The organism is Methylobacterium amylolyticum (assembly GCF_030700245.1).
In the GTDB taxonomy this organism is placed as follows: domain Bacteria; phylum Pseudomonadota; class Alphaproteobacteria; order Rhizobiales; family Beijerinckiaceae; genus Methylobacterium.
Genome location: NZ_JAUYZI010000002.1, coordinates 110,528 through 288,314, shown reverse-complemented (window position 1 = coordinate 288,314; position 177,787 = coordinate 110,528). Strand labels below are relative to the sequence as shown.

Below are 177,787 nucleotides of genomic sequence, written 5' to 3'. Positions count from 1 at the left end.
CGGGGGTGGGGGTGGCGTGGGGCGGGGGGGGCCCCCCCCCCCCCCCCCCCCCGGGGGGGGGGGGGCCCGGCGCCGGTTCACGTCAGCGACCCGAGTCCGAAAAGATCACTCGCAGACTTCGACGCGGCGGTAGGTGAACTCGCCGTCGCCGAGCCACTCCTTGCGGCGCTCGTAGTGGCAGATCGGGCCGCGGCGCTCGCGCACCACGATGGTCTCCGGCTCCTCCACGAGGACGCGGCGCGGGCGGTACTCCGGCGGCGGCGGGGGCGGGTTGCCGCCGTTGACCAGCGCGCTGCCGACCACGCCGCCGACGACGCCGGCCGCGAGGCCGGTGACGATCGCGCCAGTCTGGTCGCGGGCGACCGCCGGGGCGGCCCCGATCGCCAGGGCCGCGGCGAGGGCGAGGCCCCCGGCGCGGATCATCGTGAAGGAACCGTCGATACGCACGCGCAAACTCTCCCGTTCGTGTTGAGGTTGATTCAACACCGGGACGCTTAAGAATCCGTCGCTGGGCGGGGGCTGTGCTTGTGCCAGGTCAAGGCACGGATGGAGTCCGGCGCCACGCCGCCTCTGGGCACGCACATCGACGCGCGCGAAAGCGAGGCGACCCGGGACTGCGCGCGGCCACGTGGCATCGCGCTGCCGGATCGCGTCGCCGCGCGCGCGAGGACGGAGGCGGCGTCGAATCTCAGCGCCGCTGCCCCTGGAACAGCGGCTGGGCCAGCGCCTCGGTGCGGGCGCGCCACAGGTCGCGCTCCTCGCGCAGGGCGTCGCGCTCGGTGGCCAGCGCCGCCCGCTCGGCGCGGAAGCCCTCGCGGTCGGCGATGGCGCGGTCGCGCTCGGCCCGCAGGGCGTCGCGGTCGGCGCGCAGGCGCTCGTGCTCGGCGCGGGACGCGTCCCGCTCGGCCAGCAGCGCCTCCTGCTCGGCGCGCATGTCCTCCAGCGAGCCCATCTCCTCCTCGACGTGGCGGCGCAGCTCGCGGATCTGCTCGGCCAGGGCCGCCTGCAGCTCGCCCCGGCGCTCGTCCTCCAGGCGGAGCTTGGCCTTGAGCATCAGGTTCTCGGCCATCAGCTCGGACACGTCGGCGTCCTCGGCGGCCGGGGCGCGGGGCGCCTCCTCGGTCTGGACGAGGCGGGGGGACCACGCCGGCTCGGCCGCCCGGACGGGCTTCGCCGGCTCGCGGGCCTCGGACCGGATCTCGGGGCGGGCCTCCGGCTCGGCAGCGGGGGCGGCGTGGGCCTTCATCGCCGCGAGCCAGTCCCGGAGCGGGCCCGGAGCGGGGCGGCCGGCCTCGATCGGCGGCAGGGAGCGGGCGGGTTCCGACATCGGCGGTCGTCCTGGGGCAGGTGCTGAGCCCAGAGAATCGGAACATGCTTAACGTTCGGTAAAAGGCCGGTCCGCCCCCGCGCCGGCCGCCTCCGGACGCCACCGGCGGCGGGAAAATTGACTTTCCCCGGAGCGGCGGCTACGCCCCGGCCTCCCGATCGCGAGCAGATCGCCGACCCCGCCGACCGGTCCGAGAGGCCGGAGGCCAACGCCCGACAGCGCGTGTGCGCCCTCGGGCGCGATGGGCGTTGGCCGATCCGCCCCGGCGGGACTGGAACCCCGGGGGCATCCGCATGACGCAAGGCCACCACACACACGGTCCGGACGTGCAGGACGCGCTGAAGATCGAGGACGCGGTGAACGAGGTCTGCCCGTGGTCGGGCAAGCCGATCGCCGCCGATTCGCTGACCCTCTACAACGGCGCCGTGGTCGGGTTCTGCAATCCCGGCTGCCGGGACAAGTTCGCCCGCGCGATCCAGTCCTTCGAGGCCGGCCTCCAGGCGCGCCGCGTGTCGCGCGCCGGCCTGGAACAGTAACGGCGGATCCCGGGACAGCATGTTCGAAGGCCTCTCCGACCGCCTCTCCGGCATCCTCTCCGGGCTCACCCGCCGGGGTGCGCTCACCGAGGCCGACGTCACCGCCGCCATGCGCGAGGTGCGCCGCGCCCTGCTCGAAGCCGACGTGGCGCTGGAGGTGGTGCGCGGCTTCACCGACCGGGTGCGCGAGAAGGCGGTCGGCGCCGTCGTGCTCAAGTCGGTCACGCCCGGCCAGATGGTCGTCAAGATCGTCAACGACGAGCTGGTGGCGATGCTCGGCACCGACGCCGAGACGATCGACCTCAACGCCCCGGCTCCCGTACCGGTGCTGATGGTCGGCCTCCAGGGCTCGGGCAAGACCACCACCACCGCCAAGATCGCCCGGCGGCTGACCGAGCGCGAGAAGCGCCGGGTGCTGCTCGCCTCCCTCGACACCCGCCGCCCGGCGGCGATGGAGCAGCTCGCGGTGCTGGCCCGACAGGTGGGCGTCGAGAGCCTGCCGATCGTCGCCGGCCAGTCGGCGGTGCAGATCGCCCGCCGGGCGATGGAGGCCGCCCGCCTCGGCGGCTTCGACGTGGTGATGCTCGACACCGCCGGCCGCACCACGGTGGACGAGGCGCTGATGGCCGAGGCCGCCGAGGTGAAGGCGGCCACGGGTCCGCACGAGGTGCTGCTGGTCGCCGACGCCCTGACGGGTCAGGACGCGGTGAACACCGCCCGCGCCTTCGACCAGCGCCTCGGCGTCACCGGCATCGTGCTCACCCGCATGGACGGCGATTCCCGCGGCGGCGCGGCGCTGTCGATGCGGGCGGTCACCGGCAAGCCGATCAAGCTCGTGGGCACCGGCGAGAAGGTTGACGCGCTGGAGGAGTTCCACCCGGCGCGCGTGGCCAACCGCATCCTCGGCATGGGCGACATCGTCTCGCTGGTCGAGAAGGCGGCCGAGACCATCGACCACGAGCAGGCCCTGCGCACCGCCGAGAAGATGCGCAAGGGCAAGTTCGACCTCGAGGATCTCTCGATGCAGCTCGCCCAGATGGAGAAGATGGGCGGCATCGGCGGCCTGATGGGCATGCTGCCCGGCATGGGCCAGATCAAGAAGCAGGTCGAGGGCGCCAACCTCGACGAGAAGATGTTCAAGCGCCAGCGGGCGATCATCTCCTCGATGACCGCGCAGGAGCGCAAGAACCCCGACCTCCTCAAGAACTCCCGCAAGAAGCGCATCGCCGCGGGATCGGGCGTGAAGGTCGAGGAGATCAACAAGCTCCTCAAGATGCACCGGACCATGGCCGACATGATGAAGGCGATGGGCTCGGGCAAGCGCGGGATCGGGCAGGCGCTCGGGTCGATGTTCGGGCTCGGCGGCGGGGGCGGCATGCCCGGCGGGATGCCGGGGCTGCCGCCCGGCATGCCCGAGCCGACGCCGGAGCAGATCGCCGAGATCCAGAAGCAGTTCGGCGGCAAGCTGCCGCCGATGCCGCCGGGCCTCGGGGGCGGCAAGCTCCCCGGCCTGCCCGGCAAGATGCCCGGCCTTCCGGGCCTGGGCGGACCGAAGCTGCCGGGTCTCGGCGGCTTCCTGCCGGGGAAGAAGAAATGAGCGTGCTGGCGGGCCAAGCCATCGATCCCGAACTCGCGCGCCTGCGCGACAGCATCGACAATTTCGACGCGGCGCTGATCCACCTGCTCGCCGAGCGCTTCCGCTGCACGCAGCGGGTCGGCGAGCTGAAGGCCCGCAAGGGGATCCCCCCCTCCGATCCGGACCGGGAGGCCCGTCAGGTCGCCCGGCTCCGCACACTCGCGGTCGATGCCAAGCTCGACCCCGATTTCGCCGAGAAATTTTTGGCTTTTGTGGTCAAAGAGGTCATTCGGCATCACCAATCGATCAAAGCGGACCACGAATCCAAGATCGAGCAACAAGGAAAGTAGCAAACAATGTCGCTCAAGATCCGACTGACCCGCGGCGGCGCCAAGAAGCGCCCGTACTACCGCATCGTCGTGGCCGACGCCCGGGCGCCGCGCGACGGCCGGTTCATCGACAAGGTCGGCGCCTACGACCCGATGAAGGCCAAGGACGATCCGGCCCGCATCCAGCTCGACACCGACAAGATCCAGGGCTGGCTCGCCAAGGGCGCGCAGCCGACCGACCGCGTCCTGCGCTTCCTCGACCAGGCCGGGCTGGCCAAGCGCCCGGCGCGCAACAACCCGCAGAAGGCGGAGCCGGGCGACAAGGCCAAGGAGCGCGCCGCCAAGCGCGCCGAGAAGGCCGCCGCGCCGGCCGAGGACGCCGCCTGAGGCGAGGGCCATGGCGCGCCGCCCCGCAGGTCCCTCCCCCCGCGACGGCGGCCGCCGCGGCCGCACCGGCTCCGGCGCCATCGCGCCGGGCGCCGCCACCTCGGCCCGGGCCCCGGTCCCGAAGCCGCCGCCCGAGCCCGCCGACCCCGACCTCGTCCTCATGGGCGAGTTCGGGCGCGCGCACGGGCTGTCCGGCGAGGTCCGGCTGAAATCCTACACCGCCGAGCCCCGCGGCATCGGCGGCTACGGCCCCCTGGTCACCGCCGACGGGCGCGCGGTCACGCTCGGCGACCTGCGCCCCGCCCCCGGGGCCGCGCCGGACATGCTGATCGTCCGGGTGCAGGGGGTGAACGGGCGCACCGCCGCCGAGGCGCTGAACCGCCTCGCCCTCTACGTGCCCCGCGCCCGCCTCGGCAGCCCGGAGGAGGCGGACGAGTTCTTCTCGACGGACCTGATCGGCGCCACCGCCGTGGACGCGGACGGCAACGCCGTCGGCACCGTCGTCGCGGTGCCGAACTACGGCGGCGGCGATCTCCTCGAACTGCGCCCGGTATCAGGGGGCGCCACCGCGCTGCTGCCGTTCACGAAGGCGTTCGTGCCGGCCCTCGACCTGCCGGCGCGGCGGGTCACGGTCGCCCTGCCGGACGACTTCTTCGCCGCCCCCGGCGAGCGGCCGCCGGACGATCCGGGCTGAGCCGGTCTCGCCGAGGCCGGCTCGACGCGTCACGGGGCGACCTCCATCGCCGCCCGGGCGATGCGCAGGGGCTCGGCGCTCTTGGCGAGGGGCCCGTCGAACGGGCGCTCGTGCAGCGCGATCAGGCCGAGCGTGGCCACCATCGCCACGGAAAAGAGCGTGAGCGCGGTGAACTGGGCCGGAGGCCGCTCGACATGGACGAGGGCGAGCGCGGCGAGCGTCAGGGCGGCCAGGATCAGCAGGGTGAGCCACTTGGTGTCGTCGGCGGAGGCGGCGCTGAGGGCGAGCCGCTCGCCGCGGTCGGCGCGCAGGGCCATCGCCGCGTTGAGGAGGGCGGCGTGGGTCGCCGCGCCCGCCTCGGCGGAGATCTTCGGATCGGCGATCGTCGCGAGCAGGCGGCCGAGGCGCCGGCCCGCCTCGGGGGCGGAGGCGCCCTCGCTCATGCGCGACCATTCCACGCCGATCACCGCGTCGAGATACTCCGCCAGCCCCGTGCGGATGGTCTTCATGTCGGAGACCGCGGCGAGGCTGAGGTCGTGGATCGCCAGCGCGTTCGCGCGCTCGGATTGCAGCACCCGGGACGCCGCGCGCTGGCGCTCCCAGGCGTCGTTAGCCACGAAGCCGGTGAGCAGGGCGAGCAGCGTCGAGAACACCGCGAAGTAGGTGGGGACCATGCCGGTGCCGGCCCAGAGCATCGCCGGCCGCGTGACGCGCAGGACGGTGATCAGCCACAGGGTGAGGCTGACGACGACGAACGGGATCGTCAGCAGGACGAACCCCGTCCAGAGGGGCTGATCCAGCCAGAATTCGAGGAACATGCGAGGGCCTGCGCGAGGGGCGGTCTGCCCGCGATCCTCGCACCCGTTGTCTGAGAAAGGGTGAAGGCGCCCTACCGCTTCGCCCGCGTCGCCGCGTCCCGGCAGGGCCGGATCGCCCCGGGCTTCGGCCGCTTGTCCGGCGCGGGGGCTGCGAACACCATCAGGTAGCCGACATCGCCGGTGAGCGGGTGGAAGCCGATCTCGCGGTAGCCGGCGGCGGCGAGTTCGCAGCGCAGCAGCGCCGGCGGCGTGCCGTGGCGCGAGGGGATGTCGTCGGCGTCGACGATGCCGACGCGCCCGCCGGGCTTCATCGCCGGCGCGAGGTTGTGGAGCAGGCCGTAGGGCTGGCTGATCTCGTGGTACATGTGCACCAGGATCGCCGCGTCGAGGGAGGCCGGGGGCAGGCGCGGGTCGTGGGCCGCGCCCCGCACCACCGTGACGTTCCCCAGGCCCTTCACTCGCCGCTCCAGGTCGGCGAGGTAGGCGGGCGTCACGTCCTCGGCGAAGACCCGCCCCGTGGGGCCGACCAGCGGGCTGAGGCGGGTGACGTGGTAGCCGTTGCCGGCGCCGATATCGGCCACGCTCTCCCCGGGCTTGATGCCCATCGCCCGGGAGATCTGGCCGAACTCGTCGGCCTTGTCCCGGTCCGCCTCCACCGCCCATTGCGGCGCGACGATCTCGGCCACCGGCCGGTCCGGCTTCGGGAAGCTCCTGGCCGGTTCGCCCGGCGGCCCGAGCGGCCCGGCCGCGGCGGCGGGCAGCGCGAGGGCCAAGAAGGCCGGAACGAAGAGGGCCGAAGTGAGGAGGGCCGGAGCGAGGCGGGCGAGGGCGGCGCGGATCATCATCGGTCCACCATACCCGAAGGCCGGCCGCGGCGCCCGTGCCGTTGACCGGGCGGGCACGCCCGCGCCATCAGGCGCCATGACGCGCGACGACGGACACGGCTGGCGGGCCACGGTGCTCACCCTCTACCCGGAGATGTTCCCGGGCCCCCTCGGCCTGTCGCTGTCGGGGGACGCGCTGGCGCGGGGCGACTGGACCTGCGAGGCCCGCAACATCCGCGACCACGGCCTCGGCCGCCACCGGGCGGTGGACGACACCCCCGCCGGCGGCGGCGCCGGGATGGTGCTGCGCTGCGACGTGCTCGCCGCCGCGATCGACGCCGCGGCCCCGCCCGACGACCCGCGCCCGCGCCTGCTGATGTCGCCGCGCGGCCGGCCGCTGCGGCAGGCCCGGGTGCGCGCGCTCGCCGAGGGGGCGGGCGTGCTGATCGTCTGCGGCCGGTTCGAGGGGGTCGACGAGCGGGTGATCGCCGGCCGGAACCTGGAGGAGGTCTCGATCGGCGACTACGTGCTCTCGGGCGGCGAGATCGCGGCTCTGACGCTGCTCGACGCCTGCGTGCGCCTGCTGCCCGGCGTGATGGGCAAGCCCGCCTCGGGCGTCGAGGAGAGCTTCGAGGGCGGGCTGCTCGAATACCCGCACTACACGCGGCCGCGGGACTGGGAGGGCCGGGCGATCCCCGACGTGCTGTGCGGCGGCAACCACGGGGCGATCGCCCGCTGGCGGCGGGCGCAGGCGGAAGCCATCACGGCCGAGCGGCGCCCGGATCTGGATAGAGGCGACGATCGTCCCGATCCGTGAACGGATCGGCGCGCCGGACTCGTCCCCGGCTCTCGGAACCCCGCGCGTCCCCTCGTCTCCGTTCCTGATCCCCTTGTGGGGAGGTGAGGTAGGCTGGTTGCCGACGCGCCTCAGGCCGGCTCCAAATCGAGCACCGGGCCGTCGGCGTCGAAGCCGAGGGCGTCGCGCCGCAGGGGCTGCGGCGCGGGCCGGTCGAGGCGCACGCCCCGCCGCAGGCGGGATGCGGCGGCCAGCAGCACGGCCAATAAAGTTCCGGCCGCCAGAACGACGGCCTCGTCGACAGTCATGACCGTACCTCTACGCAACGCGGTACGCCGTTCAGGCTAGAGCCCCGGGCTTAATCGACGGTTGTCCGCCCGGGCGCCGCGCCGTCCCGACCGGGGTCAGGCGCGACGGCGCGGCGATTCTGCAACCCCGGACACGGGCCGGGGGGCTTGCCTCGCGCCCCCGATCCGGCGCATGCGGGTCGGCGGGACACTCCTCCCCAACGAGGAGCGCCCATCTGGAAGGATGGATAGGATGAACGCTCGACCCCACGCGCGCCCGCACGTGCCCCACTTCTCGTCCGGTCCCTGCGCCAAGCGCCCCGGCTGGACCCCGCAGGCGCTGTCCGACGCGGCGCTCGGCCGCTCGCACCGCTCCCCCCTCGGCAAGGCCAAGCTCGCCCGGGCGATCGACCAGACGCGCTCGGTGCTGCGGGTGCCCGCCGATTACCGCATCGGCATCGTGCCGGCCTCCGACACCGGCGCCGTCGAGATGGCGATGTGGACGATGCTGGGCGAGCGCCCGGTGGCGGTCGCCGCCTGGGAGGCGTTCGGCAAGGAGTGGGTCACGGACGCGCTCAAGCAGCTCAAGATCGACCCGACGATCCACCAGACCCCCTACGGCACCCTGCCGGACCTCGCGGCGATCGACACGAAGACCAGCGACGTGGTCTTCACCTGGAACGGCACCGCCGCGGGCGTGCGCGTGCCGGACGGCGACTGGATCGCCGCCGACCGCGAGGGGATCACGATCTGCGACGCGACCTCGGCGGCCTTCGCGCAGGCGCTGCCCTGGGACAAGCTCGATGTCGTGACCTTCTCCTGGCAGAAGGTGATGGGCGGCGAGGCCGCGCACGGGATGCTGATCCTCTCCCCCCGCGCGGTGGCGCGGCTGGAGAGCTACACCCCCGCCTGGCCGCTGCCGAAGGTGTTTCGGCTCACCAAGGGCGGCGCGCTCATCGAGGGCATCTTCCAGGGCGAGACCATCAACACGCCCTCGATGCTCGCGGTGGAGGATTACCTCGACACGCTGGCCTGGGCGGAGGGCCTCGGCGGCCTGCCGGCGCTGCACGCGCGGGCCGACGCCAACGCCGCCGTCCTGCACGACTGGGTGGCGCGCACGCCCTGGATCGACAACCTCGCCGCCGACCCGGCGACGCGGTCCAACACCGGCGTCTGCCTCGTGATCGCCGACGCGGACGTGCTCGCCCGCGGCGACGCGGCGGTGGCGGCGGTGGCCAAGGGCATCGCCAAGCGGCTGGAGCACGAGGGCGTGGCCGACGACATCGCCGCCTACCGCGACGCCCCCGCCGGCCTGCGGATCTGGTGCGGGGCGACCGTCGAGCGCGCGAACCTCGAAGCGCTCACGCCCTGGCTCGACTGGGCGTTCGCGGAAGAGAAGGCGGCACTGCTCGCCAAGGCCGCCTGAAGAGGGCCACTTCCCTCCCCCTTGTGGGGAGGGATCGAGGGTGGGGGTGGTGCAGACGGCACCGCTCCGATCCCTCCTGAACCACCCCCACCCCTACCCCTCCCCGCAAGGGGGAGGGAGGACGCGCGGTGATCGCGCGCCTTCCAGGCCGCGGAGGCCCACGCATGCCCGCACAGTCCCAAAAGAGAGTCCTCGTCTCCGACGCCCTGTCCGAGGCGGCGCTGCGCGTCTTCCGCGAGCGCGGCGTCGCGGTCGATTTCCGGCCCGATCTCGGCAAGGACCGGGACGCGCTGATCCGGGAGATCGGCGCCTATGACGGGCTGGCGATCCGCTCGGCCACCAAGGTCACCCCGAAGGTGCTCGCCGCCGCCGAGCGGCTGGCGGTGATCGGCCGGGCCGGCATCGGCGTCGACAACGTCGACGTGGCCGCCGCCACCGCCCGGGGCGTGATCGTGATGAACACGCCCCACGGCAACGCCATCACCACCGCCGAGCACGCGGTGGCGATGATGTTCGCGCTGGCCCGCCAGATCCCGCAGGCCGACGCCTCGACGCAGGCGGGACGCTGGGAGAAGAACCGCTTCCTCGGCGTGGAGCTGACGGCCAAGACCCTCGGCGTCGTCGGCTGCGGCAACATCGGCGCGATCGTCGCCGACCGCGGCATCGGCCTGCGCATGAAGGTGATCGCCTACGACCCCTTCCTCTCGGCCGAGCGGGCCGTGGCGCTCGGGGTCGAGAAGGTCGAGCTGGAGCAGCTCCTCGCGCGCGCGGACGTGATCACCCTGCACGTGCCGCTCACCGACAAGACCCGCAACATCCTCTCGGCCGAGGCGCTCGCCCGGACGAAGCCCGGGGTGCGGATCGTCAACTGCGCCCGCGGCGGCCTCGTGGACGAGGCGGCCCTGCGCGCCGCCCTCGATTCGGGCCAGGTGGCGGGGGCGGCCTTCGACGTGTTCGTGACCGAGCCGGCGCTGGACAACCCGCTGTTCGGGCACCCGAACGTGGTCTGCACGCCCCATCTCGGCGCCTCGACGGCGGAGGCGCAGGAGAATGTCGCGCTCCAGGTGGCCGAGCAGATGTCGGCCTACCTCGTGGACGGGGCGATCTCCAACGCGATCAACTTCCCGGCGATCAGCGCCGACGAGGCGCCGCGGCTGCGGCCGTTCGTGGAGCTGTCGGAGAAGCTCGGCTCGTTCCTCGGCCAGCTCACCGAGGCGCCGGTGACGGGCATCCGCGTGACCTACGAGGGCGCGGTCGCGGAGATGAACACCCGCGCGCTCACCGCCGCGGCGGTCACCGGCGTGCTGCGGCCGTTCCTGCCCGACGTGAACATGGTCTCGGCCCCGGCCATCGCCCGGGAGCACGGCATCGTGATCGACGAGATCAAGCGCGAGGGCGGCCACAGCACGTTCGAATCAGTGGTGCGGATCACCGTCGACGCGCAGGACATGCCCCGCGACGCCGCCGGCACGGTGTTCCACGACGGCAAGCCGCGGGTGGTCGAGATCCGGAGCATCGCCGTGGACGCGGCGTTTGCGCCGCACATGCTCTACGTGCGCAACCACGACAAGGCGGGCTTCATCGGCCGGTTCGGCAGCGTGCTCGGCGAGGCCGGGGTGAACGTCGCGACCTTCGCGCTCGGCCGCGAGCGCGAGGGCGGCAACGCCATCGCCTTCGTGGCGGTGGACGGCCCGGTCCCCGAGGCGGTGCTCGCCGACATCGCCGCGATCCCGCAGGTGAAGCGGGTGCGGGCGGTGCGGTTCTAGAGCATCGTCCCGAAAGGTGGTCGCCGGCTTTCGGAAAAGATGATGCAAATCAGAGGTCTAGCGCATCGTCCTGGATCCGGTACCCAGGACGATGCGCGAGGACTGCACCGCCTCAGGCGTCCTCGCCCAGCAGTTCCTCGACCACGCCGGGACGCCGCTCCACCATCGCCAGGAGCACGCGCGCCGGCCCGTCGGGCTGGCGCCGCCGCTGTTCCCAGCCCCGGAGCGTCCCCACCGAGACGCCGATGGTCGCCGCGAAGGCGGGCTGCGCCAGCCCCGTCCGTGCCCGGATCGCGGCCACGTCGAGGTCCCTCGGGACGCGCACCCGGGTGCCCTCAGGGGGCGTGCCCTGCGCGTGGGCGAGCGCACTATTGAGCCCGCCCATGATGCGGGTGAAGCTGTCGGTCATCGCGGATGCCCCTCCTCGGCAGCCTGGGTGTCGCGGCGACGAGGCCATCAATTCCGGCTCCGCCCGCGGAACTTGGCTTTGATAGCGGTCGTGATGGTCTTGAATTGGTTGACCTCCGCATCGGTGAACGTCTCGCGGTCCCCCTTGCTGAGGACGGCGATGAGATAGACGGGAAGCGCGGCGCCAAGGTAGATCGAGACGATCCGGAAACCGCCCGACTTGCCCTTGCCGCGCCCGGCCAAGCGGCCCTTGCGCACGCCGCCCGAGCCTCGGATCTCATCGCCGTAGTCGGGAGACTCGGCATAGAGATCCGCGGCCCGGTCGCGGTCGGCCTCGGTCATGCCGGCCCGCTTGGCGTCCGCCAGATAGTCCGGCGTCTCGACGATGGTGTGCAACGGGAGCGCCACACCACGATCGTAAGTCAGGGACGTATATAAGTCAACGACGCATCGGCATGATGCGGGGACGGTTTCGCCCCCGCGCGTTCGTGCGCCCCGTCAGCCCGCCGGCTTGATGAACCGGAACATGTTGGCCCGCGCCTCGGCGTCCATCTCGGCCTTGAAGGCGTGGCGGCCCTTCAGCGCCTCGGCGCGCTGGGCCGCCGGCCGGGCGTTGATCGTGTCGAGCAGGCGCTTGACGTTGGGCAACTCGGCGAACGCGCCCTCGCCGAGCACGAACGGCACCATCCGCGCCCAGCCCCAGGCCGCCATGTCGACGATCGTGTAGGCCTCGCCCAGCACGTAGGCGCGGTCGGCGAGCCGCGCGTCGAGGATGCCCCAGTGGCGGCGCGCCTCGTAGGCGTAGCGCTCGCGGGCGTAGGCGCCGGCATCGGCGGGGGCGAAGTGGCGGAAATGGACGCCCTGGCCCGAGTACGGGCCGATGCCGGTGGCCACGAACATCAGCCAGGACAGCATCTCGGCGCGGGCGGTCCCGCCGGAGGGCAGGAAGCGGCCGGTCGTCTCGGCGAGGTGCAGGAGGATGGCATTCGAGTCGAACACCGTCGTGTCGCCGTCGACGAGGGTCGGCAACTTCGCGTTCGGGTTGAGCGCGGTGTAGCCGGGATCGAACTGCTCGCCCCGGCGCACGTCGACCGGGACCGGCTCGTAGGGGAGTTCCAGCTCCTCCAGGCAGAGCGCGACCTTCATCGGGTTCGGCGACAGGTTGTAGTAGAAGCGGATCACGGCGTTCTCCCCGGGGCGCCCGGCCCCTACTCGACCACGATCTTGTAACCCCGTCCCGGCACGAGGGATGCGCCGCGCTCCAGCCCGTTGAGGACGAGGAAGCGGTCCAGCGCCCGGTCCGGCACCGCCATGCGGCGGACGAGCTCGTCCGGATTGGTCGAGGCCGCCTGCACCACCTGGAGGCGGGTCGGCCGCAGCGCCGCGGCCTCGTCGGGGGCGACGGCGTTCAGACTCGCGGTCCAGCGGCGGAAGGCCGGGTCCGGGTCGACCGCACCCTTGGCGGCCATGATCATCCGGTAGGTGGTGTCGCCGAGCCGGATCGCCGCGAGCCGGAAGGTCCAGTCCTTGCCGCGCGACAGGGTGAAGGCGGCCGGGTGCCCGTTCAGCTCGCGCGTCTCGGAGGCCGCGGGGTCGACGGGGTCGTTCCAGGTCGCCTTCAGCACCGCGTCGAGGGACTGGCCGTCCCGCGCCTCGATCTGGTCGAACAGCAGCCGCCGGCTGCCTTCCCCGGTGGTGCCGAGCACCGCCGAGCGGGTGTTCTCCAGGGTGAAGCCGTCCGGCACCTCGAAGGCGATGCCGAGGCCGGGATGGAGGAAGCGGCGGCCGCGCACCGCGCCGTCGCGGGGGTTGTCGCCGTAGGCGAGCCCGTCCACCGCGGCGAGGTAGCGGGTCCGGTCGTCGGTCCCGAGGCCCGGCGCCCCGCTGCGGCGGGCGGCGCGGGTGACGAGGACCACCCGCTCGGCGGTGCCCGGATGGGTCGCCAGCATGTCGGGCTCGGCCGCGGTGCCGGTCCCCGCCTTCAGCCCGGTCGCGCGGTTGAGCGCGGTCAGGAAGCGGCCGGCGGCGAAGGGGTCGTAGCCCGCCCCCGCCAGCGTGCGCACCCCCGCCGCGTCCGCCTCCAGCTCCTGCTCCCGGGAGAAGCGGGCCAGCGCGAAGCGCGACTGGTTCTTGAGCTGCGCCCCCGTGTCGGGGTCGTTCAGCACGTCGGCCACCACCCGGCTGACGAGGGCCGAGCGCAGCTCCATCTCGCTGCGGGCGTTGGCGTGGTTGAGGGTGACGTGGGCCATCTCGTGGGCCAGCACGGCGGCGACCTCGGAGGAATCGCTCGCCAGCGCCACGAGGCCGCGGGTGACGTAGAGCCGGCCGTTCGGCAGGGCGAAGGCGTTGACCACGGGGGAGTCGAGCAGGGTCACCGCGTAGGCCTGGTCCGGCCGGTCGCTCGCCCGGACGAGCCGGTCGGTGATCTCGGTGAGCAGGCGCGTCACCGCCGGGGCGCGGGCCTCGCCGCCGAACGCGGCCACGAGCTTGGCGTGGTCGGCGTCGCCCGCGCGATCGCGGCCGGTGACCCGCGGCGCCTCGACCGGCACCCGCACGGCGGCGGGCGCCAGCACCGCGCCGGTCTGCTCGCCCGCGCAGCCGCCGAGCACGAGGACGAGGAGGGCGACCCAGGCCCCCCGACATCCCCCGATCTGCCCCCGTGTCCCGTCCATCGGATCAGCGCCGCAACCCCAGCTCCCGCCCGGAGGCCCCGGGCGCGGGCGACTCCGAGGGCGCCGCCCCGGGCGCCTCGTCCACCAGCTCGACGGCCTCCGCCGTGGCGGCCTCGATCGTCGGGCCGCGCCACAGCTCGACGAGGCCGCGCACCCGCACCCGGCGCCCTTCGAGCGTGTCGGCACTCAAACCACGGGCCGCCATCATTCGCCAAGTGCGTTTCGTTACCGTGACCGTCAGCCCGTCGGCGCCGCGGGGCGCGAAGTCGAGGTAGGTGCGGGCGCTCCGCTCCCCGACATGGCGCACCCGGCCCTCGACCACGGCGAAGCGGCCGGCGAGCGCCCGCAGGGCCGGCCCGTCCTCCACCGAGGGCGGCGCGCGCTCCCACAGCCCGAGGCGCCGCGCCCGCGCCCCCGCCTCGACGGCGCGCAGGCCCGGCCGGCACAGGGCGTCGGCCTCCCCCGGATCGGCGTAGGCGAGGCCGGCGGCGATCAGGTCGCCCGCGAGATCCGCGTCGCCGTCCTCCGCCTGCGCGTCCTCCGTCTGCGCGTCCACCCGCTCGCGCTCCCAGCGGTCCGGCGCCCCGCGCGGGACGACGCGGATCCGGCGGCCCCGGAAGGCCCCGAGCCGCTCCTGCGCGGCCGCGCCCGCCGCGTCCTCGGGCCAGCGCAGCGAATCGAGGATCGCCCGGCCGCCCGCGGCGAAGCGCAGCTCCCCGCGCGGGCCGAGTTCGGCCAGGGTCTCGGTCCGCGCCGGCCCGGCCCGGCACGCCGCGGGCCCGAGCGGGGCGGACGCGGCGGCCCATGGCAGCGCCGAGAGCGCCGCGAGCGCCGCCGCCAGAACCGCCAGCCGTCGCGCGGGTGCCGCCATCCGTGACCGCCCGACATCCGTGATCGTCCGCCATCCGTGACCGTCCGATCGGGGCGATCATGCCGGGCCCGGGCCCGCGCGCCAAGCCGCACACTCCGCCTCGACGGCACCTTCCGCGGGGGATACGCTGCCGTCCGCCCGGCCCGCGGGCTCGGTCGAGGGCGCATCCGGTGGCGGAGATCGGTGACGACGAGCGGCACGTGATCCGCGTGGCGGTCTGGTCCGGCTTCACCGGTCCCGACGAGGCCGACGACCTGATCGCGGACCTCCTCCTCGACGAGCCGGAGCTCGACGAGGACGCCCTGCACGCCTTCGCCGCCGCCGAGTTCGCCCGCAAGGCCGCCGACGAGGCGTCGTGGCCGGCCACGACCGATTGCGACCGGCTCGACGTCGCCTTCGCCGCGCTCGCGGACGCGGGCATCCTCGCCCTGCACAACGCCGGCTTCACCGTGGCCGACGGCCATGTCGAGGCGGCCGAGGCGCTGGCCCGGGTCCCGAAGGACCGGTTCCTCGGCTACTGCTTCTACCACGCCCAGGACGTCGAGCGCGCCGTCGAGGGCGCCCCGCTCTGGATCGCCTTCGACCACATCCGGGGCGACGTGCCCGAGAAGGCGCACGTCGCCCGGCTGGTCGTGTCGGCCCTGGAGGCCGCGGGGCTGGCGCCGTGCTGGGACGGCGATCCCGGGCGGCGGATCGTGCTCGAACGGTTCGACTGGAAGCGCCGCTTCGCCGGATAGGCCGTCGTCGGTCGATCCGGGCCCGGCACGAGAGAGCGCGTCGCGCCAAGGACTTGGCCGCGGATCCGGCCCGAGGCGCCGGTTGGCTGGGCTCGGCGAAGATGCTAAGAGCGCCGGGTCGTCTCCGTAGCTCAGTTGGACAGAGCACAGGTTTCCTAAACGCAAATTGGGCGCCGCGCCGGGAAACCGCGCGGCGGATCCGCTCAAAGTCGGGGAACGCTCCCGGCGCCGCCGCCGCGAGGCGTCGGCGCCCTGCCGATCCCGAGCCAAGCCCGGGGGCTCGCGCCTCCGGGAAGGTGTAGAGACTAGACGGGCGGCACCTAACGGCCGGGCCTCCGGGCCCCGAGCCCACGGTGAAGGGATAGTCCAGGCCACGAACGCGCACCGCGCGGCGGCGAAAGCCGAAGTGGTATGAAACCTGGGGTCGCAGGTTCGAGCCCTGCCGGGGACGCCACAATCGTCGGAGATCCTCCGTCTCCGCGCGCGCCGACCCGTGACAATATATCGAGCTGCGGTTAAGCTTTCGCGGGCAAGCTCGTCCGCGCTCCGCGCGCGGTCTGGGTCACGGGGGTGACGAGTCTCGATCGATGGCAGGCCAGAAGACCGATCAGCGCGACGTCTATGTCGGGCAGCGCATCGCCGAGCAGCGCCGGAAGGCGTCTCTGACGCAGCGGGAGGTGGCGCGCAGCTTCGGCATGTCGGCGGCGCAGCTTCAGAAGTACGAGAAGGGCACGAACCGCATCAGCGCCGTCCACCTCGACATCTTCTCCCGCATGACGCGGGTGCCGATGGAATACTTCTTCAGCGGCATGCCCCGGACCGACGACGCCGGGCCCCGGGGCATGGAGGAGGGGCCGCAGCAGCCGTTCCCGGAGGGCGGCCTCCAGGGTCTCGCCGAGATCGTCGGCCGGCACATCACGGAGAATTTCTCGGACGAGGCGCGCCGCGACGTGGCCGCCGCCATCCAGGCGCTGGACCGCAAGCTCAACCGCTGAGGCCGTCCCAGCCGCGAGCGGGTGCGATTTCTCGGACGCTTCGTCCGTTTTAGCGGATCCGTTCGTCCATTCATCTTGACCCTCCCAGGGGCCGGTGCGACAACCCCGCGCCGATAACCGGGTCGAACGCCGCGCCTCTCGCGGACGTGCCCGTGCGCCCCGGGGGCCAGGATGCCGCGTTCCAACTACCTGTTCACCAGCGAGTCGGTCTCCGAGGGCCATCCCGACAAGGTGAGCGACCGCATTTCCGACACCGTCGTCGACGCCTACCTCGCGGCGATGCCGGAGGCGCGCCTGGGCGTCGAGACGCTCACCACCACGAACCGCATCGTCATCGCCGGCGAGGTGCGCGGCCCCGATTCCGTGACCTTCAAGGACCTGGAAGAGCTGACCCGCGAGGCCGTGCGCGACATCGGCTACGAGCAGGACGGCTTCCACTGGAAGAACAACGACATCGCCATCCACCTGCACGCGCAGTCGGCCGACATCGCGCAGGGCGTGGACGCGGCGGGCAACAAGGACGAGGGCGCGGGCGACCAGGGCATCATGTTCGGCTACGCCGCCGACGAGACCCCGGAGCTGATGCCGGCGCCGCTGTTCTACGCCCACAAGATCCTCAAGGACCTCGCCGACGCCCGCAAGGCCCGGCAGGGCGACGCCGCCAAGCTCGGCCCCGACGCCAAGAGCCAGGTCACGGTGCGCTACGAGGGCGGCAAGCCCGTCGAGGCGACGCAGATCGTGCTCTCGACCCAGCACCTCGACGAGTCCCTCGACTCGGCCGACGTGCGCGCCATCGTCGAGCCCTACATCCGCAACGCCCTGCCCGAGGGCTGGATCAACGAGGGCACCGTCTGGCACGTCAACCCGACCGGCAAGTTCGTGATCGGCGGCCCCGACGGCGATTGCGGCCTCACCGGCCGCAAGATCATCGTCGACACCTACGGCGGCGCGGCCCCGCACGGCGGCGGCGCCTTCTCCGGCAAGGATCCGACCAAGGTCGACCGCTCGGCCGCCTACGCGGCGCGCTACCTCGCCAAGAACGTGGTGGCGGCCGGCCTCGCCGCGCGGGCGACGATCCAGCTCGCCTACGCGATCGGCGTGTCGAAGCCGCTGTCGATCTACGTCGACCTGCACGGCACCGGTCAGGTCGACGAGCAGCGGCTGGAGACGGTCCTGATGGACGCCCTCGACCTGTCGCCCCGCGGCATCCGCACGGCGCTCGGCCTGAACAAGCCGATCTACGCCCGCACCTCCGCCTACGGCCATTTCGGCCGGGCGCCGGAGGCCGACGGCGGCTTCTCCTGGGAGCGCACCGACCTCGCGGGCAAGCTGAAGTCGGCCCTCGCCTGAGGCTGTTTCAGACTCCTGATACCGCTTCCGGGTGAACCGTTCGGTGATCCGGGCCCGCGCCGTCATCGCGAGCCGCAGGCGAAGCGACCCAGGGCAGCGCGCGGTTTGAGACGGTGGCGCCCCTAGATCGCTTCGCTCCGCTCGCAAGGACGGAGAGCGTCGATCCCGAACCCTTCAGCCGGATGCCGTCTGAGCGCCCGGCTTCGAGGTTGAGGCGTATCCTTTGCGCCTGTTCTCCCTCCCTCTTCCGTGGGGGAGGGAGACGGGGCCGTGCCGGGCGCGGCCTCTTCGGCGACGCGGCTTTTCCGCCGGACGGCGCATCGGTCATTCCGCGTTCCTAGCGCATCGTCCTGGATATCGGATCCAGGACGATGCGCTGGCCCTTTGTCTTCGCATCATCTTTTCCGAAAGCCGGTGACCACCTTTCGGGATGATGCCCTGGCCTGCGTTCCATGTCCTCCACGAGCGAACATCCCGGGCCCGAGGGCGAGGCGCCCGAGCGCGCCTTCTTCGGCCGGCGCAAGGGCAAGCGGCTGCGCGGCCTCCAGGAGCAACGCCTCGCCGAGATGCTGCCGCGGCTGCGGATCACCCTGCCGCCGGGCGACGATGCCCTCGACCCCCGCACGCTGTTCCCCGACCTCGGAGAAGGTCCGAAAGAGATCTGGCTGGAGATCGGGTTCGGCGGCGGCGAGCACCTCGCCGCGCAGGCCGCCGCGCATCCCGAGGTCGGGTTCATCGGGGCCGAGCCGTTCGTCAACGGCGTGGCGAAGTTCCTGGCCGAGGTCGATGCCCGCGGCCTGTGCAACGTCCGGGTGCGCGACGAGGACGTGACCGCCCTGCTGGCGCGGCTGCCCGACGCCTGCCTGGAGCGGGTCTACCTGCTCTACCCCGACCCCTGGCCCAAGCGGCGCCAGCGCAAGCGCCGCTTCGTGTCGGACGCCGCGCTCGGCGAGATCGCCCGGGTCCTGGCCGACGGCGGCCTGTTCCGGTTCGCCAGCGACATCGACGACTACGCCGGCTGGACGCTGGCGCGCGCCCTCCGCTGCCCGACCCTGCGCTGGACCGCGCGGACCGCGCGGGACTGGACGCAGCCCTTCCCGGGCTGGCCCGGCACGCGCTACGAGGCCAAGGCGGTGGCGGCCGGGCGCCGGCCCACCTACCTCGAATTCGCCCGCCGGCCGCGCTGAGCGGGGGATGGCGCCCCCGCGGCGCACCGTCCCGGCTCCGCCGTCTTGCAACGGCCACGCTCGGGCGCCATCCTGCCGCGCCCGCGGCCTCCGGTGATTGAGGGCTGCGCGCGCGTCGCGTCCGAGGATTGTGCGATTGGACGAGAGGGCTGACCAGGATCCGGTGGACGACCCGCGCCGCGCCGCCTTCGACGACGCCCCGGTCGCGCTCGCCGTCCTGACGGCGGACGGCACCCGGCTCGCGGCCGGCAACCGGGCCCTCCACGCGCTCCTCGGCTGGCCGGACGGAGCGCTGGCCGGGCGGCCGGTCGCGGAGCTGGCCGGCGCGGAGGCGGGCGCCGTGCAGGCGGGCATCCAGACATGGCGCTGCGCCGACGGCGGCGCCCTCGACGTGCGCGTGCGCCGCTCCGGGACGACCCTCGCGGTCGAGGCGGTGGACGCCGACGCGGCGGCCCATTCCGAGGCGAACCGCGAGGCGCTGGCGGCCGCCGGGCTCGGCGAGTGGCGCTGGGACCGGGCGAGCGGGCTCCTCACCCTGTCGCGCCGGGCCGCGCAGATCCTCGGCCGCCCCGCGGGCCGCACCGTGACCTGGGCGGCCCTGCGGCCGAGCCTGATCGAGGCCGAGCGGGTCGCCCAGCGCGTGCGCGAGGCGATCGCGCTGGGCCAGCCCTACAGCTTCGACACGCCGGTGGTGGTGGGCGAGCGCACCGCGATCGTGCGGGTGCGCGGGCAGGCCGCGCCGGGACCGGACGGCGCCCCCGCCGGCATGGTCGGCGTGGTGCAGGACATCACCACCCGGGTGGTGGCCCGCGACGAGATCGCCGCCCGCGACCACCGCCTGCGCGCCGCCACCAAGCTCGCCAAGCTCGGGGTGTTCGAGTGGCACATGCTCGACGACCAGGCGCTCTGGGAGAACGAGCGGATGTACGAGATCTTCGGGCACGCCCCCGAGGACGGGACCATCGGCAAGAACGAGTTCCTGAACGACATCCTCCACCCCGACGACCGGGCCGCGGTGCGCAAGGCGATCTCGGCGGCCCTGCGCGAGGACCGGCCGCTGGAGATCGCCGGGCGCATCCGGCGCAAGAGCGACGGGGCGTGGCGCACGATCGACATGGCCGGCCGCTTCGAGCGCGACGCCCCGGACCGCCTGCCGCGCCGCCTGATCGGCGTGGTGGCCGACGTGACCGACCGGCGGATCACCGAGGAGCGGCAGACGCTGCTGATCCGCGAGCTGCACCACCGGGTGAAGAACACGCTCGCCACGGTGCAGGCCATCGTCGGCTCGACCGCGCGGACCGCGACCGACATCGAGAGCTTCTACGAGGCGTTCGTCGGGCGCATCAAGTCGCTCGCCCACACCCACTCGGTGCTGACCGAGGCCACGTGGCAGACGGCCTCGCTCACCGGCCTGCTGGTCAACGAACTCAGCCCCTACGCCGAGGTCGACGCGGGGGGAGGCGCCGACGGGCGCATCGCCCTCGACGGGCCGCCGATCGACCTGCCCTCGGAGGTCGCGGTGCCGATCGGCATGGCGATCCACGAATTGACCACCAACGCGGCCAAGTACGGGGCACTGTCGAACCGGGTGGGGCGCGTGGCGGTGGCGTGGTCGCTGGAATCCGGGGGGCCGGCCGGGACCCTGCGCTTCTCGTGGCGCGAGTCCGGAGGACCGCCGGTGCAGCCGCCCCGGCGCCAGGGCTTCGGCTCGCGCCTGCTGCAACGGGTGCTGATCACCCAGGTGCAGGCGGAGGTCGCGACCGACTACGCCCCCGACGGGTTCTCCCTGACGATGCGGGCGCCGCTGCCGGCCCGCGACGCCAGCCTCAACCCGCTGGCCTGAGGCCGGGCAGGTGAAAGCCGACGGGACTCAGGCCGCCCCGCGGGCGCCCTCGCCGCCGCCCTCGACGAAGGCCTTCAGCTCCTCGAGCGACGCGAAGGTGAAGCGGCCGCGCGGCGTGTCCGCCTCGATCGCGCCGTCGGCGTACATCACGTAGGTGTTGCCGCCCGAGCTGTAGCGGCCGACCACGGTGCGCTCCGGGGCCGCCTCGGGGGCCGGCTCGGGCTCCGGCGCGTCGAGGCTGGTGCGCAGGGCCGGCGCCTCGTCCGGGCGCTCGATGTCCTGGCGCTCGATGTCCTGGCGCCCGACGTCCTGGCGCCCGACGTCCGCGCGCTCGACCGCCGCGAGCGGCAGCCGCTCCTGCGCCCGCTCCTGGGCCGCCGGGGCTTCCGGCGCGGCGAACAGGTCGTCCTCGGGCGCGATCCCGGGGACCGGCCGCGCGTCGGGCTCCGGCTGCGGCCGGTGTTCGGCCGCCGGGTCGAGGCCCGGCATCGGCAGCTCGGGCTCCGCGGCGGGGGGCGCGAAGGGGGGCACGGTGACGGCCGGGACGGCCTCCGGGGCGCTCTCCGGGGCGCTCTCCGGATCGCTCGCGCCGAGGACGGGCTCGATCCGCGTCCGCGCGCCCTCGGCCGGCGGCTCGGCCGCGGGGTTGGCCAGGAACGACGGCACCGGCGGCAGCACCGGGGCCAGGCGCGGGCGGCCCTCGGCGGCGGGCGCCGGCAGCGGAACCGGGAGGGGCGCGGGGGCGGAGGCCGTCAGCGCCCGCGCCGCGCGCTCGACCCGCCGCAGCCCCAGGGCGACGACGCCCAGCCCGAGCAGCACCGTGCCGGAGGAGGCGGCGACCGATCCCCCGATCACCATCGCCAGGCCGCTCTCCAGCCGCACGTAGGGGAAGCCCTGAACCACGGCGGCGGCGCCGCCGATGACCATGGCGGCGGCGAGCGCGAACAGCGCAGCGATCATGAGACTCTCTGACACGGGCCGGCGGATGCCCGGCCTCTTCGCGCGCGGCACAGTAAGGCCCTGCCGCCGTTTTGCAAAACGGAGCGCGGGCCCCGGCGTTGCCGACCCGGGGGCACCGACTTACCTACCCGCCCGTTGACCGGGAGGCCCCCGCCGGGGGCGATCCCCGCCGAGCGGCCTCGCCCCCGGCCAGACGGAGACAGACGCGATGACCTTCACCCTGCCGGAACTGCCCTACGCCTACGACGCGCTCGGGCCGTACATGTCGAAGGAAACCCTGGAGTTCCACCACGACAAGCACCACAAGGCCTACGTCGACACCGGCAACAAGCTGCTCGAAGGCACCGACCTCGCCGGCAAGAGCGTCGAGGAGATCGTCAAGGCGAGCTACAACACCAATCAGGCGCTGTTCAACAACGCCGGCCAGCACTACAACCACATCCACTTCTGGCAGTGGATGAAGCCGAACGGCGGCGGCGCCATCCCCGGCACGCTCGCCAAGAAGATCGACGAGGATCTCGGCGGCGCGGAGAAGTTCAAGGCCGACTTCATCCAGGCCGGCGTCGGGCAGTTCGGCTCCGGCTGGGCGTGGCTCGCGGTCAAGGACGGCAAGCTCGCGATCCTGAAGACCCCGAACGGCGAGAACCCGCTGGTGCACGGCGCCAAGCCGATCCTCGGCGTCGACGTGTGGGAGCACTCCTACTACATCGACTACCGCAACCGCCGGCCCGACTACCTCAAGGCGTTCATCGAGAACCTCGTGAACTGGGAGCACGTGGAGCAGATGTACGGCGAGGCGACGCGCTGAGCATGTGCGCCTTCGGGTCCGGCGCGCGTGCGCCGGGCCTTGAGATGCGGGCCGAAACCGGCTCTTGATGCGCCCCGCCGGGTCGACCCGGCGGGAAGCGGGACGCGGCCATTCCGATCGCGACATCCATCACTGGCCTACCCTCCCCCCTCTGCGGGGGAGGGTGGCCCAATGGGCGCCCTTTGCGTCAGCAGGGGTCGGGAGAGGGGCAGCGCGACGGTTCAGGGGTCGTCGCCCGCCGCGACTTTTCCGGCACCGGCGCTCCCCTCACCCGACCCGCTTCGCGGGCCACCCTCTCCCGCAAAGGGGAGAGGGAGAGCGTCCGTCGCGCGATCCCCCCCAAAAAATGATCCGCTCCATCCTCTCGGTCGGCGGCTGGACCCTGGTCTCGCGCGTCACCGGCTTCGCCCGCGATGTGGTGATGGCCGCGGTGATGGGCGCGGGGCCGATGGCCGACGCCTTCGTCGTCGCCTTCCGCCTGCCGAACCACTTCCGCGCGATCTTCGGCGAGGGCGCCTTCAACACCGCCTTCGTGCCGGCCTATGCCGGGCTCGCGGAGGCCGGCGAGGCCGGGGCGGCGCAGCGTTTCGCGGACCGCGTGTTCACGCTGATGCTGATCGTGCAGCTCGTGCTGCTGAACGTGGCGCTGCCGCTGATGCCCTGGGTGGTGCATGCCCTGGCGCCGGGCTTCGCCGAGGACGGCGAGCGCTTCCAGCTCGCGGTGGCGCTCACGCGCATCACCTTCCCCTACCTGCTGTTCATGACGCTGGTGACGCTGCTGTCGGGGGTGCTGAACGCCCACCGCCGCTTCGCGGTGGCGGCCGGCGCCCCGGTGCTCCTGAACCTCGCGATGCTGGCGGCGCTGGCCGTCGCCTTCCTGTTCCCGAACGCCGCCTACGCCGCCGCCTGGGGCGTGGCCGTCTCCGGCCTGCTCCAGTTCGGGCTGCTGTGGTGGGGCTGCCGCCGGGCCGGCGTGATGCCGGACCTCGCCGTGCCCCGGCTCGACCCGCCCCTGAAGCGGTTCTTCACCGTGCTCGGCCCGGCGGTGGTCGGCTCGGCCGGCTTCCAGATCGCGGCGTTCGCCGACACGATCATCGCGAGCTGGCTGCCGACCGGCGCGGTCTCGGCCCTGTACTACGCCGACCGGCTCTACCAGCTCCCGTTCGGGGTCATCGCCATCGCCGCGGGCACGGTGCTGCTGCCCGAGATGAGCCGGCGCATCGCCGCGGGCGACGTCGCGGGTGCCCACGCCGCGCAGAACCGGGCGGCGGGCTTCTCGCTGGCGCTCTCGGCCCCGTTCACGGTCGCCTTCCTGACGATCCCCGGCCTGATCATGGCCGCCCTGTTCCAGCGCGGCGCCTTCAGCGCCGAGGATGCCGCCCGCGCCGCATCGGTGCTCGCCGCCTACGGGCTGGCGCTGCCCGCCGTGGTGCTGGTGCGCAGCGCGGTGGCGAGCTTCTACGCCCGGCAGGACACGAAGACGCCGCTCTGGGCGTCGCTGACCGCGATTCTCGTCAACGTCGCGCTCAAGCTCTGGCTCACCGGGCCCTACGGCGTCACCGGGCTCGCGCTGGCCACCGCGGTGAGCCAGTGGGTGAACCTGGCGCTCCTCGTTCTCCTCGCCCGGCGCCGCGGCTGGACGCGGCCGGGGCGCACCCTCGGGCTGACGGTGCTCGGCGTCGGCCTCTCGTGCGTCGCGCTCGCCGCCGTCGCCGTCTACGGGCAGCCGCTGGCCGAGGCGCTGGTGCCCGCGCTCCCCCACGGCCGCGAGATCGCGGTGCTGGCGCTCCTCGGGATCGCCGGCGCCGCCGTCTACGGCGGCCTGCTCGCGGGCCTGCTCCACCTGTTCGGCCTGCGCCTGCGCCGGGCGTGAAGTCCGGGTTGCCGAAGGGCCGCGCCCTTTGGTGGGTCGTCAGGGTGAAACCCTGACAGGTTCGCGGGCTCCGCCCGCACCCGCGAAAGGGCGCGCCCTTTCGAAACCCGTTATCTTGCGCGGTGCTCGCCGGGGGCGTGCCCGGTTCCACGTAAGGGGTCGAAGCGGAGGGAGCGCGGGATGTCCGGAGAAGACCTGCTGGCGGGCGTGCAGGCCGCCGTGTTCGACGCCTACGGCACGCTGTTCGACGTGAATGCCGCCGTGGCGCGCCACGCCGACGCGGTCGGGCCGGACGCCGCCGCCCTCTCCGAGGTCTGGCGGACCAAGCAACTGGAATACAGTTGGACGCTCAGCCTGATGGGCCGCTACCGGCCGTTCTGGGACCTGACCGAGCAGGCCCTCGACTACGCCCTGGCCCGGCACCCGGCGGTCGACCGCGCCTTGCGCGACAGACTCCTCGACGCCTACCGCGATCTCGACGCCTACCCCGAGGTGCCCGGCGCGCTGGCGCGCCTGCGGGCGCGCGGCATCCGCACGGCGATCCTCACCAACGGCAACCGGGCGATGGTCGAGCGGGCGGTGGCCTCGGCGGGGCTCGCCGACCATCTCGACGCCGCGCTCTCCGTGGACGCGGCCGAGGTGTTCAAGACGCACCCGCGCGCCTACCGGATCGCCCTCGACCGGCTCGGCGTGCCGGCGGAGGCGGTGCTGTTCTGCTCCTCGAACCGCTGGGACATCGCCGGCGCCCGCGCCTTCGGGCTCCGCCCCGTCTGGGTGAACCGCAAGGGCCTGCCGGACGAGTACCCGGACCTGCCCCCGGCCGCGGTGATCGCCTCCCTCGACGATCTGATCTGACGCGGGCGGGACGACGGGGGGCTGCAGAGCTTAGGGGCGGACGGAAACCGGGTCTGATAGCGTGTCCGGGTGAACCGTCCGGTGATCCTGGCCTGCGCCGTCATCGCCAGCCGCAGGCGAAGCGACCCCGGGCAGCGCGCGCTCGCAGACCGTGGCGCGCCTGGATCGCTCCGCGCACAAGGACGGAGAGGGTCGATCCCGAACCCATCCGCCGGAAGCCGTATGAAACGCCGAAGGGCCACCCGTGAGGGTGGCCCTTCCATTGCCGAACCGCGAGATCCGGCGGAACTGTCCCGAGATCGGGTCTCTGACGCGTCCTAGAGGGAAGCGCCGGAGGCGACGGTCCAGGTCCGGGAAGCCGAAGCGCGCGGCTGATGACAATGAGACACTGGATCACCTCCTTTCGTTGGTTGCGGGAGACCCGAAGCTAGGGGGTCGGATCCGGCTTGTGAAGGTGGGGGGCCTGCGGCCATCCGTCCGCGCTTCCGCGGGCGGGCCGGGGCGGGGTATGAGGGCCGGCACCGAGCCCCTGTCCGAGATCCCGTGAACGCCCCGATCACGCCCGCGCCCCGCGCCGCCGACGAGGCCGCCCTCGACCCCGAGGCCATGCGCCAGCCGCTCGCCGACGCGTGGTACTGCGTCGGCCAGGCCCGCGGCCTCGCGGGGCGATGCCTGCGCCCGGTGGCGCTGAACGGCGAGCAGATCGTGCTCGGGCGCGACGCGCAGGGCGCGCCGTTCGCCCTGCGCGACCGCTGCCCGCACCGGGGCATGGCCCTGTCGCGCGGGCCCTTCGACGGCGACACGCTGATGTGCCCGTTCCACGGCTGGCGGTTCTCGTCCGACGGGCGCTGCCGCGACGTGCCGACGCTGTCCGAGCACGACGCAGCGGACTTCTCGCGCATCCGCGTCCAGCCGTTTCCCATCCGGGAGAGCGCCGGCTTCCTGTGGGTGAACCCGCATCTCGGCCCCTCCGGCGGCGACGTGCCCGCGGTGCCGGCCCTCGATTTCGAACCCGCCGGCTCCGTCGTCGTCGAGCTGGAGGTCGCCGCCTCCTTCGACCTGACGACGCTCAGCCTCGTCGATCCGGGCCACGTCGCCTTCGTCCACGATTCCTGGTGGTTCCGCCCCTCCAAGGGCCTGCGGGAGAAGGTGAAGACCTTCGAGCCGGTGGCGCACGGCTTCACCATGGCGAGCCACGGCACCACGAAGAGTTCGCCCGTCTACCGCCTGCTCGGCGGCACGCCCGAGGTCGAGATCGAGTTCCGCCTGCCGGGCGCCCGGCTGGAGCGGATCCGCGCGGGGGCGCGCCGGGTGGCGAACTACACCTTCGCCACGCCGCTCGGGCCGAACCGGACGATGCTGACCAACGCCCTCTACTGGAGCAGCCCGGCGCTCAACCTCCTGAAGCCGCTCGCCCGGCCGCTGATGCGCCAGTTCCTCGCGCAGGACCAGCAGGTGCTCCAGCACGCCCAGGCCGGCCTCGACCGCAAGCCGACCATGGTGCTGTTCGGCCAGGGCGACCTGCCCGGGCAATGGTATTTCCGGCTGAAGCGCGAGGCCCTGGAGGCGGCCCGCGCCGGGCGCCCCTTCGCCAACCCGCTGGAGCGGCGGGAGCTGCGCTGGCGGTCGTGACGGCGGGGTCGCAGGCTTGCCGAACCCGCGCCGTCATTCCGGGGCCGCGGAGCGGAGCCCGGAATCCAGAGCCGCAGCGACTCCTCGAGCCGATGAACCGGCCCGCCTCATCCCGATCCCCCGGCGGGTCTGGGTTCCGGGCTCTCGCCTGCGGCGAGCCCCGGAACGACGGGAGGATTCCGAGAGCGTCGGATCACCCCTGACAGGATATGGGGGACGTGCCCAGGCAGGCCCGATCCTAAGGACTCGTTAACCATGTCCTACGTAGTCCTCTGAGAGGACCGCCCCAGCCCAGACGCCGCCCATGCCCCGCTTCTTCATCGACCTCCACGACGGGTCCCAGCCCATCCGCGACGAGGTCGGCTTCGACCTGCCGGACCTCCCCGCGGCCCGGGCCAAGGTGACGCGGATCATGTCGGCCATCGCCCGCGACATGCTGCCGGACGTGGAGCGCCAGGACTACGTCGCCTGCGTGCGCGACGGGGTCGGCAAGGTGGTCTACCGGGCGCGGCTGTCGCTGGCGGCGGAGATGGTGGACGCCTGAGGGCCGGGAGGCTCGGGGCCTTCCGCCGCGCTTGACCGGCGGCGCCGGCCGGCCATCTCCCCGGCCATGAAACGGCGCAGCCTGCTCACGGTCGCCAGCGCGGCCACGGTGATGACCCTCGGCGGCGTCGGCTACGCCGCGCACCGGCGCACGTCGAACCCCTATTACGGCGGGCCGCAATCCGACCATTTCGACGGCGTGCGCTTCTTCGTGCCGGGCCACCCGACCGACCGGGGCCTGCCGGAGGTGCTGCGCTGGCAGGCCCAGCGCCGCCGCGAGCCGTGGCCGAAGCACGTCCCGAGCCCGTTCCCGCCCGACAGGCCGCCGGAGCGGGTGGCGTCCCTGCGCGTCGTGCTGATCGGCCACGCGAGCTACCTCGTGCAGGTCGCCGGCCGCAACATCCTGATCGATCCGGTCTTCGCCACCCGGGCGAGCCCGCTGCGCTTCGCCGGGCCGAAGCGCGTCAACCCGCCGGGCCTGGCGTTCGCCGACCTGCCGCCGATCGACGCCGTGCTGATCACCCACAACCACTACGACCATCTCGACGGGCCGAGCCTCGCCCGCATCTGGCAGGCGCACCAGCCCCTCGTCGTGGCGCCGCTCGGCAACGACGCGATCCTGCGCGGCTACGACGACACGATGCACGTCGAGACCCGCGACTGGGGCGGCACGGTGGATCTCGGCGGCGGCGTCTCCGTCCACCTCACCCCCGCCAACCACTGGTCGGCCCGGGGCCTGAACGACCGGCGCATGGCCCTGTGGTGCGCCTACGCGATCACCTCGCCCCAGGGGCTGCACTACCATGTCGGCGATACCGGGCTCGGCGACGGGGCGCTGTTCCGGGACCTGCGCGCCCGCTTCGGCGCGCCCCGGCTCGCGACCCTGCCGATCGGCGCCTACGAGCCGCGCTGGTTCATGCAGCCCCAGCACGTGAACCCGGCCGAGGCGGTGGAGATCTTTGCGCTTCTCGGCGCCGTGCAGGCGCTGGGCCACCACTGGGGCACCTTCCAGCTCACCGACGAGGGGATCGAGCGGCCGGTCGAGGCGCTGGCCGCGGCCTTGGCCGAAGCCGGGATCCCGCCGGAGCGGTTCCTGGCGCTGCGCCCGGGTCAGGTCTGGGAGGGCTGAGCGGCCGCCTCCCGGGCTCAGGCACGCTGCATGCAAGATGCCGTGCCAGGTGCGGCGGTGCCCGATCCCGTCGCCGGTCCGATCCGCCGGGGACGCGTCCATGTCCGCTCACGGCGCTCGCGCAGCGTGCGAGCGCAGGACGGGTGCCGAGGCGCGCCAAGCGGAACCCTCGCCCGATCCCGCGGAGGGTTCCGCACCATCCGAGCGGCCGCCGGAACGGACTTCGCACAGTCCTCGGGTGCGCAGAGGATGCGGCGGCCCCGCCGATACTGGAATCGGGGCGGCAGCGAATCAGGGAACGATCATCACGCGACCGTGTTGGCCACCCAAGCTCGCAACCTGATGAGGGACGTTCTCATGAAGACCTTGCTCGCCGGTGCCGTCCTGGCCGCCTCGCTCGTCGGCGTCGTGCCGGCCTCTGCCCAGCGGATCGACGTCGGCCCGGGCGGCCCCAGCATCGACCTGCGCTCCCGCGGCGAGCGCGAGCGCGATTTCCGGCGCGAGGAGTACCGCCGCGACCGCGATGCGGAGGACCGCTACTACCGCCGCCAGCGGTTCGAGGACGACCGTCCGGTCTACCGCCGCGGCAACGGCTACTGAGCCGGCCGAACCGACCGCGACCATCCGAGGGGCCGGCATCCGCCGGCCCCTTTCGTTTGCGCGGGGCAGCCCGGGCCTTTTCGCGCTTGCGCAATGACGGTTCCGAGACTAGGAGGATCGCGAAGCAATTTCGGGAGAAAGTGGCAATGACCCTTCGGTTTCTCAGTGGTTTCGCGGCGGTGACCCTGGCGGTCGCCGGTCTCGCAGCGCCCGCCGCCATGGCCAAGCCGATGAGCGGCGCCGGCGCCGTGAAGATGATCGACACCGACAACGACGGCACCGTCGACCTGAAGGAAGTGCAGGCGGTGGCCTCGGCGACCTTCGACCGGCTCGAGAAGGACTCGGACGGCACCCTGGACCGGAAGGAGCTGAAGGGCCGCCTCAGCGCCGCCGGCCTCAAGCAGGCCGACCCGGACAACGACGGCACCATCGACAAGAAGGAGTACCTCGCCGCGGTGGCCGAGCGCTTCAAGGCGGCGGATCCGGACAACGACGGCACCCTCGACGCCAAGGAGCTGAACTCCAAGGCCGGCAAGGCGCTCCTCGCCCTGATCAAGTGATCCTTCGGGCGGTCCTCCGCCCATCGTCCTGCCAGCCCCCGCGGAGCGATCCGCGGGGGCTCGCGCGCGCATCACGAGGTCGCGAGCGCCCCGGCACGGGTCGAGGTTTCGACTGTCCGGTCGGTCCCCGAAGAGGCGCCTCGGAGTGGCATCCCGAGGGCGAGTGCGGCCTTTCTGCAATGCAGATCGGATCTTGCTACCCGTCGTCGTGTGACTGTTGACGAACCGCAACCTGTGGATGCAATCTCGCCGGTGAGAGGGGTCCACGATGCACAGCGAAAAACCCGACACGGACGCGACGCCGGAACTGGTCGCTGAGATGCGCACCGTCGTCGACGAGACGCGTCGGGCCATCGAGGCGACGCAGGCGATCCTCGACCGCTGCGCCGATGCCGCGCCCGCGCCGGAACTCGGCCTCGCCTCCCCGGAACTCCTGGACGAGATCGGCGACGGCCTGATCCACGCCTATAGCTTCGCCAAGCAGGACGGCGACCCGCTGACCATCACCCTGATCGAGAAGGCACTGTTCCACGTGGGCCGGCGCCTCGCCCGGGGGATGACGCCCGCCGAGGCCGGCCTCGTCTGCCACTGACCGGGTCCGCCCCGGCCGGGCGCTCAGGCGTGCCGGTCGAGGAAGGCGCGCAGGTAGGCCCCGGCCGCCTCCGCCCGCTCCACGGCGAGCAGGTGCGCCGCCCGCGGCAGCACGACCAGCTCGGCATGCGGGATGCCGGCGCAGAGCGCCTCGGCCATGGCCGGGGGCGTCGAAGGGTCGTCGCGGCCGGCGATCACCAGGGTCGGCGCCGTGATCGCCGACAGGGCCGGGCGCAGGTCCATGCGCCCGATCGCCCCGCAGCAGACCGCGTAGCCGGCCGCGTCGCAGGCGAGGAAGCGCGCGCGCACGGCCGCCACCGCCTCGGTCGACCGCTGCGCGAAGCCCGGCGTGAACCAGCGCCCGAGCGTCGCCTCGACCAGGGCGCCGGGCCCCTGAGCCCGCACGGTCGCGGCGCGCTCGTTCCAGGTCTCCGCGCTCGGCAGGTGCGCGGCGGTGGCCATCAGGGTGGCGCTGAGCGGCCGGCCCGGATCGGCGCTCGCCAGCGCCTGCACCGTCATGCCGCCGAGCGACAGGCCGACGAGGTGCGCCCGGCCGATGCCGAGCGCGTCGAGCAGGCCCGCGAGGTCGCCGGCGAGGTCGGCGATCTCGGCGGGGGCGTCGCGGGTCGCCGAGCCGCCGTGGCCGCGGGTGTCGTAGCGCAGGGCGCGGTAGCCGCCGCCGAGGGCGGGCAGCAGCGCGTCCCACATCTCCAGCGTGGCCCCGAGCGAGTTCGAGAAGGCGACGACCGGGGCGCCCTCCGGCCCGGCCAGCTCGTAGCGGAGGTCGACGTCGCCGACGCGGATCTGCGGCATGGGACCCTCAGGACAAGTCGTCAGGGCAGGTAGCAGGTGCCGCCGAGATACGCCTTGCGCCAGCGGGTGACGAGCACCCGCTCGAACAGGCCGGCCCGCGCGAACGGGTCGGCGGCGATCAGCGCCTCCGCCTCGGCCCGGTCCTCGGTATCGACGATGTAGAGGCCGCCGCCCCGGTCGCCGCCGTCGTCGTTCAGCTTGGCGCCGCAGGCGAGCAGCCGGCCGGCGTGCTCGGCCAGGAAGGCGAGGTGCTCGGCCCGCAACGATTGGCGCATCGCCTGATGGTCGGGCTTGTCGAACGTCTCGATGATGTAGGGCATCGCGGGCTCGCTATCGGTCGCCGGCCGCTTCGAGGGAGGAGGGGTGGGTGCACAGGGCCTGCACCCGCACGTCCATGAACGGGAACAGCGGCAGGCCGGAGAGGATGGCGTGCAGCTCCTCCGGCCCCTCCACGTCGAAGATCGAGACGTTGGCGTAGGCGCCGGCCACCCGCCAGAGGTGGCGCCACGTGCCCGCCCGCTGCAGGTCGAGGGCGCGGGCCCGCTCCTCGGCCTTCAGCCGCTCGGCCCGGGCCGGGTCGAGGTCGTGCGGGAGGTTCACGGTCATCTGGACGTGGAACAGCATGGGGCCGGCCTCCGCGGCCCGCCGCCGATGGGCCGGGCGCCGCGGGGATCCTACACCGGTTCTCCCGCCCGTCAGCCCCCGGGCGGCCCGCCTGCGGACGCACGGACGGCGCCCCCGGCCCGGGTGCCGGCGCGGCGGGCGAGGATCAGGAGGAGGGCGACCGTCCAGGCGGCGCAGGTCGGCGCGACCCATTGCTGGAGGTTCGGCAGGGACCAGCCGTACAGGAACTCGGCGCCGAGATGGGCCTGCACCGCGTCCCAGCCGGCGTGCCGGATGTCGTGCTCGCGCTGGCCCGCCTCGCGGCCGTAATAGTAGGTCGAGACGACGAGCGCGGCGGTCGCCTCCGGGCGCGGTCCGCGCAGCGCCCGCATCGCCACCGCGAGGCCGACGGTCTCGGGGATTGCCGTCAGGGCGTGGCTCGTTGCCGGGTGGACGACCATCCACGCGACGATCCAGGAGACGAACGCGCCGATCATGGGGTGTCGGGCCTTGCTGTGTGGGCCTGGGGGATTCGCGCATCTATCCCGCGAACGGTGACCGCCGGGCTTCTCCTCCCCACGGACCTCGGGCTTGCCCGAGATCCGCCTCTCCTCCCCACGGACCTCGGGCTTGCCCGAGATCCGCCTCTCCTCCCCACGGACCTCGGGCTTGCCCGAGATCCGCCTCTCCTCCCCCTTGTGGGGAGGAGCCGGAGGTTGGGGTGGTTCAGGAGGGACCGGACCGCTCGATCCTGCGCCACCCCCACCCCTAACCCCTCCCCACAAGGGGGAGGGGAACCGCGTCACGGTTCGACGCTCTGTCCCGCAGGCGATATGGGAATGTCCAGGCTGTGCGGGCGGGGGCGCCGTGGAAGGCCGGCTCCCGCCCTGCCGGGGCCCACGCTTAGACGGCGCGGATACGACAGGACCGGCCCGCGCTTGAGTCACCGAGGAGTCCGGCCCGGCGGCCGGCATCGGCGGGAGGACGCCGTGGAGGATCCGCACGACTTGCGGCGCTTCGTCGAGGCGCAGGCCGGCACCTACGAGCGGGCGCTGGCCGAATTGCGGGCTGGGGAGAAGCGCAGCCACTGGATGTGGTTCGTGTTCCCCCAGATCTCCGGGCTCGGCGCGAGCCCGACGGCGCGCTGCTACGCCATCGCCTCCCTCGACGAGGCGCGGGCCTATCTCGGCCACCCCGTGCTCGGGCCGCGGCTCCTGGCCTGCACGGCGGCGGTGAACGCGGTGGAGGGCCGCTCGGCGCGCGCGATCTTCGGCGCCCCCGACGACGTGAAGTTCCGCTCCAGCATGACCCTGTTCGGCCGGGCCGCGCCGGAGGAGCCGGCCTTCGCGGCCGCGCTCGACAGATACTTTGGCGGAGAGCCCGACCCGCTGACGCTCGCCAAGCTCGGCTAATCAGGTTCGCGTTGGCACGCCACACGACAGTACATGATGGGCGACGGCCTGCTGATCTCTCCCATCCTCTCACCTCATCCTGAGGTGCCCCTTGCAGGGGCAAGGGGCCTCGAAGGAGGCCTCCAGCCGGCCGCGCGATCCCTGGAGGGCTCCTTCGAGGCCCGCTCTCGCGGGCACCTCAGGATGAGGGGGTTGGTTGGGAGTGCCGGGCTAAACACCGAAGTGCCGTGTCCTGTGGGCCCGCCCATGCTTCGCCCGCTTGGGTTCTCGACGGATCGCAGGTTGCGTCGAACCGGCGACCACTTTCTGCAAAAGCGGCTTCAGAACCGTCACCGCCCCCACAGGCCGACGCGCTCGGCCCGGGCCTGCTCCTCGGCGGCCAGCAGGTCGGCGGGCGCGTCCTCGGCGGCGCGGGCGCCGCCGGCCGCCAGGATCAAGGCGGCGAGATCCTCGCCCTCGATCCGGCAGCGCGCGGCGGCGCCCTCGGGGGTGCAGACCACCTCGCGGCGGCGCAGGTAGCGGGCGAGCTGGCGGGCGAGGTGTCCGCCCTGGCCGTCGACGCCGAGCAGCCGCACGACGCGGCCGCGGAAGCTCAGCGTGCCGGTATCGACCACCGACGGCACGCCGCGCGCCTCGGCCGCCGCCGGGTCGGGGGCCTGCGCGGCGGAGGTCTGCGCGGCGGGGGTCTGCGTGCTGACGGGGGCCTGCGGGCTTGCGGCGGGCGCCGGTTCGCCCCGGGCGGCGGAGGGGCGCGGCCGCCCCTTGGCGAGCTGGGCGCTCGCGCGCTGGATGAAGTCGTGGACGATGCCGGCCGGCATCTCGCCGCCGAACATCCGGCTCATCGGGCTGTCGTCGTCGTTGCCGACCCAGACGCCGACGGTCATCTCCGGGGTCACCCCGACGAACCACGCATCGCGAAAATCCTGGCTGGTGCCGGTCTTGCCGCCGACGATCTGGCCCGGCACCCGCGCCGCCCGGCCGGTGCCGGACTCGACCACCGCCTGGAGCGAGTCGAGCATCATCGCGCGGGGCTCGGCGGCGAGGCTGGGGCCGGCCGGCGGCTCCGGGCGCGCGTAGAGGGGCTGCGGCGCCCCGCCCCGGATCGCGTGGATCGCGTAGGTCTGGAGCGGCGCGCGCCCCGCCAGCACCGAGCCGAAGGCGCGGGTGATCTCCAGGAGGCTCACCGCCCCCGAGCCGAGGACGAGACTCGGCACGTTCGGCAGCTCGGACTGGATCCCGAGTTTCCTGGCGGTGGCGATCACCGCGGGGATGCCGACCTCCTGGCCGATCTGGGCGGCCACGGTGTTGATCGACAGGGCGAAGGCGGTGCGCAGCGGGACCGACCCGCGGTAGCGGCCGTCGTCGTTCTCGGGCTCCCAGTCGCCGATCCGCACCGGGCGGTCGACGAAGGTCGTCTCGGGCGTCATCCCCCGCTCGTAGGCGGTGAGGTAGGCCAGCATCTTGAACAGCGAGCCCGGCTGGCGCTTGGCCTGGGTGGCGCGGTTGAACTGGCTGTCCTCGTAGTCGCGGCCGCCGACCATTGCGAGGATCGCGCCCTCCTTCGACAGCACCACCATCGCCGCCTGCCCGACCTTGCGGCGGGCCCCGTCCTTGTCGAGGCGGCGGGCGACCACGCCCTCGGCGAGGCTCTGGAGGTCGAGGTTGAGGGTCGTGCGCACCGTCATGTCGCCGTCCGTGCCGGCGAGCCGCTTCACGTCCCCCGCGATCATGTCGAGGAAGTAGTTGGTGCCCGGCGGCGTCTCGGGGGGCGTGCGCAGGCGGACGCTCTCCCGGCGCGCCGCGTCGGCCTCCGCCTGGGTGATGGCCCCGGTCTCGACCATCGCCTGGAGCACCACGTCGGCCCGCTCCTTGGCGCCGCCGAGGTTGCGCGTCGGCGCGAGCTGCGAGGGGGCGCGGACGAGGCCGGCCAGCATCGCCGCCTCCGGCAGGGTCAGCGCCTTGGCGGGCTTGCCGAAGTAGCGCCGCGCCGCCGCGTCCGCCCCGTAGGCGCCGGCCCCGAAATAGGCGGCGTCGAGGTAGCCGAGCAGGATCTCGTCCTTGCTCATCGTCGCCTCGACGCGCAGGGCCAGCAGCGCCTCCTGCGTCTTGCGCCAGAGCGTCTTCTCCTGGTTGAGGGCGATCAGGCGGACGTATTGCTGGGTGATGGTCGAGCCGCCCTCGCGCACGCCGCCGCCCAGCGCGTTGCGCCACGCCGCCCGGGCGAGCCCGCGCAGGTCGATCCCCCAGTGGCTGTAGAAGCGCCGGTCCTCGATGGCGACGATCGCCTGGGCGAGGTGGGGCGGCAGGTCGGCCCCCGTCAGCCGCTGCCCGCGATAGCTGCCGCGGGTGGCGAAGGGGCGCCCGTCGTCGGCCTCCACGGTGAGCGCCCGCTGGCCGGTGTCGACGGCGGCGCTGCCGAGCGGCGGCAGGGTGACGAGCGCCGCGAGCACGTAGATCCCGAGCAGCAGGAGCGGCAGCAGCAGCGCCGCGCCCGCGACGAGGGCCGGGCGGCGCCCGAACCGCCGGGCGCGCGGCCGGGCCGGATCCGGCGCGGACCCAGGCGTGGCCCCGGTCGTGGCCGCACTCATGGCCGCAGTCGTGGCTTCGGGCGTGGCCCCAGTTGCGGGCGCCGCCCGGCGCAGCCGCGCGCGGGCCCCGGCGAGCCCGCTCCGACCGAGGCGGACCGCGCCGAGCCCGAGGCCGGCGAGCAGCACCCCGAGCTGGCGGGCGAGGAGGGCGGCCGCGCCCAGGACCGCCCGGGCGGCCGCCCGCGTGTCGGGCGCCGCGCCGGGATCCGGGCCCTGTCCGCCGGCCGGGGCGCGCTCCGGCGCGTCGCCTGTCATCGTCATCCCTGTCCCGGAACCGGCGGCGCCGGTCGACGCGCCGTTCTAGCCCGGACCGGTCCGCCCGGGCTACGGCGCGCGGGTTACAGGCGCGGGGCCGCGCCGTGGCGTCCGCGGAGCTGGAAGCCCAGGATCAGCAGCAGCACGCCGAAGGCGAAGGCGTAGCTCCCGATCCACCACGTCAGCACGAGGGCCGACATGCCGGGATTGATCAGCAGCGCGAGCCCGAACAGGATCGAGACCACCCCGCCGAGGACGAGCCACCAGCGGCCGTAATGCAGGTGCAGGCGGAAGGCCGCCGCGATCATCAGCCCGCCGGTGACCAGCGCCCAGGTCGCCAGCAGCAGGACGAAGGCCCAGACCGCGGCGGTCGGCACCAGCACCGCGGCGACGCCGACGACGATGTCGACGATCCCTTCGAGCAGCAGGAAGCCCCAGCGCTCGTGCCGCTGGGCGGCGCGGATCGCCGCGATCACCGTGAACACCCCGTCGACCAGCATGTAGGCGGCGAAGAACAGCACCAGCGACAGCACGAAGGCGGCGGGCGCCGCGAAGGCGAGAATGCCGAACAGGATGCCGAGCACCCCGCGCAGGACGACGAGCCACCAGTTGCGGGCCAGCGCGGCGCTCATCGCGTCGAGGCGCGCCATCCCGACGAGGGGCACGCCGGAGGGCGTGGTGCCGGGGCCGGGCGTCGGGCCCTGGGGGCCGGGCGCTTGGGTGCTGGTCATGGACACGGGACCTCGTCGCCCGGGATCGTCCGTTCCGGGGGCCGGCGGGCGCGTCCGGACCCGAATCGCCGCGAAGCGCGGCAGTACGGCCCCCGTTCCTAGCGCGATCCCCGCCGCGACGGAACTTTGGCGGATCGGCCGGCTTTTGTGGCCGAGGCGGGCACCACGCGTAGCCCGGCCGCGCCCCACGCGGCCGGCGCACGTCCTTCGACTGCGGCAATCCCATGCTCGACGACCAGCGGCAGGCTGCCGATCCCGAGGCGCGGCCGGACGCCCCGACGGGCGGGAGGCCCGAGCGCGACCGCCCGGAGCTTGATCGCCCGGAGCGCGATGTGCTGGAGATCGGTCGTCCCGCCGCGCGCAAGCGGGACGCGCGCCCGGACGACGGCGCGGAGGCGGGCGGGACGGAAGGCGGCGCCGCGCAGGCCCGAGCGGACGAGCCGGAGGCGGACGCGGACCGCCCGAACGTCCTGCGGCGCCACCCCGTCGCGTTCCTGCTCGGCGGCCTCGCGGTCGTGGCGCTCGGCGTCGCGGTGTTCTTCTACTGGCTGGTCTACCTGCACCCCTACGAGCGCACGGACGACGCCTTCGTGGCCGCGCGCAGCATCTCGATCCAGCCCAAGGTCGGCGGCTACCTCGTCGACGTGCCGGTGACCGACAACCAGCACGTCGCCGCGGGGCAGGTGCTCTTCCAGATCTTCAAGCGCGACTACGAGATCGCCCTCGACCAGGCCCGGGCGCAGATCGAGGCCGACGAGGCGGCGATCAAGAACGTCGACGCCCAGATCCAGGCGCAGTACGCCAACATCGACGCGTCCAAGGCCCAGGTCGACACCGCCCAGGCCGCCCTGCGATTCGCCCAGGAGGACGCCGCCCGCTACAAGGACCTCGCCCAGCGCGGCGCCGGCTCGGTCCAGCAGTCGCAATCGGCGACCTCGACCCTCCAGCAGCGTCAGGCCGCGTTCCAGAGCGCCCAGGCCGGCGTCGTGGCGGCGCAGAAGCAGATCGGCGCCCTGGAGGCGCAGAAGGCCTCCACCCAGGCGCAGATCGCCCGCGACCGGGCGCAGGCCGAGCAGGCCGAGCTGAACCTCGGCTACACCACGATCGCCGCCGCGCAGGCGGGCCGGGTGGTGCGGCTCACCGGCGGCATCGGCGCCTACGCCCAGCCCGGCCAGACCCTGGCGATCTTCGTGCCCGACGACATCTGGGTGACGGCCAACTTCAAGGAGACGCAGATCACCGACATGCGGCCGGGCCAGCCGGTCGACGTCGAGATCGACGCCTACCCGGGCCGCAAGATCCGCGGCACCGTCGCCTCGGTGCAGCCGGGCTCCGGCACCGCCTTCAGCCTGCTGCCGGCGCAGAACGCCACCGGCAACTACGTGAAGGTGACGCAGCGCATCCCCGTGAAGATCGTCGTGACGGACTGGCCCGCCGACGTGTCGATCGGGCCGGGCATGTCGGTGGTGCCCACCGTCACGGTGCGCTGAGCCGTGGCCAAGGCTGGAGCGGGCCAAACTGGAGCGGCGCAGGCACCCGGGGGCCACAACCCCTGGCTGGTCGCGCTCGTGGTGGCGCTCGCCACGTTCATGGAGGTGCTCGACACCACCATCGCCAACGTGGCGCTGCGCTACATCGCGGGCGGCCTCGCGGTCGGGCCCGACGAGTCGGCCTGGGTGTCCACCACCTACCTCGTCGCCAACGCGATCACGCTCACCGCGTCGAGCTTCCTGGCCAAGCGCTACGGCCGCAAGGCGTTCTTCATGGCGTCGGTGGCGGTGTTCACCGCCGCCTCGATCGCCTGCGGCTTCGCCTGGAGCCTCGAATCGCTGCTGTTCTTCCGCATCGTCCAGGGACTCGGCGGCGGCGGCATGGCGCCGCTCGCCCAGTCGATCCTCGCCGATTCCTTCCCTCCGGAGAAGCGGGGCCAAGCCTTCGCCCTCTACGGCGTCGCGGTGGTCTTCGCGCCGGCGATCGGGCCGGTGCTCGGCGGCTGGCTCGCCGACAACGCCTCCTGGCACTGGTGCTTCCTGATCAACGGTCCGATCGGCGTGATCTCGCTCGGGCTGATGTACTGGCTGATCGAGGACAGCGCGGCGGCCAAGGCGGAGCGCCGGGCGCTGCGGCGCAAGGGCGCGCGGTTCGACGTGGTCGGCTTCGCGCTGGTGGCGACCTTCCTCGGGGCGTTGGAAATCGTCCTCGACGAGGGGCAGCGCAAGGACTGGTTCGGCACCTCGACCCTGATGAACGTCTCAGGGCTGGTCTGCGCGCTCGCCTTCTGCGCGATGATCCCGTGGCTGCTCACCAAGAAGGACGCGATCCTCGACATCCGCTTGCTCGGCCAGCGCCAGTTCGGCTCGTGCTTCCTGGTGATGCTGTTCACCGGCGCGATCCTGATCTCGACCACGCAGTTCATCCCGCAGATCACGCAGGAATATTACGGCTACACCGCCACCCTGTCGGGCCTCGTGCTCGGGCCGGGCGGGGTCGTCACGGTCCTGATGATGTTCACGGCCGGCCGGCTCTCGGCCTACATCCAGCCGAAATGGATGATCGCGGCCGGCGCGACGATCGTCGCGCTGGGGCTCTACAACCTGACCCGGCTCGACGGCACGACCACCTTCTCGTTCTTCGCGTGGTCGCGGATCTACATGGGCGCCGGGCTGCCGCTGATCTTCCTGTCGATCACCGCGGCGTCCTACGTCGGCATCCGCAAGGACCAGACGGATCAGGCCTCGGCCCTGATCAACGTGGCCCGCAACGTCGGCGGCTCGATGGGCGTGTCGCTCGCCCAGAACATGCTGGCCTACCGCAGCCAGTTCCACCAGAGCCGGCTGGTCGAGAGCCTCAACCCGGCCGAGCCCGCCTACCAGGAGACCCTGCAGCAGGCGACGCGCTACTTCTCGGAGCACGGCTACGCCGGCGTCGAGGCGCAGAACCAGGCGGTCGCCTGGATCGGCAGCGTGCTCCAGACCCAGGTCGCCTACTGGGCCTATATCGACGTGTTCTGGGTGCTCGCGCTGCTGACCGCCTGCGCGGTCCCGCTGGCGCTGAGCCTGAAGAGCGTCAAGCTCGGCGGCGAGCCGCCCGCGGCCCACTGACCCCGGCGCGGCGGTCCCTCTCGCGGGCCGCCGCGCCGCCGGGTCAGACCCCGTCCGGCGGCAGCGCCTCGGTGACCTGGACGCGGCGGGCCTCCGCCGGCGCCTCGGCGACCGTCGTCTCCGCCGCGATCGTGTCGGCCGGAGCGCTCTCCCCGGCGCTCTCGATCGCCCCGGCGAGCGCGGTCACGCCCCGGTAGCGGTTCAGGCGGCGGTCGATCATGTCCTCGATCCGCTCGTGCAGCTCCGCGACGGTGAGGTGGCGGCGCTTGGCCCCGTCCTTGGCGGTGAACAGGCTGCGGTTGGCCCGCGCCGCGGCCCGGAACTCCCGGCCCGCCACCTCGTCCGGCCGCTCGCTCGACAGGGCGAGGAAGCGCCCGGCGCTGGCGGTGCCGAGGAAGTGGGCGAGGTAGAGTTCCGTGGTGTTGAGCGGCCGGCCGACCCGGGCCTCGATCCGCCCCCGGTCGCGCTTGATCAGCTCGGCCGCCATCAGCGCGGCGACCCGCGGGTCGTTGCGCAGGCCCAGCACCCGCGCCCGCAGGCCGCCGGTGACGGTGATCCCGGCGCCGCGGCCCTTCACGGCGGCGGCCTCCTCGGAGAGCCCGTAGCGGGCGCCGAAGTCGCGGATCATCTCCAGCCACGTCGCCGAGACGAACTGGAACAGACCCTGCGCGGACGAGGTCGCGGCCTTGGCGTCGGTGTCGAAGCTCGACTCCTTGTCGGCCAGCGCCATCATGTAGACGGGATCGACCCCGGCCTCGTCGGAGGCCTTGAGGATGGTGTCCACCACCTTGAGGGGCACGCTGCGACCGCCGAAGCGGACGGCGTCCGCCTCCTGCGTCACCCGGGGGAGGGCGGCGAGATCGCTCTCGACGAGCGCCGTCGTGGCCGGCTCCTGCTCCGGGACCGGCAGGCCGTTCCAGCCCGCGGGATCCCCGGCGGGGGCGGCCTCGACGGACGCTGCCTCGACGGAGGCGGTCTCGGTGGATGCGGTCTCGGCGAGCGCGCGGGCGGCGCGCGGGCTCAGGTCGACCCGGTCGTGGGCCTGGGCGGCCGGCGCGAACGCGGCGGGCGCGAAGGCCGCCTGCGGCAGGCCGAGCCCGGCGAGCAGCGCCAGCGCGGCGACGACGCGCCCGCGGCGGCCGGAAGAAGTGCGGCGAAGTGACCGGCGCCCCGTATCGCGCCCGGCCCGCGGCAGCCACGCCACGGTCTGATCCTCGGTCTGATCCGCGCCCCAATCTCCGTTAGGCGCGAGTCGGCTCACGTCGTCGGCGCGACGCGCCGGCTCCGGGAAAACCCCCATCACTGGTCCTTTTCAGAATGTTCCCTGTGCAGGTCCGGCGTCTGGCGGCCGGTATCCTTGAGGCGGCGGCCCTATCGGCGCCGGCCGTGACCAGAATGGGACGGCGGGATGATCCAACCGTGGCACCCTCAACGAAGGGTTAACCATGCCTTTTTCGGCCACGCGGGGGCCGTCGTCTTGCCCCGCATCGTCGCGAACGGGCACCAAGATGTCGCAATCGGGGTTGGAACGAAGGATACCTGAGCCAGTTAGGTAGGGCCCCGGGGGGCCGAAACTTCATCCCGCGACGCGCCCCGCGTCCCTACCAAGGACACCAGTTTCCGATGAGCATGCAGACCGGTCGCCGCGTCGGCGTCGCGTTCGTTGGCATGGGGGGCGCCGTCGCCACCACCGCCATCGCCGGCATCGAGATGATCAAGTCCGGCTCGAACCGTCTCGACGGCCTGCCGCTCGCGGGCCTCGCCGTCCCCGGGATCGCCGACTACAAGGACCTCGTGTTCGCGGGCTGGGACCTCAACGGCGACGACCTCGCCTCCGCCGCCACCGGCCACGGCGTGCTCTCCGCCCAGGACATCGAGAACGGCGCCCAGGTGCTCAAGGGCATCACCCCCTGGCCCGCGGTCGGCAGCGCCAAGTTCTGCAAGAACATCGACGGCAAGAACCGCATCGTCGCCTCGGGCCACCGCGAGGCGGTCTCGATCATCGCGAGCGACCTCCGGCGCTTCCAGCAGGAGAGCAACCTCGACGAGGTGGTGGTGGTGAACCTCGCCTCCACCGAGCGCTGGCCCGACCTCGACGACCCGACGCTGAACTCCTCCGCCGCCTTCGAGAAGGGGCTGGACGCGAGTGACGAGGCGATCTCGCCGGCGATGCTCTACGCCTACGCGGCGATCAAGAGCGGCATCCCCTACGCCAACTTCACGCCCTCGGTCGCCGCCGACGTGCCGGCGCTGCTGGAACTGGCGCGTGAGCTGAACGTGCCGGTGGCCGGCAAGGACGGCAAGACCGGCCAGACGATGATGAAGACGGTGCTGGCCCCCGCCTTCAAGGCCCGGGCCCTCCACGTCGACGGCTGGTTCTCGACCAACATCCTCGGGAACCGCGACGGGCTCGCGCTCAACGACCCGAACTCGCTCCAGTCGAAGCTCAACACCAAGGGCACGGTGCTCGACTCGATCCTCGGCTACCCGGTGGAGGACCACTTGGTCCACATCCACTATTACCGCCCGCGCGGCGACGACAAGGAAGCCTGGGACAACATCGACATCACCGGCTTCATGGGCCAGCGCATGCAGGTGAAGGTGAACTTCCTCTGCAAGGACTCGATCCTGGCCGCACCGCTCGTCATCGAGATCGCCCGCGTGCTCGAACTCGCCAAGAAGCGCGGCGACGGCGGCGTGCAGGAGCAGCTCTCGACCTTCTTCAAGGCGCCGATGGTGAAGAACGGGCACGGGCCGGAGCACGCCTTCGGCAAGCAGGAGACGATGCTGCTCGACTGGCTCGGCGTCCATTGATGGCCGAGCCCGGACCGGCCGCGCCCGCCGCCCTGCGGGCGCTGTTCGTCGAGCTGAACGACCTCAAGCGCGTCCGGTCCGCCGGGCGCGACGGCTCGATCGCCGAGCGGCTGTTCGCCCAAGGCTGGGCGCTCCTCACCGGGGGCGCCGCGCCGGAGGACGTGGCGCTCGACATCACCGCGACGGCACTCGCCGCCGCGCGGCTCTGCGACCTCGACGCGGCCTTCCTGACCGCCGCGGGCCTGTCGGAGGAGGAGGCCGCGGGCGTGCTGCGGTCCGGCTTCGATGCGGTGACGGAGGCCCTCGATCCCGATCTGCGGGCGCGGCTGCGCGCCCGGCTCAGCCCGCGGGAGCCCGCCGAGCCCGGCTTCGTGCCGGGCTTCGTCGGCGCGCTCGCCGAGCAGCCGCGGGCGGGGGTGACCTGTCCCGGCCGCGCCCGGATCCTGCTGGAGCCGCCGGAGAACCACGCCGAGCACTGCCTGATGGTCGCCGTCTACGGCGTCTGCCTCAGCCCGTTCTACCGGGCCGACCCGGCGACCGTGTTCCTGGCGGCGATGGCACATCACTTCCACAACGCGGCGATGCCGGATGCCGGCTTCACCGGGGAGATGCTGCTCGGCGACCATCTCGGGCCGATCATGGCGACCGCGACCGGCTGGGCGCTCGGTGAACTCGACGAGACCGGGGACCTGCGGGACGCCGTGGAGCGCGCCCGCGCCGTGCTGCCGGACGATGCGACCGCCGAGGGCCGGGCCTTCCACGCCGCCGACTGCGTCGACCGGGTGCTCCAGATCGCCCAGCACCTGCGCGCCGCCTCGATCACCATGGGCACGGTGCTCGACGAGATGGAGCTGGTCCATGCCGGTCCGGTGAAGGCGTTCCACGACCGGGTCCTGCGCGACATGCAGATCCCCTGAGTCCGTGCCCCGGAACAGCCTTTTGCGCCACCGACTTGACCGGCCGTCTCCCGCGCCCATCTGCCCGGGCGGTCCCCGAGCGCCATGATCCCCTTCGACCTCCGATCGCCGTCCACCGGCAACGCGCTGAAGGCCGACGCGCCGCACGCCCTGCGCGACGCCGAGACCGGCGAGCGCTGGCCGGTGATCGACGGCATCCCCTACCTGCGGGTGGGCCGCGCGGCGCTGGTCGAGCGGGTGCTGGCCCATCTCGACGCGGGGGAACTCGACGAGGCGCTCTGTGCGCTGCTCGCCGACCAGGACGACTGGTGGACCGGGCCGGCCGCCGACCCCGCCGGGATCCTCAGCCTGATCAAGGCGCGCCGCACCGCGACCCTCCGGGACGCGGTGGCGGGCCTCGGCTGGGGCCGGGTCGGCGACTACTTCCTGCACCGCTGGAGCGACCCGACCTTCCTCGCCGGTCTCGCCCTGCTCGAAGCCCACTGGAACGAACCGATCTGCGTGTTCGAGTTCGCCTGCGGGATCGGCCACTACCTGCGGGAGCTCGCCCGGCGCGGCTGCAAGGTGGCGGGCGCCGACGTGGTCTTCGCCAAGCTCTGGGTCGCCCGGCACTGGGTGGTGGGGGAGAAGGCGCAGCTCGTCTGCTTCGACGCGGGCTCGCCGCACTGGCCGCTGCCGGGCGCGCCCGTCGACCTCGTCGTCTGCCACGACGCCTTCTACTTCCTCGACGACAAGCCGCAGACCCTCGACTGCCTGCGCCAGACCGCGGGCGACGACGGCTGGCTGGCGATCAGCCACATCCACAACCGCGATTGCCCCGGCTTCTCGGCGGGCCGGGCGGTGACCGCCGACGAGGTCGCCGAGCTGTTCCCCGACGCGCTGGTCTACGACGATGCCGAGCTGACCCGCGCGCTGATCGAGGCCCGCGCCCCGGTCCCGCACGAGCCGGGCGACCTGCGCGCCTGCGAGGCGTTCTCGCTGGTCGCCGGGCCCGGCATGCGCCCGGCGCCGCGCTCGGTCGTCGACGGGTTGACCCTGCCGAAGGCCGGGACGGCTCTGCGGCTCAATCCCCTCTACGCGCCGGAGGGGGCGGACTACGCCATCCACTGGCCGTCCGAGCGCTACGAGGCCGAGTACGCCGCCCGCGCGACCTACCCGCCGCGCTCGCCGGGGCCGGAGCACCTGACCTTCCCGGGCGAGATCGACGCCCCCGAGACGGGGCGGGCGCGGGTCCGCGAGTTCGTCGACCTGCCGGAGCGCTGGTGATGGACGCGGTCGGCTGGGGCATCGTCGGCTACGGCTGGGTCGCCCGCGACTACATGGCGCCGGGCATCCGCGCGGCCGGGCACCGGCTGGTGGCGGTGGCCGACCCGAACCCGGAGAGCCGGGCCGCAGCCGAGCGCGAGGGCGCCCGCGCGCACCCCGACCTCGCCGGGCTCATCGCTGAGCCGGAGGTGGAGGCGGTCTACGTCGCCACCCCGAACCACCTGCACCGGGCGGCGGTCGAGGCGCTGGCGGAGGCCGGCAAGGCGGTGCTGTGCGAGAAGCCGATGGCGGCGTCTCTGGATGACGCCGAAGCCATCACCGGCGCGGTCGAGTCGAAAAAAATCTTCTACGGGACGGCGTTCGACCAGCGGCACCACCCGGCCCACCGCGCCATGCGCGCCCGGATCGCGGCGGGGGATCTCGGCGCGGTCACGGCGGTGCGGATCGTCTACGCCTGCTGGCTCGGGCGCGACTGGTCGGCGGCGGGCCAGCCGAACTGGCGGATCGACGCGGCGCAGGCCGGCGGCGGCGCCCTGATCGATCTCGCCCCCCACGGCATCGACCTCGTGGATTTCCTGCTCGACGAGCCGATCGCCGAGGTCTGCGCGCTCACCCAGAGCCGCGCCCAGGATTACGCGGTCGACGACGGCGCCCTGCTGATCGGCCGCACGGCCGGCGGGGCGCTGGCGAGCCTGCACGTCGCCTACAATTGCCCCGACGCGCTGCCCCGCCGCCGCCTGGAGGTGGTCGGCACGCGCGGCCTGCTGGTGGCGCAGGACACGATGGGCCAGACGGCGGGCGGCCACCTCGCCTTCATCGACGGGGCGAGCGGCCGGAGCGCGCCGGTGCCCTTCGACGAGGAGGCCTCGCCGTTCACCGAGCAGGTGCGGGCCTTCGGCTCGGCGCTGCGCCGGCCGGAAGAGCGCGCGGCCTATTCGGCTGCCCGGGATCTCCACACCATGCACCTCCTCGCCCGCGCCTACGGACGCGCGTGAGGGATCTCTGAGGAAGGAAGCACGACACAGAGGCCACGGTCTATCCGATCGAGATCCTCATCCTGAGGTGCTGCGAAGCAGCCTCGAAGGAGACCTCCAGAACCCGCGCGCTCCCTGGAGGTCTCCTTCGAGGCCCGCAGACGCGGGCACCTCAGGATGAGGGACAGGGTGGGATCGAGCGGGACGGCGTCCGTGTTGTGAGAGGGAAACGGACGGGACACGTGAGCATCGACCAGGACGACCGCGCCCGCCACGCCCGCCTCACGGCGCCGCGCGCCTACCATTTCGGCGCCCCGCGCCGGATCGAGGGCCTGCCCGAGCGCCTGCCGGACGCGGTGCGCGCCTATCTCGACGTGCTGCCCGAGGGCCGGATCGTCGGCTTCCCGCTGGCGCCGCTCGACCGCACCGGCGTGCCGGTCTGGTTCGTGTCGCTGTTCCTCGACGACCCGTTCTTCGTCGGCGCGATGCCCTCGGGGATCGGCTACGGCGCCACCGACGACGAGGCGCTGATCGGCGCGGTCGCCGAGATCGCCGAGAACCTGATGCCCTCGCTCGCGGTCCTGCCCCGGGCGAAGGAGCGCGCCAGCTACGCCGATCTCGTCCGCGTCTACGGGGCGAAGGCGGTCGCCGACCCGCTCACCCTGTGCCTGCCCGCCGGCTCGCCGGTGGGGCGCGACACGATCCTCGAATGGACGCCGACGGTCCGCTACCCGACCGGCGAGATCGTGCTGATGCCCCTCGACATCGCGGCGACCGACTATTTCGAGCTGTCGGAGGGCTACAAGCCGTTCACCAACCTGATCACCAACGGCCTCGGCGCCGGGCCGGACGTGCCGTTCGCGCTCGGCCACGGCGTCCTCGAACTGTTGCAGCGGGACGGCAACGGTCTGCTGTTCCGGGCCCTCGACCAGGGGGTGATGCTCGACCTCGACGGCATCGGCCCGGAGAACGCGGCGCTGCTCGCCCGGCTCAAGGAGCTCGGCATCCGGGCGCTGCCGAAATTCGCCACCGACCAGTTCGGCCTGACCAACCTCTACGTCGTCGGCTACGACGAGGATCCAGGCCGCGCCCCGGCGCCGATCGCGCTGTCCGCCTGCGGCGAGGCCTGCGACCCCGACCGCGAGCGGGCCCTGCGCAAGGCGCTCTTGGAGTTCCAGGCGGCGCGGGTGCGCAAGACCTTCGGGCACGGGCCGCTGGCGATGGCCGGCAGCATCACGCCGCCGGGCTACGTCGACGCGTTTATTCAAAAAGCTCTTCCCAGCCTGGATCTCGAAGAGAGCCGCGCCCTCCAGGCGATGCTGGAGTGGATCGAGATGCCGGCCGCCGACCTCCGGGGCGTGCTCGCCGACACGGTCTACGCCGAGCGGAGCACCAAGGCGTTCACGGACCTGCCGACCAGCACGGCGGCCGACGGGCACGCCCGCGGAAAGATCGCCTGCGACCGCCTGCTGGAGGCCGGCTTCGACGTGCTCTACGTCGACTGCTCGCCCCCCGGCGGCGGGGTCGGCGTCGTCAAGGCGATCGTGCCGGGGCTCGAGGTCGAGACCATGAGCTACTACCGGATCGGCGAGCGCAACACCGCCAAGCTGATCGCGCGCGACCACCCGCTGATCCGGTTCGGTGTGGAGAGCGAGACCCTGCGGCCGGTGCGCCTTACCCCGGAGGCGCTGGAACGCTTCGGCGGCCAGCCGCTGTTCGACGTCGCGCTCGCCGAGCGCATCGTCGGGCGGCACTATCCGCTCTACCGCGAGCCGGAATCGCACCACGCGCCGTTCCGGCTGGAGCAGCGGCGGGGGCGGGCGGCATGACGCTGCGCTTCGCCTACAACACCAACGGCGCCGCCAACCACCGCCTCGACGACGCGCTGCAACTGATCAAGGCGGCGGGCTACGACGGCGTGGCGCTGACGCTCGACATCCACCACCTCGACCCGTTCGCGGACGGCTGGGCGGCGGAGGCCGGCCGGGTCGCGAGCCTGATGGAGAAGATGGAGCTGGCCTGCGTCATCGAGACCGGCGCCCGCTTCCTCCTCGACCCGACCGCCAAGCACGAGCCGACCCTGGTGACGGCCGACGCCGCGGGCCGCGCCCGCCGGATCGGCTTCCTGAAGCGCGCGGTCGAGATCGGCGCGATGCTCTCGGCCGAGGCCGTGTCGTTCTGGGCCGGCGTGCCGAAGCCCGGTGTCGATTGCGACGAGGCCCGGGCGTGGCTCGTCGAGGGGCTGCACGAGGTGGCGGCCTTCGCGACCGGGCAGGGCGTCGTCCCCTGCCTGGAACCCGAGCCCGGCATGCTGATCGAGACGCTCGACGACTTCGCCGCCCTCGACGTGCCGGGTTTGAGGCTCGCCCTCGACACCGGCCACTGCCTCGTCACCGGCGAGCGCGAGCCGGCCGACGCGGTGCGGGAATTCGCCGACCGGATCGGCACGGTGGCGATCGAGGACATGCGGCGGGGCTCCCACATCCACCTGCCGTTCGGCGAGGGCGACATGGACACCGCGGGCGTGCTGGCGGCGCTGGAGGCGATCGGCTTCGGCAAGCTGGTCTGCGTCGAGCTGTCCCGCGAGAGCCACCGGGCCGACGTGATGATCCCTCAGGCGCTGGACTACCTGCGCGCCTGCCGCCGCCCGGGGCCGGGCAGTGTCGCGGGCCAGGAGACGCGCGCGCAATGACGGCGGGGCAACGGGCGATCGGCCGATGAGAATCCTCTTCCTCAGCCGCCGCTATTTCCCGGCGATATCGGGCATGAGCGTCTACGCGCAGAACCTGCTGCGCGAGCTCTCCGGCGCCGACCACGACGTGACGATGGTCTCGCAGTACCGCGGCGACGCCTTCGGCACCCGCGTCTACGGGGGCGGGCCGCCTCCGCCGGTGCCCGGCGTCACCGTGATCGGCCTGGAACAGCGCGGCGAGCAGGAGAGCGGCGACTTCGAGCGCGACATCGACACGATGGTCGAGACGATCTGCGCCGAGCACGCGAAGGCGCCGTTCGACGTGCTGCACGCCCAGTACGGCTACCCGACCGGCTGGGCGGTGCTGCTGGCCGCCAAGAAACTCGGCGTGCCGAGCGTGGTCTCGATCCAGGGTGGGGACGGCCACTGGGTCGGCTCGTGCTGCGAGACCCACCGGGTCGCCATGTGCGCGGTGCTGGCCCACGCCAACGCGCTGCTGATCGGCGGCGCCTCGTTCGTGGAGGAGGTCTGCGACCGCCTGGGCTCCGATCCGGCGCGCTTCACGATCGTGCCCGGCGCGGTCGACACCGCCCGCTTCGCGCAAGGCACGCCCGACGGGCTGCCGGCCCCGCATGCCGGCCCGATCCGGATCCTGTACCACGGCCGCGTCGACCGCCGGAAAGGCGTGCTCGACTTCATCCGGGCGCTGGCGATCCTGCGGGAGCAGGGCACGCCGTTCGCGGCGACGATCTCCGGCATCGGCCCGGACGTGGACCCGGCCAAGGCGCTGGCCGACGAGCTGGGCTTCGGTCCCGACCGGATCGCGTTCACCGGCTACGCCGAGTACGACCGCGTGCCGGAGCTCTACCGGGCGGCAGACGTGTTCGCCTCGCCGACCTACGCGGAGGGGTTCTCCAACACGATCCTGGAGGCGATGGCCGCGGGACTGGCAACCGTCTCCTGCCACGCGGTCGGCGTCTCGGACTGCCTGCGCGACGGCGAGAACGGCCTGCTCGTCGATCCCGGCGACGTGCCGGCCCAGGCCGCCGCGCTGACGCGGGTGGTCACGGATCCGGATCTGCGCCGCCACATCGCCGCCGCGGGCCTGGAGGAGTGCCGCCGGGTCTATTCCTGGGGCGCGGTCGGCCGGCAGATCATGGGGATCTACGCGGGGGTGCGGGACGCTCGCCCGGCGACGGACTTTTCCGACACGCTGCCCGTCGATCCGACCTGCCGCTTCCGTGCCGAGCCGCATCTCCTCTGAGCCGCGTTCCCCTCTCACTTACCCCTCTCCCTTGCCACTGCCCCTTGCGGGGAGGGGTTGGGGGCAGGAGTGGTGCCGGATGAAGCTCGGCGGTGCCTCCTGAACCACCCCCACCCTCGATCCCTCCCCGCAAGGGGGAGGGAAGCCATCGCCGAAACCCGAAACGCATGCCCACCGCCCTCGCGCTCTCGCCCCATCTCGACGACGCCGCCTTCTCCTGCGGCGGGCTGCTCGCGGCCCTCGCCGGGGCCGGCTGGCGGGTGACCATGGCGACGCTGTTCACGGGCAGCGTGGCGGACCCGCAGGGCTTCGCGCTCGCCTGCCAGCTCGACAAGGGGCTCCCGCCGGAGGTCGACTACATGGCCCTGCGCCGCGCCGAGGACGCGTCGGCGGCCGACGCGCTGGGGATCTCGCCGCCGCGGCACCTGCCGTTCCGCGAGGCGCCGCACCGGGGCTACGCCTCCGCGCCCGAACTCTTCTCGGACCTGCGCCCGGAGGACGGCATCGCCGCCGACCTCGCCCCCACCCTGTCCGCGCTGATCGCGGCGGAGGGGCCGGACCTGATCCTCGCGCCCCAGGCGGTCGGCGGCCATGTCGACCACGTGCAGGCGGTGCGGGCGCTGCGCGCCGCCGCCCCTGCCGCGCCGGTGCTGTGGTGGCGCGACTTCCCCTACACCGTCCGCGAGACCGCGCCGAAGGAGCCTCTGGCCGCCCTGTTCGCCGACCTGCCGGTCCGCGCGGTCGCCCTCGATGCGGAGGCCCAGGCGCGCAAGCACGCGGCCTGCGCCGCCTACACGAGCCAGATCGGCTTCCAGTTCGGCGGCGAGGCCGGGTTGCGGGAGCGTCTGGCGCGGGAAGAGGGCGTCGAGCGGTTCCGCCTGTCGGGCTCCCTGCCCGACCGCTTGGCCGAGACGATCCCCGGCCTGCATGCGACCTGAGCCCGACGCGCCGAAGAGCCTCGCCGACCCGGCCGCCCTCGCGGCGCGCCGCGCGCTCCTCGACGCGCCCCACATCGCGCCGATCCGTAGCCTTGCCCGGACGATCGCGGCGGAGCGGGGGGCACCGGTCCCCGACCCCGACCCCCTCGACGGCGGCGTGGACGCGCGGTTGCTGCTCCTCCTGGAGACGCCGGGCCCGATGGTGCTGCGCACCGGCTTCGTCACCCGCGACAGCGCCAACGGCACCGCCGCCAACCTGTTCCGCTTCCTGCACGAATCGGGGATCGCCCGGGGCGACACGCTGATCTGGAACGCGGTGCCCTGGCTGATCCACGCGGAGGGCGCCCTCAACCGCGCCCCGCGCCGCTCGGAGGCGCGCGCGGCCGAGCCCTACCTCGCGCCCCTCCTCGCCCTGTTGCCGCGGCTCGCGGTGGCGGTGCTCGCCGGCCGCTTCGCCGGAGCCGTGGCCCCGGCGCTGGCCACCCTCCGCCCCGGGCTGCCCGTCGTGGCGATCCCGCACCCGAGCCCGACCTACGTCTGCACCTCGCCCGCGGTGCCCGCGCGGATCCGGGCCGGGCTGGCCGAGGCTGCGGCGTTGCTGCGGGCAGCGTGAGATGGAACGGGTCTACGCGTCCGCCGGCCTGACGCTCAGCCGGAGGCCGATCGCCTTCAGCACACCCATCAGCGTGTCGAGCTGCGGGTTCCCCTTCTCGGACAGCGCCCGGTAGAGGCTCTCGCGGGAGCGGCCGGTCTCCGCCGCGATCTGCGCCATGCCGTGGGCGCGGGCCACATCGCCGATGGCCGCTGCGACCAGCGACGGGTCGCCATCCTCCAGAACCGCCTCGATGTAGGCGGCGATCGACGCTTCGTCCTGAAGGTGCTCGGTGACGTCCCACGGCTTGGTCTCGATGGCCATGCTAGACCTCCTGCGCCATCGCCAGAGCGCGCTCGATGTCCCGCTCCTGAGTCCGCTTGTCGCCGCCGCAGAGCAGGATCACGATCTCGGCGCCCTTCTGAATGAAATAGATCCGATAACCCGGACCGTAATCGATCTTCATCTCCGCGACGCCGCCGGACAACACGCGCATCTGCCCCGGATTACCGAGCGAGAGACGACGGATCCGCACGTCGATCCTGGCCTTCGCTTGGCGATCGCGCAGACCAGCGAACCAAGCCGCGAAGTCTTGCGTCTGACGGATCGTCGGCATGGCCAATCGTAGCTTGAAAGCTACAATCTCTCAAGCGATCGTGGCGCCCCCGGTTGCGCGTCGCCGGCTCCGCAGGGAACCGCACCCCCGTCGCTGGCCATGTCCGCCCGTTCGGCCTACATGCGGGGCGACGGGCCGCGGTCCGGGTACATCCGGCACGGGCCCTCGCGGCCCCGTCGGCCCGCGCAGCCGGAAGGGGCGGACGCCGAGCGGCATGAATTTCCAGGGACAGCATCGGAAGGAGGTCCAGCCGGCCGATCCGGTCGACGGCGCCTCCGCCGATGCCGCGCGCACAGGCGGGGAACCGGGCAAGAAGCGCGGCAAGGGACTGCGCAGCCGCTACGCCTGGATCGGCACGGCGGCGAGCATCGTCCTGGTCGCGGTGTCGCTCGGGGTACTGTGGAAGCTCGTCCAGAGCGTCACGTGGTCGGAGGTGAAGGGCGCTCTCGCGGCCGCGACCGCGGAGCAGCTCGGCCTCGCGCTGCTGTTCGTCGGCATCAGCTACCTGTTCCTCACCGGTTACGACGCCCTGGCCCTGCGCCAGCTCAAGATCAAGGTGCCCTACCGGATCACCGCGCTCGCCTCGTTCACGAGCTACGCGGTGAGCTTCACCCTCGGCTTCCCGCTGCTCACCGCCGGCACGATCCGCTACTGGATCTATGCCCGGCAGGGGCTGTCGGCGTCCAAGATCGCCGCGCTGACGGTGATCGCCGGCTTCACGTTCTGGCTCGGCATGGGCGTGGTGCTCGGCCTCAGCCTGATCATCGAGGCCGGGCAGCTCGCCGGGCTCGCCTTCACCTCGATCGAGCTCAACAAGGGGGTCGGCTTCGCCGCGCTCGCCCTGGTGCTCGGCTACCTCGTCTGGGTCTCGGCCAAGCGGCGCAGCGTCACCGTCAAGCACTGGCGGCTGGAGCTGCCCGGCGCCTCGGTCTCGATCGGGCAGATGCTGGTCGGCATCGGCGACGTCTGCGCCGCCGCGGCGACCCTCTACGTGCTGCTGCCGCAGGAGACCAATCTCGGCTTCACCACCTTCCTGGCGATCTACGTGCTCGGCGCGATGCTCGGCATCGCCTCGAATGCGCCGGGCGGGATCGGGGTGTTCGAGGCGACCGTGCTGCTCGCCCTGTCCCACCTGCCGCGGGACGAGGTGCTGACCTCGCTGCTGCTGTTCCGCGGCTGCTACTACGTCGTCCCGTTCGTGACCGCGCTGGCGATGCTCGGCCTCTACGAGATCGTGAAGCGGGCCGGCGGCGCCCAGGACGCGTCCCGGGAGGCCGGGCCGCCGGAGGGCACGGCCGGCCCGTCCGGCAAGAGCTGGCCCGACGAGCCGGGGCCGCGGTAGCGGCGCCCCCGCCATGGCCGACGATGCGCGCAGCCGCGCGGCCTGGACCGGCGCCGGGATCGCGGCGGGATTCCTCGGCCTCGCCGCATGGCTCGGCGGCGCGCTCGACCTCTGGCTGATCCTCGCGGCTCTCTGCGCCGCCTGCCTCGGCGGCCTCCTCGGCGCGCGCGGCCGCAAGGCTCCGCCGCTGCGCCCGGCGGCGAGCACGGGCCGCCGGGGCATCGCCGAGGCGCTGCTCGCCCACGTGCCCGACCCGGTGATCCTCGTCGACCGGCGCACCCTGGTGCTGGAGGCCAATCCCGCCGCCCGCGCCCTGCTGCCGGCGCTGCACCTGGCCCGGCCGCTCTCCTTCGCCCTGCGCAGTCCCGAGGTGCTGGACGCCGTCGAGGCTGCGCTCGCGACCGGTGCCCCCCAGCGGATCGCCTATGCCACCCGGATCCCCCTGGAGCGGGCCTTCGAGGTGCAGGTCGGCCCCCTGCCCGTGCCCGACGGGTCGGGGGCCGGCGCCGTCCTGTTCCTGCGCGACCTCACCTCGGCGCGCCGCCTGGAGACGATGCGGGTCGATTTCGTCGCCAACGCCAGCCACGAGCTGCGCACGCCGCTCGCCTCGCTGATCGGCTTCATCGAGACCCTCCAGGGCCCGGCCCGCGACGACGCGCCCGCCCGCGAGCGCTTCCTGGAGATCATGCGCGCCCAGGCCCAGCGCATGACCCGGCTGATCGACGACCTGCTGTCGCTGTCGCGGATCGAGCTGCGCGAGCACGTGGCGCCGACCGCGACCGTCGATCTCGGCGCGCTCGCCCGGCAGATGGTCGACGCGCAGGCCCCGCCCGCGGCGCGGCGCGGCGCGGAGGTGACCTTCACGGACGGGGACGGCCCCTACCCGGTGCCCGGCGACGCCGACGAGCTCGCCCGGGTGATCGAGAACCTGATCGAGAACGCCGTGAAGTACGGCGGCGGCCACGTCCGGGTGGGCCTCTCCCGCGAGGACGACCCCCGCCACGGGGCCCGGATCGTCTTGACCGTCAGCGACGACGGGCCGGGGATCGCCCCCGAGCACATCCCCCGCCTGACCGAGCGCTTCTACCGGGTCGACGTGGCGTCGAGCCGTGCCCGCGGCGGCACCGGCCTTGGGCTCGCGATCGTCAAGCACAGCCTCAACCGCCATCGCGGCCGACTCGCCATCGACAGCGCGGTCGGGCGCGGCACGACCGTGCGGGTCAGCCTGCCCGAGCACGGCCGCGAGGCCGAGATCCGGGACCAGCCGGACCCGGTGTAGGTGCCGACGCGCCGCGACCCTTGACCTTCCCACGATGGGAAGCCCCACATCCGCGGACATGACCGCATCCGCCGAACCCGCCGCGGGAAATCCCATCCCGCTCAGCCTCCCCGTCACGGGCATGTCCTGCGCGAGCTGCGTGGGACGCGTCGAGCGCGCGCTGCGCGCCCTGCCCGGGGCGCGCGACGTGTCGGTCAACCTCGCCACCGGCCGCGCCGGCCTCGTCCTCGGCGGTCCCGCCGGCCCGGCCGAAGTCGCCGCGGCGCTCGATGAGGCCGGCTATCCCCTGCCCGAGGCGCAGACCGTGCTCGCGGTGGACGGGATGTCCTGCGCGAGCTGCGTGGGGCGCGTCGAGCGGGCGCTCGCCGCCGTGCCGGGGGTGACGGGCGCGAGCGTCAACCTCGCCACCGGCCGCGCGACGGTGCGCCACCCCGAGGGCGTCGTCGCGGTCCGGGACCTCGCCGCCGCTTCGGAGATTGCGGGCTACCCGGCCAAGCCGTTCGAGGCGGCGTCCGCGCCCGACCCGGCGGCCCGGCAGGCGGCGGAGGCGCGGGTGCTGCGCCGCGACCTCGTCATCGCCGCGCTGCTCTCGGCCCCCGTCGTCGCCCTCGACATGGGCGGCCACGTCGCCGGCCACCTGCTGCCGGCGCTGCACGGCCCGGTCTCCGCCCTCGTCCAGGCGGGGCTGGCGACGCTGGTGCTCGCCGGGCCCGGCCGCCGGTTCTTCCTGCGCGGGATCCCCGGCCTGCTGCGCGGCCACCCGGACATGAACGCCCTCGTCGCGCTGGGCGCCGGGGCGGCCTACCTCTACTCCCTGGTCTCGGCGCTGGCGCCCGGCCTCCTGCCCGCGGGGGCGGCGCATCTCTATTTCGAGGCGAGCGTCCTGATCGTCACCCTGATCCTGCTCGGGCGCACCCTCGAAGCGCGCGCCCGCGGCCGGACCGGGGAGGCGATCACCCGGCTGATGGACCTGACGCCCAAGACCGCCCGCGTGCTCCGCGATGGCGCCGAGGCCGAGGTGCCGCTCGCCGCGCTCCGGACCGGGGACGTGGTGCGGGTGCGCCCCGGCGAGCGGGTGGCCGCCGACGGGGTCGTGGTCGCGGGGGGCAGCCACGTGGACGAGAGCATGGTGACGGGCGAGCCCGCGCCGGTGCGCAAGGCCGCGGGCGCGCGCGTCGTCGGCGGCACGCTCAACGGCCGCGGCGGCCTCGACATCCGGGTCGAGGCGGTGGGCGAGGCCACCGTGCTCGCCCAGATCGCGGCGCTGGTCGAGCGGGCGCAGGGCGGCAAGCTGCCGATCCAGGCGCTGGTCGACCGCGTCACCGGCCGCTTCGTGCCCGCGGTGATCGCCGCGGCGCTCCTCACCTTCGGCGCGTGGCTCGTCCTGGCCCCGGCTCCCGCGCTCGGGCCGGCGCTGGTCCACGCGGTGGCGGTGCTGATCATCGCCTGCCCCTGCGCCATGGGGCTCGCCACGCCGACAGCCCTGGTGGTCGGGACCGGGCGGGCCGCGGGGCTCGGCGTGCTGTTCCGCGACGGCACCGCCCTCCAGGCGCTGCGCGACGTGCGGGCGGTCGCCCTCGACAAGACCGGCACCCTGACCGAGGGCCGCCCCCGCCTCACCGATTTTTTCGGGACTTCGGGCGCTGAGGAGCCGGAGGCGCTGGCGCTCGCCGCGGCGGTCGAGGCGCGCTCAGAGCACCCGATCGCGGCCGCGATCGTCGCGGCGGCGCGCGGGCGCGGCCTCGACGTGGCCGAGGCGGAGGATTTCGAGGCGGTCGACGGCTTCGGCGTCTCCGGCCGGGTGTCGGGCCGGACGGTCGCGGTCGGCGCGCCGCGCTACCTCGACCGGCTCGGGATCGCGGGCGATCCCGATCTGCTCGCCCGGGCCGAGCGTCTGGCGGCCGATGGGCGGAGCCCCGTCCACCTCGCCCTCGATGGCCGCCACGCGGCGCTGCTCGCGGTCGCCGACCCGGCCAAGGACGGCGCCCGAGACGCGGTGGCGGCCCTAAGGGCGCGCGGTCTCGCGGTCGTGATGGTGACGGGCGACGATCCCGTCGCGGCCGCCCACGTCGCGGAAGGCCTCGGCATCGACGCGGTCGAGGCGGGCGTCCTGCCCGGTGGCAAGGCCGAGATCGTGAAGAAACTCCGCGCGGCGCACGGGCCGGTGGCCTTCGTCGGCGACGGCATCAACGACGCGCCGGCGCTGGCCGAGGCCGATGTCGGGCTGGCGATCGGCACCGGCACCGACATCGCGGTGGAGAGCGCCGACGTGGTGCTGATGTCGGGCTCGCCCGGCGCCCTGGTGGAGGCCCTCGACCTGTCCCGCGCGGTGATGGCCAACATCCATCAGAACCTGTTCTGGGCCTTCGCCTACAACGTCGCGCTGATCCCGGTGGCCGCCGGCATCCTCGTGCCGTTCGGTGGGCCGGCCCTGTCGCCGGTGCTCGCGGCCGGCGCCATGGCCTTCTCCAGCGTGTTCGTGCTCGGCAACGCCCTGCGCCTGCGGGCGCGGGGCGGGCGCCGGCCCGCGGCGGACGGGGCGCCGACGCTGGCCGGAGGGGCGGCATGAGCGCGGATCTCGTCACCATCGGCGAGGCGGCGCGGCGCACCGGTGTCTCGGCCAAGATGATCCGCTGGTACGAGGCGCGCGGCCTGCTGCCGCCGGCCGCGCGCACGGAGGCCGGCTACCGGCACTACGGCCCGGCCGACCTCCACACCCTGCGGTTCGTCCGCCGGGCCCGCGACCTCGGCTTCGGCGTCGAGACGATCGCCGACCTGCTGGCCCTGTGGCGGGACCGGGCGCGCCCGAGCGCGGGGGTGAAGGCCATCGCCCAGGCGCAGATCGCCGACCTGCGCCGCCGCATCGACGCGCTGGAGGCCATGGCCCGCACCCTGGAGCACCTCGCGGACGCCTGCTGCGGCGACGCGCGGCCGGACTGCCCGATCCTCGACGACCTCGCCGCCGACGATCCGCCCCGGGCCGTGCCGCGGCGCCGGGACCTGTGAGCGGGCATCGGCTCGCCTGTTTCATACCTCAGGTTTACGAGGGCGAACGGTCGAGTCTGGACGGGTCCGTAGCCGCCGATTCACGATGTGCAGGAAATCATGGTCCAAAACGGCCCTCAGCGCTGCGCTAGGTGCAGGACGCAGGCCGCGCGCTCTTGACGGGATCATAACCTGAGGTTTGTATGACCTGACCTTAAGGCGGGTCCGTCGGGCGACCGCGCTTCGGGGTCGAGACCGGTCTCCGGGACATCCCGGAGCCGGCTTCCCGGCCGCCGGGCGATCCGAGAGGGCGAACGATCGGCCGCGCCCGTCGGCGCGTCGGAGAGGCCGTGCATGCCGAGCGTGCTGTACTACGGCGACAACCTCGACATCCTGCTGCGCCATGTCCCGACCGAGTCGGTCGACCTCGTCTACCTCGACCCGCCGTTCCAGAGCGGACGCGACTACAACATCCTGTTCGAGGAGAAGGACGGCTCGAAGGCGGCCGCCCAGATCAGGGCGTTCGAGGACACCTGGGACTGGGACATCGCCGCGGCCCTGTCCTACGACCGGACGGTCAACGCGGGCGGTGCGGTCGGCTACACCCTCGAAGCCTTCCGCCAGATGCTCGGCGGCACGCCGATGCTGGCCTACCTCTCGATGATGGCGCCCCGCCTCGTCGAGCTGCGCCGGGTCCTGAAGGACACGGGCTCGATCTATCTCCACTGCGACGCCACCGCCGGCGCGCATCTCCGGCTGCTGATGGACGCCGTGTTCGGGCCGGAGAACTTCCGCAACGAGCTGTACTGGCACTACTACAACAAGATGCACGACAGCCGGAAGCGGCTGTTTCCCCGGGCGACGGACACGCTGCTGTTCTACGTGAAGGACGTGAGGACGGACTTCACCTATCAGCAGATCCGGGAGATGCGCGACGCGCCGGTGCGGCAGCTCGCGCGCAAGAAGGTCGACGGCCGGATCGTGAACGCCCGCGACGCGGAGGGCAACCTGATCTACCGGCTCAAGGAGGACCGGACCGTCGACAACGTCTGGCGCATCCCCTGCCTCCAGCCGGCGGACCGGACCCAGCGGATGGGCTACCCGACCCAGAAGCCGCAGGCCCTGCTGGAGCGGATCATCGAGGCCAGCAGCCGGCCCGGCGACGTCGTGCTCGACCCGTTCTGCGGCTGCGGGACGGCGGTCGCGGCCGCCCAGCATCTCGGGCGGCAGTGGATCGGCATCGACATCACGCATCTGGCGGTCAACCTGATCAAGTACCGCCTCCTGCACGGTTTCGGGCTCGAATCGGGGCGCGACTACCGGGTCGTCGGCGAGCCGACGACGCTCGTCGACGCGTGCCAGCTCGCGGGCGAGGATCGGCACCAGTTCGAGCACTGGGCCCTCGGGCTGGTGGGCGCGCGCAAGTCGGCCAAGGGCCGGGGGCCGGACCGCGGCATCGACGGGCAGATGACGTTCCAGGAGGGCGGCCCGGGCAGCGAGCACCGGCGCGTGCTCATCTCGGTCAAGTCCGGGGGCGTGGACGCGGGCGACGTCCGCGACCTCGCCGGCGCCGTGCAGCGGGAGAAGGCGGCGATGGGCTGGCTCGTCACCCTGGAGCCGATCACCAGGCCGATGCAGCGCGAGGCGGCGGATGCGGGCTTCTACGTGTCGCCGTGGGGCGCGCATCCGCGCCTGCAGATCCGGACGGTGGAGCAGCTCCTGGACGGGCGGGCGTTCGACGCGCCGCCGTTCCAGCACGGGGGCACGACCTTCCAGCGGCCCCGGCGGCAGGAGCGCGTCGATCAGGGCCTGCTGTTCTGAACGACGCGGCGTTGACGGGCCCGCTGGCCCCGGCTTTGCTGGACCGGCCGAACCTCAAGGCCGCGAGAGTCCCGAGAGCATGCCCGTCGTCGCGCGCATCCAGGCGCTGGCCCCCGAGATGGCCGCGTGGCGGCATGACCTGCACGCCCACCCGGAACTCCTCTACGCCGTGGAGCGCACCGCCGGATTCGTGGCGGACCGGCTGCGCGACTTCGGCTGCGACGCCGTCGTCACCGGGGTCGGCCGCACCGGCGTGGTCGGGGTTGTCCGGGGGCGCGGCACGCGCTCGAACCGGGCGATCGGCCTGCGGGCCGACATGGACGCCCTGCCGATCCAGGAGGTGCGCGACCTGCCCTACCGCTCGACCGTGCCCGGCCGGATGCACGCCTGCGGCCACGACGGGCACACGGCGATGCTGCTCGGCGCCGCCAAGTACCTCGCGGAGACCCGCGCCTTCGACGGCGCCGCGGTGCTGATCTTCCAGCCGGCGGAGGAGGGCGGGGGCGGGGGCGAGGCGATGGTCGAGGACGGCCTGATGGAGCGGTTCGGGATCGAGGCGGTCTACGGGATGCACAACATCCCGGGGCAGGCGCTCGGCACCTTCGCCATCCGCCCCGGCCCGATCATGGCCTCGACCGACCGGTTCACGATCACGATCGAGGGCCGCGGCGGCCACGCGGCGCTGCCGCAGGCCGCCGTCGACAGCGTGCTGGTGGCGAGCCACGTGATCCTCGCGCTCCAGGGGATCGTCGCCCGCAACCTCGACCCGCTGCAATCGGCCGTCGTCTCGGTCTGCGCGCTGGAGGCGGGCGAGGCGTTCAACGTGCTGCCGCAGACCGTGACCCTGCGCGGCACCATGCGGACCCTGTCCGAGGACGTGCGCGCCCTGGTCAAGGACCGCATCGCCACCCTGGTGAGCGAGGTAGCGCGGGGCTTCGGGGCGGCCGGCACCGTGGCGTTCGGGATGAGCTACCCCGTCACCGAGAACCACCCGTCCGAGACGGACTTCATGGCCGGCGTGGCGGAAGCGCTGGTCGGCGCGGGACAGGTCGAGCGGGCGGTGGCGCCGATGATGGCGGCGGAGGACTTCTCCTACATGCTCGGCCGGCGGCCGGGCGCCTACATGTTCCTCGGCAACGGCGACAGCGCCGCCCTCCACCACCCGCACTACGACTTCAACGACGCCGCCGCCCCCTACGGCGCCTCGCTCTGGGCGCGGCTGATCGAGACCGGCCTGCCGCTCTCCGCGGAGTAGGACCGACGGCGGCTTACTCTGGCAGGTTTGCCCATGTCGGCGACGCGATGGCGGTGACGGTGTCCGGCGGGGCGATCCGTCAGGTCCACGCCTCGCGGCACGCCTCGACGATCGCGCCGTCGCCTGCGATCCGGTCCGGCATCCGCGGCGACGTCTCCCGCTCGGCTTGCGGTCCTCTCGCGCGCGACACATTCAAGCGATAATCCGCCTCGCATGCCCGCGCCGCAAAGCCCTGACGTGGAAACCCTGTCCCGCGAGGAACTCGTCGCCGAGGTCCGCCGCCTGCGCGCGCACTCGGCCTCGCTCGCACAGATGTTCGAGCAGGCCCCGAGCTTCATCGCCCTGCTCAGCGGCCCCGAGCATCGCTTCACGCTGACCAACGCCGCCTACCAGCGGGCCGTCGACGACCGCGACGTGACCGGCCGCACCGTGGCCGAGGCCCTGCCGGAGGCGGCGGCCCAGGGTTATGTCGACCTCCTCGACGCGGTCTTCCGAACCGGCCGGACGCACAGGGCGACGGGGGCCAGATTCGATGCTCAGGCCGTGCCGGGAGGGCCGGTCACCGAGCGCTACCTCGACTTCGTCTACCAGCCCATCACGGACGGGCACGGCGCGGTCAGCGGCATCTTCGTCGAGGGGCACGACGTCACCGAACGGATGCGGGCGGAGGCGGCCCTGCGCGAGAACGAGGCGCGCTACCGGACCCTGTTCGAGAGCATCGAGGTCGGGTTCTGCATCGTCGAGATGAAGTTCGAGGGCGCGCGCGCCGTCGACTACCGGATCGTCGAGGCGAACCCCGCCTTCGTGCGGCAGACCGGCGCCGACGTCGCCGGCAAGTGGGTGAGCGAGTTCGCCCCCGACTTGGAGCGACACTGGTTCGACACCTACGGCCGCGTCGCCCTGACCGGCGAGCCCGCGCACTTCGAGCACTATGCCGACGTGTTCGGGCGCTGGTTCGACGTGCGGGCCCTGCGCACCGGCGAGCCCGCGGCGAACCGGGTCGCCATCTTCTTCTCCGACATCACCGAGCGGCGCAGGGTCGAGCAGCGCGCCGAGGCCGGCGAGCGCGAGCTGCGCCTCATCGCGGACGCGCTGCCGGTGCTCATCGCCTTCATAGGCGCGGATCTCGTCTACCGCTTCGCCAACAAGGCCTACGAGGACTGGTTCTTCCTGCCGCCCGACCAAGTCATCGGCCGGAATGTCCGCGACCTGCTCAGCCCGGACGCCTACGCCGCGCGCGAGCCGTTCCTGGAGCGGGCGCTGGCGGGAGAGGCCGTCACCTTCGAGCTGGACTGGCCACACCGGGATGGACGCGCCCGCATCGCCGAGATCCGCTACCTGCCGCGCCGCGGGAAGGACGGGCGCGTCGACGGCTATCACGTGTTCGTGCAGGACGTGACCGCACGCAAGCAGACCGAGGTCGATCTCGCGCGCCAGGTCGCCGCCCGCACGGCCGAGCGCGACCAGGTCTGGCAGGCATCCTCGGACCTGCTCTGCGTCGCCAACTTCGACGGCTACTTCGTCAGTCTCAACCCGGCTTGGCCGAGGGCGCTCGGCTGGACCGAGGACGAGATGAAGGCGCGGCCGTTCCTCGACTTCGTCCATGCCGACGACGTCGGGCCGACGGTGCGGGCCGCGAGCGGGCTGTCGCGCGGCGAGGCTCAACTCACCTTCGAGAACCGCTACCGCCACAAGAACGGCGGCTACGTCTGGCTGTCCTGGAACGCGGTGCCGCGCGACGGCCTGATCTATTCCTCGGTGCGCGACGTCACCGCGATCAAGCGGCAGGCCGAGGCGCTGGCCAAGACCGAGGAGGCTCTGCGGCAGTCGCAGAAGATGGAGGCGGTGGGCCAGCTCACGGGCGGGCTGGCGCACGACTTCAACAATCTCCTGGCCGGCATCTCCGGTTCGCTGGAGTTGATGCAGACCCGGATGTCGCAGGGGCGAATGGGCGACCTCGACCGCTACATGACGGTCGCCCAGGGCGCGGCCAAGCGCGCCGCCGCCCTGACGCATCGCCTGCTCGCCTTCTCCCGGCGTCAGACCCTCGACCCCAAGCCCACCGACGTGAACCGTCTGGTCAAGGGTATGGAGGAACTCGTCCGGCGCACGGTCGGCCCGGCCATTCACCTCGAGGTCGTCGGTCTCGCGGGCCTGTGGCCGGCGCTGATCGACCCGGGCCAGTTGGAGAACGCGCTGTTGAACCTCTGCATCAACGCGCGCGACGCCATGCCGGACGGCGGGCGCATCACCATCGAGACGGCCAACACGTGGATCGACGCGGTCGGCTCCCGCCAGCACGACCTGCCGCCGGGCCAATACCTCGGCATCTGCGTGACCGACACCGGTACCGGCATGGCACCGGACATCATCGGCAAGGTGTTCGAGCCCTTCTTCACCACCAAGCCCACGGGCGAGGGCACCGGGCTCGGCCTGTCGATGGTCTACGGCTTCGCGCGTCAGTCCGGCGGGCAGGTGCGGATCTATTCCGAACTCGCGCAGGGCACGACGGTCTGCCTCTACCTGCCGCGCCACTACGGCGAGGCCGACGCGGACGACGTCGCCCGCAAGCTCGCCGAGGTCGAGCGCGCGGGTCAGGGCGAGACGGTCCTGATCGTGGACGACGAGCCCTCGGTGCGCATGCTGGTCACCGAGGTGCTGGAGGATCTGGGCTACACGGCCATCGAGGCGGCCGACAGCGTGGCCGGACTGAAGGTGCTGCAGTCGGACGTGCGCATCGATCTGCTGGTCACCGATGTCGGGCTGCCTGGCGGCATGAACGGGCGCCAGATGGCCGATGCCGGCCGTGAGCGGCGGCCGGACCTGAAGGTGCTGTTCATCACGGGCTACGCCGAGAACGCGGTGCTGGGAAACGGCTACCTTCGTCCCGGGGTGCAGGTCCTGACCAAGCCGTTCGTGCTGGAGACGCTCGCCACGCGCATCAAGGATCTCATCGCCGAGCCTTGACGACACGGTCGACCTTCGAGCGGTGGAGCCTCCGGGAAAACCCGGAGCGGTTGCGTGACCATGGCCGAACGGGGGCCGCGCGCGCCGACGCGACGCCCATGTGCGAGGGCGGGCAGATGCGCCAAGACTGGCGGATTGCAGAATCCGGCGGTTGGGAGGAACGGGAAGATCTGAAGTCGCGTGTTCCACAGCACGCCGGACCTGTCGGTGCACGCGTATGCCCGGGTCACGCCGCCGGCGCATCCGGCGATCCTGCTGGAGAGCCTCGATGGTCCTCGCCCACCGCTTCGCACTGCCCGTCGGCCTCATCGCGCCGACCGTCGCTCTGATCGCGCTCACCGCGACCGGGTCGTTCACCCCTGCCGCCGCTCAGGCCCAACCTCCGATCAAGAGCGCGCAGGATGCCGCGTGCCGGGACGAGGCCCAGGGCCGTGTCTTCAACGCGCCGAACCCGCAGGGGCTGTCCATGTACGACCTGGGCGCCCAGATCTATCGCGCATGCATGCAGCGGTCGCAATCCGGGACCGGGGCCGGGCGGGGCAGGCGTCGCCAGCCGGAATAGGACCCGCTCGCGGCTCGCTGCCCGGGCGAGGCCCCGCGAGGCCGACGGCCTGTCGCGGGCCCCCCGGCCGACGGCCTCCCCGTTCTCCGGGCCGGTGTCCTTCCCCCCGGCCGCTCACCGGCGCAGACTGAAGACGCGTCGGAGACCGTCCATGCGCCTCGCCCGTCTCGTTCCCGCCGTCATCCTCGCGCTCGCGGCCCCGGCACGGGCGGACGATCCGGAGGTCGACCTCGCCCTGGTGCTGGCCGTCGACGTGTCCCTCTCGATGAAGCCCGAGGAGCAGCGGGTCCAGCGCGAGGGATACGTCGCCGCCTTCCGCTCCGAGGCCGTTCAGGGGGCGATCCGCCTCGGCCTCATCGGCCGCATCGCGGTGACCTACGTCGAATGGGCCGGCGACGGCAACCAGATCGTCGTCGTCCCCTGGACGATCATCGGCACGCGCGCGGAGGCGGAGGGTTTCGCCGGCCGGTTGGCGCTGACGCCGCCGCGGCGGGCGGTGTGGACCTCGATCTCCGGCGCCATCGACTTCTCGGCCAAGCTGCTGCGGGAGGCGGGGGTCACCGCGACGCGGCAGGTGATCGACGTGTCCGGCGACGGACCGAACAACGACGGTCGCGACATCGTCCAGGCCCGCGATGCCGCGGTGGCGGCCGGCATCGTCGTCAACGGCCTGCCGCTGATGATCCAGGCCCCGACCGGGCCCTACGACATCCCCGACCTCGACCTGTACTACCGGGACTGCGTGATCGGCGGGCCGGGCGCCTTCATGGTGCCGGTGCGCGAGCCCGGCGAGTTCGCCACGGCGATCCGCACGAAGATCGTTCGCGAGGTCGCCGATGCCGCCGAGCCGGCGCCGCGCGCTCAGCCGGTGCAGGCGTTCAGCCCCGCCCGGTGCGCGGAGACGGGGCGGCAGGACCGGTATCGCTTCGACCCGTGAAGGGCCCGGCACGCAACACGCGGCGCAATCATCGCGAAACCGAGCTTAACCATAAGCCCCCCGACGGCCGGTCCACGGCTGCCGCGACGAGGAGGACACGATGACAAAGCCGATCACCTCGACGACCCGCATCATCGACGCCGCCTGGACGGTCGGCATCGCGGCCGTGCTCGTCATGCACGCCCAGTTCCTGGTGCTGCCGCCCCACGTCGTGTGAGGGGAAGCCGTCGGTCGAGGCCGGCCGGGCGCGATCCGCGCCGGGTCCGGCGCGGCGCCGTCGTGCCCGCTCTGGCCGAGGGGCGAGCGCGGGTCGGGACGGCGACCGACCCTGGGGCTCGATCTGCGACGATCGCGATCACTCCGGCGACGCGGCGATCACGGGCGCCGCGCGTTCCCTCCGCGTGCGACCCGAGACCGTGCCCGCCCACGGCACGCGTCCGGTTCGGGCACGGGGCGAGGCGTAGCCGTGGAAGCCGACGCGATGCGAGAGGCGTTGACCGTCTACTACGATGGCGGCTGCCCGCTGTGCCGGGCCGAGATCGGACACTACCGCCGCTGTGCGGGGGCCGAGCGGATCGCCTTCGTCGACGTGGGGCGGGCGGCGCCGCGGACCGCCCTCGGGCCGGACCTCGATCGCGATGCGGCGCTGGCCCGCTTCCACGTGCGCGGCGGGGACGGGCGGCTCGTATCCGGCGCGGCGGCGTTCGCGCGGCTGTGGCGCGCGCTGCCGGCTTGGCGCTGGCTCGGCCGGCTCGTCGACCTGCGCGTGTTCGGGCTGCAACCGGTGCTGCCGCTCGCGGACGCCGCCTACCGTCTGTCGCTGCCCCTGCGCCCGCGTCTGGCGCGGCTGATCGCGCGTCGGCGGCGCTGAGGCCGGTCGAGGATGGCCGCGCGGACCGTGCACTACGTCGGGTTCCGGGACGACCGCTACTGGAACGCCTACCGGATCTTCGGCGGCCCGCGCATGATCCACCGGCGGTGGGATTTCTACGCGACCCGCGATGTCGGTCCCGACGACGTGGTGGTGTTCGCCGAGGGCGACGAGACGCAGCCCGTGGCCGGGCGCAACGCCACCGACATCGATGAGCGGTTCCTGTAGACCGGGCGCGGGCATCTCGAATCGGGCGCCCTGAGGCGGTCGGGCCTGCGTCCTGGTGACGGCCGCTCCGGTCTGGACCTTCGGACGCCGCCGGATGCCGGCACGGGTGACCGGTACGACCGTTCCGGCGGCGGGCGAGACGACCGGGGCGACTGACGCGATGGGCCGTGCGGATTTCCGAGAGGCACACCGCCGCGCACGAAAAAACCCGCCGCAGCGAGGCCGGGCGGGCTTCAGTGGTCTCTTGGGAGGAGCCCATGTTCTAAGCTCGGCCGCGGCGCCGAGCCATGCCGCTGGACGCAGGGCAGGTGCGCGGAACGCGGGTGAAGGACCGGTGATCGGAAGGGGATTCGGCAAGACGCGCCCGGACCGCGTGTTCCCGCCGGCCGCGCCGGTCAATCGCAGCGCGTGAACCGCCGAACGAAGACGTTGCCGTCCTCGTCGATGTAGCGGCGCCTGACCACGTAGCAGTCGCCGCCATCGTCGGCGCTGGCCGCGACCGCCGCGCCGACCGCCCCGGCGGCCAGCCCGATGCCGAGCCCGGCCCCCGCCATCGCCCAGCCGTTCGGCCCCTTGTTCGGGCCGTAGCCGCCGTATCCGCCGCCATAGCCGCCCCCGTAGCCCGGCACCTTCGCCGGGCCGCCGACCGGAGGCTGCCCGACCGGCGGCAGCTTGGGCTTGCCGGGCTGGAAACCGCCGACCTGCTTCACGCCGCCCGGCTTGAGGGCGTTCGGGTTGATATGCGGCTGCGCGTGCGGGTTGAACTTGGCCTGACCGCCCTGGGGAAAGGCCAGGGCCGGTCCGACACTCACCAAGCCGGCGACGGTTGCGGCGAGGAGCGTCCGGGAAGCGTTCGCGAACATTGTCGTCCCTCCATCTGACAGGGCGCGGCGCGCGTCCTGCTTGAGGTATGGATGGGCGGATATTGATTTGATCGCGGTGCGACGGCGCACGCAATCAGTCGTTCCGTCGCTCTCGCGCCGCGAGACCTGCGCGGCGGATGGCGGCTGTGCCGGGGACGGTCTTCGGCCCGAGGCGATACCGGTATTCGCGCGTGCGTCGACCCGGCATCGCGCGATCCGCCTCGGGCGCCCTTGGCGCGGTCACCCTTCGTGCGGTCACCCTTCGCGCATGCGCCCTGGGCGCGGTCATCCTTCGGGCCTCGCGCGGGAGCCGCCTTCGGGGCGCGACCCGGACGGTCATCGCAGGTCCCCGTAATCGTGCAGGTCCCCGTAATCGTGGGTGTACGAGCCCGGCACGAAATGCTCGAAGCTCTGGGTCCAGCGATGGCCCGGCCAGAGGTAGTCGACCCGCCCCGCCGCGGGGCGGTAGACGGCCGTGTAGACCGTGGTGAAGTCGGCGCGACGCGCGTAGAGCGGCGGCTCGAAGAACCGATCCTGCAACGTCGCCAGGGTGGTCGACGGCGCGGCGAGCGCATCGGTCAGCACGCGCTCGCGCAACGCCGAGCGCGATGCGGCCGACACCCGCTCCTGATGGTTGGTGCAGGTCCTCCGGCGCGTCACCGCCGGCTTGCGGTTCGGTCCGAGGAACAGCGTGGCGTGGTCGCCCGACGCGTCCAGCAGCGTCACGTTGTGGAGTTGCGTGACGGGCAATCGGCAGAGCGCGGCTCTCGCCTCGCCGACGGATCGGCAGGTCTCGAGCACGTAGCGCAGCACCAGGATGATCGCGAACCCGACGCCGCGCCTGCCGATGCCGCCGAGCGTGCAGCTCGCCACCAGCCCGTCGTCGTTCATCCCGTCGAGGCACCCGCCCCAGGGCCGCTGCGCCATCGCGATCACGCGCCGCCCCGACCACGCGGTCAGCTCGATCCGGCCGGTGACGACCTCCAAGGGAAAGTCGTAGTTGCGCACCAGGGCGGGACCGTCGGGCCCGAGCCACACGGCCTGGCTGCACCCTTGCGGCCGCGAGGCGGGGCGGTAGTGGCTGAGGATGCGGTGGGCGAGGTCGTCGCTGCCGACCATCCCGCACGCCTCGTCGTAGCGCGGCAGCAGTTCGGGCATATGCTGCCGCAGGGCGGCGCGGCACTCGGCCGCCGTCGGCGGCGCCTGCGGCCCCTCGCCGATGTACCAGCGGGCGGCCTCCGCGCGCCCCGCCCGGAAACGATCCAGCCACGCCGCGCCGGGGCGGTCCTCGCGCTCGGCGATGAAGGTCTTGCGCACGGTCTCACGCGCCTGCGGCAGGGCCCGCGATCCTATGCGCGATCCGCGGAAGGCTTCCACCCGCTGCGATGTCGCGGGATCGCCACGGCCCGGGCCCGGTGGTCGCCGGGATCGCCGTCGCGCCAAGGTTTGCGACTTCTGTCGCAGCTTCGCGCCCGCCCAGGTCCGGCCTGCCGGCTGCCCGCCTCAGCAATCATATCGTATCCTCCCGGGCGGCACGGTCATGAAAAGATCGGGTCAGGGTCCGCGCGGTACCGGCACCCAAGTTCGCAGGCCATCTCCGCGCTCGGAGGCAGTAACTTGAGGTGGTTTTGTTGCGGTGCATATGCTACCTGGTTGAGTTCTGCGCCAGCTTGCTTCCGATCCAGTGGGACCATGCTATAAGCTTCGTGCCAATACAGGATGTCTGCGTGCTGTCAGGGGTTTCGAAGGTTGCAGAGAATTTTTTCAACTGAGGGAGTGCCGGAACAGCATCGATTTTCTCTGTGGCGGGACGTCTGTGAAGATCGCCTCATCCCGATGTCGCAGAATTATGTCGGCGATGGCAGGTTTCACGCAACGATAGACGGCACGCGCGTCGGAGATTTGGGATTCACGAAATTCTCCCTCGGCGATCTGAGGGCCTCGACGACGCGACAGACGATTCGCCAGCAGATCAACGGGCCGGACCGGTTGTTCATGAGCCTGGTCCTGTCCGGATCCGTTTGTGCTTCGCAGAATGACAGATCGATCCGGGACTCGGTCGGCGATTTCTCGATACGCGATCCGAGCACGCCGTGGACGATCGAGCACAGGGGGGCGAGCGAAGTCCTGGCCATCGAGATCCCGCGGGATCGTCTGGAGAGCCTGCTGGGCTCGGCCCGCCACTTCGTCGGGTTGACCGTGGGCGGCAACCTGCCGACCACGGTCCTGGCCCGGTCCTTCCTGCACGACCTCGTGCGTCTCCGGGAGCAACTCGCGCCCGAAGCGGCCGAACGCATGGCGTCGGTGGCGATCGACCTCGTCGCCGCGAGCCTCGCCGAGCGGATGGCGATGGACAGGCCGAAGTCCCTCGCGCCGTTTGCCCCCGGCGCGACCGACGGCTGCGACGACCCCGACACGGCCGCGATCCGCGAGGCCCTGCTGATCCGCGCGCACCGGCTGATCGAGCAGAGCCTGCACCGGCCCGACCTGACGCCCGCGCGCCTGGCGGCCTCGCTCGGGATCTCGGTGCGCACGCTACACTTCGTGTTCGAGCCGGGCGGCGTGAGCTTCAGCCGCTACGTGCTCGCCCGGCGGCTGGCGCGGGCCGATCGGCTGCTGCGGGAGGCGGCGCACCTGTCGGTGACGGAGGTCGCCTACGCCAGCGGGTTCCACAGCCTCTCGACCTTCTTCCGCTGCTATCGCGCCGCCTACGGCGCCCCCCCGGGCGAGCGGCGGGCCGAGGTCGGACGCGCGCGGTACGGGTCGGGCCATCCGGCCTGACCGCAGCGCCGGGGACCCGTCGGACCAGGCGCACGATCCGCCTCGTCGCCGACCCCGAACGCCGCCGTCCGGGCACGCGGCCGCTCGCAGCGACCATCCTGGCGCCACCGTCGCGCCACGTTGCGGGGATCAACCGGCCGCGCACAGCGAATCACAGGGGCGCCGGATGAGCTTCTTGCACGACCTGCCGATCACCGACCTGATCACGCATTACGGCTACGTCGCCATCTTCGTCATCATCACCCTGGAAAGCGCCGGCCTGCCCCTGCCGGGGGAGACCGTGCTCCTCACCGCGGCCGCCTACGCCGGCAGCACCGGCCAGCTCAACATCGGCCTCGTGGTGGCGCTGGCGGCGACCGCGGCCATCCTCGGCGACAATGCCGGCTACTGGGTCGGGCGCCGCTGGGGCCTGCCGCTGCTGCTGCGCAAGGGCCACCTGATCGGCCTCGACCACGGACGGCTCAAGCTCGGGCAGTACCTGTTCCGCCAGCACGGTGGGAAGATCGTGTTCTTCGGCCGCTTCACCGCGATGCTGCGCGCCTTCGCGGCGGTGCTGGCGGGAGTGAACAAGCTCGACGCGCGCCAGTTCTTCGCCTTCAACGCGCTGGGCGGCGTGGCCTGGGCGTCGATCATGGGGTTCGGCGCCTACCTGTGCGGGCGCTCGATCGAGAACGTGATGGGGCCGGTCGGCCTCGCGCTGCTGGGCCTCGTGGTGCTCGGCGCGGTGGCGCTGTGGCTGTTCATGCGCCGGCACGAGGCGCGCCTGATGGCCGCCGCCGAGGCCGCGATCCCGGGCCCGCTCGTCGCCGGGATGGCCGAGGACGGGCCCGCGCTGCCGGCCGTGCCGGCTCGGGCGGCGGCGGCCGGTCCGGATCCGGACCGGGCTGCCGGTCCGCGGGTCCGGGGCCCGGCGGCGCCGATGCCGTGGTGGTTCAAGGTTCCCGTGCTGCTCCTCCTGGCGACCGTCGGCATGACGGTGGCGTCCTGGGAGGACGGCGTGACGGGCGGCCTCTACGGCCGGCTCGTCGGCGCCATCGGCTTCGACGCCGTCCTGGCGATCCTCCTCGTGCCCGGTGCCCTCCTCGCCCTGCTCGGCTGGCGCCTGAGGCATCCGCAGCGCTCGGCCGACGACGCGGACGGCGACGAGCGCGCGGTCGGCCTCGCGGCGTAGCCCCGGGAGACCGACCGCGCGGGCTCAGAAGGATTCGTCGAGCATCGCCCGGTAATCCGCGGCCGAGGCCTCCCGCGGGTTGGTCCTGTGGCTGTGGTCGGCGAGCGCGCCGGCGACGACGCGGTCGAACAGGTCGCGCGTCACCCCCAACCCGGACAGGGTCGTGGGCAGGCCCAGGGCCCCGGTCATCGCCGCGACCGCGGCCTCGACCGTCTCTCCGGGCGCGAGGCCCATCGCCTGCGCCAGGCGCTCCAGCTTCCGCTCCTCCCGCACCGAGGGGGCGTCGCGGTTGAAGCGCAGGACGGCCGGCATGAAGACCGCGTTGAGGGTGCCGTGGTGCAGCCGCGGATCGATGCCGCCCAGCGCGTGGCTGAGGCTGTGCACGCAGCCCAGGCCCTTCTGGAAGGCCATGGCGCCCATCGTGGCGGCGATCGCCATGTCCGCCCGCGCCCCGCGGTCGTCCGGCCGCTCGGTCGCCGTCCGGATGCTCGACCACGCCCGCCGGAGACCCTCCAGCGCGATCCCGTCCGCGGGCGGGTTGAAGGACGGCGCGAGGTAGGTCTCGATGCAGTGGGAGACCGCGTCCATCCCGGTCGCGGCCGTGAGCCCCGGGGGCAGGGTCATCGTCAGCTCGGGATCGACGATCGCCGCCCGCGGGATCAGGTGCGGCGACAGGAGCCCGACCTTGCGCCCGTCATCGAGGATGAGGATCGCGCCGCGGCCGACCTCGCTGCCCGTGCCGGACGTGGTCGGGACGGCGATCGTCGGGTAGGTCCGCGCCGTGATCCGCTCGGCCCCGCCCTCGATGACCGCGAAGGTCTTCAGGGGACCCGGATGCGCGGCGACCACGGCCACGGCCTTGGCGAGGTCCAGCGCCGACCCGCCGCCGATCGCGACGATGCCGTCGGCCTGCGCGTCCGCGAAGACGGCCGCGGCCTCCCGGACCGCCGCCTCGTTGGGGTTGCCCGGCGTCCGGTCGAAGACGGCGGGCGGCGCACCGCCGAGGATCTCCGTGACCTGCTCGACGAGGCCGAGGTCGCGGACGCCGCGGTCCGTGACGATCATCGGACGCGCGATCCGCGCGAGTTCCAGTTCCCCCTTCAACGTCCGCAGCTCGCCGAAGCCGAACTGCACGCGCGTGACGTAAGTGATCAGGGCCAAGGCCGCCTCCCGTCTCAGGTCTGCCCGCTTCTCGACGGCCGCGCGCGGGCCGATCTCGGCGCACGCGGCCTGTGTCGGGCAAACCCGGATGGGCCGGGATGGTCCGGCTGTAAATCCGCCGTATGAGCATACGGGTATAACCGGAGGGAAACCCTGGATGGCGCCCACCCGTGCCGTGCCCCGGGCGCGCGACCGCGTCGTCCGGCCCGCGACGTTCAGGCTCGCCCGGCTCGCCACGACGGGCCGGGACCAGCGCCACCTGTCCGAGGGGGCGTGGAGCCGGATGCGGATCGGTGCGATCATCGGGGCGTCCCGTCCGTCGCGGAAACGATCCGGCCACAGGGGCGGCGTCGCGTCTCGCCGCCGCCGCAGGGACTCGGGAGCGTCACGATGACCGGACCGTGCGATCTCCGCCTGACGGGCGCGACCCTGGCCGACGGCCGGCGCGTCGCGATCGATGTCGCCGCCGGACGCGTCGCCGCGCTGCGGTCCGCGCACGAGCCCGGCCCCCCGGCCGGGGCCGAGATGGACCTCGGCGGCGCCCTGGTCCTGCCCGGACTGACCGACGGCCACCTCCACCTCGACAAGACCATGCTCGGCGTCGACTGGCGGCCCCACCGCGCCCTGCCGTCCATCCGGGCGCGGATCGACGACGAGAAGGACTACCGGCGCCGGGTGCGGATGCCGATCGCCGAGCGGGGCGCCGCGGCGCTGCTCGAAGCCGCGCTGCGCGGCGGCACGACGAGCCTGCGCACCCACGTCGACATCGACGACGTGACCCGGCTCGATCACCTCGCCCAGGTGCTCGACCTGCGCGCGCGCTGGGCGGACCGGATCGCCATTCAGGTCGTCGCCTTCCCCCAGAGCGGGATCCTCGCGTGCCCGCCCGTGGCCGGATACCTCGACGAAGCGCTGCGGATGGGCGCCGACGCGGTCGGCGGCCTCGATCCGGACGGCATCGACGGCGACCGCGACGGCCAGCTCGACGTGGTCTTCGGCCTCGCCGAGCGCCACGGCCGCGCGGTCGATATCCACCTCCACGACGGCGGGTCGGCGGGCCTCGACACGATCGACGCGATCGTCGCCCGCACCCGGGCGGCCGGCCTCGGCGGCCGGGTCACGGTCAGCCACGCCTTCGCCCTGGCCGAGGCCGACGAGAGCCGTCTGTGCCGAACGGCCGAGGCCCTGCGCGAGGCCGGCGTCGCGATCCTGTCCAGCGTCCCCGGGGGACCCCGCTGCCCCCCGATCCCCCGCCTGCGCGCGCTCGGCGTCCCGGTCTTCCTCGGCTCCGACAACGTGCGGGACTGCTGGAACCCGGCCTCCGTCCTCGGCATGATCGAGCGCGCCGCCCTGGCGGCCTACCGGTTCGACCTGCGGCACGACGCGGATCTCGCCGGGCTGCTCGACCTCGTGACCGCGGTGCCCGCGCGCGTCGCGGGGCTCGGGCCGGGGGTGATCGCCCCGGGCGTCCGCGCCGACCTCGCGGTCTTCGACGCGCGCCACGTGCCGGAGGTCGTGGTCGAGCGCCGGGCGCCGGCTCTGGTCCTGTCGGGCGGCGCCGTCGTGGTGGACCGGCGGGCGGCCCGCCCCTGAAAGCGCGGCGTCTTGATGCCGTGAGACCGTCGGCGCACGGTCGCGCCCGCCATGAACGACCGCGCGCTCCGCTACTTCCTCGCCGTCGTGCGCGCGGGCTCCGTCCGCGCCGCCGCCGACACGCTGAACGTGGCCGCCTCGGCGGTGAGCCGCCAGATCATCGAGATGGAGGCGGGCTGCGGCGAGGCGCTGCTGGAGCGCCTGCCGCGCGGGGTGGTGCCGACCGAGGCCGGCCGCATCGTCGCCGAGCACGCCCAGCGGCAGGCCGACGAGGCCGCGATCCTGGAGGACAGGCTCAGGCGCCTGCGCGGCGTGCAGCAGGGCACGATCCGGCTGCAATGCGGCGGCGGCTTCCTCGTCGACTTGCTCGACAACGGTCTGGCCGGGTTCGCGCGGGTCCACCCCGGCATCGCCTACCAGGTCTCCCTCGGGACCACCGACAGCATCCTCGACGCCGTGGCGCAGGGGGACGCCGATATCGGCCTCGCCTACAACCCGCCCGCGCGCCCGGAGATCGTCGGCGTCGTCACCGCGCGCCAGCCCCTGTTCGCCGTGCTGCCCAAGGGGCACCCGCTGGGGCACCCGCTCGCGCGCGCCGCGGGCCCCGTGGCGCTGCGCAGCTTCGCGGCGGAGCCCGCGGTGCTCCTGCCGCCGGATCACGGCGTCCGCAAGCTGCTCGGGCGGGTGGAGGCGGACGAGGGCTTCCGGCTCGTCGTCCGGATGGAGACGACCTCGTTCGAGGCGCACCGCCGCTTCGTCCGGGCCGGGATGGGCGTCGGCTTCCTGCCGCGCTTCGCCGTCGCGGCAGAGTTGCAGGCCGGGACCCTGCACGCGGTGCCCCTGCGCGAGGTGATCCTGTCGGAGGCTACGGCCCACCTCGTCGTGCGCGCCGGCCGGCGCCTGCCGGAGGCCCTGTCGCGCATGCTGGGCTGGCTCGCGGACCACCTCGTCGCGTTCCGGCCCCTGTCCTGAGGTCCGTGTTGCCGATTTTCGCACGGTTCGTGCGGAATTCGATTGTTGTGGCAACGTTGGCCGGCGCCGATACCTGTCCTCGGCGGAGGAAGGAATCGCGATGGCCATCACGACCGTCGGCGTCGTCGGGCTCGGCAACATGGGCCTCGGTATGGCCGCGACGCTGGTCCGCAAGGGCTTCGACGTGCTCGGCTTCGACATCAGCGACGCCCGGCGCGCGGCCGCCGAGGCCGCCGGCGTCGCGTTCGTACCCGAGCTCGGCGCGGTGCTGCGGCGGGCCGACGCCCTGGTCTTCTCGCTGCCGCTGGCGCGGGACGTGGAGGCGGTGGTGACGGTCGCGGGCGGGCTCCTGTCCCGGACCGACCGGCGGGTCGTGGTGATCGACACCTCGACCTCCGATCCGGGCACCACGCGCCGCCTCGCCGGCCGCCTCGCCGAGGCCGGCCACGCGCTCCTCGACGCGCCGGTCAGCGGCGGCCCGTCCGGGGCGGCCGAGGGGACCCTGACGATGATGGTCGGAGGCTCGGAAGCCGACTACGCCCTGGCCGAGCCGGTGCTGACGGCGCTGTCGGCGCGGGCGCCGCATGTCGGCCCGTCGGGAGCCGGCAACATCGTCAAGCTCGTCAACAACCTCCTCGTGGCCGCCCACCTCGTCACCACCGGCGAGGCGATGCGGCTGTCCGAGGCCGCCGGGCTCTCAGCCGAGGAGGCGGTCAAGGTCGTCAACACCGCCACCGGGCGCAGCGCGATCAGCGAGGTGATGTTCCCCCGCTGGATCCTGTCGAACAGCTTCGACAGCGGCTTCTCCGCCGGGCTGATGCGCAAGGACGTGCGCCTCGCCCTCGAACTGGCCGCCGAGAGCGCGGTCGACCTGCCGCTCTCCGCCCATGTCGGGCGGATCTGGGAGGGGACGCGCGAGGCCATCCCCGACGGGGCCGACTTCACCCGCATGGCCGATTACCGCGACGCGACGGGAGCGCACTGATGTCCACGAGCCCGCGATCCGACGTCGAGGGGCGGGTGGCCGCCCTCCTGTCCGACCTGCTGCCCGGCGGCCGGATCGGCAGCCTCGTGGCGGGCGAGGTCGTGGCCGGCACGGGCGCGCGCCTCGACCTCGTCAACCCGGCCGACGGCCGCGTCTTCGCGGGGTTTCAGGATGCCGGCCCGCCGGTGGTCGAGGCGGCGATGGCCGCCGCCCGCGACGGTCAGCGCGCGTGGTGGAGCATGAGTGCCGCGGCCCGCGGCCGGGCGATGTGGGCGGTGGCCGCCCTGGTGCGCCGGCACGCCGAGGCGCTGGCCGAGCTGGAGACGCTCTCGGCCGGCAAGCCGATCCGCGACACGCGCGGCGAGGTCGCCAAGGTCGCCGAGATGTTCGAGTACTACGCCGGCTGGTGCGACAAGCTCCACGGCGAGGTCATCCCGGTGCCTACCTCGCACCTGAACTACACCCGGGCCGAGCCCTTCGGCACCGTCGTCCAGATCACCCCGTGGAACGCGCCGGTCTTCACCGCCGGCTGGCAGATCGCGCCGGCGATCTGTGCGGGCAACGCGGTGGTGCTCAAGCCCTCCGAGCTGACGCCGCTGACCTCGCTCGCCCTCGGCGTGCTGTGCGACCGCGCCGAGGGGATGCCGCGCGGCCTCGTCTCGGTGCTGGCCGGCGCCGGCCCGACCACCGGCGCCGCCGCGGTGGCCCACCCCGACACACGCCTCGTCGTGTTCGTGGGCTCGGCCGAGGCCGGCGCGCAGATCGCGGCGGCGGCGGCGCGCAACATCGTGCCGAGCGTGCTCGAACTCGGCGGCAAGTCCGCCAACATCGTCTTCGCCGACGCCGACCTCGGCCGCGCGCTGGTGGGGGCGCAGGCGGCGATCTTCGGCGGCGCCGGGCAGAGCTGCGTCGCGGGCTCCCGGCTCCTCGTGCACCGCTCGATCCACGCCGAGTTCGTGGCGCGGCTGGCGCACGCCGCCGAGCGCATCCCGGTGGGCCTGCCGACCGACCCGGCCACGCAGATCGGCCCGATCAACAACCGCCGCCAGCGCGACAAGATCGAAGGCATGGTCGAGGCCGCCTCCGCAGCGGGCGCCACGGTCGCGGCGGGCGGGGGCTGCCCCGCGGCCCTGCGGGACAGCGGCGGCTTCTACTTCGGCCCGACGGTTCTCGACGGCGTCGCCCCGGACGCGGCCATCGCCCGCGAGGAGGTGTTCGGCCCGGTGCTGGCGGTCCTGCCCTTCGACGGGGAGGAGGAGGCGGTGGCGCTGGCCAACGCCACGCCCTACGGCCTCGCCGGGGCGGTCTGGACCGGGGATGTCGGGCGCGCCCACCGGGTCGCGGCGGCGGTGCGGGCCGGGACGTTCTGGGTCAACGGCTACAAGACGATCAACGTCGCCTCGCCGTTCGGCGGCTTCGGGCGCTCGGGCTTCGGCCGCTCCTCGGGGCGCGAGGCGCTGATGGCCTACACGCAGACCAAGAGCGTGTGGGTGGAGACCGCCGCGCAGCCGGGCGTCGCCTTCGGCTACGTCGGGTAGGAGCGCGGGTCGAGGGCGGTCATCGGACGACGCAGGACGGCCGCCCGGGCGGCGGGCAGGGGGAGAGGTCTCATGGCAAGCGATGCGCTCGTCCGCGACGGCGGAGGATCCGCGGACGCGGTGGGCGGCGGCGGCAAGGCCAAGCTGTTCCTGCTCGCCCTGGTCATCGTCGCCATCGCCGAGGCGATCGGCAACATCAGCATCCCGATGGGCGCCGGCAAGATCGTCCTGCTGCCTCTGCTCTGGGCGCTCCTGCTCGGCGGCGCGCTCGGCCTCGCGAGCCCGCGGCTGCCGCCCGCCCTGCGCCTGACCTACCCGTCGCAGGCCGCGGCCGCCGCCTATCTCCAGCCGGCCCTGCTGATCTTCATCGCCAAGCTCGGGCTGCTGGTCGGCGGCTCGCTGCCCAAGATCCTCGCCTCGGGCTGGGCGCTGGTGTTCCAGGAATTCGGCCACTTCTTCGGGACCATGGTGTTCGGCCTGCCCGTGGCGCTGCTGCTCGGCATCAAGCGCGAGGCGATCGGCGCGACGTTCTCGGTGGGCCGGGAGCCGAGCCTCGCGATCATCGGCGAGCGCTACGGCATGGATTCCCCGGAAGGGCGCGGCGTGCTCGCCGAGTACCTGACCGGCACGGTGTTCGGCGCCGTGTTCATCGCCGTGCTGGCCGGCCTCATCGCCAGCCTGAACCTGTTCCACCCCCTCGCCCTGGCGATGGGCGCGGGCGTCGGCTCCGGGAGCATGATGGCGGCGGCCTCGGGCGCCATCGCCGCGCAGCAGACCCCCGAGGTCGCCAAGGAGGTCGCGACCTTCGCCGCCGCCAGCAACCTCGTGACCACCACGATCGGGACCTACTTCACCCTGTTCCTGTCCCTGCCCTTCACCGTCTGGGCCTACGGCAAGCTCGAACCGATCCTCGGCCGCAACCGGCCCGGTGCCGTCCGGGAGGCCGATCCGGCCACCGCGGCCTCCGGGCCGGTGACGGCCCACCCGGAGGTGCGCATCGGCCTGCCCGAGACGCTCGTCGCGTGGCTGCTGATCGGCGCCTACGGGCTGATCGGCAACTGGCTCACCTACGGCGTGGTCCCGGACGCCTCGGTGATCGCGGGCATGGCGATCATCCTGGGCGTCGTGGTGGTCGGCTGGATCATCTACCTGCTGTGCGGCCGCAAGCTGCCGGCGGTGCTGTGGGTCTCGATCATCGGCATGGCGCTGACCTACCCGGGCACGCCCTACGCCGCCGAGGTCGCGGCGCTGACGGGCAAGCTCAACTTCCTCGCCCTGGCGACGCCGATCCTGGCCTTCGCCGGCCTGTCGATCGCCAAGGACGTCCCGGCGTTCCGGCAGCTCGGATGGCGGATCGTGGTCGTCTCGTTCATGGCGAATGCGGGGACGTTCCTCGGCGCGGCGATCATCGCGCAGTTCTTCATGCACGCGCCGCCCGCGTGATCCGGTAGGCTGCCGGTTCGCGCGGTCCGTCCCGACGGGCGAGGCGCCGGAGGAGTGGTTCGATGCGCATCGACGCGGACGTCGTCTCCCGGATGGTCCACCTGCGCCGGGACCTCCACGCCCATCCCGAGCTGGCCTACAAGGAGGTCCGCACGGCGGCGCTGGTCGCGCGCGAGCTGGCGGCGTGCGGGTTCGCCGTGCACGAAGGCCTCGGCGGCACGGGGGTGGTGGGGTCCCTGAGCCGCGGGGCCGGGCCCTCCGTCGGGCTCCGGGCCGACATGGACGCGCTGCCGATCCAGGAGGCGACCGGCCTTCCGCACGCGTCCCGCACCCCCGGCGTGATGCATGCCTGCGGCCACGACGGCCACGTCGCGATGCTGCTCGGCGCGGCGCGCCACCTCGCGGGGCGCGCCGACCTCGCCGGAACGGTGCACGTCATCTTCCAGCCGGCCGAGGAATGCGCGGGCGGCGGCCGGGCGATGGTGGATGACGGCCTGTTCCGGCTCTTCCCCTGCGAGACGGTCTGGGGCCTGCACAACTGGCCGGGGCTTCCGCTCGGCACCTTCGCGACGCGGGCGGGGGCGATCATGGCCTCCCTCGACACGTTCGAGATCCGGGTCAACGGCGCCGGCACCCACGCGGCGATGCCCGAGCGCGGGATCGACACGCTCGTCGTGGCGTCCGAGACCGTCCTCGCCCTCCAGACCATCGTCAGCCGGCGCCTCGCCCCCCTCGACCCCGCGGTCGTGAGCGTGACGCAGATCCACGGGGGCGACGCCGACAACGTGATCCCCGACAGCGCGGTGATCCGCGGCACCGTCCGCTGCCTGAGCGACGGCGTGCGCGAGCGCGTCGCCGGGCTGGTGAAGGGGATCGCCCACGGGATCGCCGCCACGCACGGGGCCGAAGCCGAGGTGGCCTACGCGTTCGGCTACCCGGCGACCGTCAACACCGCCGACGCCGTGCCCCGCGCCCTCGACGCGGCGGCGCGCGTGCCGGGCATCACCGCGCGGCACGGCGACATCCCGCCCTCCATGGCCTCGGAGGATTTCGCCTACATGCTGCGCGCCTGCCCGGGCGCCTACGCGTGGCTCGGGACGGACGGCCCGACCCCGGGCCGGCCGCTCCACAACCCGGGCTACGACTTCAACGACGACGCCCTGGCGCTCGGGGCGGGGTACTGGTCCGCGCTGGCGACCGACCTGCTCGACGCGCATCGGGCCTGACCGGCGCCGGGCATTAGCCGGCCGCCAGCCACGCGCGCAGCTTCGTCCAGCGCGGGCGCACGCTGCCGCCGCGCACCGCCACGGCGACCGCCTTGCGCTGGCCGAGCAGCACGACGAGCCGCTTGCCGCGCGTCACCCCGGTGTAGAGGAGGTTGCGCGCCAGCATCGTCCAGTGCTGCATCGCCAGCGGGATCACCACCGCCGGGTACTCCGAGCCCTGGCTCTTGTGGATCGTCGTCGCGTAGGCCGGCACCAGCGTGTCGAGTTCGCCGAACGGGTAGGCGACCTCGCGGCCGTCGAACGACACGATCACCGCGCCCTCCTCGGCATCGATGCGCGCCACCGTGCCGAGGTCGCCGTTGAAGGTCTCGCGGTCGTAGTCGTTCTGGCTCTCCATCACCCGGTCGCCCGGCGCGAACCGCCAGCCGAACCGCTCGACCGACGTCGGCGGGTTCGGGTTCAGCACCGCCTGGAGTTCGCGGTTGAGGTTGCGGGCGCCGAGCACGCCCCGCTGCATCGGCGTCAGCACCTGCACGTCGCGCGCGGGATCGAGCCCGAAGCGGGCCGGGATACGCCGCGTCACGACCTCGACCAGCGTGGCCAGGGCCGGCTCGGGCGCGTCGATCTCGATCCAGTGGAAGTCGCTGTCGGCACCCCGCACGCCCGGCTCGGGGCTCCGGCCCGCGTTGATGCGGTGGGCGTTGACGACGATCGCGCTCTCGGCGGCCTGCCGGAACACCTCGGTCAGCCGCGCCACCGGCACGGCCCCGGACGCGATCACGTCGGCGAGCACCTGCCCGGGGCCCACCGAGGGGAGCTGGTCGACGTCGCCGACGAGCAGCAGGCCGGCATGCTCCGGCACCGCCTTCGTCAGCGCGTTCATCAGCGGCACGTCGACCATCGAGGTCTCGTCCACCACCAGCAGGTCGCAGGCGAGCGGGTTCTCCGCGTCGCGCGAGAAGCCGCCGTGCTTCGGGTCGATCTCCAGCAGGCGATGGATCGTTTTGGCTTCCAGGCCGGTCTGCTCGGCCATGCGCTTGGCCGCCCGGCCGGTCGGCGCGGCGAGCAGCACCCGCACGCCCTTCGCCCGCAGGATGCGCAGGATCGTGTCGAGGGTGCTGGTCTTGCCGACGCCGGGCCCGCCGGTGATCACCGCGATCTTCGAGGCCAGCACGAGCCGCACCGCTTCGGCCTGCGAGGGCGAGAGCGTCCTGCCCGTCCGCCCCTCGACCCAGGGGAGCGCCCTGTCGAGGTCGATCCCGGGCCAGGGCGGCGTGCCCCGCGCGCGGCGCAGGAGCCGCTCGGCGATCGCCCGCTCGGCCGCGTGCAGGCCGGCGAGGAAGATGCAGGCCCGGTCGCCGACGATGTCCTGCACCACCTCGCCGGTCTCCAGCACGTCGAGCAGCGCCGTCCGGACCGGATCGGCCGCCACGCCCAGCAAATCGCCCGCGAGCGTCACGAGGTCGGCCACCGGCAGGGCGCAGTGCCCCGCGTCGGTGGCGGTCTGGAGGGCGAACGACACCCCCGCCCGCAGCCGCTGCGGGGCCTCGGGGGTCAGGCCGAGCTTCATCGCGATGGCGTCCGCGGTCTTGAAGCCGATGCCGCGGATGTCCCGGGCGAGCCGGTAGGGATCCTCGGTCATCACCGCGATGGCCGCGTGGCCGTAGGTCTTGAAGATCCGGGTCGCCCGGGCCGTGCCGACGCCGTGGGCGTGCAGGAACAGCATGATCTCGCGCACCGCCTTCTGCTCGGCCCAGCCCGAGACGATGCGGGCGGCGCGCGTCTTGCCGATGCCGTCCACCTCGGTCAGGCGGCCCGGTTCGGCCTCGACGATCTCGAAGGTGGCCTCGCCGAAGGCGGCGACGATGCGCTTGGCCATCATCGGGCCGATGCCGCGCATGTGGCCGGAGGCGAGGTACTTCTCGATGCCCGCGGCGCCGGTGGGCGGCGTCACCTTGAGGGTGTCGGCCTTGAATTGCAGGCCGTGCTGGCGGTCGGTGTGCCAGAGCCCGGTGGCGGTGATCCACTCGCCGGCCGCGATGGCCGGGGCGTGGCCGATCACCGGCACGAGGTCGCGCCTGCCCCGCGCCTGGACCTTGAGGACGCAGAAGCCGGTCTCGGGGCTGTGGAAGGTGACGCGCTCGATCGTGCCCGCCAGCGCCTCGACCGGCTGGGCGCGCTCGAACGGAGGCGGTCGTGTCGGCCGGTTCATGTCCGCGGCAGGTTCCTCCGCGTCCGCGGCGCTCAAACCCGATCCGGGACTATCGATCTCACGCCTGGGTTGTGCAACCCGAACGTCCGGGTTTCGACCGCCGCGTGTCCGGCCGCGCACCGGCAGTTGTGACCGTGGCCGCAACCTGAAACCGGGGATGGCAGAGGCCCGATTTACAGGCCGGTCGATGCCGGTAGACGTTGGGGCCCAAGCGGTCCGCCTGAGACCGTCCCGAGAGCTAGGATGCCGAGGACATGCCCCATCCCGTCACGCGCGGCCTCCGCGCCGGCTTGCTCGCGCTCGGCGTGCTCGCCGCGGGCGTCGTGCCGTGCGCGGCCTTCGACTCGGCGCCCGCACCGGTCGAGGCCGGGCAGGCCGGGTTCGACGCGGCGCGGCTGAAGGCGATCGGCGACTTCGTCCAGCGCGACATCGCCGCCGGCAAGATCCCCGGCATGGTCCTGATGATCCTGCGCGACGGCAAGCCGGTGATGTTCGAGGCCTTCGGCGAGCGCGCGCCCGGGTCTCCGATGCAGAAGGACAGCCTCCACCGGATCGCCTCGACCACGAAGCTGTTCGTCACCACGGCGGCCCTGCGCCTGTACGAGCAGGGCCGCTTCAAGCTCGCGGACCCGGTGGCGACCTACCTGCCGGAACTGAAGACGCTGACGGTGTACGGCGGCGCCGAGAGTGCGACGGACGGCGAGGCGCCGCCTCCGGCCGCGCCCCGTCGGGCGCCGACGATCGAGGACCTGCTGAAGCACACCGCCGGGCTCACCTACTGGTGGATCGGCCCGCTGAATCCGGTGCGGCGCAACCAGCGCGACCAGGATCTCGAAGGCCTCTACGGCCTGACCGGGGAAGAGATGCTGACCAAGCTCGGCCAGCAGCCGCTGCTCTACCAGCCGGGCTCGACCTTCGAGTATTCCATCGCCACCGACGTCCTCGGCCACCTCCTCGAACGGATCGAGCAGAAGCCCCTCGACCGCATCGTGTCCGAGCAGGTGCTGCAACCGCTCGGGTTGACCGACACGGTCTGGCAGGTCGACGAGGCGCGCGCCGGGCGGCTCGCCGAGCCCTCGCAGGCGACGCTGGCGAAGGATCCGCTGGCGTGGGTCTACGGCTGGCTCGACCTGCGGAAGCCGCCGAAGCGGTTCTCCGGCGGCGCCGGCCTCGCCTCGACGGCCGGCGATGTCGGCCGCCTGCTGCAGATGCTCGCCAACGGCGGCGCGCTCGACGGGGTGCGGCTGCTCTCGCCGCAGACGGTCCGCTTCATGCTGAACACCGACCATCTCGCCGGCCTGCGCGGACCGCGCAACAACGTCGACGAGGGCTACGGCTGGAGCCTCGTGAATCCCGTCCGCCTCGCGACGGGCGCGCACACGACGCCGGGGGCGCCGGGCGATGTCTACTGGGGCGGCATCACGGGCCCGCGCTACATGATCGATCCGAGCGAGCGGCTCGTGGTGGTGGCCCTGTTCCAGGCGCCGAGCCTGCGCGGCCACTACTACGCGCTGCTGCGGCAGATGATCTACGGCGCCATGGTCAAGTGACCGGCCGCGGCGCGCCGGCAACGGCCGAGGTCTTTCGGACTCCCCCGCGCCGGCCGGCATTGCCGTCCGGGACCGGACATGCGACCTGCGCGGCGCGTCCCGGCCCCGTCGGACCGCGCGCGCCGGGGCGCGTCGGCGCGGGCAGGGTTCCAGGGACGCGACCGCGCAGCGATGGCCCGCCGGGACCGGCATCCCGCGTCCTCGCCCCGGTCCGTGTCGAGGGAGGCCCGCGATGATCATCGTCACGACCGAGAACATCCCGAACTACCGTGTCCGCGAGGTGCGGGGCCCCTGCTTCGGCGCCGTGGTGCACAGCCGCGGCGCCGTCGGGAATCTCACGGCCGGGCTGCGCAGCCTGATGGGCGGGGAGATCAACGAGTACAGCCAGTTGATCGAGCAGGCCCGGTCCCAGGCGATCGACCGCATGGCCCAGAACGCCGCGCAACTCGGCGCCAACGCGATCGTCATGATGCGCTTCGACACCGCGGACACCGACCAGTCGATGATGGGCGTCGTCGCCTACGGGACCGCCGTGGTCGTCGAGGCTCACTGAGAGCCGTCGCGCGCGGAGCCCGGTCCCGCGCGGATGGCGCGCCCGCTTCGAGGCAGGAGGTCCCGTGACGATACGGTCAGCGCAGGCGCCGTCCGCGGAGGCGCGCCCCCCGGCGGAGGCCGCACGATGACGGCGCCGCATCCGGGCGTTCAGCGCCGCGTGCGGCGCGCGGCCCGGTTCGGCGCGCCCGCGCTGCGCCGCGTTCTCGCCGCGGCCGTGCTTCTGGGCTGCGCCGCCGCGACCGCCTCGCCGCGATCGGACGCCAAGCTCGCGGAGCTCAAGGCCTGCCTGGACACGAGCCTGGGGGGCATGCTGTCGTCGGGGGACCGGGCGGGGCTGATGGGCGAGGCCGCGTTCGGCGAGTGCGAGAGCCTCGTCGATGACCTCGTCGCGATCGACATGGCGGAGGTGGAAGCGGGCCGCAACGCGGGCTTCGGCGACGCGGACGCCGGCAGCCGGGCGTACCTGCTGGAGCGGTACAGGGCGCTGGTCCGGAGCTACGCCGCGGCCTTCAGGGCGCAGGGGGGCCCGACCGCGCTGTCGCCCCCCGGGACGGCGCCCCCCGGGACGGGCCGATGAGCGGATCGGGAGCCCGAGCCGGAACCGGCTTGGCCCCGGATGCGGCCGTGCTAAACCCGAGGGATCGCGCAGGGCCTCCTTGGTGCCTCTCATGGCGGCGGCCGCGCGCCCGCGGTAACGCGACACCGGGAGGGCGAGACGTGACCGTGCCGAGCCGTCGATGATCGTCGTCCGCCTGTCCAAGGTGGCGCTCGCCGCCGCCGTCGCCCTCACCTGTGCCCTGGCCGTCCTCGACAACCTCGTCAACCCGGCCGCCAACCTCAGCTTCGTGCAGCACGTGCTCGCGATGGACACGATCGAGGGCGGCGCCGCGATCCTCGACCGGGCGATCACCGACCCCGCTCTGCAACGGGCGGCCTTCGCGCTCATCGTCGCCGGGGAGGCCCTGACCGCGCTGCTGCTGTGGCTCGGCGTCATCCTGATGCTGGCCCGTCTGAGGGCCCCGGCCGAGCGCTTCGCGCAGGCCAAGGCGTTCGCCATCGCGGGCCTCAGCGTCGGCTTCCTGGTCTGGCAGGCCGGTTTCCTCGGCATCGGCGGCGAGTGGTTCGCCATGTGGATGTCGAAGACCTGGAACGGGCAGGAGGGCGCGTTCCGCTTCGCCATGACGGTGCTCGGCGTTCTGATCTACCTGGCCCTGCCCGAGCGCGATGCGCAGGCCTGATGCGGGGGGCCGAGAGGCCGGCCGCTACTTTTCGGGAAACAGCGCCAGCGCTTCCTCGGAGAGCACGCCGCCCGTGACGTCCACCTTCAGGAACGGCGTCTTGTCCGCCACCTCCGTGCAGGTGATCATGATCTGGCCGATGCGCCGCGCCATGTCCGCGATCGAGGCCGCGTAAACGACGCGCGCGATGCCGCACCACACGATCGCGCCCATGCACATCACGCACGGTTCGCCGGACGTGTACAGCGTGGTTCCGCGCAGGGCCTCGGGCCCGTACTGGGCGAGGAAGCGGCGTATCGCGACCATCTCCCCGTGGGCCGTCGGGTCCCGCTGCTGCTTGCCCAGGTTGCGTCCGCGCGCCCGGACCTCGCCGTCCGCGACGATGACCGCGCCGAACGGGAAGTCGGCGCTCCGGGCGAGGGCGATCGCCTCGCGCATGAACGCCTCGTCCGTCGCGGTCGCGGGAACCGCCGCGGCCTGCGACTCGGTCGAGACGGCGACGCCCGCGGCGATCCCGCCCAGGAACTGCCGACGGCTGCTGGACGGCATCGCCGCGGAACGCGGGCTCGCGTCGCCCTGAACGGCTCCGGGGTTCTTCGATCCTGATCCCGCATCGGTGGACATGGCTGGGGTCCCGTTTCGCGGCGGGTCGAGGGCGGCTCCCGAAGGTCAAGCCCCGCCGCGTGGTGGTCCGACGTGCAGGAAGGGACGCGCTGCGGCCGAGGTTCCCCCGGCATCGCCGCGCGGGCCGGAGCGATCCGTCGCACCGCGCGGCCGCGAGCCTCCGGCCGGGAGACCGAGCCCGCCCTACGGACCGCTCAGGAGGCCGCGCAGGCTCGGCCAGACCGCCTCCGCCGCCCGGGCGAGGCCGGGCTCGCCCGCGAGCCGCGCCCGGCGCTGCGCGTCGCGGAACAGGTAGAGCCGCCCGTCGATCAGCGCGAACACCGCCGGGTCGGCATCGACGAGGCGCCCGTCCAGCACGCCCGCCGCGTCGTGGCCGCGGAACCGCGGCGCGTAGACCTCGGGTGCGTCCCGGAAGGCCGCCCGGTTCGCCCCGCTCGCGAAGCGCCAGACCCGGCCGCCCCAGGTCAGCTCGAACCGCTCGGAGCCGGGGCGCGGGCCGTCCGGCAGGAAGTAGCTCACCGGGTCGAAGCCCCGCAGCGCCAGCAGCAGCAGCCCCTCCGCCCGGGCGGGGCCGGCGAAGGATCGCGCCGGGGGGAGAACCAGCGGGAGGGCGAGAAGCGCGGCCAGGAGATCGGCAAAGAGCCCGATCAGGACGGGCCGCCGCGCCGGCGCGCTTCGGCCGCGGTCACCACCGGTTAACCCCATCTTGCGAACGTGCTCCGAAGCTGGTCCGAATCGTCCCCGGCCGGGGACGCGCGCGGCCCCCGGGACCATCGCGGATCGGGCGCGCCGAGAGAAGGGCCCGCGCGGCCCCCGGGGCGGCGGACCGGCCCGCGGGACCCGAGGCATCGGCCGAGGAGGAACGATGACGGCACCAGACCATCGCGGCACCGACCGGCGCCGCCTGCTGCGCGCGGGCCTCGGGCTCGCGCTGGGCGGCCCCGCCCTCTCCGCCCTGCTGCCGGGCACGGCCCGGGCGGTGACGCCCGAGGACGGGCCGCCGCCGGAGAGCTTCCGGCCCGGCGAGATCGTCGAGTCGGGGCACCGCTTCTTCGGCACCGTCTCGCGCGGCCTCGCGCTCACGGTGGAGGAGGCCTGCCGCCGCTGGGGCGAGCCCAACGGCTACATCCTGGGGCAGGAGGGCGGGGGCGCGATCGTCGCCGGCCTGCGCTACGGCGAGGGCGCGCTCTACACCCGCAATTCCGGCTCCCGGAAGATCTACTGGCAGGGGCCGTCGCTGGGCTTCGACGTCGGCGGCGAGGGCGCGCGCACGATGATGCTGGTCTACAACCTGCCCGCCGTGCGCGCCCTCTACCGGCGCTTCGGCGGCGTCGACGGCTCGGCCTACTTCGTCGGCGGCTTCGGCATGACCGCGGTCACCGACGGCGGCATCGTCGTGGTGCCGATCCGCAGCGGCGTCGGCGCCCGGCTCGGCATCAGCGTCGGCTACCTCAAGTTCACCCGCGAGGCGACCTGGAACCCGTTCTGAGGCGGGCGCCCCCGGAGGACGACCTCTGCGCGGGGCGCCCGTCCGGCCGCGGTCAGGCCGCGGCCTTGGCCTCGCGGCGCCGGGCGGTGAGCACCCACTCGGTGTAGCCGTTGGGCTGCGCGCGGCCCTTGAGGACGAGGTCGCAGGCGGCCTGGAAGGCCGGGCCGTCGAAGTCCGGCGCCATCGGCCGGTAGAGCGGGTCGCCGGCGTTCTGGCGGTCGACCACCTTCGCCATCCGCTTCAGGGTCTCCATCACCTGCGCCTCGCTGACCACGCCGTGGTGCAGCCAGTTGGCGATGTGCTGCGAGGAGATGCGGAGCGTCGCCCGGTCCTCCATCAGCCCGACATCGTGGATGTCCGGCACCTTGGAGCAGCCCACCCCCTGGTCGACCCAGCGCACCACGTAGCCGAGGATGCTCTGGGCGTTGTTGTCGATCTCCTGCTGCACGTCGTCGGGGGCGAAGTTCGAGCGGGCGAGCGGGATCTCCAGGATCTCGTCGAGCGCCGAGCGCGGCCGGCGGGCGAGTTCGGTCTGGCGCGCCCGCACGTCGGTCTCGTGGTAGTGCAGGGCGTGGAGCGTGGCGGCGGTGGGGGAGGGCACCCAGGCGGTGCTGGCCCCGGCCTTCGGGTGGGCGCCCTTCTGCATCAGCATGTCGGCCATGGCGTCGGGCGCCGCCCACATGCCCTTGCCGATCTGCGCCCGGCCGAGCAGGCCGCAGGCCAGCCCGACATCGACGTTGTTCTCCTCGTAGCCCTTGATCCAGGCGGTGGCCTTCATGTCGTTCTTGCGGATGACCGGCCCGGCCTCCATCGCGGTGTGGATCTCGTCGCCGGTGCGATCGAGGAAGCCGGTGTTGATGAACACCACGCGGTTCGCCGCCGCCTTGATGCAGGCGGCGAGGTTCACCGTGGTGCGGCGCTCCTCGTCCATGATGCCCATCTTCAGGGTGTCGGGCTCCAGCCCCAGCATCGCCTCGACCCGGGAGAACAGCTCGACCGCGAAGGCGACCTCCTCCGGCCCGTGCATCTTCGGCTTGACGATGTAGACCGAGCCGCGCCGGCTGTTGCGGGTGCCGGAATCGCCCTTGAGGTCGTGGATCGCGATCATCGCGGTCACCGCGGCGTCGAGCATCCCCTCGGGGATCTCCCGGCCCTCGGCGTCCAGCACCGCGTCGGTGTCCATGTGGTGGCCGACGTTGCGCACCAGCATCAGCGAGCGGCCGGGGACGGTCACCTCGCCGCCGTTCGGGGCGATGTAGTGCCGGTCGGGGCTGAGGCGCCGCTCCTGGGTGCGGCCGTCCTTCTCGAAGGTGGTCGCGAGCGTGCCCGTCATCAGCCCGAGCCAGTTGCGGTAGACGCCGACCTTGTCCTGCGCATCGACGGTGGCCACCGAATCCTCGAGGTCCATGATCGTCGAGATCGCCGATTCCAGCAGGATGTCGGCGACGCCCGAAGCGTCGAAGCGGCCGATCCGGTGGGTGCGGTCGAGCACGATCTCGATGTGCAGGCCGTTGTGGCGCAGCAGCAGGGCCGAGGGGCTGCCGGCGCGGCCGCGGTAGCCGGCGAAGCCGTCGGGCCGGGCGAGCGGCACCGTGTCGCCGGTGTTCAGGTTGCCGACGAGCCCGCCGCCCTCCACCGCGTAGGTCACCACGTCGGCGTGGCGGCCGCCGGCGAGCGGCACGAGCCGGTCGAGATAGGCCCGGGCGCGGGTCACCACCCGGGCGCCGCGGGTGCGGTTGTAGCCGCCGCCCCGGACCGCGCCGCCCTCCTCGGAGACCGCGTCGGTGCCGTAGAGCGCGTCGTAGAGCGAGCCCCAGCGGGCGTTGGCGGCGTTGAGCGCGTAGCGGGCGTTGGAGACCGGCACCACGAGCTGCGGGCCGGCGATGTGGGCGATCTCGTCGTCGACGTTCTGGGTCGCGACCTGCACCGGCCCGGGGTCGGGCAGCAGGTAGCCGATCTCCCGCAGGAACGCCTTGTAGCCCTCCGGATCGGCCGGCTTGCCGACCCGCTCCCGGTGCCACGCGTCGATGCGCGCCTGGAGCGCGTCGCGCTTGGCGAGCAGGGCGCGGTTCTTCGGCGTCAGGTCGCGCACGATGGCGCCGAGGCCGCCCCAGAACACGTCGGGGGAGATGCCGGTGCCGGGCAGCGCCTCCTCGTTCACGAACCGGTAGAGCTCCCCCGCCACGTCGAGGTCGCCCGCTCGCACCCTGTCCATCGCCGTCTCCAGACCCGCCTCGCCGTGCACCGAAGTCCGAGCGGGACGCCGGCCGCTTAAGCCCCGGTCGCTGGGGCGTCAACCGGCGAGGGCGAAATATTGATTTCTCCTCAGGGGATCGGGTCAAGACTTTCTCGATCGATCGCGTCCGGGCTCCTACTCAGAGGAAGTCTTGCTGCCGGAGCGCACCACATCCAGGAAGTTGTCCAGCAACGGGTCGGCCGTCTTCGACCTGAGGGCATACACGTCGGCACGGATTGTCTCACCGTGGAGCGGCTTGTAGACGACGTCCCGGTGGGCCAGCCGGCCCACGGTCTCCGGGATCAGGGCGATGCCGAGGCCGGCCGCGACGAGGCTGGTGAGCGAGGCCGCCTCGACGACCTCGTGCGAGATGCGCGGGACGAAGCCCGCCTCCACGCAGCACTGCCAGAGGTGCTTGGCGAACAGCGAGTCTTCGAGCCGCAGGAACACGAAGTTCTCCCCGCTCAGGTCCGCGAGCCGCAGCGTCCGCGCCGCCAGCGGATGCCCCCGCGGCAGCACGAGGCTGACGGCCTCCTCCCACGCGAGCTCGCTGACGAGATCGAGGTCCCGCGGCGGCGCGCGCAGGAAGGAGATGTCCGTCTGCCCGGATTTGAGCGCCGCGATCTGCCGGTCGGGCGACATCTCGTGGATGCGCAGGTCGACGTCGCCGTAGGCGCACGAGAACATCCGGATCGAGCGCCCGAGGGGGCCGGCGAGCATCGAGCCCGTCAGCCCGACGTTGATGATGCCCGCCGTGCCAGCCCCGATGGCCCGCGCCCGGGCGACGGACTCGCCCGCCAGGGCCAGGATCGCGAGCGCCTGCGCCCGGAAGTCCCGGCCCGCCCGGGTCAGGGCGACGCGCCGCGTGGTGCGCTCCAGGAGCGGGGTGCCGATCTCGGCCTCCAGATCCCGGATCTGCTGGCTCAGCGGGGGCTGCGCGACCCCGAGCCGCTCGGCGGCGGCGGTGAAGCTCAGATGCTCGGCGACGGCCGCGAAGTAGCGCAGGTGGCGGAGTTCCATGGCCGATATCCATACTCAATTCGTTTCAATCGAAACATAAGAAATATTTGACGTCTAGATCGCGCGGGACGATGGTGCGGGACCAGCGTTCGCGCCCCATCGCGCCGCGCGGAACCGCGACGACGCCACGTCGCCTCGACAGCAACCCCGACGCATCCGAGCCGCGCAGTCGGGGAACGCAAAGGCTCCACAGGATCCAGGGAGGTTCCGATGAGACGCTTCTTCGCGTCGCTGTTCGGGCAGGTCGTCGCTGCCCTCGTCCTCGGCGTCGTCCTCGGCGTCGTCTGGCCGGACTTCGCCGTGGCGCTCAAGCCGCTCGGCGACGTGTTCATCAAGTTCATCAAGATGGCGATCGCGCCGCTGGTCTTCGGCGTCGTCGTGCACGGCATCGTCGGCGCCGGCGACCTGCGCAAGGTCGGCCGCGTCGGGCTCAAGGCGCTGATCTACTTCGAGGTGGTGACGACCATCGCCCTCGCGCTGGGCCTCGCGCTCGCCTACCTGTTCGCCCCCGGCCAGGGGATGAACGTCGATCTGGCGAGCCTGGATGCCAAGTCGATCGCCGGCTACACCGAGCGCGTCGGTCAGGTCACGGGCACCGTCGACTTCCTGATGAAGCTCGTGCCGACCACGATGGTCGACGCCTTCGCCAAGGGCGACATCCTCCAGGTCCTGATCATCGCGATCCTGTTCGGCGCCGGCCTGTCGCTCCTCGGGGAGCGGGGCAAGCCGCTGGCCGACAGCCTGGAGCGCATCACCGAGGTCCTGTTCAAGATCATCGGCTTCATCGTGCGGCTCGCCCCCCTCGGCGTGCTGGGGGCGGTCGCCTTCACGGTCGGCAAGTACGGCATCGGCTCGCTGAAGCAACTCGGCATGCTGGTGGCGCTGTTCTACGCGGGGGTGGCGTTCTTCGTCCTCGTGGTGCTCGGCGGCATCATGCGGATGGCCGGCTTCAGCATCCTGAAACTGCTCGCCTACCTGCGCGAGGAGCTGATGGTGGTGGCCGGCACGGCCTCCTCGGACAGCGTGCTGCCGCAGATCATGCGCAAGCTGGAGCGGCTCGGCATCAAGGACTCGACCGTCGGCCTCGTGATCCCGACCGGCTACTCGTTCAACCTCGACGCCTTCTCGCTCTACCTGACGCTGGCCTGCGTGTTCATCGCCCAGGCGACCAACACCGACCTGTCCTTCGGCCACCTGATGCTGATCCTCGGCATCGCGCTCCTGACCTCGAAGGGCGCGCACGGGGTGCCCGGCTCGGCGATCGTCGTGCTGGCCGCCACCCTCTCGGCGGTGCCGGACATCCCGGTGATCGGGCTGGTCCTCGTGCTGTCGATCGACTGGTTCGTCGGCATCGCCCGGGCGCTCGGCAACCTGATCGGCAACTGCGTGGCCACCGTGGTGATCGCCGCCTGGGAGGGCGACATCGACCGCGCCCAGGCCCGCCGCGTCCTGAACGGGGAGGTGGAGACCGACACGGCGGCGATCCTCGAAGCGCCCGTGGAAGCGCCCCTGGAAGCACCCCTGGCGCGACCCCAGTCCGCCTGACGGGCGCGCCCGATGCCCCCGCGGTCCGGCCCGACCGGACCGCGGGCCCACCCGGATCCACGCCGCCGCGCGGCGGCCCGCCCCGCCACACCGACAGCCCCAACCCTCGGAGAATCCCCATGACCGCATCGACGACCGCATCGACGTACAACCCCGCCTGCGGCGGACTGCCGTCCCAGACGATGCTGATGACCGGCCGGGCGGTGTTCACGGACGCCTACGCCGTCATCCCCCACGGCGTGATGAGCGACATCGTGACGAGCCTGCTGCCGGGCTGGGAGGGGACCCAGGCCTGGATCCTGGCGCGGCCCCTGTCGGGCTTCGCCGAGACCTTCGCGCAGTACTTGATGGAGGTCGCCCCCGGCGGCGGCAGCGAGCGGCCCGAGCCCGACGCGGGGGCGCAGGGGGTGCTGTTCGTGGTCTCGGGCACCCCGAGCCTCGTCCTCGAAGGGCGGACCCACGCCCTGCGCTCCGGCAGCTACGCCTACCTGCCCCCGGGCGCGCGCTGGAGCCTGCTGAACCGCGGCGCCGAGCCGGCCCGCTTCCACTGGGTCCGCAAGGCCTACGAGCGCGCGCCGGGCCTCGACGTGCCGGAGGCCTTCGTCACGCACGAATCCGAGATCGCGCCCTCCGGCATGGTCGGCACGGACGGGGCCTGGGCGACCACGCGCTTCGTCGCCTCCGACGACCTGCGCCACGACATGCACGTCAACATCGTCACGCTGCGGCCCGGCGCCTCGATCCCGTTCGAGGAGACCCACGTGATGGAGCACGGGCTGTTCGTGCTGGAGGGCAAGGCGGTCTACCGCCTCAACCGCGACTGGGTCGAGGTCGAGGCGGGCGACTTCATGTGGCTGCGCGCCTTCTGCCCGCAGGCCTGCTACGCGGGCGGCCCCGGCCCGTTCCGCTACCTGCTGTACAAGGACGTGAACCGGCATCCCGCCCTGGCCCTGCGCGGGCCGGCCCGATGAGCGGCGCGGGCGACAGGACGCTCGTCGCGCAGCCCCTGACCGCGGCGGCCTTCGCGCCGTTCGGCGCGGTGATCGACCGGGCGGGGGCGGAGCCCCGCTCGATGAACGCGGGGCACGCGCGCCGCTTCCACGACCTCGCGGAGATCGAGGTCGCCGGGGAGGGCGGGCGCGCGGTGATCGGGCTGGTGGAGGCGCAGGCCTACGCGCTGCCGCTCCGCCTGAGCCTCGTCGAGCGCCACCCGCTGGGGGCGCAGGCCTTCGTGCCGCTGAACGCCGCGCCGTTCCTCGTGGTGGTCTGCCCGGACGAGGGCGGCCGGCCCGGCCGGCCGCAGGCCTTCGTCACCGCGCCCCACCAGGGGGTCTGCTACGCCCGCGGCACGTGGCACGGGGTGCTGACGCCGTTCGGGGCGGCCCAGGATTTCGTGGTGATCGACCGGGGCGGGCCGGGAGTGAACCTGGAGGAGCACGTGTTCGAGGACCCCTGGACCGTGACCCTTCCGGGCGCCGCTTGACGCGCGGACGCGCTCTCGCGCCGCGACGCGGGCTTCTGTCGCAGCGCCGCGGCCGGCTCTTCCGGGTTGCCCGGTGGCCAACTGGGAGATCCGCATGGCCACCAAGTCCGACGTGACGACCTACACCGTGAAGCAGGCCCTGGCCGCCAGGGTCGAGGACCATATCGAGATCGCGGTCGAGGCCGAGGACGGGACCAAGCTGAAGCTCAAGGCGAGCGCCGACCAGCTCGACGCCCTGGTCGGCGATCTGGAGACCATCCTGGACGCCGACGACGCGGCGGCCTGAACCGCGGTGATCGAACGGACCCGGCGCGCGCGCCGGGTCCTGAGAGCCGGTCTGATACCGCTTCCGGGTGAACCGTTCGGTAACCTGGGCCCACGCCGTCATCGCGAGCCGTAGGCGAAGCGACCCAGGGCAGCGCGCGGTTTGAGACGGTGGCGCCCCTGGATTGCTTCGCTCCGCTCGCAAAGACGGAGAGCGTCGATCCCGAACCCTTCAGCCGGAAGCCGTATGACCAGCGATCTCGGGCTGGATCGTCGAGGGCGTCGGCAGCCATGAGGCAGGCCAGGGGGCCGGTTACCACGTCGAGGCGCCCGGCGCGCTCGCCCGGCAGGCCGCCCCGGCGGCTGATCCAGCCGCAACGGCGCTCGACGACGCGGCGGCGCATGCCGGGCACATGGCATCGGTCCCGGCAGCGCTCGGCCGTGGAGATGCTCGGACGGCTCTCGGTCAGCCGCAGGCCGCGCGGGTGCGGACGCCGCCCGGGTCGGCGACCTCCAGGCCGGCGGCGACGTACTCGTTGAGCTTGTTGCGCAGGGTCCGGATCGAGATGCCGAGGATCTTGGCCGCGTGCGTGCGGTTGCCGAGGCAGTGGTCGAGGGTGTCGAGGATCAGGTCGCACTCGACCTGCGCCACGGTGCGCCCCACGAGGCCGCGGGTGACCGCCTCCGCGGCCTGCGCCGCGCGGGCGGCCGTATCCTGGGCGGGCCGCGCCTCCAGCGCCTCGCCCTCGGGCGTCAGGATCGCCTCGGGGCCGATCTCGGAGCCGACGGCGAGCAGCACCGCCCGGTGCAGCGTGTTCTCCAGCTCGCGCACGTTGCCGCGCCACGGGTTGCGCAGCACCAGCGCCCGCGCTTCGGCGCCGAGCGGCCGCGCCGGCAGGCCGTTCGCCTCGGCGTATTTCCGGGCGAAGTGGGCGGCGAGTTCGAGGATGTCGGCCGGGCGCTCGCGCAGGGGCGGCAGGCGCAGGGCGACGACGTTGAGCCGGTAGAGCAGGTCCTCGCGGAAGGTGCCCTTGCGGACCTCCTCGGCGAGGTTGCGGTTCGAGGTCGCCAGCACCCGGATGTCGACCTTGACCGGCGCGGTGCCGCCGACCCGGTCGATCACCCGCTCCTGAAGCGCCCGCAGCAGCTTGGCCTGCAGGCGCACGTCCATCTCGGAGATCTCGTCGAGCAGCAGCGTGCCGCCGTTCGCCTCCTCGAACCGGCCGATGCGGCGGGCCACCGCGCCGGTGAACGCCCCCTTCTCGTGCCCGAACAGCTCGGATTCGAGCAGCGCCTCGGGGATCGCGGCGCAGTTGACCGACACGAACGGCTTGGCGGCCCGGTTCGACTTCTGGTGGACGTGGCGGGCCAGCACCTCCTTGCCGGTGCCGCTCTCGCCGGTGATCAGCACCGACGCCTCCGAGCGGGCGACCTGCTCGGCGAGCTTGACCACCCGCTCCATGGCCGGGTCGCGCCAGACGAAGGCGGCGCGGTCGGCGGCGACCGCCTCCAGCACCGCGGCGATCAGCGCGGGGTCGGGGGGCAGCGGGATGTATTCCCGGGCGCCCGCGCGGATCGCGGCGACCGCGGCGCCCGCGTCGGCGGAGACCCCGCAGGCCACGACCGGGGTGCGGATCCGCTCGGCCTCCAGCGCCCCCACGAGGTCGCGCACGGCGAGCCCGACATCGACCATGATCAGGTCGGCGCCCCGGGCGCGCAGCACGGTCAGGCCCTGCGCGATGCCGTCAGCCTGCGTCACCGCCGCGCCGCGGGACATGGCGATCTTCGAGGCGGTGATCAACTCGCCGTTGAGCCGCCCGATCATCAGGAGCCGCATTTTCTCTTGTCCTTATGCGCTCGGATCTCGTCGCGACGGCCCTCGGGGGCGCGCCGCGAAGTCCAAAAAACTATTCGCCCTTGACGATCTCGGTCATGGTCACGCCGAGGCGCTCCTCGACGAGGACGACCTCGCCGCGGGCGACGAGGCGGTTGTTGACGAAGATGTCGATCGCCTCGCCGACCTTGCGGTCGAGTTCCAGCACCGCGCCGGGGCCGAGCCGCAGCAGGTCGCCGATCGGCATGCGCGCGGCGCCGAGCACCGCCGAGACCATCACCGGCACGTCGAAGAGCTGCTCCAGGTCGGCGGCGGTCTTCGGGGTGGTCGGCGCGTCGCGGATCGAGTCCGGCGCGAAGTCGGTGTCGTGGTCGCCGAGCTGGGGGAGGCTGAAGTCGTCGGACATGGTTCGGGGCCGTCGTTCCGGGTCTCAGGGAAGGGCGGGCAGGCCGAGGGCTTCGGCGACCGCCGCCTCGATGCGGGCGCGCTCGCGCACGACGCCGCCGTCCGCCCACTCGATGCGGGCGTCGCCGGGGGCGATGTCGGGGGCGCCCAGCACCACGAGGCGCCCCTCGTAGCCGCGCTCGCGGGCGAGCCGCCGCATCAGCGCCTCGGCCTCCTCGACGAGGCTCTCGTGCACCCGCACCACGAGGTGGGGCACCCCGCGCAGGTGGTGGAGCGCGGCGCGGGCCGCCTCGCCGATCCCGGCGAGCGGGGCGGCCTCCAGCGCGTCGCCCGCCACCTTCCGGGCGATCAGCACCGCCACCTCCGCCGCCTGCGCCTCGCGCTCGGCGTCGCGGGCGTCGGCCTGGGCGAGGAGCCCGGTCGCGGCGAGCGCGAGGCGGTTCAGCGCGTCGGCGAGGCGGCCCTGCACCTGCGCCTCGGCCTGGAGCCGGCCCTCCTGCACGCCGCGGGCGTGGGCGGCCGCCTCGGCCTGGGCCGCCGCCTCGGCGGCGCGCAGGGCGTCGGCGCTCGGGCGCGGCCGGCGGAAGTCGGTCTCGAACAGGAACGGCGTGGCGTTCAATAGACCAGCTCCTCCTCGGCGCTGTTCTTGGCGATCATGATCTCCCCCTTCTCGGCGAGGTCCTTGGCGATCTCGGTCATCTTCGCCTGGGCCTCATCCACCTCCTTGAGGCGCAGGGGTCCGAGCGAGGTCATCTCGTCGGTGAGGTTCTTGGCGGCGCGGGTCGACATCTGCCGCATGAAGAAGCCGCGGGTCGCCTCGTTGGCGCCCTTCAGCGCCCGGCAGAGCGTGGCGGAATCGATCTTGCGCATCAGCGTCTGGACGCTGCCGGGATCGAGCTTCAGGAGGTCCTCGAAGGTGAACATCAGCTCGCGGATGCGCTTGGCCGAGCCGCGGTTGGCCTGATCGAGGGCGGCGAGGAAGCGCCCTTCCGTCTGGCGGTCGAAGGCGTTGAACACGTCGGCCATCAGCTCGTGCGCGTCGCGGCGCTGGGTCTGGGCGATGGTCGAGACGAACTCGACGCGCAGGGTCTCCTCGATGTGGCGCAGGGCCTCCTTCTGCACCGTCTCCATCCGCAGCATCCGGTTGAGCACGTCGATGGCGAATTCCTCGGGCAGGATGGTCAGCACCTTGGCGGCGTAGTCGGCGCGCACCCGGGACAGCACCACCGCCACCGTCTGCGGGTACTCGTTGCGCAGGAACGACGCGAGGATCTCCGGATCGACCTGGGCGATCGACGCCCAGACCCGCTTGCCCGAGGCACCCTTGATCTCGGCCATGATCAGCGAGACCTGCTCTGTCGGGAAGATCTTCAGGAGCAGCGCCTCGGTGCGCTCGAAATTCGAGGAGATGCCGCCGCTGTTGCCGAGCTTGGTGACGAACTCGATGATCAGCTTCTCGACGGTCTGTGCCTCCAGGGTGCCGAGCTGCACCATGGCGTGGCTGACCTTCTTGATCTCCTCCTCCTCCAGCAACTGCCAGATCGGCGCGCCCTCGCTCTCGCCGAGCATGAGCAGCAGCGCCGCGGCGCGCTGCGGCCCGGGCATGTTCGCGAGCCCGCCGCCCATCTCCTGAATCGCCGTGCCGAGGCCCGCCGCCATCGCCGTTCCAGCCCGCTACTCTTCGTGGATCCAGGCGCGCAGCACTTCCGCCGTCTCGGCGGGGCTCGCGCGCACCATGTCGACCACCCGCTGCACCGTCTCGGCCTGGACCTGGCCGTTGATCTTCGCGAACTCCATCAGCCGCGCGGTCGGGCTGTTGGGATCGATCACCGTCGCCGCGCCGCCGGGCGCGGCCAGAGCCGTCGCCAGGGCGGCGTCGATGCTCGCGGGCCCGGCCAGAGCCGCCTCCGGGGGCGGGGCCAGCACCTGCCGCAGGAGCGGGCGCACCACCGCGAGCAGCACGATCAGGGTCAGCAGCGCCAGCACGGCGAGTTCCCCCATCCGCAGCGCGTCCTCCTTGGTGGGCGCCAGCAGCGACTGGATCAGGCTCGGCTCCGCGAATTGCGGCACGCTCGGGCTCTCGGCGAAGCGCAGGTTGACCACCTCGATCTGGTCGCCCCGGGCCTTGTCGAAGCCCACCGCGCTGCGCACCAGGGCGGTGATGCGCTCGATCTCCGCGGCGGGCCGCGGGCTGTAGGTCTGCTTGCCGTCCGGGCCGGTCGCGTAGACCCCGTCGACCACCACCGCCACCGACAGGCGCTTGATCCGGCCGCCCTCGGCGATCTCGGTCTTGGTGACGCGGGAGATCTCGTAGTTGGTGGTCTCCTCGTTCTTGTTGGAGGAGTCCTTCGGGGAGGGCGGCGCCTTCTCGGTGCCCGCGCCCGGCAGCTCGTTGCCGACGCTGACCTGACCCTCGGGGCCGCCGGAGAGCGTCGCCTCGGTGCGGGTCTGGGCCGAGCGCACCACCCGGCTCTCGGGATCGAAGGTCTCGGAGCGGCTCTCGATCCGGTTGAGGTCGAGTTCGGCGTTGACCTGCACCCGGGCGCGGCCGGGGCCGACGATGCCGGCGATCACGTCCTCGATCTGCCCGCGCAGGCGCCGCTCCAGCCCGACCTGCCGGTCCTCGAAGCCCTCCGCCCCGGCATTCGCGTCGCGGGCCCCGTCGGCGAGCAGCCGGCCGCGCTCGTCGACGATCGACACCCGCTCCGGGCGCAGGCCCTCGACCGCCGAGGAGGCGAGGTGGCGGATGGCGCGCACCTGCCCGGGATCGAGGTCGCCCATCAGCTTCAGCACGATCGCGGCGGAGGGCGCCTCGCGGTCGCGCTCGAACAGGCGGCGCTCGGGCAGGACGAGGTGGACGCGCGCCGCCTGAACGCGGCCGATGGCCCGGATCGAGCGCGCGAGCTCGCCTTCGAGCGCCCGCAGGTGGTTCACGTTCTGGACGAAGTTGGTGGACGAGAACGCGTCGCCCTTGTCGAAGATCTCGTAGCCGACGCCCCCTTGAGCCGGCAGGCCCTTGCCGGCCAAGTCCATGCGCAGCCGCGCGAGGTCGCCCCGCGGCGCCAGGATCGTCTGCCCGGCGTCGCCCCGGGTCTCGTAGCGGATGCCGCGGGCGTCGAGGTCGCGGATCACCGCGCTCGAATCCTGCATCGACAGGTCGGAGAACAGCACCCCCATGTCGGGGCGCGACACCCGCAGGATGATGAAGGCGAAGAAGCCGATCAGCATCAGCGTCACCGCCGCCATCGCCGCGAGGCGGGCCGGTCCGAGCTTCGTGACGAGATCGAGGACCGGCTTCACGGGCGTGTTCGCTGCAACTCGACGCGGGCGCCCCAGCGGCGCTCGGCAGAAATTGCCCGGAGCGTGGTTAGCGAGGCGTTAATGCCGGCCCGGGATTCCTGAACGCGACGAAGCCGCGCCGAGGGGATCGGGCGCGGCTTCGCGGTGGTCGGCAGGGTCCGGCGGGCGGCGCCGGGTCCGGTCAGTGGCGGTAGTGCTGGATGCGCGTGGTGCGCAGCCCGGCGAGCCCGTGCTGGTCGATGGAGAACTGCCAGCTCAGGAATTCCTCGGTGGTCAGGGTGTAGCGCTTGCAGGCCTCTTCGAGGCTCAGGAGCCCCCCGCGCACGGCGGCCACCACTTCCGCCTTGCGGCGGATCACCCAGCGCCGGGTCGAGGGCGGCGGCAGATCGGCGATCGTCAGGGGGCTGCCGTCGGGCCCGATCACGTACTTCACGCGCGGGCGGTGGGGTTCGGTCATGATACGCTCTACACTCGACTGACCTGTCGAGAGTCGAAGGTACTTGTGTCCGCCTAAGAGATGGTGAAGCGGATCACTCGCATGTGATTCGTCAGGTGCCACTTGTGGACAACCCGATGGTCTGAACGCTCGACAGGGGCACCTTCTGGGAGCCGATCGTCAGCACCGGGCTGGCGCCGGAGAGGTCGACCCCGTCCACCGTGCCGGTCACCGCGGTATCGACGCTCACGGTCGCGCCGGTGGCGTCGGTGGCGGCGACCTTGATCGTGTAGGCGCCGTCCGGCGCGCTCATCCCCGCGGCGGTCTTGCCGTTCCACGTGAAGGTCTGGCTGCCGGCCGCGAGCGCCTTGGTCTGCGTGGCGACCACGTTGCTCTTGGCGTCGAGGATGGTGATGGTCGCCTTCGCGGCGGCGCGGGCTGGGTTCAGCGTCCAGGTCGCCGAGCCCTCGGCGAGCTGCCCGCCGAGGCCGTCGGCGGTGACCGTCTTGCCGATGTAGCTCGTGGCCGAGGCCGAGCTCGCCGCCTTCGACGCGGAGAGGATGCTGTCGAGCCGGTCGTTGGACTTGAGCTGCTGCTCGACGCCGGCGAACTGCACCAGTTGCTGCGTGAACTGGTTGGTGTCCATCGGGTCGAGCGGGTTCTGGTTCTTGAGCTGCGTGGTCAGCAGGGTCAGGAACTGGGTGAAGTTGCCGGCGATCTCCGACGTGTTGGCGGTGCCGGAGGTCGTCGCGGTGCCGGAGGCGGTGGTGCTGGCGAGGCTCGAGATGCCGGAGGTCATGGCTGGGTCTCCCGGGGCGCGGCCGGGCCGCGCGAGGTTTCGTGGTCGGGCCGGTGCGGCCCTCAGATCCGGATGTCGAGGCCGCCGTAGCCGCGCAGCAGGCGCAGCGGCGCGACCTCCTGGGCGGCCTCGGAGGCCGTCTGCGCCCAGGCGCCGCCGCGGGGCTGGCCGCCCCACGCGTCCCCGCGCTCGTTCCCCTGGCCGCCCGCGCCCCCGTCGCCGCGCAGCGACAGGTTGAGCCCGCCGCCCGAGGGGTCGAGGCCGGCCTGCGACAGGGCCTGCTGCAACTGGCCCGCGTCGCGCTGGAGCAGCGCCAGGGTCTCCGGCCGGTCGACCACGAGGTGGGTCGTCACGGTGCCCCGGGCCTTGTCGATCTCCAGCTTGACGTCGATGCGCCCGAGTTCCGCCGGGTCGAGGCGGATCTGGAACTCGCTGGAGCCGGCCAGCGAGCGCAGGCCGATCGTCATCGGCACCTGCCCCATCGGGATCGGCGGCGCGGCCTGGGCGGCGGGCGCGGCCTGGGGCACGGGGGCCTGGGCGCTGCCTGCATGAGTCGCGGCCGGGGCGGTCGCGGCCGCCGGGGCGGGCGTGCCCTGGGCCGATCCCGAGGCCTGCGCGGCGTCGCCCCGGCCCGCATCGGCGAGGGCGGACAGGACGTCGCCCGTCTCCGCCGCCTCGCCCCGCGGCCTGTCGCGGCCCGCGGCGACCGAGCCCGCGGCCTGCGGCGCACCGGCGGCGTCCGCGGGCGACGCGCCGGCACCCGCCGCGCCCGCCTGCCCCGGAACCTGCCCCGGCGCATGGCCCGGCGCTTGGCCCCCTGCCTGACCCGGGAGTGCCCCCGGAACCCCGGGCGGGACCCCGGCGGCGCCCGTCCCACCCGCGCCGCCGGGGACGTCCGGGGCGAGCGCCTCGCCCTCCGTCCGGGCGCCGGTGGCGCCCGCACCCCCGCCCAGGATCGTGAGCAGGGCGAGCAGCCCCGAAGGCGTGCCCGGGGTGGCCTGCGCGGTCTCCCCTTCGGTGTCCTCCGCCGCGTCGTCCGATGCCCGTTCGGCGGCCAGCGCGGTCGCGCCGGCCTGCGCCTGGGCCGGTTCGGGCGTCGCATCGGCCCGCGGCTTCGCCGCCCCGGCGCCCGGGGGCGCCTGCCGGGCGTCCGCTTCCGTCGGCCGCGCGGCATCGCCGTCCGGGCGCGCATCCGCGGAGCGGTCGTCGGTGCGGGACGCGGCTTGCCGCGCCGTCCGGTCCGGTGTTGTCGTCTCGGTCCTGCCCGGCGTCGCCCGGGTGCGATCCGCGGCCGCGTCCCGCTCCGCGGCGCCAGACTCCGCGCTGCCGACCGCCGCGCGCGCCGCGGCGTCCGAGGTCCGCTCCGCCGCCCACCGGTCGCGCCCCGTCGCGAGCCGAGCCCGGTCGGTCCGCGCGTCCTGGGCGCGGTCGGTCTGGGCGCGGTCGATCTGGGCGCGATCGGTCCGAGCCCGGTCGGTCCTTGCGCGGTCGTCCTGGGTGCCGACGCCCTGCGCGCGCGCATCCCGGCCCCGGGCATCCTGCGTCCTGATATCCTGCGTCCGGGCATCCTGGGCCCGCGCGTCCCGGGCGCGGTCCAGCCCGCGCGCGTCCCGGTCCCGGGCGTCCGTCAGCATCTCGCCGAAGCGATCGTGCACGATCTGTCCCGCCCGGGCGGCGGTGCCGGCGTCCCGATCCGCCGCCGCGGCGCGCGCGGCCGGCATCCGGGCCGCCGCATCCAACCGGTCCGTCGCAACTGCCGCCATGCGCCCGCTCCCCGCCCGCCCTCCGAGCAAGCCGTGCGCCAGACCCCGGCTTTCGCTAAGGTACTCGTATCGCAGAAAGAATCGTGGGCGCGCCGGAGCGGGCCGCCCGCGCGGGGGCCGAAGCTGCCGATTCCCCGGCAGGATCTGCCGGGCACGCGGTTTCCAGCGGGCCGCGCAGCGGCTATAGACGCGTCCGGCGGCCGGAGCCTCACGGGCGTGGCCGCCGGACCCGGCCCCCGATGAACGCCCTCGACCTCCCGAAGCCCCCGCACGAGACGCGCGTCGTCGTCGCCATGTCCGGCGGCGTCGATTCCACCGTGGTCGCCGGCCTGCTCAAGCGCGGCGGCTTCGACGTGGTCGGCGTCACCCTCCAGCTCTACGACCACGGGGCGGCGACCCACCGCCGCGGCGCCTGCTGCGCCGGCCAGGACATCCGGGACGCCCGCGCGGCGGCCGACCACCTCGGCATCCCGCACTACGTGCTCGACTACGAGGACCGGTTCCGCGACGCGGTGATCGACAAGTTCGCCGAGAGCTACCTCGCGGGCGAGACGCCGATCCCCTGCGTCGAGTGCAACCGCACAGTGAAGTTCCGCGACCTGCTGGGGCTCGCCCGCGACCTCGACGCGGACGCGCTCGCCACCGGTCACTACGTCGCCAGCCGGGCGCTGCCCGGGGGCGGGCGGGCGCTCCACCGCGCCCAGGACCCCGCCCGCGACCAGAGCTACTTCCTCTACGCCACGACGCCCGAGCAGCTCGCCTTCCTGCGCTTCCCGCTCGGCGAGATGGGCAAGGACGAGACCCGCACGCTCGCCCGCGACCTCGGCCTGTCGATCGCCGAGAAGCCGGACAGCCAGGATATCTGCTTCGTGCCCCAGGGCCGCTACAGCGACGTGATCGCCCGGCTGCGCCCCGACGCGGCGCGCCCGGGGGAGATCGTCGACCTCGGCGGCCGGGTGCTCGGGCGCCACGAGGGCATCGTGCACTACACGGTGGGCCAGCGCCGCGGCCTCGGCCTGTCGGGCCCCGAGCCGCTCTACGTGGTGCGCCTGGAGGCCGAGGCCGCCCGCGTGGTGGTCGGCCCCCGCGCCGCGCTGGCCACCACCCGGATCCGCCTCGCCGACCTCAACTGGCTCGGCGACGGGCCGGTGGAGGCGGTGCGCGACCTGCCCGTGGCGGTCCGGGTGCGCTCGACGCGCCCGCCCCGCCCCGCGACGCTCTCCGTCGACCCCGCCACCGGCGCCGCCGAGGTCGTCCTGGCCGAGCCCGAGGACGGGGTCTCGCCGGGGCAGGCCTGCGCGATCTACGCCGACGACGGCCCGCGGGCGCGGGTGCTCGGCGGCGGCACGATTCGCCGGGTCGACGCGTTGTCGGCCCGGCCGCAGGCGGCGTGAGCCCCCGCGGACCCCGCACCCCGAACCCCTCCGCAGGAACGTCCCAAAAACATGCTGAGCGAGCCGCAGGTGGCCGGGCCGAGCACGGCCCTGATGCGCAAGGCCTACGCCCGCTGGGCCCCCGTCTACGACGTGGTCTACGACAAGCTGACCGAGCCGGCGGCCCGGGCCGCGGTGGAGGCGGCGGCCGTCCACGGCTCCCGCATCCTGGAGGCCGGCGTCGGCACCGGGCTGGCGCTCGGCTACTACCCGAAGGGCAGCTTCGTCTGCGGCGTCGACCTGTCCGAGGACATGCTCCGGCGCGCCCGCGCCAAGGTCCGCCGCCGCGGCCTCGCCCACGTGCGGGGCCTCCAGGTGATGGATGTCTGCCACCTCGGCTACGCGGATGCGAGCTTCGACGCGGTGGTGGCGCAGTTCCTGATCACCCTCGTGCCCGACCCCGAGGCGGCGCTGTCCGAGTTCCTGCGGGTGGTGCGGCCCGGCGGCGGCATCGTGCTCGCCAACCATTTCGGCCAGAGCGACGGGCCGGTGGCCCGGGTCGAGGAGATCGTCGCCCCGCTGTGTACGAAGATCGGCTGGTCGTCCGACTTCAAGGCCACGCGGATCGAGGCGTGGGCCCGCCGCAACGGCGTCGAGGTGGTCGGCCTGAAGCCGACCTTCCCGGGCGGGTTCTTCAAGATCCTGCGCATGCGCAAGCCGGGGTGAGCGCCGGGGCGCCAAGGGGCGCGGGGCCGGCTCCGGAGCCGGAGAGCCGGTGGCGGCGCCTGCGGCGCTGGCTGCCGCTGGCGGTGCTCGTCTGCGTCTCGGTGGCCGCCCTGGTCTCGGGCGCGGCGCACCTGCTCAGCCTCGACCGGCTGCTCGCCTCGCGGATCTGGCTGCGCGGCTTCGTCGAGGCCGACTATGCCCGCGCCCTGGTGGCGGCCTACCTCGTCTACGTCGGCGCGGTGGTGGTCTCGGTGCCGGCGACCCTGGTGCTGACGATGCTCTGCGGCTTCCTGTTCGGGATCGTGCCGGGGGCGCTCACCGCCGTCGCCGCCGCGACCACCGGGGCGGCGATCGTCTTCGCGATCGGCCGCGGCCCGGGGGCCGACCTGCTGCGGCGGGCCGGCGGCACCCGGATCGAGGCGCTGGCCGCGGGCTTCCGGCGCGACGCCTTCGGCTACATCGCCACCCTCCGGCTGCTGCCGCTGTTCCCGTTCTGGATGACCAACCTCGCCCCGGCCGCCTGCGGGGTGCGGATGCGGGTGTTCGTCGCCGCCACGCTGCTCGGCCTCCTGCCCGGCGCGTTCGTCTACGCCGCCACGGGGGCGGGGATCGAGGACGTGGTCGCCGCCCACGAGAGCGCCAAGGCCGCCTGTCTCGCCGGGGGCGGCCTCGCCTGCGACTATGCCCTGTCGCCGCGGGCACTGGTGACGCCGAAGATGCTCGCCGGGCTCGGGATGCTCGCGCTGTTCGCCCTCGGCACCGTCGCTGTGGGCCGGCGCGTGCGGCGGGACTGAGGGGCTTGCAACCGGGGCCGTACGCGGCGCGTAAAGGTGAGTTGGGAACGAATCCAAGTTTCGCACCCCTCGAACGGCGCCGTCCATGTCCTCCTCCGCGGCCGAAGCCGGCCAGACGTTCCACCGGGATCCGGGATCCGAGACGGACCGCGACGCGGTTCCACCCGCGCGTCCACCCGCGCGCGCGGGCGCGGCGCCGGACGGGGGGCGCACCGGCCGCCTCGGCCTGTCGGGCCGCCTGTTCCTCGTCACCGTCGCCTTCGTCGCGGTGGCCGAGGTGCTGATCTACGTGCCGGCGGTCGCCAACTACCGGGTCGAGTGGATGGAGGACCGGCTCGCCGCCGCGCAGGTGGCCGCCCTCGTTCTCGACGGCCGCGAGGGGGAGGGGCGCGAGCCGGTCTCGGGCGCCCTGGAGAGCCGGCTGCTGGCGGGCGTCAACGCCCGCGCCATCGCCGTGCGCGGCGCCGGCGCGCAGCGGCTGCTGGCGATCGATCCCGTCCCCGACACGGTGGCGGACACGGTCGACTTGCGCACGGTCACCGCCTGGGGGGCGATCCGCGGGGCGTGGCGCACCCTGGTCGCCCCGGTCCACGAGCCGATCCGGGTGGTCGGGCAGGGCGGCCCCGGCTTCGACCGGGTCGAGATCCTCCTCGACGAGGCCCCCCTGCGCACGGCGATGGTCGACTACGCCCTGCGCCTGCTCGTCTCCTCGCTGATCATCGCCGCCTCGGCGGCGGGCCTCGTCTTCGTGGTGCTCCAGGTGCTGATCGTGCGCCCGGTGCGGCGGCTCGCCACCAGCATCACCGCCTTCGCCGACGCCCCCGAGGATGCCGAGCGGATCATCGTGCCCTCGCGCCGCAGCGACGAGATCGGGCAGGCGGAGGTGGCGCTGGCGCGGATGCAGCGCGGGCTGGCCGACCAGCTCCGCCAGAAGCGGCGGCTCGCCGAACTCGGCCTCGCGGTGAGCAAGATCAGCCACGAGCTGCGCAACCTGCTCACCGGCGCGCAGCTCCTCGGCGACCGGCTGGAGGGCACCGCCGACCCGACCGTGCAGCGCGTGGCCCCGCGCCTCGTCGACACCATCGCCCGGGCGGTGCGGTTCTGCGAGGGGACGCTGGCCTACGGCCGCGCCACCGAGCCCGATCCGCGGCGCGCCCGCGTGCCCCTGGCGCCGCTGTTCGCCGACCTGCCGGATATCGCCGCCCTCGCCGCCCGCCCGGTCGCCGTCCGCGTCGAGGCCGGGGACCTCGCGGTCACCGCCGACCCCGAGCAACTGTCCCGGGCGCTCGCCAACCTCGTGCGCAACGCGGTGCAGGCCCTCGACGGCGCGGCGGGCGAGGCCCCCGAGGTGCGGGTGACGGCCGGGCGCGACGGGCCGGGCCGCGTGACGATCCTGGTCTCCGACAACGGCCCCGGCCTGCCGCCGCGGGCGCGCGAGAACCTGTTCGCGCCGTTCCAGGGCTCGATGCGCTCCGGCGGCACCGGGCTCGGCCTGCCGATCGCCGCCGAGCTGATCGGCATCAACGGCGGGACGCTGGGCCTCGACGCCACCGAGGCCGGCACCCGCTTCCGGATCGTGCTGCCGGAGGGCTGAGCGCTACTCGGCCGCCGCGAGCGCTTCCGGCGCGACCGGCACCCGGATGCCGAGATCGGCGAGCAGGGCCACGTCCGCGTCCTCGCCCGCGTTCGGCGTGGTCAGCAGGCGCTCCCCGTAGAAGATCGAGTTCGCGCCCGCCAGGAAGCAGAGGGTCTGCGCCTCGCGGCTCAGCCCCTTGCGGCCGGCGCTGAGGCGCACGCGCGCGCGCGGCATGGTGATCCGGGCGGTCGCGCACATCCGCACGAGGTCGAAGGGATCGACCGGCGGCTGGTCCTCCAGCGGCGTGCCGGGCACGGCGACGAGCGCGTTGATCGGCACGCTCTCCGGGTGGGGGGCGTGGTTGGCGAGCACCTGGAGCATCGCCGCCCGGTCGGTCACGCCCTCGCCCATGCCGACGATGCCGCCGCAGCACACGCCGATCCCGGCCGCGCGCACGTTCTCCAGGGTCCTCAGGCGGGCGTCGTAGGTCCGGGTGGAGATGATGTCGCCGTAGAAGTCCGGGCCGGTATCGAGGTTGTGGTTGTAGGAGGTCAGCCCGGCCTCCGCGAGGCGTCCGGCCTGGGAGGGCGTGAGCATGCCGAGCGTCACGCAGGCCTCCATCCCGAGGCCGCGCACGCCGCGCACCATCGCCAGCACCGCGTCGAATTCCGGCCCGTCCTTGGGCTGGCGCCACGCCGCGCCCATGCAGAAGCGCTGCGCCCCCGCGGCCTTGGCGGCCCGGGCCTCGGACAGCACCGCCTCGACCGCCATCAGGCGCTCGCGGGGGACGAGCCCCTGGCCCTTCTCCGCGCCCTTGTGGTGGGCCGATTGCGGGCAGTAGGCGCAATCCTCCGGGCAGCCGCCGGTCTTGATCGACAGGAGCGAGGCCCGCTGGATGTCGGCCGGGTCGTTGTGGCGGCGGTGGATCTCGGCCGCCCGGAACACGAGGTCCATCAGCGGCAGGTCGTGGATCGCCCGGATCTCGGCCACGCTCCAGTCGTGGCGGATGTCGGTCGTCTGCGGGTCGGCGGCTTCGCTCATGCCTTCCCTTGAGGAAGATCGGCGGTCAAAAATCAAGCCTCGACCGTCTTGAACATGGGCCGGGCTCCGCCGCTCGCGGACAGTGCGGCGATGGACGACATCACGGTCGAGATCGAAGAGGCCGAGCGATCGATGCTGCTCGTCCAGATCGGAACGCCGGCAGGCGCCATCCGAGTCGTCGGGCAAGTCTCGATGCGCGATGGCGTCCTGATGGTCCAAGAAGCCCATATCTGAGGTCTGTCGCCCGGTGCGCTTGGCCGGGCCGGCCTGAATGCGATCGGTTGGAAATTGCTGGAGGTCGCCGATGCCCGAGCGGTTGTCATTGAAGGACGTGCTCGCACGACAGGGCGAAACGCGGGAGCGATCCCCCGCCCCATCCGGTTCCCCCGCTAGCTATTTCCTCTCCGCCCGGGATGTCCCGCGCCCCGTGGACGCGATCCGCCTGCTCGCGTCCTTCGGCTTGGGCCTGAACGAAGGGCGTCGGACCTTCGACCGCCTGTTCACGAGCGGCGGTGCGGCGGTCACCCTGATCGTCGCCGAGGGGCGCGATCCGGTGGGGGACCTCGCCGCCCTCGGGATCACGGCGCGCCCGCTGCGGCGGCCGGAGGTCCGGGTCGCCGAGGTCCGCCGGCTGCTCGGCCTGTCGCAGGCGGAGTTCGCGACCCGGTTCGGGCTCGAACTCGACACGGTGCAGAACTGGGAACAGGGCCGGAACCGGCCGGATCCCGCGGCGATGGTCCTGCTCAAGGTGATCGAGCAGAACCCGGCCGCCGTCGACGCGGCGCTGGCCGGCTGAGCCCCGGCCACATCCCTCAAACCCGCACCCGGGCCGCCGGGCCGCCGCCGAGTCCCAAAAGAATCAGTTCGTCGGCTCGCCCGCGGCGGCCTTGGCTGTCCAGGCGTCGAAGGCCACGACCTTCTGGCGCTGCTCGCCGAGACCGGCGATGCGCAGGGTCATCGTGTCGCCCTCCTTGAGGAAGCGCGGCGGCTTCATGCCGAGCCCGACGCCCGGGGGCGTGCCGGTGGTGATCACGTCGCCGGGCTCCAGCATCATGAAGTGCGACACGTAGGCGACGATCTGGGGCACGTCGAAGATCATCGTCGCGGTCGAGCCGGTCTGGCGGCGCTCGCCGCTCACGTCGAGGCTCATCGCGAGGTTCTTCAGGTCCGGGATCTCGTCGAGGGTGACGAGCCAGGGGCCGAGCGGCCCGAAGGTCGGGGCGCTCTTGCCCTTCGTCCAGGTGCCGCCGCGCTCGGTCTGCCACTCGCGCTCGGACACGTCGTTGCAGATGCAGGCGCCGGCGACGAAGTTGAGCGCCTCGTTGGCGTGGACGTAGCTCGCGCGGGTGCCGATCACGATCGCGAGCTCCACCTCCCAGTCGGTCTTGGTGGAGCTTTTCGGGATGATCACCGTGTCGTTCGGCCCGCACAGGGACGAGGGCGCCTTGTTGAAGATGATCGGCTCGGACGGGATCGGCGAGCCGGTCTCCGCGGCGTGGTCGGCGTAGTTCAGGCCGATCGCCACGACGTTGCGGGTGCCGCCGACGCAGGGGCCGAGGCGGGTGTCCGGCGGCACGAGCGGCAGGGAGTCCGGATCGAGCATCCGCAGGCGGGCGAGCGACTCGGGCGAGAGCGCCGGGCCCGCGATGTCGCGCACCAGCCCCGAGAGGTCGCGGTAGCCGCCCCGCGCGTCCACGAGTCCGGGCTTCTCGTCGCCGATCGCGCCGTGGCGGATGAGCTTCATCAGACTCGCTCCCGAAGTGTCGTCTTGCGCCGGTCCAGCCGGCCGCCGGGACCTTTAACGCCCGCGGGCCCGGGCGCAAGCACGCGGCGGGGACGGCGCGCGGGCGGTCCTCGTGCAGGAAAGTGCCGCACGGCGCCGGCGCGTCGCCGCGGTGTGATGACCGAAGGTTGTGCCGGCGAAGGATTGCCCGCGGTGCTCTGTGCCGCTCCTACCACAGTGCGGCCCGATCGCGCCGTCCGGTCCCGGATCGGCGCGCGTGTTGCGGCGGCACCGTTGTGAATTCCCGAGGGGTCGGCACAATAAATCACGGGCCCGAGGCGGCCCCGCCGCCCCGCAGAGGTGCCGGCGTCGAGAACATGTCTGACGGGGGAACGGGATGAACCGCAGGTTGCGCGCGGCGGCGCTCGCGGCATCGGCCCTGGGGGCTGCGGCCTCGGGGATGACCTGGGGGGCCGGGGAGGCGCGGGCCGGCGGGTTCGCCATCCGCGAGCAGAGCACGCAGGCGCAGGGTCTGTCCTTCGCGGGCGCGGCCGCCGGCTCGGGCGGCGTCTCCTCGATGTTCTGGAACCCGGCGGTCATCACGATGCGCCCGGGCTTCGTGTCCGAGCAGAACCTGACCTATATCGGCCTGTCCTCCACCATCCGCCCCGCGCCGGGCACCAACCCGGCCTTCGCCCCGCTCGGCGGCTCGGGCGACATCGGCCAGGGCGCCGTGGTGCCCGCGGGCGCAACCTCCTACCAGCTCAACGACCGTCTCTGGCTCGGCCTCTCGACCGGGGCCCCCTTCGGCCTCGTCACCAAGCCGAACCAGGTCTGGGCGGGCGAGGCCTACGGGCGCTCGTCGCGGATCTTCACCCTGGCGATCAACCCGGTGATCGGCGTCAAGGTCACCGACTGGCTGTCGCTCGCGGTCGGCCCGAACATCGAGTACTTCCGGCTGACCCTCCGGCAGGCCGTTCCGATCCCGGGCCTGTCGCCGGCGGTCTACCCGAGCTCGTTCCTCAAGGGCGAGTCCTGGGGCGCGGGCTTCACGGCGGGCGCCACGCTGACCCCGCGCGACGGCACGGTGCTCGGCATCGGCTACCGCTCGTCGATCCACCACGAGATCGAGGGCTCGATCGGCGTGCCGCTCGTGGCGCTGGCCCCCCTCGCGGGGCAGGTCCGGGCGCGGCTCAACACGCCGGAGAAGCTCAGCGTCGGCCTCACTCAGGCGCTCTCGCCGGTGGCGCGGGTCAATGTCGGCTTCGAGTGGGACAACTGGTCGAGGCTCGGCACGGTCGGCATCGTCTCGACCACCCGCGGGATCCCCGTCAACAATCTGCCGCTCAACTACAAGGACGGGTTCCTGTACGCGGTCGGCGCCGAGGTCGATGCCAGCCCGAACCTGACGGTGCGCGGCGGCTTCGCCTACGAGGTCTCGCCGATCGACTTCGCCAACCGCTCGGTCCGCTTGCCGGACGGCAACCGCTACATCGCCTCGCTCGGCGCGAGCTACCGCTGGAGCGAGAAGCTGACGCTGAACCTCGCCTACTCGCACTTCTTCCTCGACCGCTCGCGGATCCTGGCGGGGCTCGGGCGCGACTACAACGTCAGCAACATCGCCTTCGCCGGCGTGGTCGATTCGAGCGCCGACATCGTCTCGGTCGGCTTCCGCTACCTGTTCGGCGAGCCGCCCGCGCCGGCCCCGGCGCCGCTGGTGCGCAAGTACTGACGGGCGCCGCGGCGGGACGGCCGCCCCGGCACCGGCCGGGGCGGCGCGCCGCGCCTCAGGAGCGGATCCGCACGTAGGTCCCGGGCGCCGGCCCGAGGGAGGCCAGCGAGCCCTCGCCCGGCACGCGGGCCGGGACGCGCTCGGGGGCCTGCGCCTCGATCCACTGGAACCAGTAGGGCCACCACGAGCCCTTGGTCTCGGTGGCCTTGCCGATCCACTCCTCCAGCTTCCCCTTGGCCGGGCCGCCGGTCCAGTAGCCGTATTTCGGCTTGGCCGGCGGGTTGATCACCCCGGCGATGTGGCCGGAGCCCGCGAGCACGTAGTCCACCGGACCGCCGAACTTCTTCGAGCCCTCGAACACCGAGAGCGCCGGGGCGATGTGGTCCTCCCGGGTGGCGAGGTTGAAGATCGGGATCTTCACCTTCTTCAGGTCGAGGCGCACGTTGCCGAGCACCATCTTGCCCTGCGACAGGGTGTTCTCGAGGTAGCAGTTGCGCAGGTAGAACGAGTGGTTGGCCGCCGGCATCCGGGTGGCGTCGGAGTTCCAGTACAGCAGGTCGAAGGCCGACGGCGCCTTGCCCTTGATGTAGTTGTTGACGACGTAGGGCCAGATCAGGTCGTTCGGGCGCAGCATGTTGAAGGCGTTGGCCATGCGCGCGCCTTCGAGATAGCCGCGCTCGGCCATCCGCGCCTCGACCTGCCGGATCTGGTCCTCGTCGGCGAACACCTTCAGGTCGCCCGCGTGGGTGAAGTCGACCTGGGTGGTCAGCAGCGTCGCGCTGCGGATCCGGCGGTTGCCGGTGGCCGCCTGCATGGCGAGCGTCACCGCGAGCAGGGTGCCGCCGACGCAGTAGCCCGCCGCCGTCACCTCGGTCTCGCCGGTGGCGGCGCCGATCGCGTCGATGGCCGCCTCGATCCCCTCGCGCATGTAGGACTCGAAGTCCTTGGCCGCGTGGCGCTCGTCCGGGTTGACCCAGGAGATGCAGAAGACGGTCAGACCCTGGTCGACCATCCACTTGATGAAGCTCTTCTGCGGGTTGAGGTCGAGGATGTAGAACTTGTTGATCCACGGCGGCACCATCAGGAACGGGCGCTTCAGCACCGTCTCCGTGGCCGGCGCGTACTGGATCAGCTCGATCAGGTCGTTGCGGAACACCACCTCGCCGGGGGTGACCGCGACGTTGCGGCCGACCTCGAAGCCGCTCGGGTCGGTCTGCCGCACCCGGAGCTGGCCGCCGCCCGCTTCCAGATCCTCCTCGTACATCTGCAGGCCGCGCACGAGGTTGGCGCCGTTCTCGGCGAGCGTGTGCCGGATCAGCTCCGGGTTCGTGGCCAGGAAGTTCGAGGGCGAGAGCATGCTGGTGACCTGGCGCAGGTAGAACTGCGCTTTGTGGCGGGTCTGCTCGTCGATCCCCTCGGCCTCGTCGACGAGGCCCTCGGCCCAGCGCGTGGCGATCAGGTAGCCCTGCTTGATGAAATCGAAATACGGGTTCTGCGACCAGTCCGCGTGGGCGAACCGGGCATCCCGGGGCTCGGGGGCGGCCACCGGGTCGGTCTGCTGGCCCTGGAGGCGCAGGTAGGTCGAGCCCCACAGGGTGAGGAACGCCTGCGAGAGCTTCGCCTGCGCCTCGACGCTGCGGTTCGGGTCGGCGAGCCAGCTCTCGGCCACGCGGCCGAGGGTGCGGACCATCTCGTTGACCTCGTCCGAGGGGCCGGCCTGCGCGCCGTCCGGCGTGAGGTAGCGGGCGGCGCTGCGCCCCATCGCCTCGACGAGCTGGCCGGCGTTGCGCCCCATCGCCTCGAAATCCGGCAGGGCCGGCGGCGCGGCGTCGGTCACCGGCGCCGGCGGCGCGGTTCCCTTCGGCGCCTGCATCTGCGGGCTCGTCACGGGTGCCTCCCTGGTGTCGTGCGGCTCCGCCCTCCGGCGAGCCTCGTTTCCGACAAATTAGGGATCCAGCGAGAGGTTGCGCCACCCCGCGCCGGGGTGGCCCCGAAACATCCGTCCCATGTTCTCATCGCGGTTCTCATCGCGCGTGCCCCGATGTCCGGCGGACGCGCCGCGCGCCGTGGTCCGGCGGCTCCGGGTCTTGGCGCTCCTCGCGCCGATGGCCGCCCTCGGCGCCTGCTCGGGCGACACGGTGCGCACGCTCGCGGTCGATGCCGGCTACGGGCCGAAGACCGTCGCGGCGCCGGACTTCGTCCGGGACAGCCGCGGCGCCGAGCCGGACTTCATGGCGGTGGGCGTCGACGCGCCCAAGCGCCCGGTGCGGGCGAAGTCGGCGGAGGACCAGCGGGCCCTTGAGGCGGAGCTGGAGGGCGCGCGCGGCCGCAACGAGGCCCGCGGCCGCGCCGCCGAGAGCGCCGGGAGAGGCACCGGCAAGGGCACGGCGCCGGCCAAGCGCGCCGAGTGAGGCACCCTGCGGGGGCGCCGACGCACCGGCCCCGAAAAAAAATTCGGGTCGGCGGGGGCGTCCAACTCTGGTACAGGCAGCCTGCGCGCGGCCGACATCACAGACGCCAGACCGGACGCGCCGTATGGACACGCCCATGACCGACTTCCACCGCATCAAGCGCCTCCCGCCCTACGTCTTCGAGCAGGTCAACCGGATCAAGGCCGCGGCGCGCGCCCAGGGCGCGGACATCATCGACCTGGGCATGGGCAACCCGGACCTCGACGCCCCGAAGCACGTCATCGCCAAGCTGTGCGAGACGGCCGGGCGCCCGCGCACCGACCGCTACTCCGCCTCCAAGGGCATCGCCGGCCTGCGCCGCGCCCAGGCGGGCTACTACCAGCGCCGCTTCGGCGTGACCCTCAACCCGGACACCCAGGTCGTGGCGACGCTGGGCTCCAAGGAGGGCTTCGCCAACATGGCCCAGGCGATCACCGCGCCGGGCGACGTGGTGCTGGTGCCCAACCCCAGCTACCCGATCCACGCCTTCGGCTTCCTGATGGCCGGCGGCGTGATCCGGAGCGTGCCCGCCGAGCCGACGCCCGCCATGTTCCCGGCGCTGGAGCGGGCGATGCAGCACTCGATCCCCAAGCCCGTGGCTCTGGTGGTCTGCTACCCCTCGAACCCGACCGCCTACGTGGCCGACCTCGACTTCTACCGGGACCTCGTCGCCTTCGCCAAGCGCCACGAGCTGATCCTGCTCTCGGACCTCGCCTACGCCGAGGTCTACTTCGACGGGGCGCCGCCGCCCTCCGTCCTTCAGGTGCCCGGGGCGATCGACTGCACGGTGGAGTTCACCTCCCTGTCGAAGACCTACTCCATGGCCGGCTGGCGGATGGGCTTCGCGGTCGGAAACGAGCGCCTGCTCGCGGCGCTGACCCGGGTGAAGTCCTACCTCGACTACGGCGCCTTCACGCCGATCCAGGTGGCGGCCACCGCCGCGCTGAACGGGCCGGACGACTGCATCCACGAGATGCGGGCGATCTACCGGAAGCGCCGCGACGCGCTGGTCGAGTCCTTCGGCAAGGCCGGCTGGACGATCCCGACGCCGCAGGCGTCGATGTTTGCCTGGGTGCCGATCCCGGAGAAGTACCGGCCGCTCGGCAGCCTGGAATTCTCCAAGCTCCTCCTGGAGAAGTCCGACGTGGCGGTCGCCCCCGGCATCGGCTTCGGCGAGTTCGGCGACGAGTACGTCCGCATCGCCCTCGTCGAGAACGAGCAGCGCATCCGGCAGGCGGCGCGCAACATCCGCCGCTTCTTCGACGGCGCCGACAAGACCCTGCACAACGTCGTGCCGATGGCCAAGGCGGGGTAGGAACGGGGTCGGGACGGCGGAGTGCCGGGTGCGCCGGGTTGTTGCCGCCCGGCGACAGGCCCGGCCAAAGGCGGCCGGGCGGGCTCCGCGCCCCGCGGCGGCGCTTGTCAGGCCGGCGCCGGCGCCGCAGGGTCGGGCGGGGGCATTCCTGTCTCGAAACCGGTCCCATGAGCCGCATGCGCCGCCTGAACCTCACCGCCGCCCTGCTGCTCGCCGCCGCCGCATCGGCCTGCGCGCCGAACCCGATCATCGCCCGGGATCCGGTGCCGGCCCCGGGCCCCGGCGACGCCTACGCCTGCACTTCCAAGCCCCTGCCGCTCAACGCCTTCTGGAGCACCTGCCGGCCCGTCCCGGCCGCGCCCGTGCTGAGCGCCCGGGGGTGAGCCGCCGCGCCCGGCCTGTGGACGGCCTGTCCGGACCGGACAGGCCGCCGCGGATCGGCTACACTGTCGAGCTTTCCGCCGGTCCCGCCCGGCGCCGTGACGGAGCATCCCGCGTGACCCTGAAGTCCCTGATCGCCGCCGCCGGACTGCTCGTCCTCGCGGGCGTGAGCGCCTCGGCCCAGGAGGTTCCCGTGCCGATCCGGCCGCAGGGCTTCGTCTTCGTCGCTCCGGACGGGCCGTCGGTGCTGGAATCGGAGGGCGGCGGCCCCTTGGCGCCGGCCTCCCGGCCCGACCTCCAGGTGCCGGCCGTGCCGGTGCCGCAGGTGATGAACGGCGGCGGCTTCGGCTTCTCCGGGTTCGACTACTACAACGACCAGATCTCGGAAGGCCGTTTCGGCGCCCAGAGGCGGCCGAAGGAGTACGTGGTCGCCCCGGCCTACATCGTGCCGCCGCGCAACTGAGACCGACCGGCGGCGGGACGTGCGCCCCGCCGGCCGCGGGCCTCACCCCTTCAGCGGGTCGTGGCCCCAGTTCATCAGCGACAGCCGCCAGGGGGAATCCGGGTCGTTGCGGGCCTTGCCCCCCTGCTTGAGGTGGCGGTGGACGTAGCCGACCACCTTATTCATCGCGGCGTAGTCGTCGTCGGTGAGGTCGGCCTTCTTCGTGTCCTTGATCGCCAGGATGCGCCGGCCCATCGCGTGGCCGGTCGATTCCCCGCCGTCCGTCTTCTGGCCGACCTCCCGGCTCGCCGCGCCGTCGAGGTGCTTGCGCAGGGCGGCCGGAGTCATGTTCACGGCCGCGTTGAAATCGTCCCAGATCTGCTCGTGATCGTCCGACATGCCGGCTGTCCGCTCGCGTGGGGGAGGGGTGGGGGAGGGTTGACGCGTCAACGCGCCCGCGCGCGCGGGTTTCGGGGGCCGCCCTGCGGTCCGGCGCCGCGGCGGCGGCATTTACAGGGGCGCGGGCGCCCGGTATCACCCCGGCCCGACACGCCCCCCACCTCACCCGAACACACCAGATGCGCGCCGAGATCGAGCAGGCCTCGGATGCCGCCAAGCAGTCTATAGGGCTGCTGAGGAGGCATCTTTGACTGGGACACCGTCGACAAACGCCTCGCGGAGCTGAACGCCCGCTCCGAGGACCCCGAACTCTGGAACGACGCCGAGGCCGCGCAGAAGGTGATGCGCGAGCGCCAGCAGCTCGACGAGGCGGTCTCCGCCATCCGCAAGCTGGACCGCGATCTCGAGGACGGCGCGACGCTGATCGAGCTCGGCGAGATGGAGGCGGATTCCGCCTCGGTCGCCGAGGGCGAGGCGGCGATCCTGGCCGTCCAGAAGGAGGCGGCGAGCCGGCAGGTCGAGACCCTGCTGTCGGGCGAGGCCGACGGCTTCGACACCTACGTCGAGGTGCATGCCGGCGCCGGCGGCACCGAGAGCCAGGACTGGGCCAACATGCTCCAGCGCATGTACGGGCGCTGGGCCGAGCGCCGGAAGTTCAAGGTCGACATCGTCGAGTGGACCGACGGCGAGGAGGCCGGGATCAAGGGCGCCACGCTCCTGATCAAGGGCCACAACGCCTACGGCTGGCTCAAGACCGAGTCCGGCGTGCACCGGCTGGTGCGGATCTCGCCCTACGATTCCAACGCCCGGCGCCACACCAGCTTCGCCAGCGTCTGGGTCTACCCGGTGATCGACGACCGGATCGAGATCGAGATCAAGGAATCGGACTGCCGGATCGACACCTACCGCTCGTCCGGCGCGGGCGGCCAGCACGTCAACACCACCGACTCGGCGGTGCGCATCACCCACAATCCCACCGGGATCGTGGTGGCCTGCCAGCAGGAGCGCTCGCAGCACAAGAACCGGGCCACCGCCTGGAACATGCTGCGCGCCCGCCTCTACGAGGCCGAGCTGAAGAAGCGCGAGGAGAAGGCCAACGCCGAGGCGGCGTCCAAGACCGATATCGGCTGGGGCCACCAGATCCGGTCCTACGTCCTCCAGCCGTACCAGCTCGTGAAGGACCTGCGCACCGGCACCCAGTCCACCGACCCGGACGAGGTGCTCGACGGCGACCTCGACCCGTTCATGGAGGCCTCGCTCGCCCAGCGGGTCTACGGCGGCGGCGAGGCGGTCGACGACATCGACTGATTTTTTTTGGGGTTTCGCGCCGGCTCGATCGAGCCGGCGCGGCGCTCCCGGCGGACGGGCCTACTCCGCCGCCACCGCCCGGGCCGGGCGCAGCCGCGCCGCCACCTGACGGCGCAGGCCGGCGATGTCGAACATCCACACCAGCGCCCCGTAGAGGGCCATGCCCGCGGGCACGCAGACCGCGAGCGCGGTGACGGGCGGCAGGCCGCGGAACGGGGCGAGCGCGAGGCCCATCGCGGCGCAGGCGAGCGACGCCGCGCCGATCGCCCCCCAGGGCAGCACGATCCGCTCGCGGCCGGTGAGCGCCCGCCAGCCGAGCCACAGGCCGGCCCCGGCGAGCCCCAGCGTCTGCGCCAGCGCCACGCCGATCCCGCCGAAGAGCGGCGGCAGGGCGACGAGCCCGATCCCGTTGAGGGCGAGCCCGGCCAGGGCCGCGGCGATCACCGGCAGGGTGCGGCGGCGGATCTGGAACACCGGGTTGACCGCGTAGAACATCATCGCGAGGCAGAACAGCCCGGGCAGCAGGGCGAGGGCGTAGGTCTCGAACGGCCCGCGATAGGCCTCGGGCACGACGAGCGCCTGGAGCGCCGGCAGCACCGCCCAGAAGCCGACCGCGCAGGGGGCGAGCAGCGCGAACACGGTCCCCGCGTTCTCCGCCACCTGGGCCTCGGCCGCGGCCCGGCCGCGGTGCTCCTCGGCGTGGACGGCGATCTGGAACAGCAGCAGGTCGAGCGCGGTGCCGAGCGTCATCAGCGCCCGGGAGGTGACGTCGGCGGCGAGCGCGAAGTAGCCCGCCTCGGTGAAGCCGGCCTGGGCCGCCACCGCGCCGCGGTTGACGAAGGACAGGAGCTGGTAGGCGGCGTTGGCCGCGATCAGCGGCAGGCCGTAGCGGGCGAACACCCGCCACGTCGCCCCGAGCCGCGCCCGCTCGACCGCGCCGGCGGGATCGCGCAGCGGCCCGCGCAGCACCAGCACGGCGAGGAGCTGGCTGACGCCCGCGGCCGCCAGCACCCAGGCCGGCTGGGGCAGGAACCACGCCGCGCCGGCCATCATGCCGAAGGCCAGCACGTTCTTCACCGCCACGAGGCCGAGATAGAGCTTCCCGTCGAAGCGGGCCCGGGCGAGCGCGGCGTGGTAGTCGAACACGCCGATCCCGAGCGCCGCGAGCCCGGTGCCGCACAGCACCGCCTCGCGCCCGTCCGGCCCCTCGCCGAGCCCGAGGCCCCCGCAGGCCGCCGCGGCCGCGACCAGCAGCACCCCGAGCCGCAGGTAGGCCCGGTCGAGCCCGTGGCGGATCCACGGCTCGTCCACCCGCACCCGCCCCGAGTAGAACCGGGTCGCCGACAGCCGCAGCCACTCGAACAGGACGGTGTTGAGCACGATCGCCCCGGTGGTGGCGAGCGCGAAGCGGCCGAAATCGGCCGGCCCGAGCCAGCGGGCGATCAGCAGGCCGAGGACGAAGTTCAACCCCGCATTGAGGACGAAGGCGGCGATCACGGCCATGCGCGGCGACTCGGACGGAGCGTCTCGATGAGGGGAGGTAGCGGAGCCGCGACAAGAATCCCCTAATCGGGCGTCATCGGGGCGAGGCGTCCGCCCCCGCGCCGAGATCCCGCTCGTAGCGCCACGCCTCCATCCCGTCCTCGTAATAGTCCGGCCGCACCGCGAAGCGCCGGTAGCCGCGCCGCTCGTAGAGGCGGATGCCGGCGCCGTTGTCGCCGCGCACCTCCAGTCGCAGCCGGTCGCAGCCGGCGGCGCGGGCCCGGGCCTCGACCGCGTCGAGGAGGCGGCCGCCGAGACCCAGGCCGCCGCGGTTCGGCGCCACCGAGATCGAGGCGAGCCGGGCGATCCGGCTGCCGCGCCGCCGCTCCAGCACGGCCGCGCCGACCAGCAGCGCGTCCTCGACCAGCGCCACCAGCACGTCCATCGTGGCCGAGCGGATCGCGTGGCGGATCGCCCGACGCTCGGCCCGGTCGGTGGCGAAGGCGGCCTGCTCCAGGGCGAACAGGGCGTCGAGGTCGTCCGGCTCGGCCGTCCGGATGAACGGCTCCAGGGGCTCGCCCCGGGCCTCGCGGGCGGGGGCGCTCACACCCATGTCGCGCTCACGGGCGCGCCCATGTCCAGGGCGATCACGCTCATGGCGCGCTCGAACGCGGGCCGTGCCCGCGCCCGGTTGTGGTGCTCGCGCTCGATCGCATCCGTCGTCCGCCCTCCGGGGCCCGCCGCCCGCTGAGATGCCCGGATCCGTCCCGCTTGGAAAGCCCGCATCCGCGCCGCCCGGGCGGGGCGGAAGCGGCATGCGTGCAACACCCGGCGGCGGCCTGTGTTTTTCGGGGGGCGCGGCGCGATTCCGTCTTGAGGCCGGGGGGCGAGGCGCTTATATGCGCCCTGCCCAATTTCGCACGTGCCTGTGGCCGCGTGTCGGTTGGTGGGCATCCGGTCAACTGCCGGACAGCCGCCAGGGGTCTAAGGATCGATGGCCGTAAGGGGTGGATCCCTGCGGCCGGCATCCAGGTGGCGACACCGGACCCCGACAACAACCGGCAGCCGGAGGCGAAACCGGCGAACCCCGCTCTCCACGGGGGACGCAGCTTAAAGCAACGACGAACGGGCTTTTTTGGTCTCGTCGGCCCTCCAAAGGCCGGCACCGAAGAGGCTTGTTTCTCCTTGCCCGGCGTGCGGTTGGGGTCTCCCCATCCAATCCACGGCAGCTTCCGGGTGCTCTGCGCCCGCGCTCGATCGCGTGTCTCCAAAGCACGCGGCCGTCCGCGACGCATCGCCCCCTGACGCCGACGGCTCGCGAGGCCGTCTGACTTCGACATCGCGCCCCGATGCAGGGCGCCTGCGAACCTGTGCCGGGAGACGACCATGACCGACCGTATCCGCGACTTCCTGCGCGCGCGCCGCGACCTCGGCCGGGACGAGGGGCCCGTGATGGTCCTCGACCTCGACGTGGTGCGCGACAACTACACCGCCTTCGCCCGGGCGCTGCCGGACACCCGCGTGTTCTACGCGGTCAAGGCCAACCCGGCCCCCGAGGTGCTGCGCCTGCTCGCCGAGATGGGCTCCTGCTTCGACACCGCCTCGGTCGCCGAGATCGAGATGGCGCTCGCCGCCGGCGCCACCGCCGACCGGGTCTCCTTCGGCAACACCATCAAGAAGGAGCGCTGCATCGGCCGCGCCCTCAAGCTCGGCATCCGCCTGTTCGCGGTCGATTGCGAGGTCGAGGTCGAGAAGATTTCTCGCGCGGCCGAGGCGGCAGGGGTCGAGGCCGGCGAGGTGCAGGTGTTCTGCCGCATCCTGTGCGACGGGGCCGGCGCCGACTGGCCGCTCTCGCGCAAGTTCGGCTGCGTGCCCGAGATGGCCGCGGACGTGCTGGAGCACGCCCACCGGCAGGGCCTCAACGCCTACGGCGTGTCGTTCCACGTCGGCTCGCAGCAGGGCAACACCGAGGCGTGGGACGGGGCGCTGGCCTCGGCCTCGGCGATCTTCCGCGAGTGCGCCGAGCGGGGCATCGGCCTGTCGATGGTCAACCTCGGCGGCGGCTTCCCGACCCAGTACCTCAAGGCGGTGCCGGGCGTGGAGAGCTACGGCGACGCGATCTTCCGCGCGCTCACAAAGCACTTCGGCAACCAGATCCCGGAGACGATCATCGAGCCGGGCCGCGGCATGGTCGGCAATGCCGGGATGATCGAGGCGGAAGTCGTCTTGGTGTCGCGCAAGTCCGCGGACCCGGACGAGGTGCGGTGGGTCTACCTCGACATCGGCAAGTTCGGCGGTCTCGCCGAGACGATGGACGAGTCGATCCGCTACCCGATCCGCACCCGCCACGACGGCGAGCGCACCGAGCCCTGCGTGGTGGCCGGGCCGACCTGCGACTCGGTGGACGTGCTCTACGAGCGGCAGCACTACCCGCTGCCGGTCTCGCTCTCGATCGGCGACAAGGTGCTGATCGAGGGCGCGGGCGCCTACACCACGACCTACGCGGCGGTCGCCTTCAACGGCTTCCCGCCCCTTCAGCAGATCGTCATCTGATCGGCTGTCGCACCGTTCCGGGCGGCCCTGCGCCGCCCGGGGACGTCCCTTTAGAAATCCCGCACCGGACGGGCGTCCCCGAGGACGCCCGCGAGGATGGTCGCTGCTCCCGCCTGTTGCGCCCTGGGAGGGCACGCCCGTGATCGAGATCCGCGCGGAACACCCCCACGACATCCCGGCGCGCGAGCGCCTGCTCGACGCCTGCTTCCCCGGCAACCGCCGCGCCAAGACCTCCGAGCGCCTGCGCGAGGGCCGGCTGCCGGCCCGCGGCCTCGCCTTCGCGGCGACGCGCGGCGGGCGCCTCGTCGGCACCCTGCGCCTGTGGGACGTCGCCACCGGCGACGGCCGTCCGGCGCTGCTGCTCGGGCCGCTCGCCGTGGACCCGGCCGTCCAGGGCCGCGGCCTCGGCTCGGTGATGATGCAGGCGGCGCTCGGCCGCGCCGAGGCGCTGGGCCACGGGGCGGTGCTGCTCGTCGGCGACGCGCCGTACTACGCCCGCTTCGGCTTCCGCGGAGAGGCGGCCGCGGACCTCACGCTGCCCGGACCGTTCGAGCGCGCCCGCTTCCTCGGGCTGGACCTGCGCCCCGGCGCGCTGGCCGGGGCCGCCGGCCTCGTCCGGGCCACCGGCCGGCCGATCCCGGACCGGGCCGTGCCGGCCGCCGCGGCGGACGCGCGACGACGCGCCGCCTGACCCGTCCCGGGCCCGCCCCCCGGGCGGCACCGCGGATCCCGCGCACCCCGGTCGCGGGCGTCAGTGAATCCGGTCCGCGTCCGCGTGGCCGGACTGGCCGAACTCCTTGCGGGCGATCTCCTGGCCGATCCGGAACAGGGCCTCGCGCAGGGCCGGCAGCGCCGACTTGCCCCCGTCCGCCTCGATCAGGGAATGGGCGATCAGCAGGTGGTCGGCCACGAGGTCGAGGGCCGAGCCCGGCAGCGTCGAGGGCTGCTGCGGCGGCGGCACGAACCGGCCGATGCTCGCCCGCGCCGCCAGCGATTCGCCGACCGTGGGCGCGATCTCGGTGATCGAACCGAGGAAGCCCAGGAAGGTGGTGTCCGGCGGCCCGTAGGAGGGCACCGCCCCGGCGACCGCCCAGATGGAGACACCCCCCACCCGGCGCAGGCGGAACCGCACCGTGAACTCGGCCCGCGTCCGGGCCGCCTCGGCCAGGGCGCCGCGCAGGATCGCCCCGTCCTCGCTGTCGAGGCAGGCCAGCCAGCCCTCGCCGAGCGCCGCGTGCCGGTCCTGGCCGGTCAGCGCTTCCCACTCGGGCCCGACATAGGTCAGGACGCCCGAGGCCTCGGTGGTGAAGATCATCCGGTTCGTCCCACGGAGCGGCGGAATCGTCGCCGCGGCGCTTGAACAACCATACGTAGATGCACCCCGCGCGTCGTCCCTGCGACGCCCGGCCGCAATCCGGCGGCAGCGGGAGTGGCGCGACGGGGCCGCGACCGCGCCGAGCCTGTCGCGCGCGCGCGCGTCCCTGTATGCCGGGGCATGTCCCGCCGACCGGCCGTCTTCACCGTCACCCGCGGCGCCCCGTTCCTGCCGACGCTCGCCGACGCGCTCCTGTCCGGCCGCCTCGTCGGGCCGGTGGCGGACGACCCGCTGGCGCTCGCCGCCGTCACGATCTACCTGCCGACCCGCCGCGCCGCCCGGGCGCTCGCCGCGCTGATGGCCGAGCGGCTGGGGGACGCGGCGCTGCTGCCGCGCGCGATCCCCCTCGGCGAGGCCGACGAGGCGGAACTCGACCTCGCCGCCGAGCCGCTGCTTGAGGGGGACGGCGACGGCGAGCCCGGCGGCGCGCCGATGCCGCCCCTGGAGCGGCGGCTGGTGCTCGCCCGCCTCGTCCAGGCCTGGGCGCGGAGCATCGACCGCTCGCTGCTGCCCCTCGACGCCGAGGTGCCGTTCCTGGTGCCGTCCTCCCCCGCGGACGCGGTCGGGCTCGCGGGCGACCTCGAACGACTGATGGACGCGCTCACCGTCGAGGGCCTGCCCTGGTCGGAGATCGGCGGCGCGGTGGAGGCGGAGTATTCCCGCTACTTCGGCCTGACCCTCGACTTCGTGCGGATCGCCGCCGAGAACTGGCCGCGGATCCTGGGCGAGCGCGGGCTCGCCGACCCGGTGGCCCGCGCCCGCGGCCTCGTGCTGGCCGAGGCGCGGCGCCTGTCGCGGCGGCCCCCCGACGACCCGGTGATCGTGGCGGGCTCCCTCGGATCGGTGCCGGCCACCGCCCGGCTCATCGCTGCGGTGGCGCGGCTGCCCCGGGGCGCCGTGGTCCTGCCGGGCCTCGACCTCGACCTCGACGCGGCGGGCTGGGACGGGATCGAGACCGGCGAGGGCCTGTCCCGGGCGGTGGCGCACGGCCACCCGCAGGCGGTGCTCCACCGGCTCCTGGGTCCGCGGGGCCTCGCCCTGCCGCGCGAGGCGGTCACGGCGCTCGGCGAACCGGATGCCGGGCAGCGGGCGCGCGCCGCCCTCCTGTCGCAGGCCCTGCGCCCGGCCGACACCACCGACGCCTGGGCCGCCCTCGACGCGGGGGAGCGCGACGTGGGCGTCGCCGCGGGCCTCGACGGGCTGGCGCTCGCCGAGGCCGCCGACGAGCGGGAGGAGGCGCTGGTCGCCGCGCTGGCCCTGCGCGAGACCCTGGAGACCCCCGGCGCCACCGCCGCCCTCGTCACCCCGGATCGCGGGCTCGCGGGCCGCGTCGCGGTGGAACTGCTGCGCTGGGGCATCGTCGCCGAGGATTCCGCGGGGCTGTCCCTGGCCGGCAGTCCGGCGGGGCGCCTCGCCCGGCTCGCGGCCGAACTCGCCGCCGACCTCGTGCGCCTCCAGGCCGACACGATCCCCGCCCGGATCATCGCCCTGCTGTCGCACCCGATGACCCGGCTCGGGCTGACGCGCCCCGAGGTGGTGCGCGGCGCCGCCGGCCTGGAGATCGGCCTGCTGCGCGGCCCCGCCCCGGCCGCGGGTCTCGAAGCCCTGCGCGAGGCGCTGGCCGCCGAGCGCGCCGGGCCGCCCGAGCGCCGGCCGCGGGCCAAGCGCCGGCTCACGGACATCGACTGGGACCTCGCCGCGACGCTCCTCGACCGCCTGGAGGTCGCCTTCGCGGCGTTTCCCGGCCCCGAGGCGGCGGGCGACTGCGACCTGCTGGCGGTGGCGGCCGGGCATCGCCGCGCCTGCGAGATCCTCCTGTCCGGGCCGGAGGACGCGCCGGAGCCCGAGGCGGACGGCTCGCTCCTCTGCCTCGACGCCCTGTTCGACGACCTGGAGACCGCCGAGGCCGGCGGCATGCCGGGCCGGTTCGACGCCTACCAGGGCTTCTTCACCGCCCTCGCCCGCGAGCGGAACGTCGCCTGCTCGGGGGAGGCGCCGCACCCGCGCCTGCGCATCCTCGGCCTGCTCGAAGCGCGGCTGCTCTCGGCCGACCGGGTGGTGCTCGGCGGCCTCGACGAGGGCGTCTGGCCGGTGCGCACGCTCACCGACGCCTTCCTCAACCGCCCGATGCGCGAGCGCGTCGGCCTCGATCCGCCCGAGCGCCGCATCGGCCAGATGGCCCACGACTTCGTCGCGGCCCTGGGCTGCCGGGACGCGGTGATCACCCGCTCCCTCAAGCGGGAGGGCGCCCCGACCGTGCCCTCGCGCCTGATCCAGCGGATGCGCGCCTACAGCGGCGAGGCCCGCTGGGCGGCGGTGCTGGAGGCCGGGCGCCGGTTCACCGGGCTGGCGGCCGCCCTCGACACGGCACCGCCGCAGCCGCGCATGACCCGGCCCGCCCCGCGGCCGGACCCGGCCCTGTTCCCCCGCTCCCTCAGCGTCACCGAGGTCGAGACCCTGGTGCGCGACCCCTACAGCATCTTCGCCCGGCACGTGCTCGGCCTCGACCCGCTGGAGCCGGTGGCGGGGCAGCCGGGGGCGGCGGAGCGCGGCTCCCTCGTCCACGAGGTGTTCGGAGACTTCTCGCGCGCCTTCCCGCAGGCCCTGCCGGCGGCGCCGGAACAGCACCTGTTCCAGCTCGCCTACACCGCCTTCGCCCGGATCTCCGACGCCTATCCGGACCTCTACGCGGAGTGGTGGCCCCGCTACGAGCGGATGGCCGCCGCCTACCTGCCCTGGGAGGCCGCCCGCCGCCCGGGCCTCGCCCGGGTCCACGCCGAGGTCTTGGGCCGCTGGGCCATCCCGATGGGCCGGGAGACCTTCACGCTCCGCGCCCGCGCCGACCGGATCGAGCTGCGCCCCGACGGGACCGCCTGCATCGTCGACTTCAAGACCGGCGCGCCGCCGAGCAACAAGACGGTCTTCGCCGGCTTCTCGCCGCAGCTCACCCTGGAGGCGGCGATGCTGATGCACGGCGCCTTCGACGGGCTGCCCCCGGTGACGGCGACGCCCGACCTGCTCTACGTCCACGCCTCGGGCGGCCGGAAGGCGTTCCAGCCGGCGCCGGTGAAGCCGCCCCGGGGCGACGCGCGCTCGGTCGAGGCGATCGTCGCCGAGCACGCGGCGCGGCTGCGCGGGCTGGTGGCCCGCTTCATGACCGGCGAGGCCGCCTACACCGCGCGGCCCTACCCGCAATTCGCCACCCGCTACGGCGCCTACGACCACCTCGCCCGCGTGCAGGAATGGTCGCTGGCCGGCGAGGGGGAGGAGGCGTGAAGGGGCGGTCTCGGAGCCCGTTCGGGGCGCTCTTCCAAGCCCCCCTCGGCCTCAGAGCCTGATTGAGATCCTCCGCCAGGCTCTCAGGAGCGGCGGGGGCGGCGATCAAGCTGCCGCGGGCGCGGGGCCGTCCCGCGCGGGCGCGGGATCGCCAGCCCTATGCCTCCGGCGCGAGGAACCGGCCGATCGCGTCGTGGATCGCGGCGACGATCTCCGCCTCCCGCCGCTCGAACGCGTCGAGCAGCCCCGAGACCGCCACCGCCAGGGGCCGCCCGCGGCGGTCTATGCAGCTCGGGAGCGGCACCGCGATCGAGCCGGCGCCCGCGGTGACGAGGCCGCGCGAGAAGAAGTGGCCGTCCCGCCGCAGCCGGGCGACGTTGGCGATCACCGCCGCCGCCGCAACCGGCGCCCGGTCCCGGGGCGCCTCGGCGTTGGTGCGGCGCACGAGGGAGCCGATCTCCCCGTCCGGGATGCCGCCGAGCAGCGCCGTGCCGGTGGCCGACCACACCACCAGCCGCCGCGTCCCCGGGGGCACGTGGAAGCGCATCGCCGTGCGGGCCTGGAGCACGTGCAGGTACTGGGAATAGATCGCGTTGCGCGCGGCGAGGATCACCGTGCCGCCGGTGCGCTCGGACAGGTCCTCCAGCATCCGCACGAGGCTGCCGTCCCGCACCGGCCCCTTGTCGAGCCACGTGCCGAGCAGCGCGACCCGGGGGGAGGGCAGGTAGCTGCGGCTCTCCGGGTCGTAGTCGAGGTAGCCGAGCTGGGTCAGGCTCTTCAGCAGCACCGAGGTCGAGGATTGCGGGACGCCGAGGCGCCCGGCGATCTCGCCGACCCGGGCCTCGCGCTGGATCTCGTCGAACAGTTCCAGCACCTGGAGCACCCGGGCGGCCGACTTGACCGGGCAGGTCGCGCCGCGGCCGGCATCGTCGCCGACCGACAGGCCGGCCCCCGCGCCCCGCCTCCGGTCGGGCAGGGCGGGGCCGTCGGCGGCGGAATCGGGCCCGGGGGCCGGATGCGCCGTGGTGCCCATGCCGATGCCCTCCCGATCGGACGTGTCCCCGCGGCGGCCCGGGGCGTCCGGGGCCAGGCCGCGGCTGTCCCGTCCGGATACGCGATGTCACGCACCCGATGCACCACCGTCCGAGTCCGCCCGGCCATCACGGATGTGATATCTGCCGTCAGCGCGGCGATGGCGATTGAAGGGCCGCCCGGCCTCTGCCCTACTCGGGGCGGCCGACGGGGACCGGGATCCCCGGACGAGCCGGAAACGCGCGACACAGCGCGAGAAGTCCGGGAGGACGCCGATGCCGAGCCGCTTCGCGGGACCCCTTCGCACGCCGCGTCTGCGCGCGCGCATCATCGTCGCCGCGCTGCTGCTCGCCGGGGCGGCGGCCCCGGCCGCGGCCGAGCCCGCCACGGTGCGGATCGGCCTGCAATACGGGCTGGTCTACCTGCCGGTGATGGTCGCCGAGAAGGCGGGCTTCTTCGACACGCGCGCCAAGGCGGCGGGGCTCGACGGCATGAATGTCACGCTCACCCGCTTCAGCGGCTCGACCGCGATGAACGACGCGCTTCTGTCCGACAGCATCGAGTTCGGCACCCTCGGCTCGGCCGGCGCGCTGATCGCCTGGGACAAGACCCGCGGGCGCCAGCAGGTGAAGAGCCTCTGCGCGCTCAGCTCCGTCACCTACACCCTGTTCACCAACAAGCCGGGGGTGGCCGCGCTCAAGGACTTCGCCTTCGGCGACAAGGTCGCGGTCCCGGCCTTCAACTCGCCGCAGGCGATCCTGCTGCGCGCGGCCGCCGCCAAGGAGCCCGCCGGCACGGTCAAGATCGACGCCCTGCTGATGAGCCTGCCCCACCCCGACGCCACGGCGGCGGTGCTCGCCGGGCAGACGGTGACGGGCTACTTCTCCACCCCGCCGTTCACGCAGGTGCTGAAGGCCGACAAGCGCGTGCGCGCGATCATGACCTCGACCGGGCTGATCGGCGACGGCGACATCACCGCCGCGACGCTCAACGCCAAGCAGGGCTACGTCGACGACAACCCGAAGGTGGCCGCCGCCGTGCTCGCCGGCATGGAGGACGCCTTCGCGCTGATCCGCGACGACCCCAAGCGCGCGGCGCAGATCTACCTCGCCTCCGAGCAGGTGAACCTGACGCCCGCGCAGGTGGAGGAGATCCTGGCCGACCGCACGGTGGTCTACGATCCGGCGCCGAAGGGCATGGTCGCCCTCGCCCAGGCGATGGCGGCGCAGGGCTTCCTGCGCAAGGTCCCGGCCAACTGGCAGGAGATCTTCTTCCCCGGCCTGAAGGCCGACGGCGGCAGTTGAGCGGGACCTTGACGATGCACAGCTTTCGCTTCACCGCGGAGCCGCTGCCCGCCGAGGCCGAGGCGGCCCGGGAGGCGGTGCGCGCCTTCCTCGCCGCGGAGCTGGCGGCCGGGGGCTTCGTGCCGCACCGGACCACGTGGACGACCTTCGATCCGGACTTCAGCCGCCGGGCCGGGGCGGCGGGCTTCGTCGGCCTGACCGTCCCGACGGAGTACGGCGGCCACGGCCGCTCGGGGCTGGTGCGCTACGTCGTCACCGAGGAGATGCTCGCGGCCGGCGCCCCCTGCGGCGCCCACTGGATCGCCGACCGCCAGTCCGGCCCGCAGATCCTGCGCCACGGCACCGAGGCGGCCAAGCGCGCGATCCTGCCCCGGATCTGCGCCGGGGACTGCTCGTTCGGCATCGGCATGAGCGAGCCGGGCTCGGGCTCCGACCTCGCGGCGGTGCGCACCCGCGCGGTGCGGGACGGCGACGGCTGGGTGATCAACGGCTCGAAGATCTGGACCACCAACGCCCACCGGGTCGATTACCTGCTGGCGCTGGTGCGCACCGGCGATCCCGGCCCCGACCGGCACGGGGGGCTGACGCAGTTCATCGTCGATCTCGCCGCCCCCGGCGTCACCGTGCGGCCGATCCTCGACCTGTCCGGCCACCACGAGTTCAACGAGGTCTTTTTTTCCGACTACCGCGTGTCGGACGCGATGATGGTCGGGGCCGAGGGGGCGGGCTGGGGGCTGGTGACGGAGGAACTGGCGTTCGAGCGCTCGGGGCCCGACCGCTTCCTCTCGGATTACCGCCTGCTCGTCGAGACGATCGACCGGATCGGCCCCGAGCCCGACCGCTTCCAGGCGGCGGAGACCGGGCGCCTCGTGGCGCAGCTCGCCGCGCTGATGGGGATGTCGGGCTCGGTCGCCCGCCTGCTCGACCGCGGGATCGTGCCCGGCGTCGAGGCGGCTCTGGTCAAGGATGTCGGCACCGGCTTCGAGCGGGAGGTGCCCGAGGTCGCCCGGCGGCTCGTGCCGGTCGAGCCGAGCCTGAACGCGCAAGGGGAGCCGTACCGCGAGGCGCTGGCCCACACGACCCTGCGCGCGCCCTCCTTCACCCTGCGCGGCGGCACCCGCGAGGTGCTGCGCGGGGTGATCGCCCGGGGCCTGGGCCTGCGATGAGCGCCGCCATGGAACCCGAGACCGCGCCGGACGACGTCGCCGGCATCGTCCTCGATCAGGCCGGGCGCCTGTTCTCGGCCCACATCACCCCGGCGCTGCTCGCCGCCTGCGACGGCGCGTCGGGGCCGGCCGCGTGGCCCGCGCCCCTGTGGGAGGCGATCGACGAGAGCGGCCTGCCGCTGGCGCTGGTGCCGGAGGCGCGGGGCGGGATCGGGCTCGACGCGACGGTCGCCGCCCGGCTGATCCGCGCCTGCGGCCGCGCCGCCCTGCCGCTGCCGCTGCCCGAGACGATCGCCGGCGCCGCGCTCTGGGCGGCGGCCGGCGGGGAGGCCGGGGCGGGGGCCCTGTCCCTCGTCCCCGCGGCGGCGGGGGTGCGGATCGCGCCGTCCGGCGACGGCTTCTCCCTCGACGGCCGGGCCGCGGGCGTGCCCTGGGGCGGCGGTGTTTCCGCTCTGCTGGTCGAAGCGTCCGGCGCGGACGGGCGGTGCCTCGTGCGCCTGGAGGCGCCGGGCCCGGCGACCGACACCCGCCACAATCTCGCGGGCGAGCCGCGGGACGCCCTCGACCTCGCCGGCCGCGCGGTCCCGGCGGACGCGGTCCGGCCGCTCCCCGGCTGGCTGGCCGGGGCCGAGGGTGGGGCGATCGAGACGGTCGGCGCCTGGATCCGCGCCGAGGCGATGGTCGGCGCGATGGAGCGGGCGCTGGCCTCGAGCCTCGACCACGCGACCGAGCGGCAGCAATTCGGGCGGCCGCTCGCCAAGTTCCAGGCGATCCAGCACATGCTGGCGGACGCGGCCGGGCACCTCGCGGCGGCGACCGCGGCGGCCGATCTCGCGGCGGCCGCCTGGGGCGGCACGCGGTTTCCGCTGGCCGTCGCGGTCGCCAAGTCGCGCTGCGGCGAGGCGGCGGGCCGCGTCGCCGAGATCTGCCACCAGGTCCACGGCGCCATGGGCTTCACCCAGGAGCACGGGCTGCACCGCGCCACGCGCCGGCTGTGGTCCTGGCGCGACGAGTTCGGCCCCGACGTGCTGTGGCAGGAGCGGATCGGCCGCGCCGTCTGCGCGGGCGGCGGCGCGGCCCTGTGGCCGATGCTGGTGCGGCTGCGCGCGGGCGCGGGGTGATCCGGGCGCGCATCCCCTCTCCCCGCGTGCGGGGAGAGGGCTCCGGCGACCCCGTCGTCGCCGGAGCGAGGCGGCAGCCGAGGGTGAGGGGGCTCTGCCGGAGGAGCCTCATCCGTCGATGCACCCTCACCGCCGCTCCGGCTGCGCCGCCGCTTCCCGCACGGACGACGAGGTCCGTGCGGGCCTCTCCCCGCGTGCGGGGAGAGGGGCAACCCGCCGTCAGCCGGATCGATCGACCCGAGACCGCGTGAGAGGGAGTATCCGCGTGCAGGCAGAAGCCCAGGATCAAACCACCGCGTTCGCCAGCGCCGGCCCGCTGGCGGGGGTGCGGGTGATCGACCTGACCAACGTCATCATGGGGCCGACCGCCACCCACATGCTCGCCGATCTCGGCGCCGACGTGATCAAGGTCGAGGCGCCGGAGGGCGATTCCTTCCGGCACTACCGGCCGGCGCGTGGGCCCGGCATGGGCGGCAACTTCCTGCACCTCAACCGCAACAAGCGGAGCGTCCGCCTCGACCTGAAGCGCGCGGAGGCCCGCGCCGCCCTCGACCGGCTGATCGCGGGCGCCGACGTGTTCGTCCACGCCATGCGCCCGGACGCGGTTGCCCGCCTCGGCTACGCCTACGAGCGGGTGCGGGGCCTGAACCCGGGGATCGTCTATTGCGGCGCCTACGGCTTCGGCGCAGACGGCCCCTACGCCCACAAGGCGGCCTACGACGACCTGATCCAGGCGGGCTCCGGCCTCGCCGCCCTGCGCAGCGCCGCCGACGGGGCGCCGGCCTACCTGCCGACCGTGCTGTGCGACAAGATCGCGGGGCAGGCCATCGCTTGCGCCATCCTCGCCGCCCTCTACCAGCGCCGCTCCGGCGGCGGGGGGCAGGCGGTCGAGGTGCCGATGTTCGAGACGATGGTGGAGTTCAACTTCGTCGAGCACATGGTCGGCTACGCCTTCGCGCCGCCGCTCGGGCCGCCGGGCTTCAACCGGGTGCTCAGCCCCCGGCGCAAGCCCTACCGCACCCGGGACGGCTACGCCTGCATCCTGCCCTACTCGGACCGGAACTGGCGCGACTTCTTCGTCCACACCGGCCGGCTGGACTTCGTGGACGACCCCCGCTTCGCCCCGCTCGCCGTGCGGGTGCAGAACATCGAGATCCTCTACGCGCTGGTCGAGGAGGAGGCGGTCAAGCGCACGACCGCGGACTGGGTGGCGTTCTGCGACTCGGTCAGCATCCCGTGCATGCCGGTGCTGGGGCTGGAGGACCTGCCCGAGGACCCGCACCTCAAGGCGGTGGGGTTCTGGGGCGAGGCGGAGCACCCGAGCGAGGGCCGCTACCGCACCATGCGCCGGCCGGCGAACTTCAGCGGCAGCCGCTTCCGCATCCGCCGCCACGCCCCCCGGCACGGGGAGCACACCGCCGAGGTGCTGGCCGAGGCCGGCCTCGACCGAGCCGCCATCGCCGCCCTGACGGAGGCGCCGCCCGTGCCGCCGCCGGCCGAGCGCGCCGCCACCGCCCCGCTGGAGACCGCCCCGTGAGCCAGGATCCCGTCAGCCAAGGTCCCGTGAGTCAGGATCAGGACGACTTGCTGTTCTCCGTCTCGGAGGGGGTGGCGACCATCACCCTCAACCGGCCGGAGCGGAAGAACGCCTTCACCTTCCCGATGATCGACGCCTGGAATGCGGCGCTCCAGCGCTGCCGGACCGACGACGCGGTGCGGGTGGTGGTGGTGACGGGAGCGGGCTCGGCCTTCTGCAGCGGCGGCGACATCGTCGAGATGGGCGAGCGCCTCGAACAGCCGCCGCAGCAGCGCAAGGCCGAGCTGTTCAACCGCATCCAGCGCATCCCGCTGACGCTGGAGGATCTCGACAAGCCGGTGATCGCCGCGCTGAACGGGGTCGCGACCGGCGCCGGGCTCGACCTCGCCCTGATGTGCGACCTGCGCTACGCCGCCCGCAGCGCCCGCTTCGCCGAGACCTACGTCCGCGTCGGCCTCGTGCCGGGTGCCGGCGGCGCGCATTTCCTGCCCCGGCTCGTCGGCGTGTCGAAGGCGCTGGAACTGTTCTTCACCGGCGACTTCGTCGACGCCGAGGAGGCCCTGCGCATCGGCCTCGTCAACAGCGTCCACGACGACGCGGCGCTGATGCCGGAGGTGGACCGCCTCGCCCGCCGCATCGCCCGCGCCCCGGCGCTGACGCTGAGCCTGATCAAGCGGGCGGTCCAGCAGGGGATGCGGGCCGACCTGCGCACCAACCTCGACCTGATCTCCTCGCACTACGCGGTGGTCACCGCGACGCCCGAGCACCGCGCGGCGGTGGAGAGCTTCATCGGCGGGCGCGGGAAGGGGTGAGGCGACGCCCTTCGGTGCGCGACCCCCTCTCCCCGTGCACGGGGAGAGGCCCGCACGGACCTCGTCGTCCGTGCGGGAAGCGGCGGCGCAGCCGGAGCGGCGGTGAGGGTGCATCGACGGATGAGGCTCCTCCGGCAGAGCCCCCTCACCCTCGGCTGCCGCCTCGCTCCGGCGACGACGGGGTCGCCGGAGCCCTCTCCCCGCACGCGGGGAGAGGGGAGATGCCGCACGTGATCCCCCTCACGGAGCCCGGTACGCCGAGCCGTCCGCGGCGCGGGCCGGCGCGTCGACGTAGCGGCCCTGCTCCGGCACCGCCACGCGGTCGAAGTCGCGGGCGAGCTCCGTCAGGCCGCGCCGCAGCTCCGGCCCCTGGAGAGGCCGGCCGTGGCCGGTGATCGCCCGCTCGGGCTCCAGCGCCGTCAGCGCCCGGACCGAGTCCCGGGCCGCCTCCCAGTCGATCGTGAAATACTTCGGCGGCCCGTGGATCTCGGGCGCCTGCACCGCCACCGCGTAGGCCGATTCCTGCGCCGTGGTGACGAAGGCGTCGCCCGCGATCAGGCTGCGGTCGGCCGCGCGCCAGAGCGAGACGTGCCCCGGGGCGTGGCCGGGGGTGTGGATCCAGCGCCAGCCGGGCATAGGCGGCACGCCCCCGTCCTCGGGCAGGGTTTGCAGCCGCGCCGAGACGTCGACCGGCTTGCGCGGGTAGAGCGGCGCGAGCAGCGCCATCGCCCCGCCGCCGACGCCCGGGTCGCCCGGGGGGTAGGCGGCGCTGCCGTCGAGGTAGGGCCGCTCCAGGGCGTGCGCGTAGACCGGCGCGTCCCATTCCGCCGCCAGATCCTCCAGCACGCCGACATGGTCGAAATGGCCGTGGGTCAGCACGATCGCCGCCGGGCGGGCGCCGGCGCCGAACCGCGCCTCGGCGGCGGCCCGGATCAGCCCCATCGTGCCGGGGATGCCGGCGTCGATCAGCGTGAAGCCGCGGTCGCCGGCGCCGGGCGCGCCGACGAACACCACGTTGACGAGGGCGAGCCGCCGGTAGGCGAAGTCCGGCGCGATCTCGTGCACGGCGTCGTCGCGGGCGGCGTCGGACGCCGGGTCGTCCGCCCGCGCCGCGGGATCGACCGGTATCTGCTGCGCCATGGCGCCATCCTCGGGTGTCGTGGGCGCGGGCCCGGCCCGCGCGGTCCCGAGGCCAACCGCGGGCGCCCCGTCCCGGGTCCCGGGTCCGGGCGCCGCCGGGTCAGAGCCGGACGGCCGGCCTCGCGGCGGCCGGATCGGCCTCGCGCGGCCGGACCCCGGCCCCCGCGTGATCGCGCGTGTGATGCAGGTAGGTCGGATCGAACTGCGCGAGGCTCCACAACCGGTCCGGGTCGAGGAGGGTCAGGCGGCGGCTCCGGAGCGCGACCAGCCCGGCGCGGCGCAGGTCCTGCAAGGTCCGGTTGATGTGCACGCTGGTCTGGCCCAGCGCGTCGGCGAGGTCGGGCTGGGTCAGCGGCATCGGGCAGGAGGGGCCGTCCGCGAGGCCGATCGTCGCCTGCCGCAGGTGCAGCTCGCAGAGCAGGTGGGCGAGCCGTTCGAGCGCCGAGCGCCGCCCGAGGCTCACCGTCCATTCCCGCTGGATCGCGGCCACCGCCAGCATCTCGCGGTGGAAGGCCTCCTCCAGCGTCTCGCTGCGCGACCTCAGGTCCTGCATGGTCCGGCCGGAAATCTGGGCCAGGGTGACGGGGGTCAGGGCGATGATGGCATGGTCCATCCGCTCCAGGAGGAAGATGTTCGGGTCGCAGGTGTCGCCCGGCAGGAGCAGCGAGACGATCTGCCGCCGGCCGTCGGCGAACTGCTTGTAGCGGCCGGCCCAGCCGTCGAGGACGACGTTGACGGCGCGCGGGTCGTCGCCCTCGGCCACGATGTCGATGCGCGCGCCGATCCGCCGGGCGGGCCCGAGGGCATCGGCCAGCCGGTCGGTGTCCGCGCCGGTGAGGCGGACGTAGGTCTGGAGCTTGCGCGTGAGCGGGTTGTCCATGCGGACCCCGTGCAGCCGTCGGGTTGCAAAGCCTAGCCCACGCCGGCGGTCTTGCGACTAACACAGATTAGTTCCGACCGGGGCGCCCGCACGATCGACCGCCCGCATGCCGGGCTCCCGGTTCCGGGGCGCCGTGGTATAGCGGCCGGGCCGCGGATTCGCCCGGCACGATCCTCGGGGGATGGCGCCATTCCGGACGCGATGCGCGATCGGCCGGTCCTCGTCACCGGCGCGGCGGGCTTCATCGGCTTCCACACCGTCCGCCGGCTCCTCGATGCCGGCCGCCGGGTGGTCGGCGTCGACACCCTGACGCCCTACTACGACCCGGCGCTGAAGCGGGCCCGGCTCGCGGCCCTGCCCGCCTCGGACGCCCTGCGGATCGTCGCGCTGGATCTGGCCGACCGCGCGGCCACCGCCGATCTCTTCGCCCGCGAGCGGTTCGCCGGCGTGATCCACCTCGCCGCCCAGCCCGGGGTGCGCCACTCGCTGGTCGACCCGCACGCCTACGTCGATTCCAACCTCCAGGGCTTCATCAACGTGCTGGAGGGCTGCCGGCACGGGGGCTGCGGGCACCTGCTCTACGCCTCCTCCTCGTCGGTCTACGGCGCCAACACCCGGCTGCCGTTCCGGACCACGGACACGGTCGACCACCCGCTCAGCCTCTACGCGGCCTCGAAGAAGGCCAACGAGCTGATGGCCCATTCCTACAGCCACCTGTTCGGGCTGCCGACCACGGGCCTGCGCTTCTTCACGGTCTACGGCCCGTGGGGGCGGCCCGACATGGCGGTCTGGCTGTTCACCGAGGCGATCCTCGCCGGCCGGCCGATCCGGCTGTTCAACGGCGGGGCGATGCGGCGCGACTTCACCTACGTCGACGACGTGGTCGAGGCGGTGGTGCGGCTGCTCGACCACCCGGCCGCCCCCGACCCGGACTGGTCGGGCGAGATCCCGGACGCCGCCCGCAGCCGGGCGCCCTGGCGGGTCTACAACATCGGCAACAACCGCCCCGTGGCCCTGCTCGACCTCGTGCGGACGCTCGAAGCGGCGCTCGGCCGGGAGGTGTTGCGCGAGGACCTGCCGATGCAGCCGGGCGACGCCCCCGAGACCTACGCCGACATCGACGACCTCGCCCGCGCGGTCGGGTTCCGGCCCGACACGCCGATCGCCGAGGGCATCGGCCGGTTCGTCGACTGGTATCGGGGCTATCGCGGCCTCTGAGGAGGCGTCCGGCCAGGGTCCGGCCAAAAGGTCAGGCCAGGGGCCGGCCAGGAACGGCGCGCGGCGCGGGCACGTTCTCCGGCGGCGCGGACCGTCAGCGGAGGATCTCCCGATGCACGCCCCCCAACACGCTTCCATGCCCGTCCTGAACCGCCTCGCCCTCCTCGGGCTCCTGACCCTCGGCCTCGCCGCCTGCGACGACAAGAAGGCGGAGAACAACACTCCGACGAAGCCCAGCGCCACCCAGACCGAGCCCCAGACCGATCAGGCGGCCCCGCCGACGCAGCGGCCGGCCCAGAAGCAGCCCTGACGCCCGGCCGCCGCACACGAATCCGTTACCCTGATCGCGCGGCCCCGCCGGCGGCGCACGACGAAGCTTGACCATTCGCCGACGGTGGGATTTAATCTTGACCGTTGCGTTTGCGACACGCTCCAGGCGATCGGAGGGGCATATGTGCGCGCGTCTCACCTACAACCTGTTCACGAAGGTTCGCGACGCCGCGCAGCTCTGCGCCGTGCGGCAGGATCAGCCGATCCCCGGCTTCATCGACGGCGCGGCCTGGGACTACGTCGGCTCGGTGCAGCTCGAGCGCGAGGTGCCGCCGGGCTTCGACGCCGAGGCGGCGGAGCGGGCGACCCGGCTCGTCGGCTTCCACCTCTACAGCCGGCCGGTGCTCGCGGCGCGGGACGACGCGCTGCTCTGCGCGGCCTGACCCGACCCCGGGTCCTCGCCACCGAGCCGTCGCCCCCACACCGTCGGCACCACCTAAGAACAGCAAAAAAGCCGCCCCGGGGGTCCGGGGCGGCTTCGTCCCTGCGCGGGCTCCCGAGCCGGCCGCCGTCCCGGTGGGGATGGCGGCCGGGGCGCGGATCACTCGGCCGGCTGGAGGGCCGGCGCGGCCGGGGCCGCCTTGGTGCCGAGCGTCGCGGCGAGCTTGGCCTCGTCGACCTCGCCCTCCCAGCGGGCGACGACGATGCAGGCCACCGCGTTGCCGACGAAGTTGGTGAGCGCCCGGCACTCCGACATGAACCGGTCGATGCCGAGGATCAGCGCCATGCCGACCACCGGCACGGAGGGCACCACCGCGAGCGTCGCGGCCAGCGTGATGAAGCCCGAGCCGGTGACGCCGGCCGCGCCCTTCGAGGAGAGCATCGCCACGAGCAGCAGCAGCGCCTGCTCGCCGAGGCTCAGCGGGGTGTCGGTGGCCTGGGCGATGAACAGCGCCGCCATCGTCATGTAGATGTTGGTGCCGTCGAGGTTGAACGAGTAGCCGGTGGGCACGACGAGGCCGACGACGGGCTTCGAGCAGCCGGCCCGCTCCATCTTCTCCAGCAGCGAGGGCAGCGCCGACTCGGAGGACGAGGTGCCGAGCACGAGCAGCAGCTCCTCCTTGATGTACCGGATCAGCCGGATGATCGAGAAGCCGTTGTAGCGGGCCACCGCGCCGAGCACGACGAACACGAAGATCGCCGAGGTCAGGTAGAACGCGCCGACGAGGTAGGCGAGGTTGGCGAGCGAGCTGATGCCGTACTTGCCGATGGTGAAGGCCATCGCGCCGAAGGCGCCGATCGGGGCGACCTTCATGATGATGTTGACGACGCCGAAGATGGCTTCCGACAGCACCTTGATGATGTCGAGCACCGGCTTGCCGCGCTCGCCGAGGAAGGCGAGGCCGAAGCCGAACAGCACCGAGAAGAACAGCACCTGGAGGATCTCGCCGCCCGCGAAGGCGCCGACCGCCGTCGAGGGGATGATGTTCATCAGGAAGTCGGTGATCGACTGGGTCTTCGCCTTGTCGGCGTAGAGGGCGACCGCCTTCGGATCGAGCGACTTCGGATCGATGTGCAGGCCGTTGCCCGGCTGGAGCACGTTGGCGACGACCAGCCCGACGATGAGGGCGAGCGTCGAGAAGGTGAGGAAGTAGATCAGCGCCTTGCCGCCGACCCGGCCGACCTTCTCCAGGTTGGTCATGCCGGCGATGCCGGAGACGACGGTGAGGAAGATCACCGGCGCGATGATCATCTTGACGAGCTTGATGAAGGCGTCGCCGAGCGGCTTCAGCTCGGCGCCGAGCTGCGGGTAGAAGTGGCCGAGCAGGATGCCGACCGCCACGGCGACAAGCACCTGGAAGTAGAGCGTGCGGTAGAACGGCTTGGGCTTGGCCGGCGGGTGCGGCGCGGTGAGGGGTAGCGGGACGGCGGCCATGACGGCATCTCCTCCGGTTGGGTTGACGGGACGCATCGGTTGACCCCGGCCGGGGCCTCCGTCGCTCTTGCTTTTGGCCCCGAGGGCGGCAGTCATGCCTGGGTGGCGGGACTGCGTTACGCGGATGGAATGGCAACCCGCGTGCCAGGCCGGGACGCCCGGGAACATTTTTTTAAACCTCTGTGAGCACAGTGATTTTTCTCGATCGGCCCGAGCCGCCCGGAGCCCCTGTTCCGGGATCCCGCACCCGCGCCCCGGAACCTGTCCGGGGTTCCGCACCGGATCCGCGCCGGTGAGCGCCCCCGCCGGCCGGCGGTTTCCGCCCCGGTACGGGCGCGTCCTCGCGGTCGCCCTCGGGCTCGCGGTGATGCTCGCCGTCGCGTGGCTCGCCGGGCGGCGGGCGGAGCGCTCGGCGCTCGCCGACCTCGACCGGCAGGCCCGGTTCACCCTGACGATCCAGGCCGGGGCGCTGCGCGCCGAGATGCAGCGCCAGAGCGCCCTGCCGCTCGCGCTCGCCTCGGATCCCGAGATCGCCGCCCTGCTCAAGGCCGGAACCGGGGCCGAGCCGGGGCTCGCCGACCGGGTCGGCGCCCGGCTCGCCGCGATCGCGGGGGCGACCGGGGCCGCGGTGATCTACGTGATCCGGCCGGACGGCCTGACGGTGGCGGCGAGCAACGCGGGCGCGGACGGCAGCTTCGTCGGCCGCAACTACGCCTTCCGCCCGTATTTCCGGGACGCGCTCGCGACCGGCTCCGGCGCGCAGTTCGCGCTCGGCACGGTGAGCGGCCGGCCCGGCCTCTACCTCGCCCGGCGGATCGGCGACCGGGCGGGCGTGGTCGTCGTGAAGATCGAGTTCGACGCGGTCGAGGCGGCCTGGCGGGCGGCGGGCGAGGCGCTGTTCGTCACCGATCCCCGCGGGATCGTGCTGGTGGCGAGCGATCCCGCGTGGCGGTTCCGGACGCTCCGGCCGATCGAGCCGGACGCGCAGGCCCGGATCCGGGCGGACCTCGAATTCGGCGACGCGCCGCTCGCCGCGATGCCGCTGTTTCCCGCCGCGGACGGCCTCGTGCGGGTCGGCCGCGGTGCCGAGCCGGCCCGGCTCGCCCTGCTGCGCGAGGCCCCCGTCGCCGGGACCGACTGGCGGATCCACAGCCTCACCCCGATCACCGGCGCGGTGGCGCGCGAGCGCGACCAGGCGCGGGCGATCGCCGTGCTCGCCACCGGCCTCGCCGGGCTCGGCCTCGCGGTCTGGCTCGGGCGCCGCGCCCGCACCCGGGCCCGGCTCCGGGAGGCCGCTGCCCGGGGCGCGGAGCTGGAGGCGCGGGTCGGGGAGCGCACCCGGGCGCTCAGCGCCGCCAACGCCCGCCTGCGCGACGAGATCGCCGAGCGCCGCCGCTCGGAGGCCGAGCGCGAGCGGCTGGGGCGGGAGCTCGCCCAGGCCGGGCGGCTGGCGGCGCTGGGGCAGTTCGCCGCGAGCATGGCCCACGAGATCAACCAGCCGCTCGCCGCGATCCGCTCCTACGCCGACAACACCGGCGTGCTGGTGGCCCGGGGCCGGGTGGCAGACGCGGCCGAGAACGTCGCGGCGATCGGCCGGCTCACCGACCGGATCGGCGCCCTGACCCGGCAGCTCAAGGGCTTCGCCCGCCGGGCGTCCGGCCGCCGGGAGCCGGTGGCGGTGGACGCGCTGCTGCGCGGCGTCCTCGAAGTGGTGGCGGCCCGGGCGGAGGCCGACGGCACCCCCCTCGCCGTCGAGGCCGCGCCCGACCTCGCGGTGATCGGCGACGGCGCGCGCCTGGAGCAGGTGCTCGTCAACCTCCTCCAGAACGCCCTCGACGCGGTCGCCGGGCGGCCCGTGCGCCGGGTCGCGGTGAGCGTGGCGTCCGAGGGCGAGCGCGTCGGGATCGCGGTGCGGGACGACGGGCCGGGCATCCCGGAGGCGGTGCGCGGCCAGATCTTCGACCCGTTCTTCACCACCAAGGCGGACGGGCTGGGCCTCGGGCTCGCGATCAGCCGGGGCATCGTCGAGGAGTGCGGCGGGACGCTGTCGGTGGCCGACGCCCCCGGCGGCGGCACCGTGTTCCGGATGGATCTGGTGCGGGCGCCGGGCCCCGGCGCCCGGGCCGAGGCGGCGGAGGCGACGGCATGAGGAGACGGCCATGAGGCGACGGTCATGAGCGGGGACGGATCGGAGCGCGTCGTCTTCGTGGACGACGAGGAGGATGTCCGCCGCGCCAACCGGCAGAGCCTGGAACTCGACGGGCTCACGGTGGACACCTTCGCGGACGCGGAATCGGCGCTCGCGGCGGTGCTGGCGGCGCCGCCGGGGGTGGTGGTCAGCGACGTGCGCCTGCCCGGCCTCGACGGCCGCGCCCTGCTGGAGCGGCTGCACCGGGTCGACCCCGACCTGCCGGTGATCCTGATCACCGGGCACGGCGACATCTCGATGGCGGTGGCGGCCCTGCGCGGGGGCGCCGTCGACTTCCTGGCCAAGCCCTACCCGGCCGACGCGCTGATCGCCTCGGTGCGCCGCGCCCTGGAGCGGCGGCGGCTGGTCCTCGACAACCGGCGCCTGCGCGCCCGCCTCGACGCGGCGCTCGACGAGGACCCGGCCTTCCTCGGCGTCTCCCCCGAGATCGTCCGGCTGCGCCGCCTCGTGCGCGACGTGGCGGCGGCCGACGTGGACGTGCTGGTGCTCGGCGAGACCGGCTCCGGCAAGGAGGTGGTGGCGAGCGCGCTGCACCGCTGGAGCCGGCGCGCCGAGCGCAACTTCGTGGCGATGAATTGCGGCGCGCTGCCCGACAGCGTGGTCGAGAGCGAGCTGTTCGGCCACGAGGCCGGCGCCTTCACCGGCGCGCTCAAGCGGCGGATCGGCCGGATCGAGCACGCGCAGGGGGGCACGCTGTTCCTCGACGAGATCGAGAGCATGCCGCTGCCGATCCAGGTCAAGCTCCTGCGCGTCCTCCAGGAGCGCTCGGTGGAGCCGCTCGGCACCAACGAGATCCGCGCCGTCGACATGCGGGTGGTGGCCGCCACCAAGGTCGATCTCGGGCAGGCCGCCGCGCAGGGCACGTTCCGCGACGACCTCTACCACCGGCTCAACGTCATCGCGGTGGCGATCCCGCCGCTGCGCGACCGGCGCGAGGACGTGACGCTCCTGTTCCAGCACTTCCTCGCCCGCGCCGCCGCCCGGTTCGGCCGCGAGCCGCCGCCGATGACGCCGCCGGTGCGCGACCATCTCCAGCGCCACGAGTGGCCGGGCAACGTGCGCGAGCTCGGCCACTTCGCCGAGCGCTGCGCGCTCGGCTTCCCCCCCGAGGACCGGGCGGCGGAGGCCGGCCCGACCCCGAGCCTCGCCGAGCGGGTCGAGCGCTTCGAGCGCGACCTGATCCGCGACGAGCTGATCGTGGCGGGCGGCGACGTGCGCCTCGCCGCCGAGGCGCTCGGCACCCCGCGCAAGACCCTCTACGACAAGATCGGCCGCTACGGGCTGGTGCCGACCGACTACCGGTAGGGGCGGGAGGCCTCAGCGGCCGACGAGCCCGCGCAGCCGGTCGAGGAGGTTCGGCCGCGTCTCGCGCCGCACCCGGGCGGCGGCGAAGGCGTCGGTGCGCAGCCGGTCGCCCGGCAGGCGGCGCAGGAACCGCTCGGCGATCTCGTAGATCACGAGGTCGGGCTTCACCCGCTCGACGTAGGCCCAGTCGATGTTGGCCGACCAGATCGCGTGGAGTTCGGAGAAGCTCTCGGCCAGCATCGCGGTCAGCCGCGGCCCTTGGTCGAACACGTAGGAATCGCCGAACAGCACGACGCGCCGCGGATCGGCGGCGGCGTCGTTGCGCAGCACCACCCGCGAGCCGACGAAGAAGCCGGCGCGGCCGGCCACCCGCCCGGTCTCGCGCAGGGTGACGAGGGCGTTGGCCTCGACCCGGCGGGCGCTGCGGGGGAAGTCGTAGGCGTCGTAGGCCTCCTCCACCGGCGGGACGAGCTTGCCGCCGAGGTCGAACACGAAGCGCGCCGGCTCCGTCCGGCCGGCCAGCACCCCCGGCGCCGGCGCGGTCCCGAGCGCGGCGCACAGGGCCTCGTAGGCGATCCGGTAGCCGCGGTGGTTCCAGTGCGTGTCGGTGCGCAGGTAGACCGGCCCGTCCGCCCGGCCGGCGCGCAGGGGCGCCAGCAGGTCGACCGCCGTGCCGGCGCCGCGCGCCGCCAGCCGCCGGGTCAGCCGCGCGCCCGGCGGGTCGTCGAGGCCGGGGAACGGCCGGTCGAGATCCTCGCCGTGGACCGCGATCTTCTCCGGCACCACCGCGTGGACGTAAGCGGCTCCGAGCCGGTCGAGCCGGCGCACCCGCCGCTCCACCAGCCCCGCCCAGCGGTCGAGCAGCCGGCGCGAGGCGGCCGAATCGGCGTAGAGCGCGGTCAGCTCGTCGCCGCGCCCGACCCAGTACAGCCACCCGTCCCGCCCCACGGCGACGCCCGCTGCCACGCCTGTCCGCTCCTTAGTCCCCCCGGGAACCGTGCCCCCTGTGTCGGTTTCCGGCGCGCGAGACAATCGGGAATCGCCGCGCCGGGCCCGACGTGCCGACGGCGGCGGATGCGATTTCTCTTGACAATGTTCCTTTTTCGTTCGTATTTTCCCGCACCTGCCGCCCGGCGCCGAGGGAGCGATCCCGAAGGTGTCCAGCAGGGATCCGCGCTGGACTGAGCGCGGGTTTGGGCGGCGGGGCGGTACCCGCGGGGTTCGGCTCTCAGTCGGCCGGCCACCCGGGCGGCGCGTCCGGTACGGGCACGCACTCGGACGGGGGCAGGAGAAGGGCGGCAGACCGCCCGGCGCGGCGCCAAATCAGCCGCGCCCGGACCCCCGCCTGGGTCGGGCCGAAGGTAAGACTGCGGGTCCCGCGCCAATACGAGCGCGGACCGGGCTGGAAGGCCACAGCGGCAACGCGGGTTCCGGGGGCGCGGTTGGGGTCAGACCCAGAGAGCGCCCTGTCAGCGACCGCACGGATGCAGACGCAGACCGGACGGGCTGGAAGACGCCGCGACGACAAGATGGCCGGCGGTCCCGGTGACGGGGGGCGTCGGCCACGGGATGCCGCGGGGGCCAGCTTCCGCGTGTGTCACAATCAGGGTCCCCGCGGCATCCCGCGTCCCCTGTCGGTTTCTTGGGCCATGTCCCCGGCGCGGAACGCGGGTGGGGGCGATACGCCATGTCCGGGGGCGCATGTCCGGGGGCGACAGCGATGCCCGGCCGTCCCATATCCCGGCGCGACAGGAGCGCGTTCCCGCCATGGCCGACGAACCCAGAAGCGAATCCCCGGATGCCCGCCGCTTCATCCCCCTCGGGATCGCGGTACTGACAGTCTCCGACACGCGCCGGCTCGCCGACGACCGCTCCGGCGACACCCTGGTCCAGCGCCTGACCGAGGCCGGCCACCGGCTCGCCGACCGCGCCATCGTCCCCGACGACGTGCCCGCGATCCGCGCGCGGGTGGAGGGCTGGCTCGGCGATTCCGGGATCGACGTGGTGATCACCACCGGCGGCACCGGCTTCACCGGCCGCGACGTGACGCCGGAGGCGCTGGAGCCGCTGTTCGAGAAGCGCATGGACGGCTTCTCGGCGGTGTTCCACCGCATCTCCTACGACAAGATCGGCACCTCGACCCTGCAATCGCGCGCCACCGCCGGGGTGGCGCGGGCGACCTACGTGTTCGCCCTGCCGGGCTCCCCCGGCGCCTGCCGTGACGCCTGGGACGGGATCCTGGCCCAGCAGCTCGACTACCGCCACCGCCCCTGCAACTTCGTGGAGATCCTGCCGCGGCTCGACGAGCACCTGCGGCGCGGCGGGGGGTGAGCAGTCTTCTCACACCGGCCGCCGCGGCTCTCCCTTCCCCCACCCAGATCGGGCTTGCCCGATTTGGGCCGCCGTGCGGATCTCGGGCAGGCCCGAGATCCGTGGGGGGAGGGTGGGCCGGCCGTCAGGCCGGGTCGGGAGGGGGGAGCGCGGGGTCAGGACTGGCGGTTCGGTGTGGGCCGCACGCCTCATTCGGAACCGCCGCTCCCCTCACCCGACCCCCTTCGGGGGCCACCCTCTCCCGCAGAGGGGAGAGGGCCGGAACCGGTGGAGCGAACCCCACAAAAAATCAGGTCGCGGTGCCGGTCTTGCGGCGCAGCACCGAGTGGCGGCGGCCGTAGGCGAAGTAGACCACGAGGCCGATCGCCATCCAGATCACCAGCCGCAGCCACGTGTCGAGCGGCAGGCCGGCCATCAGGGCGAGGCAGAACAGGATGCCGAGGATCGGCACGACCGGCACGGCCGGGGCCCGGAACGGCCGCTTCAGCCCGGCATCGGTGCGGCGCAGATAGATCACCGCCCCGCAGACGAGGCAGAAGGCGGCGAGCGTGCCGATGCTGACCATCTCGCCGAGGACGTTGATCGGCACCAGCGCGGCGACCAGCGCCACGCAGGCCCCGATCAGCATCTGGCTGCGGTAGGGGGTCTGGTAGGTCGGGTGCACCTGCGCGAACAGCCGCGGCAGCAGGCCGTCGGTGGCCATGGTGTAGAAGATCCGGCTCTGGCCGTAGAGCAGGACGAGGATCACGGTGGTGAGCCCGGTGATCGCCCCGAGCTTGATCACCGCCCCGAACCAGCCGAGGCCGATCACGTCGACGCCCATGGCGATCGGGTCGGGGACGTTCAGCTCCTTGTAGGGCACGAGCCCGGTGAGCACCGCGGCGACCAGCACGTAGAGGACGGTGCAGATGATCAGCGAGCCGAGGATGCCGATCGGCAAGTCCTTCTGCGGCCGCTTGGCCTCCTGGGCGGCGGTGGCGACCGCGTCGAAGCCGATGAAGGCGAAGAACACCACCCCGGCCCCGCGCAGGATGCCGCTGTAGCCGTAATGCCCGAAGGTGCCGTCGTTCTCCGGGATCAGCGGGCTCCAGTTGGCGGACTTCACGTAGCCCCAGCCGATGACGATGAACGACACCACGACCGCGAGCTTGACCACCACCATCACGTTGTTGAACCGGGACGATTCCTTGGTGCCGCGCACCAGCAGGAGCGTCAGGGCGGCGACGATCAGCACCGCCGGCAGGTTGAACAGGGCGGTGCCGCCCCCCTCGATCGGCGTGCCGGGGGCGTGGGCGAGCTGCGCCGGGATGTGGATCCCGAGGTCCTTGAGGATGCTCACCACGTAGCCGGACCAGCCGACCGCCACGGTGGCCGCGCCCATGGCGTATTCGAGGATCAGGTCCCAGCCGATCAGCCACGCGAAGAACTCGCCGAGCGTCGCGTAGGTGTAGGTGTAGCTCGACCCCGCCACCGGGATCAGCGCCGCCATCTCCGAGTAGCACAGCCCGACGAAGGCGCAGGCGATGCCGCCGAGCACGAAGGACAGCATGATGCCCGGCCCCGCGTACTGCGCGGCGGCCGTGCCGGTGAGCACGAAGATGCCCGCGCCGATGATCGCGCCGATGCCTATGGCGGTGATCGACAGGGGTCCCATCGACCGGGCGAGGCTGTGCCCCTCGGCCTCGCCGGACGCGACGATGTCGGCGACCGGTTTGCGCGCCATCAGGCCCGAGGTATCCATGCCCGCCCCCGCCGCAGCTCCGTAGCCGGCGACTGTGCCAGCTTTCCGCCGCGCCGCCAGGGGGAGATCCGGCGCCGACGCGCCTTTTCCCGGTCGAAACCGCGCGAACCGTCAGGCGCGGTCGATCCGGGCGATCAGCGGCCGAACCCTCAGACGTGGCTTGAAGGGCAGCCCCGCCCGCAGGTTGTCCCGGCGGACCACGTCGCCGGCCCGCGCCGTCCGCGCCCCGAATCGGGCCTCGATCCGGGCGACGGCGCGGGCCGACAGCCCCGCCCCCGGCCGGCGCAGGCGGCCCAGGCCCGTCCCGGGCCGCGCGGTGCCGACGAACCGGTCGAGGGTGCGGATCCAGCCGTCGGCGGGGACGTCGCCGGCCTCCAGGCACAGCACCCAGTCGCGCCGGGCCAGCGCGGCGCCCGCCGCGAACGGGTTGCCGCCCCGGTAGGCCGCGAGGGTGGCGCCGGTGGCCTCGGCCACCGCGGTCAGCTCCGCGTCCCCCGGGGGGGCCACGATCACCGCGTCGCCCACGAGCCCCGCCGCGACCCCCGCGACCAGGGCGCTGAGGGTGTCGGCCAGCCGGTCGATCGCGTCCGGGGCGCCCGGATCGGCCAGGAAGGTCACGGCGGAGAGCATCCCGCAGCGCATAGACGATTCTGCGATGCCGTAAACCGCCGGACCGGACCTCGCCCGGCTTCTGCTGCCGCCGCGCGAACCTGACGGGGTCTTTGCCTGAAATTGAGGCGTTTACGTCCGTTGTGTTCGCGTTATGTTCCTTAGGCTATACGGGCGGCGCGGCGACGGGCGGCGATGATGGGCGACACGGCGGAGGATGCGGGGGCGGCCCCGACGGGCGCGCGGCTCGCGGCCAGCACCCCGGCGCCCGGGGCCCGGCGCGGGCGGGGCGCGACCGCCAACCCGACCGGCCGGTACGAGCCGGCCCGGCGCGTCGCCTTCGACGACGGCTGGAGCGCCGACGACCCCGCGCCCCTGCGCACGGAGGTGCGGCCGGAGCGCTCCGCCCGGATCATCGCCCGCAACACCTCTCCGGACATCCCGTTCGACCGCTCGCTCAACCCCTATCGCGGCTGCGAGCACGGCTGCATCTACTGCTACGCGCGGCCCACCCACGCGTGGCTCGGCCTGTCGCCGGGGCTCGACTTCGAGTCGCGGCTGTTCACCAAGCCCGACGCGGCGCGGCTGCTCGCCCGGGAACTCGCCGCGCCGGGCTATCGGCCGGCGCCGATCGCGATCGGCACCGCCACCGACCCCTACCAGCCGATCGAGCGGACACACCGCCTCACCCGCGCGGTGCTGGAGGTGCTGGCCGAGGCGCGCCACCCGGTGTCGATCACCACCAAGTCCGACCTGATCCTGCGCGACCTCGATCTCCTCCGTGAGATGGCGGCGCGCGACCTCGTGCTGGTGTCGGTCTCGCTGCCGACCCTCGACCCCGCGCTCGCCCGCCGCCTTGACCCCCGCGCGCCGCGTCCCGACCGGCGGCTGGCGGCGATGCGGGCGCTGGCCGAGGCCGGCGTGCCGGTGATGGTCAACCTCTCGCCGATCATCCCGGGGCTGACCGACCACGAGATCGAGGGGCTGCTCGCCCGGGCCCGGGCGCACGGCGCCAGCCGGATCGGCCACGCCCTGCTGCGCCTGCCCGGCGAGGTCGCCGACCTCGTGGCCGACTGGTTCGACGCGCACTATCCCGAGAAGAAGGCCCGCGCCTTCGCGCTGCTCGCCGGCGCCCGGGGCGGGCGCGAGAACGATTCCCGCTTCGGCCACCGCTTCCGCGGCGAGGGCGCCTACGCCGCGCTGCTCGGCGAGCGGGTCCGGCTCGCCGGGCGCCGGCTGGGGTTCGGCTTCGGGCGGCTCGCGCTGAACACCGCGGATTTCCGCAGGCCGGGGGGGCAGTTGGCGCTGTTCTGAGGTTCGGGCGTGCTGGAGCAGTCGGGCGCAAGCGCTTTCCCTCCCCCTTGTGGGGAGGGGTAGGGGTGGGGGTGGTTCAGGATCGAGCGATCCGGTGCCTCCTGCACCACCCCCACCTCCGGCTCCTTCCCACAAGGGGGAGGAGAGGCCCACCGTCCGCCCCGGCGAGCCGCCTCGGCGCGGCCCTACCCGAACCCGCGGGTGAAGCTCAGCCGGTGGTGCGGGCTGCGGCCCCGCTCGCTCAGGCCGGCCCGGTGGAGGGGCGTGCCGTAGCCGACGTTGCGCTCCCAGCCGTAGCCCGGGTGCCGGGGCGCCAGCCGGCGCATCAGCCCGTCGCGCACCACCTTGGCGACGATCGAGGCGGCGGCGATCTGCGGCACCAGCCGGTCGCCGCCGACCACCGCCCGGCCCGGGAGCCCGGGCAGGGCGTCGCGGCCGTCGACGAGGACGGGGGCGTCGAGGCCGAGCCGGGCGACCGCGCGGGCCATGGCGTCGAGCGTGGCGGCGCGGATGTTGATCCGGTCGATCAGCGCCCGCGAGCCCGCCGCCACGGCGACGCGGGCATGGGTCCGGATCAGCGGCGCCAGCCGCGCCCGCTCCGGCTCCGGCACCCGCTTGCTGTCGTCGAGGGCGGCGAGCAGGGCGGGGGGCAGGGCGGCGGGATCGAACCAGATCGCGGCCACCACCACCGGTCCGCACAGGGCGCCGCGGCCGACCTCGTCGCAGCCGATGGCGACGGGGTAGGTGTTCGCGAGGGCGGGATCGAACGGCGGCATCGCGCCGTCCTGGCATCTCCGGCGCGGCCCGTCACCCGCTCAGGCGGCGGCTTTCCCCGGCGGGGCGCGCACCGCGCGGATGTTGCCGAAGAACTGCCGGGCACTCTCGTCCCAACTTCGCGCGAGCGCCTCCGCCCGGCACGCCGCCCGGGACAGCCCCAGGGCCGCGAGCGCCGCGGCGCGCAGGTCGGCGTCGAGCACCCCGACCCGGGGCCCGATCACGTCGCGGGGGCCGGGGACGGGGAAGGCGGCCACCGGCAGGCCGCTGGCCAGCGCCTCCAGCATGACGATGCCGAACGTGTCGGTGAGGCTCGGGAACACGAAGACGTCGCAGGCGGCGTAGAGGGCGGCGAGTTCCGCGCCGGTGCGGGTGCCGAGGAAGCGGGCGCCCGGCGCCAGCGCCCGGAGCCGCGCCCGGTCCGGCCCGTCGCCGACCACGACCTTGGTCCCCGGCAGGTCGAGGGCGAGGAAGGCGGCGAGGTTCTTCTCCACCGCCAGCCGCCCGACCGTCAGGAACAGCGGCCCCGCCAGCCCGGCGAGGTCCGGGGGCGGGCGCGCCCCGGGCCCGGCCGGGCGGAACAGGTCGGTGTCGACGCCCCGCGTCCAGCGCAGCAGGTTGGCGAAGCCGCGGGCCGCGAGGTCGGCCTGGAGCGAGGCGGTGCTGACCATCGTGCCGTGGGCGGCGGCGTGGAAGCGGCGGAGATACGCGTAGGACCACGCCTCCGGCACGGGGGCGCGGGCGGCGAGGTACTCTGGGAAGCGCGTGTGGTAGCTCGTGGTGAAGGGCAGGCCGGCCGCGAGGCAGCGGCGGCGCGCGGCGAGCCCCACCGGCCCCTCGGTGGCGACGTGGACGTGGCTCGGGGCGGCCTCCGCCCAGCGCGCCGACAGCCGGTGCGGCGTCGGGCAGGCGAGGCGGATCTCGGGGTAGCCCGGCATCGGCACGGAGCGGAAGTCGGACGGGGTCAGCAGGCGCGCCGCGAAACCGTGCTCGGGGGCGCGCCGGATCATCTCCTCCAGCGAGCGCACGACGCCGTTGACCTGCGGGTGCCACGCGTCGCTGGCGACGAGCAGCCTCACGCCACCGCTCTCCGGCCGGGCGCCGCCGCGGGCACCGGCTCCGGCGCCTGCCGGGCGCGCAGGAGGGCGGGGTAGTGCAGCACTTCGAGGCGCCCGTCGTAGTGCTCGACGATGCCCGTGCAGGATTCCACCCAGTCGCCGGTGTTGAGGTAGCGCAGGTCGCCGATCATCCGGTCGGCGGCGTGGTGGATGTGGCCGCAGATCACCCCGTCCGCCTCCTGGCGGCGGGCCTCGTCGGCCAGGATCGTCTCGAAGCGGCCGATGTAGCTGACCGCGTTCTTCACCCGCAGCTTCGCCCAGGCCGAGAGCGACCAGTAGGCGAGGCCGAGCCGGCGCCGCGCCCGGTTGAGCAGGGTGTTGAGGGACAGCGCGAGCGTGTAGGCGCCGTCGCCGAGATGGGCGAGCCAGGGCGAGTGGCGCACCACCATGTCGAACTGGTCGCCGTGGATCACGAGGTAGCGCCGCCCGTCCGCCGTCTCGTGCAGGGCGGTCTCGGCGATCTCGATCCCGCCGAAGGTGGTGCCGACGTAGTCGCGCAGGAACTCGTCGTGGTTGCCCGGCAGGTAGACGATGCGGGCGCCCTTGCGGACCTTGCGCAGGAGCTTCTGGACCACGTCGTTGTGGGCCTGCGGCCAGTACCAGCCCGACTTGAGCTGCCAGCCGTCGACGATGTCGCCCACGAGGTAGAGCGTGTCGGCGTCGTAGTCCCGCAGGAAGTCGAGCAGCAGCGCGGCCTGGCAGCCGCGGGTGCCGAGATGCAGGTCGGACAGGAACAGGGTCCGGACCCGGATCGGCCTCTCGTCGTCCTCCGCCACGGCCCCCTCCCGGCTGTCACGCCGGGATCCAGAGCGCGATCCCATCTCAGTTTGATGACGCGGCCGGGAGCGGGGCTCCGGGCGGCTCTCGGAAACATCCCGAGGAACGGGCCCGGGCGCTGCGCCGCAGCGCAAATTTTTTTCCCGCGATCCCGAAGAATTTCCGGTTTTCCTTCGCAGCTTCGCCATCCCATAATACATGCGATCCACCGGGCCAGTCTCGGGCCGGTGGCCGGGCGAGCGCGGAAAGGGCAGCGGCGAGGACGAACCGTCCGCCGCATGGATGGAACGGCAATTCGGAGGCGACCGGCCCGCCCGAGGCGAGCCGCGACGCGAGCGGCGCGAGGCCGCCTGCCGCTCCGCAGCGCCCGCCGGTCCACGGCAGCGGCTGGAGCCTATCGCGCGGCCCGCAACCCGGGCTCGCCCCGACGCGACGCGCGTAAGACCCGGCGCCGGACATCACGCCCGCGCGCAGCACCGCATTCGGAGGAAACACCATGGCCGCAACCCGGCGCCCCGGTCGCAACCACCTCTTCATCCCCGGCCCGACCACCATGCCGGACCGGATCATCCGCGCCATGGCGGTGCAGTCCGAGGACCACCGCTCGCCGTCGTTCCCCGAGCTGGCCAAGCCGCTGTTCCAGGACGCCAAGATGGTGTTCGGCTCGACCGAGGGCACGGTGATCCTGTTCCCGTCCTCGGGCACCGGCATCTGGGAATCGGCGCTGACCAACACCCTCTGCCGCGGCGACACCGTGCTCGCCGCCCGCTTCGGCCAGTTCAGCCACCTCTGGGTCGACATGGCCCAGCGGCTCGGCCTCGAAGTCATCGTCCAGGACGAGGAGTGGGGCACGGGCGCCGACCCGCAGCGGATCGAGGAGGCGTTGCGCGCCGACACGGACCACAGGATCAAGGCGGTGATGGTGGTCCACAACGAGACCGCCACCGGCGTCACCAGCGATGTCGGCGCGGTGCGCAAGGCGCTCGACGCGGCCAATCACCCGGCGCTGCTGTTCGTGGACGGCATCTCGTCGATCGGCTCGCTGCCGTTCAAGATGGACGAATGGCGCGTCGACTGCGCGGTGGCCGGCTCGCAGAAGGGCTTCATGCTGCCCGCCGGCCTCGGCCTGATCTGCATCAGCCCGAAGGCGCTGAAGATCGCCGAGGGCGGCCCCGGGGGCGGGACCGGCCGCAACGACCGGCTCGGCCACGCCTACTTCGCCTGGAAGGACCAGCTCGGCGCCAATGCCGGCGGCTACTTCCCCTACACGCCGGCCCTGCCGCTGCTCTACGGCCTGCGCGAGGCGCTCGCGGTGATGCGGGAGGAGGGGATGGAGAACATCTACCACCGCCACCACGTGCTCGCCGAGGCGACCCGGCAGGCGGTGGCGGCCTGGGGCCTCAAGCCCTGCGCCAAGGAGCCGAAGTGGTACTCCGACACGGTGACGGCGATCGTCGTGCCCGAGGGCATCGACGCCGCCAAGGTCATCACCCACGCCTTCGAGCGCTACAACCTCTCGCTCGGGACCGGCCTGTCGAAAGTCGCGGGCAAGGTGTTCCGCATCGGCCATCTCGGCGACCTGAACGAGCTGTCGCTGCTCGGCGCCATCGCCGGCGCGGAGATGGCGCTGATCGATTGCGGCGTCGCGCTGACCCCCGGCTCGGGCGTGGCCGCCGCGTCGAGCTACCTGCGCGAGAATCCCCTCCACAAGGCGTGATCCCGGAGCGGCGGGGACGGCTTGCCGTTCCCGCCGGCCGTGACGAGAAGAAACGACCCGGGGAATCGCCGCCCCGACGGGATCCGAGGAGGGCGCCATGTCGAAGAAGATCGTGTTCCTGGACCGCGAGTCCCTCGACGCGACGGTCCGGCCGTTCAACTTCCCGCACGAGTACGTCGAGCACGAGTCCACTTGGACGCCGGAGGACACGGTCGCGCGGCTGAAGGGCGCCGAGATCGCGCTGATCAACAAGGTGCCGATGCGCGCCGAGACCTTGAAGCAACTGCCCGATCTCAAGCTGATCGCGGTGGCCGCCACCGGCACCGACGTGGTCGACAAGGCGGCCGCCAAGGCGCAGGGCATCACCGTCGTCAACATCCGCAACTACGCCTTCAACACCGTGCCCGAGCACGTGGTCGGGCTGATGTTCGCGCTGCGGCGGGCGATCGTGCCCTACGCCAACTCGGTGCGGCGCGGCGACTGGGCGAAGTCCACGCAGTTCTGCTACTTCGACTACCCGATCTACGACATCGCCGGCTCGACGCTGGGCATCGTCGGCTACGGGGCGCTCGGCAAGTCGATCGCCAAGCGGGCCGAGGCGCTCGGCATGACGGTGATCGCCTACGACGTGTTCCCGCAGGAGGGCCTCGTCGATTTCGAGACGATCCTGACGCAGTCCGACGTCATCACGCTCCACGCGCCGCTGACGCCCGAGACCAAGGGCATGATCGGGGCCGAGCAGCTCGCGAAGATGAAGAAGAGCGCCATCCTCATCAACACCGCCCGCGGCGGGCTGGTGGACGAGGCGGCGCTGCTCCAGGCGCTCAAGGACGGGACCATCGCCGGCGCCGGCTTCGACGTGGTGATGCAGGAGCCGCCCAAGGACGGCAACATCCTGTGCGAGGCCGACCTGCCGAACCTGATCGTCACCCCGCACGTGGCCTGGGCGAGCAAGGAGGCGATGCAGATCCTGGCCGACCAGCTCGTCGACAACGTCGAGGCGTTCGTGGCGGGCAAGCCGCAGAACGTCGTGGAGGGGTAGCTGCGCCGCAGCGGGCGGGGGCGTTCCCCTCCCCCCTGTGGGGAGGGGTAGGGGTGGGGGTGGTTCAGACGGGACCGCACCGCTCGATCCGGCACCACCCCCACCTCCACCTCCTCCCCGCAAGGGAGAGGAGAGCCGCCTCGCTCCACACTAGATCATGCCAGCGCCTCCGGGGCGCGAGGGAGAGGTCCGAAACAATGAAAAAACTGCTGTTCCAGTTCGACACCGACGCGATGCCGAGCGTGTTCGACACGGTGGTCGGCTACGACGGCGGCGCCGACCGCATCACCGGCTACGGCGGGGTCAACCCGGACAACGTCGGCGCGCTGGTCGATGGGACGATCTACACCCGCGGCGGCTCGGAGAAGAAGTCGACCGCGATCTTCGTCGGCGGCGGCAGCATGGCCGAGGGCGAGGCGGTCTTCGAGGCGGTGAAGAAGCGCTTCTTCGGCCCCTTCCGCGTCTCGTGCATGCTCGACTCGAACGGCTCGAACACCACCGCCGCCGCGGGCGTGGCGCTGGTCGCCAAGGCGGCGGGCTCGCTGAAGGGTCAGACCGCCGTGGTGCTGGCGGGCACCGGCCCGGTCGGCATGCGCTCGGCCGCGTTCCTGGCGGGCGAGGGCGCGCAGGTGACGATCGCCGGCCGGGCGCTCGACAAGACGCAGGCCGCCGCCGACGCGATCAACCGCCGCTTCAAGGTCGAGGTCGCCGCCGCCGCGACCCCGGACGCCGCCTCCCGCATCGCGCTGGTGAAGGGCAAGAACATCGTGTTCAGCGCCGGCGCGATCGGCGTCGAGCTGCTGCCGGAATCGGCCTGGGCCGAGGACGCGGCGGTCGGATACGTCGCCGACTACAACGCCCAGCCCCCGACCGGCATCGGCGGCATCGAGGCGATGGACAAGGGCAAGGAACGCCACGGCACGCGCGCCTTCGGGGCGCTCGGCATCGGCGGGCTCAAGCTCAAGCTGCACCGGGCCTGCATCGGCAAGCTGTTCGAGAGCGCCGAGCGGGTGTTCGACGCCGAGGAGATCTACGCGCTCGCCAAAGAGATGGCGTGAGGGACCGATGAGCGAGACGTCTCCCGAGAACGGCACGATCCAGACGTTCCTGACGGAACTGGCGAGCGCCGCCCCGACCCCCGGCGGCGGCGGCGCGGCGGCGATCTCCGGCGCGATGGGCGCCGCGCTGGTGTCGATGGTCTGCAACCTGACCATCGGCAAGAAGAAGTACGCCGAGGTCGAGGCCGAGCTGAAGGACGTGCTCGCCCGCTCCGAGGGCCTGCGGGTGGTGCTCACCGGCATGATCGCCGAGGATGTCGCCGCCTTCGACGCGGTGATGGCCGCCTACGGGGCGCCGAAGGCCACCGACGAGGAGAAGGCGGCCCGCGCGGAGAAGATCCAGGCGGCGCTGAAGACCGCCACCGACGTGCCGCTCGCCTGCTGCCGGGCCTGCCGCGCGGTGATCGACCTCGCCGCGATCACCGCCGACAAGGGCAACCTCAACGTCATCTCGGACGCGGGCGTGGCGGTGCTCTCGGCCCAGGCGGGGCTGCGCAGCGCCGCCCTCAACGTCTACATCAACGCCAAGGGGCTGGAGGACCGGGCCTTCGCCGACGAGCGGCTGGAGGAACTGGAAGGGCTGCTCGCCGAGGCGGGGACGCTGACCGAGCAGGTCTACGCCGTGGTCAAGGCCAAGGTGAATTGAGGTCCGTGTGAATTGAGGTCACTGTGAGCGGAAGCCGGCGCAGCGTCGTTCGCGGCGGCCATCGAGGGCCCTCACAGTGGAGGCCGGGTGCGGTAAGCGCCCGGCCTCTTCGTTTGCGTGGCCGCTGCGCTGCGGGATTGAATACGGTCCGCGCCGGATCGCGGTAAAGCCGGACTGAACTGTCGGACCAAAAAATTTGACGGGCGAAATCGGGCGGCGCACGTAGAATGAAGCCTCGAACGCCGGCAACGAACCGGGGAGGAGGCGCCGCATGGACGTCCACGAGTACCAGGCCAAGGAACTGCTCGCGAGCTTCGGCGTCGCGGTTCCGAAGGGCGCCATCGCCTTCAGCCCCGACCAGGCGGTCTACGCCGCCACCGAACTCGGCGGCTCGTTCTGGGCGGTGAAGGCGCAGATCCACGCCGGCGCCCGCGGCAAGGCCGGCGGGATCAAGCTGTGCCGGACCTACAACGAGGTCCGCGACGCGTCGAAGGAGCTGCTCGGCAAGCGCCTCGTCACCCACCAGACCGGGCCCGAGGGCAAGCCGGTGCAGCGGGTCTACGTCGAGACCGCCGACCCCTTCGACCGCGAACTGTACCTCGGCTACGTCCTCGACCGGAAGGCGGAGCGCGTGCGGGTCATCGCCAGCCAGCGCGGCGGCATGGACATCGAGGAGATCGCCGCCCAGGAGCCCGCCGCGCTGATCCAGATCGTGGTCGAGCCGGCGGTGGGCCTGCAGCAGTTCCAGGCCCGCGAGATCGCCTTCCAGCTCGGCCTCAACATCAAGCAGGTCTCGGCGGCGGTGAAGACGATCATGAACGCCTACCGGGCGTTCCGCGACTGCGACGGCACGATGCTGGAGATCAACCCGCTCGTCGTCACCAAGGACGACCGGGTTCTGGCGCTCGACGCCAAGATGAGCTTCGACGACAACGCCCTGTTCCGGCGCCCCGGCATCGCCGACATGCACGACCCCTCGCAGGGCGACCCCCGCGAGGCGCAGGCCGCCGAGCACAGCCTCAGCTACATCGGCCTCGACGGCGAGATCGGCTGCATCGTCAACGGCGCCGGGCTGGCCATGGCGACCATGGACATGATCAAGCACGCGGGCGGCGCGCCGGCGAACTTCCTGGATGTCGGCGGCGGCGCCTCGCCCGAGCGGGTCGCCACGGCGTTCCGGCTCGTCCTGTCGGACCGCAACGTCAAGGCGGTGCTGGTCAACATCTTCGCCGGCATCAACCGCTGCGACTGGGTCGCCGAGGGCGTGATCAAGGCGGCGCGCGAGGTGCAGATCGACGTGCCCCTCGTGGTGCGGCTCGCCGGCACGAACGTCGAGGCCGGCCAGAAGATCCTGGCCGAGAGCGGCCTCGACCTCATCACCGCCGACACGCTGACCGAGGCGGCGCGCAAGGCGGTCGACGCCTGCGACGCCGCCAAGACCGACGCCGCCAAGAACGACGCCGCCAAGAACGACGCTTCCAAGAACTGAGGGGGAGATCCGCCCATGAGCATCCTCATCGACGAGACCACCCCGATCATCGTCCAGGGCATCACCGGCGACAAGGGCACGTTCCACACCCAGGAGATGCTGGACTACGGCTCGAACGTCGTCGGCGGCGTCACCCCCGGCAAGGGCGGGCGCACCCATCTCGGCCTGCCGGTGTTCAACACCGTCAAGGACGCGGTGCGCGAGACCGGGGCCACCACCTCGATCACCTTCGTCGCGCCCCCCTTCGCGGCGGACGCGATCATGGAGGCGGCGGATGCGGGCCTGCGCCTCGTCTGCTCGATCACCGACGGCATCCCCGCCCAGGACATGATGCGGGTGAAGCGCTACCTCTACCGCTATCCCAAGGAGCGGCGGACGATGGTGGTCGGCCCGAACTGCGCCGGCATCATCTCCCCCGGCAAGGCGATGCTCGGGATCATGCCCGGCCACATCTACCTCAGGGGCAATGTCGGGGTGATCTCGCGCTCGGGCACGCTCGGCTACGAGGCGGCCTCGCAGCTCAAGGCGCTGGGCCTCGGCATCTCCACCTCGGTCGGGATCGGCGGCGACCCGATCAACGGCTCGTCCTTCCTCGACCACCTCGCCCTGTTCGAGACCGATCCCGACACCGACGCGGTGCTGATGATCGGCGAGATCGGCGGCCCGCAGGAGGCGGAGGCCTCGGCCTGGATCCGCGAGAACATGTCGAAGCCGGTGATCGGCTTCGTCGCCGGGCTCACCGCGCCGAAGGGCCGCCGGATGGGCCACGCCGGCGCGATCATCTCGGCGGCCGGCGACAGCGCCGCGGAGAAGGCCGAGATCATGCGCTCCTACGGCCTGACGGTGGCGCCCGATCCCGGCTCCTTCGGCCAGACCGTCGCCGACGTGCTGGCGCGCGCGGCCTAGAACGCGACGCACCCTCCCCCCACTGCGGGGGAGGGTGGCCCGGCCGTGAGGCCGGGTCGGGAGAGGAGAGCGCCGCGTCCGGAGAGGTCGCGGCGCGAGCCGCATCCTGCACCGTCGCGCTGCCCCTCACCCGACCCCCTTCGGGGGCCACCCTCTCCCACGGATCTCGGGCTCGCCCGAGATCCGCGAGGAGGCCCAAGTCGGACAGGTCCGACATGGGAGGGGAGAGGGGATGCGTGCAATTCCGTCCGTTCCAGACAAGGGCGCCTCCCATGCCCACGACCCGCCACGCCGTCCCGGCCGCCACCGGCTTCGCGCCGCCCGTCATCACCGGCACCGCCGCCGAGGAGGCGCTGGACATCCTGTTCCAGGCGCTCCTCGACGTGGCCCGCCGCCACGAGCCGGAGCTGGAGGCGGTGCTGCACGGCACCGCCGACATCTCGCGCTTCTCGCCCGAGATGCTCGCCCGCGCCCTCCAGGTGCAGGGGATCTGGTTCCAGCTCATCGCGATCGCCGAGCAGAACGCCGCCATGCGCCGCCGCCGCCACATCGAGCGGACGGACGGGCGCGCCGCGCTGGGCGGCTCCTTCGCCAAGGTGTTCGCCGAGGCCCGGGCCCGGGGCACCCCGCCCGCCGCGATCCAGGCGCTGCTCGACGACCTGCGGGTGCGCCCGACGATCACCGCCCACCCCACCGAGGGCAAGCGGGTGACGGTGCTGGAGAAGTTCCGGCGCATCTACCTCGTGCTGCGCGAGCTGGAGGTGCCGCGCTGGACCGACCGCGAGCGCAACGGCCTGATGAACGAGCTGCGCGATCAGATCGAGCTGGTCTGGATGACGGGCGAACTGCACCTGGAGAAGGCCACCGTCGAGCGCGAGGTCGCCTGGGGCCTGCACTTCTTCGACGAGACCCTGTTCGAGATGCTGCCCGAGACGATGGACGCCCTGGAGGCGGCGCTGTCGGAGACCTATCCCGACACGCGGTTCACCGTGCCGCCGTTCTTCCAGTTCGGCTCGTGGATCGGCGGCGACCGCGACGGCAACCCGAACGTCACCGCCGCCGTCACCCGGGCGACCCTGCGGCGCAACGCGCTGGCCTCGCTCACCCGCTACCGCGACGGGGTGCGCGAACTCGGCCGCACCCTGTCGCTGACCGAGCGCTCGCTGCCGGTGCCGGACGGGTTCCGCGCCGCGCTCGCCGGGCAGCTCGCCGCGAGCGGGCAGGCCCGGGCGATCGAGCGGCGCAACCCGGGCGAGCCGTACCGCCAGTATCTCACCTGCGTCCTGCGCAAGATCGAGGCGACGATCGCCCGCAACGAGGAGCGCCCCGCCTCCGGGCCGGACTACGCCAGCGCCGACGGGCTGATCGAGGATCTGCGCGTGCTGGAGCAAGGCTTGGCGGACGCCAAGTGCGGCGCGCTCGGCCGCGACCTCGTGCGGCCTGTGCGGCGCCGGGTCGAGATCTTCCGGTTCTCCACCGTCCGCCTCGACCTGCGCGAGAACACCACCCGCACCACCGACACGCTCCGCGCCCTCTGGCAGCAGCGCAACGGCGAGGCCGAGCCCCCCGCCCTCGACCATCCGGCGTGGCGGGCGTGGCTCGACGCGGAGCTCGCCCGCCCGCGCGATCCCGACCGCTCGTTCGAATCCCTGCCCGACGCCGCCCGCGAGACGCTCGCCACCTTCGCGCTGGTCGCCGAGATGCGCGAGAACCTCGACCGCGAGGCGTTCGGCGCCTTCGTGCTGTCGATGACCCGCTCGGTCGCCGACGTGCTCGGCGCCTACCTGCTCGCCAAGGAGGCGGGGGTCTTCCTCGACGCGCCCGGGGTCGAGACCTGCCCCGGAATCTGTCCGCTGGCGATCGTGCCGCTGTTCGAGACCATCGACGACCTGCGCGCGGCGCCCGCGATCATGCGCGAGCTGCTCGCCGTGCCGGTGGTGCGCCGCTCCACCCGCTGGCAGGGCGGGGTGCAAGAGACGATGATCGGCTACTCCGACTCGAACAAGGACGGCGGCTTCGTCGCGGCCAACTGGGAATTGTACAAGGCGCAAGCGCGGCTCACCCGGCTCGGGCAGGAGCTGGGGGTGCCGATCGCCTTCTTCCACGGGCGCGGCGGCTCGGTCAGCCGCGGCGGCGTGGCGACCCACCGGGGCATCGCCGCCCAGCCGCCGGGCTCGATCCGCGGCCGCTTCCGGATCACCGAGCAGGGCGAGGTCGTCTCGTTCAAGTACGCCAACCGCGGCACCGCGGCCTACCAGATGGAGCTGCTGGCGGCCTCGGTGTTCGAGCACGCGCTGGCCGGGGAGAACGGCGAGCGGGCGGGCGGCCACGACGACGCCCTGGAGGCGCTGGCCGGCGCCTCGCGCGCCGCCTACGTCAACCTGCTCCAGACGGACGGCCTCGTCGACTACTTCCAGGCGGCGAGCCCCCTCGACGAGATCGCGCTGCTCAACATCGGCTCGCGCCCGGCCCGCCGCTTCGGCGCCCGCTCCCTGTCGGACCTGCGCGCCATCCCCTGGGTGTTCGCGTGGTCGCAGAACCGGCACGTGGTGACCGGCTGGTACGGGGTCGGCTCGGGGCTCGCGAGCTTCCTCGACGTGCGCGGCCGGGACGGGGAGGCGACGCTCCGGCGGCTGTTCAAGGAGTCGCGGGTCCTCCGCCTCGTGCTGGACGAGGTCGAGAAGACGCTGCTGATGGTCGATCTCGACATCGCCCGCGCCTATGCCGGCCTCGTGCCCGACGCGACCGTGCGCGACCGGATCTTCGCGATGATCGAGGCCGAGTACCGGCTGACCCGCGAGATGGTGCTGCGGGTGAGCGGCGGCGCGGAACTCGCCGAGCGCTTCCCCCTGTTCCGCGGCCGGCTGAAGGGCCGGCTGCCGACCCTCAACCAGGTCGGGCGCGAGCAGGTGGAACTGCTCGCCCGCTACCGGGCCGAGACCGACGAGACCCGGCGCGAGGCGGTCAAATCCGCCCTGCTGCTGTCGATCAACTGTATCGCCGTCGGCTTCGGCTCGACGGGGTGACGAAACGCGTCCGCGGACCTGTCGGCCCGCGCCGCCAGCGCCAGTTGTGGTGCGGGCTCCGGCCGCCCCGATCGCGCGGAGCCGAAAGCTTCCCGAACGTTTCCAGGAGAGGACCGACAAGACGATGAGCTTCACCCTGATTCCCCAGGCCAAGGCGCGCCTGCACCGCTCGGAGCTCGCCGTGCCGGGCTCGAACCCGACCTTCATGGAGAAGTCGGCGTCGTCGGCCGCCGACGTGATCTTCCTCGACCTCGAGGACGCGGTCGCCCCCGACGACAAGGAGAAGGCCCGCACCAACATCATCCAGGCGCTCAACGACCTGGATTGGGGCAACAAGACCATGATGATCCGCATCAACGGTCTCGACACCCACTACATGTACCGCGACGTGGTCGACATCGTCGAAGCCTGTCCGCGCCTCGACATGGTCCTGATCCCGAAGGTCGGCGTGCCCGCCGACGTCTACGCGATCGACGTGCTGGTCACGCAGATCGAGCAGGCCAAGAAGCGCGACAAGCGGATCGGCTTCGAGGTGCTGATCGAGACCGCGCTCGGCATGGCCAACGTCGAGGCGATCGCGACCTCCTCGAAGCGCCTGGAGGCGATGTCCTTCGGCGTGGCCGACTACGCCGCCTCGACCCGGGCGCGCTCCACCGTGATCGGCGGCGTCAACCCGGACTTCTCGGTGCTCACCGACAAGGACGAGGCCGGCGCCCGCCAGACCCACTGGCAGGACCCGTGGCTGTTCGCCCAGAACCGCATGCTGATCGCCTGCCGGGCCTACGGCCTGCGCCCGATCGACGGCCCGTTCGGCGACTTCTCGGATCCGGACGGCTACGTCTCGGCGGCCAAGCGCTGCGCGGCGCTCGGCTTCGAGGGCAAGTGGGCGATCCACCCCTCGCAGATCGAGCTGGCGAACCAGGTGTTCACCCCCTCCGAGGCCGAGGTCACCAAGGCCCGCCGCATCCTCGCGGCGATGGAGGAGGCCGCCAAGGCCGGCCGCGGCGCCGTCTCGCTGGACGGCCGCCTCATCGACATCGCCTCGATCCGCATGGCCGAGGCGCTGATCGAGAAGGCCGACGCGATGAAGGCGTGAGGACGGGCGAGACAGCTCAATCCACGCGCGACGCGCCCTCCCCCCTCTGCGGGGGAGGGTGGCCCCCGAAGGGGGTCGGGAGAGGGGAGCCCGGCTTCAGGCAAGGTCGCGGCAGCCGATGCGGTGCGAATCACCCGGCACTCGCGCTGCCCCTCATCCGACCCGCTGCGCGGGCCACCTTCTCCCGCAGAGGGGAGAAGGAGAACCTGCGGACAGCGAACCGACCTCTCAGAACGGCCGGTCGTCCGGCAGACGCGCCGCGGCGGTCTCGGCCGGCGTCGGGTCGCGCAGCACCCGGATGCCGTCGGTCCGGTCGGCCGCGATCAGCCCGAGCCGGGCGAAGCCGTCGAGCCAGCCGTCCATCGGCCAGAGGCCGTGCCGGGCCCGGAAGCGGCTCGCGTTCGCGACGATGTCGCGGAAGTGCTGGAGCGGCGGGTCGTAGCCCGGGTGGTGCTGGTGGTAGGCGCGCGGGCCGCCGAGGAACAGGATCGGCAGGCCCGCCGCATCGGCCCGGAAGGCGAGGTCGGTATCCTCGGCCCCGTACCCGGAGAACTCCGCGTCGAAGCCGCCGAGCCGGTCGTAGGTCGCGGCGCGGACCGCGAAGGCGAGCGACCAGAACAGGCCGGGCTTCGGCGCCGGCACCAGCCCCGCCTCGGGAAAGTCCCGCACCGGGTGCAGATGGCCGAGCCGGTCGAGGTCGGCCTCCGTCCAGCCGTCGCGCACGGCGCCGGCCGGCAGGTAGCGCACCGCGCAGCAGATCAGCCCGTCCCGCGCCGCGACCGCCGCGGAGAGCCCCGCCACGAGGTCGGCGGAGGGGATGCAGTCGACGTCGAGGAACACCAGGGTATCGGCCGAGGCCGCCGCAGATGCCGCCCGCCGACCGGCGTTGCGCGCCGCTGCGAGCGGCAGGCCGGACCCCGCGAACGGCACCCGCTCCACCGGGAAGGGGAGGGCGGGCAGCGGAGAATCGTCCCCGCCCATCTCGACGATCACGCAGGCGTCCGGCGGCGTTCCCCGCGCCAGCCCTTCGAGCAGGCGGGCGAGGTGGGCGCCGCGGCCCTTGTTCAGGGTGATGACGGCGGTGCTCAGGGACGTGGTGCTCATCGGGACCGGCTCACGGGCGCGGCCCGGCGCGCAGCACGTCGATCCGGTAGGCGTCGGTGCGGGTCCTGTGCAGGGGCACCGCGAACCCGGCCGCCTGCGCGATGAAGCCCTCGGCGGCCTCGTCGCCCGAGAGCGGGTAGTCGGTCAGCCCGAGCCAGTGCACCAGGACGATGTCCCCGCCCGGATCGATCGTGCCGTCCACCCGCCCGACCAGGGCCGCGAGGTCGGACCGGTCGAGGAAGTACAGGAACTCGGACAGGACGATCAGGTCGAACCGGCCCTCGGGCCAGTCGGCGGGGACCGATTGCTGTGCCACCGTCACGCCGGGCAGGTCGGCGCAGCGGGCGCGCGCCGCCGCCACCGCGGCGGGCACGGGGTCGCTCGCCAGCAGCCGGTCGCAGCGCCCGGCCAGCGTCCGGGTGAACACGCCGATCGAGCAGGCGGGCTCGAACGCGGACCGGTAGCGCGGCCGCGGCAGGCTGGCGAGCGTCGCGGCGTACTTGTCGCGCTCGTAGGCGCTGGTGGCGAAGCCCCACGGATCCGGGTCGCTCGCGTACATCCCGGCGAAGTAGTCGTCGGGCAGGGTTCCGGTGCGCCGGCTCATGACCGCACCGTCACGTAGCGCTCGTAGGGGCCGCACAGCCGGTCGATCATCGCCGGCTCCAGGCGGAAGCCGGCGGGGTCGTCGGCGATGAGGTCGGTGGTCTGCGAGGCGTGCGCGGCGACCGCCCGCACCTTGGCGGCGCGATGGGCGGAGACGTCGAGGCGCAGGCCCTCGGGCGCCGGGCCCACCTCCGTCTCGGGCGGCAGGGTCCAGCCCCAGACGGGGTACTCGTAGACCCGCACCCCCGGCATGAGCGGCCGTGCCAGGGCGACGATCGCCGCCGCCGCCGTGTGGTCGCAGTGGGGATCGTGGCGCCACGTCACGCACACGGCCCCGGCCGCGCACGCCGCCGCCGCCCGCGCCACCGCGGCGGCGGCGGCCTCGGCCGCGGGGCCGGCGCTCGGCACGTGCGCGTCGGGCAGGCGCAGGAAGGTCACCGCCGCCGCGTCGAGACCGAGCACCGCGACCGCGTCCAGCGTCTCCGATTCGCGCAGGGCCCGGAGCCTGTCCGGCGGGTAGAGGCGGGACTGGGTGTGCGAGCCGCAGCCGTCGCTGATCACCACGAGGCGCACCGCCCGGCCCGCTTCCCGGGCGGCGGCGATCAGGCCGCCGCAGCCGAGGCTCTCGTCGTCCGGGTGGGGTGCCACGACCACGAGGCCGCCGCCGGTCAGGGCGTCGAGATCCGCGACCGGCAGGGCGTCCGCCGCGGCGAGGAATGCGTCGGCGCGCATCAGCGCACCGGTGCCGCGAGGCGCGGCGCGAAGAGGGATCGGGACACGGGGCGCTCCAGGGCCATCCGCGCCGGTATCGGGCGCGTCGCCTGAACGACCCATGAGCGGCGGGGCGGGATCGCCCTACCGGTCGTTCTCGGTGGTCAGCGCGTCGAGGCGGGTGCCCTCGTCGGCGCCGGGCCGCTCCGCGAGGCGGACCCCTTGGGTCGGCGAATCGGTGAAGGCGATGCCGGCCGCGACCAGGGCGCTGCGCAGCGCCTCGACCTGCCCGGCCGGCGGATCGCCGTAGCCGCCCTCGACGCTGCGCACGAAATCCTCCGCGAGGCCGACCCGCGCGGCGAGGTCCGCTTCCGACCAGCCGAGCAGGCCGCGGGCCGCCCGGGACTGGCCGGGGGTCATCGGCGCACCCCGCGTTCCGCTCTGCGCGCCCTCGTCCGATCCCGCCAAGATGAGCCCTCCCGCATGACGGTGGACAACGGCGCGTGCCCGCGATCGTTTCCGGTTTGGACGCGCCGCGACCATATTTGTGCTGAAATCCTGGGGCATCGGCTGCGGCGCACGCCCCCGCCTCCGGATCCCGGGCGGCCTCTCGAGTGGGCGTGCGCGCGGGGGCTCGCCCGCCGCGCGGACGACAACGAGCGCGAACACGCGCGACAAGGGGGCTGTACGATGAGAGCGGTGCTGATCGCCACGCTGGCCTGTGCCGTGATGGCCGTGGACGTGGCCGCGGTGAGCCAGGCGCAGGCGCAGTTGAGCGGCGGCATGACCGGCTTCGGCCGGGGCAACCGCCGTCCCGGCGGCGAGGAGGAGAAGAAGCCGCAATACGTGCCGCAGGCCAAGGCGAGCGAGAAGATCTTCCCGCTCGATTCCACCTGGACCGCCGTGAGCCTCAACGGCAAGCCGTTCGCCGGCGGCGACCGTCCGAGCTTCATCATCGACAAGCAGTACCGCGCCCGCGGCTACGGCGGCTGCAACACCTTCGCGGCGACCGCCTTCCCGCTCAAGGAGCAGCACATCGCCGTCGGTCCGCTCGCGCTGACCAAGAAGGCCTGCGACAAGGGGCTGGCCGCCACCGAGCAGGCGTTCTTCATCGCCCTGCGCACGGCGGCCGTCTGGGACATGGTCGGCTCGCAACTGGTGCTGAAGAGCCCGAACGGCGAGCTGAAGTTCGACCGCGCCCTTTAAGGGCCGGTTCACCACGCCGCGACACCGGGCCGGCCGATTCAGCCGGTCTTGACGGCTGCCGGCGCCTCCTCCTCCCGTTCGGGGAGTGGGCGGATGCCAGTCGGTATCGGATCTGTCGAGGCGTCGCGTCCGGGTTCCGCCCCGAGGGGGGCCGCACCGCGCGGCTTCCATTCCGGCGCCCTCTGGCTCGCCGCCGCCGCGCCCGTGGCGGCGACGCTGCTGCTGCTCGCGCGCATCGCCGCTTAGAGCCGTGCCCGCTCGCATTGCGATCGAGCATGCCTCTAAGCCTTTGTTCTGACGCGCTCTCTTTCGCCGAACCGGCATCCACTTCGGCGGAGAGCGCTCTAGCGGGCCGCGGCCGCCCTGCGCGCGTCGCGCGGGCGATCAGTCCGCGTCGGCCGATTCGCCCTCGTCGCGCTCGGTGTCGGCGCCGCCCTCGGAGCGTCCCGTGCGGGGGGCCGGGACGGGCGGGAACAGCTCGGCCAAGCCGGCCGCGACGCCGTAGAGGATCGGATCCGCGTTCAACCCGTTCCGGGGCGGCTGGAGGTCGCTTTTCATCATCGGGAAAGGTCGGGTTTCGCGGGCCCGCAATCACTGGTGTGATCGGGGCGCGTAAGGATGTTCGTACGCTCTTCAATGCGCCCGACGAGCATTCGTTGCCCGGGTCTTCAGATTTCCTCCTGCGCAGATCGTCGGCCGGGGCGTCGCGGACCGGATTTCGTCAGCCGCGCCGGCGCAGGACCGGAGCCCCGCGGCCCGCGATCGGGCAGGTCGCCGGCACGACCGACATCGTGACCGCGCTCGGGCACCGCGCCCGGCAGCCGAGTTCGGCGTCGATCTGGTCGCGGCCGCAGGCCTGCGCGAAGCAGAGCCCCGGCAGATCCTCGCAGGTCGCGACGAAGCGGCCGGCCGGTTCCGTCCACCACAGGTCGGCGGCCCGCGCCGACGGCGCGAGGGCGAGGCAGGCCAGGATCGAGACGACACGCCGAATCATCCGCCCGCTCCCCGCTCCGGTCCGGTGCCCGGCCGCACCCGTCCGCCGCGCCGGACGACGACTCGTCCCGCCACGGCCATAGCATCGGCGCATCGGCGGGACCTGTGCCTTTCCCGCGACAGGACGGTCCGATCCGCCGGGGTCGTGCCGTGCCCGGGCATCGGCGACCCGCCGCGCGCGATCCCGGACCGCGGGAGGCCGCTCCGGGCAAAGAGAGCGCGTCGGAACAAGGGTTTAGAGGTGCATACGGTCGGCGCTGCGCGCGATTGCATGGCGAGCGGGAACGGCTCTAAGAGGCCCGGGACCATCGGGAGAGACACATGCCGCTCTACGCCCTCGACGAACACGAGCCCGACTTCGCGGACCCGGACCGGGTCTGGATCGCCCCCGACGCGCAGGTGGTGGGACGGGTCCATCTCGGCGTCGATGTCGGGATCTGGTTCGGCGCGGCCCTGCGCGGCGACAACGAGCCGATCCGCATCGGCGACCGCACCAACATCCAGGAGGGCGTGATCATGCACGTCGATCCGGGCTTTCCCCTGACGCTCGGCGAGGAGGTCACGGTCGGCCACGGAGCGATCGTCCACGGCTGCACGGTCGGCGCCGGCACGCTGATCGGCATGGGCGCCACGATCCTGAACGGCGCCCGGATCGGCCGCGGCTGCCTCGTCGGCGCCAACGCCCTCGTCACCGAAGGCAAGGCGTTTCCGGACCACAGCCTGATCGTCGGCGCGCCGGCCAAGGCCGTGCGGACCCTCGACGAGGCGGCGATCGAGGGGCTGCGGCAGTCGGCCCTGCGCTACGTCGAGAACGCCCGCCGCTACGCCAAGGGCCTGCGCCGGATCGCGGACTGACCGCTCCGGCGCCGTGCCGGTCAGGGGCCGAGCAGGTCCACGAGGAACGGGATCAGCGGCGCGTCGGCCGGCGGCATCGGCAGGTCGCGCAGGTGCCCGGGCCGTACCCAGCGGATCGCCTGACCCTCCAGCGGGCGGGGCGTGCCCGACCAGCGGCGGCAGACGTAGAGCGGCATCAGCAGGTGGAAGTCCGGGTAGGCGTGGCTGGCGAAGGTCAGCGGCGCGAGGCACGGCTCCTCGACCCGGATGTCGATCTCCTCGGCGAGTTCGCGGATCAGCGTCTCTTCCGGCCGCTCCCCCGGCTCGACCTTGCCGCCGGGGAACTCCCACAGGCCGGCGAGCTGCTTGCCGGGCGGGCGCTCGCTCACCAGCACGCGGCCGTCGGCGTCGACGAGGGCGACCGCCACCACGAGGAGCAGGCGCAGGGGCGGGGCGGCGCTCACGGCAGGATCGCGAAGGCGGCGGTCACGTCGGCCCGGGTGTCGATCGTCCCGGCGCTGATCGGCACGCGGCGGCCGGACGCGGCCTTCGCGCGGGCCGGCGCCGCCATCCGCAGCGGCTGCGGGCCGCCGCCCGTGCTCAGGGAGCACAGCGGCCCGAGCTTCGCCCCGGCCGCCTCGGCGAGGGCGGCCGCCCGGGTTCGGGCGTCCTTCGCCGCGGCGATCTCCAGCTCGGCCTGGATCCGGTCCGGCTCGTTCAGGCCGAACCCGACCGCGTCGATGCGGTTGGCGCCCACGTCGAGGGCGCGGCGCAGCAGGTCGCCGAGGCGCTCCATGTCCGCCAAGCGGACCGTGACGGTGTTGGTCGCCCGGTAGCCGTCCGGCTCGGCCGTGGTGGCGCCGTTCGGGCGCGTGACCGGGCGGCTCGCGGCCTCCAGGGTCACGGCGGAGGTGCCGATGTCGGAGGCCGGCACGCCGAGCTGGCGGCCGAGGGCGATCACGCCGTCGACCGCCCGCGAGGCGGCGTCGAGGGCGGCGGCGGGGCCCGGCGCCTTCGCCTCGACGCCGAGCGTGACCTCGGCGAAGTCCGGCGCCCGCGCCGCCTCCGCCCGTCCGGTGACGGTGATCTGCCGCTCACACGCCTTGTCGTCGGCCCGGGCGGGCAGCGCGGCGGCGCACAGCAGGCCGGCCAGGAGGGCCGCCCTCACGAGCGGTAATCCCCGTTGATCTCGACGTAGGCCTTGGTCAGGTCGCAGGTCCAGACGCGGGCGGTGCCGGATCCGAGGCCGAGGGCGACGCGGATCTCGATCTCGGGCTCGCGCATCACGGCGCTCGCCGCGTGCTCGCTGTAGGCGGGGTCGCGGGCGCCCTCGACGGCCACGCGCACGGCGCCGAACCAGATCGCGAGACGGTCGCGGTCGGCGGGCTCGCCGGCCTTGCCCACCGCCATCACCACCCGGCCCCAGTTGGCGTCCTCGCCGGCCACCGCGGTCTTCACCAGCGGCGAGTTGGCGATCGATAGGGCGATGCGGTGGGCGGAGGCGTCGCTCTCGGCCCCCTCGACGCGCACGGTGACGAGCTTGCGCGCGCCCTCGCCGTCGCGGGCGACGAGCTGGGCCAGCTCGATCAGCAGGTCGTCGAGCGCGGCGCGGAAGCCCGCGAGCCGCGGGTCGGACTCTTGCGAAACCTCCGCGTTGCCGGCCGCGCCGGTGGCGAACAGCATCAGCGTGTCGGAGGTCGAGGTGTCGCCGTCGACGGTGACGCAGTTGAAGCTCGTCCGCGTGCCCTCGGCGAGCAGGGCCTGGAGCACTGGCTGCGGCAGCGCCGCGTCGGTGAACACGAAGGCCAGCATCGTCGCCATGTCGGGGGCGATCATGCCGGCGCCCTTGGCGATGCCGTTGATCGTCACCCGGGTGCCGTCGATCTCGGTCGAGCGGGTCGCGAGCTTCGGGAAGGTGTCGGTGGTCATGATCGCGCGGGCCGCCTCGGTCCAGGCCGCGCCGCCGGCCTCGGCCCGGCCGGCGCAGTCGCCGAGCACGCCCTCGAACCGCTCCGCCGGCAGCGGCTCGCCGATCACGCCGGTGGAGGCGATGAACACCTCGCCTTCGTTGCAGCCGGCAGCGCGGGCGGCGATGCGCGCGGTCAGCGCCACGGCCTCGCGGCCGAGCCGGCCGGTGAAGGCGTTGGCGTTGCCGGAATTGACCACCAGGGCCCGCGCCGCGCCGCCGGACAGGGCCTCGCGGCACCAGTCGACCGGGGCGGAAGGGCATTTCGAGCGGGTGAACACGCCGGCCGCCCGGGTGCCCTCGTCGAGCCCGACATAGAGCACGTCGGTGCGGCCCGCGTAGCGGATGCCGGCCTGGGCCGTGGCGAGCCGGACGCCGGCGACGGGGGGCATCTCGGGCAGGCGGCCCGGCGCCAGGGGCGAGACGGGCGGGGACTTCGAGACGGGCGGGGACTTGGACGAGGACATCGACTCCGGGCTCCGGCATCCCGCGGCGGGCCGTGCCGCGCCGCGGTGTTGCCCGCCCGACCCCGGCGGCGTCAACCGCCTGCCCGCGTCCCGGGCAGGCCGGTCGCCTGCACAGCGGGTGTGCAGCGAAAGCCACGATCGCGGCGGCTTCGCGGCGGAGGGCTTGCGCGCATTTCCTGTCCCGGCTTAGCATGCTGCGACGCAACGAGAGCGCGAGGCCGCGGGCGCATGCTCCCAGAGACTGCCGGATCCGACACCGACAGGTCTGCCGTCCGGACCGGCTCCGCGGCGGGCGGCTGCTACCGCGTGCAGGTCCTGGTGGTGGGCAGCCAGAAGCGCTGGCGCGACGAGGTCGCCGCCCAGGTCCGCAACGCCGGCTTCCAGGCCACGGCCTGCGACCGCGGGACGGACGCGATGGCGGTCCTGGCGCTGGGCCTGCCCGTCGACGTGCTGATGGTCGACGTCGCGCTGGAGGGCGGCCTGTGCTGTGCCGAATTGGCGGTGGAGGCGCGCGTGCTGCGGCCGGCCCTGCGGATCGTGCTCGCCGGGGAATCGCTCGACGTCGAGGCGGACGCCGTTTCCGGGCTCGTGCCCGACGCGCTGGTGGTCCGGCGCGACCGCATCCATGACGGGCTCGCCGCCCGGACCGTGCGGGAGGCGCTGGCGAACCGCGGCGCCCCGGCCCGCGAGCAGCGGGCCTGAGCGCCCGCGGGCGGCTCAGATCGCCGCCGCCGGATCGGTCTCGTCGCCGTCGCGGTCCCGCGCGGGGCGCGGGCGCCGGTCGAGGAACGAGCGCCCGATCGCCCGCAGCGGCGCCGTGAGCCGGCGGACATCCTCGGCGCGCTCCATGAACCGCTCGCCTTTGCGGATCTCCCGGTCCAGCCGGGCCATCGTCCGGGCGAGCGAGGGGTCGTCGTCGTCGAGCCAGACCTGCGTCACCCGGGCGAAGGCGATCACCACGCCCTGAAGCTTGACCTGCCCGAGCGGGCCCTCGGTGTCGATCCCGGCCGCCGCCAGCATGTAGCGGTGCGAGTTCAGCATCACGCCGTTCAGCGCCACCATCGAGAGCGGGTCGCCGCGCATCGCGTAGGAGATCCGCCGGAGCGCCGGCTTGTAGGGCGTCATCGCGTCGAGCCGGCGCATCAGCACGTCGAACAGGCGCTCGCGGGTCGGTTCGTCGGCGAGGTCGGTGCTGTCGCCCTCCAGAACCTTGCGGTCGATGATCCGGGCGAGGCCGCCGAGGATCGCGCCCTTTGACGGGAACAGGTCGCGCAACTCGGCAAGCGTCAGCCCGGCCTCGCGGGCGACGTCGCCGATCTCGATGTCGTTCCAGGGTTGCTCGGCGGCGAGCCGCATCAGCGCCTCGACGGCCGCCTCGCGGGGGGAGGGCTTGGCCGCGGCGTCCGGCGCCGGCGCGGGCTGCGCCGCGCTCTCCTCCGCCGCGGCGGCCTTGCCGCGCCCGCGCTTGGCCGGGCCTTTGCTCTCGGTCATGGGCTCGTACCCGTCGTCATCCGTCATCCCGCTCATGTAGGGAGTGGATCGGCCGCGGGCAGGGCCTTCGCGCGGGTCTGCCGCAGCGGCGGCGGGCGGGATCCGCGGAGATCAGCCGGCGAGTTCGGCCGCCCGGCGCTGGGCCGCCGCCACCGCCTCGCGCATCAGCGGCGCGAGCCCGTCGCCGCGCATCAGCACGTCGAGGGCGGCCGCGGTGGTGCCGCCCGGCGACGTGACGGCCCGGCGCAATGCGTCCGGCTCCGCCTCGCTCGCGTCGAGCAGCGCGCCCGCGCCCGACACCGTCGCCCGGGCCAGCGCGCGGGCCACCTCCGGCGCGAGGCCCGCCGCGATGCCGGCCTCGGCGAGCGTCTCGGCCAGCAGGAACACGTAGGCCGGGCCGGAGCCCGACACCGCGGTCACCGCGTCGACTGCGGCCTCCGCGTCGAGCCACGCCACCGTGCCGGTCGCCGCGAGCAGGGCGTCGGCGACGGCGCGCTGCCCGGCGCTCACCCCGGGGGCGGCGAAGGCGCCGGTGGCGCCGCGGCCGATGCTGGCCGGCAGGTTCGGCATGGCCCGGACCACGGCGCGGGCCCGGGGCAGGCGGGCGGTCAGGTCGGCCACCGTCTTGCCCGCCAGGATGGACACGACGAGGGTGTCGTCGCCGATCATCCGGTCGAGGGCGCGGGCCGCCGCCTCCAGCCCCTGCGGCTTGATCGCCAGGACCAGCACCGCGGCGGGCTCCGGCGCCTCCGGGTTGAGGCGGATGCCGCGGGCGGCGCAGAGGGCGGCGATCTCGGGCGAGGGCGAGGGGTCGACGACGGCGGTGGCGCGCGGGTCGAGCCCCGCCTCGATCCAGCCCGCCAGCATCGCGCCGCCCATCTTGCCGGCCCCGGCCAGCGTCAGCGAGGCGGGCATCCCGGCGGTGGCAGGCGCGCTCATGCCTCGCCTTCGGTCTCGAACAGCACGGCGTCCAGCGCCTCGCGGGCGCTCTTGCCGGCCCACAGCACGAACTGGAACGCCTGGTAGTAGCGCTCGCAGGCGTCGACCGCGCACTTCATCATCGTCGCGCATTGCGGGTGGGTCGGCACGGCGCCCCCGGCCAGGACCAGCGCGTGGCGGAACATCACCACGTGGTCACTCGACCACAGGTCGAAATGGCCGATCCAGAGCTGCTCGTTGACCAGCGCGATCAGGCGCAGGATCTCGGTCCGCTGCCGCTCCGGCACCTTGAGGTCGAAGGCGCAGGCCACGTGCAGCGCCTCCACGTCCTCGATCCAGGTGAACGCCACGTGGTAATCGGTCCAGCGGCCGGGGCTGGTGATCGACATCTCGTCCGTGTCGGCCCGGTCGAAGATCCAGTCCCGCAGGGAGGCCAGCCGTTCGACGACGTCGAGCGGGTGCTCGCTCCGGTCGGGGTCGTGGAAGTCGACGTGAAGCAGCGGCATGACGATCCAGGTTGACGGCTCGGACGCGGTCCGTGCCGACGCGGCGGTGACATGAACGAGCCGCCTCGACAATCGAGAGCGTCCCAGGTCCGAGGAAGAACGGCAGATGTCGGCCGGAGGCGGCGCGATCGACTAGATCAGCTTCGCGGTCATCGCTCCGCACCCCCGAATCAGCCTATGCCCGACTATAGACCGCCCGCGACTCGCGAGACAAAGCGGGGTGCCCGGTCGGTGAACAGGAAACGGAATCGCCGCCGCCGCTTCCTGTGCACAAGCGCCCCGCCGGGCCCCGGCCTCAGACGACCTCGCTCAGGCCGGCCGCGCCGGGCCCGCCCGGTGCCGTCCCCGCCCGCGCCTCCAGCGCCGCGACCCGCGCGGCCAGCGCCTCGTTCTGCGCCCGCAGGCCGGTGACGAGATCGCGCAGCACGTCGAGTTCCTCGCGCGAGGCGATGTCGAGATCGCGGACGAGGCGCTCGACCTGGCCCTTCACGACCGTCTCGGCCTCGCGGCGCACGCCCTGCGCGGCGCCCGCCGCGTCGGTCATCAGGCGGGCGAGGTCGTCGAACAGGCGGTTGGAGGGGGGCATCGTGGTCTCCCGGAACGGCCGCGGCCCGGCCGCGGAGCCCGTCGAGATAGGGGCGCGGCCGGCCTCGGACAACGCGGGCCTCGGCCGATCGCGGCGTCACGCCGGGTGGACGAAACGGAAACGGGGCCCCGAAGGACCCCGCGCCGACCTCGGAAGGCCGATCCGCTCACATGCGGCGCATCATCCGCCGCTCCATGTGCCGCCGCATCATGCGGCGCTCCATGTGGCGGCGCATCATCCGGCGCTCCATCCGGTGCCGCATCATCCGGCGCTCCATGTGGGTCATCCGGACATTCGTGGTCGCCGCATCCGGCGCCGCGACGCCCATCGGCGTGCCGGGGGCGGCCGAGGCGGGCTGGACGAGCGCGGCGCCGCCGAGGGAGGCGAGCACGGCGAAGGCGAAGGTCAGTTTCCTCACGAGGAGAACTCCATGTTCCCGGTTGCCGGATCCGAGACCGGATCATCCTCCCGAAGGAGGCGTCCGGAGATCGGTCCCGTGCCTCGCGGCACGGCGGACGCCTCAGGGTTGCGTCCGCCGCCGTAAACAACCGAGCTACAGATTCGTTTCCTCGAACGCCTTCACCCACTCGGCGCAGATGCCGGAGCGCACGATGTCGTCGCGGGTGAACTCGACCACCGGGACCGGCATCATCCGGCTCTTGATCAGGTGGATCACCGTGCGCAGCCCGGAGGTCTCGCGCAGGTCGGTCTGCGACACGTCGCCGTTGATGATCACCTGGCAATCGTCGCCGATGCGGGTGAGGAACATCTTGATCTCGGCGGTGGTGGTGTTCTGCGCCTCGTCGAGGATCACGAGGCAGTTCTTGAAGGTGCGCCCGCGCATCACCTCGAAGGGGACGATCTCGATGTCGCCGGTCTTGAGGGCGATGTCGAAGGCGGCCGCGCCCATGCGCTCCTTCATCGCCTCGGTCAGCGGCGCCACCCAGGGGGCGATCTTCTCTTCCAGGGTGCCGGGGAAGTAGCCGAGCGAGCGGCCGGAGGGCACGTTGGGCCGGGTGATCACCACCTTGGCGATGCGGCGCTGGCGGAGCTGGTCGGCGGCGCGGGTGCCGGCGATGAAGGTCTTGCCGGTGCCGGCGGGGCCCAGGACGATCACCTGGGCCGAGCGGGCCAGGGCGTCGAGATATTCGGCTTGGCGGTCGGTGAGCGGTTGGATCGGGCCGAGGTTGCGTTCTTCGTCGAAGCGGGTGCGATGGATGCGGGACGTGCGGTCTTCGACCAATTCAAGGCGTGCGCGGCGTCTCTTCATGGATCAACACTCCAACTGGACTTGCCTAGAACGGACTTGCCAACCTGGATCTGTCGTGACTCTGGACTGTTCTCGTCTCCCGTGCCTGTCGGTCCCGCCGAATTAATTACTGTGGCGGTCCGCGGTTCCGACCCGCGCGGGCTTCCCTGTGGAGCGCCCCGCCGCGGCGCCCCGGGGGCGATGCAACGGGCGCACCAGCGCCGGCTGCCCGGCAGGGATGTCGGATCGCTGTGACCGGCGGGTGACGGTCGGAAAGCCGCCGCGCCCGGCCGGGCGGGTGCCGGAGCCCGGGGCCGGCAGGCGGCGACCGGCGGACGCGGTGTGGGATTAGCGGGTGCGGTGGATGGCGGGGCGCAGGGTGCGGAGCGTGGCGGCGGACATGGGACGGCGCGGCATCCGGCACGACCTCGATCCTGTCCCGCCCTCGCGGGCGATGCCGGCCGACCTCGCCGCCCCGTATCGTCCGGGCTCGATCGGCGGGACCCGCCTCACCCGGCCTGGATGAAGCTGTCGAGGACCATCTTCCGGCCGGCCTTGTCGAAGTCAACGGTCAGCTTGTTGCCGTCGACGCCCGCCACCGTGCCGGGCCCGAACTTGGTGTGGAAGACCCTTTGACCGGCCGAGAAGGCCGAAGGAGAGCCGGTCGACTTGGCGATCAGCTCGCCCTCGATCTCGCGCGGTCCGCCCGCGCGCCCGCGGCCGCCGGGCGAGGCGCCGAAGCCGCGCCCGGCCGCGCTCCGGCCGCCGCCCCCGCCGAGGTTGCCGCCCAGATTGCCGCCGGTATTGGCCTGCGCCCGCTGCCAGCCCGGCGTGCCGTAGCTCGACCCGAACGGCTGCGGGTTGCGGTCGAAGCGCGAGGCGCCGGCCGAGAAGTGGGCGGGGGCCTCGACCACGTCGACGGCCGATTCCGGCAGCTCGTCGATGAACCGCGAGGGGATGGTCGAGGACCACAGACCGTGGATGCGCCGGTTGACCGCGAAGGACAGCTTGGCGCGCTTGCGCGCCCGGGTCAGCCCGACATGGGCGAGGCGGCGCTCCTCCTCCAGCCCGGCCCGCCCGCTCTCGTCGAGCGCCCGCTGGTTGGGGAACAGGCCGTCCTCCCAGCCGGGCAGGAACACGGTGTCGAATTCCAGCCCCTTGGCGGCGTGCAGCGTCATCAGCGACACCCGCTCGGCGCCCTCCGCCTCGCTCGCCTCCATCACCAGCGAGACGTGCTCCAGGAAGGCCGCCATGTCGGGGAACTCCTCCATCGAGCGGACGAATTCCTTCAGGTTCTCCAGGCGGCCCGCGGCGTCGGCCGAGCGGTCCTTCTGCCACATCTCGGTGTAGCCGGATTCCTCCAGGATCGTCTGGGCCGCCTCGGAATGCGGCTGGCTCTCCACGAGGCGCGCCCAGCGGGCGAAGCTGTCCGTCAGGGCGCGGAGGGTGGAGCGCACCCGCGGCTTCAGCTCGTCGGTCTCGCACAGGCGGCGCGCGGCGAGCAGCAGCGGCACCCGTTCGGCCCGGGCGTAGCCGTGGAGCTGCTGGAGCGTGGCGTCGCCGAGCCCGCGCTTGGGGGTGTTGACGATCCGCTCGAAGGCGAGGTCGTCGCTGCCGTTGGCGGTCACCCGCAGGTAGGCCAGCGCGTCGCGGATCTCGGCCCGCTCGTAGAAGCGCGGGCCGCCGATCACCCGGTAGGGCAGGCCGAGCTGGACGAAGCGGTCCTCGATCTCGCGCATCTGCGCCGAGATGCGCACCAGCACCGCGATCTCGGAGAGCGGGTGGCCCTTGGCCTGGAACGACTCGATCGATTCGGCGACCGTCCGCGCCTCCTCCTCCGAGTCCCAGGCGCCGGTCACGGTGACCTGCTCGCCGAGGGCGTCCTCGGTGCGCAGGGTCTTGCCGAGGCGGCTCTCGTTGCGCGCGATCAGCCCGGACGCGGCGGCGAGGATGTGGCCGGTCGAGCGGTAGTTGCGCTCCAGCCGCACCACCGCGGCGCCGGGGAAGTCGTGCTCGAAGCGCAGGATGTTGTCGACCTCGGCGCCGCGCCAGCCGTAGATCGACTGGTCGTCGTCGCCCACGCAGGCGACGTTCTTCCGCTTCTGCGCCAGCAGGCGCAGCCACAGGTACTGGGCGACGTTGGTGTCCTGGTACTCGTCGACCAGCATGTACCGGAAACGGTCCTGGTAGTTCTCCAGGATGTCGGGATTCTCGCGCCAGAGCTTGAGGCAGAGGAGCAGAAGGTCGCCGAAATCGACGGCGTTGAGGGTCGCCAGCCGCGCCTGATAGGCGGTGTAGAGGGCACCGCCCTTGCCGAAGGCGAAGGCCGAGCCCTCCCCCGGCGGGACCTGCTCGGGCGACAGGCCGCGGTTCTTCCAGCCGTCGATCGCGTGGCCGAGAGCGCGGGCCGGCCAGCGCTTCTCGTCGACGTTCTGGTCGGCGAGCACCTGCTTCATCAGCCGGAGCTGGTCGTCCATGCCGAGGATGGTGAAGTCGGATTTCAGCCCGACCAGCTCGGCGTGGCGGCGCAGGATCTTGGTGCCGACCGCGTGGAACGTGCCGAGCCAGGGCATCCCCTCGCCGGCCGGGCCGATCAGCGCGCCGATGCGGGTCTTCATCTCGCGCGCGGCCTTGTTGGTGAAGGTCACCGCGAGGATGTCGTAGGGGCGCGCCCGCCCGGTGGCGATCAGGTGGGCGATGCGGGTGGTGAGCACCCGCGTCTTGCCGGTGCCGGCGCCGGCCAGCACCAGCACCGGCCCGTCGGTGGTCTCGACGGCGCGGCGCTGCTCGGGGTTCAGGCCGTCGAGGTAGCCGGCGGCCTCGCGCCGCAGGGCGCCCACGGCGCGGGCGGCGATGGAGCTCTGGGCGCCGTCTCCGGCGGGGAGCGCGTGCGGGCGGTTCTGCATCGGCCTTCCCTGGACCA

169 protein-coding genes and 1 pseudogene are annotated in these 177,787 nt (G+C 73.4%); 101 read left to right on the top strand and 69 right to left on the bottom strand.

The window, feature by feature from the left end; genetic code table 11:
* Nucleotides 1-105 precede the first annotated feature (105 nt).
* Both Q8W71_RS03115 and Q8W71_RS03110 read right to left on the bottom strand, forming a co-directional pair.
* A complete protein-coding gene (locus Q8W71_RS03115) occupies nt 106-447 on the bottom strand; it encodes a hypothetical protein (protein ID WP_370875321.1) in 342 nt (113 codons plus the stop codon).
* 241 nt (nt 448-688) lie between these two features.
* Nucleotides 689-1,327 carry an ATPase gene (locus Q8W71_RS03110; RefSeq protein WP_305523843.1) on the bottom strand — a complete coding sequence of 213 codons (639 nt, stop codon included), beginning with the start codon at nt 1,325-1,327 and terminating at the stop codon, nt 689-691.
* A gap of 293 nt (nt 1,328-1,620) precedes the next feature.
* Between Q8W71_RS03110 and Q8W71_RS03105 the strand changes: the two genes are divergently transcribed.
* Genes Q8W71_RS03105 through rimM form a run of 5 tightly spaced genes read left to right on the top strand, consistent with a single transcriptional unit; the run spans nt 1,621 to nt 4,849 of the window.
* Entirely contained in the window at nt 1,621-1,863 is a 243-nt protein-coding gene (locus tag Q8W71_RS03105; protein ID WP_305523862.1) for an eL24 family ribosomal protein, read from the top strand.
* A 19-nt stretch (nt 1,864-1,882) separates the two neighbouring features.
* Nucleotides 1,883-3,460, top strand: a complete 1,578-nt coding sequence (gene ffh, locus Q8W71_RS03100; protein WP_305523842.1) for a signal recognition particle protein — start codon at nt 1,883-1,885, stop codon at nt 3,458-3,460.
* Nucleotides 3,457-3,789, top strand: coding sequence for a chorismate mutase (locus tag Q8W71_RS03095; RefSeq protein WP_305523841.1), 333 nt, complete (start codon nt 3,457-3,459; stop codon nt 3,787-3,789). The genes ffh and Q8W71_RS03095 overlap by 4 nt, the downstream gene beginning before the upstream one ends.
* A 6-nt stretch (nt 3,790-3,795) precedes the next feature.
* Nucleotides 3,796-4,155: a 30S ribosomal protein S16 gene (gene rpsP / locus Q8W71_RS03090; protein ID WP_305523840.1), complete on the top strand. Its 360-nt coding sequence runs from the start codon at nt 3,796-3,798 to the stop codon at nt 4,153-4,155.
* Between the two features lie 10 nt (nt 4,156-4,165).
* The gene (gene rimM / locus Q8W71_RS03085) at nt 4,166-4,849 is read left to right on the top strand and encodes a ribosome maturation factor RimM (RefSeq protein ID WP_305523839.1); all 684 of its coding nucleotides are present in this window, start codon (nt 4,166-4,168) and stop codon (nt 4,847-4,849) included.
* A gap of 29 nt (nt 4,850-4,878) precedes the next feature.
* Here rimM and Q8W71_RS03080 read toward each other — a convergent pair whose 3' ends face one another.
* Nucleotides 4,879-5,667: a bestrophin-like domain gene (locus Q8W71_RS03080; protein ID WP_305523838.1), complete on the bottom strand. Its 789-nt coding sequence runs from the start codon at nt 5,665-5,667 to the stop codon at nt 4,879-4,881.
* Between the two features lie 71 nt (nt 5,668-5,738).
* Nucleotides 5,739-6,512, bottom strand: a complete 774-nt coding sequence (locus Q8W71_RS03075; protein WP_305523837.1) for a class I SAM-dependent methyltransferase — start codon at nt 6,510-6,512, stop codon at nt 5,739-5,741.
* Between the two features lie 76 nt (nt 6,513-6,588).
* Here Q8W71_RS03075 and trmD point away from each other — a divergent pair, with 76 nt between their 5' ends.
* Entirely contained in the window at nt 6,589-7,308 is a 720-nt protein-coding gene (trmD, locus tag Q8W71_RS03070) for a tRNA (guanosine(37)-N1)-methyltransferase TrmD (protein ID WP_305523836.1), read from the top strand.
* 110 nt (nt 7,309-7,418) lie between these two features.
* Here trmD and Q8W71_RS03065 read toward each other — a convergent pair whose 3' ends face one another.
* On the bottom strand, nt 7,419-7,595 hold the full coding sequence (locus tag Q8W71_RS03065) for a hypothetical protein (protein WP_305523835.1): 177 nt from the start codon (nt 7,593-7,595) through the stop codon (nt 7,419-7,421).
* Between the two features lie 232 nt (nt 7,596-7,827).
* Here Q8W71_RS03065 and Q8W71_RS03060 point away from each other — a divergent pair, with 232 nt between their 5' ends.
* Nucleotides 7,828-9,000, top strand: a complete 1,173-nt coding sequence (locus Q8W71_RS03060; RefSeq protein WP_305523834.1) for a phosphoserine transaminase — start codon at nt 7,828-7,830, stop codon at nt 8,998-9,000.
* A gap of 164 nt (nt 9,001-9,164) precedes the next feature.
* Complete coding sequence (gene serA, locus Q8W71_RS03055; protein ID WP_305523833.1) at nt 9,165-10,766, top strand: phosphoglycerate dehydrogenase; 1,602 nt, start codon at nt 9,165-9,167, stop codon at nt 10,764-10,766.
* A gap of 112 nt (nt 10,767-10,878) precedes the next feature.
* Here the strand turns inward: serA and Q8W71_RS03050 are convergent, their stop codons facing one another.
* From Q8W71_RS03050 to Q8W71_RS03030, 5 genes are all read right to left on the bottom strand, one after another.
* Entirely contained in the window at nt 10,879-11,175 is a 297-nt protein-coding gene (locus tag Q8W71_RS03050; protein WP_305523832.1) for a helix-turn-helix domain-containing protein, read from the bottom strand.
* Nucleotides 11,176-11,222: 47 nt separating this feature from the next.
* Nucleotides 11,223-11,582: a type II toxin-antitoxin system RelE/ParE family toxin gene (locus tag Q8W71_RS03045; RefSeq protein WP_305523831.1), complete on the bottom strand. Its 360-nt coding sequence runs from the start codon at nt 11,580-11,582 to the stop codon at nt 11,223-11,225.
* Nucleotides 11,583-11,672: 90 nt separating this feature from the next.
* Complete coding sequence (locus Q8W71_RS03040; RefSeq protein ID WP_305523830.1) at nt 11,673-12,356, bottom strand: glutathione S-transferase family protein; 684 nt, start codon at nt 12,354-12,356, stop codon at nt 11,673-11,675.
* 26 nt (nt 12,357-12,382) lie between these two features.
* Nucleotides 12,383-13,846 (bottom strand): M48 family metalloprotease, encoded by a 1,464-nt coding sequence (locus Q8W71_RS03035; protein ID WP_305523829.1) that lies wholly within the window; start codon nt 13,844-13,846, stop codon nt 12,383-12,385.
* Nucleotides 13,847-13,850: 4 nt separating this feature from the next.
* Nucleotides 13,851-14,717 (bottom strand): thermonuclease family protein, encoded by an 867-nt coding sequence (locus Q8W71_RS03030; protein ID WP_305523828.1) that lies wholly within the window; start codon nt 14,715-14,717, stop codon nt 13,851-13,853.
* Between the two features lie 170 nt (nt 14,718-14,887).
* Here Q8W71_RS03030 and Q8W71_RS03025 point away from each other — a divergent pair, with 170 nt between their 5' ends.
* From Q8W71_RS03025 to Q8W71_RS03005, 5 genes are all read left to right on the top strand, one after another.
* Complete coding sequence (locus tag Q8W71_RS03025; RefSeq protein WP_305523827.1) at nt 14,888-15,454, top strand: DUF6891 domain-containing protein; 567 nt, start codon at nt 14,888-14,890, stop codon at nt 15,452-15,454.
* A 587-nt stretch (nt 15,455-16,041) separates the two neighbouring features.
* Nucleotides 16,042-16,449 carry a helix-turn-helix domain-containing protein gene (locus tag Q8W71_RS03020; protein ID WP_305523826.1) on the top strand — a complete coding sequence of 136 codons (408 nt, stop codon included), beginning with the start codon at nt 16,042-16,044 and terminating at the stop codon, nt 16,447-16,449.
* 171 nt (nt 16,450-16,620) lie between these two features.
* Nucleotides 16,621-17,799 carry a methionine adenosyltransferase gene (metK, locus tag Q8W71_RS03015; protein WP_305523825.1) on the top strand — a complete coding sequence of 393 codons (1,179 nt, stop codon included), beginning with the start codon at nt 16,621-16,623 and terminating at the stop codon, nt 17,797-17,799.
* Nucleotides 17,800-18,251: 452 nt separating this feature from the next.
* Nucleotides 18,252-18,986, top strand: coding sequence for a tRNA (guanine(46)-N(7))-methyltransferase TrmB (trmB, locus tag Q8W71_RS03010; protein ID WP_305523823.1), 735 nt, complete (start codon nt 18,252-18,254; stop codon nt 18,984-18,986).
* A gap of 136 nt (nt 18,987-19,122) precedes the next feature.
* Complete coding sequence (locus Q8W71_RS03005; protein WP_305523822.1) at nt 19,123-20,829, top strand: sensor histidine kinase; 1,707 nt, start codon at nt 19,123-19,125, stop codon at nt 20,827-20,829.
* Between the two features lie 27 nt (nt 20,830-20,856).
* Here the strand turns inward: Q8W71_RS03005 and Q8W71_RS03000 are convergent, their stop codons facing one another.
* Nucleotides 20,857-21,789 (bottom strand): hypothetical protein, encoded by a 933-nt coding sequence (locus tag Q8W71_RS03000; protein WP_305523820.1) that lies wholly within the window; start codon nt 21,787-21,789, stop codon nt 20,857-20,859.
* A 208-nt stretch (nt 21,790-21,997) separates the two neighbouring features.
* Between Q8W71_RS03000 and Q8W71_RS02995 the strand changes: the two genes are divergently transcribed.
* The 9 genes from Q8W71_RS02995 to Q8W71_RS02955 all read left to right on the top strand — a co-directional run bounded on the left by Q8W71_RS02995 (nt 21,998) and on the right by Q8W71_RS02955 (nt 30,381).
* Nucleotides 21,998-22,597 (top strand): superoxide dismutase, encoded by a 600-nt coding sequence (locus Q8W71_RS02995; RefSeq protein WP_305523819.1) that lies wholly within the window; start codon nt 21,998-22,000, stop codon nt 22,595-22,597.
* Nucleotides 22,598-22,943: 346 nt separating this feature from the next.
* Nucleotides 22,944-24,470, top strand: coding sequence for a murein biosynthesis integral membrane protein MurJ (murJ, locus tag Q8W71_RS02990; RefSeq protein ID WP_305523818.1), 1,527 nt, complete (start codon nt 22,944-22,946; stop codon nt 24,468-24,470).
* Nucleotides 24,471-24,650: 180 nt separating this feature from the next.
* Nucleotides 24,651-25,325 (top strand): haloacid dehalogenase type II, encoded by a 675-nt coding sequence (locus tag Q8W71_RS02985; RefSeq protein ID WP_305523817.1) that lies wholly within the window; start codon nt 24,651-24,653, stop codon nt 25,323-25,325.
* Nucleotides 25,326-25,931: 606 nt separating this feature from the next.
* Nucleotides 25,932-26,957, top strand: a complete 1,026-nt coding sequence (locus Q8W71_RS02980; protein ID WP_305523861.1) for an aromatic ring-hydroxylating oxygenase subunit alpha — start codon at nt 25,932-25,934, stop codon at nt 26,955-26,957.
* Nucleotides 26,958-27,261: 304 nt separating this feature from the next.
* A complete protein-coding gene (locus tag Q8W71_RS02975; RefSeq protein WP_305523816.1) occupies nt 27,262-27,501 on the top strand; it encodes a DUF6894 family protein in 240 nt (79 codons plus the stop codon).
* A gap of 66 nt (nt 27,502-27,567) precedes the next feature.
* Nucleotides 27,568-28,629 (top strand): MBL fold metallo-hydrolase, encoded by a 1,062-nt coding sequence (locus Q8W71_RS02970; RefSeq protein WP_305523814.1) that lies wholly within the window; start codon nt 27,568-27,570, stop codon nt 28,627-28,629.
* Nucleotides 28,630-28,986: 357 nt separating this feature from the next.
* Nucleotides 28,987-29,229: a hypothetical protein gene (locus tag Q8W71_RS02965; protein WP_305523813.1), complete on the top strand. Its 243-nt coding sequence runs from the start codon at nt 28,987-28,989 to the stop codon at nt 29,227-29,229.
* Between the two features lie 146 nt (nt 29,230-29,375).
* Nucleotides 29,376-29,789, top strand: coding sequence for an EF-hand domain-containing protein (locus Q8W71_RS02960; protein WP_305523812.1), 414 nt, complete (start codon nt 29,376-29,378; stop codon nt 29,787-29,789).
* A 268-nt stretch (nt 29,790-30,057) separates the two neighbouring features.
* Nucleotides 30,058-30,381 (top strand): hypothetical protein, encoded by a 324-nt coding sequence (locus tag Q8W71_RS02955; RefSeq protein ID WP_305523811.1) that lies wholly within the window; start codon nt 30,058-30,060, stop codon nt 30,379-30,381.
* 23 nt (nt 30,382-30,404) lie between these two features.
* Here the strand turns inward: Q8W71_RS02955 and pcaD are convergent, their stop codons facing one another.
* The 4 genes from pcaD to Q8W71_RS02935 form a co-directional block, all read right to left on the bottom strand.
* Nucleotides 30,405-31,193 (bottom strand): 3-oxoadipate enol-lactonase, encoded by a 789-nt coding sequence (gene pcaD, locus Q8W71_RS02950; protein ID WP_305523810.1) that lies wholly within the window; start codon nt 31,191-31,193, stop codon nt 30,405-30,407.
* A 20-nt stretch (nt 31,194-31,213) separates the two neighbouring features.
* On the bottom strand, nt 31,214-31,513 hold the full coding sequence (locus Q8W71_RS02945) for a YciI family protein (RefSeq protein WP_305523809.1): 300 nt from the start codon (nt 31,511-31,513) through the stop codon (nt 31,214-31,216).
* Nucleotides 31,514-31,523: 10 nt separating this feature from the next.
* Entirely contained in the window at nt 31,524-31,817 is a 294-nt protein-coding gene (gene catC, locus Q8W71_RS02940; protein ID WP_305523808.1) for a muconolactone Delta-isomerase, read from the bottom strand.
* Nucleotides 31,818-31,888: 71 nt separating this feature from the next.
* A complete protein-coding gene (locus tag Q8W71_RS02935) occupies nt 31,889-32,293 on the bottom strand; it encodes a hypothetical protein (protein WP_305523807.1) in 405 nt (134 codons plus the stop codon).
* Between the two features lie 492 nt (nt 32,294-32,785).
* Here Q8W71_RS02935 and Q8W71_RS02930 point away from each other — a divergent pair, with 492 nt between their 5' ends.
* Nucleotides 32,786-33,208, top strand: a complete 423-nt coding sequence (locus tag Q8W71_RS02930) for a DUF1810 domain-containing protein (protein ID WP_305523806.1) — start codon at nt 32,786-32,788, stop codon at nt 33,206-33,208.
* 329 nt (nt 33,209-33,537) lie between these two features.
* On the opposite strand, the gene Q8W71_RS02925 is transcribed toward Q8W71_RS02930, so the two are convergent.
* Together Q8W71_RS02925 and Q8W71_RS02920 are read right to left on the bottom strand one after the other, a co-directional pair.
* Nucleotides 33,538-36,051, bottom strand: coding sequence for a PBP1A family penicillin-binding protein (locus Q8W71_RS02925; RefSeq protein ID WP_305523860.1), 2,514 nt, complete (start codon nt 36,049-36,051; stop codon nt 33,538-33,540).
* 83 nt (nt 36,052-36,134) lie between these two features.
* A complete protein-coding gene (locus Q8W71_RS02920; protein ID WP_305523805.1) occupies nt 36,135-36,782 on the bottom strand; it encodes an HdeD family acid-resistance protein in 648 nt (215 codons plus the stop codon).
* A 224-nt stretch (nt 36,783-37,006) separates the two neighbouring features.
* Between Q8W71_RS02920 and Q8W71_RS02915 the strand changes: the two genes are divergently transcribed.
* Together Q8W71_RS02915 and Q8W71_RS02910 are read left to right on the top strand one after the other, a co-directional pair.
* On the top strand, nt 37,007-38,272 hold the full coding sequence (locus Q8W71_RS02915; RefSeq protein ID WP_305523804.1) for an HlyD family secretion protein: 1,266 nt from the start codon (nt 37,007-37,009) through the stop codon (nt 38,270-38,272).
* Nucleotides 38,273-38,275: 3 nt separating this feature from the next.
* Nucleotides 38,276-39,883, top strand: a complete 1,608-nt coding sequence (locus Q8W71_RS02910) for a DHA2 family efflux MFS transporter permease subunit (protein WP_305523803.1) — start codon at nt 38,276-38,278, stop codon at nt 39,881-39,883.
* Nucleotides 39,884-39,926: 43 nt separating this feature from the next.
* On the opposite strand, the gene Q8W71_RS02905 is transcribed toward Q8W71_RS02910, so the two are convergent.
* Nucleotides 39,927-41,183 (bottom strand): transglycosylase SLT domain-containing protein, encoded by a 1,257-nt coding sequence (locus tag Q8W71_RS02905; RefSeq protein ID WP_305523802.1) that lies wholly within the window; start codon nt 41,181-41,183, stop codon nt 39,927-39,929.
* A gap of 323 nt (nt 41,184-41,506) precedes the next feature.
* Between Q8W71_RS02905 and Q8W71_RS02900 the strand changes: the two genes are divergently transcribed.
* The 9 genes from Q8W71_RS02900 to Q8W71_RS02860 all read left to right on the top strand — a co-directional run bounded on the left by Q8W71_RS02900 (nt 41,507) and on the right by Q8W71_RS02860 (nt 51,361).
* Entirely contained in the window at nt 41,507-42,697 is a 1,191-nt protein-coding gene (locus tag Q8W71_RS02900; RefSeq protein ID WP_305523801.1) for an inositol-3-phosphate synthase, read from the top strand.
* Complete coding sequence (locus Q8W71_RS02895; protein WP_305523800.1) at nt 42,697-43,614, top strand: HD domain-containing protein; 918 nt, start codon at nt 42,697-42,699, stop codon at nt 43,612-43,614. Before Q8W71_RS02900 ends, Q8W71_RS02895 begins: the two co-directional genes overlap by 1 nt.
* Nucleotides 43,615-43,698: 84 nt before the next feature.
* Nucleotides 43,699-44,880 (top strand): class I SAM-dependent methyltransferase, encoded by a 1,182-nt coding sequence (locus Q8W71_RS02890; protein WP_305523799.1) that lies wholly within the window; start codon nt 43,699-43,701, stop codon nt 44,878-44,880.
* Nucleotides 44,880-45,875: a Gfo/Idh/MocA family protein gene (locus Q8W71_RS02885; RefSeq protein ID WP_305523798.1), complete on the top strand. Its 996-nt coding sequence runs from the start codon at nt 44,880-44,882 to the stop codon at nt 45,873-45,875. The genes Q8W71_RS02890 and Q8W71_RS02885 overlap by 1 nt, the downstream gene beginning before the upstream one ends.
* Before the next feature lie 221 nt (nt 45,876-46,096).
* Entirely contained in the window at nt 46,097-47,683 is a 1,587-nt protein-coding gene (locus tag Q8W71_RS02880) for a YcaO-like family protein (RefSeq protein WP_305523797.1), read from the top strand.
* Nucleotides 47,680-48,546, top strand: coding sequence for a sugar phosphate isomerase/epimerase family protein (locus Q8W71_RS02875; protein WP_305523796.1), 867 nt, complete (start codon nt 47,680-47,682; stop codon nt 48,544-48,546). The genes Q8W71_RS02880 and Q8W71_RS02875 overlap by 4 nt, the downstream gene beginning before the upstream one ends.
* A gap of 25 nt (nt 48,547-48,571) precedes the next feature.
* Complete coding sequence (locus Q8W71_RS02870; RefSeq protein WP_370875320.1) at nt 48,572-49,810, top strand: glycosyltransferase family 4 protein; 1,239 nt, start codon at nt 48,572-48,574, stop codon at nt 49,808-49,810.
* 167 nt (nt 49,811-49,977) lie between these two features.
* Complete coding sequence (locus Q8W71_RS02865) at nt 49,978-50,748, top strand: PIG-L deacetylase family protein (RefSeq protein WP_305523794.1); 771 nt, start codon at nt 49,978-49,980, stop codon at nt 50,746-50,748.
* A complete protein-coding gene (locus Q8W71_RS02860) occupies nt 50,738-51,361 on the top strand; it encodes a uracil-DNA glycosylase (RefSeq protein WP_305523793.1) in 624 nt (207 codons plus the stop codon). The genes Q8W71_RS02865 and Q8W71_RS02860 overlap by 11 nt, the downstream gene beginning before the upstream one ends.
* 12 nt (nt 51,362-51,373) lie before the next feature.
* Here Q8W71_RS02860 and Q8W71_RS02855 read toward each other — a convergent pair whose 3' ends face one another.
* Nucleotides 51,374-51,664: an addiction module antidote protein gene (locus tag Q8W71_RS02855; RefSeq protein ID WP_305523792.1), complete on the bottom strand. Its 291-nt coding sequence runs from the start codon at nt 51,662-51,664 to the stop codon at nt 51,374-51,376.
* Nucleotide 51,665: 1 nt separating this feature from the next.
* Nucleotides 51,666-51,956, bottom strand: coding sequence for a type II toxin-antitoxin system RelE/ParE family toxin (locus Q8W71_RS02850; protein ID WP_305523791.1), 291 nt, complete (start codon nt 51,954-51,956; stop codon nt 51,666-51,668).
* A gap of 214 nt (nt 51,957-52,170) precedes the next feature.
* Between Q8W71_RS02850 and Q8W71_RS02845 the strand changes: the two genes are divergently transcribed.
* The 11 genes from Q8W71_RS02845 (at nt 52,171) to Q8W71_RS02795 (ending at nt 66,203) form a co-directional block, all read left to right on the top strand.
* On the top strand, nt 52,171-53,298 hold the full coding sequence (locus Q8W71_RS02845) for a lysylphosphatidylglycerol synthase domain-containing protein (protein ID WP_305523790.1): 1,128 nt from the start codon (nt 52,171-52,173) through the stop codon (nt 53,296-53,298).
* Nucleotides 53,299-53,311: 13 nt separating this feature from the next.
* On the top strand, nt 53,312-54,577 hold the full coding sequence (locus tag Q8W71_RS02840; protein WP_305523789.1) for an ATP-binding protein: 1,266 nt from the start codon (nt 53,312-53,314) through the stop codon (nt 54,575-54,577).
* A 58-nt stretch (nt 54,578-54,635) separates the two neighbouring features.
* Nucleotides 54,636-57,146 (top strand): heavy metal translocating P-type ATPase, encoded by a 2,511-nt coding sequence (locus tag Q8W71_RS02835; protein ID WP_305523788.1) that lies wholly within the window; start codon nt 54,636-54,638, stop codon nt 57,144-57,146.
* Nucleotides 57,143-57,583: a Cu(I)-responsive transcriptional regulator gene (cueR, locus tag Q8W71_RS02830; RefSeq protein WP_305523787.1), complete on the top strand. Its 441-nt coding sequence runs from the start codon at nt 57,143-57,145 to the stop codon at nt 57,581-57,583. The genes Q8W71_RS02835 and cueR overlap by 4 nt, the downstream gene beginning before the upstream one ends.
* Before the next feature lie 333 nt (nt 57,584-57,916).
* Nucleotides 57,917-59,383 carry a DNA methyltransferase gene (locus Q8W71_RS02825; protein ID WP_305523786.1) on the top strand — a complete coding sequence of 489 codons (1,467 nt, stop codon included), beginning with the start codon at nt 57,917-57,919 and terminating at the stop codon, nt 59,381-59,383.
* 79 nt (nt 59,384-59,462) lie between these two features.
* Nucleotides 59,463-60,638 (top strand): M20 aminoacylase family protein, encoded by a 1,176-nt coding sequence (locus tag Q8W71_RS02820; protein ID WP_305523785.1) that lies wholly within the window; start codon nt 59,463-59,465, stop codon nt 60,636-60,638.
* Nucleotides 60,639-60,875: 237 nt separating this feature from the next.
* On the top strand, nt 60,876-63,605 hold the full coding sequence (locus Q8W71_RS02815; RefSeq protein WP_305523784.1) for a hybrid sensor histidine kinase/response regulator: 2,730 nt from the start codon (nt 60,876-60,878) through the stop codon (nt 63,603-63,605).
* Nucleotides 63,606-63,873: 268 nt separating this feature from the next.
* Nucleotides 63,874-64,167 (top strand): hypothetical protein, encoded by a 294-nt coding sequence (locus Q8W71_RS02810; RefSeq protein ID WP_305523783.1) that lies wholly within the window; start codon nt 63,874-63,876, stop codon nt 64,165-64,167.
* A 151-nt stretch (nt 64,168-64,318) separates the two neighbouring features.
* The gene (locus Q8W71_RS02805; protein WP_305523782.1) at nt 64,319-65,104 is read left to right on the top strand and encodes a DUF1194 domain-containing protein; all 786 of its coding nucleotides are present in this window, start codon (nt 64,319-64,321) and stop codon (nt 65,102-65,104) included.
* Nucleotides 65,105-65,585: 481 nt separating this feature from the next.
* Nucleotides 65,586-65,975 carry a thiol-disulfide oxidoreductase DCC family protein gene (locus Q8W71_RS02800; protein WP_305523859.1) on the top strand — a complete coding sequence of 130 codons (390 nt, stop codon included), beginning with the start codon at nt 65,586-65,588 and terminating at the stop codon, nt 65,973-65,975.
* A 12-nt stretch (nt 65,976-65,987) separates the two neighbouring features.
* Nucleotides 65,988-66,203: a hypothetical protein gene (locus Q8W71_RS02795; RefSeq protein ID WP_305523781.1), complete on the top strand. Its 216-nt coding sequence runs from the start codon at nt 65,988-65,990 to the stop codon at nt 66,201-66,203.
* Between the two features lie 395 nt (nt 66,204-66,598).
* Here Q8W71_RS02795 and Q8W71_RS02790 read toward each other — a convergent pair whose 3' ends face one another.
* Both Q8W71_RS02790 and Q8W71_RS02785 read right to left on the bottom strand, forming a co-directional pair.
* Nucleotides 66,599-67,066, bottom strand: a complete 468-nt coding sequence (locus tag Q8W71_RS02790; RefSeq protein ID WP_305523780.1) for a hypothetical protein — start codon at nt 67,064-67,066, stop codon at nt 66,599-66,601.
* Nucleotides 67,067-67,402: 336 nt separating this feature from the next.
* Nucleotides 67,403-68,383: a C45 family autoproteolytic acyltransferase/hydolase gene (locus tag Q8W71_RS02785; RefSeq protein ID WP_305523779.1), complete on the bottom strand. Its 981-nt coding sequence runs from the start codon at nt 68,381-68,383 to the stop codon at nt 67,403-67,405.
* A gap of 459 nt (nt 68,384-68,842) precedes the next feature.
* Here Q8W71_RS02785 and Q8W71_RS02780 point away from each other — a divergent pair, with 459 nt between their 5' ends.
* Together Q8W71_RS02780 and Q8W71_RS02775 are read left to right on the top strand one after the other, a co-directional pair.
* Nucleotides 68,843-69,847, top strand: coding sequence for a helix-turn-helix domain-containing protein (locus Q8W71_RS02780; RefSeq protein WP_305523778.1), 1,005 nt, complete (start codon nt 68,843-68,845; stop codon nt 69,845-69,847).
* 166 nt (nt 69,848-70,013) lie between these two features.
* A pseudogene (locus Q8W71_RS02775) lies at nt 70,014-70,649 on the top strand (DedA family protein); the annotation flags it as partial.
* A 393-nt stretch (nt 70,650-71,042) separates the two neighbouring features.
* Here the strand turns inward: Q8W71_RS02775 and Q8W71_RS02770 are convergent.
* The gene (locus tag Q8W71_RS02770) at nt 71,043-72,179 is read right to left on the bottom strand and encodes an iron-containing alcohol dehydrogenase (RefSeq protein WP_305523777.1); all 1,137 of its coding nucleotides are present in this window, start codon (nt 72,177-72,179) and stop codon (nt 71,043-71,045) included.
* A gap of 390 nt (nt 72,180-72,569) precedes the next feature.
* On the opposite strand from Q8W71_RS02770, the gene Q8W71_RS02765 reads away from it, so the two are divergent.
* The 6 genes from Q8W71_RS02765 to Q8W71_RS02740 all read left to right on the top strand — a co-directional run bounded on the left by Q8W71_RS02765 (nt 72,570) and on the right by Q8W71_RS02740 (nt 79,936).
* On the top strand, nt 72,570-73,772 hold the full coding sequence (locus tag Q8W71_RS02765) for an amidohydrolase (RefSeq protein ID WP_305523776.1): 1,203 nt from the start codon (nt 72,570-72,572) through the stop codon (nt 73,770-73,772).
* A gap of 51 nt (nt 73,773-73,823) precedes the next feature.
* Nucleotides 73,824-74,744, top strand: a complete 921-nt coding sequence (locus Q8W71_RS02760; RefSeq protein WP_305523775.1) for a LysR family transcriptional regulator — start codon at nt 73,824-73,826, stop codon at nt 74,742-74,744.
* 94 nt (nt 74,745-74,838) lie between these two features.
* Nucleotides 74,839-75,729, top strand: a complete 891-nt coding sequence (locus tag Q8W71_RS02755) for an NAD(P)-dependent oxidoreductase (RefSeq protein ID WP_370875325.1) — start codon at nt 74,839-74,841, stop codon at nt 75,727-75,729.
* Nucleotides 75,729-77,267 carry an aldehyde dehydrogenase family protein gene (locus tag Q8W71_RS02750; protein ID WP_305523773.1) on the top strand — a complete coding sequence of 513 codons (1,539 nt, stop codon included), beginning with the start codon at nt 75,729-75,731 and terminating at the stop codon, nt 77,265-77,267. The genes Q8W71_RS02755 and Q8W71_RS02750 overlap by 1 nt, the downstream gene beginning before the upstream one ends.
* A gap of 72 nt (nt 77,268-77,339) precedes the next feature.
* A complete protein-coding gene (locus tag Q8W71_RS02745; RefSeq protein ID WP_305523772.1) occupies nt 77,340-78,710 on the top strand; it encodes a DUF3100 domain-containing protein in 1,371 nt (456 codons plus the stop codon).
* Nucleotides 78,711-78,772: 62 nt separating this feature from the next.
* Nucleotides 78,773-79,936, top strand: a complete 1,164-nt coding sequence (locus Q8W71_RS02740; RefSeq protein ID WP_305523771.1) for a M20 aminoacylase family protein — start codon at nt 78,773-78,775, stop codon at nt 79,934-79,936.
* Between the two features lie 13 nt (nt 79,937-79,949).
* Here Q8W71_RS02740 and recD2 read toward each other — a convergent pair whose 3' ends face one another.
* A complete protein-coding gene (gene recD2, locus Q8W71_RS02735; protein ID WP_305523770.1) occupies nt 79,950-82,148 on the bottom strand; it encodes an SF1B family DNA helicase RecD2 in 2,199 nt (732 codons plus the stop codon).
* A gap of 254 nt (nt 82,149-82,402) precedes the next feature.
* On the opposite strand from recD2, the gene Q8W71_RS02730 reads away from it, so the two are divergent.
* The 4 genes from Q8W71_RS02730 (at nt 82,403) to Q8W71_RS02715 (ending at nt 85,491) form a co-directional block, all read left to right on the top strand.
* Nucleotides 82,403-83,698 carry a serine hydrolase domain-containing protein gene (locus tag Q8W71_RS02730; protein ID WP_305523769.1) on the top strand — a complete coding sequence of 432 codons (1,296 nt, stop codon included), beginning with the start codon at nt 82,403-82,405 and terminating at the stop codon, nt 83,696-83,698.
* 232 nt (nt 83,699-83,930) lie between these two features.
* A complete protein-coding gene (locus Q8W71_RS02725) occupies nt 83,931-84,251 on the top strand; it encodes a YbjQ family protein (protein ID WP_305523768.1) in 321 nt (106 codons plus the stop codon).
* 126 nt (nt 84,252-84,377) lie between these two features.
* Nucleotides 84,378-84,830, top strand: a complete 453-nt coding sequence (locus Q8W71_RS02720) for a hypothetical protein (RefSeq protein ID WP_305523767.1) — start codon at nt 84,378-84,380, stop codon at nt 84,828-84,830.
* Between the two features lie 160 nt (nt 84,831-84,990).
* On the top strand, nt 84,991-85,491 hold the full coding sequence (locus Q8W71_RS02715; RefSeq protein ID WP_305523766.1) for a DUF2165 family protein: 501 nt from the start codon (nt 84,991-84,993) through the stop codon (nt 85,489-85,491).
* Between the two features lie 24 nt (nt 85,492-85,515).
* On the opposite strand, the gene Q8W71_RS02710 is transcribed toward Q8W71_RS02715, so the two are convergent.
* Together Q8W71_RS02710 and Q8W71_RS02705 are read right to left on the bottom strand one after the other, a co-directional pair.
* Nucleotides 85,516-86,115 carry a nucleoside deaminase gene (locus Q8W71_RS02710; protein ID WP_305523765.1) on the bottom strand — a complete coding sequence of 200 codons (600 nt, stop codon included), beginning with the start codon at nt 86,113-86,115 and terminating at the stop codon, nt 85,516-85,518.
* A gap of 183 nt (nt 86,116-86,298) precedes the next feature.
* Nucleotides 86,299-86,820, bottom strand: a complete 522-nt coding sequence (locus tag Q8W71_RS02705; RefSeq protein ID WP_305523764.1) for a YHS domain-containing (seleno)protein — start codon at nt 86,818-86,820, stop codon at nt 86,299-86,301.
* 160 nt (nt 86,821-86,980) lie between these two features.
* Here Q8W71_RS02705 and Q8W71_RS02700 point away from each other — a divergent pair, with 160 nt between their 5' ends.
* Complete coding sequence (locus tag Q8W71_RS02700; protein ID WP_305523763.1) at nt 86,981-87,604, top strand: DUF1134 domain-containing protein; 624 nt, start codon at nt 86,981-86,983, stop codon at nt 87,602-87,604.
* Nucleotides 87,605-87,656: 52 nt separating this feature from the next.
* Here the strand turns inward: Q8W71_RS02700 and Q8W71_RS02695 are convergent, their stop codons facing one another.
* Together Q8W71_RS02695 and Q8W71_RS02690 are read right to left on the bottom strand one after the other, a co-directional pair.
* On the bottom strand, nt 87,657-89,819 hold the full coding sequence (locus tag Q8W71_RS02695) for a malate synthase G (RefSeq protein WP_305523762.1): 2,163 nt from the start codon (nt 89,817-89,819) through the stop codon (nt 87,657-87,659).
* A gap of 156 nt (nt 89,820-89,975) precedes the next feature.
* The gene (locus tag Q8W71_RS02690) at nt 89,976-90,860 is read right to left on the bottom strand and encodes a LysR family transcriptional regulator (protein ID WP_305523761.1); all 885 of its coding nucleotides are present in this window, start codon (nt 90,858-90,860) and stop codon (nt 89,976-89,978) included.
* Nucleotides 90,861-91,070: 210 nt separating this feature from the next.
* Here Q8W71_RS02690 and Q8W71_RS02685 point away from each other — a divergent pair, with 210 nt between their 5' ends.
* From Q8W71_RS02685 to Q8W71_RS02670, 4 genes are all read left to right on the top strand, one after another.
* Nucleotides 91,071-92,405: a dicarboxylate/amino acid:cation symporter gene (locus tag Q8W71_RS02685; protein ID WP_305523760.1), complete on the top strand. Its 1,335-nt coding sequence runs from the start codon at nt 91,071-91,073 to the stop codon at nt 92,403-92,405.
* Between the two features lie 119 nt (nt 92,406-92,524).
* Entirely contained in the window at nt 92,525-93,376 is an 852-nt protein-coding gene (locus Q8W71_RS02680; protein WP_305523759.1) for a bifunctional allantoicase/(S)-ureidoglycine aminohydrolase, read from the top strand.
* Nucleotides 93,373-93,888 carry an ureidoglycolate lyase gene (locus tag Q8W71_RS02675; RefSeq protein ID WP_305523758.1) on the top strand — a complete coding sequence of 172 codons (516 nt, stop codon included), beginning with the start codon at nt 93,373-93,375 and terminating at the stop codon, nt 93,886-93,888. Before Q8W71_RS02680 ends, Q8W71_RS02675 begins: the two co-directional genes overlap by 4 nt.
* A gap of 94 nt (nt 93,889-93,982) precedes the next feature.
* The gene (locus tag Q8W71_RS02670; protein WP_305523757.1) at nt 93,983-94,174 is read left to right on the top strand and encodes a hypothetical protein; all 192 of its coding nucleotides are present in this window, start codon (nt 93,983-93,985) and stop codon (nt 94,172-94,174) included.
* 444 nt (nt 94,175-94,618) lie between these two features.
* Here Q8W71_RS02670 and flbD read toward each other — a convergent pair whose 3' ends face one another.
* From flbD to Q8W71_RS02630, 8 genes are all read right to left on the bottom strand, one after another.
* Nucleotides 94,619-95,989, bottom strand: a complete 1,371-nt coding sequence (gene flbD, locus Q8W71_RS02665) for a sigma-54-dependent transcriptional regulator FlbD (RefSeq protein WP_305523756.1) — start codon at nt 95,987-95,989, stop codon at nt 94,619-94,621.
* Nucleotides 95,990-96,059: 70 nt separating this feature from the next.
* Nucleotides 96,060-96,392 (bottom strand): flagellar motor switch protein FliN, encoded by a 333-nt coding sequence (gene fliN / locus Q8W71_RS02660; RefSeq protein WP_305523755.1) that lies wholly within the window; start codon nt 96,390-96,392, stop codon nt 96,060-96,062.
* A 24-nt stretch (nt 96,393-96,416) separates the two neighbouring features.
* Nucleotides 96,417-97,010, bottom strand: a complete 594-nt coding sequence (locus tag Q8W71_RS02655) for a FliH/SctL family protein (RefSeq protein ID WP_305523754.1) — start codon at nt 97,008-97,010, stop codon at nt 96,417-96,419.
* On the bottom strand, nt 97,007-98,050 hold the full coding sequence (locus Q8W71_RS02650; RefSeq protein ID WP_305523753.1) for a flagellar motor switch protein FliG: 1,044 nt from the start codon (nt 98,048-98,050) through the stop codon (nt 97,007-97,009). The genes Q8W71_RS02655 and Q8W71_RS02650 overlap by 4 nt, the downstream gene beginning before the upstream one ends.
* 15 nt (nt 98,051-98,065) lie before the next feature.
* Nucleotides 98,066-99,691 carry a flagellar basal-body MS-ring/collar protein FliF gene (gene fliF, locus Q8W71_RS02645; RefSeq protein ID WP_305523752.1) on the bottom strand — a complete coding sequence of 542 codons (1,626 nt, stop codon included), beginning with the start codon at nt 99,689-99,691 and terminating at the stop codon, nt 98,066-98,068.
* A gap of 181 nt (nt 99,692-99,872) precedes the next feature.
* Entirely contained in the window at nt 99,873-100,148 is a 276-nt protein-coding gene (gene sciP, locus Q8W71_RS02640; RefSeq protein WP_142585083.1) for a CtrA inhibitor SciP, read from the bottom strand.
* 91 nt (nt 100,149-100,239) lie between these two features.
* Complete coding sequence (locus Q8W71_RS02635) at nt 100,240-100,926, bottom strand: flagellar hook assembly protein FlgD (protein ID WP_305523751.1); 687 nt, start codon at nt 100,924-100,926, stop codon at nt 100,240-100,242.
* 62 nt (nt 100,927-100,988) lie between these two features.
* Nucleotides 100,989-102,689, bottom strand: coding sequence for a flagellar hook-length control protein FliK (locus tag Q8W71_RS02630; protein ID WP_305523750.1), 1,701 nt, complete (start codon nt 102,687-102,689; stop codon nt 100,989-100,991).
* Nucleotides 102,690-102,928: 239 nt separating this feature from the next.
* Between Q8W71_RS02630 and mnmA the strand changes: the two genes are divergently transcribed.
* From mnmA to Q8W71_RS02610, 4 genes are all read left to right on the top strand, one after another.
* Nucleotides 102,929-104,083 carry a tRNA 2-thiouridine(34) synthase MnmA gene (gene mnmA, locus Q8W71_RS02625; RefSeq protein WP_305523749.1) on the top strand — a complete coding sequence of 385 codons (1,155 nt, stop codon included), beginning with the start codon at nt 102,929-102,931 and terminating at the stop codon, nt 104,081-104,083.
* Nucleotides 104,084-104,134: 51 nt separating this feature from the next.
* Complete coding sequence (locus tag Q8W71_RS02620) at nt 104,135-104,788, top strand: class I SAM-dependent methyltransferase (protein WP_305523748.1); 654 nt, start codon at nt 104,135-104,137, stop codon at nt 104,786-104,788.
* Nucleotides 104,785-105,582, top strand: coding sequence for a TVP38/TMEM64 family protein (locus tag Q8W71_RS02615; protein WP_305523747.1), 798 nt, complete (start codon nt 104,785-104,787; stop codon nt 105,580-105,582). Before Q8W71_RS02620 ends, Q8W71_RS02615 begins: the two co-directional genes overlap by 4 nt.
* A gap of 85 nt (nt 105,583-105,667) precedes the next feature.
* Entirely contained in the window at nt 105,668-107,176 is a 1,509-nt protein-coding gene (locus Q8W71_RS02610; RefSeq protein ID WP_305523746.1) for a sensor histidine kinase, read from the top strand.
* Between the two features lie 3 nt (nt 107,177-107,179).
* On the opposite strand, the gene bioB is transcribed toward Q8W71_RS02610, so the two are convergent.
* Nucleotides 107,180-108,199 (bottom strand): biotin synthase BioB, encoded by a 1,020-nt coding sequence (gene bioB, locus Q8W71_RS02605; protein ID WP_305523745.1) that lies wholly within the window; start codon nt 108,197-108,199, stop codon nt 107,180-107,182.
* A gap of 90 nt (nt 108,200-108,289) precedes the next feature.
* Between bioB and Q8W71_RS02600 the strand changes: the two genes are divergently transcribed.
* Together Q8W71_RS02600 and Q8W71_RS02595 are read left to right on the top strand one after the other, a co-directional pair.
* Nucleotides 108,290-108,433, top strand: a complete 144-nt coding sequence (locus Q8W71_RS02600; protein WP_305523744.1) for a hypothetical protein — start codon at nt 108,290-108,292, stop codon at nt 108,431-108,433.
* Between the two features lie 193 nt (nt 108,434-108,626).
* The gene (locus Q8W71_RS02595) at nt 108,627-108,995 is read left to right on the top strand and encodes a helix-turn-helix domain-containing protein (RefSeq protein WP_305523743.1); all 369 of its coding nucleotides are present in this window, start codon (nt 108,627-108,629) and stop codon (nt 108,993-108,995) included.
* 63 nt (nt 108,996-109,058) lie between these two features.
* Here the strand turns inward: Q8W71_RS02595 and Q8W71_RS02590 are convergent, their stop codons facing one another.
* Complete coding sequence (locus Q8W71_RS02590; RefSeq protein ID WP_305523742.1) at nt 109,059-109,943, bottom strand: fumarylacetoacetate hydrolase family protein; 885 nt, start codon at nt 109,941-109,943, stop codon at nt 109,059-109,061.
* A gap of 376 nt (nt 109,944-110,319) precedes the next feature.
* On the opposite strand from Q8W71_RS02590, the gene Q8W71_RS02585 reads away from it, so the two are divergent.
* Nucleotides 110,320-111,654, top strand: a complete 1,335-nt coding sequence (locus tag Q8W71_RS02585; RefSeq protein ID WP_370875319.1) for an OmpP1/FadL family transporter — start codon at nt 110,320-110,322, stop codon at nt 111,652-111,654.
* 55 nt (nt 111,655-111,709) lie between these two features.
* Here the strand turns inward: Q8W71_RS02585 and Q8W71_RS02580 are convergent, their stop codons facing one another.
* The gene (locus tag Q8W71_RS02580) at nt 111,710-113,527 is read right to left on the bottom strand and encodes a PHA/PHB synthase family protein (protein WP_305523857.1); all 1,818 of its coding nucleotides are present in this window, start codon (nt 113,525-113,527) and stop codon (nt 111,710-111,712) included.
* Nucleotides 113,528-113,720: 193 nt separating this feature from the next.
* Between Q8W71_RS02580 and Q8W71_RS02575 the strand changes: the two genes are divergently transcribed.
* The 4 genes from Q8W71_RS02575 to Q8W71_RS02560 all read left to right on the top strand — a co-directional run bounded on the left by Q8W71_RS02575 (nt 113,721) and on the right by Q8W71_RS02560 (nt 116,263).
* On the top strand, nt 113,721-114,065 hold the full coding sequence (locus Q8W71_RS02575; protein WP_370875318.1) for a hypothetical protein: 345 nt from the start codon (nt 113,721-113,723) through the stop codon (nt 114,063-114,065).
* Nucleotides 114,066-114,201: 136 nt separating this feature from the next.
* Entirely contained in the window at nt 114,202-115,419 is a 1,218-nt protein-coding gene (locus tag Q8W71_RS02570) for an LL-diaminopimelate aminotransferase (protein ID WP_305523741.1), read from the top strand.
* A gap of 176 nt (nt 115,420-115,595) precedes the next feature.
* On the top strand, nt 115,596-115,802 hold the full coding sequence (locus Q8W71_RS02565; protein ID WP_305523855.1) for a hypothetical protein: 207 nt from the start codon (nt 115,596-115,598) through the stop codon (nt 115,800-115,802).
* 113 nt (nt 115,803-115,915) lie between these two features.
* A complete protein-coding gene (locus tag Q8W71_RS02560; RefSeq protein WP_305523740.1) occupies nt 115,916-116,263 on the top strand; it encodes a hypothetical protein in 348 nt (115 codons plus the stop codon).
* A 42-nt stretch (nt 116,264-116,305) separates the two neighbouring features.
* On the opposite strand, the gene Q8W71_RS02555 is transcribed toward Q8W71_RS02560, so the two are convergent.
* Nucleotides 116,306-116,641: a DUF3140 domain-containing protein gene (locus Q8W71_RS02555; RefSeq protein WP_305523739.1), complete on the bottom strand. Its 336-nt coding sequence runs from the start codon at nt 116,639-116,641 to the stop codon at nt 116,306-116,308.
* Between the two features lie 179 nt (nt 116,642-116,820).
* Between Q8W71_RS02555 and prfB the strand changes: the two genes are divergently transcribed.
* Nucleotides 116,821-117,949, top strand: a protein-coding gene (prfB, locus tag Q8W71_RS02550) for a peptide chain release factor 2 (RefSeq protein ID WP_305523738.1) whose coding sequence is annotated in 2 segments (ribosomal slippage) — nt 116,821-116,889 and nt 116,891-117,949 — 1,128 coding nt in all. Because the reading frame shifts where the segments join, the coding sequence is not laid out codon by codon here.
* 60 nt (nt 117,950-118,009) lie between these two features.
* On the opposite strand, the gene Q8W71_RS02545 is transcribed toward prfB, so the two are convergent.
* Both Q8W71_RS02545 and Q8W71_RS02540 read right to left on the bottom strand, forming a co-directional pair.
* Nucleotides 118,010-119,452, bottom strand: coding sequence for a lipopolysaccharide biosynthesis protein (locus tag Q8W71_RS02545; RefSeq protein ID WP_305523737.1), 1,443 nt, complete (start codon nt 119,450-119,452; stop codon nt 118,010-118,012).
* Nucleotides 119,453-119,525: 73 nt separating this feature from the next.
* Nucleotides 119,526-120,044, bottom strand: a complete 519-nt coding sequence (locus Q8W71_RS02540) for a GNAT family N-acetyltransferase (protein ID WP_305523736.1) — start codon at nt 120,042-120,044, stop codon at nt 119,526-119,528.
* A gap of 773 nt (nt 120,045-120,817) precedes the next feature.
* Here Q8W71_RS02540 and Q8W71_RS02535 point away from each other — a divergent pair.
* Both Q8W71_RS02535 and Q8W71_RS02530 read left to right on the top strand, forming a co-directional pair.
* Nucleotides 120,818-121,984, top strand: a complete 1,167-nt coding sequence (locus Q8W71_RS02535; RefSeq protein WP_305523735.1) for a type III PLP-dependent enzyme — start codon at nt 120,818-120,820, stop codon at nt 121,982-121,984.
* A 139-nt stretch (nt 121,985-122,123) separates the two neighbouring features.
* A complete protein-coding gene (locus Q8W71_RS02530; protein WP_305523734.1) occupies nt 122,124-122,675 on the top strand; it encodes a GNAT family N-acetyltransferase in 552 nt (183 codons plus the stop codon).
* A gap of 60 nt (nt 122,676-122,735) precedes the next feature.
* Here Q8W71_RS02530 and Q8W71_RS02525 read toward each other — a convergent pair whose 3' ends face one another.
* Nucleotides 122,736-123,299 carry a PAS domain-containing protein gene (locus Q8W71_RS02525; RefSeq protein ID WP_305523733.1) on the bottom strand — a complete coding sequence of 188 codons (564 nt, stop codon included), beginning with the start codon at nt 123,297-123,299 and terminating at the stop codon, nt 122,736-122,738.
* A 180-nt stretch (nt 123,300-123,479) separates the two neighbouring features.
* Here Q8W71_RS02525 and addB point away from each other — a divergent pair, with 180 nt between their 5' ends.
* Complete coding sequence (addB, locus tag Q8W71_RS02520; protein WP_305523732.1) at nt 123,480-126,635, top strand: double-strand break repair protein AddB; 3,156 nt, start codon at nt 123,480-123,482, stop codon at nt 126,633-126,635.
* A gap of 157 nt (nt 126,636-126,792) precedes the next feature.
* On the opposite strand, the gene Q8W71_RS02515 is transcribed toward addB, so the two are convergent.
* The gene (locus Q8W71_RS02515; protein WP_305523731.1) at nt 126,793-127,668 is read right to left on the bottom strand and encodes an IclR family transcriptional regulator; all 876 of its coding nucleotides are present in this window, start codon (nt 127,666-127,668) and stop codon (nt 126,793-126,795) included.
* A gap of 274 nt (nt 127,669-127,942) precedes the next feature.
* Here Q8W71_RS02515 and Q8W71_RS02510 point away from each other — a divergent pair, with 274 nt between their 5' ends.
* The 5 genes from Q8W71_RS02510 to Q8W71_RS02490 all read left to right on the top strand — a co-directional run bounded on the left by Q8W71_RS02510 (nt 127,943) and on the right by Q8W71_RS02490 (nt 133,607).
* Complete coding sequence (locus Q8W71_RS02510; protein WP_305523730.1) at nt 127,943-128,971, top strand: ABC transporter substrate-binding protein; 1,029 nt, start codon at nt 127,943-127,945, stop codon at nt 128,969-128,971.
* Between the two features lie 14 nt (nt 128,972-128,985).
* Nucleotides 128,986-130,137 carry an acyl-CoA dehydrogenase family protein gene (locus Q8W71_RS02505; protein WP_305523729.1) on the top strand — a complete coding sequence of 384 codons (1,152 nt, stop codon included), beginning with the start codon at nt 128,986-128,988 and terminating at the stop codon, nt 130,135-130,137.
* Between the two features lie 8 nt (nt 130,138-130,145).
* Nucleotides 130,146-131,258, top strand: a complete 1,113-nt coding sequence (locus Q8W71_RS02500) for an acyl-CoA dehydrogenase family protein (protein ID WP_305523728.1) — start codon at nt 130,146-130,148, stop codon at nt 131,256-131,258.
* A 265-nt stretch (nt 131,259-131,523) separates the two neighbouring features.
* Nucleotides 131,524-132,795, top strand: coding sequence for a CaiB/BaiF CoA transferase family protein (locus tag Q8W71_RS02495; protein ID WP_305523727.1), 1,272 nt, complete (start codon nt 131,524-131,526; stop codon nt 132,793-132,795).
* Nucleotides 132,792-133,607: an enoyl-CoA hydratase/isomerase family protein gene (locus tag Q8W71_RS02490; protein WP_305523726.1), complete on the top strand. Its 816-nt coding sequence runs from the start codon at nt 132,792-132,794 to the stop codon at nt 133,605-133,607. Before Q8W71_RS02495 ends, Q8W71_RS02490 begins: the two co-directional genes overlap by 4 nt.
* A 240-nt stretch (nt 133,608-133,847) precedes the next feature.
* Here the strand turns inward: Q8W71_RS02490 and Q8W71_RS02485 are convergent, their stop codons facing one another.
* Entirely contained in the window at nt 133,848-134,747 is a 900-nt protein-coding gene (locus Q8W71_RS02485; RefSeq protein ID WP_305523725.1) for an MBL fold metallo-hydrolase, read from the bottom strand.
* Nucleotides 134,748-134,847: 100 nt separating this feature from the next.
* Complete coding sequence (locus Q8W71_RS02480) at nt 134,848-135,627, bottom strand: Crp/Fnr family transcriptional regulator (RefSeq protein ID WP_305523724.1); 780 nt, start codon at nt 135,625-135,627, stop codon at nt 134,848-134,850.
* 201 nt (nt 135,628-135,828) lie between these two features.
* On the opposite strand from Q8W71_RS02480, the gene Q8W71_RS02475 reads away from it, so the two are divergent.
* The 3 genes from Q8W71_RS02475 to Q8W71_RS02465 all read left to right on the top strand — a co-directional run bounded on the left by Q8W71_RS02475 (nt 135,829) and on the right by Q8W71_RS02465 (nt 137,558).
* Nucleotides 135,829-136,845, top strand: a complete 1,017-nt coding sequence (locus Q8W71_RS02475) for an NAD-dependent epimerase (RefSeq protein WP_305523723.1) — start codon at nt 135,829-135,831, stop codon at nt 136,843-136,845.
* A 112-nt stretch (nt 136,846-136,957) separates the two neighbouring features.
* Nucleotides 136,958-137,155 carry a hypothetical protein gene (locus Q8W71_RS02470; protein ID WP_305523722.1) on the top strand — a complete coding sequence of 66 codons (198 nt, stop codon included), beginning with the start codon at nt 136,958-136,960 and terminating at the stop codon, nt 137,153-137,155.
* 142 nt (nt 137,156-137,297) lie between these two features.
* Nucleotides 137,298-137,558, top strand: coding sequence for a hypothetical protein (locus Q8W71_RS02465; RefSeq protein WP_305523721.1), 261 nt, complete (start codon nt 137,298-137,300; stop codon nt 137,556-137,558).
* Nucleotides 137,559-137,716: 158 nt separating this feature from the next.
* Here Q8W71_RS02465 and Q8W71_RS02460 read toward each other — a convergent pair whose 3' ends face one another.
* On the bottom strand, nt 137,717-139,051 hold the full coding sequence (locus Q8W71_RS02460) for a dicarboxylate/amino acid:cation symporter (protein ID WP_305523720.1): 1,335 nt from the start codon (nt 139,049-139,051) through the stop codon (nt 137,717-137,719).
* Nucleotides 139,052-139,343: 292 nt separating this feature from the next.
* On the opposite strand from Q8W71_RS02460, the gene Q8W71_RS02455 reads away from it, so the two are divergent.
* Both Q8W71_RS02455 and Q8W71_RS02450 read left to right on the top strand, forming a co-directional pair.
* Nucleotides 139,344-141,200 (top strand): sensor histidine kinase, encoded by a 1,857-nt coding sequence (locus Q8W71_RS02455; RefSeq protein ID WP_305523719.1) that lies wholly within the window; start codon nt 139,344-139,346, stop codon nt 141,198-141,200.
* A 24-nt stretch (nt 141,201-141,224) separates the two neighbouring features.
* A complete protein-coding gene (locus Q8W71_RS02450) occupies nt 141,225-142,565 on the top strand; it encodes a sigma-54-dependent transcriptional regulator (protein ID WP_305523718.1) in 1,341 nt (446 codons plus the stop codon).
* A 12-nt stretch (nt 142,566-142,577) separates the two neighbouring features.
* On the opposite strand, the gene Q8W71_RS02445 is transcribed toward Q8W71_RS02450, so the two are convergent.
* Nucleotides 142,578-143,531 carry an alginate O-acetyltransferase AlgX-related protein gene (locus Q8W71_RS02445; RefSeq protein WP_305523717.1) on the bottom strand — a complete coding sequence of 318 codons (954 nt, stop codon included), beginning with the start codon at nt 143,529-143,531 and terminating at the stop codon, nt 142,578-142,580.
* A gap of 801 nt (nt 143,532-144,332) precedes the next feature.
* Between Q8W71_RS02445 and moaB the strand changes: the two genes are divergently transcribed.
* Nucleotides 144,333-144,896 carry a molybdenum cofactor biosynthesis protein B gene (gene moaB, locus Q8W71_RS02440; RefSeq protein ID WP_305523716.1) on the top strand — a complete coding sequence of 188 codons (564 nt, stop codon included), beginning with the start codon at nt 144,333-144,335 and terminating at the stop codon, nt 144,894-144,896.
* Between the two features lie 289 nt (nt 144,897-145,185).
* On the opposite strand, the gene Q8W71_RS02435 is transcribed toward moaB, so the two are convergent.
* Both Q8W71_RS02435 and Q8W71_RS02430 read right to left on the bottom strand, forming a co-directional pair.
* Nucleotides 145,186-146,637: an amino acid permease gene (locus Q8W71_RS02435; protein WP_305523715.1), complete on the bottom strand. Its 1,452-nt coding sequence runs from the start codon at nt 146,635-146,637 to the stop codon at nt 145,186-145,188.
* A gap of 111 nt (nt 146,638-146,748) precedes the next feature.
* The gene (locus Q8W71_RS02430) at nt 146,749-147,267 is read right to left on the bottom strand and encodes a hypothetical protein (RefSeq protein WP_305523714.1); all 519 of its coding nucleotides are present in this window, start codon (nt 147,265-147,267) and stop codon (nt 146,749-146,751) included.
* Nucleotides 147,268-147,444: 177 nt separating this feature from the next.
* Between Q8W71_RS02430 and Q8W71_RS02425 the strand changes: the two genes are divergently transcribed.
* Entirely contained in the window at nt 147,445-148,560 is a 1,116-nt protein-coding gene (locus Q8W71_RS02425) for a PA0069 family radical SAM protein (RefSeq protein ID WP_305523854.1), read from the top strand.
* Nucleotides 148,561-148,745: 185 nt separating this feature from the next.
* Here Q8W71_RS02425 and Q8W71_RS02420 read toward each other — a convergent pair whose 3' ends face one another.
* From Q8W71_RS02420 to Q8W71_RS02410, 3 genes are read right to left on the bottom strand one after another with little or no spacing between them, the layout of a single operon-like run.
* The gene (locus tag Q8W71_RS02420) at nt 148,746-149,336 is read right to left on the bottom strand and encodes a ribonuclease HII (RefSeq protein ID WP_305523713.1); all 591 of its coding nucleotides are present in this window, start codon (nt 149,334-149,336) and stop codon (nt 148,746-148,748) included.
* A 39-nt stretch (nt 149,337-149,375) separates the two neighbouring features.
* Complete coding sequence (locus Q8W71_RS02415) at nt 149,376-150,413, bottom strand: glycosyltransferase family 4 protein (RefSeq protein ID WP_305523712.1); 1,038 nt, start codon at nt 150,411-150,413, stop codon at nt 149,376-149,378.
* The gene (locus tag Q8W71_RS02410; protein WP_305523711.1) at nt 150,410-151,228 is read right to left on the bottom strand and encodes a UDP-2,3-diacylglucosamine diphosphatase; all 819 of its coding nucleotides are present in this window, start codon (nt 151,226-151,228) and stop codon (nt 150,410-150,412) included. Before Q8W71_RS02410 ends, Q8W71_RS02415 begins: the two co-directional genes overlap by 4 nt.
* A 497-nt stretch (nt 151,229-151,725) precedes the next feature.
* On the opposite strand from Q8W71_RS02410, the gene Q8W71_RS02405 reads away from it, so the two are divergent.
* The 8 genes from Q8W71_RS02405 (at nt 151,726) to Q8W71_RS02370 (ending at nt 162,209) form a co-directional block, all read left to right on the top strand.
* Entirely contained in the window at nt 151,726-152,946 is a 1,221-nt protein-coding gene (locus Q8W71_RS02405; protein ID WP_305523710.1) for an aminotransferase class V-fold PLP-dependent enzyme, read from the top strand.
* A gap of 97 nt (nt 152,947-153,043) precedes the next feature.
* Nucleotides 153,044-153,988, top strand: coding sequence for a D-2-hydroxyacid dehydrogenase (locus Q8W71_RS02400; RefSeq protein WP_305523709.1), 945 nt, complete (start codon nt 153,044-153,046; stop codon nt 153,986-153,988).
* 197 nt (nt 153,989-154,185) lie between these two features.
* Nucleotides 154,186-155,046, top strand: a complete 861-nt coding sequence (locus tag Q8W71_RS02395; protein WP_305523708.1) for an NADP-dependent methylenetetrahydromethanopterin/methylenetetrahydrofolate dehydrogenase — start codon at nt 154,186-154,188, stop codon at nt 155,044-155,046.
* A 7-nt stretch (nt 155,047-155,053) separates the two neighbouring features.
* Nucleotides 155,054-155,692, top strand: coding sequence for a methenyltetrahydrofolate cyclohydrolase (fchA, locus tag Q8W71_RS02390; protein WP_305523707.1), 639 nt, complete (start codon nt 155,054-155,056; stop codon nt 155,690-155,692).
* 271 nt (nt 155,693-155,963) lie between these two features.
* Nucleotides 155,964-157,181 carry a malate--CoA ligase subunit beta gene (locus Q8W71_RS02385; protein ID WP_305523706.1) on the top strand — a complete coding sequence of 406 codons (1,218 nt, stop codon included), beginning with the start codon at nt 155,964-155,966 and terminating at the stop codon, nt 157,179-157,181.
* Between the two features lie 15 nt (nt 157,182-157,196).
* The gene (gene sucD / locus Q8W71_RS02380) at nt 157,197-158,087 is read left to right on the top strand and encodes a succinate--CoA ligase subunit alpha (protein WP_305523705.1); all 891 of its coding nucleotides are present in this window, start codon (nt 157,197-157,199) and stop codon (nt 158,085-158,087) included.
* A gap of 272 nt (nt 158,088-158,359) precedes the next feature.
* A complete protein-coding gene (locus Q8W71_RS02375; RefSeq protein ID WP_305523704.1) occupies nt 158,360-161,113 on the top strand; it encodes a phosphoenolpyruvate carboxylase in 2,754 nt (917 codons plus the stop codon).
* 124 nt (nt 161,114-161,237) lie between these two features.
* Entirely contained in the window at nt 161,238-162,209 is a 972-nt protein-coding gene (locus Q8W71_RS02370) for an HpcH/HpaI aldolase/citrate lyase family protein (protein WP_305523703.1), read from the top strand.
* A gap of 228 nt (nt 162,210-162,437) precedes the next feature.
* Here Q8W71_RS02370 and Q8W71_RS02365 read toward each other — a convergent pair whose 3' ends face one another.
* The 4 genes from Q8W71_RS02365 to Q8W71_RS02350 form a co-directional block, all read right to left on the bottom strand.
* Nucleotides 162,438-163,298, bottom strand: coding sequence for a glycosyltransferase family 2 protein (locus Q8W71_RS02365; protein WP_370875324.1), 861 nt, complete (start codon nt 163,296-163,298; stop codon nt 162,438-162,440).
* A gap of 25 nt (nt 163,299-163,323) precedes the next feature.
* The gene (locus Q8W71_RS02360) at nt 163,324-163,917 is read right to left on the bottom strand and encodes an SAM-dependent methyltransferase (RefSeq protein ID WP_305523701.1); all 594 of its coding nucleotides are present in this window, start codon (nt 163,915-163,917) and stop codon (nt 163,324-163,326) included.
* A complete protein-coding gene (locus Q8W71_RS02355; RefSeq protein ID WP_305523700.1) occupies nt 163,914-164,648 on the bottom strand; it encodes a PIG-L deacetylase family protein in 735 nt (244 codons plus the stop codon). The genes Q8W71_RS02360 and Q8W71_RS02355 overlap by 4 nt, the downstream gene beginning before the upstream one ends.
* A gap of 123 nt (nt 164,649-164,771) precedes the next feature.
* Nucleotides 164,772-165,095: a helix-turn-helix domain-containing protein gene (locus tag Q8W71_RS02350; RefSeq protein WP_305523699.1), complete on the bottom strand. Its 324-nt coding sequence runs from the start codon at nt 165,093-165,095 to the stop codon at nt 164,772-164,774.
* A 222-nt stretch (nt 165,096-165,317) separates the two neighbouring features.
* Here Q8W71_RS02350 and Q8W71_RS02345 point away from each other — a divergent pair, with 222 nt between their 5' ends.
* Together Q8W71_RS02345 and Q8W71_RS02340 are read left to right on the top strand one after the other, a co-directional pair.
* On the top strand, nt 165,318-165,833 hold the full coding sequence (locus Q8W71_RS02345; protein WP_305523698.1) for an META domain-containing protein: 516 nt from the start codon (nt 165,318-165,320) through the stop codon (nt 165,831-165,833).
* 93 nt (nt 165,834-165,926) lie between these two features.
* Nucleotides 165,927-166,079: a hypothetical protein gene (locus Q8W71_RS02340; RefSeq protein ID WP_305523697.1), complete on the top strand. Its 153-nt coding sequence runs from the start codon at nt 165,927-165,929 to the stop codon at nt 166,077-166,079.
* A 138-nt stretch (nt 166,080-166,217) separates the two neighbouring features.
* Here the strand turns inward: Q8W71_RS02340 and Q8W71_RS02335 are convergent, their stop codons facing one another.
* Both Q8W71_RS02335 and Q8W71_RS02330 read right to left on the bottom strand, forming a co-directional pair.
* Entirely contained in the window at nt 166,218-166,394 is a 177-nt protein-coding gene (locus Q8W71_RS02335; protein WP_305523696.1) for a hypothetical protein, read from the bottom strand.
* Nucleotides 166,395-166,554: 160 nt separating this feature from the next.
* Entirely contained in the window at nt 166,555-166,827 is a 273-nt protein-coding gene (locus tag Q8W71_RS02330; RefSeq protein WP_305523695.1) for a hypothetical protein, read from the bottom strand.
* A gap of 320 nt (nt 166,828-167,147) precedes the next feature.
* Here Q8W71_RS02330 and Q8W71_RS02325 point away from each other — a divergent pair, with 320 nt between their 5' ends.
* Nucleotides 167,148-167,681, top strand: coding sequence for a gamma carbonic anhydrase family protein (locus Q8W71_RS02325; RefSeq protein WP_305523694.1), 534 nt, complete (start codon nt 167,148-167,150; stop codon nt 167,679-167,681).
* Nucleotides 167,682-167,701: 20 nt separating this feature from the next.
* Here the strand turns inward: Q8W71_RS02325 and Q8W71_RS02320 are convergent, their stop codons facing one another.
* From Q8W71_RS02320 to argJ, 3 genes are read right to left on the bottom strand one after another with little or no spacing between them, the layout of a single operon-like run.
* On the bottom strand, nt 167,702-168,124 hold the full coding sequence (locus Q8W71_RS02320) for a (deoxy)nucleoside triphosphate pyrophosphohydrolase (protein ID WP_305523693.1): 423 nt from the start codon (nt 168,122-168,124) through the stop codon (nt 167,702-167,704).
* The gene (locus tag Q8W71_RS02315) at nt 168,121-168,828 is read right to left on the bottom strand and encodes an SIMPL domain-containing protein (RefSeq protein WP_305523692.1); all 708 of its coding nucleotides are present in this window, start codon (nt 168,826-168,828) and stop codon (nt 168,121-168,123) included. Before Q8W71_RS02315 ends, Q8W71_RS02320 begins: the two co-directional genes overlap by 4 nt.
* On the bottom strand, nt 168,825-170,093 hold the full coding sequence (gene argJ / locus Q8W71_RS02310) for a bifunctional glutamate N-acetyltransferase/amino-acid acetyltransferase ArgJ (RefSeq protein ID WP_305523691.1): 1,269 nt from the start codon (nt 170,091-170,093) through the stop codon (nt 168,825-168,827). The genes Q8W71_RS02315 and argJ overlap by 4 nt, the downstream gene beginning before the upstream one ends.
* A gap of 228 nt (nt 170,094-170,321) precedes the next feature.
* On the opposite strand from argJ, the gene Q8W71_RS02305 reads away from it, so the two are divergent.
* Nucleotides 170,322-170,795: a response regulator gene (locus Q8W71_RS02305; protein ID WP_305523690.1), complete on the top strand. Its 474-nt coding sequence runs from the start codon at nt 170,322-170,324 to the stop codon at nt 170,793-170,795.
* A gap of 15 nt (nt 170,796-170,810) precedes the next feature.
* Here the strand turns inward: Q8W71_RS02305 and Q8W71_RS02300 are convergent, their stop codons facing one another.
* From Q8W71_RS02300 to Q8W71_RS02270, 7 genes are all read right to left on the bottom strand, one after another.
* Nucleotides 170,811-171,584, bottom strand: coding sequence for a TetR/AcrR family transcriptional regulator (locus Q8W71_RS02300; protein WP_305523689.1), 774 nt, complete (start codon nt 171,582-171,584; stop codon nt 170,811-170,813).
* Between the two features lie 111 nt (nt 171,585-171,695).
* Entirely contained in the window at nt 171,696-172,523 is an 828-nt protein-coding gene (gene proC / locus Q8W71_RS02295; RefSeq protein ID WP_305523688.1) for a pyrroline-5-carboxylate reductase, read from the bottom strand.
* The gene (locus tag Q8W71_RS02290) at nt 172,520-173,029 is read right to left on the bottom strand and encodes a type III secretion system chaperone family protein (protein ID WP_305523687.1); all 510 of its coding nucleotides are present in this window, start codon (nt 173,027-173,029) and stop codon (nt 172,520-172,522) included. Before Q8W71_RS02290 ends, proC begins: the two co-directional genes overlap by 4 nt.
* Nucleotides 173,030-173,324: 295 nt before the next feature.
* Nucleotides 173,325-173,615, bottom strand: a complete 291-nt coding sequence (locus Q8W71_RS02285) for an accessory factor UbiK family protein (RefSeq protein ID WP_305523686.1) — start codon at nt 173,613-173,615, stop codon at nt 173,325-173,327.
* 166 nt (nt 173,616-173,781) lie between these two features.
* Nucleotides 173,782-174,033 (bottom strand): hypothetical protein, encoded by a 252-nt coding sequence (locus Q8W71_RS02280; protein WP_305523685.1) that lies wholly within the window; start codon nt 174,031-174,033, stop codon nt 173,782-173,784.
* 135 nt (nt 174,034-174,168) lie between these two features.
* Nucleotides 174,169-174,885 carry a PhoH family protein gene (locus Q8W71_RS02275; RefSeq protein ID WP_305523684.1) on the bottom strand — a complete coding sequence of 239 codons (717 nt, stop codon included), beginning with the start codon at nt 174,883-174,885 and terminating at the stop codon, nt 174,169-174,171.
* Nucleotides 174,886-175,373: 488 nt separating this feature from the next.
* A complete protein-coding gene (locus Q8W71_RS02270; RefSeq protein ID WP_305523683.1) occupies nt 175,374-177,770 on the bottom strand; it encodes an ATP-dependent helicase in 2,397 nt (798 codons plus the stop codon).
* Between the last annotated feature and the right edge of the window lie 17 nt (nt 177,771-177,787).

Coding starts and splice junctions, on each gene's coding strand:
- Q8W71_RS03110 (WP_305523843.1), bottom strand. CDS start 1,327: ATGTCGGAACCCGCCCGCTCCCTGCCGCCGATCGAGGCCGGCCGCCCC.
- Q8W71_RS03105 (WP_305523862.1), top strand. CDS start 1,621: ATGACGCAAGGCCACCACACACACGGTCCGGACGTGCAGGACGCGCTG.
- ffh (WP_305523842.1), top strand. CDS start 1,883: ATGTTCGAAGGCCTCTCCGACCGCCTCTCCGGCATCCTCTCCGGGCTC.
- Q8W71_RS03095 (WP_305523841.1), top strand. CDS start 3,457: ATGAGCGTGCTGGCGGGCCAAGCCATCGATCCCGAACTCGCGCGCCTG.
- rpsP (WP_305523840.1), top strand. CDS start 3,796: ATGTCGCTCAAGATCCGACTGACCCGCGGCGGCGCCAAGAAGCGCCCG.
- rimM (WP_305523839.1), top strand. CDS start 4,166: ATGGCGCGCCGCCCCGCAGGTCCCTCCCCCCGCGACGGCGGCCGCCGC.
- Q8W71_RS03080 (WP_305523838.1), bottom strand. CDS start 5,667: ATGTTCCTCGAATTCTGGCTGGATCAGCCCCTCTGGACGGGGTTCGTC.
- Q8W71_RS03075 (WP_305523837.1), bottom strand. CDS start 6,512: ATGATGATCCGCGCCGCCCTCGCCCGCCTCGCTCCGGCCCTCCTCACT.
- trmD (WP_305523836.1), top strand. CDS start 6,589: ATGACGCGCGACGACGGACACGGCTGGCGGGCCACGGTGCTCACCCTC.
- Q8W71_RS03065 (WP_305523835.1), bottom strand. CDS start 7,595: ATGACTGTCGACGAGGCCGTCGTTCTGGCGGCCGGAACTTTATTGGCC.
- Q8W71_RS03060 (WP_305523834.1), top strand. CDS start 7,828: ATGAACGCTCGACCCCACGCGCGCCCGCACGTGCCCCACTTCTCGTCC.
- serA (WP_305523833.1), top strand. CDS start 9,165: ATGCCCGCACAGTCCCAAAAGAGAGTCCTCGTCTCCGACGCCCTGTCC.
- Q8W71_RS03050 (WP_305523832.1), bottom strand. CDS start 11,175: ATGACCGACAGCTTCACCCGCATCATGGGCGGGCTCAATAGTGCGCTC.
- Q8W71_RS03035 (WP_305523829.1), bottom strand. CDS start 13,846: ATGGACGGGACACGGGGGCAGATCGGGGGATGTCGGGGGGCCTGGGTC.
- Q8W71_RS03030 (WP_305523828.1), bottom strand. CDS start 14,717: ATGGCGGCACCCGCGCGACGGCTGGCGGTTCTGGCGGCGGCGCTCGCG.
- Q8W71_RS03020 (WP_305523826.1), top strand. CDS start 16,042: ATGGCAGGCCAGAAGACCGATCAGCGCGACGTCTATGTCGGGCAGCGC.
- metK (WP_305523825.1), top strand. CDS start 16,621: ATGCCGCGTTCCAACTACCTGTTCACCAGCGAGTCGGTCTCCGAGGGC.
- trmB (WP_305523823.1), top strand. CDS start 18,252: ATGTCCTCCACGAGCGAACATCCCGGGCCCGAGGGCGAGGCGCCCGAG.
- Q8W71_RS03000 (WP_305523820.1), bottom strand. CDS start 21,789: ATGATCGCTGCGCTGTTCGCGCTCGCCGCCGCCATGGTCATCGGCGGC.
- Q8W71_RS02995 (WP_305523819.1), top strand. CDS start 21,998: ATGACCTTCACCCTGCCGGAACTGCCCTACGCCTACGACGCGCTCGGG.
- murJ (WP_305523818.1), top strand. CDS start 22,944: ATGATCCGCTCCATCCTCTCGGTCGGCGGCTGGACCCTGGTCTCGCGC.
- Q8W71_RS02985 (WP_305523817.1), top strand. CDS start 24,651: ATGTCCGGAGAAGACCTGCTGGCGGGCGTGCAGGCCGCCGTGTTCGAC.
- Q8W71_RS02980 (WP_305523861.1), top strand. CDS start 25,932: ATGCGCCAGCCGCTCGCCGACGCGTGGTACTGCGTCGGCCAGGCCCGC.
- Q8W71_RS02975 (WP_305523816.1), top strand. CDS start 27,262: ATGCCCCGCTTCTTCATCGACCTCCACGACGGGTCCCAGCCCATCCGC.
- Q8W71_RS02970 (WP_305523814.1), top strand. CDS start 27,568: ATGAAACGGCGCAGCCTGCTCACGGTCGCCAGCGCGGCCACGGTGATG.
- Q8W71_RS02965 (WP_305523813.1), top strand. CDS start 28,987: ATGAAGACCTTGCTCGCCGGTGCCGTCCTGGCCGCCTCGCTCGTCGGC.
- Q8W71_RS02960 (WP_305523812.1), top strand. CDS start 29,376: ATGACCCTTCGGTTTCTCAGTGGTTTCGCGGCGGTGACCCTGGCGGTC.
- Q8W71_RS02955 (WP_305523811.1), top strand. CDS start 30,058: ATGCACAGCGAAAAACCCGACACGGACGCGACGCCGGAACTGGTCGCT.
- pcaD (WP_305523810.1), bottom strand. CDS start 31,193: ATGCCGCAGATCCGCGTCGGCGACGTCGACCTCCGCTACGAGCTGGCC.
- Q8W71_RS02945 (WP_305523809.1), bottom strand. CDS start 31,513: ATGCCCTACATCATCGAGACGTTCGACAAGCCCGACCATCAGGCGATG.
- catC (WP_305523808.1), bottom strand. CDS start 31,817: ATGCTGTTCCACGTCCAGATGACCGTGAACCTCCCGCACGACCTCGAC.
- Q8W71_RS02935 (WP_305523807.1), bottom strand. CDS start 32,293: ATGATCGGCGCGTTCGTCTCCTGGATCGTCGCGTGGATGGTCGTCCAC.
- Q8W71_RS02925 (WP_305523860.1), bottom strand. CDS start 36,051: ATGACAGGCGACGCGCCGGAGCGCGCCCCGGCCGGCGGACAGGGCCCG.
- Q8W71_RS02920 (WP_305523805.1), bottom strand. CDS start 36,782: ATGACCAGCACCCAAGCGCCCGGCCCCCAGGGCCCGACGCCCGGCCCC.
- Q8W71_RS02915 (WP_305523804.1), top strand. CDS start 37,007: ATGCTCGACGACCAGCGGCAGGCTGCCGATCCCGAGGCGCGGCCGGAC.
- Q8W71_RS02905 (WP_305523802.1), bottom strand. CDS start 41,183: ATGGGGGTTTTCCCGGAGCCGGCGCGTCGCGCCGACGACGTGAGCCGA.
- Q8W71_RS02900 (WP_305523801.1), top strand. CDS start 41,507: ATGAGCATGCAGACCGGTCGCCGCGTCGGCGTCGCGTTCGTTGGCATG.
- Q8W71_RS02895 (WP_305523800.1), top strand. CDS start 42,697: ATGGCCGAGCCCGGACCGGCCGCGCCCGCCGCCCTGCGGGCGCTGTTC.
- Q8W71_RS02890 (WP_305523799.1), top strand. CDS start 43,699: ATGATCCCCTTCGACCTCCGATCGCCGTCCACCGGCAACGCGCTGAAG.
- Q8W71_RS02885 (WP_305523798.1), top strand. CDS start 44,880: ATGGACGCGGTCGGCTGGGGCATCGTCGGCTACGGCTGGGTCGCCCGC.
- Q8W71_RS02875 (WP_305523796.1), top strand. CDS start 47,680: ATGACGCTGCGCTTCGCCTACAACACCAACGGCGCCGCCAACCACCGC.
- Q8W71_RS02870 (WP_370875320.1), top strand. CDS start 48,572: ATGAGAATCCTCTTCCTCAGCCGCCGCTATTTCCCGGCGATATCGGGC.
- Q8W71_RS02865 (WP_305523794.1), top strand. CDS start 49,978: ATGCCCACCGCCCTCGCGCTCTCGCCCCATCTCGACGACGCCGCCTTC.
- Q8W71_RS02860 (WP_305523793.1), top strand. CDS start 50,738: ATGCGACCTGAGCCCGACGCGCCGAAGAGCCTCGCCGACCCGGCCGCC.
- Q8W71_RS02855 (WP_305523792.1), bottom strand. CDS start 51,664: ATGGCCATCGAGACCAAGCCGTGGGACGTCACCGAGCACCTTCAGGAC.
- Q8W71_RS02850 (WP_305523791.1), bottom strand. CDS start 51,956: ATGCCGACGATCCGTCAGACGCAAGACTTCGCGGCTTGGTTCGCTGGT.
- Q8W71_RS02845 (WP_305523790.1), top strand. CDS start 52,171: ATGAATTTCCAGGGACAGCATCGGAAGGAGGTCCAGCCGGCCGATCCG.
- Q8W71_RS02840 (WP_305523789.1), top strand. CDS start 53,312: ATGGCCGACGATGCGCGCAGCCGCGCGGCCTGGACCGGCGCCGGGATC.
- Q8W71_RS02835 (WP_305523788.1), top strand. CDS start 54,636: ATGACCGCATCCGCCGAACCCGCCGCGGGAAATCCCATCCCGCTCAGC.
- cueR (WP_305523787.1), top strand. CDS start 57,143: ATGAGCGCGGATCTCGTCACCATCGGCGAGGCGGCGCGGCGCACCGGT.
- Q8W71_RS02825 (WP_305523786.1), top strand. CDS start 57,917: ATGCCGAGCGTGCTGTACTACGGCGACAACCTCGACATCCTGCTGCGC.
- Q8W71_RS02820 (WP_305523785.1), top strand. CDS start 59,463: ATGCCCGTCGTCGCGCGCATCCAGGCGCTGGCCCCCGAGATGGCCGCG.
- Q8W71_RS02810 (WP_305523783.1), top strand. CDS start 63,874: ATGGTCCTCGCCCACCGCTTCGCACTGCCCGTCGGCCTCATCGCGCCG.
- Q8W71_RS02805 (WP_305523782.1), top strand. CDS start 64,319: ATGCGCCTCGCCCGTCTCGTTCCCGCCGTCATCCTCGCGCTCGCGGCC.
- Q8W71_RS02800 (WP_305523859.1), top strand. CDS start 65,586: ATGCGAGAGGCGTTGACCGTCTACTACGATGGCGGCTGCCCGCTGTGC.
- Q8W71_RS02795 (WP_305523781.1), top strand. CDS start 65,988: ATGGCCGCGCGGACCGTGCACTACGTCGGGTTCCGGGACGACCGCTAC.
- Q8W71_RS02790 (WP_305523780.1), bottom strand. CDS start 67,066: ATGTTCGCGAACGCTTCCCGGACGCTCCTCGCCGCAACCGTCGCCGGC.
- Q8W71_RS02765 (WP_305523776.1), top strand. CDS start 72,570: ATGACCGGACCGTGCGATCTCCGCCTGACGGGCGCGACCCTGGCCGAC.
- Q8W71_RS02760 (WP_305523775.1), top strand. CDS start 73,824: ATGAACGACCGCGCGCTCCGCTACTTCCTCGCCGTCGTGCGCGCGGGC.
- Q8W71_RS02750 (WP_305523773.1), top strand. CDS start 75,729: ATGTCCACGAGCCCGCGATCCGACGTCGAGGGGCGGGTGGCCGCCCTC.
- Q8W71_RS02745 (WP_305523772.1), top strand. CDS start 77,340: ATGGCAAGCGATGCGCTCGTCCGCGACGGCGGAGGATCCGCGGACGCG.
- Q8W71_RS02740 (WP_305523771.1), top strand. CDS start 78,773: ATGCGCATCGACGCGGACGTCGTCTCCCGGATGGTCCACCTGCGCCGG.
- recD2 (WP_305523770.1), bottom strand. CDS start 82,148: ATGAACCGGCCGACACGACCGCCTCCGTTCGAGCGCGCCCAGCCGGTC.
- Q8W71_RS02730 (WP_305523769.1), top strand. CDS start 82,403: ATGCCCCATCCCGTCACGCGCGGCCTCCGCGCCGGCTTGCTCGCGCTC.
- Q8W71_RS02725 (WP_305523768.1), top strand. CDS start 83,931: ATGATCATCGTCACGACCGAGAACATCCCGAACTACCGTGTCCGCGAG.
- Q8W71_RS02720 (WP_305523767.1), top strand. CDS start 84,378: ATGACGGCGCCGCATCCGGGCGTTCAGCGCCGCGTGCGGCGCGCGGCC.
- Q8W71_RS02715 (WP_305523766.1), top strand. CDS start 84,991: ATGATCGTCGTCCGCCTGTCCAAGGTGGCGCTCGCCGCCGCCGTCGCC.
- Q8W71_RS02710 (WP_305523765.1), bottom strand. CDS start 86,115: ATGTCCACCGATGCGGGATCAGGATCGAAGAACCCCGGAGCCGTTCAG.
- Q8W71_RS02705 (WP_305523764.1), bottom strand. CDS start 86,820: ATGGGGTTAACCGGTGGTGACCGCGGCCGAAGCGCGCCGGCGCGGCGG.
- Q8W71_RS02700 (WP_305523763.1), top strand. CDS start 86,981: ATGACGGCACCAGACCATCGCGGCACCGACCGGCGCCGCCTGCTGCGC.
- Q8W71_RS02695 (WP_305523762.1), bottom strand. CDS start 89,819: ATGGACAGGGTGCGAGCGGGCGACCTCGACGTGGCGGGGGAGCTCTAC.
- Q8W71_RS02690 (WP_305523761.1), bottom strand. CDS start 90,860: ATGGAACTCCGCCACCTGCGCTACTTCGCGGCCGTCGCCGAGCATCTG.
- Q8W71_RS02685 (WP_305523760.1), top strand. CDS start 91,071: ATGAGACGCTTCTTCGCGTCGCTGTTCGGGCAGGTCGTCGCTGCCCTC.
- Q8W71_RS02680 (WP_305523759.1), top strand. CDS start 92,525: ATGACCGCATCGACGACCGCATCGACGTACAACCCCGCCTGCGGCGGA.
- Q8W71_RS02675 (WP_305523758.1), top strand. CDS start 93,373: ATGAGCGGCGCGGGCGACAGGACGCTCGTCGCGCAGCCCCTGACCGCG.
- Q8W71_RS02670 (WP_305523757.1), top strand. CDS start 93,983: ATGGCCACCAAGTCCGACGTGACGACCTACACCGTGAAGCAGGCCCTG.
- flbD (WP_305523756.1), bottom strand. CDS start 95,989: ATGCGGCTCCTGATGATCGGGCGGCTCAACGGCGAGTTGATCACCGCC.
- fliN (WP_305523755.1), bottom strand. CDS start 96,392: ATGTCCGACGACTTCAGCCTCCCCCAGCTCGGCGACCACGACACCGAC.
- Q8W71_RS02650 (WP_305523753.1), bottom strand. CDS start 98,050: ATGGCGGCGGGCCTCGGCACGGCGATTCAGGAGATGGGCGGCGGGCTC.
- sciP (WP_142585083.1), bottom strand. CDS start 100,148: ATGACCGAACCCCACCGCCCGCGCGTGAAGTACGTGATCGGGCCCGAC.
- Q8W71_RS02635 (WP_305523751.1), bottom strand. CDS start 100,926: ATGACCTCCGGCATCTCGAGCCTCGCCAGCACCACCGCCTCCGGCACC.
- Q8W71_RS02630 (WP_305523750.1), bottom strand. CDS start 102,689: ATGGCGGCAGTTGCGACGGACCGGTTGGATGCGGCGGCCCGGATGCCG.
- mnmA (WP_305523749.1), top strand. CDS start 102,929: ATGAACGCCCTCGACCTCCCGAAGCCCCCGCACGAGACGCGCGTCGTC.
- Q8W71_RS02620 (WP_305523748.1), top strand. CDS start 104,135: ATGCTGAGCGAGCCGCAGGTGGCCGGGCCGAGCACGGCCCTGATGCGC.
- Q8W71_RS02610 (WP_305523746.1), top strand. CDS start 105,668: ATGTCCTCCTCCGCGGCCGAAGCCGGCCAGACGTTCCACCGGGATCCG.
- bioB (WP_305523745.1), bottom strand. CDS start 108,199: ATGAGCGAAGCCGCCGACCCGCAGACGACCGACATCCGCCACGACTGG.
- Q8W71_RS02600 (WP_305523744.1), top strand. CDS start 108,290: ATGGACGACATCACGGTCGAGATCGAAGAGGCCGAGCGATCGATGCTG.
- Q8W71_RS02590 (WP_305523742.1), bottom strand. CDS start 109,943: ATGAAGCTCATCCGCCACGGCGCGATCGGCGACGAGAAGCCCGGACTC.
- Q8W71_RS02585 (WP_370875319.1), top strand. CDS start 110,320: ATGAACCGCAGGTTGCGCGCGGCGGCGCTCGCGGCATCGGCCCTGGGG.
- Q8W71_RS02580 (WP_305523857.1), bottom strand. CDS start 113,527: ATGCAGGCGCCGAAGGGAACCGCGCCGCCGGCGCCGGTGACCGACGCC.
- Q8W71_RS02570 (WP_305523741.1), top strand. CDS start 114,202: ATGACCGACTTCCACCGCATCAAGCGCCTCCCGCCCTACGTCTTCGAG.
- Q8W71_RS02565 (WP_305523855.1), top strand. CDS start 115,596: ATGCGCCGCCTGAACCTCACCGCCGCCCTGCTGCTCGCCGCCGCCGCA.
- Q8W71_RS02555 (WP_305523739.1), bottom strand. CDS start 116,641: ATGTCGGACGATCACGAGCAGATCTGGGACGATTTCAACGCGGCCGTG.
- Q8W71_RS02545 (WP_305523737.1), bottom strand. CDS start 119,452: ATGGCCGTGATCGCCGCCTTCGTCCTCAATGCGGGGTTGAACTTCGTC.
- Q8W71_RS02540 (WP_305523736.1), bottom strand. CDS start 120,044: ATGGGTGTGAGCGCCCCCGCCCGCGAGGCCCGGGGCGAGCCCCTGGAG.
- Q8W71_RS02535 (WP_305523735.1), top strand. CDS start 120,818: ATGACCGACCGTATCCGCGACTTCCTGCGCGCGCGCCGCGACCTCGGC.
- Q8W71_RS02525 (WP_305523733.1), bottom strand. CDS start 123,299: ATGATCTTCACCACCGAGGCCTCGGGCGTCCTGACCTATGTCGGGCCC.
- addB (WP_305523732.1), top strand. CDS start 123,480: ATGTCCCGCCGACCGGCCGTCTTCACCGTCACCCGCGGCGCCCCGTTC.
- Q8W71_RS02515 (WP_305523731.1), bottom strand. CDS start 127,668: ATGGGCACCACGGCGCATCCGGCCCCCGGGCCCGATTCCGCCGCCGAC.
- Q8W71_RS02510 (WP_305523730.1), top strand. CDS start 127,943: ATGCCGAGCCGCTTCGCGGGACCCCTTCGCACGCCGCGTCTGCGCGCG.
- Q8W71_RS02505 (WP_305523729.1), top strand. CDS start 128,986: ATGCACAGCTTTCGCTTCACCGCGGAGCCGCTGCCCGCCGAGGCCGAG.
- Q8W71_RS02500 (WP_305523728.1), top strand. CDS start 130,146: ATGGAACCCGAGACCGCGCCGGACGACGTCGCCGGCATCGTCCTCGAT.
- Q8W71_RS02485 (WP_305523725.1), bottom strand. CDS start 134,747: ATGGCGCAGCAGATACCGGTCGATCCCGCGGCGCGGGCGGACGACCCG.
- Q8W71_RS02480 (WP_305523724.1), bottom strand. CDS start 135,627: ATGGACAACCCGCTCACGCGCAAGCTCCAGACCTACGTCCGCCTCACC.
- Q8W71_RS02475 (WP_305523723.1), top strand. CDS start 135,829: ATGCGCGATCGGCCGGTCCTCGTCACCGGCGCGGCGGGCTTCATCGGC.
- Q8W71_RS02470 (WP_305523722.1), top strand. CDS start 136,958: ATGCACGCCCCCCAACACGCTTCCATGCCCGTCCTGAACCGCCTCGCC.
- Q8W71_RS02465 (WP_305523721.1), top strand. CDS start 137,298: ATGTGCGCGCGTCTCACCTACAACCTGTTCACGAAGGTTCGCGACGCC.
- Q8W71_RS02460 (WP_305523720.1), bottom strand. CDS start 139,051: ATGGCCGCCGTCCCGCTACCCCTCACCGCGCCGCACCCGCCGGCCAAG.
- Q8W71_RS02450 (WP_305523718.1), top strand. CDS start 141,225: ATGAGCGGGGACGGATCGGAGCGCGTCGTCTTCGTGGACGACGAGGAG.
- moaB (WP_305523716.1), top strand. CDS start 144,333: ATGGCCGACGAACCCAGAAGCGAATCCCCGGATGCCCGCCGCTTCATC.
- Q8W71_RS02435 (WP_305523715.1), bottom strand. CDS start 146,637: ATGGATACCTCGGGCCTGATGGCGCGCAAACCGGTCGCCGACATCGTC.
- Q8W71_RS02430 (WP_305523714.1), bottom strand. CDS start 147,267: ATGCTCTCCGCCGTGACCTTCCTGGCCGATCCGGGCGCCCCGGACGCG.
- Q8W71_RS02425 (WP_305523854.1), top strand. CDS start 147,445: ATGGGCGACACGGCGGAGGATGCGGGGGCGGCCCCGACGGGCGCGCGG.
- Q8W71_RS02420 (WP_305523713.1), bottom strand. CDS start 149,336: ATGCCGCCGTTCGATCCCGCCCTCGCGAACACCTACCCCGTCGCCATC.
- Q8W71_RS02405 (WP_305523710.1), top strand. CDS start 151,726: ATGGCCGCAACCCGGCGCCCCGGTCGCAACCACCTCTTCATCCCCGGC.
- Q8W71_RS02400 (WP_305523709.1), top strand. CDS start 153,044: ATGTCGAAGAAGATCGTGTTCCTGGACCGCGAGTCCCTCGACGCGACG.
- Q8W71_RS02395 (WP_305523708.1), top strand. CDS start 154,186: ATGAAAAAACTGCTGTTCCAGTTCGACACCGACGCGATGCCGAGCGTG.
- fchA (WP_305523707.1), top strand. CDS start 155,054: ATGAGCGAGACGTCTCCCGAGAACGGCACGATCCAGACGTTCCTGACG.
- Q8W71_RS02385 (WP_305523706.1), top strand. CDS start 155,964: ATGGACGTCCACGAGTACCAGGCCAAGGAACTGCTCGCGAGCTTCGGC.
- sucD (WP_305523705.1), top strand. CDS start 157,197: ATGAGCATCCTCATCGACGAGACCACCCCGATCATCGTCCAGGGCATC.
- Q8W71_RS02375 (WP_305523704.1), top strand. CDS start 158,360: ATGCCCACGACCCGCCACGCCGTCCCGGCCGCCACCGGCTTCGCGCCG.
- Q8W71_RS02370 (WP_305523703.1), top strand. CDS start 161,238: ATGAGCTTCACCCTGATTCCCCAGGCCAAGGCGCGCCTGCACCGCTCG.
- Q8W71_RS02360 (WP_305523701.1), bottom strand. CDS start 163,917: ATGAGCCGGCGCACCGGAACCCTGCCCGACGACTACTTCGCCGGGATG.
- Q8W71_RS02355 (WP_305523700.1), bottom strand. CDS start 164,648: ATGCGCGCCGACGCATTCCTCGCCGCGGCGGACGCCCTGCCGGTCGCG.
- Q8W71_RS02345 (WP_305523698.1), top strand. CDS start 165,318: ATGAGAGCGGTGCTGATCGCCACGCTGGCCTGTGCCGTGATGGCCGTG.
- Q8W71_RS02340 (WP_305523697.1), top strand. CDS start 165,927: ATGCCAGTCGGTATCGGATCTGTCGAGGCGTCGCGTCCGGGTTCCGCC.
- Q8W71_RS02335 (WP_305523696.1), bottom strand. CDS start 166,394: ATGATGAAAAGCGACCTCCAGCCGCCCCGGAACGGGTTGAACGCGGAT.
- Q8W71_RS02330 (WP_305523695.1), bottom strand. CDS start 166,827: ATGATTCGGCGTGTCGTCTCGATCCTGGCCTGCCTCGCCCTCGCGCCG.
- Q8W71_RS02325 (WP_305523694.1), top strand. CDS start 167,148: ATGCCGCTCTACGCCCTCGACGAACACGAGCCCGACTTCGCGGACCCG.
- argJ (WP_305523691.1), bottom strand. CDS start 170,093: ATGTCCTCGTCCAAGTCCCCGCCCGTCTCGAAGTCCCCGCCCGTCTCG.
- Q8W71_RS02305 (WP_305523690.1), top strand. CDS start 170,322: ATGCTCCCAGAGACTGCCGGATCCGACACCGACAGGTCTGCCGTCCGG.
- Q8W71_RS02300 (WP_305523689.1), bottom strand. CDS start 171,584: ATGACCGAGAGCAAAGGCCCGGCCAAGCGCGGGCGCGGCAAGGCCGCC.
- proC (WP_305523688.1), bottom strand. CDS start 172,523: ATGAGCGCGCCTGCCACCGCCGGGATGCCCGCCTCGCTGACGCTGGCC.
- Q8W71_RS02290 (WP_305523687.1), bottom strand. CDS start 173,029: ATGCCGCTGCTTCACGTCGACTTCCACGACCCCGACCGGAGCGAGCAC.
- Q8W71_RS02285 (WP_305523686.1), bottom strand. CDS start 173,615: ATGCCCCCCTCCAACCGCCTGTTCGACGACCTCGCCCGCCTGATGACC.
- Q8W71_RS02275 (WP_305523684.1), bottom strand. CDS start 174,885: ATGAAGAGACGCCGCGCACGCCTTGAATTGGTCGAAGACCGCACGTCC.
- Q8W71_RS02270 (WP_305523683.1), bottom strand. CDS start 177,770: ATGCAGAACCGCCCGCACGCGCTCCCCGCCGGAGACGGCGCCCAGAGC.